This window comes from Paraburkholderia sartisoli, assembly GCF_900107685.1.
GTDB lineage: Bacteria > Pseudomonadota > Gammaproteobacteria > Burkholderiales > Burkholderiaceae > Paraburkholderia > Paraburkholderia sartisoli.
The window spans coordinates 517,202-747,304 of the sequence record NZ_FNRQ01000001.1 but is presented as its reverse complement, the minus strand read 5'-3'; the positions used below and the strand labels follow the sequence as shown (position 1 = coordinate 747,304).

The 230,103-nt window shown below is 64.0% G+C and carries 205 protein-coding genes, 7 tRNA genes, 1 other RNA gene, 2 pseudogenes and 1 riboswitch; of the genes and pseudogenes, 103 read left to right on the top strand and 112 right to left on the bottom strand.

Annotated elements, in window-relative coordinates; genetic code table 11:
• The first annotated feature begins 304 nt into the window (after positions 1-304).
• The 4 genes from ompA to ssrA all read left to right on the top strand — a co-directional run bounded on the left by ompA (position 305) and on the right by ssrA (position 3,169).
• Entirely contained in the window at positions 305-955 is a 651-nt protein-coding gene (ompA, locus tag BLV45_RS03395; protein WP_090528967.1) for an outer membrane protein OmpA, read from the top strand.
• Positions 956-1,182: 227 nt separating this feature from the next.
• Complete coding sequence (gene ubiG / locus BLV45_RS03390) at positions 1,183-1,881, top strand: bifunctional 2-polyprenyl-6-hydroxyphenol methylase/3-demethylubiquinol 3-O-methyltransferase UbiG (RefSeq protein ID WP_090528964.1); 699 nt, start codon at positions 1,183-1,185, stop codon at positions 1,879-1,881.
• 27 nt (positions 1,882-1,908) lie between these two features.
• Entirely contained in the window at positions 1,909-2,622 is a 714-nt protein-coding gene (locus BLV45_RS03385) for an HAD family hydrolase (protein ID WP_090528961.1), read from the top strand.
• A 177-nt stretch (positions 2,623-2,799) separates the two neighbouring features.
• Positions 2,800-3,169, top strand: a transfer-messenger RNA (tmRNA) gene (gene ssrA / locus BLV45_RS03380).
• Positions 3,170-3,275: 106 nt separating this feature from the next.
• Here ssrA and BLV45_RS03375 read toward each other — a convergent pair.
• From BLV45_RS03375 to BLV45_RS03360, 4 genes are all read right to left on the bottom strand, one after another.
• Positions 3,276-4,664: a TolC family outer membrane protein gene (locus BLV45_RS03375; RefSeq protein WP_090528958.1), complete on the bottom strand. Its 1,389-nt coding sequence runs from the start codon at positions 4,662-4,664 to the stop codon at positions 3,276-3,278.
• The gene (locus BLV45_RS03370; protein ID WP_090528955.1) at positions 4,657-6,774 is read right to left on the bottom strand and encodes a peptidase domain-containing ABC transporter; all 2,118 of its coding nucleotides are present in this window, start codon (positions 6,772-6,774) and stop codon (positions 4,657-4,659) included. Before BLV45_RS03370 ends, BLV45_RS03375 begins: the two co-directional genes overlap by 8 nt.
• 2 nt (positions 6,775-6,776) lie before the next feature.
• Positions 6,777-7,973 carry an HlyD family secretion protein gene (locus tag BLV45_RS03365; protein ID WP_090528952.1) on the bottom strand — a complete coding sequence of 399 codons (1,197 nt, stop codon included), beginning with the start codon at positions 7,971-7,973 and terminating at the stop codon, positions 6,777-6,779.
• A 90-nt stretch (positions 7,974-8,063) separates the two neighbouring features.
• Entirely contained in the window at positions 8,064-9,023 is a 960-nt protein-coding gene (locus BLV45_RS03360) for a lysophospholipid acyltransferase family protein (RefSeq protein WP_245753106.1), read from the bottom strand.
• Between the two features lie 663 nt (positions 9,024-9,686).
• Between BLV45_RS03360 and BLV45_RS03355 the strand changes: the two genes are divergently transcribed.
• Positions 9,687-10,046, top strand: coding sequence for a COG4315 family predicted lipoprotein (locus tag BLV45_RS03355; RefSeq protein WP_090528949.1), 360 nt, complete (start codon positions 9,687-9,689; stop codon positions 10,044-10,046).
• A gap of 76 nt (positions 10,047-10,122) precedes the next feature.
• Here BLV45_RS03355 and BLV45_RS03350 read toward each other — a convergent pair whose 3' ends face one another.
• A complete protein-coding gene (locus tag BLV45_RS03350) occupies positions 10,123-10,389 on the bottom strand; it encodes a hypothetical protein (RefSeq protein ID WP_090528946.1) in 267 nt (88 codons plus the stop codon).
• A gap of 110 nt (positions 10,390-10,499) precedes the next feature.
• Positions 10,500-11,579 (bottom strand): substrate-binding domain-containing protein, encoded by a 1,080-nt coding sequence (locus tag BLV45_RS03345; protein WP_090528943.1) that lies wholly within the window; start codon positions 11,577-11,579, stop codon positions 10,500-10,502.
• Positions 11,580-11,722: 143 nt separating this feature from the next.
• Here BLV45_RS03345 and BLV45_RS03340 point away from each other — a divergent pair, with 143 nt between their 5' ends.
• The 4 genes from BLV45_RS03340 to BLV45_RS03325 are packed head-to-tail and all read left to right on the top strand — an operon-like array spanning position 11,723 to position 16,961.
• The gene (locus tag BLV45_RS03340; protein WP_090528940.1) at positions 11,723-12,208 is read left to right on the top strand and encodes an NAD(P)H-dependent oxidoreductase subunit E; all 486 of its coding nucleotides are present in this window, start codon (positions 11,723-11,725) and stop codon (positions 12,206-12,208) included.
• Positions 12,205-13,761, top strand: a complete 1,557-nt coding sequence (locus tag BLV45_RS03335; protein ID WP_090528938.1) for a formate dehydrogenase beta subunit — start codon at positions 12,205-12,207, stop codon at positions 13,759-13,761. The genes BLV45_RS03340 and BLV45_RS03335 overlap by 4 nt, the downstream gene beginning before the upstream one ends.
• Before the next feature lie 17 nt (positions 13,762-13,778).
• Positions 13,779-16,709 (top strand): formate dehydrogenase subunit alpha, encoded by a 2,931-nt coding sequence (gene fdhF / locus BLV45_RS03330; protein ID WP_090528935.1) that lies wholly within the window; start codon positions 13,779-13,781, stop codon positions 16,707-16,709.
• Between the two features lie 9 nt (positions 16,710-16,718).
• The gene (locus BLV45_RS03325; protein ID WP_090528932.1) at positions 16,719-16,961 is read left to right on the top strand and encodes a formate dehydrogenase subunit delta; all 243 of its coding nucleotides are present in this window, start codon (positions 16,719-16,721) and stop codon (positions 16,959-16,961) included.
• Between the two features lie 95 nt (positions 16,962-17,056).
• On the opposite strand, the gene BLV45_RS03320 is transcribed toward BLV45_RS03325, so the two are convergent.
• The 3 genes from BLV45_RS03320 to BLV45_RS03310 all read right to left on the bottom strand — a co-directional run bounded on the left by BLV45_RS03320 (position 17,057) and on the right by BLV45_RS03310 (position 20,395).
• Complete coding sequence (locus tag BLV45_RS03320; RefSeq protein WP_090528929.1) at positions 17,057-18,781, bottom strand: FAD-dependent monooxygenase; 1,725 nt, start codon at positions 18,779-18,781, stop codon at positions 17,057-17,059.
• 79 nt (positions 18,782-18,860) lie between these two features.
• A complete protein-coding gene (locus BLV45_RS03315; RefSeq protein WP_090531015.1) occupies positions 18,861-19,955 on the bottom strand; it encodes a cation diffusion facilitator family transporter in 1,095 nt (364 codons plus the stop codon).
• A gap of 113 nt (positions 19,956-20,068) precedes the next feature.
• Positions 20,069-20,395: an ArsR/SmtB family transcription factor gene (locus BLV45_RS03310; protein ID WP_090528926.1), complete on the bottom strand. Its 327-nt coding sequence runs from the start codon at positions 20,393-20,395 to the stop codon at positions 20,069-20,071.
• A gap of 126 nt (positions 20,396-20,521) precedes the next feature.
• On the opposite strand from BLV45_RS03310, the gene BLV45_RS03305 reads away from it, so the two are divergent.
• Positions 20,522-22,369: a tetratricopeptide repeat protein gene (locus tag BLV45_RS03305; protein ID WP_090528922.1), complete on the top strand. Its 1,848-nt coding sequence runs from the start codon at positions 20,522-20,524 to the stop codon at positions 22,367-22,369.
• Between the two features lie 85 nt (positions 22,370-22,454).
• On the opposite strand, the gene tcuC is transcribed toward BLV45_RS03305, so the two are convergent.
• Positions 22,455-23,753, bottom strand: coding sequence for an MFS transporter (gene tcuC, locus BLV45_RS03300; RefSeq protein ID WP_090528919.1), 1,299 nt, complete (start codon positions 23,751-23,753; stop codon positions 22,455-22,457).
• Positions 23,754-24,067: 314 nt separating this feature from the next.
• Between tcuC and BLV45_RS03295 the strand changes: the two genes are divergently transcribed.
• Together BLV45_RS03295 and BLV45_RS03290 are read left to right on the top strand one after the other, a co-directional pair.
• Entirely contained in the window at positions 24,068-24,592 is a 525-nt protein-coding gene (locus BLV45_RS03295) for a GNAT family N-acetyltransferase (RefSeq protein WP_090528916.1), read from the top strand.
• A 233-nt stretch (positions 24,593-24,825) separates the two neighbouring features.
• A complete protein-coding gene (locus BLV45_RS03290; RefSeq protein WP_143130382.1) occupies positions 24,826-25,887 on the top strand; it encodes a hypothetical protein in 1,062 nt (353 codons plus the stop codon).
• Between the two features lie 74 nt (positions 25,888-25,961).
• Here BLV45_RS03290 and BLV45_RS03285 read toward each other — a convergent pair whose 3' ends face one another.
• From BLV45_RS03285 to BLV45_RS03275, 3 genes are all read right to left on the bottom strand, one after another.
• Positions 25,962-26,681 (bottom strand): DUF2968 domain-containing protein, encoded by a 720-nt coding sequence (locus BLV45_RS03285; RefSeq protein ID WP_090528910.1) that lies wholly within the window; start codon positions 26,679-26,681, stop codon positions 25,962-25,964.
• A gap of 277 nt (positions 26,682-26,958) precedes the next feature.
• Positions 26,959-28,383, bottom strand: a complete 1,425-nt coding sequence (locus BLV45_RS03280; protein ID WP_090528907.1) for a gamma-glutamyl-gamma-aminobutyrate hydrolase family protein — start codon at positions 28,381-28,383, stop codon at positions 26,959-26,961.
• 140 nt (positions 28,384-28,523) lie between these two features.
• The gene (locus BLV45_RS03275) at positions 28,524-30,281 is read right to left on the bottom strand and encodes a cation:proton antiporter (RefSeq protein ID WP_090528904.1); all 1,758 of its coding nucleotides are present in this window, start codon (positions 30,279-30,281) and stop codon (positions 28,524-28,526) included.
• Positions 30,282-30,485: 204 nt separating this feature from the next.
• Here BLV45_RS03275 and BLV45_RS03270 point away from each other — a divergent pair, with 204 nt between their 5' ends.
• The 7 genes from BLV45_RS03270 (at position 30,486) to guaD (ending at position 40,483) form a co-directional block, all read left to right on the top strand.
• A complete protein-coding gene (locus BLV45_RS03270) occupies positions 30,486-31,862 on the top strand; it encodes an amidase (RefSeq protein WP_090528901.1) in 1,377 nt (458 codons plus the stop codon).
• A 95-nt stretch (positions 31,863-31,957) separates the two neighbouring features.
• Entirely contained in the window at positions 31,958-32,464 is a 507-nt protein-coding gene (locus BLV45_RS03265; RefSeq protein ID WP_090528898.1) for a disulfide bond formation protein B, read from the top strand.
• Between the two features lie 382 nt (positions 32,465-32,846).
• The gene (gene xdhA / locus BLV45_RS03260) at positions 32,847-34,421 is read left to right on the top strand and encodes a xanthine dehydrogenase small subunit (protein WP_090528895.1); all 1,575 of its coding nucleotides are present in this window, start codon (positions 32,847-32,849) and stop codon (positions 34,419-34,421) included.
• Positions 34,421-36,796: a xanthine dehydrogenase molybdopterin binding subunit gene (gene xdhB / locus BLV45_RS03255; protein WP_090528892.1), complete on the top strand. Its 2,376-nt coding sequence runs from the start codon at positions 34,421-34,423 to the stop codon at positions 36,794-36,796. The genes xdhA and xdhB overlap by 1 nt, the downstream gene beginning before the upstream one ends.
• 116 nt (positions 36,797-36,912) lie before the next feature.
• Entirely contained in the window at positions 36,913-37,920 is a 1,008-nt protein-coding gene (gene xdhC / locus BLV45_RS03250) for a xanthine dehydrogenase accessory protein XdhC (protein ID WP_090528889.1), read from the top strand.
• A 75-nt stretch (positions 37,921-37,995) separates the two neighbouring features.
• Positions 37,996-39,024 carry an adenosine deaminase gene (locus BLV45_RS03245; protein WP_090528886.1) on the top strand — a complete coding sequence of 343 codons (1,029 nt, stop codon included), beginning with the start codon at positions 37,996-37,998 and terminating at the stop codon, positions 39,022-39,024.
• Between the two features lie 145 nt (positions 39,025-39,169).
• Complete coding sequence (gene guaD, locus BLV45_RS03240) at positions 39,170-40,483, top strand: guanine deaminase (protein ID WP_090528883.1); 1,314 nt, start codon at positions 39,170-39,172, stop codon at positions 40,481-40,483.
• A 500-nt stretch (positions 40,484-40,983) separates the two neighbouring features.
• Here the strand turns inward: guaD and BLV45_RS28040 are convergent, their stop codons facing one another.
• Positions 40,984-41,115, bottom strand: a complete 132-nt coding sequence (locus tag BLV45_RS28040; protein WP_281246305.1) for a hypothetical protein — start codon at positions 41,113-41,115, stop codon at positions 40,984-40,986.
• Between the two features lie 427 nt (positions 41,116-41,542).
• Positions 41,543-42,793: an NAD(P)/FAD-dependent oxidoreductase gene (locus tag BLV45_RS03230; protein ID WP_090528877.1), complete on the bottom strand. Its 1,251-nt coding sequence runs from the start codon at positions 42,791-42,793 to the stop codon at positions 41,543-41,545.
• A gap of 148 nt (positions 42,794-42,941) precedes the next feature.
• Here BLV45_RS03230 and BLV45_RS03225 point away from each other — a divergent pair, with 148 nt between their 5' ends.
• A complete protein-coding gene (locus tag BLV45_RS03225) occupies positions 42,942-43,667 on the top strand; it encodes a class I SAM-dependent methyltransferase (protein ID WP_090528873.1) in 726 nt (241 codons plus the stop codon).
• Between the two features lie 68 nt (positions 43,668-43,735).
• Here the strand turns inward: BLV45_RS03225 and BLV45_RS03220 are convergent, their stop codons facing one another.
• From BLV45_RS03220 to BLV45_RS03135, 18 genes are read right to left on the bottom strand one after another with little or no spacing between them, the layout of a single operon-like run.
• Entirely contained in the window at positions 43,736-44,170 is a 435-nt protein-coding gene (locus BLV45_RS03220) for an excinuclease ABC subunit A (RefSeq protein WP_090531012.1), read from the bottom strand.
• Positions 44,171-44,189: 19 nt separating this feature from the next.
• The gene (locus BLV45_RS03215) at positions 44,190-44,669 is read right to left on the bottom strand and encodes a hypothetical protein (RefSeq protein WP_090528868.1); all 480 of its coding nucleotides are present in this window, start codon (positions 44,667-44,669) and stop codon (positions 44,190-44,192) included.
• Positions 44,670-44,709: 40 nt separating this feature from the next.
• The gene (locus BLV45_RS03210) at positions 44,710-45,948 is read right to left on the bottom strand and encodes a beta-ketoacyl-[acyl-carrier-protein] synthase family protein (protein ID WP_090531009.1); all 1,239 of its coding nucleotides are present in this window, start codon (positions 45,946-45,948) and stop codon (positions 44,710-44,712) included.
• Between the two features lie 5 nt (positions 45,949-45,953).
• Positions 45,954-47,180, bottom strand: a complete 1,227-nt coding sequence (locus BLV45_RS03205; protein ID WP_090528863.1) for a beta-ketoacyl-ACP synthase — start codon at positions 47,178-47,180, stop codon at positions 45,954-45,956.
• A complete protein-coding gene (locus BLV45_RS03200) occupies positions 47,180-47,905 on the bottom strand; it encodes a 3-ketoacyl-ACP reductase FabG2 (protein WP_090528859.1) in 726 nt (241 codons plus the stop codon). The genes BLV45_RS03205 and BLV45_RS03200 overlap by 1 nt, the downstream gene beginning before the upstream one ends.
• Positions 47,902-48,393: an ApeP family dehydratase gene (locus BLV45_RS03195; RefSeq protein WP_090531006.1), complete on the bottom strand. Its 492-nt coding sequence runs from the start codon at positions 48,391-48,393 to the stop codon at positions 47,902-47,904. The genes BLV45_RS03200 and BLV45_RS03195 overlap by 4 nt, the downstream gene beginning before the upstream one ends.
• Positions 48,394-48,431: 38 nt before the next feature.
• Positions 48,432-49,616 carry a beta-ketoacyl-[acyl-carrier-protein] synthase family protein gene (locus BLV45_RS03190; protein ID WP_090528856.1) on the bottom strand — a complete coding sequence of 395 codons (1,185 nt, stop codon included), beginning with the start codon at positions 49,614-49,616 and terminating at the stop codon, positions 48,432-48,434.
• On the bottom strand, positions 49,613-52,042 hold the full coding sequence (locus tag BLV45_RS03185) for an MMPL family transporter (protein ID WP_090528853.1): 2,430 nt from the start codon (positions 52,040-52,042) through the stop codon (positions 49,613-49,615). Before BLV45_RS03185 ends, BLV45_RS03190 begins: the two co-directional genes overlap by 4 nt.
• Complete coding sequence (locus BLV45_RS03180; RefSeq protein ID WP_090528850.1) at positions 52,042-52,716, bottom strand: LolA family protein; 675 nt, start codon at positions 52,714-52,716, stop codon at positions 52,042-52,044. The genes BLV45_RS03185 and BLV45_RS03180 overlap by 1 nt, the downstream gene beginning before the upstream one ends.
• Complete coding sequence (locus BLV45_RS03175) at positions 52,704-53,135, bottom strand: acyl-CoA thioesterase (protein ID WP_090528846.1); 432 nt, start codon at positions 53,133-53,135, stop codon at positions 52,704-52,706. Before BLV45_RS03175 ends, BLV45_RS03180 begins: the two co-directional genes overlap by 13 nt.
• Positions 53,132-54,742, bottom strand: coding sequence for an HAL/PAL/TAL family ammonia-lyase (locus BLV45_RS03170; protein ID WP_090528843.1), 1,611 nt, complete (start codon positions 54,740-54,742; stop codon positions 53,132-53,134). Before BLV45_RS03170 ends, BLV45_RS03175 begins: the two co-directional genes overlap by 4 nt.
• Positions 54,729-56,498 (bottom strand): glycosyltransferase family 2 protein, encoded by a 1,770-nt coding sequence (locus BLV45_RS03165; protein WP_090528840.1) that lies wholly within the window; start codon positions 56,496-56,498, stop codon positions 54,729-54,731. Before BLV45_RS03165 ends, BLV45_RS03170 begins: the two co-directional genes overlap by 14 nt.
• Entirely contained in the window at positions 56,495-58,204 is a 1,710-nt protein-coding gene (locus BLV45_RS03160; RefSeq protein WP_090531003.1) for an AMP-binding protein, read from the bottom strand. Before BLV45_RS03160 ends, BLV45_RS03165 begins: the two co-directional genes overlap by 4 nt.
• A 5-nt stretch (positions 58,205-58,209) precedes the next feature.
• Positions 58,210-58,851: a COG4648 family protein gene (locus tag BLV45_RS03155; protein ID WP_090528836.1), complete on the bottom strand. Its 642-nt coding sequence runs from the start codon at positions 58,849-58,851 to the stop codon at positions 58,210-58,212.
• Positions 58,851-59,102 (bottom strand): acyl carrier protein, encoded by a 252-nt coding sequence (locus tag BLV45_RS03150; RefSeq protein WP_090528833.1) that lies wholly within the window; start codon positions 59,100-59,102, stop codon positions 58,851-58,853. The genes BLV45_RS03155 and BLV45_RS03150 overlap by 1 nt, the downstream gene beginning before the upstream one ends.
• A gap of 3 nt (positions 59,103-59,105) precedes the next feature.
• A complete protein-coding gene (locus BLV45_RS03145) occupies positions 59,106-59,405 on the bottom strand; it encodes a phosphopantetheine-binding protein (protein WP_090528829.1) in 300 nt (99 codons plus the stop codon).
• On the bottom strand, positions 59,380-60,174 hold the full coding sequence (locus BLV45_RS03140) for a lysophospholipid acyltransferase family protein (RefSeq protein ID WP_090530999.1): 795 nt from the start codon (positions 60,172-60,174) through the stop codon (positions 59,380-59,382). The genes BLV45_RS03145 and BLV45_RS03140 overlap by 26 nt, the downstream gene beginning before the upstream one ends.
• Positions 60,158-60,859, bottom strand: coding sequence for a beta-ketoacyl synthase chain length factor (locus tag BLV45_RS03135; protein ID WP_090528827.1), 702 nt, complete (start codon positions 60,857-60,859; stop codon positions 60,158-60,160). Before BLV45_RS03135 ends, BLV45_RS03140 begins: the two co-directional genes overlap by 17 nt.
• Before the next feature lie 486 nt (positions 60,860-61,345).
• Positions 61,346-61,567, top strand: a riboswitch (yybP-ykoY riboswitch).
• A gap of 12 nt (positions 61,568-61,579) precedes the next feature.
• On the opposite strand from BLV45_RS03135, the gene BLV45_RS03130 reads away from it, so the two are divergent.
• On the top strand, positions 61,580-62,152 hold the full coding sequence (locus BLV45_RS03130; RefSeq protein WP_090528824.1) for a TMEM165/GDT1 family protein: 573 nt from the start codon (positions 61,580-61,582) through the stop codon (positions 62,150-62,152).
• A gap of 121 nt (positions 62,153-62,273) precedes the next feature.
• Here the strand turns inward: BLV45_RS03130 and BLV45_RS03125 are convergent, their stop codons facing one another.
• Positions 62,274-62,966: a DUF4136 domain-containing protein gene (locus tag BLV45_RS03125; protein ID WP_090528821.1), complete on the bottom strand. Its 693-nt coding sequence runs from the start codon at positions 62,964-62,966 to the stop codon at positions 62,274-62,276.
• A 212-nt stretch (positions 62,967-63,178) separates the two neighbouring features.
• On the opposite strand from BLV45_RS03125, the gene pepN reads away from it, so the two are divergent.
• The 5 genes from pepN (at position 63,179) to BLV45_RS03105 (ending at position 69,313) form a co-directional block, all read left to right on the top strand.
• Positions 63,179-65,881: an aminopeptidase N gene (pepN, locus tag BLV45_RS03120; RefSeq protein ID WP_090528818.1), complete on the top strand. Its 2,703-nt coding sequence runs from the start codon at positions 63,179-63,181 to the stop codon at positions 65,879-65,881.
• Between the two features lie 194 nt (positions 65,882-66,075).
• Positions 66,076-67,092 (top strand): class 1 fructose-bisphosphatase, encoded by a 1,017-nt coding sequence (locus tag BLV45_RS03115; RefSeq protein WP_090528815.1) that lies wholly within the window; start codon positions 66,076-66,078, stop codon positions 67,090-67,092.
• Positions 67,093-67,155: 63 nt separating this feature from the next.
• A tRNA-Thr gene (locus BLV45_RS03110) sits at positions 67,156-67,231 on the top strand.
• A 1,079-nt stretch (positions 67,232-68,310) separates the two neighbouring features.
• Positions 68,311-68,460 (top strand): hypothetical protein, encoded by a 150-nt coding sequence (locus BLV45_RS27390; RefSeq protein ID WP_176954055.1) that lies wholly within the window; start codon positions 68,311-68,313, stop codon positions 68,458-68,460.
• 256 nt (positions 68,461-68,716) lie between these two features.
• Positions 68,717-69,313 carry a chorismate mutase gene (locus BLV45_RS03105; protein WP_090528812.1) on the top strand — a complete coding sequence of 199 codons (597 nt, stop codon included), beginning with the start codon at positions 68,717-68,719 and terminating at the stop codon, positions 69,311-69,313.
• Here BLV45_RS03105 and BLV45_RS03100 read toward each other — a convergent pair.
• A complete protein-coding gene (locus BLV45_RS03100) occupies positions 69,310-70,467 on the bottom strand; it encodes an exonuclease domain-containing protein (RefSeq protein WP_090530996.1) in 1,158 nt (385 codons plus the stop codon). The two genes, BLV45_RS03105 and BLV45_RS03100, sit on opposite strands and share 4 nt — an antisense overlap.
• Positions 70,468-70,745: 278 nt before the next feature.
• Positions 70,746-70,949 carry a cold-shock protein gene (locus BLV45_RS03095; RefSeq protein ID WP_090528809.1) on the bottom strand — a complete coding sequence of 68 codons (204 nt, stop codon included), beginning with the start codon at positions 70,947-70,949 and terminating at the stop codon, positions 70,746-70,748.
• Positions 70,950-71,320: 371 nt separating this feature from the next.
• Between BLV45_RS03095 and BLV45_RS03090 the strand changes: the two genes are divergently transcribed.
• Together BLV45_RS03090 and BLV45_RS03085 are read left to right on the top strand one after the other, a co-directional pair.
• Positions 71,321-71,578, top strand: coding sequence for a hypothetical protein (locus BLV45_RS03090; RefSeq protein ID WP_090528806.1), 258 nt, complete (start codon positions 71,321-71,323; stop codon positions 71,576-71,578).
• A gap of 529 nt (positions 71,579-72,107) precedes the next feature.
• On the top strand, positions 72,108-73,253 hold the full coding sequence (locus tag BLV45_RS03085) for a porin (protein WP_090528803.1): 1,146 nt from the start codon (positions 72,108-72,110) through the stop codon (positions 73,251-73,253).
• Positions 73,254-73,352: 99 nt separating this feature from the next.
• On the opposite strand, the gene greB is transcribed toward BLV45_RS03085, so the two are convergent.
• Entirely contained in the window at positions 73,353-73,922 is a 570-nt protein-coding gene (greB, locus tag BLV45_RS03080; RefSeq protein ID WP_090528800.1) for a transcription elongation factor GreB, read from the bottom strand.
• A 117-nt stretch (positions 73,923-74,039) separates the two neighbouring features.
• Here greB and BLV45_RS03075 point away from each other — a divergent pair.
• Positions 74,040-74,116 (top strand) — tRNA-Arg (locus BLV45_RS03075).
• 92 nt (positions 74,117-74,208) lie between these two features.
• A tRNA-Arg gene (locus BLV45_RS03070) sits at positions 74,209-74,285 on the top strand.
• A gap of 89 nt (positions 74,286-74,374) precedes the next feature.
• Here the strand turns inward: BLV45_RS03070 and BLV45_RS03065 are convergent.
• From BLV45_RS03065 to BLV45_RS03045, 5 genes are all read right to left on the bottom strand, one after another.
• Positions 74,375-74,866, bottom strand: a complete 492-nt coding sequence (locus BLV45_RS03065; RefSeq protein WP_090528796.1) for a phage protein NinX family protein — start codon at positions 74,864-74,866, stop codon at positions 74,375-74,377.
• Between the two features lie 66 nt (positions 74,867-74,932).
• Positions 74,933-77,317, bottom strand: a complete 2,385-nt coding sequence (locus tag BLV45_RS03060) for a RelA/SpoT family protein (RefSeq protein ID WP_090528793.1) — start codon at positions 77,315-77,317, stop codon at positions 74,933-74,935.
• A gap of 92 nt (positions 77,318-77,409) precedes the next feature.
• The gene (gene rpoZ / locus BLV45_RS03055; RefSeq protein WP_006025620.1) at positions 77,410-77,613 is read right to left on the bottom strand and encodes a DNA-directed RNA polymerase subunit omega; all 204 of its coding nucleotides are present in this window, start codon (positions 77,611-77,613) and stop codon (positions 77,410-77,412) included.
• Between the two features lie 59 nt (positions 77,614-77,672).
• Entirely contained in the window at positions 77,673-78,356 is a 684-nt protein-coding gene (gene gmk, locus BLV45_RS03050; RefSeq protein ID WP_090528789.1) for a guanylate kinase, read from the bottom strand.
• Positions 78,357-78,363: 7 nt separating this feature from the next.
• Complete coding sequence (locus tag BLV45_RS03045) at positions 78,364-79,287, bottom strand: YicC/YloC family endoribonuclease (RefSeq protein ID WP_090530993.1); 924 nt, start codon at positions 79,285-79,287, stop codon at positions 78,364-78,366.
• A gap of 228 nt (positions 79,288-79,515) precedes the next feature.
• On the opposite strand from BLV45_RS03045, the gene rph reads away from it, so the two are divergent.
• The 8 genes from rph (at position 79,516) to BLV45_RS03005 (ending at position 85,736) form a co-directional block, all read left to right on the top strand.
• Positions 79,516-80,256, top strand: a complete 741-nt coding sequence (gene rph, locus BLV45_RS03040) for a ribonuclease PH (RefSeq protein WP_090528785.1) — start codon at positions 79,516-79,518, stop codon at positions 80,254-80,256.
• Positions 80,249-80,890: an RdgB/HAM1 family non-canonical purine NTP pyrophosphatase gene (rdgB, locus tag BLV45_RS03035; protein WP_090528782.1), complete on the top strand. Its 642-nt coding sequence runs from the start codon at positions 80,249-80,251 to the stop codon at positions 80,888-80,890. The genes rph and rdgB overlap by 8 nt, the downstream gene beginning before the upstream one ends.
• On the top strand, positions 80,887-82,134 hold the full coding sequence (hemW, locus tag BLV45_RS03030) for a radical SAM family heme chaperone HemW (protein WP_090528779.1): 1,248 nt from the start codon (positions 80,887-80,889) through the stop codon (positions 82,132-82,134). Before rdgB ends, hemW begins: the two co-directional genes overlap by 4 nt.
• Before the next feature lie 54 nt (positions 82,135-82,188).
• A tRNA-Ser gene (locus BLV45_RS03025) sits at positions 82,189-82,278 on the top strand.
• A gap of 51 nt (positions 82,279-82,329) precedes the next feature.
• The gene (locus BLV45_RS03020; protein WP_090528776.1) at positions 82,330-82,938 is read left to right on the top strand and encodes a type II toxin-antitoxin system PemK/MazF family toxin; all 609 of its coding nucleotides are present in this window, start codon (positions 82,330-82,332) and stop codon (positions 82,936-82,938) included.
• A gap of 165 nt (positions 82,939-83,103) precedes the next feature.
• On the top strand, positions 83,104-83,589 hold the full coding sequence (locus BLV45_RS03015) for an energy transducer TonB family protein (RefSeq protein WP_090528773.1): 486 nt from the start codon (positions 83,104-83,106) through the stop codon (positions 83,587-83,589).
• A 425-nt stretch (positions 83,590-84,014) separates the two neighbouring features.
• Positions 84,015-85,322 carry an MFS transporter gene (locus BLV45_RS03010; RefSeq protein WP_090528770.1) on the top strand — a complete coding sequence of 436 codons (1,308 nt, stop codon included), beginning with the start codon at positions 84,015-84,017 and terminating at the stop codon, positions 85,320-85,322.
• Positions 85,323-85,556: 234 nt separating this feature from the next.
• Positions 85,557-85,736 carry a hypothetical protein gene (locus tag BLV45_RS03005; protein ID WP_090528767.1) on the top strand — a complete coding sequence of 60 codons (180 nt, stop codon included), beginning with the start codon at positions 85,557-85,559 and terminating at the stop codon, positions 85,734-85,736.
• Positions 85,737-85,824: 88 nt separating this feature from the next.
• On the opposite strand, the gene BLV45_RS28035 is transcribed toward BLV45_RS03005, so the two are convergent.
• Complete coding sequence (locus BLV45_RS28035; protein WP_281246304.1) at positions 85,825-85,950, bottom strand: hypothetical protein; 126 nt, start codon at positions 85,948-85,950, stop codon at positions 85,825-85,827.
• 277 nt (positions 85,951-86,227) lie between these two features.
• Positions 86,228-87,238 (bottom strand): lipopolysaccharide heptosyltransferase I, encoded by a 1,011-nt coding sequence (gene waaC / locus BLV45_RS03000; RefSeq protein ID WP_090528764.1) that lies wholly within the window; start codon positions 87,236-87,238, stop codon positions 86,228-86,230.
• Between the two features lie 245 nt (positions 87,239-87,483).
• Between waaC and BLV45_RS02995 the strand changes: the two genes are divergently transcribed.
• On the top strand, positions 87,484-88,875 hold the full coding sequence (locus BLV45_RS02995; protein ID WP_090528761.1) for a chloride channel protein: 1,392 nt from the start codon (positions 87,484-87,486) through the stop codon (positions 88,873-88,875).
• A 98-nt stretch (positions 88,876-88,973) separates the two neighbouring features.
• Here the strand turns inward: BLV45_RS02995 and minE are convergent, their stop codons facing one another.
• From minE to BLV45_RS02940, 12 genes are all read right to left on the bottom strand, one after another.
• Complete coding sequence (gene minE, locus BLV45_RS02990; RefSeq protein WP_090528758.1) at positions 88,974-89,228, bottom strand: cell division topological specificity factor MinE; 255 nt, start codon at positions 89,226-89,228, stop codon at positions 88,974-88,976.
• A 14-nt stretch (positions 89,229-89,242) separates the two neighbouring features.
• Positions 89,243-90,058, bottom strand: coding sequence for a septum site-determining protein MinD (gene minD / locus BLV45_RS02985; RefSeq protein WP_090528755.1), 816 nt, complete (start codon positions 90,056-90,058; stop codon positions 89,243-89,245).
• Between the two features lie 103 nt (positions 90,059-90,161).
• Positions 90,162-90,962, bottom strand: a complete 801-nt coding sequence (gene minC / locus BLV45_RS02980; RefSeq protein ID WP_090528752.1) for a septum site-determining protein MinC — start codon at positions 90,960-90,962, stop codon at positions 90,162-90,164.
• 161 nt (positions 90,963-91,123) lie between these two features.
• Entirely contained in the window at positions 91,124-91,648 is a 525-nt protein-coding gene (locus tag BLV45_RS02975; protein ID WP_090528749.1) for a GNAT family N-acetyltransferase, read from the bottom strand.
• A gap of 118 nt (positions 91,649-91,766) precedes the next feature.
• Positions 91,767-92,552 carry a type I methionyl aminopeptidase gene (gene map, locus BLV45_RS02970; RefSeq protein WP_090528746.1) on the bottom strand — a complete coding sequence of 262 codons (786 nt, stop codon included), beginning with the start codon at positions 92,550-92,552 and terminating at the stop codon, positions 91,767-91,769.
• Between the two features lie 394 nt (positions 92,553-92,946).
• Entirely contained in the window at positions 92,947-94,050 is a 1,104-nt protein-coding gene (locus BLV45_RS02965) for a DUF2817 domain-containing protein (RefSeq protein ID WP_090528743.1), read from the bottom strand.
• 186 nt (positions 94,051-94,236) lie between these two features.
• Positions 94,237-96,591 carry a bifunctional diguanylate cyclase/phosphodiesterase gene (locus BLV45_RS02960; protein WP_090528740.1) on the bottom strand — a complete coding sequence of 785 codons (2,355 nt, stop codon included), beginning with the start codon at positions 96,589-96,591 and terminating at the stop codon, positions 94,237-94,239.
• 412 nt (positions 96,592-97,003) lie between these two features.
• Positions 97,004-97,390: a type II toxin-antitoxin system death-on-curing family toxin gene (locus tag BLV45_RS02955; protein WP_090528738.1), complete on the bottom strand. Its 387-nt coding sequence runs from the start codon at positions 97,388-97,390 to the stop codon at positions 97,004-97,006.
• Between the two features lies 1 nt (position 97,391).
• Positions 97,392-97,568 (bottom strand): hypothetical protein, encoded by a 177-nt coding sequence (locus BLV45_RS27385; RefSeq protein ID WP_176954054.1) that lies wholly within the window; start codon positions 97,566-97,568, stop codon positions 97,392-97,394.
• Between the two features lie 227 nt (positions 97,569-97,795).
• A tRNA-Ser gene (locus BLV45_RS02950) sits at positions 97,796-97,886 on the bottom strand.
• Between the two features lie 149 nt (positions 97,887-98,035).
• Positions 98,036-99,334 carry a serine--tRNA ligase gene (gene serS, locus BLV45_RS02945; RefSeq protein ID WP_090528734.1) on the bottom strand — a complete coding sequence of 433 codons (1,299 nt, stop codon included), beginning with the start codon at positions 99,332-99,334 and terminating at the stop codon, positions 98,036-98,038.
• Between the two features lie 90 nt (positions 99,335-99,424).
• Complete coding sequence (locus BLV45_RS02940; RefSeq protein ID WP_090528729.1) at positions 99,425-100,738, bottom strand: replication-associated recombination protein A; 1,314 nt, start codon at positions 100,736-100,738, stop codon at positions 99,425-99,427.
• A 253-nt stretch (positions 100,739-100,991) separates the two neighbouring features.
• On the opposite strand from BLV45_RS02940, the gene cytX reads away from it, so the two are divergent.
• A complete protein-coding gene (gene cytX, locus BLV45_RS02935) occupies positions 100,992-102,308 on the top strand; it encodes a putative hydroxymethylpyrimidine transporter CytX (RefSeq protein WP_090528726.1) in 1,317 nt (438 codons plus the stop codon).
• 55 nt (positions 102,309-102,363) lie between these two features.
• Here the strand turns inward: cytX and speB are convergent, their stop codons facing one another.
• Complete coding sequence (gene speB, locus BLV45_RS02930; RefSeq protein WP_090528723.1) at positions 102,364-103,362, bottom strand: agmatinase; 999 nt, start codon at positions 103,360-103,362, stop codon at positions 102,364-102,366.
• Between the two features lie 198 nt (positions 103,363-103,560).
• Between speB and BLV45_RS02925 the strand changes: the two genes are divergently transcribed.
• The gene (locus BLV45_RS02925) at positions 103,561-104,517 is read left to right on the top strand and encodes a LysR family transcriptional regulator (protein ID WP_090528720.1); all 957 of its coding nucleotides are present in this window, start codon (positions 103,561-103,563) and stop codon (positions 104,515-104,517) included.
• On the opposite strand, the gene lolA is transcribed toward BLV45_RS02925, so the two are convergent.
• Both lolA and BLV45_RS02915 read right to left on the bottom strand, forming a co-directional pair.
• A complete protein-coding gene (lolA, locus tag BLV45_RS02920; RefSeq protein WP_090528717.1) occupies positions 104,514-105,239 on the bottom strand; it encodes an outer membrane lipoprotein chaperone LolA in 726 nt (241 codons plus the stop codon). The two genes, BLV45_RS02925 and lolA, sit on opposite strands and share 4 nt — an antisense overlap.
• Positions 105,240-105,370: 131 nt before the next feature.
• On the bottom strand, positions 105,371-107,692 hold the full coding sequence (locus BLV45_RS02915) for a DNA translocase FtsK (protein WP_090528714.1): 2,322 nt from the start codon (positions 107,690-107,692) through the stop codon (positions 105,371-105,373).
• A gap of 336 nt (positions 107,693-108,028) precedes the next feature.
• On the opposite strand from BLV45_RS02915, the gene trxB reads away from it, so the two are divergent.
• The 3 genes from trxB (at position 108,029) to BLV45_RS02900 (ending at position 110,636) form a co-directional block, all read left to right on the top strand.
• The gene (trxB, locus tag BLV45_RS02910) at positions 108,029-109,030 is read left to right on the top strand and encodes a thioredoxin-disulfide reductase (protein ID WP_090528711.1); all 1,002 of its coding nucleotides are present in this window, start codon (positions 108,029-108,031) and stop codon (positions 109,028-109,030) included.
• A 186-nt stretch (positions 109,031-109,216) separates the two neighbouring features.
• Complete coding sequence (locus tag BLV45_RS02905; protein WP_090528708.1) at positions 109,217-110,002, top strand: Smr/MutS family protein; 786 nt, start codon at positions 109,217-109,219, stop codon at positions 110,000-110,002.
• Positions 110,003-110,015: 13 nt separating this feature from the next.
• Entirely contained in the window at positions 110,016-110,636 is a 621-nt protein-coding gene (locus BLV45_RS02900; RefSeq protein ID WP_090528705.1) for a trimeric intracellular cation channel family protein, read from the top strand.
• Between the two features lie 148 nt (positions 110,637-110,784).
• Here BLV45_RS02900 and BLV45_RS02895 read toward each other — a convergent pair whose 3' ends face one another.
• The 4 genes from BLV45_RS02895 to BLV45_RS02880 all read right to left on the bottom strand — a co-directional run bounded on the left by BLV45_RS02895 (position 110,785) and on the right by BLV45_RS02880 (position 115,273).
• Entirely contained in the window at positions 110,785-111,903 is a 1,119-nt protein-coding gene (locus BLV45_RS02895) for an ABC transporter ATP-binding protein (protein ID WP_090528702.1), read from the bottom strand.
• 138 nt (positions 111,904-112,041) lie between these two features.
• Positions 112,042-112,899 carry a carbohydrate ABC transporter permease gene (locus BLV45_RS02890; RefSeq protein ID WP_090528698.1) on the bottom strand — a complete coding sequence of 286 codons (858 nt, stop codon included), beginning with the start codon at positions 112,897-112,899 and terminating at the stop codon, positions 112,042-112,044.
• Complete coding sequence (locus BLV45_RS02885; RefSeq protein ID WP_090528695.1) at positions 112,889-113,830, bottom strand: carbohydrate ABC transporter permease; 942 nt, start codon at positions 113,828-113,830, stop codon at positions 112,889-112,891. Before BLV45_RS02885 ends, BLV45_RS02890 begins: the two co-directional genes overlap by 11 nt.
• A 195-nt stretch (positions 113,831-114,025) precedes the next feature.
• Complete coding sequence (locus BLV45_RS02880; protein WP_090528692.1) at positions 114,026-115,273, bottom strand: ABC transporter substrate-binding protein; 1,248 nt, start codon at positions 115,271-115,273, stop codon at positions 114,026-114,028.
• Positions 115,274-115,789: 516 nt separating this feature from the next.
• Between BLV45_RS02880 and zwf the strand changes: the two genes are divergently transcribed.
• From zwf to BLV45_RS02860, 4 genes are all read left to right on the top strand, one after another.
• On the top strand, positions 115,790-117,253 hold the full coding sequence (zwf, locus tag BLV45_RS02875) for a glucose-6-phosphate dehydrogenase (RefSeq protein ID WP_090528689.1): 1,464 nt from the start codon (positions 115,790-115,792) through the stop codon (positions 117,251-117,253).
• A 194-nt stretch (positions 117,254-117,447) separates the two neighbouring features.
• Positions 117,448-118,152 (top strand): 6-phosphogluconolactonase, encoded by a 705-nt coding sequence (pgl, locus tag BLV45_RS02870; protein ID WP_090528686.1) that lies wholly within the window; start codon positions 117,448-117,450, stop codon positions 118,150-118,152.
• On the top strand, positions 118,130-120,049 hold the full coding sequence (locus BLV45_RS02865) for a bifunctional transcriptional regulator/glucokinase (protein ID WP_090528683.1): 1,920 nt from the start codon (positions 118,130-118,132) through the stop codon (positions 120,047-120,049). Before pgl ends, BLV45_RS02865 begins: the two co-directional genes overlap by 23 nt.
• A gap of 339 nt (positions 120,050-120,388) precedes the next feature.
• Positions 120,389-120,748: a helix-turn-helix domain-containing protein gene (locus BLV45_RS02860; protein ID WP_245753103.1), complete on the top strand. Its 360-nt coding sequence runs from the start codon at positions 120,389-120,391 to the stop codon at positions 120,746-120,748.
• A 66-nt stretch (positions 120,749-120,814) separates the two neighbouring features.
• Here the strand turns inward: BLV45_RS02860 and BLV45_RS02855 are convergent, their stop codons facing one another.
• Complete coding sequence (locus tag BLV45_RS02855) at positions 120,815-122,038, bottom strand: Bcr/CflA family multidrug efflux MFS transporter (RefSeq protein ID WP_090528677.1); 1,224 nt, start codon at positions 122,036-122,038, stop codon at positions 120,815-120,817.
• 416 nt (positions 122,039-122,454) lie between these two features.
• Here BLV45_RS02855 and hemL point away from each other — a divergent pair, with 416 nt between their 5' ends.
• The 4 genes and pseudogenes from hemL (at position 122,455) to BLV45_RS27770 (ending at position 126,097) form a co-directional block, all read left to right on the top strand.
• A complete protein-coding gene (gene hemL, locus BLV45_RS02850) occupies positions 122,455-123,765 on the top strand; it encodes a glutamate-1-semialdehyde 2,1-aminomutase (protein ID WP_090528674.1) in 1,311 nt (436 codons plus the stop codon).
• A 24-nt stretch (positions 123,766-123,789) separates the two neighbouring features.
• A complete protein-coding gene (ribD, locus tag BLV45_RS02845; RefSeq protein ID WP_090528672.1) occupies positions 123,790-124,938 on the top strand; it encodes a bifunctional diaminohydroxyphosphoribosylaminopyrimidine deaminase/5-amino-6-(5-phosphoribosylamino)uracil reductase RibD in 1,149 nt (382 codons plus the stop codon).
• A 23-nt stretch (positions 124,939-124,961) separates the two neighbouring features.
• A complete protein-coding gene (locus BLV45_RS02840) occupies positions 124,962-125,591 on the top strand; it encodes a riboflavin synthase (protein WP_090528669.1) in 630 nt (209 codons plus the stop codon).
• 314 nt (positions 125,592-125,905) lie between these two features.
• Positions 125,906-126,097, top strand: a pseudogene (locus tag BLV45_RS27770) (hypothetical protein).
• 149 nt (positions 126,098-126,246) lie between these two features.
• Here the strand turns inward: BLV45_RS27770 and BLV45_RS02830 are convergent.
• From BLV45_RS02830 to BLV45_RS27765, 5 genes are all read right to left on the bottom strand, one after another.
• Positions 126,247-128,013, bottom strand: coding sequence for an ATP-binding protein (locus BLV45_RS02830; RefSeq protein WP_090528666.1), 1,767 nt, complete (start codon positions 128,011-128,013; stop codon positions 126,247-126,249).
• On the bottom strand, positions 128,003-129,181 hold the full coding sequence (locus tag BLV45_RS02825) for a hypothetical protein (RefSeq protein WP_090528663.1): 1,179 nt from the start codon (positions 129,179-129,181) through the stop codon (positions 128,003-128,005). Before BLV45_RS02825 ends, BLV45_RS02830 begins: the two co-directional genes overlap by 11 nt.
• A gap of 599 nt (positions 129,182-129,780) precedes the next feature.
• On the bottom strand, positions 129,781-130,059 hold the full coding sequence (locus tag BLV45_RS02815) for an antitoxin of toxin-antitoxin stability system (RefSeq protein WP_090528660.1): 279 nt from the start codon (positions 130,057-130,059) through the stop codon (positions 129,781-129,783).
• Positions 130,060-130,471: 412 nt separating this feature from the next.
• A complete protein-coding gene (locus tag BLV45_RS02810; protein ID WP_090528657.1) occupies positions 130,472-131,167 on the bottom strand; it encodes a phosphatase PAP2 family protein in 696 nt (231 codons plus the stop codon).
• 134 nt (positions 131,168-131,301) lie between these two features.
• Positions 131,302-131,490: a hypothetical protein gene (locus BLV45_RS27765; RefSeq protein ID WP_090528655.1), complete on the bottom strand. Its 189-nt coding sequence runs from the start codon at positions 131,488-131,490 to the stop codon at positions 131,302-131,304.
• Between the two features lie 415 nt (positions 131,491-131,905).
• On the opposite strand from BLV45_RS27765, the gene BLV45_RS02800 reads away from it, so the two are divergent.
• Positions 131,906-133,579 (top strand): alkaline phosphatase family protein, encoded by a 1,674-nt coding sequence (locus BLV45_RS02800; RefSeq protein ID WP_090528653.1) that lies wholly within the window; start codon positions 131,906-131,908, stop codon positions 133,577-133,579.
• A 250-nt stretch (positions 133,580-133,829) separates the two neighbouring features.
• Here the strand turns inward: BLV45_RS02800 and BLV45_RS02795 are convergent, their stop codons facing one another.
• Together BLV45_RS02795 and BLV45_RS02790 are read right to left on the bottom strand one after the other, a co-directional pair.
• Positions 133,830-134,336, bottom strand: a complete 507-nt coding sequence (locus BLV45_RS02795) for a hypothetical protein (RefSeq protein ID WP_090528650.1) — start codon at positions 134,334-134,336, stop codon at positions 133,830-133,832.
• Between the two features lie 49 nt (positions 134,337-134,385).
• Complete coding sequence (locus BLV45_RS02790) at positions 134,386-135,216, bottom strand: MFS transporter (RefSeq protein WP_090528647.1); 831 nt, start codon at positions 135,214-135,216, stop codon at positions 134,386-134,388.
• Positions 135,217-135,371: 155 nt separating this feature from the next.
• On the opposite strand from BLV45_RS02790, the gene BLV45_RS02785 reads away from it, so the two are divergent.
• Positions 135,372-136,310, top strand: coding sequence for a LysR family transcriptional regulator (locus tag BLV45_RS02785; RefSeq protein WP_090528644.1), 939 nt, complete (start codon positions 135,372-135,374; stop codon positions 136,308-136,310).
• Between the two features lie 89 nt (positions 136,311-136,399).
• Here BLV45_RS02785 and BLV45_RS02780 read toward each other — a convergent pair whose 3' ends face one another.
• Together BLV45_RS02780 and BLV45_RS02775 are read right to left on the bottom strand one after the other, a co-directional pair.
• The gene (locus tag BLV45_RS02780; RefSeq protein ID WP_090528641.1) at positions 136,400-137,086 is read right to left on the bottom strand and encodes a Vgb family protein; all 687 of its coding nucleotides are present in this window, start codon (positions 137,084-137,086) and stop codon (positions 136,400-136,402) included.
• A 9-nt stretch (positions 137,087-137,095) separates the two neighbouring features.
• Positions 137,096-138,316 (bottom strand): helix-turn-helix domain-containing protein, encoded by a 1,221-nt coding sequence (locus tag BLV45_RS02775; RefSeq protein ID WP_090528637.1) that lies wholly within the window; start codon positions 138,314-138,316, stop codon positions 137,096-137,098.
• A 126-nt stretch (positions 138,317-138,442) separates the two neighbouring features.
• Between BLV45_RS02775 and BLV45_RS02770 the strand changes: the two genes are divergently transcribed.
• On the top strand, positions 138,443-139,228 hold the full coding sequence (locus BLV45_RS02770) for a DUF899 domain-containing protein (RefSeq protein WP_090528634.1): 786 nt from the start codon (positions 138,443-138,445) through the stop codon (positions 139,226-139,228).
• Between the two features lie 2 nt (positions 139,229-139,230).
• Positions 139,231-140,052: a DUF2182 domain-containing protein gene (locus BLV45_RS02765; protein ID WP_245753102.1), complete on the top strand. Its 822-nt coding sequence runs from the start codon at positions 139,231-139,233 to the stop codon at positions 140,050-140,052.
• A 102-nt stretch (positions 140,053-140,154) separates the two neighbouring features.
• On the opposite strand, the gene BLV45_RS02760 is transcribed toward BLV45_RS02765, so the two are convergent.
• Positions 140,155-140,961 (bottom strand): hypothetical protein, encoded by an 807-nt coding sequence (locus BLV45_RS02760; RefSeq protein WP_245753101.1) that lies wholly within the window; start codon positions 140,959-140,961, stop codon positions 140,155-140,157.
• A 172-nt stretch (positions 140,962-141,133) separates the two neighbouring features.
• Between BLV45_RS02760 and BLV45_RS02755 the strand changes: the two genes are divergently transcribed.
• The 8 genes from BLV45_RS02755 (at position 141,134) to BLV45_RS02720 (ending at position 150,686) form a co-directional block, all read left to right on the top strand.
• Positions 141,134-141,517, top strand: coding sequence for a DUF2946 domain-containing protein (locus tag BLV45_RS02755; RefSeq protein WP_090528628.1), 384 nt, complete (start codon positions 141,134-141,136; stop codon positions 141,515-141,517).
• Between the two features lie 107 nt (positions 141,518-141,624).
• Positions 141,625-142,521, top strand: coding sequence for a hypothetical protein (locus BLV45_RS02750; protein WP_090528625.1), 897 nt, complete (start codon positions 141,625-141,627; stop codon positions 142,519-142,521).
• Between the two features lie 11 nt (positions 142,522-142,532).
• Positions 142,533-142,913, top strand: a complete 381-nt coding sequence (locus BLV45_RS02745) for a copper resistance CopC family protein (RefSeq protein ID WP_090528622.1) — start codon at positions 142,533-142,535, stop codon at positions 142,911-142,913.
• Between the two features lies 1 nt (position 142,914).
• A complete protein-coding gene (locus tag BLV45_RS02740) occupies positions 142,915-143,802 on the top strand; it encodes a CopD family protein (RefSeq protein ID WP_090528618.1) in 888 nt (295 codons plus the stop codon).
• A gap of 171 nt (positions 143,803-143,973) precedes the next feature.
• Positions 143,974-144,366: a DUF2946 domain-containing protein gene (locus BLV45_RS02735; RefSeq protein ID WP_090530986.1), complete on the top strand. Its 393-nt coding sequence runs from the start codon at positions 143,974-143,976 to the stop codon at positions 144,364-144,366.
• Between the two features lie 83 nt (positions 144,367-144,449).
• Complete coding sequence (locus tag BLV45_RS02730; protein WP_090528615.1) at positions 144,450-146,801, top strand: TonB-dependent receptor; 2,352 nt, start codon at positions 144,450-144,452, stop codon at positions 146,799-146,801.
• An 80-nt stretch (positions 146,802-146,881) separates the two neighbouring features.
• Positions 146,882-148,345, top strand: coding sequence for a PepSY-associated TM helix domain-containing protein (locus tag BLV45_RS02725; RefSeq protein ID WP_090528612.1), 1,464 nt, complete (start codon positions 146,882-146,884; stop codon positions 148,343-148,345).
• A gap of 415 nt (positions 148,346-148,760) precedes the next feature.
• Positions 148,761-150,686 carry a potassium transporter Kup gene (locus BLV45_RS02720; RefSeq protein WP_245753099.1) on the top strand — a complete coding sequence of 642 codons (1,926 nt, stop codon included), beginning with the start codon at positions 148,761-148,763 and terminating at the stop codon, positions 150,684-150,686.
• Between the two features lie 287 nt (positions 150,687-150,973).
• Here the strand turns inward: BLV45_RS02720 and BLV45_RS02715 are convergent, their stop codons facing one another.
• Positions 150,974-152,140, bottom strand: a complete 1,167-nt coding sequence (locus BLV45_RS02715) for an NRAMP family divalent metal transporter (RefSeq protein WP_245753098.1) — start codon at positions 152,138-152,140, stop codon at positions 150,974-150,976.
• A 317-nt stretch (positions 152,141-152,457) separates the two neighbouring features.
• Between BLV45_RS02715 and BLV45_RS02710 the strand changes: the two genes are divergently transcribed.
• A complete protein-coding gene (locus BLV45_RS02710; protein WP_090528603.1) occupies positions 152,458-153,081 on the top strand; it encodes a ParB-like protein in 624 nt (207 codons plus the stop codon).
• 61 nt (positions 153,082-153,142) lie between these two features.
• Here the strand turns inward: BLV45_RS02710 and BLV45_RS02705 are convergent, their stop codons facing one another.
• The gene (locus BLV45_RS02705; RefSeq protein WP_090528600.1) at positions 153,143-154,441 is read right to left on the bottom strand and encodes an L-fuconate dehydratase; all 1,299 of its coding nucleotides are present in this window, start codon (positions 154,439-154,441) and stop codon (positions 153,143-153,145) included.
• A 148-nt stretch (positions 154,442-154,589) separates the two neighbouring features.
• On the opposite strand from BLV45_RS02705, the gene BLV45_RS02700 reads away from it, so the two are divergent.
• The 7 genes from BLV45_RS02700 (at position 154,590) to BLV45_RS02670 (ending at position 162,113) form a co-directional block, all read left to right on the top strand.
• Positions 154,590-155,351, top strand: coding sequence for a GntR family transcriptional regulator (locus BLV45_RS02700; RefSeq protein ID WP_090528596.1), 762 nt, complete (start codon positions 154,590-154,592; stop codon positions 155,349-155,351).
• 276 nt (positions 155,352-155,627) lie between these two features.
• Positions 155,628-157,145 (top strand): sugar ABC transporter ATP-binding protein, encoded by a 1,518-nt coding sequence (locus BLV45_RS02695; protein WP_090528592.1) that lies wholly within the window; start codon positions 155,628-155,630, stop codon positions 157,143-157,145.
• 19 nt (positions 157,146-157,164) lie between these two features.
• Positions 157,165-158,190 (top strand): ABC transporter permease, encoded by a 1,026-nt coding sequence (locus tag BLV45_RS02690; protein WP_090528589.1) that lies wholly within the window; start codon positions 157,165-157,167, stop codon positions 158,188-158,190.
• A gap of 88 nt (positions 158,191-158,278) precedes the next feature.
• Positions 158,279-159,220 carry an ABC transporter substrate-binding protein gene (locus BLV45_RS02685; RefSeq protein ID WP_090528586.1) on the top strand — a complete coding sequence of 314 codons (942 nt, stop codon included), beginning with the start codon at positions 158,279-158,281 and terminating at the stop codon, positions 159,218-159,220.
• 302 nt (positions 159,221-159,522) lie between these two features.
• The gene (locus BLV45_RS02680; RefSeq protein ID WP_090528583.1) at positions 159,523-160,365 is read left to right on the top strand and encodes a DUF4118 domain-containing protein; all 843 of its coding nucleotides are present in this window, start codon (positions 159,523-159,525) and stop codon (positions 160,363-160,365) included.
• 15 nt (positions 160,366-160,380) lie between these two features.
• Positions 160,381-161,271 (top strand): alpha/beta hydrolase, encoded by an 891-nt coding sequence (locus tag BLV45_RS02675; protein ID WP_090528580.1) that lies wholly within the window; start codon positions 160,381-160,383, stop codon positions 161,269-161,271.
• Positions 161,271-162,113, top strand: coding sequence for a MipA/OmpV family protein (locus BLV45_RS02670; RefSeq protein WP_090528577.1), 843 nt, complete (start codon positions 161,271-161,273; stop codon positions 162,111-162,113). Before BLV45_RS02675 ends, BLV45_RS02670 begins: the two co-directional genes overlap by 1 nt.
• On the opposite strand, the pseudogene BLV45_RS28180 reads toward BLV45_RS02670, so the two are convergent.
• From BLV45_RS28180 to BLV45_RS02615, 12 genes and pseudogenes are all read right to left on the bottom strand, one after another.
• A pseudogene (locus tag BLV45_RS28180) lies at positions 162,101-162,226 on the bottom strand (citrate synthase); the annotation flags it as partial. The gene BLV45_RS02670 and the pseudogene BLV45_RS28180 sit on opposite strands and share 13 nt — an antisense overlap.
• A 263-nt stretch (positions 162,227-162,489) precedes the next feature.
• Positions 162,490-163,203, bottom strand: a complete 714-nt coding sequence (locus BLV45_RS02665; RefSeq protein WP_090528574.1) for a type IV pili methyl-accepting chemotaxis transducer N-terminal domain-containing protein — start codon at positions 163,201-163,203, stop codon at positions 162,490-162,492.
• A 531-nt stretch (positions 163,204-163,734) separates the two neighbouring features.
• Positions 163,735-165,696: a phosphoenolpyruvate--protein phosphotransferase gene (gene ptsP / locus BLV45_RS02660; RefSeq protein ID WP_090528571.1), complete on the bottom strand. Its 1,962-nt coding sequence runs from the start codon at positions 165,694-165,696 to the stop codon at positions 163,735-163,737.
• A 90-nt stretch (positions 165,697-165,786) separates the two neighbouring features.
• Positions 165,787-166,164 (bottom strand): PTS glucitol/sorbitol transporter subunit IIA, encoded by a 378-nt coding sequence (locus BLV45_RS02655; protein ID WP_218133526.1) that lies wholly within the window; start codon positions 166,162-166,164, stop codon positions 165,787-165,789.
• Positions 166,165-166,193: 29 nt separating this feature from the next.
• Positions 166,194-167,210: a PTS glucitol/sorbitol transporter subunit IIB gene (gene srlE, locus BLV45_RS02650; protein WP_090528565.1), complete on the bottom strand. Its 1,017-nt coding sequence runs from the start codon at positions 167,208-167,210 to the stop codon at positions 166,194-166,196.
• A 57-nt stretch (positions 167,211-167,267) separates the two neighbouring features.
• Complete coding sequence (srlA, locus tag BLV45_RS02645; RefSeq protein ID WP_218133525.1) at positions 167,268-167,822, bottom strand: PTS glucitol/sorbitol transporter subunit IIC; 555 nt, start codon at positions 167,820-167,822, stop codon at positions 167,268-167,270.
• Positions 167,823-167,951: 129 nt separating this feature from the next.
• Positions 167,952-168,380: a transcriptional regulator GutM gene (locus BLV45_RS02640; protein WP_090528562.1), complete on the bottom strand. Its 429-nt coding sequence runs from the start codon at positions 168,378-168,380 to the stop codon at positions 167,952-167,954.
• Between the two features lie 236 nt (positions 168,381-168,616).
• Positions 168,617-169,972 (bottom strand): acetoin dehydrogenase dihydrolipoyllysine-residue acetyltransferase subunit, encoded by a 1,356-nt coding sequence (locus tag BLV45_RS02635; RefSeq protein WP_090528560.1) that lies wholly within the window; start codon positions 169,970-169,972, stop codon positions 168,617-168,619.
• A 1-nt stretch (position 169,973) separates the two neighbouring features.
• Positions 169,974-170,972: an alpha-ketoacid dehydrogenase subunit beta gene (locus BLV45_RS02630; RefSeq protein WP_090528558.1), complete on the bottom strand. Its 999-nt coding sequence runs from the start codon at positions 170,970-170,972 to the stop codon at positions 169,974-169,976.
• Complete coding sequence (locus BLV45_RS02625) at positions 170,969-172,030, bottom strand: thiamine pyrophosphate-dependent dehydrogenase E1 component subunit alpha (protein ID WP_090528555.1); 1,062 nt, start codon at positions 172,028-172,030, stop codon at positions 170,969-170,971. Before BLV45_RS02625 ends, BLV45_RS02630 begins: the two co-directional genes overlap by 4 nt.
• Positions 172,031-172,136: 106 nt before the next feature.
• Positions 172,137-173,468 (bottom strand): NAD(P)H-dependent oxidoreductase, encoded by a 1,332-nt coding sequence (locus tag BLV45_RS02620; RefSeq protein WP_176954053.1) that lies wholly within the window; start codon positions 173,466-173,468, stop codon positions 172,137-172,139.
• Between the two features lie 504 nt (positions 173,469-173,972).
• The gene (locus BLV45_RS02615; RefSeq protein ID WP_245753097.1) at positions 173,973-174,971 is read right to left on the bottom strand and encodes a sugar-binding transcriptional regulator; all 999 of its coding nucleotides are present in this window, start codon (positions 174,969-174,971) and stop codon (positions 173,973-173,975) included.
• An 86-nt stretch (positions 174,972-175,057) separates the two neighbouring features.
• Here BLV45_RS02615 and BLV45_RS02610 point away from each other — a divergent pair, with 86 nt between their 5' ends.
• The 6 genes from BLV45_RS02610 (at position 175,058) to BLV45_RS02585 (ending at position 180,208) form a co-directional block, all read left to right on the top strand.
• The gene (locus BLV45_RS02610; protein WP_143130379.1) at positions 175,058-175,915 is read left to right on the top strand and encodes a hypothetical protein; all 858 of its coding nucleotides are present in this window, start codon (positions 175,058-175,060) and stop codon (positions 175,913-175,915) included.
• Positions 175,916-175,957: 42 nt separating this feature from the next.
• Positions 175,958-176,560: a hypothetical protein gene (locus BLV45_RS02605; protein ID WP_090528545.1), complete on the top strand. Its 603-nt coding sequence runs from the start codon at positions 175,958-175,960 to the stop codon at positions 176,558-176,560.
• 206 nt (positions 176,561-176,766) lie between these two features.
• Positions 176,767-177,930, top strand: a complete 1,164-nt coding sequence (gene ribBA / locus BLV45_RS02600; protein WP_090528542.1) for a bifunctional 3,4-dihydroxy-2-butanone-4-phosphate synthase/GTP cyclohydrolase II — start codon at positions 176,767-176,769, stop codon at positions 177,928-177,930.
• A gap of 53 nt (positions 177,931-177,983) precedes the next feature.
• Positions 177,984-178,499 carry a 6,7-dimethyl-8-ribityllumazine synthase gene (ribH, locus tag BLV45_RS02595; protein ID WP_090528539.1) on the top strand — a complete coding sequence of 172 codons (516 nt, stop codon included), beginning with the start codon at positions 177,984-177,986 and terminating at the stop codon, positions 178,497-178,499.
• A complete protein-coding gene (gene nusB / locus BLV45_RS02590; RefSeq protein WP_090528536.1) occupies positions 178,496-178,930 on the top strand; it encodes a transcription antitermination factor NusB in 435 nt (144 codons plus the stop codon). Before ribH ends, nusB begins: the two co-directional genes overlap by 4 nt.
• A gap of 84 nt (positions 178,931-179,014) precedes the next feature.
• On the top strand, positions 179,015-180,208 hold the full coding sequence (locus tag BLV45_RS02585) for a pyridoxal phosphate-dependent aminotransferase (RefSeq protein WP_090528533.1): 1,194 nt from the start codon (positions 179,015-179,017) through the stop codon (positions 180,206-180,208).
• 132 nt (positions 180,209-180,340) lie between these two features.
• On the opposite strand, the gene BLV45_RS02580 is transcribed toward BLV45_RS02585, so the two are convergent.
• A complete protein-coding gene (locus tag BLV45_RS02580; RefSeq protein WP_090528530.1) occupies positions 180,341-181,516 on the bottom strand; it encodes a transglycosylase SLT domain-containing protein in 1,176 nt (391 codons plus the stop codon).
• A 573-nt stretch (positions 181,517-182,089) separates the two neighbouring features.
• Between BLV45_RS02580 and BLV45_RS02575 the strand changes: the two genes are divergently transcribed.
• The gene (locus tag BLV45_RS02575) at positions 182,090-183,658 is read left to right on the top strand and encodes a UbiD family decarboxylase (RefSeq protein ID WP_090528526.1); all 1,569 of its coding nucleotides are present in this window, start codon (positions 182,090-182,092) and stop codon (positions 183,656-183,658) included.
• A 101-nt stretch (positions 183,659-183,759) separates the two neighbouring features.
• A complete protein-coding gene (locus BLV45_RS02570) occupies positions 183,760-184,440 on the top strand; it encodes a LysE family translocator (protein WP_090528523.1) in 681 nt (226 codons plus the stop codon).
• Between the two features lie 42 nt (positions 184,441-184,482).
• Here the strand turns inward: BLV45_RS02570 and BLV45_RS02565 are convergent, their stop codons facing one another.
• Together BLV45_RS02565 and BLV45_RS02560 are read right to left on the bottom strand one after the other, a co-directional pair.
• A complete protein-coding gene (locus tag BLV45_RS02565) occupies positions 184,483-185,448 on the bottom strand; it encodes a threo-3-hydroxy-L-aspartate ammonia-lyase (protein WP_090528520.1) in 966 nt (321 codons plus the stop codon).
• A gap of 216 nt (positions 185,449-185,664) precedes the next feature.
• The gene (locus BLV45_RS02560; RefSeq protein WP_090528517.1) at positions 185,665-185,946 is read right to left on the bottom strand and encodes a hypothetical protein; all 282 of its coding nucleotides are present in this window, start codon (positions 185,944-185,946) and stop codon (positions 185,665-185,667) included.
• 865 nt (positions 185,947-186,811) lie between these two features.
• Here BLV45_RS02560 and BLV45_RS02555 point away from each other — a divergent pair.
• The 4 genes from BLV45_RS02555 (at position 186,812) to trmB (ending at position 189,561) form a co-directional block, all read left to right on the top strand.
• Entirely contained in the window at positions 186,812-187,762 is a 951-nt protein-coding gene (locus tag BLV45_RS02555; protein WP_090530978.1) for a Rossmann-like and DUF2520 domain-containing protein, read from the top strand.
• Positions 187,763-187,908: 146 nt separating this feature from the next.
• Complete coding sequence (locus tag BLV45_RS02550) at positions 187,909-188,472, top strand: YggT family protein (protein WP_090528514.1); 564 nt, start codon at positions 187,909-187,911, stop codon at positions 188,470-188,472.
• A gap of 71 nt (positions 188,473-188,543) precedes the next feature.
• Positions 188,544-188,618 (top strand) — tRNA-Gly (locus BLV45_RS02545).
• A 172-nt stretch (positions 188,619-188,790) separates the two neighbouring features.
• Positions 188,791-189,561, top strand: coding sequence for a tRNA (guanosine(46)-N7)-methyltransferase TrmB (trmB, locus tag BLV45_RS02540; RefSeq protein ID WP_090528511.1), 771 nt, complete (start codon positions 188,791-188,793; stop codon positions 189,559-189,561).
• 99 nt (positions 189,562-189,660) lie between these two features.
• On the opposite strand, the gene BLV45_RS02535 is transcribed toward trmB, so the two are convergent.
• The 3 genes from BLV45_RS02535 to BLV45_RS02525 all read right to left on the bottom strand — a co-directional run bounded on the left by BLV45_RS02535 (position 189,661) and on the right by BLV45_RS02525 (position 191,554).
• On the bottom strand, positions 189,661-190,494 hold the full coding sequence (locus tag BLV45_RS02535) for an undecaprenyl-diphosphate phosphatase (protein ID WP_090528508.1): 834 nt from the start codon (positions 190,492-190,494) through the stop codon (positions 189,661-189,663).
• Between the two features lie 72 nt (positions 190,495-190,566).
• Positions 190,567-191,151, bottom strand: a complete 585-nt coding sequence (locus BLV45_RS02530) for a DUF1439 domain-containing protein (protein WP_090528505.1) — start codon at positions 191,149-191,151, stop codon at positions 190,567-190,569.
• A gap of 67 nt (positions 191,152-191,218) precedes the next feature.
• On the bottom strand, positions 191,219-191,554 hold the full coding sequence (locus BLV45_RS02525) for a YkgJ family cysteine cluster protein (protein ID WP_090528503.1): 336 nt from the start codon (positions 191,552-191,554) through the stop codon (positions 191,219-191,221).
• Positions 191,555-191,788: 234 nt separating this feature from the next.
• On the opposite strand from BLV45_RS02525, the gene hemN reads away from it, so the two are divergent.
• Positions 191,789-193,180: an oxygen-independent coproporphyrinogen III oxidase gene (gene hemN / locus BLV45_RS02520; protein ID WP_090528500.1), complete on the top strand. Its 1,392-nt coding sequence runs from the start codon at positions 191,789-191,791 to the stop codon at positions 193,178-193,180.
• Positions 193,181-193,304: 124 nt separating this feature from the next.
• Positions 193,305-193,389 (top strand) — tRNA-Leu (locus BLV45_RS02515).
• 123 nt (positions 193,390-193,512) lie between these two features.
• Here the strand turns inward: BLV45_RS02515 and BLV45_RS02510 are convergent.
• The gene (locus tag BLV45_RS02510) at positions 193,513-194,442 is read right to left on the bottom strand and encodes a LysR family transcriptional regulator (RefSeq protein ID WP_090528497.1); all 930 of its coding nucleotides are present in this window, start codon (positions 194,440-194,442) and stop codon (positions 193,513-193,515) included.
• 123 nt (positions 194,443-194,565) lie between these two features.
• On the opposite strand from BLV45_RS02510, the gene BLV45_RS02505 reads away from it, so the two are divergent.
• Positions 194,566-195,297 carry an SDR family oxidoreductase gene (locus tag BLV45_RS02505; RefSeq protein WP_090528495.1) on the top strand — a complete coding sequence of 244 codons (732 nt, stop codon included), beginning with the start codon at positions 194,566-194,568 and terminating at the stop codon, positions 195,295-195,297.
• Between the two features lie 30 nt (positions 195,298-195,327).
• Here BLV45_RS02505 and BLV45_RS02500 read toward each other — a convergent pair whose 3' ends face one another.
• Entirely contained in the window at positions 195,328-196,707 is a 1,380-nt protein-coding gene (locus BLV45_RS02500; protein WP_090528492.1) for an amino acid permease, read from the bottom strand.
• A gap of 289 nt (positions 196,708-196,996) precedes the next feature.
• On the opposite strand from BLV45_RS02500, the gene BLV45_RS02495 reads away from it, so the two are divergent.
• Positions 196,997-197,701 carry a pseudouridine synthase gene (locus BLV45_RS02495; RefSeq protein WP_090528487.1) on the top strand — a complete coding sequence of 235 codons (705 nt, stop codon included), beginning with the start codon at positions 196,997-196,999 and terminating at the stop codon, positions 197,699-197,701.
• 168 nt (positions 197,702-197,869) lie between these two features.
• On the top strand, positions 197,870-198,058 hold the full coding sequence (locus BLV45_RS02490) for a hypothetical protein (protein ID WP_090528485.1): 189 nt from the start codon (positions 197,870-197,872) through the stop codon (positions 198,056-198,058).
• Positions 198,059-198,219: 161 nt separating this feature from the next.
• Here BLV45_RS02490 and BLV45_RS02485 read toward each other — a convergent pair whose 3' ends face one another.
• Positions 198,220-199,236, bottom strand: a complete 1,017-nt coding sequence (locus tag BLV45_RS02485; protein ID WP_090528482.1) for an NAD-dependent epimerase/dehydratase family protein — start codon at positions 199,234-199,236, stop codon at positions 198,220-198,222.
• 67 nt (positions 199,237-199,303) lie between these two features.
• On the opposite strand from BLV45_RS02485, the gene BLV45_RS02480 reads away from it, so the two are divergent.
• The 3 genes from BLV45_RS02480 (at position 199,304) to BLV45_RS02470 (ending at position 202,322) form a co-directional block, all read left to right on the top strand.
• Positions 199,304-200,335, top strand: coding sequence for a CDP-6-deoxy-delta-3,4-glucoseen reductase (locus BLV45_RS02480; RefSeq protein WP_090528480.1), 1,032 nt, complete (start codon positions 199,304-199,306; stop codon positions 200,333-200,335).
• Positions 200,336-200,634: 299 nt separating this feature from the next.
• Entirely contained in the window at positions 200,635-201,819 is a 1,185-nt protein-coding gene (locus BLV45_RS02475; protein ID WP_090528477.1) for an acetylornithine transaminase, read from the top strand.
• 20 nt (positions 201,820-201,839) lie between these two features.
• Complete coding sequence (locus BLV45_RS02470) at positions 201,840-202,322, top strand: GNAT family acetyltransferase (protein WP_090528474.1); 483 nt, start codon at positions 201,840-201,842, stop codon at positions 202,320-202,322.
• 66 nt (positions 202,323-202,388) lie between these two features.
• Here the strand turns inward: BLV45_RS02470 and BLV45_RS02465 are convergent, their stop codons facing one another.
• From BLV45_RS02465 to BLV45_RS02445, 5 genes are all read right to left on the bottom strand, one after another.
• Positions 202,389-203,105 (bottom strand): ABC transporter ATP-binding protein, encoded by a 717-nt coding sequence (locus tag BLV45_RS02465; protein ID WP_090528471.1) that lies wholly within the window; start codon positions 203,103-203,105, stop codon positions 202,389-202,391.
• Positions 203,105-203,881: an ABC transporter ATP-binding protein gene (locus BLV45_RS02460; RefSeq protein WP_090528468.1), complete on the bottom strand. Its 777-nt coding sequence runs from the start codon at positions 203,879-203,881 to the stop codon at positions 203,105-203,107. The genes BLV45_RS02465 and BLV45_RS02460 overlap by 1 nt, the downstream gene beginning before the upstream one ends.
• A gap of 20 nt (positions 203,882-203,901) precedes the next feature.
• Positions 203,902-205,071 (bottom strand): ABC transporter permease subunit, encoded by a 1,170-nt coding sequence (locus BLV45_RS02455; RefSeq protein WP_090528466.1) that lies wholly within the window; start codon positions 205,069-205,071, stop codon positions 203,902-203,904.
• Between the two features lie 13 nt (positions 205,072-205,084).
• Positions 205,085-206,035 carry a branched-chain amino acid ABC transporter permease gene (locus tag BLV45_RS02450; protein ID WP_090528463.1) on the bottom strand — a complete coding sequence of 317 codons (951 nt, stop codon included), beginning with the start codon at positions 206,033-206,035 and terminating at the stop codon, positions 205,085-205,087.
• Between the two features lie 227 nt (positions 206,036-206,262).
• Positions 206,263-207,462 carry a branched-chain amino acid ABC transporter substrate-binding protein gene (locus BLV45_RS02445; protein ID WP_090528461.1) on the bottom strand — a complete coding sequence of 400 codons (1,200 nt, stop codon included), beginning with the start codon at positions 207,460-207,462 and terminating at the stop codon, positions 206,263-206,265.
• 304 nt (positions 207,463-207,766) lie between these two features.
• Between BLV45_RS02445 and BLV45_RS26910 the strand changes: the two genes are divergently transcribed.
• Positions 207,767-208,003 carry a hypothetical protein gene (locus BLV45_RS26910; protein WP_143130378.1) on the top strand — a complete coding sequence of 79 codons (237 nt, stop codon included), beginning with the start codon at positions 207,767-207,769 and terminating at the stop codon, positions 208,001-208,003.
• A gap of 8 nt (positions 208,004-208,011) precedes the next feature.
• Here BLV45_RS26910 and ispH read toward each other — a convergent pair whose 3' ends face one another.
• Together ispH and BLV45_RS02435 are read right to left on the bottom strand one after the other, a co-directional pair.
• Positions 208,012-208,971, bottom strand: coding sequence for a 4-hydroxy-3-methylbut-2-enyl diphosphate reductase (gene ispH / locus BLV45_RS02440; RefSeq protein WP_090528458.1), 960 nt, complete (start codon positions 208,969-208,971; stop codon positions 208,012-208,014).
• Positions 208,972-208,973: 2 nt separating this feature from the next.
• On the bottom strand, positions 208,974-209,429 hold the full coding sequence (locus tag BLV45_RS02435) for an FKBP-type peptidyl-prolyl cis-trans isomerase (RefSeq protein ID WP_090528454.1): 456 nt from the start codon (positions 209,427-209,429) through the stop codon (positions 208,974-208,976).
• A 176-nt stretch (positions 209,430-209,605) separates the two neighbouring features.
• Here BLV45_RS02435 and radC point away from each other — a divergent pair, with 176 nt between their 5' ends.
• The 4 genes from radC (at position 209,606) to nadB (ending at position 212,828) form a co-directional block, all read left to right on the top strand.
• On the top strand, positions 209,606-210,355 hold the full coding sequence (gene radC, locus BLV45_RS02430; RefSeq protein WP_176954089.1) for a RadC family protein: 750 nt from the start codon (positions 209,606-209,608) through the stop codon (positions 210,353-210,355).
• A gap of 240 nt (positions 210,356-210,595) precedes the next feature.
• Positions 210,596-210,829 (top strand): 50S ribosomal protein L28, encoded by a 234-nt coding sequence (rpmB, locus tag BLV45_RS02425; protein WP_007586227.1) that lies wholly within the window; start codon positions 210,596-210,598, stop codon positions 210,827-210,829.
• 10 nt (positions 210,830-210,839) lie between these two features.
• On the top strand, positions 210,840-211,007 hold the full coding sequence (gene rpmG / locus BLV45_RS02420) for a 50S ribosomal protein L33 (protein WP_006478046.1): 168 nt from the start codon (positions 210,840-210,842) through the stop codon (positions 211,005-211,007).
• A gap of 222 nt (positions 211,008-211,229) precedes the next feature.
• Positions 211,230-212,828 (top strand): L-aspartate oxidase, encoded by a 1,599-nt coding sequence (gene nadB / locus BLV45_RS02415; protein WP_090528451.1) that lies wholly within the window; start codon positions 211,230-211,232, stop codon positions 212,826-212,828.
• A 59-nt stretch (positions 212,829-212,887) separates the two neighbouring features.
• On the opposite strand, the gene nadC is transcribed toward nadB, so the two are convergent.
• From nadC to purN, 6 genes are all read right to left on the bottom strand, one after another.
• On the bottom strand, positions 212,888-213,787 hold the full coding sequence (gene nadC, locus BLV45_RS02410) for a carboxylating nicotinate-nucleotide diphosphorylase (RefSeq protein WP_090528448.1): 900 nt from the start codon (positions 213,785-213,787) through the stop codon (positions 212,888-212,890).
• On the bottom strand, positions 213,787-214,923 hold the full coding sequence (gene nadA, locus BLV45_RS02405; protein ID WP_090528445.1) for a quinolinate synthase NadA: 1,137 nt from the start codon (positions 214,921-214,923) through the stop codon (positions 213,787-213,789). Before nadA ends, nadC begins: the two co-directional genes overlap by 1 nt.
• Before the next feature lie 131 nt (positions 214,924-215,054).
• On the bottom strand, positions 215,055-216,251 hold the full coding sequence (locus tag BLV45_RS02400) for a DesA family fatty acid desaturase (RefSeq protein WP_090528442.1): 1,197 nt from the start codon (positions 216,249-216,251) through the stop codon (positions 215,055-215,057).
• Between the two features lie 217 nt (positions 216,252-216,468).
• Positions 216,469-217,821 carry a mechanosensitive ion channel family protein gene (locus tag BLV45_RS02395; protein WP_090528439.1) on the bottom strand — a complete coding sequence of 451 codons (1,353 nt, stop codon included), beginning with the start codon at positions 217,819-217,821 and terminating at the stop codon, positions 216,469-216,471.
• A 67-nt stretch (positions 217,822-217,888) separates the two neighbouring features.
• A complete protein-coding gene (locus BLV45_RS02390) occupies positions 217,889-219,247 on the bottom strand; it encodes an RsmB/NOP family class I SAM-dependent RNA methyltransferase (protein WP_090528436.1) in 1,359 nt (452 codons plus the stop codon).
• Complete coding sequence (gene purN / locus BLV45_RS02385) at positions 219,244-219,900, bottom strand: phosphoribosylglycinamide formyltransferase (RefSeq protein ID WP_090528433.1); 657 nt, start codon at positions 219,898-219,900, stop codon at positions 219,244-219,246. Before purN ends, BLV45_RS02390 begins: the two co-directional genes overlap by 4 nt.
• A gap of 126 nt (positions 219,901-220,026) precedes the next feature.
• Between purN and BLV45_RS02380 the strand changes: the two genes are divergently transcribed.
• The 6 genes from BLV45_RS02380 to dut all read left to right on the top strand — a co-directional run bounded on the left by BLV45_RS02380 (position 220,027) and on the right by dut (position 227,355).
• The gene (locus tag BLV45_RS02380) at positions 220,027-221,022 is read left to right on the top strand and encodes a bifunctional riboflavin kinase/FAD synthetase (RefSeq protein ID WP_090528430.1); all 996 of its coding nucleotides are present in this window, start codon (positions 220,027-220,029) and stop codon (positions 221,020-221,022) included.
• Positions 221,023-221,169: 147 nt separating this feature from the next.
• Complete coding sequence (gene ileS, locus BLV45_RS02375) at positions 221,170-224,007, top strand: isoleucine--tRNA ligase (RefSeq protein ID WP_090528427.1); 2,838 nt, start codon at positions 221,170-221,172, stop codon at positions 224,005-224,007.
• On the top strand, positions 224,007-224,507 hold the full coding sequence (gene lspA / locus BLV45_RS02370) for a signal peptidase II (RefSeq protein ID WP_090528424.1): 501 nt from the start codon (positions 224,007-224,009) through the stop codon (positions 224,505-224,507). The genes ileS and lspA overlap by 1 nt, the downstream gene beginning before the upstream one ends.
• Before the next feature lie 107 nt (positions 224,508-224,614).
• Positions 224,615-225,829, top strand: coding sequence for a bifunctional phosphopantothenoylcysteine decarboxylase/phosphopantothenate--cysteine ligase CoaBC (gene coaBC / locus BLV45_RS02365; RefSeq protein ID WP_090528421.1), 1,215 nt, complete (start codon positions 224,615-224,617; stop codon positions 225,827-225,829).
• A 50-nt stretch (positions 225,830-225,879) separates the two neighbouring features.
• Positions 225,880-226,881, top strand: a complete 1,002-nt coding sequence (locus BLV45_RS02360) for an LLM class flavin-dependent oxidoreductase (protein ID WP_090528418.1) — start codon at positions 225,880-225,882, stop codon at positions 226,879-226,881.
• Positions 226,882-226,908: 27 nt separating this feature from the next.
• On the top strand, positions 226,909-227,355 hold the full coding sequence (gene dut, locus BLV45_RS02355; RefSeq protein ID WP_090528415.1) for a dUTP diphosphatase: 447 nt from the start codon (positions 226,909-226,911) through the stop codon (positions 227,353-227,355).
• An 88-nt stretch (positions 227,356-227,443) separates the two neighbouring features.
• Here dut and clpA read toward each other — a convergent pair whose 3' ends face one another.
• Together clpA and clpS are read right to left on the bottom strand one after the other, a co-directional pair.
• Entirely contained in the window at positions 227,444-229,741 is a 2,298-nt protein-coding gene (clpA, locus tag BLV45_RS02350) for an ATP-dependent Clp protease ATP-binding subunit ClpA (RefSeq protein WP_090528412.1), read from the bottom strand.
• The gene (clpS, locus tag BLV45_RS02345) at positions 229,738-230,052 is read right to left on the bottom strand and encodes an ATP-dependent Clp protease adapter ClpS (protein WP_090528410.1); all 315 of its coding nucleotides are present in this window, start codon (positions 230,050-230,052) and stop codon (positions 229,738-229,740) included. The genes clpA and clpS overlap by 4 nt, the downstream gene beginning before the upstream one ends.
• Positions 230,053-230,103 lie beyond the last annotated feature (51 nt).

Sequence of the window (230,103 nt, the reverse complement as noted above, 5' to 3'; positions counted from 1 at the left end):
GGCGGTAGATTTTTCCGGATGCGGGCTCGCACCGGAACAAAGCGGATGGGCGCAAAAATCCGGCGGTTTCTTTGTTGCGCTTGCACCACAATTGGTTGGGGGCAAGAAACAGGGGAGGATTTTTTTATCGTCAGAAGGGAACGATATGGCAAAATGCCAACGCACAAAGAGTTAGACACTGCTCGAAGTCTACACAGCACGTCTTTTGTTCCGCACCGATGTTATACTTCGAGCAATGTATGACTTGTCTTCGTCAACAAGCTCGCAGTAAACCTGCGGTAATCTCAATTTCGAGAGGAGAAATATGAATAAACTTTCAAAGCTCGCGTTCATTGCAGCTACCGCAGTAATGGCTGCATCCGCTTCGGCACAGTCGGTGCCGGCGTCGCGACAAGCCACGAACGACAACTGGGTGAACGGCACCGGCGAATACGTGTGGATGAACGGCACGAACGAGCTTTGCTGGCGCGATGCGTTCTGGACGCCGGCAACGGCTAACGCGAAGTGCGATGGCGCCCTGGTAGCCCAGGCTCCGACCCCGCCGGCTCCGCCTGCGCCTGTTGCGCCGGCAGTCACCAGCCAGAAGATCACGTACCAGGCTGATGCCCTGTTCGACTTCGACAAGGCTGTCCTGAAGCCGGCTGGCAAGCAACAGCTCGACGACCTCGCATCGAAGATCCAGGGCGTGAACCTGGAAGTCGTGGTCGCGACGGGTTACACGGACCGTATCGGTTCGGACAAGTACAACGACCGTCTGTCGCTGCGTCGTGCACAAGCTGTCAAGGCATACCTGGTCAGCAAGGGCATCGAATCCAACCGTGTCTACACGGAAGGCAAGGGCAAGCGCAACCCGGTTACGACTGGCTGCAACCAGAAGAACCACAAGCAACTCATCGCCTGCCTCGCACCGGATCGCCGCGTGGAAGTCGAAGTTGTCGGTACTTCGAAGCAGTAAGGTTACAGAGTTACCGCAGTATCAAAGCCCCGCTTCGGCGGGGCTTTTTTTATTCCAGACACCGGCTATCAGTGCCCCGCTCACGGGCGCGACCCGTTTGCCGTGGGGCTTCTGACCCGGGCGTGCTGCAATTGCGCAGCATTTTGCCGCCGGGTTCGACGGCCTATATACTCAGGGTTTATCCTCGCCCGCCCGCTCACCCGCTTTCATCAAGGCCCGAATCCGACATGACCAATGCCGATCCCCACGAACTACAGAAATTCAGCGATCTCGCCCATCGCTGGTGGGACCCGAACGCCGAATTCAAACCGCTGCACGAACTGAATCCGGTCCGGCTCAAATGGATCGATGCGCACGCGTCGCTCGCCGGCAAACGCGTGCTGGATATCGGTTGCGGCGGCGGCATTCTGTCGGAATCGATGGCGGGAATGGGGGCGCACGTCAAGGGTATCGACCTTTCGCGCGAAGCGTTGGGCGTCGCGGATCTTCACAGTCTTGAAAGCGGTGTAACCGTAGATTACGAAGAAATCGCCGCCGAGGCGCTCGCTGCCCGTGAACCCGCCACCTACGACGTCGTGACCTGCATGGAAATGCTCGAACACGTTCCTGAGCCGGCCGCCGTGGTGGCCGCGTGCGCGACGCTCGTCAAGCCAGGCGGCTGGGTGTTTTTCTCCACGCTCAACCGCAACGTGAAGTCGTATCTCTTTGCCGTGATCGGCGCGGAATATATTGCGCGCATGCTCCCGAAGGGCACGCACGACTACGCGCGCTTCATCCGCCCGTCCGAACTCGCGGGCTTTGTGCGCGGCGCGAGCCTCGTCACCGACGACATCAAGGGCATCGTGTACAACCCGCTCAGCAAGCACTTCGCGCTAGCCAGCGACACGAGCGTGAACTACATGCTCGCCAGCCGCCGCCCCGCCTGATCGACCTGAACCTGCGAACACACCTTCATGAGCGACCCCACGCCCCTGCCCCAACGCGAAGACGACGAAGCTGCAACCGGCCTGTGTCAGGCCGTCCTGTTCGACCTCGACGGCACGCTGGCCGACACCGCACCCGACCTCGCCGCCGCGGTCAACAAGATGCGTCATGAGCGCGGGCTCGACATGGTGCCACTCGACGACCTGCGCCCGCTCGCGTCGGCGGGTGCGCGCGGCCTGATTGGGGGCGCCTTCGGCATTGGTCCGGAGGACCATGAGTTCGCTTCGATGCGCGAGGAGTTTCTCGCCAACTACGAAGCCGATCTGTGTATCGAGACAACCCTGTTCCAGGGCATCGACGCCGTGCTCGACGACCTGGACGCACGCGGCATCCGTTGGGGCATCGTGACCAACAAGGCAGCGCGCCTGACCGATCCGCTCGTCGCGCAACTGGGTCTCGAAGAGCGCGCGGTCTGCGTGGTCAGCGGCGACACGACGCCTCACTCGAAGCCCCACCCCGCGCCGCTCCTGCACGCGGCGCAGGAAATGGCGATCCCGCCCGAGCGCATCGTCTACGTCGGCGACGATCTGCGCGACGTGCAGGCGGGGTTTGCCGCCGGCATGGTCACGGTGGCCGCGGCGTACGGCTATTGCGGCAACGACCTGCCGCCCGCGAAGTGGCACGCGAAGCACATCGTCCAGTCGACTGCCGAGTTGCAACGCCTGTTGCGCGACATCACCTGATATCGAACAGGTCGCCGCAGCCGGAAACAGGACCGCGTTTGGGTTTGCGGTGATCAATCCCCCTGTGGCACGGAGGCATCAAGCGGGATTCCGGCCTGCATTGCAGAGAAGCCGTGACGCAGGAGTCACTGTATTGTAAGATGGCGATTGACCTGCATATGCAGGTCATCCGACCGCGGGGGCGACCTGGTTTCGACAGGGGTTGCGAAGCGGCCAGGGCATACCGAGGCCCCGTAACCTCGTAAATCAGCGGGAAAAACGTAACTGCAAACGACGAAACGTTCGCACTGGCAGCCTAAGGGCCGCCGTCCTCTGCCTGGCTCACTGACGGGTTAGAGTCGCAAGACCGGTAGCAATACCGACAGAGGTCATATACGTCAGTTAAGCCTTGTCGGCGTCACGACGCCAAGGTCGAAAATTCAGTGAATCGCTGTACCGAAGCGTGTTCGTCCGCGTCGGCACGGTTAAATCAAAAGATAGAACTAAGTATGTAGAACTGGTCGTAGAGTGCTTCTGGACGCGGGTTCGATTCCCGCCGCCTCCACCAGAAAACACCCGGTAACAAGCAGCAGTCAGTATCAGCAGATCAACACAAGCCCCACCCGGTTCGCGCTGCGTGGGGCTTTCTGTTACGCGCTCTCAAACGCGATGCATCAGTGAGAAGACGCTGGGACCCCGGCTCGTGCCGGTGCGACCTGAGGCGCGCGCAGTGGCTGCGGCGGCGCCCCGCTCGCCGCCGGGACCAGCAATGCGTTGACGCTCGCCACTTCGTCAAACGTGAGGGCGGCCGTCGCGGCTTTCAGTTGCAGGAGCGCCATGATCGTCTCGTATCGCGCGCGGATCAGGTCGCGCCGGTTCGCGTAGAACGTGTCGGCCGCGCGCAGCACGTCGGTGCTGTCGCGGCTGCCCACCCTGTAGCCGACCTGCGTCGCGGCAAACGCGGCGCTCGATGCCTGCGCAAGACGCGCCAGCGCATCGACGCGCGCCGCGCCGGAACGAAGGCGCGTCCAGCTTTCACGCGCGCTCGCGCCGGCCTGGCGGACCGCCGAGGTCAGGTCGTCCTGCGCCTTGTCCTCCAGCGCGACCGTCTCGTCGACGCGCGCCTCCGTTTCGCCGCCCTCGAAGAACGGAATGCTCACCGACAGCATCGCCGTCGTGGTGGTCGTCGGGCGCGCATAACCGGAACCGGCGCCCGCCGGCGTGTGGCTCGCCGTGATGTTAACCGTCGGCAGATGCGCGGAGCGGGCCTTTTCGACCTCGAGTTTCGCGATGCGCCAGTCGATCTGTTTCAACTGCACCTGATAGTCGTGGGCCTGCGCCTGGTTTGCCCACGCGTCGATGTCGTCCGGTTCGACGCGCGGCATCGTGACCGGGTCGGCCAGCCGCGACAGCGCGGCAAAGGGCTGCCCGGTCGCCTGCTCCAGTGCGAGCCGGCTCAACTGCAACGCGTTGTCCGCGTCCTGCTGTTGCAGATGCGCCTGCAGCACACCCGACTCGGCGTCGCGCAGATCGATCACCGTCGCCTCGCCGGCCAGTTGCCTGCGACGCAGCTGGGTCAGATGCGTGTCGAGCGCGGCGGCATAGTCGTTTGCCCGGGCAAGTTCATCCTCGGCGGCGAGTTCGTCGAAGTAGGCACGCGCGGCCTTCAGGATCGACGCCTGCTGCGCCTGCGCGACTTCGGTGGCGCCGCGTGCCTCGATGAAGTCCGCCTGCCGGTAAGTCGTCCAGCGGCTCCAGTCGAACACCGGCTGCGTCAGGCTCACCGTCCAACCGTTCTGCCAGTACGTCGTGGTCGGGAAGTCTTCGGTGGCGATGCGGTTATACGCACGCCCCCAGCCGCCCTCCACGCGCGGCAGCAACTGTGCGCGCGCCTTCGGTACCGCCTGGTGTGCAGCGCGCGCGCCCGCGCGGGCTGCCGCGAGCGCCGCATCGTGATCGGTGGTCTGCTCGACGACGGTCAGCAGATCGGCCGCCCGCACGCATTGCGCGCACTGGGCACCCGCAACGATCGCCAGCGCGACCAGCACCATGCGCTTATTCATGGGCGGCCACCTCGCTCCGTGCGTCATGACAGTCGGGATCGCGCACGAGCACACCGTCGACCAGCCGGTAACGCACATCGAACGCCGATGCGAGCGACATGTCGTGCGTGATCACCACGACCGTGCGGTCGAGGCGCTGCAACAACGCGACGATATGCTGGACCGACACGGGATCGAGATTCGACGTCGGTTCATCGAGCAGCAGCAGTTCGCGTGGCGGGTAAAGCGCGCGCGCCAGCAGCAGTCGCTGCCGCTGACCAGCGGAAATATTCGCGATCGTGTCGCTGATCACCGTGCGCGTGCGCATCGGCAGACGCATCACGTCGGCAAGCAATCCGACGTCGTCGAGCAGCGCGTGAATGCGCGCTTCGTCCGCGTTGCCTGCGAAGAGCGAGATGTTTTCGGCGATCGAGCCATGCAGGATCAGGTCGCCCTGACGCATATGCACGGCATGCCGCCGGATTTCGTCGACGGTCAGATTCGGACACGCGATGCCGTTCAGCGTGATCTGCCCGTCCTGCAGCGGTTCGGCGGCGGCGAGCAGCTTGAAGAGCGTCGACTTGCCGCTGCCGGACGAACCGATGATCACGATCTTGTCACCCTTGCTAATCGTGAGATTCGCGCCCTTCAGCACCGGCTGGTCCGAGACGCCGTAGCGAAACGTCACGTCGCGCACGTCGATCTGCTCGAACGTGCGGACCTCGACGGATCGATGGACGTCGCTCGCGGGCGTGTACCGCTCGCCTTCGCAATCGACGATGTCGCCCACGCGCGCGACCGGCACGCTCAGCATGAAATACTCGAAGAGCGCGTTGATCGACGCAGCAAGCCGCTCCGACAGCAACGACTTGTAGATCAAAAACGAGTAGAACACGCCGACCGAGATCGCGCCGCCCAGCATCAGCCGCGCCGCGAACCAGGTGATCGCGATCATGTCGGCGTAGTTCACCAGTTTGAGAATGGCGTCGCGCGCGCTCGCGAGACGGCCGCCCTGAACGAGCGCGGCGATGTACGCGCGGTATTTCGCCATGAACATCGCGGTGCGCCGCGTTTCGCCCTGCGACAGCTTGATCAGCGACGCGGCGCGGATCGTCTCGATCAACGTGTCGTCGCAACGCGCGGATTCTTCGAGCACGAGCGCGTGCGTGTCGCGCATGCCCGCGAAGAGCGCGTACGAAACCATCACATAGAACGCAAAAACCAGCAACGCGATCGCCGTCAGTCGCGGGCTTTGCACGAGCATCAACGCGAGCGCCAGCACGCCGACCACCAGATTGATGCCAAGCGAAATCAGGGTGCGCGTGGCGAAGACACTGATTTCGTCCTGCGCCTTGACGCGCGCGAACAGATCGCCCACGTGACGCTTTTCGAAGTACGACACCGGATTGCGCAGCAGATGCGCGAGTATCCCCTCGGTCATGTTCATCTGCACGAAACCGTGCAGCAGTTCAACGAGGTACGTCTGCACGAAATGACTCAGCGCGCCCGTGACGAAAATCGCGCTGAACGTCAGGATCAGGACGTTGAGCAGGTTCAGGTTATCGGCGGCGACAACGTCATCGAGCACGAGATTGCCGAGATACGGCATCGCGAGAATCGCGAACTGGCTGCCGAGCGCGACGAACATCACCTTCGCGATCTGCGCCTTGAGCTGCGGATTGAGCGCGCGCACGCGGGCGAGCGCCGCGGGCACGCGCGAGCGGCTGCGCACGCGGGGCATCGATGGCGTCGGCGCGCATTCGAGCAGATAGCCGGACACGCTCGCGATGAACGTTTCCATCGATATGCGCCGCCGGCCGCTTGCCGGATCGATCACCTGCACATAGCCGCGCCCGCACTTCTCGAAGACGACGAAATGCGCTCCGCCAAAGTGAAGGATCGAGCCGCGCTTGACGGTGGGCAGATCGGCCGTGTCGAACCGGTACGCCTGCACGGCGAGTCCGAATTCGACCGCGACGTCGTACAGGTCCATCAGCGACAGGCCATTGGACGAGATCGGGCTGAACGCCTGAAGCTCGCGCACTTCCGTCGCGCGGCCAAAGTGCGACAGCACCATCGCGAGACAGGCGTAGCCGCATTCGGCCACTTCGTTTTGATAGATCGCGCGCACGGTTATCCCCTCAGCATGCGGAAGAACGGCGCCAGCACCCATTCGGCAATCGTCCGGCGTTCGATCACGATGCTCGCGGTCGCCGACATGCCGGGCAGGATCTCGAAGTGCTGCCGCTCGAAGTCGAAGGTGTGGCCACGCAGCGTGGCCCACGCCATGTAATCGCCTTCCGGCGCGCGCGGCTCGGACGCGCCCGAAGGCGGCGACATCGGCGAGCGCACCGTCGTGCGCGAAATCGAATCGATGCGCGCTTCGTAGCTGCCGAATTTCGCGTACGGGAACGCGTCGAACTTGAGCCGCACGGTCTGCCCTTCGCGCACGAAGCCGCGACGGCGCGAAGGAATCCGCAGCGCCGCGCGCAGTGCGCCGCCGTCGCCGGTCACGATGACGAGCGCCACATCGGATGCGGCAAGCGTTCGACCCGCCACCAGCCCCGAAAACGACACCACGCCTGCGCGCGGCGCGGAGACCGTCATGTTTTGCCGGTTCTGCTCGAACCGCACGCGGATGTCCTGAAGATCGCCCGCATGCCGCGCGTCGAGTTCTTTCAGCTGGGCGTCGATCCCGGTCTGCGCGCTGCGTGCCGTGCCCAGCTCCGCCACGAGTTGCTGCCGCCGCGCGGTGCTCTGCGCGACCACGACTTTCGCCTGGTGCGTGTCGGCCTTCGCCTGTTCGATGCGGTCGGCGGTGACGTACTCGGACACCGACTCGAGCCGCGACAGCTTGTGCGCCGATTCGTCGACGAGTTGCCGGTTCTGGGCCAGCTGCTCGTCGAGCGCCGACATCTCCGCGCGACGGCTGGCTTCGGTCAGCTGCGACGTCTCGCGTTGCGCGGTCAGTTCCGCCTTGCGCTGGCGATACTGCGCTTCGGTCGAAGCGATCTGCTCGTCGCGCATGTGTTCGTCGAACACGGGGCGCTGGCGGCCATCGCTTGCCAGCGACAGATCCCGTTCGAGCCGGAAGAGCGGCGCACCCAGCGCGACGCGTTCGGCCTGATGCACGTAGATATCCGCGACGAGGCCTTCGAGGCCCTGAATCTTGACTTCCGACGGCGACACGATCTCCGCGCGCACGTCCTGTTTCAGTTCGACTTCGTGGAAAAACGCGAACGCCGTCGCGACGGTCACGAGCGCCGACGTCGCATAGGCGATCCAGCGCCACGAGACGTCCTTGAATTGCGGGAGATCGATGGGTTCCATAACCTGTTGTGCGGAATGCCGGCTTCGGGCCGGCGTGGACGCTTTGCCTGGATTCATGCGCGCGGACACTGCGCGTGACGGCGCAGCGCCCTAGCGTGTTGGCGCGAAGGCGTACATCGACGGATTGACCGCGACGAGCGAGTGAGGAAAGTTATCGATGAGCGCGGTCTCGATGTACCCGGCAACCTGCTGCGGCGCGCCCTGCCCGGCCAGCGCCAGCGGCTCGAACAGTTCGGCGCTGAAGCGTCCGCCGTCGAAGCGCAGATAGAACGGCAGCAGGGTCGCGTCGAACTGCGTGCCGAGGCGAAACACGCCGTTATGAATCCGCGCGGGACGCCCGAACATCGAAACACCCACGGTCTCCATCGGATAGCGGTGCAACGCGAACGGCGGCACGTCGGCGAACAGCACGGCGACACCCGTGCGCCTGAGCGCGCGCGCAACGCGCAGGCCGAGCCCGTTGCGATCGCCGTCGCCGTAGGTGTAGAGCACGTCCACGCCAGGAATCAGCGCGCTGTCGTCGCCATACATGTCGCGCGGCACAGCCGAGACAACGGCGATCGACTCGAGCCCCAGCGCGACGCGCAACGCGTCGACCACGTAGATGTTTGCGTACTGGGACACATAGTGAAACGGCGACACGATGACCGGACGTTTCGGATCGATGGCCTTCAGACGCCGGATCTCACTTGCAAGACGGGCCGCGATCGCGTGAAGATCGGGCCAGACTTCAACGCCACGCGAGAGCCTGCCGTAATACATGCGCTGGTCGATCAGACGCTCGCGCGCGCTGCTCGCGGCGACACGCCGCCGGTCGAACGGCACGGACCCGAGTACATCGCGGCCGATCTCACAACGCATCTCACCATGGCAACGCGCGCGCGCGTCGGCGAGACCGCGGATACGTGAGCCAGTCAGCGCGAGCGGTTCGATTGCCGCAGCCGGAAGCCGGGCCACCAGCGCGCCACGCAGATAAAGCGGCCAGCGCCCGATGCTGTTGCGCAACGCAACCCGCAATCTGATGAGCGCATCAAGCGATCCGATATTCATTGATCTGGCGAAGCGTCGACATGAAGACGGCCCCTCGCGGGGCCGTCCTGTCAGCTACGCGGCGCTCAGGCTACCGGCTTCGACGGCGTGGCTTTCTTCGCCGGTGCCGGAGCGGAGCAGCACTTGCAGCAACCGCCTGCGACAGCTGCCTTAGCCAGTTCGGTGCGTTCGATCTTTTGCATTTCAGTTACCTCATTGATGATGGGTTATTTCCTTTCACTCGAAACGGATATTCCTTTTCGAGCGATGCGAATCATAGCCCGGGATTTTTTTAATATAAAACGGCATGACCTTTATTTACATTGCCTCGCTTAAATTGAAAAAATTTGACCTAGAGACCGATTGCGCCTCACAAACCCGGATTCCGGTTTTCAACGAAGCCACGCGCAACTTCCCCATCATCGACAGAGGATTCAGGCACTTACACCATATGAATTCACACGATTAATCGCCAGCGAAGTAAAGCAGAAACAAACTGCGCCGATGCAGGAAAAATCCCACATGGATAATGAAACATTCCGACACCGGATCTAAAAATCGCGGCAGATGGAATAATCCCTGACCGTCGCCCGTTTATCGGGAACACGTGGCGTTTTCGTCATGTGTCTTTCTCCGTGAACGCCTAAACTCCTTAACAGAACGTCCGCAACAGGAGATCACATCATGCGCAAGACGATGTTTTTGCTCGCCCTTTTCGCGATCCAGCAGACCGCTTTCGCCGAGATGCCCAAAACCGCCGACGGCCATTTCGTCGACGAAGACGGCATGACGCTCTACACGTTCGACAAGGACACGACGCCTGGCAAAAGCGCCTGCACGGGCGGCTGCGCGACGGCCTGGCCGGGCGCGATGGCGGACTCGTACGACAAGCCTTCGGGCGACTGGACGGTGATTCCGTCAGCCGATGGCAAGAAGCAGTGGGCGTATAAAGGCAAGCCGGTGTATCGCTTCGCGAAGGACACCAAGGCGGGGGACATGAAGGGCGATGGCTTCAAGGACATGTGGCACACGGCGAAGCCGTGATGCGGCCTGAAGCAGGCTGAATGAGTCCAGGCTGGGCGCACGCCGCGAACTGGCACGTTCGCGGCGTCGCGACACATTACTGGTCGTCAGGGCACTGCAGGTTGCAGCCGTTCGGATCGCCGTTGTCGCCCTTGCGGCGACGCGCCGACGGGGTGTCCTTCTGATACTTCTTCGAAGGCGCCGATGCGGCGAACGGCATCTGCGGATGCGCCTTCAGACGGAACTCGTCCTGCAGGATGCCGCCGGGCACACCCGGCGAGTTCTGCGCGAACGCAATCGAAACGGTACCGAAAAGCGCGCCGACAGAGATCGCGGCAGCGCACACATTGATCAGGAATTTCATAGGGATTCGGCGCGTCGTGGCACGCGTGTGAAGCGGGATGCGAAGCGTAGAGAGTATCGCAAACCGCGCCGCGATGCAGCGGACACGGGCGCGGCGCATGTTACGCGCGCTTACGCGGCCACGTCGCCCAGACCCTCGTCGAGATCGAAGACCTCGCCGCAATGCAGCGGATCGTAGCCTTCCAGCCGCGCGACGCTCGCGCGAAACGTGGCGCTGCGCAGCAGCGCGATCACCGCGGCGAGCGGCGTGCGCCCGAGCGCCTGCCGCTCGCACGCGAAGTAATAGTCCTCGTCGACCACGGGCACGAAGTCGAGCCCGAAATGATGCGCGGCGGGCTCGACGCCGAAGCCCACGTCGGCCATTCCGCTCGCCACGAACGCCGCGATCGCCGAGTGCGTCAGTTCCGCCGATGCATAGCCGTTCACGCGGTCCGGATCGATGTCGATGCGCCGCAACGCGAGGTCGAGCAGCATGCGCGTGCCCGATCCCGGCTGACGGTTGACGAAGCGGATGTCGTCACGCCTCAGATCGGCGAGGCCAGCGATTCCCTTCGGATTACCCTTCGCGAGAAAGAGGCCCTGCTGGCGCATCGTCAGATGCACGAGCACGTGCCGCTGCGGATCGAGCCAGCGTCGATAGACATCGGCACACGCCTCGCGAAACTCGCCGCGCGGCAGGTGAAAGCCCGCCAGGTCGCACTCGCCGCGCGCAAGCGCCGTCACCGATTCGCCGCTGTCGCGGTATTTGATTTCGACGCCGATGTCGCGCGTCACCATCTCGGTCACGAGCGCCGCGACCGCATAACCGTGCGACGCGTGAATCCGGACGTCGTCGGTGGGCGGCGCGAGCCAGCGGTTCAGGTCGCTCGCGACCTCGCTCGCGAGCGCCTGCATGTTGCCGTCGAGCCGCTCGCCACACAGGCGCTGCGCACGCAGCACGGCCTGGCCCAGTTCGGACAGCACGGAACCCCGGCCGCGCTCCTTGGCGATCAGCGCACCGCCCAGCCGCTCCTCGATCGCGCGCAGTAAACCCCACGCATGACGGTAGGACAAACCCTTAAGCGTCGCGGCCTGCGAAATGCTGCCGGATTCGTCGACGAGCGTCAGAAGCGGCACAACGTCCGTCAGACTGGCCTCCCGGCCGTCCGGATCGCGCATCACGAGTTGCGCCTGACATTCAATTTTGATCATAAGCTCATATATGTAGAGACATTTCCTATTGCGGCAGACCGGTTGTCCACCTATCGTTCTACACAGATATACCAGATACACGAAAGCATAGATGCACACATTATGAATAACAAGTGCATATTTGACTCTGGAGGAGCCCCCACTTGAACAATACAAATACCGTCGCGCAGGAACAGCTCGTCCAGCGTCATGCGCGCCCGGGGATGTCGTTGCTGGCCATCCTGCACGCCATCCAGGACGAAGCCGGATTCGTGCCGCCCGAAGTCGTCGGGCCGCTGGCGAAGACGCTGAACCTGTCGCGTGCCGAAGTGCATGGCGTCATCACCTACTATCACCACTTCCGCACGCAGCCCGCTGCCCGCGTCACGGTGCAGCTGTGCCGCGCGGAAGCGTGTCGCAGCATGGGCACCGAAGCGCTCGCGAAACATATCGAATCGCGCACCGGCTGCCACTTCGATGCGGACCACCGTCACGGCGACGCGGTCGCGCTCGAATCGGTGTACTGCCTCGGCCAGTGCGCGCTGTCGCCGGCGATGCTGGTCAACGACACGCTGCACGCGAAAGTCACGCCCGAAAAATTCGATGCGATCCTAGCCGCCGCCAGCCAACGTGTGGAGGAAACGGTATGACGCGCATCTTTATTCCCCGCGATTCCTCGGCGCTCGCGCTCGGCGCGGACGCCATCGCTGAAGCCATCGCAGCGGAAGCCGCGCGGCGCGGCGTCGCGATCGACGTGGTGCGCAACGGCTCACGCGGCCTGCTGTATCTCGAACCGCTCATCGAAGTGGAAACGTCCGCGGGCCGCGTCGGTTACGCGAACGTCGAGGCAGCCGACGTCACGTCGCTGTTCGATGCGGGCTTTACCGAAGGCAACCCACACGCGCGTCACGTCGGCGTGGTCGACGAAATTCCGTATCTGAAGAAGCAGCAGCGTCTGACGTTCGCGCGCATCGGCATCACCGATCCGCTGTCGACGGAAGATTACGTCGCGCATGGCGGCATCGAAGGCCTGAAGCAGGCGCTCGCGATGGACGGCGCCGCGGCCTGCGACGCGCTGATCGAATCGGGCCTGCGCGGACGCGGCGGCGCGGCGTTCCCGGCCGGCATCAAATGGCGCACGGTGCGGGCGGCGCTCGCGGACCAGAAGTACATCGTCTGCAACGCCGACGAAGGCGACTCCGGCACGTTCTCCGATCGTCTCGCGATGGAAAGCGACCCGTACATGCTGATCGAAGGGATGATCATCGCGGGCGTCGTGACGGGCGCAACGGTCGGTCACATTTATGTGCGCAGCGAGTATCCGCATTCGATCGCCACGCTCGAAGCGGCGATCGTCAAGGCGCGCGCCGCCGGCTGGCTCGGCGACAGCGTGCTCGGCTCGGCGCACCGCTTCGAGCTGTTTGTCGCGAAGGGCGCGGGCTCTTACGTGTGCGGCGAGGAAACCGCGATGCTCGAGTCGCTCGAAGGCAAACGCGGCATCGTGCGCGCGAAGCCGCCGCTGCCCGCGCTCGCGGGCCTCTTCGGCAAGCCGACCGTGATCAACAACGTGATCACGCTCGCGACGGTGCCGATCATCTTCGCGAAGGGCGCCGCCTTCTACAAGGACTTCGGCATGGGCCGCTCGCGCGGCACGCTGCCGTTCCAGATCGCCGGCAACGTGAAACAGGGCGGCCTTGTCGAACTGGCGTTCGGCGTGACACTGCGCGAACTGCTCTACGACTATGGCGGCGGCACGGCGAGCGGCCGTCCGGCGCGCGCGGTGCAGGTCGGCGGCCCGCTCGGCACGTATCTGCCCGAAAGCCAGTGGGACATCCCGATGGATTACGAGGCCTACGCGGCGGTCGGCGCGGTGGTCGGTCACGGCGGCCTCGTCGTGCATGACGACACCTCGAATCTCGCCGACCTCGCGCAGTACGCGATGCACTTCTGCGCGCTGGAATCGTGCGGCAAATGCACGCCGTGCCGGATCGGCTCGACGCGCGGCGTCGAGGTAATCGACCGCATCCGCAACGGCGACACCTCGACGAAACAGGTGCAACTGCTGCGCGACCTGTGCGACACGATGGTGGCTGGCTCGCTTTGCGCAATGGGCGGCATGACGCCCTTCCCGGTGCTGTCCGCACTCGACCATTTCCCCGAAGACTTCGGTCTCGACACCGCGCCGAAAGCGGCCGCGGCCTGACGATGGAGCCCAATACCATGTCCGATGTGCTCAACCCGAAAGCTGGCGGCTGCGGCTCCGGCAACTGCGCCTGCAAATCACAGTCACGCGATCCGTTCGACGACACCGACTACGGCACGCCGCTGCGTCACGCCGACGTCAGCGTGACGCTCGAAATCGACGGCGAATCCGTCACGGTGCCGGCCGGCACCTCGGTGATGCGCGCCGCCGCCGAAGCCGGCGTCAACGTGCCGAAGCTCTGCGCCACCGATTCGCTCGAACCGTTCGGCTCGTGCCGTCTGTGTCTCGTGGAAATCGAAGGCCGCCGCGGCTATCCCGCGTCCTGCACGACGCCGGTCGAAGCCGGCATGAAAGTGCGCACGCAAACCGACCGCCTGCAATCGCTGCGCCGCAACGTGATGGAGCTGTACATCTCCGATCACCCGCTCGACTGCCTGACCTGCCCCGCGAACGGTGACTGCGAACTGCAGGACATGGCGGGTGTCACGGGCCTGCGCGAGGTGCGCTACGGCTTTGACGGCGCGAACCATCTGAAGGACGTGAAAGACGAGTCGAATCCGTACTTCACGTACGACCCGTCGAAGTGCATCGTCTGCAACCGCTGCGTGCGCGCGTGCGAGGAAACCCAGGGCACGTTCGCGCTGACGATCACCGGGCGCGGCTTCGAGTCGCGCGTCGCCGCGAGCGAAAACGTGCCGTTCATGGAATCGGAATGCGTGTCGTGCGGCGCGTGCGTCGCCGCATGTCCGACCGCGACGCTGCAGGAAAAAAGCATCGTGATGCTCGGCCAGCCCGAACACTCGGTGATCACGACGTGCGCGTATTGCGGCGTCGGCTGCTCGTTCAAGGCGGAGATGAAGGGCAGCCAGGTCGTGCGCATGGTGCCGTACAAGAACGGCGGCGCGAACGAAGGCCACGCGTGCGTGAAGGGCCGCTTCGCGTGGGGCTACGCGACGCACAAGGACCGCATCACGAAGCCGATGATCCGCGCGAAGATCACCGACCCGTGGCGCGAAGTCAGCTGGGAAGAAGCGATCAGCTACGCCGCGTCGGAATTCCGCCGCATCCAGGCGAAGCACGGCCGCGATTCGATCGGCGGCATCACGTCGTCGCGCTGCACGAACGAGGAAACCTATCTCGTGCAGAAACTCGTGCGCGCCGCGTTCGGCAACAACAACGTCGACACCTGCGCGCGCGTGTGTCACTCGCCGACGGGCTACGGCCTGAAGACGACGATCGGCGAATCGGCCGGCACGCAGACCTTCGCATCGGTCGACAAGGCCGACGTGATCGTCGTGATCGGCGCGAACCCGACCGACGGGCACCCGGTGTTCGGCTCGCGCCTGAAGCGGCGCGTGCGTGAAGGCGCGAAGCTGATCGTCGTCGATCCGCGCGTGATCGACATCGTCGACACGCCGCACGTGAAGGCCGTGCATCACCTGCAGCTGCGTCCGGGCACGAACGTCGCGATCATCAACGCGCTCTCGCACGTGATCGTCACCGAAGGCCTGCTCGCGGACCAGTTCATCGCCGAGCGTTGCGAAGACCGCGCGTTCCAGCAATGGCGCGACTTCGTCGCCCTGCCGGAAAACGCGCCGGAAGCAACCGCCGAGGTCACCGGCGTGCCGGCGGAAACGGTGCGCGCCGCAGCCCGCATCTACGCGACGGGTGGCAACGCCGCGATCTATTACGGTCTCGGCGTCACGGAACACGCACAGGGTTCCACGGCCGTGATGGGCATCGCGAACCTCGCGATGGCGACGGGCAACATCGGCCGCGAAGGCGTCGGCGTGAATCCGCTGCGCGGCCAGAACAACGTGCAGGGCTCGTGCGACATGGGCTCGTTCCCGCACGAACTGCCGGGCTATCGCCACATCAGCGACACGACGACGCGCACGCTCTTCGAAGAGGCATGGAACTGCACGCTTCAACCCGAGCCGGGCCTGCGCATTCCGAACATGTTCGATGCGGCCACGCACGGCACGTTCCTCGGGCTCTACTGCCAGGGCGAGGACATCGTCCAGTCGGACCCGAACACGCACCATGTGGCGGCCGCGCTGTCGGCGATGGAATGCATCGTCGTGCAGGACATCTTCCTGAACGAAACCGCGAAGTACGCACACGTGCTGCTGCCGGGCTCGACGTTCCTCGAGAAGGACGGCACGTTCACGAACGCGGAGCGTCGCATCTCGCGCGTTCGCAAGGTGATGCCGCCGCTCGCGGGCTACGCCGACTGGGAAGTGACGCTGCTGCTTTCGCGTGCGCTCGGCTACGAAATGGACTACACGCATCCGTCGGAAATCATGGACGAGATCGCGATGCTCACCCCGACGTTCCATGGCGTGTCATACAAGAAGATCGACCAGATGGGCAGCATCCAGTGGCCGTGTAACGAGGAAGCCCCCGACGGCACGCCGACCATGCACGTCGACACGTTCGTACGGGGCAAGGGCAAGTTCGTGATCACGAAGTTCATCGCCTCGCCGGAAAAGGTCACGCGCAAATTTCCGCTGCTGCTGACGACGGGCCGCATCCTGTCGCAGTACAACGTCGGCGCGCAGACGCGTCGCACGGAGAATTCGCGCTGGCACGACGAGGACCGGCTCGAACTGCATCCGCACGACGCCGAGGAGCGCGGCATCAAGACGGGCGACTGGGTGGGCATCGAGTCGCGTGCGGGACACACCGTGCTGCGCGCGAAGGTGACGGAGCGCATGCAGCCGGGCGTCGTGTACACGACGTTCCACTTCCCCGAATCGGGCGCGAACGTGATCACCACCGACAGTGCCGACTGGGCGACGAGCTGCCCTGAATACAAGGTCACGGCAGTACAGGTGATGCCGGTCGGGCAGCCGTCCGAATGGCAGCAGGAGTATTCGCGCTTTAACGCCGAGCAGCTCGATCTGCTTGCACGGCGCGAGCTGACCGATGTCACGTCGGGTAAATGAGGGCACACCATGGATGACAACAACCTGATCGACATGGCGAACCGGATCGGCGATTTCTTCGATTCGCTGCCGGATCACGAGGAGGCCGTGAACAGCATCGCCGATCACATCCGGCGTTTCTGGGAGCCGCGGATGCGTCGCGCGATTCTGGCGACGCTCGACACACCCGGTGCCACCGAAATCGAGATGTCGGATATTGTCAGGGAATCGCTCGTGAAGCATCGCGTCGACCTGACGCCGGTCGCCGCCTGAATCTCGCAGTAGCAGCACAGGGCGCCGGACGCGTGATGCGGTCCGGCGTTTTTTTATCCGCCGGTTTTCGGGCGCCGCGGTTCAGCCGCCGAGGTTCACCCGATATCGCGCTCAGCCTGCGTGCTTTTCGTGAACCACGCTTCGCAGTGACGCAGCAGGCCGTTCAGATCCGACGCAGGCCGGCCGCGCGCCGCGATGTAGCCGTCCGGGCGCACCAGATAGAACGCGGGCCGCGTGCGCCCGTAGGATTCGGTGAGCGTCGGGGCGCCCTCGCCCTCCACGTCGGTCAGACGCCAGATGCGCATCGCGCCCGGCATCAGCAGCGCCATTTCTTCGAGAAAGCGCTTCAGGTCCGCGTCGCGCGCCGCCTCGCGGGTGGTGGCCGGATCGTGCGGGGTGTCCTCCTGCGTGTCCGGCGCGACCAGCAGCAGCAACGAGAAATACGCCGGATCGTGCAGGTCGAACAGGCAGCCCACCCCCGGCAGGCGTCCCAACGGACCGTCCAGCACGTGGACGTACGCATCGGGCGCGCGTTCGCCCGCGCGCGGACCGCCGTCGAGCACGCGCTCCAGCGTGAGCGGACTGCGCCGGTACTGGATCGACAGCTCGCTGACGGTGCGGCGCGCGGCGTCGCGCAGCGGCCCGAGCGCGGACAGCACCGGCATCACGCGTTCGCGCAGCATCTTGAGCGGGCCATGATCGGCTTCGGCGAGCTGCGTGACGAAACTCGTCTGCCGCAGCACGTCGCGCTCGATCGGATGACGTTCGAGGTGATACGTGTCGAGCAGCCGGTCGGGTGCCTCGCCGGACAGCACGCGCGCGAGCTTCCAGCCGAGATTGAACGCCTCCTGGATGCCGGTGTTCATGCCCTGTGCGCCGGCCGGGCTGTGTACGTGCGCGGCGTCGCCGGCCAGAAACACGCGTTCCGCGCGCAACTGGCCGACCATGCGGCTGTTCAGATGGAAATACGACGACCAGTTCAGCGACTTCAGCGTCACCGGATGCCGCACGCGCCGCCCGATGATCGCCGTGCATTCGTCGAGCGAAGGCGGGGTGGACGGAATCTCCGACGGCGGCGGCGCCTCGCCGTTCATGCTCATGGCTTCGTGCGGCTGGAACGGTTGAAGCGGATGATCGGCGATCAGCCGGTAGCGCTCCTCGCCCATCGGAAACATCCCGGCGAGCCCCTCGCCGGACGCGAAGATGTGGAACTCATCGTCGGGCCAGTCGACGTCGGCCTCGACGTCCGCGAGCAGGAATGTCTGCTGGAACGTCTTGCCCGAAAAGCTCACGCCGAGCCGGTGACGCACGCCGCTATGCGCACCGTCGGCGGCAATCAGATACGAAGGATGCAGCGTCTCGACGTGACCGTCCGCGCGTCGCAGCGTGGCGCTCAGCCCGGCCGAACCCTGCGCGAACCCGGTCATCTCGACGCCGCGCTCGATCTTGACGCCCAGCGTTTCCAGATGCCCGGCAAGCAGCCGCTCGGTGATGGACTGGTCGATGAAGAGCAGATACGGATAACGCGTTTGCAGCGGATCGAAATCGAGCCGCGCGCGGCGCTGGCCGTTCGAATAGAGATTGGCGGCGCGCGCCCGGTGCCCGAGTTCGAGAAACGGTTCGACGATGCGATGCTGTTCGAGCAGTTCGAGCGTGCGGGCCTGGATGCCGATCGCGCGCGAGTGAGGCGCGGGCTGCGACGCACGGTCGATGAGACGCACCGGAATGCGCGCCCGGGCGAGGCTCATCGCGGCAGCAAGCCCGGTCGGACCCGCGCCGACGATGAGGACCGGCGGCGCGTCTAGAGGAACAGCGGCCATGCAGGGCTCCAGACACTGACACGGTGTCTAGTGTACGCCGCCGTATTTCCGTCCGACGACGCACCGCGTCAATTGCGCGTCAGTGGCTGGCTGCGGGGCGATCGAGCGCGCAGCGATGATCGGTCGTGCCGAGATCGACCTGGAGCGTTGCGTGATGCATCTCGAAGCGCTCGCGCAGCGTCGTGACGATGCCGTCGATAACCTCGTCGCCCGGATGGCCGTCGGGCATGACGACGTGTGCGCTCAGCGCATTGCCGGTTGTCGACAACGCCCACACGTGCAGGTCATGCACGCCGGTGACGCCCGGCTGTGCGCCGAGGTAGTCGCGGATGCGCTGCAGGTCGACGCCCGGCGGCACGGCGTCGAGCGCGAGGCACATCGAATCGCGCGCGAGCCCCCACGTGCCGTACACGATCACCGCGACCACGGCGATGCTCATCAGCGGATCGAGCCACGTCCAGTTCGTGAAGAGAATCACGAGACCGCTCACGGCGACCGCCGCGGAAATCAACGCATCGGCGGCCATGTGCAGAAACGCGCCGCGAATGTTGAGATCCTTCTCCTGACCGCGCATGAAGAGCCACGCCGAAAAGCCGTTGCCGACCATGCCGAACGTCGCGACGACGAACACGTCGAGACCTGCGACCGGCGCCGGATGGAACAGGCGTCCGATCGCCTCGGCGACGATCACGCCGCACGCAAACAGCAGCAGCCCGGCGTTCGCAAGCGAGGCGAGGATCGACGAACTGCCAAGACCAAACGTGTAACGCGCGGACGGACGGCGAGCCGTCAGCCAGATGGCGCCCCATGCGAGCAGCAGGCCGAGCACGTCGGAGAGATTGTGGCCGGCGTCGGCGAGCAGCGCGGTCGAATTGGCGATCACGCCATAGATGCCCTGAATCACGACAATCGCAACGTTCAGCCCGACGGCGAGTGCGAACGAGCGGCCCTGGCCCGGGACGGGCGCGTGCGGATGATGATGGCCGCCGTGGCTGTGACCGTGGCCGTGGTGATGCCCCGCGTGATCGTGGGCGGTGTGATCGTCATGCTGGGCGTCGTCTTCGGCATGTACATGATCCGCGTGATCGTGCGTGGCATGTGAATGACCCGCGTGGTCGCAATCCGCGCCATGCCGATGCGCAGGCGCGGCCGCCGACGCCGGACGGTACTTCATATGCGAAGTGGACGCGCGCACGGTTTCGTCGCCATGGGCGCCGGAATCTTCGACCGATGGCGGCGCGTGTTCATCGTCCCGCTCTTCGGCCGGCTGGTTCCGGTTCGTCGTATTCATGATTCTTGATCCATGGAAAATTCCGCAACCGGTTCGGCCACGTGTTCGAGCATGCCCGCGAGCATCGCGCTGATGTGCAGGTCGGCCGCCAGATAGAACACCTGCTTGCCCTGCCGCTCCGCCCGCACGATGCGCGCCGCGCGCAGCAGGCGCAGGTGGTGGCTCACCAGCGAAGGCGACAGCCCCAGCAGTTCGGCAATCGCACCCACCGCGCGCCGGCCTTCCGCGCAGGCCAGCACGATGCGCAGACGCGTCGGATCGCCAAGCAGCCGGAACAGATCGGCGAGCTGAACGACGCGGTCATCCTGAGTCGAAGGAGTCATTGTCGATGTACATATGAACATTTGTTCACATGTTATACATAGCGACCCGCCGCGTCAATCCGGGAGTGCGGCGCCGAGTGTGGGAAAATGCGGCGTCTGTCTCACCGAACTGCCTTCCCCACCGTCATGCAACCTGTATTTGACCGCGCCTGGGCGGCGCATCGTGACGGTCGACTCGACGACGCCGAACGCGATTACCTCGCGACCCTCGCCACCGACCCCGTCCACGTCGACGCCCTGCATCTGCTCGGCGTGCTGCGTCACCAGCAGGGCCAGCACGCCGCCGCCGCCGATCTCGTGAAGCGCGCGGCCGACCTGCGCCCCGACGACGCCGCGCTGCAACTGAACCTCGGCAACGCGCTGAGGGCGCTCGGCCATCTCGACGACGCGATCGAGCGGTTTCGCAACGCGCTCTCGCTCGTGCCGACGTTCCCGATGGCGCACTACAACCTCGGCAACGCGTACGCGGCGAGCGGGCGTCACGAAGACGCCGCCGACGCCTTTCGCCGGTCGCTGCAACTGCAACCGGCGGATGCGTCGTCGCATAACAATCTCGGCAACGCGCTGCACGCGCTCGGCCAGCATCGCGAGGCCGTGACCGCGTTCGAGCAGGCGCTCGCGCTGCGTCCGGGCCACGCCGGCGCGCACAACAATCTCGGCATGGCGCTCAACGCGCTCGACCAGCCGGACGACGCGATCGCGCAGTTCCAGGCCGCGCTCGCCGCGGAGCCGCGTTTTGTCGCGGCACGATTCAATCTGGCGAACACGCTCGACGCACTCGGCCGGCACGCGGAAGCCGTCGTCGCGTTCGAAGCGACGCTCGCGATGCAGCCGCATCTCGCGCCCGCGCTGTTCGGCCTCGGCAACGCGCTCGCCGCGCTCGGGCAGCACGCGCGGGCCGCGCAGCATTTCGAGCGCGCGGTGGGTCTCGATCCGGCGTTCAGCCTCGCGTGGCTCGGACTCGGCACGGCGCGTCACGCGCTCGGCGCGCTCGACGCGGCGGTGCGCGCGTTCAACCAGGCGCTGCGTCTGCGCGACGATCTGGCGTCGGCCCATATGAACCGCGCGCTCGTCTGGCTGACGCAGGGCGACTTCGCGCGCGGCCTGCCGGAATACGAGTGGCGCCTCGAAACCACCGCGCTGCCGGCCAGTGTGCCGATGCCGCGCTGGCGCGGCGAGCCGGTCGAAGGCAAGACGCTTTTCATCCATGCGGAACAGGGTTTTGGCGACACGCTGCAGTTCGTGCGCTTCGTGCCGCTCGTCGCGCAGCGCGGCGCACGTGTCGTGCTCGAAGTGCAGCCGCAGCTGCTGCCGGTTCTCGCTCCCGCCGCGCAGGAATGGCGCATCACGCTGATCGCACAGGGCGCGCCGCGCCCGCGCGCCGATCTGCAATGCCCGCTCCTGAGCCTGCCGCTCGCGCTCGGCACGACGTTCGATACGATCCCCGCGCGCACGCCGTATCTCAGCGTGCCGCCCGCGTACCGGCGCAAGTGGCGCGGCTCACTCGGCGGTCACGCGAAACGCAAGATCGGTCTGGCGTGGTCGGGACGCATCCAGCAACACGAAAACCGCACGATGCCGCTCGCCGCGCTCGAACCGCTCTTCGCGCTCGATGGCATCGACTGGATCGTGCTGCAGCCCGACCTGCGCGCGGACGAGCGCGCCGCGCTCGATGCGCATCCGCGCGCCGCCTCGATCCATCATTTGGGGCCGCGCATCGCCGACTTCGCGGACACCGCCGCGATCATCGAACGGCTCGATGCGGTCGTGTCGATCGATACGTCGATTGCCCACCTTGCCGGCGCGCTGCGCAAGCCGCTCTGGCTGATGCTGCCGTTCGCCGCCGACTGGCGCTGGTTCACCGGCGACACGCGCAGCCCGTGGTATCCAGGCGTCGAACTCGTGCGCCAGCCGGAACCGGGTGCGTGGGACGACGTCGTGCGGACCGTCGCGCTCGCCTTACGCGACGCATAAGACAAAACCCCCACGTTCACGACGAACATGGGGGTTTGCGGATCAACCACAGGCACGCCGCACGCATCGAACGATGCGTGTAGCGTTACGCTGCGCGGTACTGGTTGCGCGCCTCAGGCGTGCGATACAGCACGAGCGTCGAGATCAGGCCGACGATCGCGGCCACGCCCATCCACAGGCCCGGCGCGGCCTTGTTGCCCGTCGTGTGAATCAGCAGCGTCGAGATGGCCGGCGTGAAGCCGCCGATCGTCGTCGCGAGGCTGTAGGCGAGCGAGAAACCCGCGGTCCGCACTTCGACCGGCATCACTTCGGTCAGGCCGACGACCATCGCGCCGTTGTAGCAACCGTACAGGAACGAGAGCCACAGCTCGACCATCAGCAGACGCACGAACGACGGATCGCTGACGAGCCACTGCACGGCCGGATACGACGTGAGAATCGTGAGGATCGTGAACGCGAGCAGCACCGGACGACGGCCGACACGATCCGACAGCGCGCCCGACAGCGGCAGCCAGATCAGGTTCGACACGCCGACGCACACCGTCACCACCAGCACGTCGATCGACGACAGCTTCAGCACTTCCTTGCCGAAGGTCGGCGTGTACGCGGTGATCATGTAGAACGACACGGTCGTCATGATCACCATGCCCATGCCGGCCAGCACGACGCGCCAGTTCTGCACCATCGACTTCATGATCTCGCCCATCGAAGGACGATGCTTGCGCGCCTTGAACTCTTCCGTTTCCTGCAGCGAACGACGGATGAAGAACAGGAACGGCACTATCAGGCAGCCGACGAGGAACGGCACGCGCCAGCCCCACGCGGTCATCTGGTCGGCCGGCAGGATCCGGTTCAGCACCACGCCGATCAGCGCGGCGAACACCACCGCCACCTGCTGGCTGCCCGACTGCCACGAGCAATAGAAGCCCTTGTTGCCCTTCGTCGCGATTTCCGACAGATACACCGAGACGCCGCCCAGTTCGACGCCCGCAGAGAAGCCCTGCAGCAGCCGCCCGAGCAGCACGAGTATCGGCGCCAGCACACCGATCGTCGCGTATCCGGGAATCGCCGCCACCGTGAGCGTGCCAAGCGCCATCAAGCCGAGCGTGAGGATCAGCCCCTTGCGGCGGCCGTGATGGTCGATGTATGCGCCGAGCACGATCGCGCCGAGCGGACGCATCAGGAAACCCGCGCCGAACACCGACAGCGACAGCATCAACGAGGCGAATTCGTTGCCGCCCGGAAAGTAGGTCTTGGCAATCGCCGAAGCGTAATAGCCATAGACCATGAAGTCATACATCTCAAGAAAGTTGCCGCTGACCACGCGGAATACGGTCTTGACCTTTGACTCGTTTGAAGGAGATGCGTGGGACGCAGTAGACATGACATTCTCTGATTGACCTCTCACCGTGCCGGCGACGATGAAAGGCAGTTGAAACGACCACGGCGTCAGCGAGAGACGCGCGCGGCAACATCGGGATGACGCATCAGGATGGAAAGCGCCGCGGGCGATTCACGCCGGTTCGCGGTGCACCGGCACGTTATCCGTGCAACACCTGAGGCGGGTGCGAGCGCCTTCCTGGGCCGGATATTACCGCTCCCGACGTTGCATTGCATTTCATACAGAATGCTTACTAAAATCGCCCCGCGGCGGGCGGTACACTACGCGGCCAACTCCCTGTTTTCGCGCTTTCCGCCATGTCCGAACTCATCCTGCGTCCCGCCACCGTCGAAGACGCCGCGCTCATTGCATCGATCCACGCGGCCAGCTGGCAGGCCACCTATCGCGGCCTGCTGCCCGACGCGTTTCTCGACAACGACGTCATGCAGGATCGCGCCGCGCACTGGCGGGCCCGACTCGCGGCGCCGGGTGCTGAAAGGCGGCTCGTCGTGATCGCCGAACGCGCGGGCGAAGCGGCGGGCTTCGTGTGCGTTGAACGGCAGGCCGATTCGCAATGGGGCGTGCTGCTCGACAACCTGCATGCGTTGCCCGCGCACCAGGGTATCGGCGCCGGCAAGCTGTTGATGCGCGCCGCGTGCGACTGGACGCGCGCGCAGGGCGAACGCCAGCTCTATCTCTATGTGCTCGAAGGCAACGCGCCGGCGATCGCATTCTATGAACGTCAGGGCTGGCTGCCGGCCGGCGCGGAGCCGGACTTCATGGGCGGCGTCGACATCACGGCGCTGCGCTACGTCTATCGTCTCGACACAGACGCCGCGTAGACGGCACGCATCCACTCGATGCAATGCAACGCGGAAACGCAGACATAACGCCAGGTACTTTCAGATGTTTCTGATCGTTGGTGCCTGGGTGCCGAGGCATCATCGGCCGCTTCCAGCTATGGCTTTTACCGAGACGGCCCGCGTCGGGGTCGGCCACTGCATGTCGCGGTGCATCGGCGTCGCGTCATACGTCGAGCGGCCAACCTCAGCTACGCGGCATCGCGAGAAGAACGATGTCGACAATTCCCCTCACCTTGATCGAAGGCGCAATGGCGCTGCCCAGAACGCATCCGCTCGAACGCCTGCCTCGTTCGTTCGGTCGCGAATGGGCGCTGTTGCCGCCCAACGTCAGCTTTCGTGCCGAACTCAAGGCGCTGTATGCAGCGATGCTGCACACGTTCTGTCTGAGCGCCGACGCGATCCGCTCGGCATGCCGCTGGGAACCGCTCAAGGCGAAGCGCGCCGGTCCGCCGACCGCTTCGCCTGTTTCCGCGGCGCCGGATTCGCCCGCGCCACCAGCGCACGCCGCGCATGTCGATCTGCGGATACCGCCGGTTGCGCCGCGCGCGTCCACTCGCAAACGGATGGTTCTGGGCGGCGCGTGCGCAGTGAGTGGCGCGGCCGTGCTCGCGTGGATCGCGCTGTCGTCTTCGCATTCGTCACCGGATGTGGCTGACGACGTCGCCAGCGTCGATGTTCCTGCTTCACCCCATATTCCGTCGGCGCAAGACGCATTGCGCAATGAAGAGGCCAGGCTGCCTGTTGCGTCCCGAGCGCGAGGCCGCGGGCAAACGACGGAAACGGCCACGAAAAGCGCATCGGCTGCGACCACCACGACGGCCTCTACCGCATCCGGTCCCGGCGCGATAAAACGCTCCGCACGCAGGCACGCCACCGAAGTCGCCCGCGCGAACGTGAAGTCATCGCACAAGTCCGCGCGCGGGGCAACCGGCGCGACGTACGCGAAATCGCTGAAGGCGAATCAGCGTCGGACAGCGCAGGTCACCAGCGCGAGCCGTCGTTCTGCCACCCCGAATGTAGTAGCCACGGGTCAACGCATCGCGACCGCGCATCGTCCCGATGTCGCGCTCTCCACCACGGGCCGCTTCTCGCCCAATGCGGGGTCCACGGTTTCCACGGACGACTACGCATCCATCAGGACCTGGGCCGCCACGCTCACAAGCAGCCCTGCGACACCGCGCGCACCTGCCCGCACGAACAACACCTCCGGCGACTGGATGAACGGCATGACGCAACGTCGCGTGACCGAGGTACCTGACAGCTTCTCGCGATAACCGTCCGCACAAGAAAAAACAGCCCGACGCAAAATCGGGCTGCTGTTTCGTTTCGAACGGGCACTGACGTCGCGCTATCGTGCGCCTGGCAAGCCTGCTTCCGTCTGACGTTGCAACTGCTGCACCTGCCGCTGCAGTTCACGCAACTGCGCCTGCGCGCGATCCTTTTCGGCGCGCAGCGCGACCGCCTCGCCCTGCACCTCGCGCTGATGCTCGTTGACCTGCGCCTGCTGCGTGCGCGCGACATCGAGGTCGGCCTGCAGGCGCTTCGCCCGGTCTTCCGACAAGGCGATCACGCGATCGAGAAACGCCTTTTGCGCCTGCAATTCGGTGCGATGGATTTCGATGTTGGCCAGCTCCGCTGTCTGCTTCACAAAACCGGCGTAAATCGCTTCGGCGCGCACGTCATCCTGTGACTTGATCACGCGCCAGAAATGCCGGTCCTGAAACAGCGCGACGTAATACGTCATTTCCTGCGGATAAAAGAAGAGGCTCGCGCCGTAGCTGCCGTTGTACGTGGTGCGCAATTCCACGAGCTTCGAATCGTGAATCATCTGCATCAGTTCAGCGACGTCGCCCTGCGCATCGTCCGCGGCACTCGCGCCCGACGCCACCTGCTGCGGCGACGGGCTCAACTGCGGCGTCAGTGTATTCATCGCGGGCCGCGTGCCGACGACAGGCGCCGAGGCGTCGCTCTCCTGCGCCTCCTCCTGCGCCTGCGCCGCCGCGCCGTACAACGACGCGCCCATCACCGCGAGCAGCATCGCGCGCCGCAAACATAAGGAGTACTTCATCGTGCATGCTCCGTGCAAATGCTGAATAGCCCGCAATTATCGCGCGGTTTGGCAGCGAAGCGAAGCGTTCTGAGCAGCCCCGTGCAGAGTTTAAATCGAGATAAACGGACGTCCCGCGCGATCGCATGCATTCACGGTATCGAAGATCACGCGCGGCTCAACGAAGGAGACCCGCGCGAAAAGCGATGGAAATACCAGAGGTACAAAAAATCACAAAAAAACCGGCGTGCAGCCGGCTTTCCTGTCGAGGTCGAAAACGGCGGGGCTAGAACCGTGGCTAGAAGCGGGTCTCGCGCGCGACGCGCAAAAACGTGTCGAGCAACGGCGTACAGTCGAGCAGTTCCGGACCGCCCGCACGGTGAAATTCCGGGTGCCACTGCACGCCCATCACGAATGGCGCGCGACGATACCGCACGGCTTCGATAATGCCGTCGGACGCCGAGACCGCCTCGATGTTCAGGTCGCGGCCGAGCGTCTTCACGGCCTGGTGGTGAATCGAGTTGACGATCGCTTCGCGCCGTCCCGGAAACATGTTCGCGAGCGTCGAGCCATCCGGGAAATGCACGGCGTGACGATGCTGGTCGTACTGCTCGCTGACGTGTACGCCGGCCGTCGGCACATCGGTGGCGATATCCTGGTAGAGCGAGCCGCCGAACGCCACGTTGATCAGCTGGCAGCCACGGCACACGCCGAGCACGGGCTTGCCCGACTCGACGAACTCATGCAGCAACTCCAGTTCGTACATGTCGCGAACGCGGTCGCCGGGCCACTCGGGCCGCGTCGCGGCTTCCTGATAAGACTGCGGCGAGACGTCCGCGCCGCCTTGCAGCAGCAGGCCGTCGAGGTGCTTCGCGTAGTCGCGCAGACGGATGTTGCTCGGATGCAGCATGCCCTGATGGCCGACCGTCGGAATCATGAACACGATGACGTCGCGCGACATCACCCAGTGGGCGATCGACTCTTCGAGGTATTGCAGGGTCTTGCCGCGCAACCCCTTCGCGCCCGGTTCCGGGTGAAAGATCCGCGCCGACACGCCGATGCGCAGCGTGCGCTGCGTGATGCGCTGGCCGGCGCGATCGAACAGCTGCCGGGCGCGCGCGGCGATGATCCGTCCGAATACCGACCACGCCGAATCGCTCTGCTTCAGATAACGCGGCGCCGAAGGCGGCAGCGAACTGGCCGGCGGCGGATTGAACGTGGAGAAGTCAGGCTGTGACGTGAAGCCCGGTGGCGGCGAACCCGGTGCGGGTGGTTCGTCCGCGGTGGCTCCTGCGGCTCCGGCGGCTCCGGTCGCTCCGGCGGCTTCAGTGGAGGAAGGCGCGGCACCGGCCGTGGCGGCAGCAGAAGACGCCGGCGCACCCGTTCGCGACGTGCGATCGCGATCGTGGACCGCGGCTTCCTGCTTCGCGGTTGCCTGGGCGGCGGCGGCGCGTGCTTCGGCGGCGTCGAGTTGCTGCTGGGTCTTCGGTGTCGCGGCGGGTGTCGCGGCGGGCGTCACGGTCGACGCGCTCTGCGGATCGTCCGTCGATGCGCGGGCCGCGGCCTCGGGCGCATCCGGCGGCGCCGTTGGCAATCCCGCCGGCGCGGCCTGCGCGTCGGGCGACGATGTACCGGGCAAATCAGTGGAGGAAGGTGTAGCGCCGGGTGTACCCACGGAAGCGGCTGCGGGTGTTCCAGGATTGGTTGGCTTGTTTTCGCTCATGACTGTGGGACAGGCGCGCCGTATACGCGAACGAATGGACACCATCCGATTATCCGCCAGCGCGCCATCAGCGGCAAACCAGCAAACATTTGCTCACATTGTTGCGGCTTTTTTGCGAAAACCCGGCGCTCAGGGATCGCTCAAGGATCGGGTTGCTCGTCGAAGGATTCGCGCAGCGCGATCTGCATCGCCGCGTGGATCTTCACGCACCATCGCCACAACAGCGTCACGAGCAGCGCCGCGCAGACCAGCACGGCGACGAGCAGGCCCGTCGGCGGCAGGATCGCGCCCGAGAGCGCCGCGACCAGCAGGAACACGCCGATCATCGAGACAACCGGCACGAGGTCCGAGATCGCATAGCGGATGGCGTACGTGAAGCGCCCCGCCTTCGCGGGCTGCACGCTGATCTCGGCGAGCAGCAGCGCGAGCGATTTCGTCTTCCGGTACACGGCGACGAGAAACGGCATCGAGACCAGCAGCGCCGCGCTCCACAGCACGACGCGCTGGGCCGGCTCCGAGGCGATCCAGCGCGCGATCCAGCGGCTGCCATACGACGAACCATAAGACGCCGCCAGAAAGATCGCCGCGACGAGCGCGAGGTTCACGGCGATCTGCACGACGATGCGTCGCGTGATGCTGAACACGGTCGGCTCGCCCGTTGCCGGCCCCAGGCTGCCGAGCCATTGCGCGTACATGCCGAACAGGCTGGCGAGCGTCGGCGGCATCGCGTGGGCAAGACGGCGGGTCAACGGATCGGCCGCGCGGATCAGGTACGGCGTGAACAGCGTGGTGAGCGCCGACACGGCCACCGCGACCGGATAGAGAAACGCGCTCGTCACCTTCAGCGTGAGCCCGAGCGACGCGATGATGAACGAGAACTCGCCGATCTGCGAAACGGTCATGCCGACGCGCATCGCCGTGCGGCCGTCCTTACCGGCAAGAAAGGTTCCGAGCCCGCACGACACGATCTTGCCGAGAATCACGGCCACCGTGATCACCGCGATCGGCCACGCGTAATCCACCAGCACGGCGGGGTTGAGCATCAGCCCGATCGTCACGAAGAAGATCGCGGAGAACGCATCGCGCAGCGGCGCGATCAGGTGCTCGATCCGATGCAGATGACGCGACTCGGCCATGATCGCGCCGATCAGAAACGCGCCGAGCGCGATGCTGTAGTCGAGCTTCACGACGAGCAGGCAGAAGCCGAAGCAGAAGCCCAGCACCGACACGAGCAGCATCTCGTCGCTCTGGGCGCGCGCGACGTAGTTGAGCGCGCGCGGCACGAGCACGATCCCGGCCACGAGTGAAACCGTCATGAAGAGCAGCAGCTTGCCGAGCGTCATGAACGCGACGCCCGTGTTGAGTTCGCCCGTCTGGGCGATGCCCGAGAGCAGCACGAGCATGGCGATCGCCAGAATATCCTCGACGATCAGAATGCCGAACACGAGTTGCGCGAAGCTTTCGCGCTTCAGGTTCAGTTCGGAGAGCGCCTTGACGATGATTGTCGTCGACGAAACGGCGAGGATCGCGCCGAGAAAAAGCGAATCCATCTGGCTCCAGCCGAACGCGCTGCCGATCTCGTAGCCGAGCCACAGCATCAGCACGATCTCGGATAACGCCGCGACGATCGCCGTCGCGCCGACGCGAAAGAGCTTGCGCAGGCTGAACTCGAGACCGAGCGAAAACATCAGGAAGACGACGCCGAGCTCGCCGAGCGTCTGAATGGTCTGCTCGTCGTGAATCAGCTGGAACGGCGGCGTGTACGGCCCGATGATCACGCCCGCCGCGATATAACCCAGCACCACCGGCTGTTTCAGGCGATGAAACAACACCGTGACGATGCCCGCGATCGCCATCACCACCGCCAGATCCTGAATAAAGCCGATGCCTTGATGCATGCGCCTGAATCCTTACAAATAGTAAAAAACGCATGGTAACCCAGCTGGATGAAATGCCGCTTGCGCGCCGATCTACAATGCGAACGATATCGCCTGATTGTTTCACGGACGTGCGCCACGCGGTGTTCCAGCGCCGGCCGGCGCACCGGGCCCCGCGAAACCGCGCAGCGCATCATCCGCATCATCGAATGGACACGGACAGCCATGGCTACCGAATTCACGCCCTTCCCGCCGCTCGCCCGGCTTGCCGCCGATCTGGCCGCCGGCCGCACGACGAGCCGCCAGCTGGTTGAAACCGCACTCGAGCGGATTGCCGATCCTTTGGGCCAGGGCGCGGTCACCTTCATGCACGTCGACGCGGACAGCGCGCGCGCCGCCGCCGACGCCCACGACCGCCTGCGCGCCGCCGGCACGGTGCTCTCGCCGCTCGCGGGCATTCCGGTTTCGGTGAAGGACCTGTTCGACATCGAAGGCCAGGTGACGCGCGCCGGCTCCCGCGTGCTGGCCGGCGCCGCGCCCGCCAGCGCCGACGCGCTCGCCGTCGCGCGGCTCAAGCGCGCGGGCGCGGTGATCGTCGGGCGCACCAACATGAGCGAGTTCGCGTTCTCCGGGCTCGGGCTCAATCCGCACTACGGCCATCCGCTCTCGCCCTGGCGGCGCGACGTGAAGGGCGACGAGCGGATCTCGGGCGGCTCGTCGTCGGGCGCGGGCGTATCGGTGGCGGACGGCATGGCGGCCGTCGCGCTCGGCACCGACACCGGCGGCTCGATCCGCATTCCAGCCGCGCTGTGCGGCCTGACCGGCTTCAAGCCGACGGCCGGACGTATCCCGAGGCAGGGCGGCGTGCCCCTTTCGACGACGCTCGATTCGTTCGGCCCGATCGGCGTGACGGTGGCATGCTGCGCGCTCGTCGACCGGATGCTGGCGGGGCTCGAGCCGCGCATTCCGGCCGCGCGACCGCTCGAAGGCGTGCGCCTCGGCGTGCTCAACCACTACGTGACCGACGACGTGGAGCCGGCCGTCGCCGAAGCCATCGATACGGCCCTCAAGCACCTCGAAGCCGCCGGTGCGATCGTGAGCGAAGTGCGGTTTGCGCCGCTCGACCGGCTGCCGGCGATCAACCGCTTCGGCTTTTCGTCGATTGAAGCGTATGCATGGCACCGTCCGCTGCTGGAAAAACACCGCGACGAATACGACCCGCGGGTACTGTTGCGCATCCTGAAGGGGCAGCCCGCCAGCGCCTCCGATTACCTCGACCTCGTAGCCGAACGCCACGCGATGCTCGAAGCCGCGCGGGCGCTCTGGCAGCGCTTCGACGCGATCGTCGCGCCGACCGTGCCGGTCGTGCCGCCGCGCCTCGCCGAGCTCGTGCATGACGACGACGCCTTCGGTCGCACGAACGCCTTGATCCTGCGCAATCCGAGCGCGTTCAACTTTCTCGACACCTGCGCGCTGTCGCTACCCTGCCACGCGCGGGGAAGCGCGCCGGTGGGCCTGATGCTGGCCGGCGAGCCTTATGGCGACGACGCGCTGCTCGCTGTCGGCCGGGCCGTCGAAGCCGTCCTTAACACTATCCGATAGGCCGAACCCGATATGGATGGCGTTCGCGCTAGAATCGCGGTCACACTCACGCTACTTCGGCCCCTATTTATATCAAAATGGCTCTAAACCACCTCATGCATCATCGGGACCCCGTGCTGCGCAGCGAGCGCACATGGCTCGTCCTGCTCGGTCTCATCTGCGTCGCGCTGGTTGCGGGCGCGCTCTATCTCCAGTTCGTGAAGCACGAAGATCCGTGTCCGCTGTGCATCATCCAGCGCTACTTCTTCCTGCTGGTCGCGATTTTCGCGTTCCTCGGCGCGCGTTTCAACCGCTGGCGCGGCGTGCGGCTGCTGGAAGTGCTGGCCGCGCTGTCGGCGCTGGGCGGCATCGTCACGGCGGCACGGCATATCTACGTGCTGGCGCACCCGGGCTTCAGCTGCGGTTTCGACGCACTGCAACCGGTTGTCGACAGCCTGCCGCCCGCACACTGGCTGCCGTCCGTCTTCAAGGTCGCGGGTCTCTGCGAAACACCGTATCCGCCGATCCTCGGGCTTTCGCTGCCCACATGGTCGCTGATCGCGTTCGTGGTCGCGTTCGTGCCGCTCACGCTGAGTATCGTGCGCAACCGTCGCCGCAGCTGACGTCCCGCGGCACGCATCCTCAAGAAACGCGCAGGCCGCGTCCATCGCGGGCTACCTGCGCGTAAACACCTGGCTGGACCGGGCGCCCCTGTTTCCGCCTCGTTGCCGCCTTCCCGACGCGCCCGGACCGGGCGAGCCCGCCGCTCTCCCCCGCCCCGCCTTGTTCCGCGATTTTTCCCGCGCGACGCAACCTGTCCGCGCCATCCGGATCGTACTGATGGCATGACCGCGGGCTGATAGCCCGCATCATCGGGGCGAAATACTTTCCGGTGCCCGACGGTGCTATCTTCGGTCATGGATGGCGATCTACGTGCGCGAGGCCGGCTACGGCACGACCCCATGCGTAACGCGCGCCCGGTCCGCAATGTCTTCTGGATTCGCCATGACAACGCAAACCATCCGTTTCTTCTACCGTGGGTCCGTCCGTGAAGTGCGCGACGTGCCCGCGTCGCGCACCGTGCTTCAGCATCTGCGCGAGGATCTCCATTGCACGGGCACCAAGGAAGGCTGCGCGGAAGGCGACTGCGGCGCGTGTACGGTCGTCGTCGGCGAATGCGACGCGCACGGCGCGCTCAGGCTGACAGCGGTCAACGCGTGCATCCAGTTCCTGCCGACGCTCGATGGCCGCGCGCTCTTCACGGTCGAGGATCTGCGCGACGCCGCAGGCGCGCTGCATCCGGTACAACAGGCGATGGTCGACTGTCACGGCTCCCAATGCGGTTTCTGCACGCCGGGCTTCGTGATGTCGATGTGGGCGCTCTACGAGAACCAGCCCGCGAACGCCGGCCTGCCTTCCCGCGATGAAATCAACACCGCGCTGTCGGGCAACCTGTGCCGCTGCACCGGCTATCGGCCCATCGTCGAAGCCGCGCAGAAGATGTTCGACTATCAGCAGTATCCGCGTGTGCCGCTCGATCGCGCGCCCGTCATCGAGGCGCTGCGCACCCTTCAACGCAGCGACACCTTCGAATACACCGCGCCCGATGCGCGCGGCGCGTCATTCGGTACGCCGACCTTCTTTGCGCCCGTCACGCTCGAAGCGTTCGCCGCGTTGCGCGCGCGGCATCCGCACGCCCGCATTCTTGCGGGCAGCACGGACGTCGGCCTGTGGGTGACCAAGCAGTTTCGCGATCTCGGCGACGTGCTCTTCATCGGCAACGTGGCCGAACTGAAAACCATCGAGCGCGACGCGCAGACGCTCACCATCGGCGCGGCCGCATCGCTGGAAGACGCGTACGCGGCGCTCGCCGTCGACTATCCCGAACTCGCCGAACTCTGGACGCGTTTTGCGTCGCTGCCGATCCGCAACGCCGGCACGCTCGGCGGCAACGTCGCGAACGGCTCGCCGATCGGCGATTCGATGCCAGCACTGATCGCGCTCGGCGCCGAAGTCGTGCTGCGGCACGGCGGCGCCACGCGCACGCTGCCGCTCGATGCGTTCTACCTCGGCTATCAGAAAAGCGCGCTGCAACCCGGCGAGTTCGTCGCGGCGATCCGCGTGCCGCGTCCCGCGCGCGACCTGCGCTTTCGCACCTATAAAGTCTCGAAGCGGTACGATCAGGACATCTCGGCCGTGTGCGCGGCGTTTGCGTTGCGGATCGACGAAAGCAGCGCGATCACGGAAGCCCGCGTCGCGTTCGGCGGCATGGCGGCGACGCCGCAGCGCGCGGCGCACGCTGAAGCCGCGCTGACCGGCGCGACGTGGGACGAGACGTGCGCCCGCCACGCGATGGACGCGATCAGCGCCGACTACCAGCCGTTGACCGACATGCGCGCATCGAGCGCTTACCGGCTAAAGGTCGCGCGCAATCTGCTGTGGCGCTTTCATCTGGAGACGCGCGACGCCGCGCCGCTCGCGCTTTCCAGGGTACACGCGTTTGCATTCGAAGCGGGTGAAGCAGGCGAACCCGGCGAACCTGGCGAAGCAGCCGCCGATGCTGCAAGGGAGCCGTTGTGATGAACAGGCAAACCGATGCGTTCGTGACGCAATCCACCGCCGCCGGCGCCGCGTTGCCGCACGAATCGGCCGCGCTGCACGTAAGCGGCGAGGCGACCTACACCGACGACATCGTCGAACTCCAGGGCACGCTGCACGCGGCGCTCGGCCTGTCGCGCCATGCGCACGCGCGCATCGTGTCGATGGATCTCGACGCGGTGCGCAACGCGCCGGGCGTCGTCGCGGTGCTGACGGCCGCCGACATTCCCGGCGAAAACAATTGCGGCCCAGTGCTGCACGACGACCCGATCCTCGCCGATGGCGAAGTGCTGTACCTCGGCCAGCCCGTTTTCGCCGTCATCGCCGAAAGTCACGAACTCGCGCGGCGTGCGGCGTCGCTTGCGAAGAGCGACGACGTCGTCCGTTATGAGCCGCTCGAAGCGGTGCTCACGGCCGCCGAAGCGAAAGCGGCGAGGCAGTTCGTGCTGCCGCCCATGCATCTGAAGCGCGGCAGTCCCGAAGCGAAGATCGCCGCGGCGCCGCATCGCATCTCGGGCACGTTCGAAGTGGGCGGACAGGAGCAGTTCTATCTCGAAGGGCAGGTCGCGTATGCGTTGCCGAAGGAGATGGACGGCATGCTCGTCTACAGCTCGACGCAGCACCCGAGCGAGATGCAGCACGTCGTCGCGCATATGCTCGACTGGCCGACGCACAGCGTCGTGTGCGAGTGCCGGCGCATGGGCGGCGGTTTCGGCGGCAAGGAATCGCAGTCGGCGCTGTTCGCGTGCGTTGCCGCGCTCGCGGCGCACAGGCTGCAGCGCGCGGTCAAACTGCGCGCCGATCGCGACGACGACTTCATGATCACCGGCAAGCGTCACGACGCAATCTACGAATACGAAGCCGGCTTCGACGACAGCGGCCGGATTCTCGGCGCCCGCGTCGAGATCGCGTTGCGCGCGGGCTACTCGGCGGACCTGTCGGGCGCGGTGGCGACGCGCGCCGTCTGTCACTTCGACAACGCCTACTATCTGTCCGACGTCGAGATCGTCGCGCTGTGCTGCAAGACGAACACGCAGTCGAACACCGCGTTTCGCGGCTTCGGCGGACCGCAGGGCGCGCTCGTCATGGAAGTGATGCTCGACAGCATCGCGCGCCAGCTGAAGCGCGATCCGGTCGACGTGCGCATCGCCAACTACTATGGCGTCGGCGAACGCGACGTGACGCCGTATGGGCAGCGTGTCGAAGACAACGTCATCGCGCCGCTGACCGAAGCACTGCTCGCGACCAGCGACTACCGCGCGCGTCGCGACGCGCTCGCCGCGTACAACGCGACGAGCCCCGTGCTCAAGCGCGGCATCGCGATGACGCCGCTGAAGTTCGGCATCTCGTTCAACGTGCCGTTCCTGAATCAGGCCGGCGCGCTCGTGCATGTCTACAAGGACGGCTCGATTCTCGTCAATCATGGCGGCACCGAAATGGGCCAGGGGCTCAACACGAAGGTCGCGCAGGTCGTGGCAAGCGAACTCGGCGTCGCACTGTCGCGCGTGCGCGCCACGGCGACCGACACGTCGAAGGTGGCGAACACGTCGGCGACGGCCGCCTCGACCGGCAGCGACCTGAACGGCAAGGCCGCCGAAGCCGCCGCGCGCACGATACGCAACCGGCTCGCCGCGCTCGCCGCGCAGCAGCTGAACGGCGCCGCCGAAGACGTGACGTTCGCCGACGGCATGGTGAGCGTCAACGGCACGTCGATTCCGTTTGCGCAACTGGTGAACGCCGCGTATCTGGCGCGCGTCCAGCTGTGGTCCGACGGGTTCTATACGACGCCGAAAGTCCACTGGGACGCGAAGACGCTCACCGGCCATCCGTTCTACTATTTCGCGTATGGCGCGGCGGTGTCGGAAGTCGTCGTCGATACGCTCACCGGCGAATGGAAGCTCGTGCGCACCGATGTCCTGCACGACGTCGGCCAGTCGATCAATCCGGCGATCGATATCGGCCAGGTCGAAGGCGGATTCATCCAGGGCATGGGCTGGCTCACCACCGAGGAACTCTGGTGGAACCGCGACGGCCGCCTGATGACACATGCGCCTTCGACGTACAAGATTCCCGCGGTCAGCGACACGCCCGCGGCATTCAACGTCAAGCTGTATCGCAACGAAAACGCCGAGCCGACGGTGTTCCGCTCGAAGGCCGTCGGCGAGCCGCCGCTGCTGCTGCCGTTTTCGGTGCTGCTCGCGCTGCGCGACGCGATTGCCGCGGTGGCGCCGGATGCGGATGTCGCGCCGCCGCTGCGTGCGCCCGCGACACCCGAGGCGATTCTCGATGCGATCGACGCGATGCAGTTGCATGCGCAACCGGTGCCTGCGACAGCTACCGCCGATGCGACTGCCTGAAGCCTTGAATACGCGAGTCGCCACGCACATCACGCACGGCGATAGCGACGCAACAACGCGGCAACACATAACCGGCCTCGCGGCGATCCCGTGAAGCCCTGTCTGGAGAAAGATGGATGCAAACCTGGCTGCCCGATCTGCAACAGCTGCTGGCTCACGGCGATGCCGTCGTGCTCGTGACGGTTGCGCGCGCCGAGGGTTCCGCGCCGCGCGACGCCGGCACCAAGATGATCGTCACGCGCGACTCCGCGAAGCACACGATCGGCGGCGGACATCTCGAGTGGAAGGCCATCGAGACCGCGCGTCAGGTGCTCAAGGACGGCATGCGCACGCCGCATCTGCGCAGGCTCGAGCGCTTCGCGCTGGGCCCGAGTCTCGGACAATGCTGCGGCGGCGCCGTCGTGCTCGCGTTCGAACGGCTCGACGTCGGCGACCTTGGCTGGGTGACGTCGCTCGCACGACGCAACGCCGCCGGCCAGTCGACCGTGCGTAGCGTATCATTCGGCCCCGCTCCGGATGCCGTGATGCTGTCCGATCCGGAACCCGGCGTCGAAGGCGCCGACTGCCTGCTGTGGGACGGCGCCGGTTTCGACGAAAGCGGCGCGCTGCTCACCGAGACCATCGCGCCGCGCGACTTCGCCGTCGTGCTGTTTGGCGCGGGGCATGTGGGCGCCGCGCTCGTGCGCGTGCTCGCCACGCTGCCGTGCCACGTGCTGTGGGTCGACGAACGCGACGCGCAGTTCCCGCCGCGCGAAACGCTGAACGCGCCGAACCTCACGATCGACGCGAACGATGCGCCCGACGAAGCCGTCGACCGTGCCGCGCCGAACACGTATTTCATCGTGATGACGCACGATCATCGCGTCGACCTGGCGCTTGCCGAGCGCATCCTGCAACGCGGCGACTTTGCGTTCTTTGGCATGATCGGCTCGCATTCGAAGCGCAAGCAGTTCGAGCACCGGCTTGCCGCGCGCGGCATCGATCCTTCGCGGATCGCGCGGATGAAATGCCCGCTCGGCGTGGACGGCATCATCGACAAGTCGCCGGAAATCATCGCGATCTCCGCCGCGGCGCAACTGCTCCAGGCCGTCGAAGCGCATGCCCATGCAGCGCAAACGGCTTGAGGGCAACACCCGGATCAGACCCGCAACATCAGGAGCGCGGGACGCTCCACAGAGATAAACCGTACAGAACAGAACATGACCACAATCAACGCCCTCACGACCAAAGCGGCAGCCGCGCCTAAAGCCGAGCTGCACATTCATATCGAAGGCTCGCTCGAACCCGAACTGATTTTCGCGCTAGCCGGGCGCAACGGCGTGAAGCTCGCGTACGACTCGATCGACGCATTGCGCGCCGCGTACGCGTTCACCGATCTGCAGTCGTTCCTCGACATCTATTACGCCGGCGCGAGCGTGCTGCTCAAGGAGCAGGATTTCTACGACATGACGATGGCTTACGCCGAACGCGCGCTTGCCGACAACGTCATCCACACCGAAATTTTCTTCGATCCGCAGACGCATACCGAACGTGGCGTTCCGATTGCGACGGCGGTGGCGGGCATTGAACGCGCCCTTGCCGACGCCGAAAAGCGCGGGCTCACCAGCAAGCTGATCCTGTGTTTCCTGCGACACCTTTCCGAGGAAGACGCACTCGCCACCTTCGACGAAGCGTTGCCGCTTTTCGACCAGTACCGTCACCGTCTGATCGGTGTCGGACTGGACTCGTCCGAGCGCGGGCATCCGCCATCGAAGTTCGAGCGCGTGTTCGCGAAGGCACGCGACAAGGGGTTGAAGCTCGTCGCGCATGCGGGCGAGGAAGGTCCGCCGGCGTACATCTACGAGGCGCTCGACCTGCTGAAGGTGGACCGTGTCGATCACGGCGTGCGCAGCATTGAAGATCCCGCGCTCGTGACGCGCCTTGCCGATACGCGCGTGGCCTTGACCGTATGCCCGCTATCGAACCTCAAGCTGTGCGTGTTCGACGACATGACGAAGCACACGCTGAAGGACCTGCTTGAGCGCGGCGTCGCGGTCACGGTGAACTCCGACGACCCCGCGTATTTCGGCGGCTATGTGAACGCGAACTATGTGGCGACCATCGAGGCGTTGAAGCTGAACGATGCCGAGGTCTACACGATTTTGCGCAACAGTTTTGAGGCTTCATTCGTGACGCCGGCAGAACGCGACGCGATGCTCGCAAAGCTCGACGCACACTGGAACGCCTGACACGCACGGCTGCGTCGCGCGTTACGTGTTGCGTTTTGCGTTGCGCGTGCATTCCCCTGCCTTGATTCCTGAACCCTGACAACAAGAGCTGGCACGAAAGCCAGCCTTGAGACTTTAGATTCCTTATGACGGAGACGGTTTTTCCATGACTCAAACGGCTTACCGCGCACAACTGCTGACCTTTAATGGCGATCCTGCGCAATCGTCCAATGCGGCTGTCTTCAACGAAGACGGTCTTCTGATCGTCGAGGACGGTCGCGTGGTGGCGAGCGGCGCGTATGCGGCGCTGTCGAAACAGCTGGCGCCTGGCACGCAGGTTAGCGAGATGCGTGACAAGCTGATCGTGCCCGGGTTTATCGACACGCACATCCACTATCCGCAGACCGACATGATTGCGTCGCCGGCGCCCGGACTGTTGCCGTGGCTGGACACGTACACGTTCCCGACGGAGCGTCGCTTCGAGGACCCGGCGTACGCGCGTGACACCGCACGCTTTTTCGTCGACGAACTGCTTGCCTGCGGGACGACGACGGCGCTGGTGTACTGCACCGTACACAAGGGATCAGCGGATGCGCTCTTTGCCGAAAGCGAGGCGCGGAATGTGCGGATGGTGGCGGGCAAGGTGCTGATGGATCGCAACTGTCCTGAGTTTTTGCGGGACACGGCGCAATCGGGTTACGACGACAGCGCCGAGCTGATTGGCCGCTGGCACAATCGTGGACGCCAGATGTACGCGTTGACGCCGCGCTTTGCGCCGACTTCGACCGAAGCGCAACTGGAGGCGTGTGGCGTGCTTGCGCGCGAGCATCCGGATGTGTTTATCCAGAGCCACGTTGCCGAGAACCGGGACGAAGTGAAGTGGGTGGCTGACCTGTTCCCGGGGCATCGCAGCTATCTGGACATTTACGACCATTATGGGTTGCTGCGTCGTCGCGCGGTGTATGGGCACTGCATCTATCTCGATGGCGAGGATCGTCGACGGATGGCGGAGACGGGCGCGGTGGCATCGCACTGCCCGACGTCCAATCTGTTCCTTGGCAGCGGGCTGTTCGATTTCGACGCGGCGGGTGAAGCGGGCATGCCGGTGGGTCTGGCGACGGACGTGGGTGGGGGCACATCGTTCTCGATGTTGCAGACGATGAACGAGGCGCACAAGGTTGCGCGGTTGAACGGACATCATCTGAGCGCCACGCGGATGTTCTGGCTGGCGACGGCAGGTGCCGCGGAGGCGCTGGATCTTGGCGACAAGGTTGGGACGCTTGCTGTGGGCAGTGAAGCGGATTTTGTGGTGCTGGATCCGGCGGGGACGCCGTTGCTGGCGCGGCGGAATGCACGGTGTGAATCGCTTGAAGAGTTGTTATTCGCGTTTGCTCTTTTAGGCGACGATCGCGCTGTGTTTGAGACTTATTCGGGTGGGAGGCTGGCCCATCGGAGGGGCGCTCCTCGCGTCGCGGTTTGATTTTTTTTGGGCCTTTTTTTGTCGTATCGGTTTGTTTTTGCTGCCCCTTTGGCGGGGCGGCATTCCGGTTTTTCGTTTTCTGGGCTGGTGTTTCTTTGGCCTTTCCTTGAATTCATGTCGGTCTATTTGTGTTGCCCCTGTGCGGGGCAGCATTCTAGGTTTTTCGTTTTCTGGGTTGGTGTTTCTTTGGCCTTTCCTTGCATTCATGTCGGTCTATTAGCGTCGCCCCTGTGCGGGGCAGCACCTACTTTTCTTTGTCTTCCAAAGAAAAGTAGGCAAAAGAAAGGCGCTTCGAAAACTCATTTGCTCGAAGTGCATCATCCCCGGGGAATGGCAACCCATGAAGGGTCGCCCCCACGCCTCACCCGCCATCGGTCCCCGCGCGATTCCGTCCCGCGCGCATTCAATGCCCGTGACAAAGCCGTCATCCACCCGACTCCGCGCTACGCGCATCGCCGACCGGCATAACCCCGCCCGTGCATTCGCTCGGACACCCACGCTCACACCCATACCCGCATCCGCATCCGCACCTGCACCTGCACCTGCACCTGCACCTGCACCTGCGTCTGCGTCTGCGTCTGCGTCTGCGTCTGCGTCTGCGTCTGCGTCTGCGTCTGCGTCTGCGTCTGCAATCGAATTCGCGTCCGCGCACGCACGCACGCATCCGAATTGTGATCGCGATCGCACCGTCAATCGCAATCGGCGATCTTCGGCTCTTTGAGCGGGCAGCGTCAAACGACCGAGTCGAGTGGCCGCTCCGCGACGCACGTAGTGCGGAGCGGGATGAATGAGCCCTGTGTCACGGGCGGTGCTGTGCGGGAAATCAGATCGTGCGCGGACCAGTGTGGCCTGGAGCGCGGGGGCGACATCTCATGGGTTGCCATTCCCCAAAGATGACGCACCTGGAAAAGGTAAGTTTTCGGAGCGCCTTTCTTTTGCCTACTTTTCTTTGGAAGACAAAGAAAAGTAGGTGCCGCCCCGCACAGGGGCGACGCTAATAGACCGACATGAATGCAAGGAAAGGCCAAAGAAACATCTAACCAGAACAACAAAAAAACTCTAGGTTTGGGAACAAACCTCAAAAAGCGTATTGAGCCGCCGCTCAGGATCCGCCACATAAGGATTGCTCTCATCCCATGCATATCCAGCGAGCACAGCGCTGATCATCCTCCGGATGGAATCCGTCTGATGAGGATAAAAAATAATCTCCTGAAGTTCACCGGTGTACCACCGTTCAACAAACGCCCGAAACGTATCGATCCCCTTGCGCAACGGCACGTCATACTCCCGCTGCCAGTCGACAGCCTCGCCATCAAGCACCCTCGACAAAACCTGCACCGCAAGGTGCGCCGAACGCACGGCAATCGTCACGCCCGATGAAAACACGGGATCAAGAAACTCTCCCGAATTACCCAGCAACGCATACCCCGACCCATGCAACCGCTCGACGTTCGCCGAGTACCCGCCAATATGCCGCACAGGCATCAGAAACGGCGCATCGCCAATCAACCGCGCAAACGTAGGCTCCTGCCGGATCAACTCGCGTAACCTCGCCTCACGTGCCTCGTCGGATGCATCGAGAAACGCCGCTTCAGCCACACACCCCACCGATGACCGCCCGCCCGCAAGCGGAATCATCCAGTACCACACGTCACGATGCGCCGGATGAACCGCCACCGTGATCTTGTTGCGATCCATCGCGCCAAACGGAATTCCGTCCTGGACGTGCGTGAAAATCGCCGCGCGCGTCGGCATCCGTGACGGTGTTTCAAGATTCAGAAGCCGCGGCAACACGCGCCCAAACCCACTGGCGTCGAGCACAAATCGTGCATGCGCCTTGTACGTGTTACCCGCTTCGTCCTCGACGTCCAGCACCGGCGCATCGCCCGTCTGCATCGCGCGCACGGTGTGACCAAAGCGCACCTCGGCGCCCGCCTTCGCGGCGCAGCCAATCAGCAGGTTGTCGAACGTTCCCCGCTCGACCTGATACGTCGTGCCCCATCCTGGCGTGTGCTTGTCACGGAAATCGAACGAAGATACGCGCTCGCCCGAGATGAAATGCGCGCCGTTCTTGTGCTGGAACCCAGCCTCGACGACGGCCTGCAACATGCCCGCCTCTTCAAGGTAAGCCATGCTCTGCGGCAACAGGCTCTCGCCAATCGAAAACCGCGGGAAATGCTGGCGCTCCAGCACGAGCACGGAACGCCCGGCCTTGCGGAGCAAGGCGGCCGCCACCGAACCCGCCGGCCCCGCGCCAATGATCGCGACATCCACCCCATCGCCCGTCTTCGTATGAGTCTCAGTGTTCATATTCAACGTAACCCTCTTCTGGTAATCCGCGGCTGTCCCAGACAGACCGCGCCCTGTACCCATCATCGCCTCACGCACGCCATCAACTTCCCATTACAATGACGCGAAAATCAGTCAATAAACCACTACATCGCGACGAGGAGGCCACATGTCGCCAAGCGAAACTTCCCACGTGCCATACGTGCCGGAAACGGCCTTCGGCATCTGGTTCCTGCGAACCCATACGTGGGAACACCACGTCCTGCGCGTCGCGATCAACGACCTCAAGCGCCTGATCGATACGCCACTACCGGCTGCCCCCGTCATCGTCGATGCGGGTTGCGGCCAGGGCATCTCGTTTCGCCTGCTCGCCGAAGCGTTCAGGCCGGCACGCATTGTCGGCATCGACTTTCATGAGCCGTCGCTGGCGCTCGCCAGAGATGCCGCACGCGCCTGCCCGCCGCACGTGGCCATCGACGTCATGCACGGCGACTGCGCGAGCCTGCCGTTGCCCGACGCCAGCGCCGATATCGTGTTCTGCCATCAGACGTTCCATCACCTCGTCGAACAGGAGCACGCGCTGGCGGAATTCCGTCGCATGCTGAAACCGGGTGGCGTGCTGCTCTTCGCCGAATCGACCGATGCGTACATCAAGTCATGGGTCATCCGTCTGCTGTTCCGCCATCCGATGCACGTGCAGAAAAGCGCCGACGGATACCTCGACATGATCCGCGACGCCGGCTTCACGTTCCGCGACCGCAACGTCTCATTGCCCTATCTCTGGTGGAGCCGCGCGAAAGACTTCGGTCTCCTAGAGCGGTTCGGCCTGCATCGTCCGCAACCCGGCAAGCGTCGCGAAACGCTCGTCAACGTGGCGGCGATCCGGACGCCCTGACGCCAGTCCGACCCGGCGTGGCAGCGCGGCGAATGCCACGCTGCCACGCCAGCTACTGCACACGCCATTTACTTCTTCAACGTCACCACGTCGCCCTTCAGCGCGACACCCGCCACCACGGCACCCGCGCCGCACGTGTATTCGGTCGCGCTTTCGCGCTCTTCATTCTTGTAGTTGCTCTTGATGTTGATGACGGCGTTGCCGCCTTCCTTGCGCGCACGCTCCTGCAACTCGATCACGGCTGACAGGAACACATGCTGGCACGCGGCGTCATCGCTCTTGCCAAATGCGTTGGTCTTCTTGTTGGTCGCGAACTCGCCGAACGACTTCACGACGCCCGGGTGCGGCTGGCCCGCGAAATACAGCCGGATGTCGTCGCCGACCTTGCCCGGCTCGCTCTTCAGCGCTACGTCGACCGGGAAATTGTGGACGGTGTCGCGCGCGAAGGCCTGGCCCGTCATCAGCGACGCGAAGACTGCAGCAAACATCAAATGGCGTTTCATCATCATGCTCCCCGTTTTATCAGTTGGTTTCGAGTACAACAGCATCGCCGCGCAGACGCAGCGCGGCAGCGGAACCACTCACGCCGCACGTGAAATCCGTCGCCGACGCGGTTTCGGTGCTATGAAAACTCGTGCGGATATTGATGATCGCGTTGGCGTTGTGGTCATGCGCATACGTGCGCAACCTGTCGACCGCTTCGCTTAGCGCGCGATTGCATGCGGTCGTCTGATCGTCGGTCCTGCGCGCGATACGCGCGGATTCCGATGCGTCGCCGAGCTGGCTCCTGACCGCCGGGTGCGCCTCATCGCCAAAGAACAACGCGATATCGGCGCCCGACTGCGGCTGCGCGACGGCCTGCTTGTGCCCTCCCGGCGCGGCCTGCCCGAGCACGGCCTGCAACGGCAACGACTTCACTTCGGTGCCAGCCTGCGCGGTCTGCGACAGGGCCGCAAACGCGATCACAATCGCCAGGGCGCCGTGCGTGTAACGCATCTTCATTGTTATTCCCCTCGTTATGGTTTGATCTTCTTCTTTTACTTCACGCGCCTTTCCAGGCACTCAACACCAGGCTCGCACAACTCCCGCCGAACCCGAATGAAACCGACATCGCCGTGTCGATCGCCGCTTCACGCGACTCCCGCACGAGCGGCAGGCGGTCGAGGTCCAGCGCCGGATCGGGCGTCCCGATACCCGTCGTTCCGGCGATGAAACCGTCACGCATCATCAGCAGCGCGTAGATCGCCTCGTGCGCGCCGCATGCGCCAAGCGGATGCCCGGTCAATCCCTTCGTCGATGAAAACGCGGGAATCGCCGCACCGAATGTCGCCTGCAACGCGAGCAGTTCTTCGGCGTCGCCACGCGGCGTCGAGGGCGCGTGCGTGTTGATGTAATCGGGCCGCGCGCCGGATTCGTCGAGCGCCTCGCGCATCGCGCGCGCAATGCCGCCCGCGTGCGGCGTGACCATCCCGGCACCGTCGGTGCAATGACCGAAACCGGTCAGCTCGGCGTAAATGCGCGCGCCGCGTGCGAGCGCATGCTCCAGCGACTCGAGCACCAGCACGCCGCCGCCCGATGCCATCACGAAGCCGTCGCGCGCCACGTCGTACGGACGCGATGCGCGCCCGGGCGTGTCGTTGAAGCGCCGCGACAACGCGCCCATCGCGTCAAACATCAACGTCATGTTGTCGTGCAGCGATTCGCTGCCGCCCGCAAGCACGATGTCCTGGCGGCCCGTCTGGATCAGCTGCATCGCCTGTCCGATCGCAAGCGACGAAGTCGTACACGCGGATGAAGGCGAATACGTGACGCCCTCGATGCCGAACACCTGCGCGACATTCGCCGAAGCGGTGCTGCTCATCGCCTGCGGCACGGTATAGGGCGGCGTTTTCTCGACGCCGCGCGCATTCGCGACGGCCAGCGCCGCATCGTACGTCGACATCGAGCCGACGCCCGAGCCGATCACGGCGCCCGCGCGCGGCGAGCACAACGCAGCGGAATCGAGCGCGGCGTCACAGATCGCCTTGCGCGCGGCATGGGCCGCGAAACGCGCGGTGTCGCCCATGAAACGTTCGAGCTTGCGATCGAACGGCACCTCGTCCGCCACGGATGCGACACCGGCAACCTGGCTGCCAAAACCGCGCTCGCGCCATGCGTCGACACGCGTGATGCCGCCACGCCCCGCGCGCAATGCGGAAGACACTTCGTCGAGCGCGTTGCCAAGGCACGACACGATGCCCATGCCGGTCACGACGACGCGCTGCATGCCGCGCTTTGTCATCACGCTCACCGCACGCGCCTGAAAATCAGCGACGTATTGATACCGCCGAACGCGAAGTTGTTGCTCATCACGTGTTCGGCGTCGATCGTGCGGCCCTCGCCGACGATGTAGTCGAGCGGCGCGCAGGCCGGATCGACATCCGTCAGATTCAGCGTGGGCGCATACCAGTTGCGCTTCATCATCTCGATCGTCCACCATGCTTCGAGCGCACCGCACGCGCCAAGCGTGTGACCGACGTAGCTCTTCAGCGAACTGATCGGCATGTGCGCGCCGAACGTCTGCGCGGTCGCGTGGCTTTCCGCGACGTCGCCGCGATCGGTCGATGTGCCATGCGCGTTCACGTACGCAATCGCTTCGGGCGGAAGCCCGGCGTCCTGAAGCGCGAGCTGCATCGAGGTCGCCATCGTCGCCGCCGTGGGCTGCGTCATGTGCGCGCCGTCCGAGTTGCAGCCGAAGCCGACGATCTCAGCATGAATGCGCGCGCCGCGCGCGAGCGCATGCTCGTACTCTTCGAGCACGAGCGTCGCCGCGCCTTCGCCGACGACGAGGCCGTCGCGCGCGACGTCGAACGGACGCGGCGTGAGATGCGGTTCGTCGTTGCGCGTGCTCGTCGCGTAGAGCGTGTCGAACACGGCGACGGCGGGGCCGGACAGTTCCTCGGCGCCGCCCGCGAGCATCAGGGTCTGCTTGCCGGTCGCGATCGTCTCGTACGCGTAGCCGATTGCCTGGCTACCCGACGCGCACGCGCACGACGTCGGCACGATGCGCCCCTTCAGGTCCCAGAACAGGCCGACGTTGACGGCCGTGGTGTGCGGCATCATCTGCACGTAGCTGTTCGACGTGACGTCGCCCATCGAGCCGGTTTCGAGCATCGTGCCGAACGCGCGGATCGGCTGCACCGATCCGGATGACGAACCGTAGGCGACACCCATGCGGCCGTCGCTGATCATCGGGTCGTCGACGAGGCCCGCGTCGGTGAGCGCCAGTTCGCTCGCGCGCACCGAATACATCGAGACGGGACCCATCGAACGCGTTTTCTTGCGCGGATAGTGCGAAGGCAGCGTGAATTCGGGCAGCGGACACGCGAGCCGCGTATGCAGCGACTCGAAGTAATCCCATTCGGGCATGCGCCGAACGGCGTTGCGGCCGCTGCGCAGCGCGGCCTCGATGCCGTCCCACGCGCTGCCGAACGCCGTGACGCCGCCCATGCCGGTGATGACGACGCGCTTCATCAGATCATCCCGCCGTTCACGCCGATGACCTGCCGCGTCACGTACGACGCCGCATCGGACATCAGGAAGCTCACCACGGAAGCCACTTCGGCCGGCTGACCGACGCGGTTCATCGGCACTGTTTTCAGCGCATGTTCGAGCGGCATGTCGTCGAGCATGCCGGTTTCGATCAACCCGGGCGCCACGCAGTTCACGGTGATGTTGCGCGACGCAAGTTCGACGGCGAGCGCCTTGCTCGCGCCGATCAGGCCGGCTTTCGCGGCGCTGTAGTTCACCTGGCCGCGATTGCCGATGACGCCGGACACCGACGCGATCGTGACGATGCGGCCGCCCTTCTTCGCGCGCACCATCGGCATCGTCAGCGGATGCACGACGTTGTAGAACGCGTCGAGACCGGTTTCGATGACGATGTCCCAGTCTTCTTCGGTGAGCGCGGGAAACGCCGCGTCGCGCGTCACGCCGGCGCTGCACACGATGCCGTAGTACGGTCCGTATGTGCCGACATCGGCTTCGAGCACTTCGCGACATACGGCGCGCTCGCGCACGTCGAACTGCAGCACGCGCGCCGTGCCGCCCTGCGCCGCGATGCCGGCCGTCACGGCCTCGGCTTCGCTGCGCCCGGTGCGGCAATGCACGGATACCGTGAAGCCGTCGGCGGCCAGCTGGTAGGCAATCGCGCGGCCAATTCCGCGGCTTGCACCGGTTACGAGAACACGCCGGCTCATGTGCTTAAGCTCCCTTCGATGAATGACTGAAAGTCGGTTGGCTGATACACCTTGATCACGGCCTGTGCGCAGCACACGCCATCGTGATCGATCGTGCATTCGTACGCGCCGTGACCTTCCTCGCTACGCAACAGTTCTTTCGCCTCGATCGTGAGGCGCGCACCCGCCGGAAATGCGGGTACGCGCGTGCTGTAACTGCGCGAGCCGAGCAGCACACCAGGACGCCCCCGGCCACCCGCACGCATCGCGAGCAGCGCGATGTGCGCGGCAATGGCCTGCGCCATCAGTTCGATGCCGATCCACGCGGGCATCGCGCCGTCGACGTCGGCGTACCACGCGCCGCTTTCGACGTGTGCGCTCGCGCTCAGCGCCTGGTCCGTGTACGCCAGCACGGCGTCGACCAGCAGCATCGTGCCGCGATGCGGCAGGATCGTTTCGATCGGCCCGAACGAACCCGGCGTCGCGCCCGCTTCCGGTTCGACGGGCATCGCGTGAAGGCTGGCGGTTGAGATATCCATCGCGTCCATTACCGTCCGAGAATCAGGCTGACGTTGCTGCCGCCGAAGGCAAACGAATTGCTCATCACGTGCCGCGGGCCGGCGGTGCGCGACAGATAACGCTCGCTCTCCACGAGATCGAGCGCGGGCAACGCGGCATCGGCCTCGCCGTCCCATACGTGCGCTGGCAGCGCGACATCATCGCGTGCGAGCGTGAGCCACGCGAAGCCGAGTTCGGTCGCGCCCGCCGCGCCGAGTTGATGGCCCGTGAGCGGCTTCGTGCCGCTCGTCGCCACGCCGTCTGCGAAAACACGCGACATCAGGTGCGCTTCCATGTCGTCGTTCTTGCGCGTGGCGGTGGCGTGCAGATTCACGTAGCCGATCGCCGACGGCGCCAGTCCCGCGTCATCCAGCGCGGCGCGCAACGCCATTTCGCCGCCGATGCCCTGTGGGTCCGGCGCGGAAATATGATGCGCGTCGCTCGATTCGCCCGCGCCCGCGAGCCGCACCGCCCCCTCGTCGCGGCTCATCAGGAACAGGGCCGCACCTTCGCCGACGTTGATGCCGTTCCGGTTGCGGCTCATCGGATTGCTGCGCGCGTTGCTCGTCGATTCGAGCGAGGCGAAACCCTGCACGGTCAGCTCGCACAGCGAATCCACGCCGCCGACGATCACCGCATCGCAAAGCTGCAGTTGCAGCAGCCGTCGCGCCGAAACGAACGCCTTGGCGCTCGACGTACACGCGGTGGAAATCGTGAACGCCGGGCCGTGAATGTCCAGCACGGCCGCCGCGAACGGCGCGACGGTGCCGATTTCCATCTGCCGGTAGTTGAAGCTCGCGGGCAGCTCGCCCGCCTGTGCCTGATGGACGAACGCGGTTTCGGCGGCATCGATGCCGGATGTGCTCGTGCCCAGCACGACGCCGATACGGTCCGCGCCATACCGTTCGCGCGCCGCCTGAACCGCGGGTTCGATCTGCCTCAATGCGGCGAGCAGCAGCCGGTTGTTGCGGCAGTCGTAGCGCGCGAGCGACGCGGGTGGCGCAATGTCGAGCGGCGCGCACGCGCGGCCGACGAACGCGTCGCCGATGCCCATGTGCGCGACGCCCATTCCGGGCGCGTGGCGCGCGGCCAGCGCCGGCACGATTGCGTCGAGATCCTCGCCCAGTGCGTTGATCATGCCGAGGGCATGTAAGTAAACCTGTGGCGCGCTCATGCAGCCCTCCTTTCATCCAGTGGCGGCATGCCGGCCGGCGCAAGCAGCACCGAAACGGCAATCCCGAGCGCCAACGTGGCGCCAAAACTTTTCAGCGCGGGCATCGCGCTCAACGCGAGCAGACCGAACGACAGCAACGTCGTCGATGCCGAGAGCAGCACGCCGGACCACACCGCGCCGAGTTCGTGCGGCGCGCGCATGCATCCTTCGCGCAGAAACACAGCATAGTTCGCGCCGACGCCAAGTACGAGCATCAGTGCAAGCCAGTTGAAGAGATTGAGCGGCACGCGCGCGTAGCCAAACACCGCAAGCGTCACGCCAACGGCGAGCAGAACGGGTAACGTCACCATGATGCCGCCACGCGGCCGGTAGCGCACCATCAGCAACGTCATCACGAGTACCAATGCGCCCGCGAGCCAGATGCCGCTATCCACGCGGTACTCGCCGAACAGCGACGACACGCTCGCCGCCTTGTCGACGAACACGACGCCCGGCAGCGCGTGCGCGGTCGCGATCAACGCCGCCTGGTTGTCGGGTGTGACGCCTTGCGGGATCACGACGGCGGCGTAACCGTGCGGCGCGCCATCCGCACCAGCATTGACACCGGCATCGACCTGACCGAGCCAGAGATACCGGTACGGCTGCGACCACGGCGCGGCGAGCCATTGATCGACCGTCAGCACGGACTGCCCGGACTGCGTCCACGCCTTCAGCCACGCATCGGCGACCTCGTCGCGAAAGCCGGCGTCGATCAGCATCGCGCGCAACGCGACGGGATCGTTGAATACGTGTTGCGCGAGCAGCGCGTGGTCTTCCCGCTGACGCTTCGCGGAAGGCACGAACGAAGTCACCGATTGCCAGCCGTTCGTTTTCAGCTTGCCCGTCAGCGCATCGAGACGCGTGCCGAGCGCTTCCGCGCGCTGCAACACCGTTTCGGGTGTCTCACCCCGCACGACGAAGAACTGCGCGCTGTTGTCGACACCAATCGCGTCGCGCACTTTCTGCTCCTGCGCGACGAGCACCGGATCGCGCTGGATCAGCAGATGAATATCGTCGTCGCTCGTGAGACGCAGCCAGCCCGGAATCGCGACGATCACGAGCAGCAACGCCACGCCCCACGCGCGACGTCCGCCGATTACGGCCTGCCATCGCCGAAGCAATGTGGCCGCGCCGCTGAAGAGCCGCTGCGGCGTGCGCTTCGGCGCATGCATCAGCAACGCGGGCAGGAGCCACAGCACCGATGCGAACGCCGTGCAGATCCCGGCGATCGCGAAGCAGGCAATCTGCCTCAACGCGGGAAACGGCACCCAGGCGAGGATCGCGTAGCCGAGCAGGCTCGTCGCGAGCGCAACGGTTAGCGCCGGGCGCACTTCGCGCGCGCCGCGCCGCGGCTCCCAGTCGCGAGCGCCGCCCAGGTACACGACGAAATACTGGATCGAATAGTCGACCGCCTCGCCGATCAGGCTCGCGCCGAACACGAGCGTGAGCAGGTGCAGCTTGCCGAACACCAGCATCGTCACCGCGAGCGCGCAGACGACGCCCAGCGCCGTCGATACGAAACCCAGCAGCAACAGGCGCGGCGAGCGGAACACCCACAGCATCAGCAACGCGATGCCGCACATCGACGCCACGCCGATCAGATGCACTTCGCGCTCCGATGCGGCGCGCGCGGATTGCGCGTAGAACACGGCGCCGGTGCGGGCCAGCGAGACGTCGGGCCATGCCGGTTTCAGCGCGGCTTCGCCATGTGCGACGGCGTCCATCACCGCACGCTGGGTCTCCGATTCGTATGCCGAACCCGGTAGCGTGGCGACGATCAGCACGCTCGTCGCCGCGCCCCGATGCGCGACCAGCAGGCCGTCCTCGATTTCCAGATTCGACGTTGCAAGCGGCAGGCCGGCCATCCAGTGTTGAAGCCAGCCGAATGGATCGTCGGCGACGGGTGTGGACAGGCCGCCCTGTACCGGGCTGTATAAACGTTGCGCAAGCGCGTCGTGCAGCGCGGTGGGACCGCTCGCGAGCGCGACGCGGTCGTCGGGTGCGAGCAGATTGAAGCGATACGGCAGATAAAGACGCGCGATCTGCGAAATATCGAACGGCGGCAGTTCCGCGATCACGGATGCAAACGCGCCGCTCTTCGCGAGCGTCGCGCCCAGCGCTTTCGCGGCGGCCTTCGCGTGCGTCGCATCGTTCGACGTGACGAGCAGCACCGTGCGGTCGCCCAGCGCGGCCGCGAGTGTATCGACGGCTTTTTCGGCGACGGGGTCCGCCTCGGTGGCGGGAAGCAGCGCGAGCAGGTTGGTCTGCAACGGCGAGCCGACCGTGAAGCGCCACACGCAATACAGCGACGCGACCACGGCAAGCAGCAGCCACGCGGCACGAATGCCCCATGTGTGCCGCGCGGCGCGCTGCTGCAGCACCTGCATTACTTCGCTCCCAGGAGCGTGAGGTCGGCCGGATCGAGTGCGTCGATGGCCTTGCTGTTCGCAAACCCGATCTGCGTGACGTCGCCGTTGGCGAGCGTGATGCGCAGCGTCTTCAGATAATCGCCGCCTTCCATCTGCAGCCCCTTGATGGACTGCGCAAGCTGCGGCTGGTTAGGGTTCAGCTGCATGCGCCATTGCGCGGGCGTGCCCTCCGCCTTCACGTCGAACTGCGAATAGAGCGCCGAGAGGTCGCCGCCCAGCATCGCACGCATCATCTTCGAAACCTGTGCGACGCCGCGCGCGCCCTGCGGCTGGCGGTTCGCGGTGACCGGCTTGCCGTTCGCGTCGACCTGCGTGACGCCCGCGTCGGTGATGACGTACGTCGCCTTGTAGGGTGTGTCGATCTGCCAGATCACGCCGCGCTCGCGGAAAAACACGAGCGAGCCCGTCGACACGAGCGGCCGGTTCATCGCGGACAGCGTCTGTGTCTGCGTGAACTGCGCGCGGATGCCCTTCGCCTGCGCGAGATGGCCGGCGATCTGCTGGACCAGTTGCGTGTCGCTTGCCGATGCCGCCTGCTGCGCACCCGCCGCGCGAGCGGGCAGCGACGGCATCGATAAAGTCAGCGCGCTCGCCGCTGCGAACACGTACGCGTGAAGTTTCAACGTGACCATGCGCGCTCCAGCCGTTCGAACACGACGGGCGGCGAGACGAACTGCAGTTCCTGCGTCGCCGCATCGACGGCCACCTGGATCGTGTGGCCCTTTGTCAGTCGCGTGCCCGTCACGCTGTCGACGATCTCGTAACCGATCTTCAGCCGGTTTTCATATTCGAGCAGCTCGGTGCGCACGTCGATGCGCTGGCCGTACGTGGCAGGTCGCACGTATTTCAGATGCGCCTCGACAATCGGCCACAGGTAACCCGAAGCGCGCATCTCGGGATAGTCGTAGTCGAACGTGCGCAGCAGCGCCGCGCGGCCGATCTCGAAGTACTTCAGATAATGGCCGTGCCAGCAGACGTCCATTGCGTCGACGTCATGGAACGGCACTTCGACCGTCGCGCTCGCCTTGAGCACCTTGCTGGATCCAGTCATGCGATGGACTCTCCGCGATAGCCGTCGATCAACGCGCAATCCATGATGCGCGCGGTCAACGCGCGCAGATCGGGTTCGAGTGCGCGATCTTCGCCGACGAACGGCGACTGCGCGCTCACCCGCCCGGCGAACGCGTGGAGCGGCGCGGGCACGGGCGTCGTTTCGTTCATGCGCAGGCGCAACTGCAGCGCCTGAACCGTCGCGAGCGTGTGCGCCGCCGCGACCTGCGCGGTCAGTTCGAGTACGCGCAGGCAGTCGCGCGCGGCGATCGTGCCCATGCTGACCTTGTCCTGATTGTGCGCCTCGGTCGAACGCGAGAAGACACTCGCGGGCATCGTCAGCTTGAGCGCCTCGGCCGTCCACGCGGACGACGAAATCTGCACGGCCTTGAAGCCGTGATTGATCGGCGCACGCGCGGGCGATGCGCCCGACAGGTTGCGCGGCAGGCCGTTGTTGAACTTGTCGTCGACGATGAGCGCGAGCTGACGGTCCATCAGGTCGGCGAGATTCGCCACGGCCACCTTCAGCGAATCCATGGCGAACGCGATGTGTCCGCCGTAGAAGTTGCCGCCGTGCAGCACACGCTCGCCGTCGGGATCGATCAGCGGGTTGTCGTTGGCGCTGTTCAGCTCGTTCTCGACGTCACGCCGCACCCACGACAACGCATCGCGCGCGACGCCGATCACGTGCGGTGCGCAGCGAATCGAATAGCGATCCTGCAAGCGATGCCCCGGCGTGTCGGCGCGGCCCGCCAGGTCCTCGCGAATCCACGCAGCGGCTTCCGCCTGGCCGGCGTGCGGCTTCGCCTCGAACAGCAGCGCGTCGAAATGCGCGGCGCGTCCGTCGAGCGCGACAGTCGAGAGCGCGGTGAGACGCGCGACAAGCCGCGTCAGATGATCGGCTTGCGCGAACGCGAGGCACGCGAGGCCGGTCATCACGGCGGTGCCGTTCATCAACGCGAGGCCTTCCTTCGGCGCGAGCCTGAGCGGCGCGTGGCCGAGCTGCGCCCAGACGTCCGACGCATCGCGCAACTGGCCTTCAAACAGCACGTCGCGCTCGCCGACCAGCGCGGCCGCGACATACGAAAGCGGCGTCAGGTCGCCGCTTGCGCCCACCGAGCCTTCCGACGGAATGCGCGGCAGCACGCGATGGTTGATGAGATCCGCGAGGCGTTCGAGCAGGACCGGCCGCACGCCCGAGAAACCATACGCGAGCGAATTGAGGCGCGCGGCGATCACAGCGAGCGTCTGCGCGTCGTCGAGATGCACGCCCATGCCGCAGCCGTGGTAACGCGTGAGCTGCAATGGCAACGCTTCGACGAGGTCCATTGGCACGTCGACCACGCATGCGTCGCCGTAGCCCGTGTTGACGCCGTACACCGTCGCGCCCGAGGCGAGATGCCTGCGCAGAAAATCCGCGCCGCGCTCGATGCGCGAGCGCCATGCCGGATCGTCGCTCAGCGCGACGGGCGCGCGACGCTCCGCGATCGCGACCACGTCTTCGATCGTGAGCCGGCGTCCGCCGATGACGATTGCGGTACCCGCGGCTTTTTTGACCGCGGGTTGCGCGTCGAGCGCGGCATCGTCGATCAGATCATGTTCGGCCATTCGCGCCTCCACCTGGGCGCGCCCAGAAATCGAAAAAATTGAACCATTGAAATGGCGCCTTGAGACAGTAGTGTTCGAGGCGCGTGGCGTAGCGCTGCGCCCAGGCAGCGAGATGCTGCGCACGTTCGCGGCGCGGCAGGTCGATGCGCTCCGCGAACGGTTCGAAATAAAGCCGGTAGCCGGACTGCTCCCGGATACAGAAGAACAGGTACACCGGGCAGCCGAGCGCATGCGCGAGCACATACGGCCCCTGCGCGAACGGCGCGGTCGCGCCGAGAAACTGCGCGTCCGTCGTGCGCCCTGTTTCGTGCGCCGGCACGCGATCGCCGACGATCACGAGCAGCTCGCCCGCATCGACGCGCTCCTGCATCATCATCGCGGTTTCCGGCCCGAAGTCGCTGACTTCGACGAGCCGTCGCGAGAAGTCGCTGTTCGACGAAGCGAGCACGCTGTTAAAGCGTCGCGCGTGTTCCGTATAGACAATCGCGGTCACCTTCGTGTGCCCGCCGCGCACGGCGAGCGCTCGCGTCATTTCCAGGTTGCCGAGATGCGCGCCGATCACGAGCGCGCCACGACCACTCGCGCTCAGCGCCTCGAATGCCGCGGGATCGTCGAAGCGCACGTCCTTCGCGCTGACGCGCCCCGACCACGCGGCGAGCTTGTCGAGGCCGGACTGCGCGAACGCCAGCATCTGCCGGTACGCGGAAAGCCAGCCTGGGCGCGGTGTTTTCGCGTCGGGCGACGACACCCGCGCGAGATGCGCGAAATAGTTGCGCGACGCCGCGCGCGCGGCACGACCCGTCAGCAGAAAATACGCGACCACGGGATGCAGCCACAACGAGGTGAAGCGCATGCCGAAGAGTCGGCAACTCAATGCGAGCAACAACATGCCAGGCTGGCTGCCGCGTTCAGCGATGCGCCACCAGTGCTGGTCACGCTTTGTATCGCCTGCGGCGTCGGTTTCGGCATCGGCGTCGGCGTCGGCATCTGCGTCGAACGAGGGCCGCGCGCGTCGCGGCATCACCTTGTGCGCGAGCAGCAACGGCAAGCGCAGCAGCATGCCCGCGACGAGCCGTACATGGCTCCAGCTGATACGCACGTTGTCCCATAGCACGTCGAAGTGCGAGACGCCGTCGGTCGCGTACGTCACGCGCGTCGGGATCGCGCGAAACGCGATGCGACGCCAGTGCAGACGCACGAGAATCTCGATGTCGAAATCCATGCGCGTGGGCAGTTCGACGCTGTCGATCAGCGCGCAGGCGACGTCGAGCGGATACATCCGGAATCCGCACATCGAGTCGCGAATCTCGAACGAGAGCGTTTCGATCCACACCCACACATGCGTCAGATAGCGGCCATACAGACGCGACTTCGGCACGCTTTCGTCGTACACCGGCCGTCCGAGTATCACCGCGCCGGGTTCGGCGCGGGCCGCGTCGATGAAACGCGGCACGTCGGCGGCGTCGTGCTGGCCGTCGGCGTCGATCTGCAACGCATGCGTATAGCCGGTCGCGCGCGCGGCGCGCAGGCCGGCCATCACGGCCGCGCCCTTGCCGCCGTTCACCGGCAGACGCAGCAGCGTCACCTGCTCCGCGTATTGCGCTGCGAGCGCGGCGAGCACACGCTGCGTGGCTTCGTCGCTGCCATCGTCGACGACGAAAAGCGGCAGGCCATGCACCACCAGATGCGCGACGGTCGAACCGATCGCGTCCTTGTGGTTGTAGATCGGAATCACGATGCAGGGCGCGAAGCTCATGCGCGCTCCCGGTACACGATCACGCCCGACGCGCATTCGCGCTCGCCAAGCCGGTAGGCGAACTGCACGCGCCGGCGCGCCGCGTCGTGCGAGAGCTTCAGGCTCAGCGTCGCGCCGGGCGGCACGGGCGCCATGAACTTCAACCGGTCCACCGAAGCGATGGCGCGCGCATCGGCGACATGTTCCGCTGCAAGACGAATCGCCCAGTCGACCTGCACGACGCCCGGCAGAATCGGCAAGCCCGGAAAATGGCCGGCAAAATGCGCCAGTTCCGGCGGCACGCGCAGGTCGTAATGCACTTCGTCGCCGGTGCGCGCTTCGGCGAGCACCTCGACGCCCTCGCTGCGCGCCTCGAACGCAGCGGCCACGGCGGCGGCCGGCAGCTTGCCGCGCGCATCGAACGGCAACGCGCTGCGAAACCGCCAGTGCCGCGGCAACACGACGACGTCGAACCACGCCGCGAGATGGCGCCGCAAGGTTTTCGCCAGCGCGAGCCGGCCTTCGCCGCGCAGCGCGGCGCTGCCCGCATCGGTGAGCGCGACGAGCGCGCCGACACGTTCGCGCGAAACGCCCGCGAGCGGCACGACCGCCGCCTGCGCGACGTACGGATGCAACGCGAGCCGCGCTTCGAGCTCGGGCAGCGAAAGCCGCTTGCCCTCGAGCTTGATCACGCGATCGAGCCGGCCTCGCAGACGGAACCGGCCGTCGTCGTCGAACGTGATGGCGTCGTCGGTGCGGTGCCAGCCGTCGTGATCGAGATGCGGCGAACGCACGTTGAGCGCACCGTCCTCATCGCGACGCACTTCGATCCCGGCCACCGGCTGCCACGCCTCCGATTCGCTTTGCTGCCGCCAGGCGATGCCACCCGTCTCGGTGCTGCCGTAGATTTCGATGGGTGCCGCCCCGAACGCAGCGGCGTATTCGCGCGCGGTATCCAGCGCCAGCGGGCCACCCGACGAAAAGATCACGCGCGGCACAGGCGCGAGCGTGGCAAAACCCTCAAGCGCGGGCCAGCGCGACAGTTGCGCCGGCGTCGACACCAGCACGGCGTTTCCGCCGCATCGACCGATGCGCTCCTGCAACTGCATCGGATCGATGCAGACCAGACGGTCGAACGCGCGGCCGGCGGCAAGCGGCCACAGCACGCGAAACAGCAGCCCGTAGATGTGATGATGCGGAACGCTCGCCAGCACCGTCGCATCGCGCACGGTTGCGCCCCACTGCGTTTCGAGCGTGTGTACTTCGGCGTTGAACTGCGCGAGCGTCTTGTGGATCGGCTTCGGCGTGCCGCTGCTGCCCGACGTGTAGAGCGTGAGCGGCGCAGCGGGATCGATGGTTGCGATCTGCGTGCCGGGCTTTCGTGGCTTTTGCGGGTTTCGTGGCGCTTCGGCAAAGAGCGCGTGCAGGCTGGCATCGGTCAGCACGGCATCGAACGCGTCCGAAAGATCGGCGAGGTAGCCAGGCGTCGCGTTCGCGGGAATCACGGGCTCCTTGCCCGCGGCGAGAAGCGCGAACAACGCACACGCAAAATCGTAAGCGTCGTCGACGCACAGCGCGTAGCGCGTCGACGGTTGCGCGCGCAACATATCCGCGAGGCTCAGGGCGCGCGCGCGAAACGTGGCGAAACCGGTCACCGTGTCGCCTTCGCGGCACACAGGGGTCGCGTCGGCGCGCACCGGTTGCAGCAGATCGTGCAGTGCGATCAGCGTGCTCATGCCGCCTCCGAGCGCGCCGCGCGCGGCAGCACCACAAGATAGCGCCAGACGATTTCGCCAAGCAGCAGCACGCCGACCAGGACGTACGCAATCGCGCCGTTATAGAGCGACCACGCCTCGCGCGTCCAGAAGAATGCCGTCCAGGCGGAGAACGTGCCGTTCAGCGCGAAGAACGCACACCAGATCTGCGTGACGCGGCGCGTGTGCAGCATGGCCGGCGCGCTGAGATCGGGCGTTCTGATGCGTGCGAATTTTTCGATCATCGTCGGCCCGCGCACGAGCGTCGCGCCAAACGCGATCAGCAAACCAAGGTTGACGAGCGACGGATAGATACGCAGCAGCATCTCGCTGTTGGTCGCGACGATGGCGGCCGACGCGCAGCTCAACAGGCCCGCGACGCACCAGTCGACGGCCGTCAGCCTGCGCAGCGACGACGCCACGCTGCCCGTTCCCGCCCAGCGCTGCAACCACAGGATCGCGAACAGCATGAGCCCGACGTAGCGTGGCGTGTCCCACTTCCACGCACACAGGATCAACGCGGGATACGCCAGCTTCAACAGCACCTGCACGGTCGCGCCCAGCACCTGACGCGCCCTGCCCGCCGTCACGTCTGGCGCGCCTGACGGAGCAGACTGCATCAGCCCTGCGCCGCCAGCAGCGATTCGACCGCGCCGATCACGTCGCCGACCGTGCGCACCGACTTGAACTCCTCGGGCTTGATGCGCCGGCCCGTCATCTCCTGCAGCTTGATCGCGAGATCGACTGCATCGATGCTGTCCAGGTCGAGATCTTCGAACAGATTCGCCTCGGGCGTCACGCGCTCAGGCTCGATCGCGAAGTTCTCCTTGAAGATGGCGCGGATGCGCTCGAGAATGTCTGCCTCGGTCACGATTTACTCCCCTTTTCCTGCGGTTTCGTTCGCTGCGTGTACCGGCGTGCGCTGGCTGGCGACAAATGCCGCCAGCGTGTTGATCGAGCGGAAATGCTCGCGCGTGCGTTCGTCGTTCGCAGCGATGGTCAGTTGGTATTGTTTGCGCAGCACGATGCCGATCTCGAGCGCGTCGATCGAATCGAGACCGATGCCATCGGTGTCGAAGAGCGGCGCATCGTCGTCGATGTCGGCAGGTGTCAGGTCCTCCAGATCCAGTGCGGCGATCAGGAGCTGCTTAATTTCCAGTTTTAAAGAATCCATGGTCGAACAGATGCTGGGTAATGTGGGCCTCGATGGCGCTGGTCACGGAACGCGCGGCAAGTGCCGGCGAGCTCTCGTGGGCTGAAATCTGTTCGACGCCAACTGGCTCAAGCACGCTCACGCGCATGCAAAATGCGCGCGACGGCACGTTATACCAGCGCATCTGCTTCGTGAAAACGGGCGGATCGCAATCCATCAGCACGGGCAGGATCGGCGCACCCGCCTTGATCGCCATGTGCGCGAACCCGCGCGAAAACGCGTGCAGACGGTTCGGCGCGGGGCTGCGCGTGCCCTCCGGAAAGATGATCATCGTATAGCCGGCTTCGAGCTGTCGGGAGCCGGCTTCGACGAATTCGACCGGATCCACGTTGCTCACGTATTCGGCCGCACGCACGATCCCGTAGAAACATGGGTTGCGCCAGTGCGCGCTCTTCACGACGCAGCACGCGTGCGGCGTGAGCGAGAGCAGCACCATCACGTCGAGCCACGTCGGATGATTCGCCACGACGATCGCCGGATGGCGCGTACGCAGCACGTCGCCGCCTTCGACCTCGAGCTTCATCACGCCGACAAACTGCAGCACGGCCACGAGCGCACGGAAAAAGCCGTGGATGACCGCGGTCACCGCACGTTGCCGCGACGCCCGGTGCGGCCACAGCCACGCGAGCGGAAACACGATCACGGAAAACAGGAAACCGCATATCCCGAACACCGCCATCGCGAGACCGGTTGCGATCAGCCGCCACACGAACTCAAGCCGCGCCATGATGCCAGCTCCATTGCCAGGTTGAGCCGGCGCCCTGCCACGCCGCGCCCGCGTGCGTGTCGAGGCAGTGATGCACGGCCTGGCTCTGCGTCGGGAATACGGCGAACGACGCATCGCCTGCGCCCGGCGCGCGGGCAATCGTACACGTCAACTGCCCTCCGGCTGCGGTCGCGTCGAACAGGATGGCGAGCGCGCCGCCCTGCACCTCGTCTTCGATCGTGCCGTACGCGGGGTCGGCGGGTTCATCGGCGTAGACGAGCAGTACGGGCGTTGCGGGATCGCTCGCGTATTGCGCGTGCGCCTCCAGCAATGCGTAGCCCAGGGTCTCGGCGCCCGCCGAAATCGCGCTCGCCGGCGAACGGTCGCCGCGGGCGATGCCGAACACGCCCGTCATCGCGTTGAGCACCGAAAGACTGAACGCGGTCGGCGACACGGGTTGACCCGCGCTGATGGCCCGCAGGATATCGGTGGTGCGGCGCAGCTCGCCATGTCGCGACGCGAACACCGTGCGCACCGCGGCGACGTCGTCGCCCACGCAGTCGTGCGCCACCTTCAGCGCGGCGCGCGACAGCGTGCTCAGCCGTCGCCGTACGATCGGCTCGATGAAGCCGATATCGGGGGCGGCGGCTGCGGCGGCAGGCCAGGAAGACCAGCGAGCAACCGGAATAGTCCAGTGCAGATCGGGCATATCGGTGTTCGCGCGATTGAAAGCGGCTAAGGCTGCTGGCGGCCCATCGGGCACGCCGGCCGGAGGCGACGCACGGGCGCCGCCCAGCCCGAGGCAGACGCCACCGAGGTCAATCCAGTCTTGTTATGTCGTCAGATGAATTAACGGCCAATGCCCCGGATTATTTAGGGGTCGACTCGCCGGACGATGATGTTAATTAGACTCGGATCACCGGCGGTCGCCGGCATCATACTGAATATTGTGGATGAAATCAGCCACAAAAGACGTATCTATCTGTATCCGTCTTAACGCCGCCACGGAAACGTAAATGTAGTCCTGGAAGGCCTCAAACCCTTTTGCACACTGACGAAGTGTGGCGAGCCACCCCCGCACTTTCATGTCGCCCTTTTTTACCTTCTGAAAGAAACGTTTGCGTCATGCGCCGGCATCCGGGCGAGGCAAAACAGCCAGAACGGGCGCAGTGGCTCAAAACCTGCGTGTTATAATCCGCCCCTCATTGGGGAGTAGCCGCCCCGCTGCACGTCCGCGCAGTCTTTCAACCATGAAGACCGCGCCGCGCACGTGTCACGCGGGGGCGCCTGTCAACAGACCTGGCCTGTACGGCCATGGCAGACGCAGCCTCCGGGCCTGGCGAGACCGATGATCCACAGCTGCCGCTACAGGGCCCGGCTGGTTGTGGGTCGTCGCTCGCTCATCACGGCCCGGGGAAACCCTCACAACGTGGATCATGCCTTTCTCATCTCTGCCGGCGCCGTCGCGCTGGCCGAAATCGGCGACAAGACGCAACTGCTTTCGCTCGTCCTCGCTGCCCGCTATCGCAAGCCGTTGCCGATCATTCTCGGCGTCCTCGCCGCGACACTCGTCAATCACGCCGGCGCCGGCGCGCTCGGCGCGTGGCTGGGCACGCTCATCACGCCGACGATCATGCGCTGGGCGCTGGCGGCGTCGTTCATCGGCATGGGGCTGTGGATTCTCGTGCCCGACAAGCTCGACGAAGACGAAGCCAACGCGAACCGCACGCGCCTCGGCGTGTTCGGCGCGACCGTCGTCGCGTTCTTTCTCGCGGAAATGGGCGACAAGACGCAGATCGCCACCGTCGCGCTCGCCGCGCGTTTCCACGACTTCTTCGGCGTGGTGGCCGGCACGACGCTCGGGATGATGATCGCCAACGTGCCGGCCATCATCCTCGGCGACCGCTTCGCCCACCGGCTGCCCACGAAAGTGGTCCACGGTATCGCCGCGGTCATGTTCGTCGTGCTGGGTGCGATGGCGCTCTTCGGCGTGGGACTCTGACGCGCGTTCCGCGCGCGATGCATGCATCAGTAAAAAGCCGGCCCCGCGTGTGACGCGGGAGCCGGCTTTTCTTCGCCCCGATGCAACCGGTGCGGAATGCGTGAAGCCTGCGAGGCCTCGGCTACTGGACAGCTTTGACCGCGGAGGCCGGCGCCGGGGCCGCTCCCGCAGCCGCTTCGTTCGACGGCGCGCCGCCGCTGCCATCGAGCGGAATGCGCACCGTGCGCACGACGCCGTTACCCAGCGGAAAATCCGCGAGCGCGCTGCGTACGAGATACGGCATCGCGCGCACCAGCGACGACTCGGCGCCCGAGTTGCGGGCCGTCACGTTGTACACCTCCTTGCCGGACGCGCGATCGGTGATGCGGATGCTGAGCAGATGGGTATAGACCGGATAGCTCTGGTCGACGTAGCCGGCCGGGAACGGCCCGAACGGTCCCCACGGGTCCATCGGACGACCCCAGTAGTAAGGGCCCGGCCACGGGTTGTAGTAATAGACCGGCTGCGAAACCGTCACCATGTCGCTGCGGATGCCGTAGCCGAGTCCAACCAGGTAGTGCGCGTCCCGTGCGTTCACGCGACGGAACGCCTGGTTCGCGAGTTCGTTGCCGACGAGCGTCTCGTAGGTGGACAGTTCGAGGTTGTTCTGCTGGTCGCTCGCGCGGGTGAACGCATAGGTTCGCGTCGCGTCGCTTCCGCTCCAGTCGGAGAAGGCGGTGACCTGCGTCGTCACGTAGGTGGTACAGCCGGACAGGGTGACAGCCATGGCGGACAGCAGCATGGCAACACGGCGGGTCCAACGGTCGAACTTCATGGTCTTCCTCGTTTTCAGCGTCTTCGATGTCTTGCGGTGTCTGGCAGGCGCGCCGCGCCATTGCACCGCGGCCCGATATTACGCTGACCCGCGCCATCGGTACAAAGTTCGAGACACACGATATCAAATGGCTTTGTACAATGGCCCAACTGGTTGGTCGCAGCGCACCCCGCGCGGCCGTCGACCGCCCTGCACTCTTTAACGAATCCGCCATGTCCGACATCGCTACGCCTGCTGTGATCCGCCGCGCCGATTACGCGCCGCCCGCCTTCCTGATCGATACCGTCGCGCTGGAGTTCGATCTCGTCCCAGAACACACGGTCGTGCGCAACACGATGCGCGTGCGCCGCAATCCCGACGCCGCGCGCGCACCGCGTTTCGAACTGATGGGCGAGCAGCTGGAATTCGTCAGCGCGACGATCGACGGCAAGCCGCACGCCGCCGTGCATTCCCACGAGCGCGGACTGACGCTCGACCACGTGCCCGACGATTTCGAACTGACGCTCGTGAGCGCCTGCAACCCGGCGGAGAACACCACGCTGTCGGGTCTCTACGTATCGGGCGGCAACTTCTTCACCCAGTGCGAAGCCGAGGGCTTTCGCCGCATCACGTACTTCCTCGACCGGCCGGATGTGATGGCCACCTACACGGTCACGCTGCGCGCAGACAAGGCCACCTATCCGGTGCTGCTGTCGAACGGCAACCTGATCGAGGAAGGCGACCTGCCCGACGGCCGCCATTTCGCGCGCTGGGAAGACCCGTTTCGCAAGCCGAGCTATCTGTTCGCGCTGGTGGCGGGCAAGCTCGTCGCGCTCGAGGAGCGCGTGAAGAGCGGCTCCGGCAAGGAAAAACTGCTGCAGGTGTGGGTCGAACCGCACGACCTCGACAAGACGCAGCACGCGATGGATTCGCTGAAGCATTCGATCCGCTGGGACGAGCAGCGCTTCGGGCTCGAACTCGATCTCGACCGCTTCATGATCGTCGCGGTGAGCGACTTCAACATGGGCGCGATGGAGAACAAGGGGCTCAACATCTTCAACACGAAGTACGTGCTCGCGAATCCCGAAACCGCGACGGATACCGACTTCGCGAACATCGAAGCCGTGGTGGGCCACGAGTATTTCCACAACTGGACCGGCAATCGCGTGACGTGCCGCGACTGGTTCCAGCTGAGCCTGAAGGAAGGCCTGACCGTGTTCCGCGACCAGGAGTTTTCCGCCGACATGGCCGGCGGCGCCACGGACGAAGCCGCGCGCGCCACGAAGCGCATCGAGGACGTACGCGTGCTGCGCCAGATGCAGTTCGCCGAGGACGCCGGCCCGATGGCGCATCCGGTGCGCCCGGAGAGCTATGTCGAGATCAACAATTTCTACACGATGACGGTCTACGAAAAAGGCTCGGAAGTCGTGCGGATGTATCAGACGCTGTTCGGCCGCGACGGCTTTCGCCGTGGCATGGACCTGTACTTCGAGCGCCACGATGGCCACGCCGTGACGTGCGACGATTTCCGTCACGCGCTCGCCGACGCCAATGGCCGCGACCTCGCGCAGTTCGAGCGCTGGTACAGCCAGGCCGGCACGCCGCGCGTGTCCGTCAAGACCGCGTATGACGCGGCGCAGCGCCGCTACAACGTGACACTGACGCAAGGCTACGGCGACAGCACCCCGGCCGCGCGCGACACGCAAAAAGGGCCGCTGCTGATTCCATTCGCAATCGGCCTGATCGGCAAGGACGGCGCCGATCTGCCGCTGCGCCTCGAAGGCGAAACGGCCGCCGCGGCTGCGGGCACGGGCACGACGCGCGTGCTCGAATTCACGGCCACGGAGCAGACCTTCACGTTCGTCGACGTTGCCGACAGGCCGCTGCCTTCGTTGCTGCGCAATTTCTCGGCGCCGGTGATCGTCGAATACGACTACACGAACGAGGAACTCGCCTTCCTGCTCGCGCACGACAGCGATCCGTTCAACCGCTGGGAAGCCGGCCAGCGGCTTGCGACGCGAGAACTGCTCGCGCTCGCGGCGCGCGCCGCGACGGGCGAGCCGCTGCAGCTCGACGACTCCGTCGTCGCTGCGTTCGCGCGCGTGCTGCGCGACGAAACGCTCTCGCCGGCGTTTCGCGAACTCGCGCTGATGTTGCCTTCGGAAGCGTACCTGGCCGAGCAGATGGCCGAGTCGAATCCGGCCGCCGTGCATCAGGCGCGGCAGTTCGTGCGCAACCGTCTGGCGAACGCGCTGCGCGCCGACTGGCTCGCAATCCACGCCCGCCATCAGACGCCGGGCGCATACGAGGCGACACCCGCGGCATCGGGCCATCGCGCGCTGAAGAACCTCGCGCTGTCGTATCTCGCGGAACTGGACGATCCCGCGGAAGCCGTGCGTCTTGCCCACGCGCAGTACGACGCGGCAAATAACATGACGGACCGGTCGGCGGCGCTGTCGGCGCTGCTGAATGCGTCGTCGGCGGCGGGCGGCACGCTCGCTGACGCCGCGCTCGACGACTTCTATCGACGCTTCGAAAAGGAACCGCTCGTCATCGACAAGTGGTTCGCCCTGCAGGCGACGCAACGCGGAAGCGCGCAGCGGCCGGTGATCGACGTCGTCCGCAAGCTGATGGCGCATCCGGCGTTCACGCTAAAGAACCCGAACCGGGCGCGCTCGCTGATCTTCAGCTTCTGCGCGGCCAACCCGTCGCAGTTCCACGCGGAGGATGGCTCGGGCTACCGCTTCTGGGCCGAACAGGTGATCGCGCTCGACGCGATGAATCCGCAGGTCGCGGCGCGTCTCGCACGTTCGCTGGAACTGTGGCGCCGGTTCACGCCGACGCTGCGCGACGGCATGCGCGCCGCGCTGGAAACCGTCGCGGCGAAAGTGAAATCGCGCGACGTGCGCGAAATCGTGGAAAAAGCGCTGGGCTGATTTTTCGGCGGTTCTGTTTGAAGAAGGAGCCGGCGCGATTTGCCGGCTCTTTTTTGTGCGTGAAACGGGCGTCCTCGTCCTGATGCAAATTAAGCCGCTGTGATGCGAAAAGCACGCGCGCCGTCTCAAAAGGCGGGGCACGCGGATGCAAGCAGGTAAAATCAGTGCATTCCTATGCCTTTCCGGAGTAAGCAATGGCTTTGCAACGTCGTACCACTCTTACGAAGTACCTGATCGAGCAGCAACGCGAGACCAATAACCTGCCCGCCGATCTGCGTCTGTTGATCGAAGTCGTTGCGCGGGCGTGCAAGTCGATCAGCTACCACGTCAGCAAGGGCGCGCTGGGTGACGCGCTCGGCACGGCCGGCAGCGAGAACGTGCAGGGCGAGGTGCAGAAAAACCTCGACATCCTGTCGAACGAAATCCTGCTCGACGCGAACGAATGGGGCGGCAACCTGGCCGCGATGGCATCGGAGGAAATGGAAACGTTCTTCCCGATCCCCAGCAACTATCCGAAGGGCGAATACCTGCTGGTGTTCGATCCGCTCGACGGCTCGTCGAACATCGACGTGAACGTGTCGATCGGCACGATCTTCTCGGTGCTGCGCTGCCCCGATGGCCAGCAGCCGACCGAGCAGTCGTTCCTGCAGCCCGGCTCGCAGCAGGTCGCCGCGGGCTATGCCGTCTATGGCCCGCAAACCGTGCTCGTGCTGACGACCGGCAACGGCGTGAACTGCTTCACGCTCGATCGCGAACTCGGCTCGTGGGTGCTCACGCAAAGCGACATGCGCATTCCGGTCGAAACGCGCGAATACGCGATCAACGCATCGAACGCGCGCCACTGGCATCCGCCGGTCCAGCAATACATTGGCGAGCTGACCGCGGGTTCCGAAGGTCCGCGTCAGCAGGACTTCAATATGCGCTGGATCGCGTCGATGGTCGCGGACGTACACCGTATCCTGAACCGCGGCGGCGTCTTCATGTACCCCGCCGACAAGCGCACGCCGGACAAGCCGGGCAAGCTGCGCCTGATGTACGAAGCGAACCCGATGGCGTTCATCGTCGAACAGGCGGGCGGCGCCGCGACGAACGGCGAGAAACGCATTCTCGACGTGATGCCGAAGAGCCTGCACGAGCGTGTCGCGGTGTTCCTCGGCTCGAAAAACGAAGTCGACCGCGTGACCCGCTACCATCTCGACGCAAAAAGCTGAAAAAGTTGAACGAGGGGGCTTGTCAAACTATTGGAGAAGTCCCTATAATCTCGTTTCTCTGATGCCGGAATAGCTCAGACGGTAGAGCAGCGCATTCGTAATGCGAAGGTCGGGGGTTCGATTCCTCTTTCCGGCACCATCAAGATTCAGGCAAAAAGCCCAGTCATCGCGACTGGGCTTTTTGCTTTGTGCAGCTTGTGGATTCTCCTGGTGCGCGACTCGTTCGTTACGGAAAAAACGCATCGTCTGCCTGTTTCGCCTCGCGACCATGCTTAAGAATCCTGATTGAACGCATGCACATTCACATCGGCACGCCGTCCATGGCAGCCTGGATTCCTGGATGGCCTCGTCAAGCATGGCGAAGCAACGACTCCATCCCACGCACCGCCCTCTTCGCCCGAAGAAAGTCGATCAGTGCAACAGACCGACGCGTCGTTCGATCGCCTTCACCATCATGTGCAAATCGTTGCTGACGAAGCTGTCGTGCGTTTCGACTTCGAACACGCGACGCGAATCGCCCGGTTGCGCGAATCCCCATCGATAAATCCCGCCACCCGTCGAGAAGCGGTAGCGCGGGCAGTCGTGCGCGGCGAGATCATCGGGTGTATCCGGCTTCGCGTGGCGCTCGAAATATGCGGGCGGATCCCGCCACCGCGATGCGCACGTCGCCGCTCAGCGGCACGGCGCCCCTATCGCGCGCGCCCCGCAGAACGACGAATGCGTTTGCCGGGTCACGAACGCATATTTCCATGCCCGATAAATATTAGCGATATTGCCGGAAGGCGATTTTCGAACGAATGATCGTTTAAAAACCGAATAGACCCTCATTCACGCTGACGGCCCCGAAAAGTATTTCGGCCCGTCAACGGCGCGCCTTAATCATCCGTTAATGAAGGATCGGCAAGATCACATTTCATACGAATCCGAAACCACGCATCTTTTCGCTGCGACGCACAATAACAGCGGCACCGCTTTCGATCGTCCGCATGTATGCCGGCGCACGGACCCAGAGCAGAAAGGGGCAGGAGACTGGTTATAAGGAAGCGCCTGCAGCGAGGGATTAGCAGGCAATCGATAAATTTTATTCACTCGACTTCAATTCGGGACAGGCTGTGCCGTTAAAGCAACAGTGAAGCAGCGAAAGCGGAGTTGCCGCTTCGCAGCACTGGTGCAAAACGAAGACCGGAGCAGATAATCGGTTTGTAAAGGAGAAAGATCATGGATACCAGACCGCCAAGAATTCCGACCCCGGACAAGGTGTTGAGTCCGGATCCGGAACCGGCAGGCGTTGAGTTCCTCGGGGACGAACTTCCAGAACACGTTCGCGCGTTCTTCGACGAACAACGCAAGTCGTGCGACCAGAAGTAAGCGTGGTCAGACACGGCAATACGGGTTACGCGCCGGGTTACGCCCGATTCGCGCGGGGATGGCTGTCGCGCTCAGGCGCCGTTGCGCGCCGCGTACCGCGCGCGCTCGTGCGAGCGACTGCCGTCTGATTGTTGCATGCGCGCCGGGTTGCGACACCCGGCGCGCAGGGTTGCGCGCGTCGATTTGACCGCGCCGGTGCGCTGATGGTCTACTCTTCTGCTGTTTCCATTCTGGCCTCCCGGCCCGCTATCCACTCATGGCACTTCTGAAACGCGCTGGCGCGCTCTGCGCGACGCTGCTCGCGACCACGCTCGCCGTCGCACCGCTTCCCGCCTCCGCCGATGGCGATGACACTGCGCTCACCAATCTCATCGCGCTTGCATCGCAACGTCTTGCGCTGGCGGAACCGGTTGCGCGTTACAAGTGGGCAACGCATCAGCCGATCACCGACACGCCGCGCGAAAACGCGCTACTCGCCGATGTTGCGAAGCGCGCGGTAGCCGCGAACGTCGATCCGGCGTTCGCGCAAGCGTTCTTCCGGGATCAGATCGATGCCAGCAAGGACGTGCAGAATGCGCTGTTCGACGCATGGCGCAACGGCCAGCCGCCGGCTGGCGCCGCACCAGACCTCGCCACCAGCACGCGTCCCCAGTTGGACCGGCTGACGCAGTCAATGATGGCTGGCCTCGCGCGCGTGCAGCCGCTACGCGGTGCAGCGGACTGTCCGTCGCGGGTCGCGCAGGGCATTGCAAACTGGAAGTCGTTGACGCGCTACGACGCCGCGCATTCGAGCGCGCTGACGCATGCGCTCTCGCACGTGTGTGAATCGGGCGGCGTCGGCGCGACGGGCTAGACGGTGGCGGCGTCGCTCGAAACGGGCGGCGCCGGCGCGCCCAGCAGCGACACCGCGAGGCCGCGCTCGAGATGCGTCTGGAGGATGCGGTACGTCGACAGTTCGAACGCCCCGGCAATGCCTGGCACGACCAGCGAAGCGGCCTCCTTCTGCGTCGCCGCCCCGCCGAGATAGCGCCAGCGGTCGATCACATGAAACGCCGTGGCCTGCGATTGCGCATCGCGCTCCTCGAAGAAGACTGGACCGCTGAACGGCCAGGGCGCGTCGACGGGATCGGCCCGGCCCACGCGCGGCGCCCGGTTATGCCGCGGGCGCAACGTCGCGATCCACTGCGCCTCGGCGAGCAACGCGCCAAGCTCACCACCCGTCGCACACCATTCGACGCGCCGCACCAGCTGCGCGAGACGCATGTCCTTCGCTGAACGCCGCTCTGCCGTGAGATGCGCCCGCACCCGCTGACGGACGCGCACGCTCCGTCCGACAAAGAGTGGCAGGTCGTCTTCGCCATAGAACGCATAGACGCCGCAGCCAGCCGGCGCGGTGTCGAGCAGGTCTTCGGTGATGTCGCCAGCAAGCTGGAATTTGCGTGTGGTGCGCTCGATCTGCGTGCGCAGCGCGTCCACCGGCACGAGGCTATGCAGACGCTGCCAGAATTGCCAGAGCAGATCGGCGTCCGCCAGCGCACGATGGCGATCGGAGGGCACGAGCGCATGCCGCTGAACCAGCGCGTCCAGACCATGCCGCTTCTCGGCCGGAAACAGCGCGCGCGACAGTCGCACCGTGCAAAGCACGTCCGGATTGAACGTCAGCCCCACGCGCGCGAATTCGCCGCGCAGGAAACCACGGTCGAAACTGGCGTTATGCGCGACGAAGAGTCTGCCCTTCAGGCGCTCGAACAGCGCGGGCGCAATCGACTCGAACGTCGGCGCGCCACGCACCATCGCGTCGGTGATGCCGGTGAGTTGCTGGATAAAAGGCGGAATGGGTTGTTGCGGATCGACCAGCGTGCTCCAGCGCGAAACGCCTTGCGGCCCCACTTCGACTACGCCGACTTCGGTAATCCGGTGCTCGCCCACCGACCCGCCAGTGGTTTCGAGGTCGACAAAGACAATGGGCACATCGATGGCGGGAACCGCCAGATACTGTTCAGACATTGGAATGCGTTCCAGGCGTAGCTTCGCGCAAGTATGCACCAGTTGGCGGATCAGCAGGATTGCGGCGGGAAATTTTGCCTGATTGCCCGGCGAATAAAAACTCCGCACGCCCATGGCTTTTAAACATCCGTCGCCCGCATCCAGAGTTTATAAACCAGCCCGGCAAAAAGCATTCTTTAATTCCAGTTAAAACCCCACAGCCGACGCCAATAAAAAAAGCCCTCTGCGTGGGAGGGCTTTTGAGATCGCCACAGCGCTTGCGCGCGGCGCACCGCGGCTTACAGCGGTTGAATGTTTGCAGCCTGCTTGCCCTTCGGCCCGGCCTTCACCTCAAAGGACACGCGCTGATTTTCTTTCAGCGACTTGAATCCTTCCGAGCGGATTTCCGAGAAATGCGCGAACAGGTCTTCGCCGCCCGAATCAGCCGTGATGAATCCAAATCCCTTAGCATCGTTAAACCATTTGACGATACCGGTTTCCATATTCCAGTTCCCTCTAGATTTAAAGTAAAACGGGTAATACCCTTTATGCCAATTCCATGGGCCTGCCAACTACACATCCAGCTCCGGAATTCAGCTTTGCCGTTATACGGGGAACGATGAGAAGCCGTCAAGAGAAATCCAGGCAATTGCCTGACAGCTCGATATCAAAACAGGAGTGAAGCAGTCACATAATTCAAAACGCATTTTAAAGAGCCCGGTCAATATTACTTTTTCAAAAAATTGCATACGAAAATCCGGGAAAAATTTCCGTTATGTAACAAATAGTGTTTTTGGTAAGTGTTTATCCGGGTTGTTCATGTAATACATTCACATCACGATCGGAGTCATGCATCACGCAATGGGAGATCGCCATGTTTTTCAAGCAATCCGGACGGCTGGCCAACTGGCTGTTTCATTCTCAACCGTCGTCCGTACCTCCGGAAAAGACCACGGCAGCGGCGGATTCTTCTGCATTCGCGTTCGACCCCGATCCCGCGTGGCACGGCGATCACTGGCAGAACCTGCTGTCTTCCCCTATGGACGCACGTCGTTACGTCATGGAAGATTGGAGCGTGCATGCCAGCTTCGGGTTCGACGAAGCGGATCCGGTGCCAACCGGGGCTGGCTAGGAAGGAAAGTGCAGAACGGCGGGACAAAAAAAGAGCGCGGCTGGAAGGCCGCGCCGACAAAGGTTTGGAGATCTTTTTCATCAACGAAAAAGTCTGCTTCGAAAAGCAGAAATTTGAGTATAGCGCCGCGTTGGAATGCGATTAGTCGCAATAACAGCAACCGTCTATTTCAAAAACTGCAACAATTACGGTTTTAGATGATCGTTGTAGTTTTTTGGCGACTTTTGCTGTAGCAATTGCACAACGCCATCAGGTTGACATCACACCCCTCTATCGCGAAGAAACCCCTCGAGCCTTTACCAGCAAGGCTTTAGCCGGGGCCCAATATCATTTCCGATCCCGGAATACTTTATTGTGGATTTCGGAACGAGCGCATCACAACTCCCGTACTTACACTTTGGCTGTCCCGGAAACAAACGTGCTTGTCCTATGGCGCGTTTTCACGTGCATTCCGCCTCTCGCAGCGTTGCGTGATCGTTTCCTTGAAGCCTGGGTTTCCAAAGCCCATCCTGTTCTCGGAGTTACAAAGATGAAAAAGACACTCATGGTCGCGGCCCTGTCGGGCGTTTTCGCCACTGCCGCTCATGCACAAAGCAGCGTCACGCTGTACGGCTTGATCGACGCAGGCATCACCTACACGAACAACCAGGGCGGTCACAGCAACTGGCAGGAAACGAGCGGCGCGGTGAACGGCAGCCGCTGGGGCCTGCGCGGTGCGGAAGATCTGGGCGGCGGTCTGAAGGCCATCTTCACGTTGGAAAATGGCTTCGGCATCAACGACGGCACGCTGAAGCAAGGCCAGCGTGAATTCGGCCGTCAGGCTTTCGTTGGCCTGTCGAGCAACCAGTTCGGTTCCGTGACGCTCGGCCGTCAATACGACAGCATGGTTGACTACGTCGGCCCGCTGTCGCTGACCGGCACGCAATACGGCGGCACGCAGTTCGCCCACCCGTTCGACAACGACAACCTGAACAACTCGTTCCGCGTGAACAACTCGGTCAAGTACCAGAGCGCGGCTTACGGCGGCTTCAAGTTCGGCGCGTTGTATGGCTTCTCGAACCAGGCAGACGGCTTTGCGAACAACCGCGCATACAGCGCCGGTGCATCGTATAACTACGGCGGCCTGAACGTCGGCGCGGCTTACCTGCAACTGAACAGCAACGGCGCAACGAGCGCAGCTGCAGCGTTCAACTCGGGTGGCGCGGTGTCGAGCGACAACACGTTCTTCGCTGCCCGTCAGCAAACGTGGGGTGCAGGTGCAAGCTACACGTTCGGCCCGGCAACGGCTGGCCTCGTGTACTCGCAAACGAACCTGCACGGTCTCGCTGGCATCGGCGCAGGTGCGTCGGGCGTGTCGGGCGGCATCGCCACGAACGGCGACAGCGCACGCTTCCAGAACTTCGAAGCCAACGCACGTTACGCTCTGACGCCGGCGCTCAGCATCGCCGGTTCGTACACGTACACGCGTGGCAACCTGGAAGGCACGAGCCCGCACTGGAACCAGTTCAACCTGCAAACCGCCTACTCGCTGTCGAAGCGCACGGACGTGTATCTGCAAGGCGAATACCAGCAAGTCAACGAAGGCTCTGGCGTCAATGCAGACATCAACGGCCTGAACGCTTCTGGCAACAACAAGCAAATCGCTGTGACGGCGGGTCTGCGTCACCGCTTCTAAGCTGTCAGGTAGTATCCGCAGTATTGAAAGGCGCCGGTTTCGGCGCCTTTTTTATTGGCGCTGGCATCCTGTCATCATCGACACCGGCGTCGCAACAGCTTACCCGCCCGTGTCCGGCGGCGGATAGCGGACGTCGAGCACATCGATGGGCTCGGGCCCCGCGGGCGTGTGCAGCGTGACCTCGTCGCCGATTCGCGCCTTCAGCAGCGCGCGCGCAATGGGCGAAACCCAGCTCACGTGCCCGATGTCCAGATTGACCTCATCCACGCCGACGATCGTCACCGTGTGCATTTCGCCGTCTTCGGTCCCGTAGTCGACGCTCGCCCCGAAAAACACCTGGTCAATGCTCTCCTGCCGGCTGCTGTCGACGACTTCCGCCAGATCGAGGCGCTTCGTCAGAAAGCGGATGCGCCGGTCGATCTCGCGCAGACGCCGCTTGCCGTAGATGTAATCGCCGTTTTCGGAGCGGTCGCCGTTCGACGCCGCCCACGACACCAGCTTCACGACCTCCGGACGCGCCTCGTCGATCAGATGCAGCAGCTCGTCACGCAGACGCCGGTAGCCGGCGGGCGTGATGTAGTTCTTCGCACCTGCGGGAATCTCAGGCTGGGCGGCATCGGCGTCGTCGTCCAGATCGTCGGTCGACTCTTTGACAAAGGCTTTGTTCATGGTGCTTCGAAGCGGGCTGAGCCCCGTCCATCAAGGATACATAACAAGGATAATGAGACAAATTGGCGTTTGTGGCTTCCCTTTTTTCGAGGCTTTGCTATAATCCCGTTTCTGCGTGCGGCTGTAGCTCAGTTGGATAGAGTACTTGGCTACGAACCAAGGGGTCGTGGGTTCGAATCCTGCCAGCCGCACCACTTATTCGAGGGCCTTCCTCCGGGAAGGCCCTTTTGTTTCACCGGCTTTTGCACGGCGAAACGTCAGTATTCAAGCGTTACCTGTTTCGCGTGCGGCTGTAGCTCAGTTGGATAGAGTACTTGGCTACGAACCAAGGGGTCGTGGGTTCGAATCCTGCCAGCCGCACCACCTATAAAGGGCCTTCCTTCTGGAAGGCCCTTTGTTTTTGTGCGCCGCCTCGATGGGCGGCCAGGTTGCGCATCACCGTTCCCGCCCGATCAACGCGGCGCCGACTGGATATCGCCGATGCGGCCGTCCGGCGTCGGCACGTCTTCGGCAGAGGGCGGCGCCAACGCCTCGCCGATCACCTCCACATGCACGCCCGTCAGCGCCTGCGACTGACGCAGCATGTCGTCGGCGACCGTGTCGCCGAAGCGGCTCGCGACGAAGGCCCGCAGCAAGGCGGTCCGCGTCGATTCCCCGCGCCCTTCCGCCGTACGCAATCCACCCTCGAAATCAGCGACACAATGCGCCTCGGTCCCGTGTGCGCCCGCCGAGAGTTCCAGCTGTTTCGCGCGGTCGAGCACGAGCGCCGCCGCTTCCCATGAGGTCGACGGTGTAAACCGCCCATTCCAGGGACGGCCGGGATCGGTGCCGCGGATCGCAACCGTGCGGCCGCTGTCGGTGAAGTGGATTTCGCGGACAAAATCGTGGAGGCTTCGCGCCACCCAGTAATCGAGCGCGACATCGGTCAGATCAGCAACGTTCATCGGATTTCCCTCTCGAAGCGCCGTAAGCCGCAGATGCACGCGCATCCGATTCAGACGCGCTCAAGGTCAGTAGTCGGCGCGTTCGCGGTCGATGCGCATGCCGCCGTCGTGGCGATGATGGCCTTCCTCGCTCGGACGCTCGCGCGCGATGCGCATCACATCCGGGTTCGTACGCACGCGGCGCATGACGTTGGCGAGGTGTACGCGGTCGCTGACCTGGATCACGAAGCGCAGGACGGTGGACTCCTGCGACAGGTCTTCGTCCATTGCGATGTGGACGATATTCGCGTCGGCTGACGTGATGTCGGCGGCGACCCGGGCGAACACGCCCTTCGTGTTCTTCACCAGCACCTTGATCGCGACGTCGAAGAGACGCCCCGGTTGCGGCGCCCACGCGACGTCGATCCAGCGGCCCGGATCGCGGCGGTGAATGCGCTGCGCGACGCGGCAATCCGTGGTGTGGATCGCCATGCCGAGGCCAATGCCGATGTAGCCCATGATGTCGTCGCCCGGAATCGGGCGGCAGCAGGCCGAGAGCTGCACCGACATGCCTTCGGTGCCTGTGATCACGACCGGCGGCGGCGCCTGTGAGCCAGTGGACTCCTGGCGCGGGCTATCGTCGTCGGCGTCGCGCCCGCTCATCAGCACCTCGATGCGCTTGGCCATCACGGCCGCGACGCGCCGGCCAAGGCCGATGTCCGCGAAAATTTCCTGGCGGTTCTTGTTGCCGGTCCACAGCACCAGCTTTTCCCAGACTTCCGGCGTCACGTCCGACAGTGCAAAGCCGTAGCCCTTCAGCGCCTGATCGACCAGACGCTCGCCGAGCTGCACCGACTCGTTCAGCCGCATCGTCTTCAGATAGTGGCGGATCGCCGAACGCGCCTTGCCCGTGCGCACGAAACCGAGCCACGCCGGATTCGGCTTCGAATACGGCGCGGTAATGACTTCGACGATGTCGCCGCTTTTCAGCTCCGTGCGCAGCGGCAGCAGCTCATTGTTGATCTTCACCGCGACGCACTGGTTGCCCAGGTCGCTGTGGATCGAATACGCGAAGTCGAGTGCCGTGGCGCCGCGCGGCAACGCCATGATCTTCGACTTCGGCGTGAACACGTAGACCGCATCCGGGAACAGGTCGATCTTCACGTGTTCGAGGAATTCGCTCGAATCGCCCGCTTCGCTCTGGATATCCAGCAGCGACTTCAGCCACTGATGCGCGCGCTTCTGCACGTCGTTGAGATCGGCGCTGCCGTTCTTGTACAGCCAGTGCGCGGCGACGCCCGCTTCCGCGATCTCGTGCATCTTGCGCGTGCGCACCTGGAACTCGATCGGCGCGCCGAACGGGCCGACGAGCGTGGTGTGCAGCGACTGATAGCCGTTGACCTTCGGAATCGCGATGTAATCCTTGAACTTGCCCGGCACCGGCTTGTAGAGCGCATGCAGCGCGCCGATGCAGGTGTAGCACTCGAGCGCGCTTTCGACGACCACGCGGAACCCGTACACGTCGAGCACCTGCGAGAACGACAGCTGCTTGTCGCGCATCTTCTTGTAGATGCTGAAGATGGTCTTTTCGCGGCCGGTGACCTCGGCATCGAGCTTCGCATCGGCGATCGCGCGCTGCACCGATTCCATGATCTTGCCGACCACTTCGCGACGGTTGCCGCGCGCCGCCTTGACGGCCTTTTCGAGCGTCGCGTACCGGTGCGGGTTGAAGTTCGCGAAGCTCAGGTCCTGCAGCTCGCGATACGTATTGTTCAGGCCCAGCCGGTGCGCAATCGGCGCGTAAATATCGAGCGTTTCACGCGCCACGCGACGGCGCTTTTCATGCGGCACCGCACCGAGCGTGCGCATGTTGTGCAGGCGGTCGGCCAGCTTGACGAGAATCACGCGCACGTCGCGCGCCATCGCGAGCAGCATCTTGCGGAAGTTTTCCGCCTGCGCTTCCTCGCGATTGCGAAACTCCATCTTGTCGAGTTTCGACAATCCGTCGACCAGTTCCGCGACCTTCGCGCCGAAGCGCTCGGCGAGTTCCGCCTTGGTCACGCCCTGGTCTTCCATCACGTCATGCAGCAGCGCCGCCATGATCGACTGGGCGTCGAGCTTCCAGCCCGCGCAGATTTCCGCGACGGCAACAGGATGCGTGATGTAGGGTTCGCCGCTTTGACGATACTGGCCGAGGTGGGCCTCGTCGCTGAAATGGAAGGCCGCCTTGACGTCCCTGATCTCTTCCGGCGTGATGTATTCGGCGAGTGCCGACGTCAGCTTCGAGATCGAAACGACGTCGTGCCGGCGCGGCTGCTCCGGCGTGGCGGTCGGCCCGAACAGATGGCGAAACGACTGTTCGAGGACCGCGTCGATGTAGCTGCGTGCAGTCGAAGGCGAATCGCCTTCGGGGGCGTTGTCGTGGGAATCGTGCTCCGCTTCCGAAGCGGCAGGCGATGGGGTCATGCTCATGTTCGCCTCCGTGCCGGAATACGTGCTGGCGACAAGCCGGTCTGCACGCGTCGATTCAATAACTCAGCAATCGAATGCGGAGGAAGCGCGCCTTAAACCGGCACCTTCTTCAGCATTTCGACGCCGACCTGGCCAGCCGCGATTTCGCGCAGTGCGACGACGGTGGGCTTGTCGCGGCTTTCGATTTTCGGCGTATGACCTTGTGCGAGCTGACGCGCGCGATAGGTTGCGGCAAGCGCCAGTTCGAAACGGTTCGGAATCTGTTTCAGACAGTCTTCGACGGTAATGCGGGCCATGTTGGAAATTCCTTCTCAGTATGTTGCTTATTCTACCTTATGTGCCGGAAACCCCGCCGCTAGCCGCCGTGCGGCAGATGGATGCCGAGTTGCACAAAAAGCTGGGTGTGGCGTGCGTACTGCGAAGCGAAGCGTGAGCGCGTCGCCGCGACGAGACATTGCAGCTCGGCGAGCGCGCGATCGAAGTTCTCGTTGATCACCACGTATTCGGCTTCGGCGGCGTGCGCCATTTCGCTACCCGCAGCGAGCAGGCGGCGCGTGATCACGTTCGGCTCGTCCTGGCCACGCTTCTTCAGACGCTCTTCGAGCGCATCGAGCGAAGGCGGCAGGATGAAGATCTCGACGGCATTGTGGAACTGCTTTTTCACCTGCTGCGCGCCCTGCCAGTCGATTTCGAGCAGCACGTCATGGCCGCTTTTCATCTGTTCCTCGATCCACACGCGCGAGGTCGCATAGTAGTTGCCGTGTACTTCCGCGCTTTCGAGGAACTCGCCCTGCGCGTGACGCGACAGAAAATCCTCGACCGTCGTGAAGTGATAGTGCTGACCGCCCTGTTCCTTCGGACGCGGCGGGCGCGTCGTGTACGAAATCGACAGACAGATCTGCGGATCTTTCGCGAGCAGCGCGTTCACGAGCGTCGACTTGCCCGCGCCGGACGGCGCGACGACCATGAACAGGTTGCCCGGATAGGCGCCGGCGTACGGGTTGTGTTGCGCGCTGCCTTCGCGTGTCTGGCCAGTCATGGGCGTGTCACTCCAGGTTTTGTACTTGTTCGCGCATCTGCTCGATGAGGAGCTTCAGCGTCATCGACGAATCGGCCAGTTCCTTCGCGGCCGCCTTCGATCCCAATGTGTTCGCTTCGCGATTCAGTTCCTGCATCATGAAGTCGAGACGCTTGCCGACCTTGCCGCCCTTCTCGATCACATGACGCGTTTCGTTCAGATGCGCGGTGAGACGCGTGAGCTCTTCCGCGATGTCGATGCGGATGCCGTAGATCGTCACTTCCTGACGGATACGTTCGGCGATTTCCTCGCGCGAGACGATCGTGGTCGCCCCGTCCGGCGCGGCGATGCCGAGCGCTTCCTGCAGGCGTTCGACGATCTTCTGCTGATGCTTCGTGATCAGCTCCGGCACGAGCGGCGTGATCTTCGTGACGATCGCTTCCATTTCGGTGACGTTCGCGATGAGCATCGTCGCGAGTTGCGCGCCTTCGCGGGCACGCACGTCGATCAGGTCGGCGATGGCCTGCTTGCCGCATGCGAGCACCGCGTCGCGCAGCGTTTCCGGCGCCACGCCGCTTTCGGCGAGCACGCCCGGCCAGCGCAGGATTTCGCCGGTGCGCAGGCGTCCGGCTTCCGGGAACACGCCGAGCACCGCGCGTTCGAGCAGCGCGAGCTGGCCGAGCGCCTCGCGGTTCACCGTGCCCGCATTCGCCGACTGTTCGCTGCGCTGCAGGTTGATACGGATGTCGACCTTGCCGCGCGAGAGCTTGTTCATCAGCATTTCGCGCAACGTCGGTTCGCAGACGCGCACGTCTTCCGGCATGCGGAAGTTGAGATCGAGAAAACGCGAGTTCACGGTGCGCAGCTCGACCGAGACGCTTACGCCGCCTGTACCTGAAGCCGCTGCGAGTTCGCGCGTGGCGCTCGCATAGCCAGTCATGCTGTAGATCATCATTTGTCTCGCGATGGGCGGCCAGCGTGCCAGCGCGCACGCCAGGGCACACTGGCCTGGGGATTTGAGCCGCCCGGCGTGTACGGGACGCGGGGCGAGGAACGCGCATTATCCCATCTTTGGCGCCGACGCCTCGCCCATGCACCACCGGCGCGCGCGGGCCCGCCGCACCGATCGGCGGTAAAATCGCGGTTTCCCTTCCTCGATTCCTTTCCCCGGCTCCCGACCATGACAAACTCCACGAAACGTCCCAGCGGCCGCCCCGCCGGCCAGCTGCGCGACGTGCGCATCACGCGTCATTACACGAAGCATGCGGAAGGCTCCGTGCTGGTCGAATTCGGCGACACCAAGGTGATCTGCACTGCGAGCATCGCCGAAAGCGTGCCGGGCTTCCTGCGCGACCGCGGCCAGGGCTGGCTCACCGCCGAATACGGCATGCTGCCGCGCGCGACGCACACGCGCAGCGACCGCGAAGCCGCCCGCGGCAAGCAGACGGGCCGCACACAGGAAATCCAGCGCCTGATCGGCCGCGCGCTACGCTCGGTGTTCGATCTGGAGAAGCTCGGCGCGCGCACGCTGCACATCGATTGCGACGTGATCCAGGCCGACGGCGGCACGCGCACGGCGAGTATCACCGGCGCGTTCGTCGCCGCGCATGACGCCGTCGCGAAACTGCTCGCCACGGGCCGCATCGAAACGTCGCCGATCACGGATTACGTCGCGGCGATTTCCGTCGGCGTATTCGACGGCCTGCCGGTGCTCGACCTCGACTACGACGAAGATTCGCAATGCGACACCGACATGAACGTCGTGATGACGGGCGACGGCGGCTTCGTCGAGATCCAGGGCACCGCCGAGGGCGTGCCGTTTTCGCGCGATGAAATGAACGCGCTGCTCGATCTCGCGCAAAGCGGCATCGAAACGCTGATCGCGAAGCAGAAAGAAGCGCTGGGGTTGAAGGGTGAATGATCGGGAAACAGGCGCCGGCACGATCGCTTCGTCGCTGAAGCAGGTCGTGCTCGCGTCGAACAATGCGGGCAAGCTGCGCGAATTCGCCGCGCTGTTCGAAACCGCCGGCATCGAGCTGATTCCGCAAGGCCGCCTGAACGTGCCGGAAGCCGAAGAACCGCATCCGACGTTCGTCGAAAACGCGCTCACGAAAGCCCGGCACGCAGCAAAACTCACCGGCCTGCCCGCGCTCGCCGACGATTCCGGTCTGTGCGTCGTCGCGCTGCGCGGCGCGCCGGGCGTGTATTCGGCGCGCTACGCGCAGCGCGCGGGCGGCGAGAAAAGCGATGCGGCGAACAACGCGTACCTCGTCGAACAGCTGGCGGCTGAAAGCGACCGGCGCGCCTACTACTACTGTGTGCTCGCGCTCGTGCGTCACGCCGACGATCCGGAGCCGCTCATCGCCGAAGGCCGCTGGCATGGCGAAGTGCTCGACGCGCCGCGTGGTGCGAACGGCTTCGGTTACGACCCATACTTCTTTTTACCGACGCTGGGTTCGACCGCGGCGGAACTCGAGCCGGCGGTCAAAAACGCGACGAGCCATCGCGCGATTGCGTTGCAACATCTGCTGGCGCGTCTGTCGGAGGCGGCATGAGCGCGGCGTCCAGTTCAGGCGGTGGCGGCGGCGGCATTAGCGAAATCGGTGTCAGCGTCATCAAGGCGTTCACGGCGCCGGGCGGCATCCGTCTGACGTCGTTGCCGCCGCTCTCGCTGTACGTGCATTTCCCGTGGTGCGTGCGCAAGTGTCCATATTGCGATTTCAACTCGCACGAATGGAAAGGCGACACGTTCCCGGAGAACGAATATCTCGACGCGTTGCGCACCGACCTCGAACTGGCGTTGCCGCTTGTCTGGGGGCGCCAGGTGCATACGGTGTTCATCGGCGGCGGCACGCCGAGCCTGCTGTCGGCGGCCGGGCTCGACCGGCTGCTGTCGGACGTGCGCGCGCTGCTGCCGCTCGACGCGGACGCCGAGATCACGCTCGAGGCGAACCCCGGCACGTTCGAAGCCGCGAAGTTCGCGCAGTTCCACGCGAGCGGCGTGAACCGTCTGTCGGTCGGCATCCAGAGTTTCAACGAAGCGCATCTGAAGGCGCTCGGCCGGATTCACGATGCGACGCAGGCGCGCCGCGCGGTGGAAGTCGCCGCAGCCACGTTCGACAACTTCAACCTCGACCTGATGTTCGGGCTGCCGCGGCAGACGCTCGCCGAATGCCAGGCGGACATCGAAACGGCGCTGTCGTTCGCGCCGCCGCATCTGTCGCTGTACCACCTGACGCTCGAGCCAAACACGCTGTTCGCGAAGTTTCCGCCGCCGCTGCCCGACGACGACCAGTCGGCCGACATGCAGGACTGGATTCACGAGTACACGGCGGCCGCGGGTTACGAGCGCTACGAAGTGTCGGCCTACGCGAAGCCGCATCGGCAGAGCAAACACAACCTGAACTACTGGCGTTTCGGCGACTATCTCGGCATCGGCGCGGGCGCGCACACGAAGCTGTCGTTTCCGAACCGGGTTCTGCGTCAGGCGCGCTACAAGCATCCCGCTACGTTCATCGAACAGGCGAAAGCCGGCGCGCCGGTGCAGGAAGAAAACGAAGTCGGTCCGCGCGACCTGCCGTTCGAATTCATGCTGAACGCGCTGCGCCTGGTGGAGGGTTTTCCGGTGTACCGCTTCGTCGAGCGCACCGGACTTTCGATGACATCGATCGAACCGGCACTGCAGGAAGCCGAGAAACGCGGCCTCATCGTGCGCGATCACGAGAAGATCGCGCCGACCGTGCGCGGACAGAACTTCCTCAATGATCTGCAGGCGCTGTTTCTGAAGGACGGGCGCTGATCGCCAGCGCGGGGTGGTCGTCGCGAGCCGGTTTCGGGTTACAATTCGCGGCCTGGAGGTGTGGCCGAGCGGTTTAAGGCACCGGTCTTGAAAACCGGCGAAGGAGTGATCCTTCCGTGAGTTCGAATCTCACCGCCTCCGCCAGATCGTCAATGAAATGCGGGCCCTTCGGGGCCCGTATTTCGTTTGTGGTCCATGAAGGAATCAGACGCCACTACCGCCTCGCCAACCGTGTTGCCAACCGTTGGCAGACGCGGATATTCGTGCCATACTGAAAGCGTTTCCGGCGAAAGCCGGCTTGAGTCTGGCGCGTTAAACGTCGCACCAGCGGCCCGGATAAGCGATTCCAAGCTAGCCCGGGCGTCGATTCTTGAAGCCCCCATATGGGGGCTTTTTCTTGCCCCTATGACACTGCCTTACTTCCCCAGCCGAGGGGAAATTCTGGTCTGCGACTTCAACACCGGTTTTCGAGAACCGGAAATGATCAAGAAGCGGCCTGTGATCGTAGTGTCTCAAAAAAGCAGCCACAGTCGTCGGCTCTGCACAGTGGTCCCTCTCTCAACGACATCGCCGGCGCCCGTCAAGGCGTGGCATCACGCTCTACCGCATGTAGTGGTGCCTGGCTGGAAGACCGAAGCGACCATGTGGGCGAAGTGCGACATGCTCTCCACCGTGGGTTTCGAAAGACTCAATAAGCCCTACATCAAGTCACGCAATAGTGGTCGCCGGTACGTTGAAGTCATTCTGGGCAATGGCGATCTAACCGCAATCGATGCATGTATGCGTGCGTATTTAAGCCTGTGATCTGGCAGTTCCCGCACGTTCCCACGTCGCGCCCTTTCCGTTCGCCCCCGCACACCCCGTTCTTCCACCGATTGAAAACCCCTGCATATACGCTAGGATAAAAATACATCCTGCTCTCAAGCGTTCGCGCTTCATCCTGCGATGCCCATCCGCACGCGCCACTGGATGCACCGTCGTTCCCGGCTCATGCCATTCGTCCGCATCGCCGCATGGAACGTTCTTGCCATCACCGCCGCCTGCACGTTCACGCCGCCGCAACGGCCGACGGTACATGTGCCGCCTGCCGCCATCAACAGCGTCGCGCTCGACCAGTATCGCGCGAGCGTCGCGAGACGCATCATCGAGCGCAATCCGTCGTATGTGCTGCGCGGCACGCCGCAGGCGATGCTGCGTTCGCTCGTCGTCGTTTCGTTTACCGTCGATCGGGATGGCCAGCTCGTCGGTGAATCGGTCTATCGCACGAACGGCGATGACGAAGCGGAAAGCACCGCGCTCGCGACGCTGCGCCGCGCATCGCCGCTGCCACAGCCGCCGGCAAAACTGCTCGACACGCGCGGCCATCTCGAGCTGATGGAAGACTGGCTCTTCAACGACGACGGCAAATTCCAGTTGCGCACCTTCGCATCGCCGCAGGCACAAACGATCGACTGAAACGACCGGTTGATTCCGCGCCGTTCAGCCGGCTTGCCGCATCCGGTTGCCGCGCGACGCCCCTGCTCGTTATAATTTTTCGATACTCCCTGCCGGAGCGCTCCGGCGCCGCTTTCGCCGCGCGCTCATCCGCGTGCGCCGGAAAGCCTCACCGTGGCGTCGCCGCGCAACTCGCGCGCGCCCGGACCGCATCGCCGGATGTCCAGCCATCGCATGTGCTGGCGCGCACCGGCGAGGCAAGCTGCTGTATCGTTGCATGCGCAACATTGCGGACATTGCGCAACGGGCCGTGCGAGAACCGCGTGCCCCGCGCCCGCAGCCCGCACTGATTTCACACAAAGACCCAGCCCGGCTCCGCGCTGTCGATGCGCGGAATGTGTTCCGCACACGGGACCGGGTCGCGACAACTCAACTGGAGACCCTGCATGTCCACCTCACCGCTTTCCGCGACTCCGCCTGATGTGGCCGGAAAGAACAGCACCTCGCGGGTGATCTTCGCGAGCTTCATCGGCACCGCGATCGAGTTCTACGATTTCTACGTCTATGCGACGGCCGCCGCGCTCGTCATCGGCCCGGTGTTCTTCCCGCACAGTTCGGCAACGGCGCAGGCGCTGTCGGCGTTCGTCACGTTCGGCATCGCGTTCGTCGCGCGGCCGATCGGCTCGTTCCTGTTCGGCCACTTCGGTGACCGCATCGGGCGCAAGTCGACGCTCGTTGCATCGCTGCTCGTGATGGGTCTGTCGACGACGCTCATCGGCTTCGTGCCCGGCTACGATTCGATCGGCAGCCTCGCGCCGATCCTGCTGTGTGTCCTGCGCTTCGGGCAAGGGATCGGCCTTGGCGGCGAATGGGGCGGCGCGGCGCTGCTCGCCACCGAAAACGCGCCGCCCGGCAAACGCGGCTGGTTCGGCATGTTCCCGCAACTCGGCCCGTCGATCGGCTTTCTCGCTTCGAACGGGCTGTTCTTCGGCCTTGCGCTGTCGCTGTCCGACGAGCAGTTCCGCAGCTGGGGCTGGCGCGTGCCGTTCCTCGTGAGCGCGGTGCTGGTCGCGATCGGCCTCTACGTGCGGCTGAAGATCGCGGAAACGCCGGCCTTCCAGGCGGCAATCGATCGCGAGGAACGCGTGCGCGTGCCGGTCGCGACGCTCATCTCGCAACACTGGCGCCCGACGATCCTCGGCGCGCTCGCGATGGTGGTGTGCTACACGCTCTTCTACAACGCGACGACGTTCTCGCTGTCGTACGGCGTCTCGACGCTGCACATTCCCCGCCAGACGTTCCTCGGCATGCTGTGCATCGCGGTCGTGTTCATGGCGCTCGCCACGCCGCTTTCCGCGTGGGCCGCCGACCGCTTCGGACGCAAGCCGGTGCTGATCGCCGGCATCCTCGCGGCGATCGTGTCCGGCTTCGCGATGGCGCCGCTGCTCGGCAGCGGCTCGACGCCGCTCGTGCTGCTGTTCCTGATCATCGAACTGTTCCTGATGGGCGTCACGTTCGCGCCGATGGGCGCGCTGCTGCCGGAACTGTTTCCGACCAACGTGCGTTACACCGGCGCGGGCGTCTCGTACAACCTGGGCGGCATTCTTGGGGCCTCGGTGGCGCCGTACATCGCCCAGGTGCTCGCCGCACATGGCGGGCTGACGTGGGTCGGCGCGTACGTGTCGTGCGCGGCCGTGGTCAGTCTCGTCGGCGTGCTGTGCATGCGCGAGACGCGTCACACGCAGTTGATGTAAGCAGGGCGCAGGGTTCATCGTTCACGTTTGAAAGGAACGTCGGGCCCTGCGATCGTGCATGGGCAAACCCACCGGATCAGGTCGCGCTTTCCCTGACTTGCACGGGTTTCTGGCCTGCTTATACTGAACCGGAAGCGCTGTTCGAAAGCGTACGGATCAAGACGCCATGTCCCGCCGGTTCATCTGCGCGCACCGGCCATGACGTCCAGGCGATGATGCCCACAGGAGTCGACGATGAACATTCACCTGCACAACGCAGACGTCGTGATGATCATTGCCCTTGCGCTGCTCGGCGCGCTACTGCTCGCGGTCCGCTTCAAGCCGGCGACCTGGAAAGGTCTGGTCCTCGAAGCCATCGCGGCGAACCTGGCAGCCATCACAGCGGTCATCGCATTCGAAATGCTGCTGGCCTGAAAAAAAGCCGCGCAATCTGCCGGGGCAGATGCGCGACTTCCTCCCACTCGCATCGACGGCGCACAACTGCGTACGTCGACGCGTCCCGTCACCGGTAGTAACCGCCGTGGTGATAGCCGCCGCCGTAGTAGCCAGGCGCCGGCACGACAATGCATCCGCCCAGTGCAGCGGCGAGGAATGCACTCGCGATCAAGGTCAGCGTCAAGCGTTTCACAGTGTTCTCCCAATGAGTCAGCAGGTATTCGAGCGATCCCGAATGACTCGATTGAACACGACGGCGCCCCGCGAGACCGTTGCAATTTGTAAGGGGAGGTTAGTGCGGTGTTACACGCGCTGGCGCAGTGAAAGGCACGAACCTGGCGCCAGCGGGGCTGCGCGGGCGCAGCCCCCACGTCGTGCCCGCGAAAGCGCGACAGTTTTAACAGGCGTGTAATGATCGTGGCGATTTCCGGCAGGATTGCCGCTGGATTTTAGTGCCGCGCCGGCGCGTCTCAGGCCGCCGCCACGGTGGTGTCGCCGGCCGCGGCTGCGCCCGGTTCGGTATGCACGTATTCGAGGGCGCGCAACACTTCATCGACGGGCGGCACGCCCCGTCCATCGCCGATGGAGATCGAACGGAACGCCGCTTCGATGCCGAAGTGCTCCCGCGAGGTCGCCACAAAAATCATGACGGCGCGCTTTTGCAGCGCATGTGCGAGATGCACGAAACCGGTATCGACACCGACGACGAGCGCAGCCCGGTCGATCATCCGCGCGATTTCGGTGACGTCCATCGGCGGCAGCAGCGATGCCTCGGGCACGAGCGCGGCAATCGCGCCCGCTTCGACGCGCTCGGCCGGAGACCCCCACGGCAACTCGATCGCGTATCCGCGTTCGATCAGGTTGCGTGCAATCGCAGCCCAGTGCGTCGCGGGCAGCTTTTTGTCGTCCTTGGATGTGGCATGAAACAGCATGGCGACCGGTGCGCTCCCGATCGTCGACACGGGCGAACTGGATGCACCCGGCACCTGCAGATTGAAAACCGGCGGCCCCTCGACCTGAAAACCGAGCGCATCGCCCACGCTGATGCGCATGCCATGCCACGCGTTGACTTCGGCGCGCGGCGCGAGGCGGCCCGTATAGGCGAACGCGGCACCCCGCTCGCCGAGGTCCTGCGACCGGTAGCCGAGACGGCGTGACGAGCGCGTCAGAAACGCGATGATGGCGCTCTTGTAGACGCCGTGGATGTCGATCACGACGTCGTAACGCTCGGCGCGCAGCTCGGCGATCGAAGCGGCGATCGAGCGGAAATCCGCGAGGCTGCGGGCCTTCTTGAAGCGTCGCAACGGCGCGCACAGCACGCGGTCGATACCGGTATTCCAGCGAGCCACGTCGGCGAACATCTCGTCGGCGGCCCAGTCGACCTTGACGCCCGGAAAAGCCCGTTTGATGTCCGCTACCACGGGTTGTGCCTCGATGATGTCGCCGAGCGAGGTGACCTTGACGATCAGGATGCGCTTCATGGTCAATTTGCCACTTTTATCGGGGATCGATCCATTTCAGCTCTGTTTCCCTGTGTGAAACGTGCATTCTACGGAAGTTGCGCCCGCAATGCCGAATGTTGCGACAGGCTCGCTGTAACGAGCCATTACCAGTCGCAGCCGCGGGGATGCTCCAGATGCGCGCAGATGGCGCGACGATACGCGGTCTGCTCATTCCGCGCCAACGATGCGCCGCTATAATCCAGACTTTGCGTCGACAAACCGCCATGCTCCAGGCACTCCCTCCCCTGGCTTCAACCGTCGTGCGGCGCACGAGGCGCCTGTGGCGCCAGTTCGGCATCTTCTGGCTCGGCGCGATCGCGGTGGGTCTCGTCGCGGTGCTTTACGCGCGGCTCATCGACTGGGGTTACGCCGCATTCAACACGATGCAGCACCGGCACGTGTGGCTGCCGCTCCTCGTCACGCCGGCTGTGGCCGCGCTGTCCGTGTGGCTCACACGCCAGTTCTTTCGTGGCGCCGAGGGCAGCGGCATCCCGCAGGTCATCGCCACCCTGCACACGAATACTGGCGAAACCGGCTCGCGGCTGCTCACCGTCCCGATTCTGCTTGGCAAGATCGCCGTGTCATTCCTGGCGATTCTCGGCGGCTTCACGATCGGCCGCGAAGGGCCGACCGTCCAGGTTGGCGCGGCGCTCATGTTCAACCTGCGGCGCTTCTACCCGCGCTCGAACCGGCACATCGAACGGCAACTCGTGCTGGCCGGCGCGGCGGCGGGTCTGTCGGCAGCGTTCAATACGCCGCTCGCCGGAATCGTCTTCGCGATCGAGGAGCTCACCCGCAGCTTCGAGGCGCGCGCGAGCGGCGTGCTGATCACGGCGATCATCATCGCCGGTGTGATTGCGCTCGGCCTGAACGGCAACTACACGTATTTCGGCACGATCCAGATTGGCGCGCATTTCCCGAATCTGCTCGCGGTCGCCGTGGCGCTGACCGCCGTCGTGACCGGCATCGCGGGCGGCGTTTTCTGCTGGCTGCTGCTCAATACCGGGCGCTGGATTCCCGCGCCGCTGCGCACGCTGCACGGCGAATGGCCGGTCGCGTTTGCCGCGGTATGCGGGCTCCTGATCGCGGTGATCGGGCTGATTTCGGGTGGCACGACGTTCGGCAGCGGTTACGCCGAGGCACGCGGCCTGCTGGACGGCACCGTCAACCTGTCGGTGTTCTATCCGCTGCTGAAGATGGTCTCGATGGTCGGCTCGTATCTGCCGGGCATTCCCGGCGGCATCTTCGCGCCTTCGCTGTCGATCGGCGCGGGCTTCGGCAACGTGCTGCACATGGTGTTCGGCAGCATGGAACTGCAGATGCTGATCGCGCTTGCGATGGTCGGCTATCTGGCCGCGGTCACGCAATCGCCGATCACGGCTTTCGTCATCGTGATGGAAATGATCAACGGCCACGCACTGGTGATCTCACTGATGGCGACGGCGCTGATCTCGAGCCGCGTATCGCGCGTCTTCGCGCCGCCGCTCTACGAGACGCTCGCGCAACGCTATATGGCGCCACTGCGGCAAGCGGCGCCCGCGCCCGTCCCTGAAGTACCCGAAGCGGTCATCGAGGACGAACCAGGCGAGCAGTCAGCCGACACCCCGCGTCCATGACCGGCGCCACGCGCCGCCCGGTGAAACGGAACGCGCGCAGCGCCACAGAACCAGCATGCCAGCGAGGCCGGAAAACAGGCCCGCCTTTTATCCTGCGATCAAGCCTGGGGAATTTCGATCTTCACTTCGAGCACTTCGAGGTCGTCCTGACGCTCGAGGCTCACGCGGATATCGTCGTCGGAAATCTTGACGTACTTCGAGATGACCGCGACGAGCTCGCGCTGCAACGCCGGCAGATAATCCGCGGGCGCATGGCCCCCGGCGCGCTCGTGCGCGATGATCAGCTGCAGGCGCTCTTTCGCGACCGAAGCGGATCGCTTTTTCTCGCCCAGCAAAAACGTGAGAATCGACATGACGTGCGCTCCCCTTACTTGGTGCCGAAGAGGCGCTGCAGCAGGCCCGGCTTCTGGTAATCGGTAAAGCGAAGCGACTTCTGTTCGCCGAGGAAACGCGACACCACGTCTTTATAGGCTTCCGCCACGTCGGTACCGTCGAGGTGTACCGCCGGCAGCCCCTGGTTCGACGCATGCAGCACGGCTTCCGATTCCGGAATCACGCCGATCAGGTCGATGCGCAGGATTTCCTGGATGTCGGTGAGCGACAGCATTTCGCCTTCGCTCACGCGCTTCGGGTTGTAGCGGGTGATGAGCAGATGTTCCTTGATCGGCTCCTTGCCTTCGATGGCGCGCTTCGTCTTCGACGACAGCATGCCGAGAATGCGGTCCGAGTCGCGCACCGACGACACTTCCGGGTTCGTCACGATCAGCGCCTCGTCGGCGAAGTGCATCGCGAGCAGCGCGCCCGATTCGATACCCGCCGGCGAATCGCAGATGATGTATTCGAAGTCCATCGCGATCAGATCGTTGATGATCTTCTCGACGCCTTCCATCGTGAGCGCGTCCTTGTCGCGGGTCTGCGAGGCGGGCAGGATGAACAGGCTCTCGCACTTCTTGTCCTTGATGAGCGCCTGGTTCAGGTTCGCCTCACCCTGGATCACGTTGATGAGGTCGTACACCACGCGGCGCTCGCACCCCATGATCAGGTCGAGGTTACGCAGGCCGACGTCGAAGTCGATCACGACCGTCTTGCTGCCGCGCAGCGCGAGGGCAGATGCAAAACTCGCGCTCGTGGTCGTCTTGCCCACACCACCCTTGCCCGAAGTCACCACAATGATTTTTGCCATAACCCTTACCTTGTGTCCGTCAAATTCGTTCAGATTCTTGTGCAAGTCCGGCAGCAGCCCGGCCGGCAGCGCGCGATGAAAACACGGCGCGCGCGCCTGCCCGTCAGGTGAGCCGCAGCGGTTCGATCATCAGCTTTTCTTCGTCGAGCCGGATCTGCACCGGCTTGCCCAGCACATCCGCGGGGAGCGGGTTCTCGGTCGTCCGGTAGATGCCCGCGATCGAGATGAGTTCCGGCTCGAGACACGTGCAGAAAATGCGCGCGTCGTGATTGCCCTGCACGCCGGCGAGTGCCCGGCCGCGCAGCGGCGCATAGATATGGATGTTGCCTTCCGCGATCACCTCCGCGCCGTAGCTCACGAGGCCCAGCACGACGAGATCGCCCTTCGCGTAAATCCGCTGGCCCGAACGCAACGGCTTTTCGATCACGAGCGTTTGCGCCGAGGTCGCCACGCGCACCGGCTCGGCGGGTTGCGTGGCGGACGTCGCCGTCGCCTCGGCCGACGTTTCTACTGCGCCAGGCGCCGCCTGCGCATCGCTTCCGGCTTCGCCCGATGCTTCGCTGTCGCCCTTCGGAGCGGCACCGCGACGGTCGCGTGCTTCGAGGAACGGCAAGCCAGACTCGCTCGCCCACGTCTGCTGCGCCGCATCGGCGACGATGCCGACGGGGCGCATGCGCACGCTGTCGAGCAGCTGCGCGATGTCGGCGAGCGGCACGCTTTCCCCGGCGGCAAGCCGGCGCACGTCGATCGCGACGGTGTCGTTGGCGAAGAATTCCGGGGTCGCCTCGAAGCGCCGGGTCAGCTCGGCACGGATTGCGTCGAGGTCGGTTGTCTTGACCACGAACAGCAGCGTGTCGACAGAACCACTGCGCAATTCAAAAAAAGGCGATTTCCTGGGCGGCATGGCGTTCGGTAAAAAATTTTGCGTATTTTACAGGCGTCCACGCACACAGCCAGGTTTTTTGGCGATAAAGGACGCGAGACGGGAGAAAAAAAGATGCAGCGAACGCCGCAGCGACGGGGATGAAGCCTGAACGGCGGCGCCCGGCAGCACCACCGGACACATCATGGCGCCGGGGGCTCCGTTGCCGGCGCCACGTGACGCACCAGCAGGGTTTCCCACGCGTCGCCGGTGCGGATATGCTCGCCGGTCGGACCGAAGCCGAGGCGCTCGTAAAAGCGCATCGCGGTGCGGTTCGCGTCGGCCACCCACGCGTAGATTTCCCGCGCGCCCTGGCTCGAGAGCCATTCGCTCGCGGTGTTCACGAGCAGCTCGCCGCCGCGCAGATGCCGTACGGCGGGCGCCACCCACAGCTCGCTCACGAACGCGCGATGCAGCGCCGATTCCTCGAAACACGCGCCGATCAGACCGGCCGGATGGCCTTCCGTATAGAGGATAAACGAAGTGGCCTCCTCCGAGCCTGCGTGGCGAGCCGCGGTGGCATCGAACGAGGTGGCGTCGGCGAGGAGCGCATCTTCGAGCGTTTCGCCAAATGCGTAAGGCGCCTCGCGCAGCGACGCGGTGCGAAGCTCGCGGAAAACGGCGCCCTGGTCGACAGCAATACGGCGAACGGTCAGTGACGGACTCATGCAGACGAAAACCCCTTGAAGCGCTAACGCGTAGCTTTAACCGAACCGGCGCGCGAGTCAAATCCTTATTTTCACGACGTGTGCGGCGAGTCGCGCAAATCCAGGCACGCGGGGCGGTTCAGGGCGCCTCGTAAGCGCCCGTGCCGTCCGGCCAGGGCGTCAGCAGTTCGAACCCATCGTCGGTGACGGCGATCATGTGCTCCCATTGCGCCGACAGCGAGCGGTCCTTCGTGACCACGGTCCAGCCGTCGCGCATGACGGTGGTGCCGGCGCGGCCCGCGTTGACCATCGGCTCGATCGTGAACACCATGCCGGGCTTCAGGCGCGTGCCCTGCCCCGGCTGACCGTAGTGCAGCACCTGTGGATCTTCGTGATAGACCTTGCCGATGCCATGGCCGCAGTAGTCGCGCACGATCGAGAAGCCCTTGCGCTGCGCGGTCTGCTGGATCGCATGGCCGACGTCGCCGAGCGTCGCGCCCGGCTTCACCTGACGAATACCCGCGATCATCGCTTCATAGGTGGTGTCGATCAGCTCGCGCGCGACCGGGCTCGGCTCGCCCACGCAGTACATGCGGCTCGTGTCGCCGAAATAGCCGTCCTTGATGATGGCGACGTCGATGTTGACGATGTCGCCGTCTTTCAGCACTTCGCCGCGGTCTGGAATGCCGTGGCACACGACCGAATTGACCGACGTGCAGACCGTCTTCGGAAAACCCATGTAGCCGATATTGGCGGGGATGACCTTCAGCGTGTTGACGATGAAGTCGTTGCACAGCGCGTCGAGGTGATCCGTCGACACGCCGGCTTTCACGTGTTCGCCAATCATCGCGAGCACATCCGCCGCGAGACGGCCTGAAATGCGCAGCCGGGCGATGTCGTCGGGAGTCTTGTAAGTGATGGCCATATCGTGTGCGCGTGTTCCGTTCAATGCAGGACAGCGTGTACGTCATGAACCTGCGCGTCGCGCCGCGCTCGCGGCGCCGTCGCAACCGGCAGACCTGACCTGAAAACGCCGCTGCCCAGGTTGTCGATCGGACAATTGTACAGATGATGCGCATTTCGCATCCGGTGCGGCTGCGTTGCGAAGCATCGTGTAGCACGCGTTACACCTGACAAACGCGCATTCAATCAGGTATCCAGAGTATTTATTTACTGTGCGCGCGCAACGGAATCAACCGGACTTTCACGCATCTACCCTGACACGCGTGACATAAAGGCGCCTGAGGTTCCCTTTTTTCAAACGCGATTCGCACCAACCGCGGCGCCTGAACGGCGCTCGTACGGCACTCACCGCGCGCCTACATCTGCGCGAGCTTCTCCAGCGCGCGCCGCCATACCTGCTGCGTGCGCAGTCCGGTGAGTTCGCGCCAGTCCGCGTCGGCGGGATAAAAATGTTCGAGCATCGCCGCCTTGATCCGGCGGCCGGTTGCGTCGAGCGGATCGCCGTGCAGATGCAGCCAGTGGTCGTCGCGCAGGATCGTATGACCGACGTGCCCATCGTAGGTCCCGCACTCGATGACGAACTGCATCAGGTTCACGTCGTGCAGCTGGTCGAGCAGCGCCTGCGACGTGTAGCCCGTCGCGGTCGCCGCGACGCCGGTGTCGGACGTGGCGTCGGCGGCCGTGATGATCGTGTGCAGCCACGGGCCGTAGACCGATTGCGCGGTCGCGTGCGCGGGGTAGCTGCGCTCCGCGATCGTCATCAGCAGCGGATAGCCGAACGGACCCGCGCCCGTGTGCAGGTCGAAGCTCATCGCCGTGCGGGCGCCCGCGACGTGGTCGGCCATGATCGCGCGCACGGTGCGGTTGGTCCACGTGGCCGACTTGCCGCCGAAGAACAACCCGTTGCCATGCACATACTGCCCGGCTTCGACGATGTTCATCATCGGCGTGTGGCCGAGATTGCGCGCGTGCGTGGCGAACAGCTCGTCCGCGGCGCGGCGGCCCGGGCCGTCGAGGTCTCTCGCCAGATAGATTTCATGCAGCGTTTCGTACGCGGCGTTGGCCGGCAGCGGGCCGTCGAAGCTGACGTAGTTGCGGTTCACGTCGACGTTGTCCTCGTTCACGCGGCGCATCCACGCCGTGCCCCACGGATTGACGAGATGCACGAGCACCACCGACACGTCCTTCGGCAGGTCGCGTCCGCGCAGATCGTGCAGCAGACGGATCTGGCATTCCGAGCCGTAATAGCCCTCGATGCCGTGCGTGCCCGAAATCGCGACGAGACGATTCGGCGCGTTGCGATCGCCGAGCACCGCGACGTCGGTGGCGAGCGCTTCGCCGCGCGGCCCCTTTAGCGGATGCGGATAGTCGAAGTGTTCGCCGCCCGCGTCGGCGACCGCCTGCACAAACCGCTGGCGCTGGTCTTCGTAACACGGGGATTCGATGAAAGCGGAGGTCATGGCACGTCCCGAAACGTAGGCGAAAACGAAATGATGCCGCGCGCGGCGTATGAAAGCGAGCCTTTGTGGAGGGCGCTGTGCGTTGCCAGCGCGTTGTGAGGTGCCGGACTTCGCGCTCGCCGGATGATGGCTGGCTTTAGTGGCTGATATCCGTCGACCGCCGGGGGTCCAGCGTCACTACCGCCGCTAGTCCACCGCCGGCCAGGGCAGCCGTTCGAGCGACCAGTCCAGTTCGACGCCCACGACGCAGCGCCCCTGCTCCGTCGGCACCGCGATGGTCACGGCGATGCACGGCCGGCCGCTCGCGAGCGAGAGATACGGGCTGCTCGTCACCGGCACGCCCGGGCGCAGCACCGCGTTCCTGAAGTACGGCCGATGATCCCACCGCGCATCGCGCGGATTCGCGACCGGTTGCAGCGAATCGCCCGCTTTCGCCGACGCCATGCCGTTCACCTCGAGCCCGACCTGACGGCCGCTTTCGTCGAGAATGAAACAGCTGATGCACAGTTCGAGCGTCGCGAGCGGCGCGAATGCTTCTTCGAGCGGCACGCCGCCCGAGTACGCCTGCGCCGCAAGATCGAGCGCAAGGCGATATGGATGAAGCTCCGATTCGAACCGCGCGTGCTGATGCGCACGGCCTTCGGCGATCACGTCGAACGCGTGATCGATGCGGCGGTTCACCGGCTCCGGTGGCGTGATCGTCGTGGCGGGCCGGCCGAGCAGATAGCCCTGCGCGAAGTCCACGTTCGATTCGACGGCGAGAATCAGTTCGTCCGTCGTCTCCACGCCTTCGACGACGACCAGCATGCCCGCCTGATGCAGCAGCGAAACCAGTTTCGGCAGGATGGGCTGCCGCGCGCCGGGGCTCGTCGCGCGGATCAGTTCGCCATCGAGCTTCACGAGGTCCGGGCGGATCTGAAAGAGGCGGTCCAGATTCGAGTGCCCGGCGCCGAAATCGTCGACCGCGATCAGGAAACCGTGTTCGCGGTACTGCGCCGCCGCGCGTGACAGATCGTCGACGCTGCCGCCGTGCGACTCCAGCAACTCCAGCACGACGCGCTCCGGACCAAGTCCGGCCGAGCGCGCGATGTCCGCGAGTTGATCCGCGTAGCCTTCCGCGACAAACGAAACAGGCAGGATGTTGAGGAACACCCACGCGTCGTCGGGAATCACGCGTGCGGCGTTGGCAAGATGCAGCGCGTGACTCACCCGGTCCAGGTCGCTCTCGCTGGTGAACGGTCTGGGTGCGAACAGGATGGCCGGCGCGATGACCGAGCCGTCGTCGCGCTCGCCGCGCAGCAGCGCCTCGAAGCCAACCTGCTTCTGATGCGAAAGACTGTAGAGCGGCTGGAAATGCGACGTCAGATAGTGGTCGTCCCACGGCTGACGGAGCGGTTCACGCGACGAAGCCCCACGTGCGAGCGCGTCGCTGCCCGGCGACTGAATCGCCTTGAGCCGCGCGGCGTCATCCGCCGCGGCCCGTTCGGCGCACACGCGATTGCGGCCCGAATACTTGGCACGCAGCAGCGCCTCGTCGGCGCGATCGAGCAGCGACATGATGCCTTCGCCCGCGCGATATTCCGCGACGCCAAAACTTGCCGTCAACGCGCCGTCGGGGCGCGCGATGCCCGAGATCGCGACGCGCAGCGTCTCGGCGAACCCGAGCGCGCCGCGCAATCCGCCGGGCCGCAGCAACGCGAACTCTTCGCCACCGATGCGGCTGACGTTGTCGTCCGCGCTGGTCTGCGCTTTCAGGATCTGCGCGACTTCATGGAGCATCTGGTCGCCGACCGAGTGACCGAAGCGGTCGTTCAACGACTTGAAGTAGTCGATATCGACGAAGATCGCGCTAAATGTTGCGCTTTCGTCGGGCGTCGACAGCAGCTTCTCCGCGCCTTGCCTGAACGCGCGACGGTTTTGCAGACCGGTCAGCGGATCGGTGGCAGCGAGCTGCACGAGCTGGTCTTCGAGCAGGAAGTGATTGCGTCGGAGCCAGTAGAAGCAGCCGTGCAAGACCGCCGCCGACAGGAAGCTGATCGCGACCCACGACCAGCAAACGAAATACACCCCGTCGTGCGCTCCATGCACGTTCAGCAGAACCGGCAGCCCGCTCGCATAAAACGCGACGGTGCCGAAAAGAAATTGCGTGGGCGTCAGCCACAGCGGCGCGGCACCCATCACGACCATCACCATCGCGGGGAGCGCCCACAGCAGTGGCGACGCGAGACCGACGATGTTGAGCCCGATGCCGGCATGCAACATCAGCGTGTACGCAACGCTGACGGCGCCAAAAACCCACGTGGTCTTCGCGCGCGACATCGCCATGGCGAGCAGCGCGAGACACAGTCCGCAGGCGAGCCGGTACTGCAACCCGACCGCCGGAGCGTCGACGGCACTACGCATCGCGACAAACGACAGATACGCCACGACGGCAAACGCCATCGTGATCGCGGATAGCGGACGCTGATGTTCCAGCGAACGCAGATGAAACCGGCGACGAAAGCCGGCATCAGTAATCTGTCGCGTGGTGGAGGAAAGCATATCGATGAGATATCAGGCCGGCTTCGGTCACTCTGCCAATGGTTAACGGCAAAAAATCGCCAGGGTTGAGCGGGTAAGCCCGTGAGGCGTGACGGCGCTGGATGGCACGGCGCAGTGGGTGGTGCTGTCTGCTCGCGGCTCGCCTCCGTTCGCACCCAATAGGGCATCCAGAAGAGCGCCGACGTTTTCGCGCAAGGCCACTTGAGGACGTCCCGATCCAGAACCAGTCCCACGACGGGACGCACCACAACGCTGGCTATGCGATGCAACGAGGATGCCCGGAGAAATGCGTCGAGCACTTACTCCCCGGGGTACATGCAAGTGCATACGGATGCCTGCACCCAGATGTGGACATTGGTGAAACACTAGAAATACAAGATCGCTTCAACGCGATCTTGTATGAGACGGAAGGTTACTGCGGCTTCGATAATTCCCAAATGGCGCTAAAGTACTCAGCGAGTTCCTCTGTATTCACTTTTCCATCAGCGACATCGACCATTAGATCTTCAAGTGCAGCCAGTCGGGGAATGAAAACTCCCTGCTCTTCCAGGTAGGTGAGAGCGCATGTGAGATCCGTGCGTTTATTCGCATCGTTGAATACGTGTCCGCGAGCTATAGCCTCTGCATACGTCGCGGCGATCCCGAAAACATCATCCAGACCGGCGTAGTGCGCATGATTGGCAACACGATGGAGCGCTGCTTCGACTCCGCCACGACCTCCATGAGCAAACCCGGTAAGGCCACCGAAGTCCCGCAGGATTTCATCATGGATGGTAATGACGTAGTCAAGATCCAGCAAATCAACGATCCTTCAACGCAGTCAGCACGTCTCGATGCTCGGAGATGACCTTCCGGGCAGCGCGCAAGATGTCACTCTTTTGAGCTTGTGTCGCGGCCTTCACTTCAGTCTTAGGACGGATGATCGTTCGGGGCTTGAGTTCTACCCCGTACAGTTCCTTCCTCTTGGCAGTGGTCATGATTGCTCCCGGTTTTCGCGAAATATGCATGCAAATCAACGGCTTAAAGTATGCATCAGCTCGCGGTCTGGCGTCAGCAGCAATCATAGCATTTGTCAAATAAGCCAGGAAAAACTGCCGCCACCCACCACACTCGACAGCGCAGCCATTGAGTCTTTAGTGTCGGGTGGATTCTTTGGCGGGTAGAAACGAAAACAGGCCCCGAAGGGCCTGTTTTCATGATGTTCTGGCGGAAAGGGTGGGATTCGAACCCACGGTACAGCAAAACTGTACACCGGATTTCGAGTCCGGCGCATTCGACCACTCTGCCACCTTTCCGGCATTGTTGACGCTCCGCTTGTTCGCTTCTGCGTCAATCCTCAAGCGGGTCGCTGCTTGGGGAAGCGAAGATTATAGAACAGTTGAAAACGCTTTCCAAGCCCCTTTCTGTAAAAACACGTAGAGGCCCGAAGCGATCCGCCCTCCGCTCAGGCGGCCGCAGGGACTTCCAGGCGTTCAATTCCGCCCAGATACGGACGCAGCGCCACCGGCACCGTCACCGAGCCATCCGCGTTCTGGAAGTTTTCGAGTACCGCAACCAGCGTGCGGCCAACCGCGAGGCCGGAGCCATTCAGCGTATGCACGAGTTCCGGCTTGCCCTGCGCGTTGCGATAACGCGCCTGCATGCGACGCGCCTGGAACGCTTCGGTGTTCGAGCAGCTCGAAATCTCCCGATACGTGTTCTGCGCCGGCACCCACACTTCGAGGTCGTAGGTCTTCGTCGCGGAAAAACCCATGTCGCCCGTACACAGCGTGATCACGCGATACGGCAACTCGAGCTTCTGCAGGATTGTTTCAGCGTGCACGACCATCTGCTCCAGCGCGTCATACGACGTTTCCGGCGCGACGATCTGCACCATCTCGACCTTGTCGAACTGATGCTGGCGAATCAGGCCACGCGTGTCGCGGCCGTACGATCCGGCTTCCGAGCGGAAACAGGGCGAATGCGCGGTGAGCTTAACGGGTAGCGCCGCCTCATCGAGAATGCTGTCGCGCACCGTGTTCGTCAGCGAAATCTCCGACGTCGAAATCAGGTACTGCGTGACCGTGTTCTCACCACCGCCCTTCTCGACGCGGAACATGTCGTCGGCGAATTTCGGCAGCTGGCCGGTGCCGTACAGGATTTCCGGATTGACGATGTACGGCGTGTACACCTCGGTGTAGCCGTGATGCTGCGTGTGCGTGTCGATCATGAACTGCGCGAGCGCGCGATGCAGACGCGCGATCTGTCCGCGCAGCAGCGTGAACCGCGCACCCGACAGTTTCGCGCCCGTTTCGAAATCGAGACCGAGCGGCGTGCCGACATCGACGTGATCCTTCACCTCGAAATCGAACTGGCGCGGCGTGCCCCAGCGGCGCACCTCGACGTTGTCCGTCTCGTCCCGTCCGGCCGGCACGCTTTCGTGCGGCAGGTTCGGCACGCCCAGCAGCAGATCCGACAGACGCTTCTGGATATCTTCCAGCTGCGCCGCCGACGCCTTCATCCCGTCGCCCAGACCGCCCACTTCGGCCATCACGGCCGACGTATCCTCGCCACGCCCCTTCATGCCGCCGATCTGCTTCGACAGGCTGTTACGACGGGCCTGCAGGTCTTCGGTACGGGTCTGGATGGCGCGGCGTTCTGCTTCGAGTGCGGAGAACGCCGCCACGTCGAGGATATAGCCGCGGTCGGCGAGGCGTTTCGCGACGCCGTCGAGGTCTTTGCGCAGCAGCTGGATGTCGAGCATGGGATTGGGGCGGGTATTCGTTGTGTGAAGGTGCGATTTTAGCGCAACCGGCCGGCGGATCAGCCGCGCGGCGCGGCGTTGTGCGCGGCGTCAGTCTTTCTTCTGCCGGTTCTCGCTGCGCCATTGCGCATCGAGTTCACGCAGGCGGTTCATCTTGTCGGCGATCTTGCCTTCGAGACCACGCGGCGTCGGTTCATACCAGTGTGGCTCGCGCATGCCATCAGGAAGATAGGTTTCGCCCGCCGCGTACGCGTCGGGCTCATCGTGCGCGTAGCGATAGTCGTGACCATAGCCAAGCTCTTTCATCAGCTTCGTCGGCGCGTTGCGCAGGTGAACCGGCACGCCCCGCGACTGGTCCTTGCCGACGAACCGGCGCGCCTCGTTGTACGCCATATAGCCCGCGTTCGACTTCGGTGCGACCGCAAGATAGATGATCGCCTGCGCGAGCGCGAGTTCACCCTCCGGCGTGCCGAGACGCTCATAGGTCTCGGCGGCGTCGAGCGCGATGCGCGCGGCGCGCGGATCGGCAAGACCGATGTCCTCCCACGCCATGCGCACGATGCGCCGCGCGAGATAACGCGCGTCCGCGCCGCCGTCGAGCATGCGGCAGAACCAGTACAGCGCGCCGTCCGGATTGCTGCCGCGCACGGATTTATGCAGCGCGCTGATCTGGTCGTAAAACGCATCGCCGCCCTTGTCGAAGCGGCGCAGGTTCTCGGTGAGCGCGCTGCCGAGCAACGCGCCGTCGATCTCCGACGTCTTCTGCTGCGCGGCGGCCCGCGCGATGATTTCCATGTTGTTCAGCAGCTTGCGACCGTCGCCGTCGGCGGAGCCGATCAGCGCATCGCGCGCTTCGTCCGTGAACGTGAGGCCGCCGAGTTCTTTCTGCGCGCGATCGAGCAGTTCGCGCTGCTCGTCGTCGTCCAGACTTTTCAGCACGTACACAGCGGCCCGGGACAGCAATGCACTGTTCACCTCGAACGAGGGGTTCTCGGTGGTTGCGCCGACGAACACGAACAGCCCCGACTCGACGTGCGGAAGAAACGCATCCTGCTGGCTCTTGTTGAAACGATGAACCTCGTCGACGAACACGAGCGTCTGATGGCCGCGCGCACGATGGACCTGCGCGGTTTCGACGGCCTCGCGGATATCCTTCACGCCCGACAGCACCGCCGACAACGCGATGAATTCCGCATGAAACGCGTCGGCCATGAGGCGCGCGAGCGTGGTTTTGCCGACGCCGGGCGGGCCCCAGAGGATCATCGAATGCGCCTCGCCCGATTCGAATGCGACACGCAGCGGCTTGTTCGGACCCAGCAGGTGCTTCTGTCCGATCACTTCGTCGACAGTGCGGGGGCGCAGCCGCTCGGCGAGTGGCACGTTGGCACGGGTTTCTTCAAACATGGCGTTTTGTGGATAATCTCGCATTCGGTACAGCAAGGCGCATGCACGGGCGGTATGCCCTGCACGGTCCTGCATTATGACAGCCGGCAGACCGCGGCGAGATGCGCGCACGCGACGTTAGCCATCCGGCCAGGGTCACGGCGCGGCCCGTGCGCGGCACAATGTGGTCATGCGGTCGTGCGCTTGTGAACCGGGGCGCGCACGTTGCCCAGTCGCATCAAGATAAATTAGCAACACACAGGGACACCTTTAGATGGCAAACGATCCAGTCTCCGGCGAAGCCGGCTCTACTTACGCTCCGCTTACACCGGTGCCCGATTCGCGGCGCGCGTTCCGCACCGGCGACGCGTTCGCCCTGTGGTTCTCGCTCGGCATCGGCCTGCTGGTCGCGCAGGCGGGCGCGCTGCTCGTGCCTGGCCTGTCGCTGCCGCACGCGCTGGCCGCGATCGTCATCGGCAGCGTGATTGGCGTCGTGCTGCTGGCGCTGGCTGGCGTGATCGGCACGGATACGGGGCTCGCGGCCATGTCGTCGCTGCGGCCCACGCTGGGCGTGCGCGGCGCCTCGGTGCCGGCCGTGCTCAACGCGGTGCAGCTCGTCGGCTGGGGCTCGTTCGAAATCATCGTGATGCGCGATTCCGCCGATGCGCTTGCCAGACAGTCGTTCGGCCTTTCGATGCCGCTCGCCTGGACGGTGATCTTCGGCGTGCTGGCCACGCTGCTCGCGATCAGCGGGCCGCTATCGTTCGTGCGGCGTTTCCTGCGCACCTGGGGCATCTGGCTCCTGCTGGCGGGCGCGCTGTGGCTCACGTGGAATCTGCTCGCGAAACACGATCTCGCCGCGCTGATGCAGCGTCCCGGCACGGGTGAGATGCCGTTCGGCGGCGCGATCGATCTGGTGGTTGCGATGCCCCTTTCATGGTTGCCGCTGATCGCGGATTACACGCGCTTTGGCCGTCGCGCGGGCGAGACGTTTCGCGGCACGCTGCTCGGCTACGGCATCGCGAATATCTGGTTCTACGCACTCGGCGCGATCTATGGCCTTGCTGCCGGCGGTGGCGATGCGCTCCTGACCACGGCGCTCGCGCAGGCCGGTGGCGGCCTCGCGCTGCTGCTGATCCTCATCGATGAAATCGACAACGCGTTTGCCGATATTCACTCGGCGGCCGTGTCGACCGGCACGTTCTGGACGCGCATGAGCGTGCCACTGCTTTCGGCTTCGTTCGGCGCGGTCTGCACGCTGATCGCGCTGGCTGTGCCGATGGCGAAGTACCAGAACTTCCTGCTGCTGATCGGCTCGGTGTTCGCGCCGCTCTTCGGCGTGGTGCTGGTGGATCACTTCATCGTCCGCAAGCGTCGTATCGATGCGGCGGCGATCGGCGACGTGCGCGGGCGTTATGGTTTCTCGGGCGGCTGGCATGTCAGCGCGTTCATCGCGTGGGCAATCGGCATCGCGGCCTATCAGGCGATCAATCAATGGCTGCCGAATCTCGGCGCAACACTGCCGGCGCTGGCAATCGGCGCGCTGTGTTATCTCGCGTTCGTGTCCGCGCGACGCGAAGCGTACGCGTAAGTGCAAATGGCCCGCTCACATTCGCGGGCCATTCACATCGCAGGTCATCCAGTTTTTACGCGTGGCGCGTCGCGGGCCGATACTCGACGCCCGGCAGCACGCACAGCAATTCATATGCAAGATTTGCCCCGAGCAGCGCGGTCGTGCCGAACGGATCGTACGGCGGTGCCACTTCCACCAGATCGCAGCCGACGATGTTCAGCCCATGCGAGCCGCGGATGATCTCGAGCGCCTGCGGCACCGTCAGCCCCGCGATTTCCGGCGTGCCCGTGCCCGGCGCGAACGCCGGATCGATACCGTCGATATCGAACGTGATGTACACCGGGCCGTCGCCCATCCGCTCGCGCACGCGCGACATCAGCGGCGCCAGCGACTGGTTCCAGCATGCTTCGGCCTGCACGACTTCGAAGCCCTGATCGCGGCACCAGTCGAAGTCTTCCGCCGCGTAGCCGGTACCGCGCAGGCCGATCTGCACGACGCGCGAGGTATCCAGCAGCCCCTCTTCCACCGCGCGACGGAACGGCGTGCCGTGGGCGATCTTCTCGCCCATCATCGTGTCGTTGACGTCCGCGTGGGCGTCGACGTGAATCAGACCGACCTTGCCGTACTTGCGGTGGATCGCGCGCAGGATCGGCAGCGCGATCGTGTGATCGCCGCCCAGCGTGACCGGTTTCGCACCGTGCTGAAGGATCTCGTCGTAGGCAGTCTCGATGCGCGCAATCGAGTCGAGCAGGTTGTACGGGTTGATCGCCACGTCGCCGATATCCGCGACGCGCAGCGAATCGAACGGCGCCGCGCGCGTCGCCATGTTGTACGGGCGAAGCAGCACCGATTCCGAGCGGATCTGGCGCGGGCCGAAACGCGCGCCCGTCCGGTTCGACGTCCCGAGATCGAACGGCACGCCGACGAAGCACGCGTCCAGTCCCTCTGCCGATTCGACATACGGCAGCCGCATCATCGTCGTGATGCCGCCGCAGCGGGCCATCTGGTTGCCCGAAAGCGGTTGCGGATGCTCCGCGTTGGCGTCGGGGAAAACGAAGGCTGAAGGTTTCATCGTGGCTCGCCCATGAAAGAGATGCAAATCGTGCGGAGATGATCGGGTTTACATAGGGTAATCCCGATCAACCCGGAACCCATTTGAATTCTCATTCTTGTACATTTTTAACGAAGATGAAATGCGAATGGAATAACCTTCACATTCATTGGTATCGATGTTTCCATCCCGGCCCATCGCACCACACCGCACAACGCCATGTTCTCCCAACTTACCGACCTCGATCTGCGGCTGATCCGCGTGTTTCTGGCAATCGTCGACGCCGGCGGCGTGACGGCCGCGCAGGCGACCCTCAACATCGGCCAGTCGACGATCAGCACCCAGCTCGCCACGCTCGAAACACGTCTGGGTTACCGGCTGTGCGAGCGCGGACGCGGCGGTTTCGCGCTGACCGCGCGCGGCGAGCAGTTCGTCGACGCCGCGCGCACCTTGCTCTCGGCAATGGATACGTTCGGGATGCAGGCGCGCAACGTCGGAAGAAAGCTGGTGGGCACGCTGGGAATCGGCATGATCGGGCACACGCCGGTGTCGGCGAGCGCGCGGATCAGCGAGGCGATCCGCCGCTTTCGCGCGCGCGACGAATCCGTGCGGTTCTCGATCTTCGTGCGCTCGCCGGGCGAGCTGGAAGAACTGCTGCTGAGCGAGCGTATTCAGGTGGGAATCGGCTACTTCTGGCACCGGGTGCCGTCGCTGGAATACACGGAAATCTTCGCCGAAGACCAGCTCGCGTACTGCGCGAAGGATCACCCGCTGTTCGCGAGGGCCGGCGGCATCGACCCGGCCGAAGCCGCGCAGCACGCGTGGGCGTGGCGCAGCTATCCGCTACCCGAAGCCGGAAGCTCGACGGCGGCGCAGAACGTGACGGCGGTGGCCGACAACATGGAGGCGGTCGCGATGCTCGTGCTCTCCGGCTGCCATCTCGGCTATCTGCCGGAGCACTATGCCGCGCCGTATCTGAAGGCGGGTTTGCTCGCCGCGCTGAATCCGCAGGCGATGCGCTACCGCGTCGCGTTCCAGATGGTCACGCGCGCGCGGCAGCACCGTACGGATATCGTCGAGGCGTTCATCGACGACATGAAGGCCGCCCATCCGCCGGCCACGGAAAACGGTGAGAGCGGCGAAAGCGGTAAGGATGAAACGGACGGAAACGCTTAACCGTTGATCACATCCGCGCCCTTCGGCACGGTGAACTTGAACTGGTTCGGCGTGAGCGGCGGATTCTTCTGGATATTCGAGAACGTCAGCAGCGTGACGTTACCGAACACGTCGTGCAGTTCCATCGCTTCCAGATTGCCGTCGCGAAAACCGATGCCGACGCGCTGAAACTGCGTGTCCTTCGATTTCGGCGTGAGTTCGAGCCAGTCGATGCCATCCTTCACGCCCGCGTCGCGCAGCGTGAAGTTCTTGTCGAGATCGTTGCTGCCGAACAGGATCGCCGCCGGACTCGCGCCGAGCGCGCCGCCCAGCGTGCGCACCGTGACCTGGTTCAGGTCCTTGTCGTAGACGTAAAGCTTGTCGCCGTCGGCCTGCAGCACCTGCTCATACGGTTTCTCGTACGACCAGATAAATTTGCCGGGTCGCGCGAACAGGAACGTGCCGCTCGACGTGCCACCCGACTTCGACATCGTCGGGAGCGCGCCGCTCGCACCCTGCGCCGCACTCGGCGCCTTTATTTCGCGCTGCACGAACGTGCCGCGCGCCGCATGCACCTGCGACACAAACGCCTTCAACTGCTCCGTTCCGCTCGCAAACGCCTGCGACGCGAACAGCATCGATGCGCCCACCGCGACACCGCCCACGACGCGAGCCAGCGAACGCGTCGCCTGAAGCAAAGCGGAACGGGAAACACGGGCATTCGGCCCGACTTGTTGCTGCATGTCTTTCTCCATGGAAGGAATTCATCGCCGCGACGGCGACCAGTTTCCGGACTGGCATCGGTGGCACGACGCACGTCATGCGAGCGCCGCTTATTGGTCGTTGCCAGCCGGATCCCGGCCATCGAACCGGCTCAATCGGCCTCGCGCACCGGCACGAGAATCTCGCGATTGCCGTTCGACGACATCGCCGAGACGATGCCCGACTGCTCCATCTGTTCGAGGAGCCGCGCGGCGCGGTTGTAGCCGATGCGCAGATGCCGCTGCACCAGCGAAATCGACGCGCGACGGTTTTTGGTGACGATCTCGACGGCCTGATCGTAAAGCGGGTCCGACTCGCCACCGCCCGCGCCGGTTCCCGCCGCACCGGCGGAACCTTCGTCGCCCTCGCCCAGCACGCCGCCCTCAAGGATGCCTTCGATATAGTTCGGCTCGCCCTGCTCCTTGAGCTTGTCGACGACGCGATGCACTTCTTCGTCCGATACGAACGCGCCATGCACGCGCACCGGCAAACCGCTTCCCGGCGGCAGATACAGCATGTCACCCATGCCGAGCAGCGACTCCGCGCCCTGCTGGTCGAGAATCGTGCGCGAGTCGATCTTCGACGACACCTGGAACGCCATCCGCGTCGGCACGTTGGCCTTGATGAGGCCAGTGATGACGTCGACGGAAGGACGCTGCGTCGCGAGAATCAGGTGAATACCGGCCGCGCGCGCCTTCTGCGCGATCCGCGCGATCAGTTCCTCGACCTTCTTGCCGACCACCATCATCAGGTCGGCGAGTTCGTCGATCACGACGACGATGTTCGGCAGGCGCGTCAGCGGTTCCGCGTCGTCCGGCGTGAGGCTGAACGGATTCGGGATCTTTTCCTCGCGCTTCGTCGCTTCGTCGATCTTGTTGTTGTAGCCGGCGAGGTTACGCACGCCGAGCTTGCTCATCAGCTTGTAGCGGCGCTCCATTTCGGCGACCGCCCAGTTCAGCGCGTGGCCGGCCTGGCGCATATCCGTGACCACCGGACACAGCAGATGCGGAATGCCTTCGTAGACGCTCATTTCGAGCATCTTCGGATCGATCAGGATCATGCGGACCTGGTCGGCGTTCGCCTTGTACAGCAGCGACAGGATCATCGCGTTGATCCCGACCGACTTGCCGGAACCCGTCGTGCCGGCCACCAGCAGGTGAGGCATCTTCGCGAGATCGGCGCACACCGGCTTGCCGCCGATGTCCTTGCCGAGGCCCATCGTGAGCGGCGAGGCCGCGTCCGCATAGACGGCGGAGCCGAGAATCTCGGAGAGCGTCACCGTCTGGCGGCGCTGGTTCGGCAACTCCAGCGCCATGAAATTCTTGCCCGGAATCGTCTCGACCACCCGGATCGACACGAGCGACAGCGAACGCGCCAGATCCTTCGCGAGACCGACGATCTGGCTGCCCTTCACGCCCGTGGCCGGTTCGATTTCGTAACGCGTGACGACCGGGCCCGGATACGCCGCGACCACGCTCACATCGACGCCGAAATCCTTCAGCTTCTTTTCGATGAGCCGCGACGTGAATTCGAGCGTATCGGCGGAAATGGTTTCCTGCATGGCGGGCGCCGGGTCGAGCAGCGAAATCGGCGGCAACGTGGAATCGCCCGGCAGGTCGGTGAAAAGCGGCACCTGGCGCTCTTTCTCGACGCGCTCCGATTTCTCCGGCTTCACCACCGGCGGCACGATCATCACCGGCTCGTGTTCCTCGATGCGCACGCGGCCCTGCTCCACCTTGCCTTCGCGTTTGACGGCCGCCGCTTCGCCGAGCTTGCGGTCGCGGCCCGCTTCGCGGCGCAGCTTCGCGAACGTCACCGCCGAAATGATCGACTCGCCGACGCGCTCGCACACCGACAGCCACGAAAAACGGAAATACAGCGACAGCCCGATCGCGAGCACGATCAGGAGCGCGAGCGTGCCGCCCGTGAAGCCGAGCGCGTGCGAGACGCCATGCGCGACCGCTTCGCCGATCACGCCGCCCGGCATGTGCTGGCGTGGCAACTGCACCTTGAGCGACCACATGCGCAGCGCTGCGATGCCTTCGCTGGCGAGCAGCACCAGCACGAAGGCAAACGCTTCGGCGAGCCAGCTGTTGTCGCGCGGCGCGTCTTCGTCGATGGCATCGTGCCGGGTGATGCGGCGATAGTTGGCGGAAATGCGCCGCGCGAGCAGGACAACCCACCAGTACGCGGACAAACCGAAGAGGAGCAGCAGGATATCGGACGTCCAGGCGCCGACGCGGCCGGCCCAGTTCGCGATGTGGTCGACCTGCGCGGCGTGGGTCCAGCTGGGATCGCGCCGGGTATAGCTGACGAGCGCCATGAGCAGGAAAACGCCGAGCGCGACCTGCAAGATCCAGCGGATTTCGGTGAAGAGGCGCGACATGCGATGCGGCAATGCCTGCGCGTTCGCGGAATAGGTAGCTTTTGCCATTGATCCTGTAGCGTGTGCGGCCCGGAACGGGTTGCCGGAGACGCCCGGCCACCGTTCATTCGATGCGGCCTATTGTAAACGCACTGTTACGCCCACGGCTGTAAATGACGGTAACCGCCGCCCGCGGCTGTTCACCGGCCGCAACGGCCGGAAAATCGCCGTAGATCGCCCAAATCCGGCAAAAACATCCGGAACACTATCGAACCAATCGCAAAGCTTCATGAAGCGGCGAGAGGCCCCGCCCTTTATAATGCCGGACGAACACCCATCTACTGTTTCGACACAAGTCATCCGGCATCGCACAGGCGAGCCAGACGCTTTTTACGGATTTCGATCATGCCCGCACCCACGAAACACGCCAAGGTTCTGATTCTCGGTTCCGGCCCCGCCGGTTACACCGCCGCTGTCTACGCTGCGCGCGCCAATCTTTCGCCGGTGCTCGTCACGGGTCTGGCCCAGGGCGGCCAGCTGATGACCACGACCGACGTCGAAAACTGGCCCGCCGACGCGAACGGCGTGCAGGGTCCGGAGCTGATGCAGCGCTTTCTGGAGCACGCAGAGCGCTTCAACACCGAAATCATCTTCGATCACATTCACACGGCAAAGCTCGACGAAAAGCCGATTCGCCTGATCGGCGATTCGGGCGAATACACGTGCGACTCGCTGATCATCGCGACCGGCGCGTCGGCGCAGTATCTCGGGCTGCCTTCCGAAGAGCTGTTCATGGGCCGCGGCGTGTCCGCCTGCGCCACGTGCGACGGCTTTTTCTACAAGCAGCAGCACGTTGCCGTCGTCGGCGGCGGCAATACGGCCGTTGAAGAAGCGCTGTATCTGGCCGGCATCGCGCAGAAGGTCACCGTCATCCACCGTCGCGACAAGTTCCGCGCCGAGCCGATCCTGATCGACCGTCTGCTGGAAAAGCAGAAGGAAGGCATCGTCGACATCAAGTGGAACCACATGCTCGACGAAGTGAAAGGCAACGAAGGCGGCGTGAACGGCCTGCGCATCAAGAACACGAAGACCGGCGAAACGACCGACCTCGACCTGCAGGGTCTCTTCGTCGCGATCGGTCACAAGCCGAACACGGACATCTTCGCGGGCCAGCTGGAGATGAAGAACGGCTACATCATCACGAACGGCGGCCTCTCAGGCAATGCGACGGGCACGAGCGTGCCGGGCGTGTTCGCCGCCGGCGACGTGCAGGATCACGTGTACCGTCAGGCCATCACCAGCGCCGGCACGGGCTGCATGGCGGCACTCGATGCGCAGCGTTATCTGGAAACGCTTCATGACGAAGCGATCGGCGAACATGTAATGAGCGCCGAAGCAGACCGGTAAAATAGCGTCAGGGCGCCACCCGACGCAGATCAAGGGCCGCGGCCGCGAGGCACGCGGCCCTTTTTGCATCTGGCGCGTGCCTGCTGGCGTCAATTGCATGTCTGTTGCGAACGCCTCGCGATGCGCCCCGTAGTGGAGGCATCGTACGATGATGACTTAACCGCACCTGCCGCGCGCCATACCGTCATGCCGAAAAATCTGCCCCATCCCAGCGAACCGAAACGCCCCCGTTCCGCCCCTGCCGCCGCGCCGCGTGCGGAGCAGGCGCCGGACGCGTCCAGAAAGCCGCTGCTCGACCCTGCTGCCGGGCTGGCCGGCCTCGGCGCATTGCGCGACGCGTTGAAGGTCGACACGCAAAAGCGCGAGCGGGCGCGTGCCGAAGCCGCGCAGGCGAAGCGCGAGGCCTCCGCCGATGCCGACCTGTTCCGCCGCGAGATCGGATCGGTGGCGCCGCTTGCCGTGCCGCCGCGCGCCACGCTGCCGCGCAACCCGCCGCTTCCGCTGCCCGTGCAGACGAAGCTCGACGAGGAAGCCGTCCTGCACGAAGCGATCTCCGACGAATACGATCCCGAGGTGCTGCTCGAGACCGACGAGACGCTGTCCTACTGCCGGCCGGGCGTGAGCCGGGAAGTCGTGCGCAAGTTAAGGCGCGGTGCGTGGATCGTGCAGGCGCAACTCGATCTGCATGGAATGCGCCGTGAGGAGGCGCGCGAGGCGCTCGCCGAATTCATCCGCGAATCGGTGAAGCGCGGGTTGCGCTGTCTGCGCGTGATTCATGGCAAGGGTCTCGGCTCGGTCGGCAAGGAGCCGGTGCTGAAGGGAAAGGTGCGTGCGTGGCTCGTCCAGAAATCGGAAGTGATCGCGTTCTGTCAGGCACGTCCGCACGACGGCGGCGCGGGCGCGGTGCTCGTGCTGCTGCAGCCGGGCGCCGTGGCCGCCCATCACTATCATCCCGACCAGCTCAAACCATGATGGAGCGTCATTGATGCATCCGAGGCTCACGCTCGCACTCGCCATCATGGAGGCGATCGCGATCATGGCGTATTCAATTTCCGGGTTTATCGAAGCGAGGACGCGCCGTCTCGACGCGGTAGGGACGTTTCTGGTGGCGCTGGCGACTGCGTTCGGCGGCGGGACGATACGAGACGTGCTGCTGGAAAGACGCCCGTTTTACTGGGTCGAGCACCAGAACTACGTGCTGGTGATTTTCGTGATGTCGCTGTTTGCGCCGGTGACGTTTCGGGCAATCTCGCGGGTGATTTCCGAGCGCGTGCTGCTGGTGGCGGACGCGATCGGACTGGGACTCTTCAGCGTCTCGGGAACGTCGCTCGCGCTGGACGCGCAGATGCCGTGGTTCACGTCGGTGATGATGGGTGTGTTGACCGGCGTTTTCGGCGGCGTGATTCGCGACGTGCTGTGTAACGAGGTTCCGTTGATCCTGCGCGATTCGAGGCCTTACGCCACGTGTGCGTTCGTAGGATGCTGGATCTATGTGCTGCTCGACTACATGAACTTCGATACGGTTTATAGCGTGCTGATCGGCACCGCGTTCATTCTCGTCGCACGGCTTGTGACGTTCAAGCTGGATGTGCGGTTGCCGCATTGAGGCAGGCAGGCCCACACCGCGCCCGCATGAGCTGAACCATCCGCCCTTTTGACCAGAAACCAGAAACAAAAAACCCCAATGCGCCCTGGAACGCATCGGGGTTGCACTCACTTCTCGCGAAAAACGTCGAATAGCGACCGTCAGCCGATCAGGCAATCCGCTCTTCATTCGAAGGATCAAACAGAACAGCCTTCGAAACATCGAACAGCAGCGTCGCATTCGTCAGCGGCTGCGGGTTCGAAGCCGGATGCACGCGGCTCACGATCCGCTTGCCGTTAACCTGCGCAAACACCAGCGTATCCGGCCCGGTAGGCTCGATCACATCGACCTTGACTTCGATGGGCTGCAGCTTCCCGCCTTCGACGTTATGCGCGCTGCGCGCGTCGGTAATACGCTCGGGACGCAGGCCCAGAATCACCTCGCGTCCGACGTGCGATTTAACCTTGCCCGAATCGAACGGCAGATTCAGCACGCCACGCGCAACACCCGTATCCAGCTCGATGCCGACACCCGAACCCGCTTCAACCACCTTGCCCTGAATGAAGTTCATCGGCGGCGCGCCGATAAAGCCGGCAACGAACAGGTTCGACGGCGAATCATAGATATCCTGCGGCGCGCCAAACTGCTGCACCACGCCATCCTTCATCACCGCGATCCGGTCGCCCAGCGTCATCGCCTCGATCTGATCGTGCGTCACGTAGACGATCGTCGTGCCCAGACGTTGATGCAGCAGCTTGATTTCCGAGCGCATCTCGATCCGCAGCTTCGCATCCAGGTTCGACAGCGGTTCGTCGAACAGGAACATCACCGGATCGCGCGCCAGCGCACGCCCCATTGCCACGCGCTGACGCTGGCCGCCAGACAGCTGGCCCGGCTTGCGATCCAGCAGGTGCGTGATCTGCAGCGTATTCGCCACGCGCTCGACGATCTGCTTCTGCTCGGTCTTCGGCACCTTGCGGATGTTCAGGCCGAACGAAATGTTCTCGCGCACCGTCATCGACGGATACAGCGCGTACGACTGGAACACCATCGCGATGTCGCGATCTTTCGGCGACAGGTTGTTCACCGTCTTGCCGTCGATCTGGATCTCGCCCTTCGTCACGGTCTCGAGGCCGGCGATCATGTTGAGCAGCGTCGATTTCCCGCAGCCGGAGCCGCCCACCAGAATCAGGAACTGGCCGTCTTCGATGTCGATGTCGACACCCTTCAGAACCGGCACCCCGTTCGGGTAGGTCTTGTACACGTCACGGATGGAAAGGCTTGCCATGCTGTGAATCCTCTTGTCTCTGTACTGCGTCCTGTACACCCGCCGGCCGGTCACTATGCCCTGCGCCGGCAGGATGCCCTGTTCGGGCCGCCCGCGCCGCGAAACCACGCGCCGGCGGCATGTATTGAGTCGGGGCGGTCAGCCCTTCACCGCACCTGCCGTCAGACCGCGCACAAAATAGCGGCCGGCGATGATGTAGATGAGCAACGTGGGCAGCGCGGCGATAATCGCGCCGGCCATGTCGACGTTGTATTCCTTCACGCCCGTCGACGTGTTCACGAGGTTGTTCAGCGCCACCGTGATCGGCATCGAATCGACACCGGAGAACACGATACCGAACAGGAAGTCATTCCAGATCTGCGTGAATTGCCAGATCAGGCAGACCATGAAGATCGGCAGCGAAACCGGCAGCAGGATCTTCGTGAAGATCGTGAAGAATCCCGCACCGTCGATGCGCGCCGCCTTCACGAGTTCAGCCGGAATGCTGACGTAGAAGTTGCGGAAGAACATCGTCGTGAACGCGATACCGTAGATCACGTGAACGACCACCAGACCGGTCGTCGTATTCGACAGGCCGAGCATGCCCTCGAAACGCGCCATCGGCAGCAGGATCGCCTGGAACGGAATGAAACAGCCGACCAGCAGCATCGTGAAGATCGGATCCGCGCCACGGAAGCGCCAGTGCGTCAGCACATAACCATTGAACGCGCCGATGATCGACGAGATCAGCACGGCCGGAATCACCATGCGCACGGAGTTCATGAAGAACGGTTGCATGCCGTCGCATCGCACGCCGGTACACGCGCCGCTCCATGCCTTGATCCAGGGCGCGACCGTCCAGTGCGTGGGCGGCGTGAGCAGGTTGCCGCTGCGCAGCTGGTCGATGTCCTTGAACGACGTCGACAGCATCACGTACAGCGGAAACAGGAAATACAGGGCAAACAGAATCAGGGCCGCGTAAATGACGGCACGGCTGATCGTCATCTTAGGCTGCATTACGCGTGCTCCTCGATTCCAGATACATCAGCGGCACGAGCACGGCGACGACGGCCGCGAGCATCATGATCGACGATGCGGCGCCGACGCCCAGTTGCCCGCGGTTGAACGAAAACGTGTACATGAAAATAGCCGGCAACGACGAAGACGTCCCCGGACCACCGGCCGTCAACGCAACGACGAGGTCGAACGTCTTGATCGTGATGTGGCAGAGAATCAGCAGCACGGAGAAAAACACCGGACGCATGCTCGGAATCACGATCTTGCGGTAGATGGTGGGCAGGCCCGCGCCGTCCATCTGCGCGGCCTTGAAGATTTCGCTATCCACGCCGCGCAAACCGGCGAGGAAGAGCGCCATCACGAAACCGGTGGATTGCCACACGGCCGCCACCACGATGCAGAAAATCGCCTTGTCGGGATCGCCCAGCCAGCCAAACGAGAAGCTCGTCCAGCCCCAGTCGTGGAACACCTTTTCGAGGCCGATGCTCGGCGTCATGATCCATTGCCACGCGGTGCCGGTCACGATGAACGACAGCGCCATCGGGTACAGGAACACGGCGCGCAGCGCGCCTTCGTTGCGGATCTGCTGGTCGAGCAGGATGGCGAGGAAAAGACCGAGACCAATACAGATACCGATGAACGGAATGCCAAACCAGCCGAGGTTGGCGGCCGACGTCCAGAACACGTCGTTCTGGAACAGTTCACGATAGCGGTCGAGACCGACGAAAGCGTAGCTTGGCATCAGTCGCGAATTGGACAGCGACAGATAGCCGGTAACCAGAATAAAACCGTAGACGAACACAAGGCTGATCAGGACGCTGGGTGCGAGCACCAGCTTCGGGATATAGCGATCGGCCAGCGCCGCCATCGGCGACGTGCGGCGGGTGACGGAAGCCGTCTTTTTCCCGTTTCCGCTGATAGAAGCAGTCACTACTCGACTCCTGCTGAAACGATGCCGCCGGTTACGTCACGCACGAAACGCGCGATGCCGGGCAGGCAAAGGTGTGACTCTCGGTGAAGCATTCAAGGCACTCGAACAACGTGCTGCGATGCTGCTGAAAGAACCCGCGGAGGTGTCCGGCACCTGCGTGGACAGGCGCCGGACACGTCACTACGCTTACTTCGCTTACTTCGTCTTTGCTGCCTTCGCGAGCGCTGCCACCGCGGTCTTCGAATCTTCCTGCGAGTTCATGAACTTCGTCACGACGTCCGAGATCGCGCCTGCTGCTGCGTCCGGTTGAGCCATGCCGTGTGCCAGCGAAGGCACATAGCCGCCCGACTTGATCGCAACCTGTTCATCCGCGTACGACTTCTTCGCGCAGTCGTCGAACTTGTCCATCGACACGCCGAGGCGAACCGGGATGGAACCCTTGTACAGGCTGAACTGCTCCTGGAAGCCCGGCGACATGATCGTCTTCGCGAGCGCGAGCTGACCCGGCGTGGCCGACTTCTGGCCCTTCTGCTGGAAGAACACGAACGAGTCGACGTTGAACGTGTACGCCTTTTCCGTACCCGGCACGGCGGCGCAAACGTAGTCGACACCCGACTTCTTGCCGGCGTTGGCGAATTCGCCCTTCGCCCAGTCGCCCATGAACTGCATGCCGGCCTTGCCGTTGATGACCATCGCCGTTGCCAGGTTCCAGTCACGGCCCGTGCGGCCCGCGTCGAAGTAGCCCTGGATCTTGCGAACCGTGTCGAACACGCTAAGCATCTTGTCCGAGGTGAGCGTCTTCTCGTCGAGATCGACCAGCGCCTTCTTGTAGAAGTCCGCGCCCTGCGACAGCACGACGTCTTCCCACAGCGTCAGGTCCTGCCACGGCTGGCCACCCATTGCGATCGGCTGGATGCCGGCGGCCTTCATCTTGTCGGCCAGCGCGAAGAACTCGGGCCACGTGGTCGGCGCCTTGCCGCCGGCCTTGTCCAGTGCGGCCTTGTTGATGTACAGCCAGTTCACGCGATGCACCGAGAACGGCGCGGCCACGTAATGACCGTCAGCGTGCATGATCTTGTCGATTTCCGGCGGCAGGTTCTTCTTCCAGTCGCCAGCCGACGCGTCGATCGGCACCAGCACGCCCTGGGCTGCCCATTCCTGGATCAGCGGGCCCTTGATCTGGGCGGCGCTCGGCGCGTTACCCGAAATCACCTGCGTCTTGAGTGCCGTCATGGCAGCCGCACCCGCGCCGCCAGCAACCGCGAAGTCCTTCCACGTGTAACCTTCCTTCGTCATGTCGTCCTTCAGGACGCCCACGGCTTTCGATTCGCCGCCCGACGTCCACCAGTGCAGGACTTCGATCGACTCGGCCGCCTGAACTGCCGACACGCCACACAACAGACCTGCGGCGCACAGAGCGCCCATGATCGCGCGAAATTTCATTGCTTATCTCCTCCAGACACCTGAACAAAAAACGAATGCCCCTGCAAGAACAGGGTGCGGTGGTTTGGTCAAACAGGCAAAACCGGGCGGTCGAACGTCGGGCGGCCGATGTATCCATACATCGCCGGCGCGCCGGTATCCGGCCGCTGGACGCTCACAAGATGAGTGGTTCGGGATGCAACTGACTGTCTCCTCTTTTGATTTTTGCCTGCCCGCTGTGGCGCGCTGCAGACTCGAGGGCGGACCGCGCAAGATTTCGGACATCCGCTGCTGCAAGCCACCCGGTCAACCCGGCCGGCCGATGCAGAAGCGCGATGTCCGTTAGCATGCAAGGACGCTTCGCTCATTCGGGAAAACGCGCATCTCTCTAGCAGCGCACGCTTTTTTTATCGAATTAGCGTTACCTCTTGATTTGGATTGTAGTTAAACTACAATTCAGTGTCAAAAAAAATTTTATCGGACTACGGTCGCCCCGTTTGGCCTCACCGGCGACCTCCTGGACATCGACGGAGACTCATGCAAACCGACTCAAGCTTCACCTTCGTTCTCTTCGGCGGAACCGGCGATCTGTCGATGCGCAAAATCCTGCCTGCACTGTATGAAGCACACCGTGCAGGCGGCATGCTGGCCGAAAGCGGCAGGATCGTGGCGGTCGCGCGTCACGCGGAAGACCGTGACGGTTACCTGCAGTGGGTCAACGAAAACGTCAAGTCGCACGTCTCGAAGAACGGCCTCGACGAAGCCGCATGGGCGAGCTTCCTCAAGCGCATCGACTACGTGAAGCTCGATCTCGGCAAGCCCGAAGACTTCGCGCTGCTGCGCGATGCCGTGAGCGGCCTGCCCGGCATCCGCGTGTTCTATCTCGCGACGGGCCCGTCGCTCTTCGTGCCGATCTGTCGTGCGCTCGCTTCGGTCGGCCTGAACGAAAACGCCCGCATCGTGCTCGAGAAGCCGCTTGGCTATGATCTGCGTTCGTCGAACGCGATCAACGATGCCGTCGGCGAGATCTTCGCGGAAGAACAGATCTACCGCATCGACCATTACCTCGGCAAGGAGCCGGTGCAGAACCTGCTGGCGCTGCGGTTCGGCAATGCGCTCTTCGAGCCGCTGTGGCGCCGCGAATGGGTCGAGAGCATCCAGATCACGATCGCGGAAGAGCTGGGCGTCGAGGCGCGCGGCGACTTCTACGACAACACCGGCGCGTTGCGCGACATGGTGCAGAACCATTTGCTGCAGCTGCTTTCCATCGTCGCGATGGAGCCGCCGCATTCGATGGATTCGGACTCGGTCCGCGACGAAAAGCTGCGCGTGCTGCGCGCGCTCAAACCGGTCGATGAACGCGATATCGGCAAGGTTGCCGTGCGCGGCCAGTATCATGCGGGCGGGATCCGCGGAACGCCGGTGCCGGGATACGCGACCGAACCCGGCGTGAAAGCGGACAGCACGACGGAAACGTTCGTTGCGCTCAAGGTGGAAATCGAGAACTGGCGCTGGGCCGGCGTGCCGTTTTTCCTGCGCACCGGCAAGCGGCTGGCGGACCGCGTCGCGGAAATCGTCGTGAACTTCAGGCCGGTGCCGCACTCGGCGCTGGGTTCGCCGGCGTTGCGTCCGGGCGCGAACCGTCTCGTGATCCGGCTGCAGCCGAACGAAACGATCCGTCTGTATTGCCTTGCGAAGCAGCCGGGCGAAGGCATGAACCTCGCCAGCGTCCACCTGGATCTCGCGTTCGACCAGTTCTTCCGCGAAGGCCAGATGGAGGCGTATCAACGTCTGCTGCTCGACGTGATCAACGGTCGCCTCGCGCTGTTCGTGCGTCGCGATGAACAGGAAGCCGCATGGCGCTGGGTTGAGCCTATCCTGAACGAGTGGAGCAGCTCGAACAGGCCGCCCAAGCCGTACGCGGCTGGCACGTGGGGACCGGCGGCGTCGAGCGCGATGCTCGCGCAGCATGGCACGTGCTGGCTGGAAGAAGAGAACTGACGTCGCATTAGCGCTCAGGGGTACGCGCAGGTACGCGTACCCCTGAGCGTTGCAACGCCGCATTTTGGGCAGTATCGGGCCGGCCGTCGTATCTGGTCTCCGCTTTGCGGCGCGGCACATCGCGTGTCGCGCACCGGCGGAAAAACGGCTGGCTTGCACCCCGCAAACCTACAAGAAAGCAGCATGGAGGAGAAGTGATCGAGCTTCACGCTTTCGACGACCAGCAAGCCCAATCCGGCGCGCTGGCGAAAGCGGTGGGCGACGCGTTACATGCGTCCCTCACCGCGCAGTCAAACGCGTCCCGACCTGGCGCGCGCAGGGCAACGCTTGCAGTATCCGGCGGCGCCAGTCCGCGTCCGTTTCTGCAGACATTGTCGACCTGCCCTTTCGACTGGGCGCACGTCGACGTGACGCTGGTCGACGACCGCTGGGTACCCGAAACCGACGCCGCCAGTAATTCGCGGCTCGCGCATGAGACCCTGCTGCGCAACGCCGCGGCGGCCGCCGCGTTCTGGCCGCTCGTCGACACCACGCAGACGCTCGACGCCCACGTCGCCGCGCTGAACGCCGACGCGCTGCGCCGCGTGCCGGACGTCGTGATCCTCGGCATGGGCGAAGACGGCCATACGGCCTCGATCTTCGCCGACGCGCCCGAGTGGGACCACGCGATCACGACGCACGAACGTTTCGTCGCCGTGCATCCGGGCAGCGCGCCGCATGCGCGCGTGAGCTGGTCGCTTTCCGCGCTGAAACAGGTCGGGCATCTGTATCTGCTGATCGCTGGACCGCGCAAGCTGGAGGTGCTGCAACAGGCCGCCGCTGCGCCACAAAAAAATGCCATCTCGAAGCTGGCAAACGACAAGGGAGTGAGACTCGATGTCTACTGGTGTGCAAACTAAGGCTGTCCCGGGCGCGGGCCAGCACGCCGACGGACCGAGGCTGCTCGCGGACATCGGCGGCACCAACGCGCGTTTCGCGCTTGAAACCGGTCCCGGTGAAATCACCCAGGTGCTCGTGTATCCGTGCGCGGAATACCCGGGCGTCGCCGAAGTCATCAAGAAGTATCTGAAGGACACGAAAATCGGCCGCGTGAATCATGCGGCGATTGCGATTGCGAACCCGGTCGACGGCGACCAGGTCAGCATGACCAACCACGACTGGACGTTTTCGATCGAAGCGACGCGCCGCACGCTCGGCTTCGATACGCTGCTGGTCGTCAACGACTTCACCGCGCTCGCGATGGCCCTGCCGGGCCTGACCGACGCGCAACGCGTGCAGGTCGGCGGCGGCGCGCGCCGTCCGAACAGCGTGATCGGGCTGCTCGGCCCGGGCACGGGCATGGGCGTGTCGGGCCTGATTCCCGCCGACGACCGCTGGATCGCGCTTGGCAGCGAAGGCGGCCACGCGACGTTCGCGCCCGCGGACGAACGCGAAGACATCGTGCTGCAATACGCGCGCAAGAAGTGGTCGCATGTGTCGTTCGAGCGCGTGGCCGCGGGCCCGGGCCTCGAAGTGATCTACCGCGCACTCGCGGGTCGCGACAAGAAACGCGTGGCGGCCAGTGTGGACGTGCCGGAAATCGTCCGGCGCGCGCTCGAGGAAAATGAGCCACTCGCGCTCGAATCCGTCGACTGCTTCTGCGGCATTCTCGGCACCTTCGCCGGCAATATCGCGGTGACGCTCGGCGCGCTCGGCGGCATCTATATCGGCGGCGGCGTCGTGCCGCGGCTTGGCGAATTCTTCGCGAAGTCGTCGTTCCGCAAGCGCTTCGAGGCGAAAGGCCGCTTCGAGGCGTACCTCGCGAACGTGCCGACGTATGTGATCACGGCGCAGTATCCGGCGTTCCTCGGCGTGTCGGCGATTCTCGCGGAACAGTTGTCGAACCGCGCGGGCGGCAGTTCGTCGGCGGTGTTCGAGCGGATCCGCCAGATGCGCGATGCGTTGACGCCGGCTGAGCGCCGCGTCGCGGATCTCGCGCTGAATCATCCTCGTTCGATCATCAACGATCCGATCGTCGACATCGCGCGCAAGGCCGACGTGAGCCAGCCGACGGTGATCCGCTTCTGCCGTTCGCTCGGCTGTCAGGGGCTGTCCGATTTCAAGCTGAAGCTCGCGACGGGCCTGACCGGCACGATTCCCGTGAGCCACAGCCAGGTGCATCTCGGCGACACCGCGACCGACTTCGGCGCGAAGGTGCTCGACAACACGGTGTCGGCGATCCTGCAGTTGCGCGAGCATCTGAACTTCGAACACGTCGAGCGGGCGATCGATCTGCTGAACGGCGCGCGGCGCATCGAGTTCTACGGCCTCGGCAATTCGAACATCGTCGCGCAGGACGCGCACTACAAGTTCTTCCGCTTCGGCATTCCGACCATCGCGTACGGCGACCTGTACATGCAGGCTGCTTCGGCCGCGCTGCTCGGCAAGGGCGACGTGATCGTGGCCGTGTCGAAGTCGGGACGTGCGCCCGAACTGCTGCGCGTGCTCGACGTTGCGATGCAGGCCGGCGCGCAGGTGATCGCGATCACGTCGAGCAACACGCCGCTGGCGAAGCGCGCGACCGTCGCGCTGGAAACCGATCACATCGAAATCCGCGAATCGCAGCTTTCGATGATCTCGCGCATCCTGCACCTCGTGATGATCGACATCCTGGCGGTGGGCGTGGCGATCCGTCGCGCGATGCCGAGCCCTGAGGTGAGCGAAGCCGTCACCCGCGTGCGCGAGCGCGCCGACGACGATTCGACTGCCGTGCTCGACTGGTTGAGCCACGGCGCGGCGTCTTCGGCAAGAGACTGAGTTTTATCCGTCGCGCTCTGATGTAAAGAAGCGCCGGTCTCGTCGGGCTAGCCGTTCCGCAAAGGTGTGGGAGAGCCGGGGCCGATTACCTGAATCCCTCGAAACTGAATGGTTTCGGGGGATTTTTTTTTGCGGGAGATATCGGTGGGGCACGGGGAGCCGCCTCATTTCCGGCCATGCGGGGTCGGCAACTCGTCTGTGTTTCCAGGTTTGAATGCTCGTTAAATCGAGCATTAAGTTGATAATGATCGATTTAACGAGCATGATCCCATGAGCGAAAATTTGACACGAGATGCTTGATGATCCAATATGCTCGATATATCGAGCATTAGGCTCGTAATGAGCGTTTTAACGAACATGAAGGTCACCCAGGCTTCCAGTCTCTCGCCGCCCCTCCTCGAACAGAGCAGGCACCTCGGGAAACTGCTCGCGCGCCTGCGCATCGCGCGCGGCGTCAAACAGATCGACGCGGCGTTGCGCGCCGGCCTGTCGCGCAACACCGCGTACCGCCTCGAACACGGGGATCCCGGTCTTGCCATCGGTCAGGTGCTGCGGTATCTGGACGCCATCGCACCCGGCACGTCACTCGAGATCCTGTATTCGGAAAAAGACCCAGCGCTGGCGGCACTGGCGGCGCGCGAGCGCAAATCCCGGGTTCGCGAGATGAGCGCCGCCGAGCGCGACGAACTCAATTTCTAGCTATTCGCGCCAACTTGCCCTGTTGAAAAGTAACGCGATGCCGACTCGTCACGCTGGCTACCCACATCAAACCGCGCTCACACCGGGCAACGGCCGGTCGTGCCAGCGCAGCACGAGCCAGCGGCCAAGCAGGCACAGCAGCCCGGCCACGCCGATCGTCGCACCCATGCCCGTGGGCGTTCCGTCCTGCCAGAGCCCGACCGCGAGACTCGCGAGCGCGCCGAGCGCGAGCTGCACGGCGCCGAACACAGCGGCGGCGGCGCCCGCGTTACGCGGATAGCGGTGCATCAGTTCGGTCGTGCAGTTGGCCGACAGCAGCCCGACCACGCCGACCACGAAAAACAGCCCGGCGACGATCGACCACAAGCCGCCCCACCCCGTCAGGCACACCAGCGCGACGAAAAACGACGCGCCGCAACTGATGGCCGCGGCCACCGAGATCATCGGCATCGGGCCGTGCCGGCCGACCATCCGCGTGTTCATGAAATTGCCGAACATGATGCCGATGATGTTCAGGCCGAACAGAAAGCCGTAGTGTTGCGCCGAGACGTGGAAGTATTCGATGTACACGAACGGCGTCGCGGTGATGTACGCGAACATCGAGGCGAACGCCATGCCGCCGCACAGCATGTGTCCCCACGCGACCGGATCGCGCAGCAGCTTGCCGTACGCCGCGAACGACTGCAGCACCGCCGAACCCGCGCGCTTCTCACGCGGCCATGTTTCCGGCACGCGCAGGAACGCCGTCACCGCGCAGACCGCGCCGAACATCGTCAGCGCGACGAACACGACGCGCCAGCCGCCCAGCAGCAGTAACTGTCCGCCGATCAGCGGCGCGAGCAGCGGCCCGATCGACGTGACGATGGCGAGCATCGACAGCACGCGGGCGGCTTCGGTGGGTTCGTGCGCATCCCGGGCGATCGCGCGCGCCAGCACGGATGCCGCACCCGCGCCGAGCGCCTGGACGAAACGGAACATCATCAGCGAGCCGATCGAGAACGACAGCGCGCAGACGGCGCTCGCGAGCGCGTACATCACGATGCCGCCGAGCAGCACCGGCCGGCGTCCGAACGAATCCGACAGCGGGCCGTACAGCAGCATGCCGATCGAAAAGCCGAACATGAAGCTCGTCAGGGTCGACTGCGCGGCGCCCGCGCTGACGGCAAACGCCTGCGCGATCGACGGCAGGCTCGGCAGGTACATGTCGATGGAAATGGGCCCGCATGCGGCAAGCGCACCGAGCAACAGAATCAGCCGGCGATCGGGCCGGCTTCTGGCCGCGAGAGACATGGAAATCCAGATGAGGCGCCCGCCATCGCAATCAGCGAGCGGCCGGAACGACGGGGTTGGGGTCTGCGCATTGTACGCGACGCTTAAAAGCACCGTTCGCGCTCCGTCCCTTCCGGCGGCCCGCCGGATCACGGTTTTCAGCCGGCGCCGGGGAACGGTTACCGTGCTTTTCCTGCCGGCCAGGGCGTCGGCGTTTGCGTCAACGTATCCCGCGCGTTCGTCGAAGCGCAAGGCTCACGCTGCCTGACGCTGACGGGAGCGCGTGCCACGCCCGGCCTGAACGACGCGACTCCGGTACAATTTCGTCACCATCCAGCCGCCGCGACGCCAGCATCGACGGGCATACCGCCGCTCTTCCGTGCGCGAATCGCGCGTACACACGCTCAGGCAGATCACTTTCAGCAGGTCCAACGTTCATGTCCAGCACCTCCAGCACTTCCAGCACACCTCGCAGCCAGGCACTCTTCGAACGCGCCCAGCGCACCATCCCGGGTGGCGTCAATTCACCCGTGCGCGCGTTCCGTTCAGTCGGCGGCACGCCGCGTTTCATCGAGCGCGCACAAGGCGCGTATTTCTGGGACGCCGACGGCCAGCGCTACATCGACTACATCGGCTCGTGGGGGCCGATGATCCTGGGTCACGTGCATCCGGAAGTGCTCGAAGCCGTGCAACGCGTGCTGGCAAAGGGTTTCTCGTTTGGCGCGCCGACCGAATCCGAAGTCGAAATCGCCGAGGAAATCTGCAAGCTGGTGCCCTCGATCGAACAGGTCCGCATGGTGTCGAGCGGCACCGAAGCGACGATGAGCGCGTTGCGTCTCGCGCGCGGCTTCACGAACCGCAGCCGCATCGTCAAGTTCGAAGGCTGCTATCACGGCCACGCGGACAGCCTGCTCGTGAAGGCGGGTTCCGGTCTGCTGACGTTCGGCAACCCGACTTCGGCGGGCGTGCCGGCCGATATCGCGAAGCACACCACCGTGCTCGAATACAACAACGTCGCGGAACTCGAGGAGGCGTTCAAGGCGTTCGGCAGCGAAATCGCCTCGGTGATCGTCGAGCCGGTTGCGGGCAACATGAACCTCGTGCGCGCGACACCTGAATTCCTCGCCGCGTTGCGCCGCCTGTGTACCGAATACGGCACCGTGCTGATTTTCGACGAAGTGATGTGCGGGTTCCGCGTCGCACTCGGCGGCGCGCAGGAGGTGTATGGCATCACGCCGGACCTCACGTGTCTTGGCAAAGTGATCGGCGGCGGCATGCCGGCGGCCGCGTTCGGCGGACGCCGCGACATCATGGCTCACCTCGCACCGCTCGGTGGCGTGTACCAGGCGGGCACGCTCTCGGGTAACCCGATCGCCGTCGCCGCCGGGTTGAAGACGCTGCAGCTCATCCAGGCGCCCGGTTTCTACGAGACGCTTTCCGCGCAGACGTCGCGCCTCGCGAAGGGTCTCGCCGAAGCAGCCCGCGAAGCCGGCGTGCCGTTCGCGGCCGATTCGCTCGGCGGCATGTTTGGTCTTTACTTCACTGATTCGATTCCCGCGAGCTTCGCGCAGGTCACGAAGAGCGACGTGCCGCGCTTTAACGCGTTCTTCCACAAGATGCTCGACGCGGGCGTGTACTTCGCGCCGTCGGCGTATGAAGCGGGCTTCGTGTCGATTGCGCACGACAACGCCATCATCGACGAAACGATTGCCGCCGCGCGCCGCGCGTTTGCCGCGCTCGCGGCCTGAACCCCTCTACCCGGGCCGTCGCCGATGTTCTCGCAAACCGATTTTGTCCATATGGAACGCGCACTCGCGCTTGCTAGGCGTGGGATGTACACAACCGACCCGAATCCGCGTGTCGGCTGCGTGCTGGTCAAGAACGACGAGGTGATCGGCGAAGGCTACACGCAGCCCGCCGGTCAGGACCACGCCGAGATCCGCGCGTTAAAGGATGCGCGCTCACGCGGCCATGACCTGCGCGGCGCCACCGCCTATGTGACGCTGGAGCCGTGCAGTCACTTCGGCCGCACGCCGCCGTGTGCGAATGCGCTGATCGATGCGCAGGTCGAGCGCGTGATCGCCGCGATGGAAGACCCGAATCCGCAGGTGTCGGGCCGCGGTCTTTCCATGCTGCGCGACGCCGGTATCGAAGTGCGTTGCGGACTGCTCGAACACGAAGCGCGCGAGCTGAACATCGGTTTCGTGTCGCGCATGACGCGCGGCCGGCCGTGGGTTCGCATGAAAGTCGCGGCTTCGCTCGATGGACGCACGGGCCTGCCATCCGGCGAAAGCCAGTGGATCACCGGCGAGGCCGCGCGCGCCGACGGTCACGCGTGGCGCGCGCGTGCTTCGGCGATTCTCACGGGCATCGGCACGGTGAAGGAAGACAATCCGCGCATGACCGTGCGCGCCGTCGACACGCCGCGCCAGCCGCGGCGCGTGCTGATCGACAGCCAGCTCGACGTGCCGCCGGAAGCGCAGATTCTGGCCGGTGCACCGACGTTGATCTTCTGCGGCAATCTCGACGAGCGTCACGCGGAGCGCGCCGAGGCGCTGCGCGCGCGCGGCGCCGAGATCGTGCAGATGGCCAACGCGAGCGGCAAGGTCGACCTGCCCGCGATGCTGAAGGCGCTGGGCGAACGCGGCGTGAACGAACTGCACGTCGAGGCGGGCTACAAGCTGAACGGCTCGCTGCTGCGCGAAGGCTGCGTCGACGAGCTGCTGGTCTATCTCGCGCCAAGCCTGCTCGGCATGGATTCGATGAGCATGTTCAACCTCGTCGCGCCCAGCTCGCTCGCCGGACGCACGCAGCTTCGATTTCATGGCGTCGATCGCATCGGCGACGACCTGCGGATTCTCGCGCGCTTCGCGCCGCCCGAGGCGTCCGCCACCCCCGAAGCCACCGACGCTTCGCATTGAACACACGCAAAGGAACCAGCACGATGTTTACCGGAATCGTCGCGGCCGTGGGCCGCATTGAATCAGTGAAGCCGCTCGGCAACGATGGCGATGCGGGCGTGCGTCTCCAGATCGAAGCCGGCGCGCTCGATCTCGACGACGTCCAGCTCGGTGACAGCATCACCGTTCAGGGCGCATGCATGACGGTGGTCGTGAAGACCGCGCATTCGTTCGAAGTCGACGTGTCGCGCGAAAGCCTGAATTGCACCGCGGGTCTGGGTGAACCGGGCGAAGTGAATCTCGAGAAAGCGTTGCGCGCGCATGACCGCCTCGGTGGTCATATCGTTTCGGGACACGTCGATGGCCTCGGTACGGTGACGCATTTCGCGCCGGTTGGCGAGTCGCATGAACTGCGCGTACGCGCGCCTCGCGACATCGGCCGCTATCTGGCATTCAAGGGATCGGTAACCGTGAACGGCGTGAGCCTGACGGTGAACTCGGTCAAGGATAGCGACGACGGCTGCGAATTTTCGATCAACCTGATCCCGCACACCGTCGAAGTGACGACGCTCAAGAACCTGCGCACGGGTTCGAAGGTCAATCTGGAAATCGATCTGATCGCGCGGTATGTGGAGCGGATGCTCAGCGCGCCTCAGGCGACCATAAGCCGTTGAAATAACTACGTTTTTTCGAAAATCAGCGTCTAGGGTCGTCCTGCCAGATCCAGCTAAATCTACGGTATTGTGACGGTATACCGTCGTTTTCCGCGTCAAGTATACCGTCACGCCTCCGGAAAAACGCCCCCCGTGGCCCCCAAACCGGTTGTCTGCCGCGCCGGCATTGGGATCGGTGGCGACGCCCAGAGATCGGGCAGCGCGGAGCATTCGCAGATTTTAGTGGTTTCCTACGTATACCGCTCGCCATTGAAAAGCTGCAAGTCGAACGCCACATCAGCCATCCGTCACACCGCAGGCCGCAGCATAACCATATGGATTACCGCGTCAGTTACGAGCACAGTCTGAAAAACGATCCTGACGCATTCATCGTTCAGGTTCCTTCGTAATTCGTAGACGGCATTCCCACCAACATCCTACGCGCGCTCTTGCCAGAGTACATTACTGAACTGATCCTGAGCCGGTCGCCAACCATCGGCAAGATCCGGAACCTTCGGATTCTCTGAACGCCACGTACCTCCAGCGGGCAAGTAGAACGCTCGCAACTACCAAATACGCATCGGACCTAAGCCGGCAAGAAGCGGACACTAGCCCAGGCGGCAATGCCAGCAACTATCTAATTGAGCTGTCGATAGCGCAGGGCAGTCAATTCTTCTTACTTTCGCCAGCGCTTGATGACCTCCGCGAAGACAATATCGCGCCATTGTTCTTTCCACTCCTTATGAACCTCAACGCTTTGCGAATGTGGTTCAGGGACCGGTAGCGGCATCTTTATCACGGCCGGCAGCAGCACGGCGTCACCGACCACCACGCACTCGCCCGGAGCCAGGTTCGGCAGGATATCCGTGATCGCGTTGGTGTTGTCGGGAAAGAGGCGCCGCACGTAAGTCTGATCCGCGTCGTTCGTCAGGCGCAGCGAGATGAAGTTGTTGCACTGGGCGAATATCGTCTCCGACACTTCCGAGGGCCGCTGGCTCACGACCATCAGGCTCAGGCCATATTTCCGCCCCTCCTTTGCGATCCGCTCGATGGACTTTCGAGACGCACGATAGGCTACGTGGTCGTCCCGTGGAACGTAGTTGTGCGCCTCCTCGCAAACGAGCATGACCGGGATGTCGTTGAGCTTGCCTTGGGCGTGCTGAAGCTTGGAATAGTGGAAGCAGAAGTCGAAGATGAGGCGAGAGATCAGGCTGACGGTGATGCTGAGAACCTCGAAAGGAACGCCACTCAAATCAACAATGGTAACGTTCGCCTTGTCGAGGTAACCGATGAACTGCTTCATCAGCGTCTCAAAGTCCGCAGTAACATGAGCCTGCCCGTCAGCCTTCTTCGCGTTCAAAAGGAACCGGAGGCGTTTGTCGGCCAGTTTCGCCTCCAACCGTGAAACGAACCTGTTGAACTCTCCGTTGAATGGCCCACTGGTCGCTTTGGTCGCAGCCGCGGTGGAGTTGGCAACGAAATCGTGGATCTTGTCGAAATAGATCTTCCGGTCGGACACTAAACTTCCGTCGACCAGCTTAGGCTTGTCTTCCCCGGCCAGCCGCCCGATAACCTCGCGATTAAGGTTTTCAATGAAGTAGTAGACCTCCTTAATCGAGAAATAAACCGGAGTATCGTACGTAACCTCCTGAACGCCCGGATTGTGCTTTTCCTTGTTCAAAACAACAGCGTGCTTGAACTGGCTAACCTGATTATGAGAGTTTGCCTCGTTGCTCTCGATGAACATGCTCTCCAGCTCTTCCGAATTCATCAACCAGTATGGAAGTTGCAGAGAGTCAATGTCGAGTCGACTCAGAGTGAAAGACTCTTCTTCTTTAAGGGTGAACGCAGCGGTGTATTCGTCGTGAATGTCGAATATCACCACATGCGAGTTATTTTGCTTACCCTTGTTTCTATTTTTGTGCTGGGCGATACCAACGACACCCTGCAGCACGCTCGCGACCGTGCATGACTTACCGGACCCGGTCGAGCCGACAATCGCAATATGCTTGCTGAAGAACCTGTTGCCATTGATCATCAGATCGATGGTTTTGTTCATTGAAAGTTTGCCAAGCGGAAAATCGTGATCGCTATCGGCTGAGAACATCTTGTCCAGAGTCTCTCTTTCTGCAATGAATGCATGCTCAGTTGGCACCGGCAAAAGGAGACTACCACGATCGAACGTCTTGTCTTCAACCAAGGTGCCAATCGCTTGGCACTCAATCTGAAAGCTCCAAATGGGCTTTCCATCGGAGCCAATGGTGTTTGTGCCCTTAATGTTCAGAATGGTGGCAATTGTGAAATCAAGATTGCCTTGCGCAATCCTCAAGAAGCGGCCAACTTGCAACGCCTCTTTGTTTCTCTCGAACACTTCAAGGTTATCCACTGCAACGATGATGGCTCCCGGCGCGCACGAGAGTACAGCTCCAATCTTAATAGGCATTGCTCATCCCCATCATGTACTTGATTTCGTCAAACCTTTCAGCGCCAAGGATCTCAAGGTTTACGTCCTTGACATCTACACCCGTGATGTCTCCATCACCAATAACAAAAAAATCATCCGCCTTCGTTTTGAATACGAGATTCTTGTAATCACCCCAGCGAATTAACCTCAGAGCAAATTCCTTTTTGTCCTTCTGGACCATCGGTTCGCGGAAGAAATAAACTTCAGAGAATGTCTTTACCGGCCGCCCGTGATTTGGCACCACATCCTTCCCAATTAATCGCTCCGCAATTCCATCAAAAACATCTTGCGCAACATCCAGTGCAAAAAGCGGCGTTTGCGTATGCGTTATCTTGAAATGGTATTTATCTATGAACGATTTAATGAAGAGGACGATCTGATCATCAAACTGCCCCAAAAACGCAGGAAATATGACCAGGTGACGCAAACGAACGTTCATACTCAAGTTCTCTTTAAGCTGCTTGCGTCGCGTTTCCAAGACCTTCTGTCGCGTCTTCAGTGCAAGTGTCCATTGCGATACTGCTGTGGATCTGATCCGTCGCAACCACTCCAAAAAATCCTTCTTGGTAATCTTTCTGAGTTTTACATCATGCTTGATACTCAAATCGGCAATGATTTGAATGGCATTCGGATAAAATAGCGCTTCCACCTCCCCCTTGTTGAAGCCATGAGCCTCAAGCTGCCTAGCATTTTGCTCCATTAGTTCATCGTATTTCGGCGTAACAGAAATGGAAAATACCTTCAGGAAACCATCAACATCAACACCAGCAACTTCGGCGATCAAGTCTTTCAAATCCTTGTTTTTCGATTTGAGCGCACCATTGAGTTCCGTCGCCGATATGCCAATCGCCGGAATATTGGGGAAGTGTGCAAATAAATGATAATGTATCTTCGCGCCAGGATTGGACTTGAAGTGCTTCATCATCTGAAGCAACGGGTGATATAGAATGCTTGGCGTGTAGTTTTCTTGCGTCTCGTGGTATTTGCACTGAATCGCTTTGGTCCCGGCAAAGCTTGCCACCTCGATGTCTTCGACAATGCCCTCGATAGTAATCACGGCGTCATCCGTCGCCTTCAGCAGCTCAGAGAGTGTCTGATTAAACTGGTACAGGAAACCCTGGATTGTGTAGTCTGCCGAGCGGCCCATCTCGTTACTTTTTTCAGGTTGTAGGCGGAGACGCTACCAGCAATTACGGTTGATGTCACCCCCGTGCTGAACAGCGTGTTGGCTATAAGTCCTGTTGGAGCAAAGAAAGCGAGCATGGTGATCGGCCGGGCGTCTATGCCGCCGCCCGCAGGGTGACTAACGTTCCGCCGCAATCGAGAAACCCGGGTGACCGGATCGACCTCGGTCCCTCGCCGCGTCCCGAAGCGCGCCGATTACGTCACGGGCCCCATCCGTCGACTGAACTTCTCGCTGATCAGGAGAACGTCGCCAAGGATTAGGCATCACGATCGAAGGTTCCGCCTCAACTCCCCAACAATCCTCCAGTCGAGCGCCCAACCGTCCTCGGGTTCCTCGGATAGAACACGCCCCGCCCATTTCGGATACAACAATTCAATCAAACGCGCCCAAAATCTCACGTTGAACCGCCCCGGGGATCTTGCCAGGACGCCCCCAGCCAGCTGCGCGGCAGCGGCGCTGAACAATTCGTCCATCCGCGCAACGCGCAGACACGCTATCTGCCGCGATGTACTCCCACACGTCATCCCGATCCTGTTCGGCTTCCGGGGTCCAGACAACCCTCATGCTTTGCTTGCGACGCTTGCGCGCCGTTTCGCAAACCTGGCCTCGACCTCTTCACTCGAGCGACCCCGCCCGGCCCGCAGCGAAGCGCGGGCGGCGTCTACCTTACTGTTCAGGAACTCGTCGTATTTGCGAACTGCGCGTTGACGTTGCACAAACTCACGCATCAATTCGCGCAACACCTGCGAGGCCGGCCGGTGCATTGCTTCAGCTTCCGCCATGAACTCCTCCCGCAACTCAGCTTCGAGCTTCATCGTAAAAACGGCTTCTTTCGACATGGGCTGTCCTCCCCCGGTTACGTCGCATACTTACCAAGTATGTACATTTTCATTACCTGGGCACGACTTCAACCCGGCGCAGAGTCTCTTCTATTGGCTTTGTGTGACTTTAAAAATCCGGGGGCGCATGACCGGCCGCCTTTTAGATCTGCCGTCCGATGCACGATATCGCGCGATGTGGAGGCAGATTCTGTCGACGTCGCAGGATATCAATTGATCAGCAATACAGATTAGCTGGAAATCAACGTGCAATCAGCTTCGCGGCAAATGCACAAAATCCAGTGATCTGAACGGATTGTCGCGATCCGCACATCCGGAGTCACGCCCCCGGCAGCGGGTCAGTCATGCATTGGCGGCCATTGCCGGGAGGTATGGACACGTGGCAGGCATCCACGCAGCGCCCCTCATGTGTTCATACTGCTTTCCAGCCAGCCCTGATGAGCAGAAACAGTTCATCGAACTGGGTGACCAGCTCAAAAGACAAAAGGAACGCCAGCATATAGGCGAACCCTGGATAACCGTTCATCCATCGCAGGATCGGTCCTGCAAAACGTGTTCTGACAAAATCCCGCGTCGCGATACACGTGATGGCGATGCCGATGGCCGCTCCCGCGAGAACGTCAGTCGGATAATGCAAGCCTAGATACACCCGCGGCAGGCAGATGAAGAGCGCGGTGTACAACAACGCGAGCACGCCGACGCGTCGGGAGACGAGAAAGATGCCCGTCGCAACCGACATCCATAGCATCGCATGGTCGCTCGGAAAGGAACTCCATGTGCGCACAACGGCATCATGCAGGCCGACGGAGGGGAAATTCAGGTGCAATTCCGGGTTGTAGAGCGGCCGCTGCCGGTACGGCAGGCACCAGGCGAGAAGCCTGCCGCTCGCAAGTGATAGAAGACCACTTGCGATCGTCGCGATGATCATTTCACGCGTCCATTCACCGCGCGGATCCGGTTTGAACCACATCCACCACAGCACCGGTATAAGGACGAGGCCCTTGAATATGATCTGCCCTGCTATCACCCTTATCGCGTGATTCACTGCCGCCGAGTGGAACGCGTTGTGCGTCAGGAAGACCTGGACTGCTGTATCGAAACTGTTCATTGTGGTGCCGATCTTTTGGTTCTCAACAGCAGCGACCCCCGGTCAGTGCAATTGATCGGAACCGTCTTAAAGACTGCCGCGCTGTATCCGGCTCGAGCGACACGGTCGTCAACGAAGCCGGTGCGGCAATGAGGCTATCGTCGCCAGCCGTGCCCGTAACCGCCGAAACCGATACCGACATCGACGGACGGCGCTGCGTAGTACGCAGGCCCATAACCATACCCATACCCATAGGCCGGCGCAGGCGCGTAGCCGTACGGCGGAGCGACAATGCAGCCTGACAGGCCAGCCGCAAGCGCAACGACACAACAAAGTCTGATCATGATTTTTCTCCGTGCGTGAATTGTAGATGGCGGCCGTATTCTGATTCGCAACGAAGTGTGTCCGAACGTAACCGGTCCGGCACGGGGATTGCGTAGGGCCGGGGAGCAGTTGAACCGCACGCAGATTCTTCGCTGATCGATGTCCCGGCGACACCTTCGTCCGGCGCATCGTATGTGCCGGAGAAAGCCAGGGCCACCAGCCATGGATTACCTCATCGCAACCTTCCCCTCGTCACCCAATCCTTAACGAAACCTTAAGGATTGCGCACTATCACACGGATTTTTCTGGTTTATAGCGTGAAACGTCGGTGCGTTATGGAACCGAAAGCATCGGTTCATCCGGGCGACTCAATTCCACCGCACATTCTCTCCCTGATTACCGGATATTTCACGGCAACCTGAAAAAGGATGGGACATGAAGACGATCAGAAAATGGAAGCGTACACAAAGTGCCATCGGCGCAGGCGTAGTCCTGCTTGCCGGACTGTATTCGGTGGGCGCAGCGGCGGCCGATGAACACGATCACGATCATGAGCATGAGTCGGTAAAACATGTGCTGCTGATCAGCTTCGATGGCTTGCACGAGCAGGACGTCGCGCGCTGCATCGGTTCGAATGCATGTCCGAATCTCGCGTTACTGGCCAGGTCGGGTACGACCTATACCAACGCACATACGCCTGGTCTTTCGGATTCGTTCCCGGGCCTCGCGGCGCTCGTCACCGGTGGCTCGCCGAAATCCGCGGGCCTGTTCTACGACGTATCGTATGACCGCACGCTCTACGCCCCGTCCGACAGCCATTGCACCGGCAAGCAAGGCTGGAACGTCGTATTCGACGAAACCACTGGCATCGACGGCGAGAACGGCGGCGCACTGACGCATCTCGACGGCGGCGGTGCGTTCAATCCGCAGGCCATCCCGCATGCGCTGGTCAATGGCGTCTGTACGCCCGTCTATCCGCACAACTATGTGAAGACCAACACGATCTTCGAAGTGATCAAACACAACGTGAAAGGCGCCCGCACCGCCTGGGCAGACAAACACGCGTGGGGCTACGACTGGCTCAATGGACCGTCCGGCACGGGAGTCGACGATCTTTCACGCACTGAAATCAATTCGATTGATCCGGCTACCGGCACAAACTACACCGACCTCTACACGCACACGGAACAGTTCGACAATTTCCATGTGCAGTCGCTGATCAATGAGATCGACGGCAAGGATTCGACAGGCCGGACCAGCGCCGACGTGCCCACGGTGTTCGGGGCCAACTTCCAGACATTGAGCGTCGCGCAGAAAGCAACGGTCGCGACTGGCGGCGGCTATCTGGATGCGAGCTTCACGCCGGGTCCGCAGGTCACGAACGCGATTACGTATCTGGACAACGCCCTCGGTCGCGTCGTGTCCGAACTCAAGCAACGCAACCTTTATTCGTCGACGGCGATCATCGTCACGGCGAAACATGGGCAGTCCCCGAGCGATCATTCGAAGCTGGTGAAGAACGGCGACACGCTCTCGAAACTGCTTGAAGCAAGCAACTATCTGGATCCGAACGGCAACTTCGGGCAGAACAATACGAAGAGCGGCAACCTCAATGACGGAACGGGGCTCGTCGATACAGGTTTCGTGCAGACCGACGACGTCGGCCTGATCTGGTTGCGCGATCAAAGCCAGTTGTCCGCGGTCGTGAAGACCCTGAGAGACAACCTGAGCTGCAACGCACCCGGCATTTGCGCGGACGGCCCGCAGGCATACATCCTGTACGGCCCGCAGTTGACGGGCCGGTTCGGCGATCCGGCACGCGGCCGCACGCCTGACATCGTCGTCCAGCCGAACCCGGGGGTCATCTATACCTCGAGCAAGGCCAAGGACGAAGAGCACGGCGGCAATGCGCCCGACGACAGCCATCTCGGTCTCGTGGTCTACGTCCCCCACGCCCACCACGCTGGACGGACCAACGACGAGCGTGTGCTGACCACGCAGGTTGCGCCGACGATCCTGCATCTGCTCGATCTGAATCCTGAACTGCTGCACTCGGTCGCTCTTGAAGAAACGCGTGTACTGCCGGAGTTCGATCACGGGCGCTTTTAGGCGAATGGCCGCGCCCTGCCGCTAGTGGAGCACGGCACCTGAGCGACGCGATTTCCTGGGACATGCAACGGTCCCAGGGAATCGCGTCGCCGCTCTTGTGTACCCGTGAGTCCGCGCCGGCTCTCCGTGCGGGGCAGGCCGATATCGCGACGCCCGGCATTGCGCTCAAGAGCGCGCACAAACGTCCTTCGCTCATCGCCAGCCTGCCGGGAGCAGGCCACGCTTTGCAATGGCATGGCTGATGGAAAGATCAATAGCTCCGGGCCACCCTGAACTGAGGGCGCAGCAGCAGATAGAAAGCGGAAACATGCGTGATCATCAGCACAGGCACGTAGATGACCGGGATCGCGTACGTAGCGCCCAGCAGCTCTCCCACACGCGCAGGAACATCGGACTGGATGGCGTGGTAGTAGTCGAGGATGAGGTCGGTCACCCCCACCAGATTGAAGGCTACGACGAACAACCAGAAGAGTGGGCGTAACCGTGCCGTGAGGAGCGCGAGCATCGCCAGAACGCCCGTTGCGAAGTCACCGTATGCGGCGAACACCGCGAAGCTGGCAGGCAGATCGGGACCGACGACACCCGGCAGGATAAAGACCAGCCCGAAGAAACGGAAGCTGTGCAACGTGGCGATGGCGCGTTGCGCTTCGAATGGGTCCATCGACTTGAGCCTGGGCCAGACGTATACGCGAAAGCAAAGCAGCCAGGCGACATAGCCCAGAACGAGATGCAGCTGGAAGATAAATTCCGGTGACATGTTGCCTCCTGTCAGGTGTTGTCTGGCGTATTCAGGGACTGGAAGAAGATCAGCCGGCGCTGCGCCGGATCAGCTGGCGCAGCGACAGCGCGTGCAGCAGGATCGAGGCCGGCACCACGAAAGCAGGCGTCAGCACATCCGGATAGGCGCCAGCGCCGATCGCCGGCACGCCGGGAACGATCAACTGGAAACGGCCGGGCGAAGTGATCATCCCCAGGGTAATCGCGACGGCGAAATCGGCAAGGCCGAAGATGTTCCACGCGATCGCCGCCCTGCGCCCTTGAGCCGTACCGCTCGCCACGGCAATTGCCGCCGGCACGGCGAAGAGGCCGGTCAACACGTCGCCCATTCCCGCCGGCAACGCGAACACGCCCGGCAGCATCCCGTGCAGCCAGGCGGCGAGAGCCCAGCCGCCGAATACCCGGTAAAGCTGAAGAGCGACAAGCCAGGTCGCCGGCATCGCATCGAGCACCTGCCCCACCCGCTTCGATAACAGCAACAGCGGCGCGCCGGTCATGACCGGCAGGAAGATCGCCAGCGGCAACAACGGCAACGGCGAGGCGCCCGTGCGGAAGACGCCATTGATCGCCGCGCTCCAGGCGACGGCGAACCAGAGCGTGTCTGGAATCATGACCGCGAGCCAGGTCGTGCGGCGTTGGCCCGGCGTCAGGTCCGTGCGTTCGAGGCCGAGCCACAAACCGGTCGCGACAAGCCCATGGGCCATCAGCTGATGGGCTGTGGTCGGAACGCCGCTCGTCGGGATAACCGGCTTCCAGTAGATCAACACAATCCACAGCACCGTCAACGGAATCGGCCAGAGCAGGCTGCGCCAGGCAGGACGCGGCGGGACGATATCAGCGGGAACAGCGGCGGCGGTCATCAGCAGTTCTCCATATGAATCCGGGTCTTCGTGAATGCGGCCCCGAACACCACGCGGTGAGCGTGTCGAGCGGGCATCGACGTGACGCCTCATCGACAGGCACAGGTGTACCATGGCCTCTCGCGAGCGACTATTCATCACAATGTTGACGGGCTATGAAGCAGAACTTCACAGTCAGGCAGGGCGCGCTCGACGGCGTCGAGGTGTTCCTGAGCGTTGCCCAGCATCGCAGCTTCCGCCGGGCAGCCGCGGAACTCGGAGTGACGCCGTCGGCCGTCAGCCAGGTGGTGCGTGTACTTGAAGCGCGCATTGGTGCGGCGCTCTTCATACGCACCACGCGCAGCGTCGGCCTGACCGAAGCTGGCGAACGGTTTCTTTCGCGCGCAAAGCCCGCCTTCGAGGAGCTTGTCGCCGCCAGTGAGGTTGCGCGCGGACTCGGCCAGCGGCCCGCCGGATTGTTGCGTCTTTCAGTGCCGCGCGCGGTGGTGCCGATCCTGCTGGAACCCCTGATTGCATCCTTCTGCCAGGCGTATCCCGAGGTCGAAGTGGAGATCGCCGCAAGCAAGGAGCTGATCGATCTTGCAGCGGAAGGGTTCGATGCCGGTATCCGGCTGGGTCAGTTCGTCGACGCCGACATGGTCGCGGTCCCGTTGACGCCACCGTTCCGTCTCGTCGTTGTCGGCAGCCCTGGCTACTTCGCGGGGCGCGACCGGCCGGAGCACACGGACGATCTGCGCCAGCACGCATGCCTGCGGTGGCGGCGATCCAGCGGCGCGCTCGCGCCATGGTCATTCAACGACAACGGCCACGCGATCGAGATTTCCGTATCCGGCCCCCTCATCGCCAACGATTATTCCACCATGCTTGGCGCGGCAGTCGAAGGCGTGGGCCTTGCCCAGCTACCTGAGCCGATGGTCGCCGATGGGTTGAGCGCCGGAAAACTGGTGCATGTGCTGGAGCCGTTCGCACCGATGATATCGGGCGTGTTTCTCTACTACCCAGGCCGCCGGCAGATCATGCCGAAGCTGCGTGCCTTCATCGACCATGTGAAGAGCGGTTCGGCAGGCCAGGGCAAAATCCCGGGCACAAGATGACCCTTGGCGTGGCGTGCCGGGTTGCGGAAGAGCGGGCGATGTTTTTCTTTATATCGCCGTCATTCCGGCGAGGGCCCCTTCGGCTTCGATCATCCGCTGGTGGAATCGGCCGGAACGCCAGCGTCGCTCCCCTCCGCGGGAGCGCGCCGGGGACGACGAACGGCTCTCACCTTTCCGCTGTTCGCTCCTCCGCAGAAGAACTGGTCGCCGCCATCGGACTCGAGCCCCGACACGAACACGCCAGCGGGCATATCGAGCGTTTCCAGAACCTCTCCGGTTCGAGGATCGATTCGCCTCAGGTCGCTCGTGTCGTCTTCCCAGGTGCCGTGCCACAGCTCTCCGTCAACCCACGTGACGCCGGTAACAAAGCGCCCGGATTCGATCGTGCGAAGAATCGCCCCTGTCTCTGGATCGATCTGATGGATCTTGCGGTCCCGGTATTGCCCGACCCAGAGCGACCCTTCCGCCCAGGTGAGCCCGGAATCATTGCCGCCGCCAGGCGCTGGAATCGTGGACAGCACGCGGCCGGTCAGCGGATCGATCTTCTGGATGCGGCCTGCGGCAATCTGGAACAGATGCTGGCCGTCGTACGCCGTTCCGGCTTCCGCGGCGACGTCGATCGAGCGCAGCGTCTTTCCGTTCGCGGGGTCGAGCGCGATCAGCGCGCGGCCGGCGGCAAACCAGACCTGCTGGCCGTCGTACGTCACGCCAGCCACGCTGTCGACGCCCGGAAATGGTCCATATTCATTGATGATGCTAGCGGTAGATCGGTTCATGCGGCCATCCTAGTCGTTCGGTAGCGGAACGGGGAGTAACAACGTCGTCGCGAATCCTGGCACGGGCGGCGTCATCCAGCGACGCGCCCGGCCGCGTCCAGACGACTGCACCTTGCCGGCCGCCGAAAGCGCATCGAGCGCCCGCTGCACCGTGCGCTGGCTCGCGCCCAGCACCAGCGCGAGCGCCGAGCTCGACCACGATTCGCCGTCGGCGAGAAAAGCGAGAACCGTCGCGTGCGCCTCCTCGACGGGCCGCGCCAGCACGACGACCTCCGGCGCGCGGCGCGGCGTCAGCGCAAACCCGCGCTTCGTCGCGCTCACGTCGGCCACTTCCCGCAGCGCGGTGCGAAGCCGCCCGACTTCGACCCGCAACCGCGCGCGATGCGATTCGTCAGCGGACTTCGCGCGGAAGGCCCGCGCGACGAGCGTATCCCTCGGCACGTCTTCCGGCCACGCCTCGGCCAGCACGCGGGCAAGCGTGAACAGCACCGGACGCGTCGCGAGCGAGACCTTCGTGCCCGCGTCACACACGACGTAACGGCACGCATCCACGACGAGCGTCCGCGATTCAAGCAACGCTTCGACCTCCTCGAGCATGAGGGGTCTCTCCTCGCCGCGCGCGATGAGGCGCGCGGCGGGCGTGTCCAGCACGCGCGAGGCGCTTTCGACTTCCGCCATCAGCGCGGGAATACCCGCGAGGCGCGCGGCGCGATCCGCCCGCGTGAGCGCGGCGCGCGCCGGTTTCGTACGCAGGCGCCGCAGCGCGATGCCCGCGACGACCAGTTCGTGCGCGGCTCTCGATGCAGGCGGAAAGGGTTCAGGGTCCAGCGCGGCGAGCGTGCGCTCGGCGTCGTCGAGGCGCCCTATCAGAAGAAGACGCCGGACTTCGAGGTACCGGGCGTGCGCGGCATTCACGCGATCGCCGTGCGCTTCGAGCGTCGCCCGCGCAGCATCGAGCGTCTTCGCGGGCCAGCCGAGATCGCGCGAGGCCAGCGCGATTTCCGCCTCGGCGACGATACATCTCGCGCGCGCCACGGCCTCTCTCGGACCGAACGCGCGCGCGGCAAGCCGCACGAGCGCTTTCGCGCGCACGAGGTCGCCGAGCTGCGCCATCGCGATGCCGCGAAGCGCGAGCGCGTGCGCGTCGTCGCGCAGCGCGACACGGTTGAGCGCGCCGAGCGGGTCCCCCGCTGCCAGTGCGCGCGCCGCGGCTGCGATCAACGAATCCATGGTCTGGACGAATCCCGCCACACTTGTCACTCCCACCGTTCGAGGTCCGGAAACTAATCTATCACGACCCACAACCCGTACGTCGTATCGAAACCGGACGACACCGGAAACCTGACGGAGGAAAGCATGACAACGGAACACACCACTGCAACACGGGAAGCATGGCTGGCAGCACGGCTCGACCTGCTCAAGGCAGAGAAGGAATACACCCGGCGCGGCGACGCGCTGGCGCAGCAGCGGCAGGAGCTGCCGTGGGTGCGGGTCGACAAAACCTACCGGTTCGAAACCGATGAAGGCAGCGCGACGCTCGTGGATCTCTTCAAGGGGCGCTCGCAGCTTCTCGTCTACCACTTCATGTTCGGGCCCGACTACAAGGCGGGATGCCCGTCCTGCTCGTCGATCGCGGACAGCTTCGAAGGCGTCGTCGTCCACCTGGCGAATCACGACGTCACGCTGATGGCGGTGTCGCGCGCGCCGCTCGCGAAGCTGCGCGCGTACAAGGATCGCATGGGGTGGACGTTTCCGTGGGCGTCCGCACCCGGCGGCGACTTCAACTTCGACTTCAATGTCTCGTTCACCGAGGAGCAGCAGCGCGAAGGAACCGTCGAATACAACTACCAGCGCGGCGGCCACGCGATGGACGCGACGCCGGTGCCGCAACCCGTCGCCGAATTCGCGGCGACATGCGGCACCGACGCGCCAACGTACGCGCGCGAACGGCCTGGCATCAGCGCGTTCGTGCTCGAGGATGGTGTCGTGTATCACACCTATTCCACCTATGCGCGCGGCGTGGATGGCGTCTGGGGCATGTACCAGTGGCTCGACCGCGCGCCCAAAGGGCGCAACGAGACGGGCGTGTGGTGGCGTCGTCACGACGAGTACGCGAAAAGCGCCGCTCAAAGCCGTGGCTGATCGTGGCTGAAACTGGCACAACGTGCGCACGGGGGCGCGCACCCCGCGCTTCCCGGCACGCGTTCTTCGGCGTCGTTGCGCTGCTCTTCGCCGCGAGCGCGGCGGTGACGGTCGTCCGGTGCGCGGCGATGTCGGCGATGGGCGAAATGCCGATGCCCGGCGGCTGGACGATGTCGATGACGTGGATGCGGATGTGCGGACAGACATGGCCCGGCGTTGCGACGTCGTTCCTCGGCATGTGGGCCGTGATGACGGTCGCGATGATGCTGCCGTCTCTCGCGCCCATGTTGTGGCGCTATCGCGAGGCCGTCGTCAGGACCGGCGAGGCGCGCCTCGCCCGGCTGACCACGCTGGTGGGCGCGGGTTACTTCTCCGTGTGGATGGCATCCGGAATCGCCGCCTTTCCGGTGGGCGTCGCGCTGGCGCAGCTGGAGATGCAACTGCCCGCGCTCTCGCGTGCGGTTCCGGTCGTGGCCGGTGCGATCGTCGTCGCGGCCGGTGCGTTCCAGTTCACTGCATGGAAGGCGCGTCACCTTGCCTGCTGTCGCGAGACGCCGCGGCGCGGACGTACGCTGCCGGCGGACGCCGCCACCGCGTGGCGACACGGCGTGCGGCTCGGCCTGCACTGCAGTTACTGCTGCGCGGGACTGACGGCGGCCCTCTTCGTCATCGGGGTGATGGATCTGCGCGCGATGGCAGTCGTGACGGTGGCGACCATCGTCGAACGTCTCGGCCGGTCCGGCGAGCGGGCAATGCGAGCCGTCGGGGTCATTTTTGTCGCGGCGGGGTTGCTGCTCGTCATCCGGGCAGTCGTGGCGGGATGACGGATCCCGCATGCGCGCGGCGCGTCCGTTTCCGGGGTGACGAATTCACGCTTTCACCCAGGGGTCGCGATACGGGCCGCGGACACCCAGGCCGCACGCGTCTTACTTCGACAGATGCAGCTTTTTCGAAAGCACGATATCGCGCTGCGGGCTGACCAGCCAGATGGCGTGAACCGTCGCGTGCAACGTCGAGGTTCGCGTGGTGATATCGGTGGGTTCGTCGATGCTCGGATCGCTGTGTTCGCGCTCCTCGGTCAGATACGGCGGCGTGATGCTGCACTTCAGCACGATCGCGAAGTCTCCCGTCGTTTCGGCGAAGAGCGCCTGCGAGAGTACAACGTGTCCTTTGACGCTGGTCTCGTGTTTCTCACCGATCTTCAGTTCGATGAGGTCGATGTGCTGGACGTACCCTTTGGCCTTCGCCTCGGGCGCCACCACGAGGTGTCGGCCACGGGGTCCGGTGACGGTCTTCTGCAGCTGGATCAGGCCAGGAACGTCGTCGCCGGCGAGGTCCACGTCGACCGTTAGCCGGTGCGCATTCGACCGGTACAGTATTCCGTAGGACACGGGGATAACGAAGGTCAGTTCGCGATCGAGCCCGGCCTTCGCCAGATCCATGTCATGCGGCGCTCCGCTGACGGGGACGTGAGCCAGGCTCCGTACGCGGTCGCTCAACGAGGGTGATTCGGCCATGAGGCGCAGTTTTACGAGGGCGTCTCTTACGGCAACCGGATCGTCGCCGACGAAGTGCTGCGTCGATGGCGCGCCGGCAGAGGCGGACAATTCAGCGGGCGGCGAATGGCCGGTAGCGGCTGGCTCCGTCGCATTTTCAGCGTGCGCGAGCGACGACACGCAGACGAGCACGCACGTCGCGATTGAACGAACCAGCATGGATTTCAGATCAGCCACACGACACCTCTCCAGGACCCGGCCAGTCTAGCGCAACGCCGTGAACGATGATCCGCCCGCCGCCTCGCGAAGACATACACCGCCATCGATATGGCGCCCGCACGGCCATACGCGGCTGCCGTAACGCATGGCATAATCCGCACGGAATTGTCACCAGATCGCCGGGCGCACCTTGAGTCGCTTCTATCAGAAGATTGGCAGCCTGCTGGGATTGCTTGCAATCCTGATGACTACGCTTGCCCCGACGATCTCGCACACGCTCGCGGCAAACCGCGACAGTGCCGTGATACCGCAGGCGTATTGCGGCGTGCCTTCGACGCAATACGTGGCGCCGGACGACAACGCCGGCCAGCATCATCATCCATTGATATCGGATGGGCAGGATTGCGGCTATTGCGGCCTGCTTGCACACATGCCCGTGATACCCAGTGTGACGGCGCTGTTCGCCGTCACGGTCCGTGCCGTCCAGCATCGCGTCGCCACGCGTTTCGAGAGTGTTCGCCGCGTTGAGTCGCTCACCTCCGCCCAGCCTCGCGCCCCGCCCGTTTTGTCCTGATTCGAATATCGCCCGCGCGATGCACTGGTTGTATCGCGCCGCCGGCATGCGTCTGCCTGAAAAATGACACGCGCCGGAATTGCCACGATCCGATCACAGGACAAGTCATGCACATCCTCTCAACGCGCCGCGGAAAACCGCTGCTCGCCACAACACTCGTTTCGGCGCTCTACGGCGCCGTTCTGTTCACGCCGTGCGCCGCCCGCGCCCACGCGATCGCGGGCGACCGCGTCTTTCCTTCGACGATGGCCGTCGACGACCCCGGCGTCGGGGATGAGGCAAATCTTCAGTTCGGGCACATGCGCGTTCCCGGCGACAACGGCGACCAGAGCGTCAATACCTTCGCCTTCGAATACGACAAGCTGGTCACGTCACGCCTTGCCGTGTCGGTCGGCGGCACGTACGCGATGCAGAGCAACCCGACGGCCCACGGCTTCGACAACTTCGACGTGGGCCTGAAGTACCTGCTGTACGTCAACGAGGCGCATGAATTCATGACGTCGGTCGGCGTCAGGGCCGAACTCGGTGGAACCGGCAGCCACGCGATTGCACGCAGTTTCTCGACGGTTTCGCCGACGATCTTCGCCGGCAAGGGCTTCGGCGACCTGCCCGATTCGCTCGCGTACCTGCGTCCGGTCGCGATCACCGGCGAGGCCGGTCCTTCGCTGACGACGGGCGCCGGACAGCCCAACGCGTTCAACTATGGCTTCACCGTGCAGTACAGCCTCCCGTATCTGCAGCAGCATGTGCATGACATCGGGTTGCCGCAACCGTTCGCGAGCATCATCCCGCTTGTCGAGATTCCGCTTTCGAGAAGCCAGGGGCAGACGACGGGGACCGTCAATCCAGGCTTCATCTGGATCAACCGCTACGGGCAGTTCGGCGTCGAGGCGCAGATTCCGGTCAACCGGGCGAGCGGCTCGCACGTGGGCATTCTGGTCCAGGCTCACATCTTTTTCGACGACGTCGCACCGACGACGATCGGCAAACCGCTGTTCCAGTAAAGGAGTCGACGATGCATCAGCACTCAGCAATCCGGCGTCAGGCCAGGGCAGGCGCAGCGCTTCTGATCGCGGGATTCGTTTTCGCCAGCGCCGCTTTCGCACACGTGTTTCCACAACATCAGGAGCCCGGTGCGGGCGCGACGGTCGCCTCGCCCGCAACCGTCAAGATCACGTTCGACGGGCCGCTCGAACCGGCGTTCAGTTCGCTGACGATCACCGATGCCGCCGGCAAGCAGATGAACACGGCGAAGGCAACGGTCGACGCGCATCAGCCCGCGATCATTACCGTTGCGTTGCCCGCCCTGGCGGCTGGGCACTACACCGTGCATTGGGTCGCCGTGGCGTCCGATGGGCACCGGACGCACGGCGACTACACGTTCGACGTGAAATAGCATGCAACAGGCGTTCGATCCGCTTGTCGTCGCCCAGATCGTGCTGGCCGCCGGCGCCGACATCGCGTTTGCTTTTGCGATGGGCGCGGTGCTCATTGGTGCCGGCTCCGGCGGTTCGGAGCGGCTTCGTATCGTGCGGATGGCGCTTGCGGCGTGGATCGTCGTAGAGACGCTTTATCTGCCGTTGCAGGCAAGCGCGATGTCCGGCAGCACACTCGCCGACGCGTTACCCGCGATTCCGCTTGTCATCGCGCACTCCCATTTCGGGCTGATGTGGCTGATCGGCATGGCTGCCGGCATCACCGCATTGCTCGCGACGATTGCGCCACGGCCGGCTCACCGGCACGCGGTCTGGACCGACGTGCTCCAGGCCGCGCTGGTCGTCGTCGCGTTTGCCCATGCCGCGTCGACGCACGCAGCCGATGCGGGGGATTTTTCAGCTGCCGAGCTGGTGCATATGGTCCATCTGCTGGCGACCGCGGGATGGGCGGGCGTCGTCATCACGGCGGCCTGGCCGCTGCGCCGGATACTGACGGCCGAGCCGGACGCCGCTGCGAACATGACGCGACTGTCCAACGTGGCGACGTGTACCTTCCTGATCGCGATCGCGACGGGTCTCATGAACGCGTACCGTGGGCTGGGCGGAACACTCGCGCCGCTGACCAGCAGTCTCTGGGGCCAATTGCTGGAAGCCAAGGTGATTATCGTGACTGTTGCGATAGCCATCGGGGCCATCAATCGCTTCGTCCATCTCAGACACATGCGCGCCGGCAATCCGGCTGCCCTGCCTGCGTTCATGCGACTGCTCACGATGGAGGCCGTCCTGCTGGTGCTCGCGCTGGCCGTCGCCGCGACACTCGGTCACAGCATCCCCGCGGCGACCGGTTAACCGCCATTTGCGGATGCCCCGAAAGCGTAGGACCGCATCCGGCGTTGCCATTGCCATTGCCATTGCCACTGCCACTACCATCGCCTGGCGACTGGCCGCTTCAATCCCTCGGAGGCTGGAATCGATGGACGTGCGATGTTAGACTGCTGCGCGTCTTTTACGCTCACCATCATGACACTACGCCCGCGCAACCGGATGACCGCATGGCTTGGCCTGATCGCCATGTGGCTCATCGTGTTCGCGCCGGTTGTCAGCCAGGTGCTGGCAGCGGAACGCGCGAACGAGCCGGTCGCGGCGCTGTGCTCGGCGCTTCAGCCGCAAGGCTTGACGCAACTGCATCAAGCGAGCCCCGCGCCTGTTCACCTGAGCCATGACGATGCGTTCGGCGCCTGCGGTTATTGCCATCTGCTCGAGCATCACGTGGCGGTACCTGGCGTCGCGTCGCTCGCGCCGGTCGCGTCGTTCGAGATCGCACGCGCCGCGCCGCCCGTACTCTCCACACGCTTCACGCCGCTCGGTGCGTTTCCGTCCGGGCGTCCAAGAGATCCCCCCGTCATTTCCTGATCGCCGCTGATTTCGATCGCGAGACCCAACGCGCGGATTAACCGCGTTCGCGATCGTTCGTCCAACGCATCAAGGAAATGCTCATGTTCAACTTCGCATGGCGAAGACTGTCCGTGGTCGCTTGCGCCAACGCGCATCGCCGCGCGCGTCACGTCACACTCGGCCTGTTGCCGCTCTCTTTCATTCCATCGATCGCGCATGCGGGCGACGCCGTCGCCGACACGACGCTGCCCACGGTCACCGTCAGCGCCGCAGCAAGCGGTGGCGGCGCGGCACAGCCCGCAGTCGATCCCAATCTGCCAGGTTCGGTCGAGACCGTCACGCGCGCGCAGTTCGAGAACTGGAACGTCACCAATACGGAAGACGTGCTGAAGTACATGCCGAATCTTGCGGTGCGCAAGCGCTTCATCGGCGACCTGAACTCGATCATCGCCGTGCGCGGCACCAGCAATACGCAAAGCGCGCGCGGGCTCGTCTATGCCGACGGCCTGCTGCTGAGCAACCTGCTTGGCAATAACTACTCGTTTCCACCGCGCTGGTCGATGGTGTTCCCGGAAGACATCCAGCAGGTCGACGTGATCTACGGCCCGTTTTCGGCGCTGTACCCGGGCAATTCGCTCGGCGCCACGGTGCTGATCAGCACCCGCATGCCGAAGAAGTTCGAAGCCGACGCGGACGTCAAGGCGTTCACGCAGCATTTCAGTCTGTTCGGCGTCAACCAGAATTTCAACGGCAGTGAAGCGAGCGCGTCGATCGGTGACCGGATCGGCAAATTTTCGTATCTGCTTGGCGTGAATCACCTGGAAAACACGAGCCAGCCGCTTCAATTCGCGACGCTCGCGAAGTCCGGCACGCCCGCGAAGGCCGGCGACACGCCCGTCACCGGCGCCTATTTCTACAACAACCAGACGAACGCGCCGACCGCCGTGCTCGGCGTCAATGGCGAGGGCATCGAGCATACGGTCCAGGACCAGTTCAAGCTGAAGATGCAGTACGACTTCACGCCGACGCTGCAAGCCGGTTTCACGCTCGGCTACTGGCACCAGACGTACAACAGCGCGACCTCGACGTTCCTGCGCGACGCGAACGGCAACCCCGTCTACAGCGGCAAGGTCGACATCGGCGGCTACGAGTACACGATCCCGGCCGCCGCGCTTGCACCGAGCCTCGGACAGAGCGAGAACTGGCTGTATGGCGTCTCGCTGAAAACGCGCAATGAGACCGGCTGGAACGGCGAGGCAATCGCGTCGTACTACGACATCAGCAACAGCGTCGCGCGCACCGCGAATTCGGGAATCCCTGGCAACGGCGCGGGCACCGTGATTTTCGGCGACGGCACCGGCTGGAAGACGCTCGACCTCAGAACCACCTACACACCGGCCTCGCCGCAGGCGGGGCTCGCGAATCACTGGCTGAGCTTCGGCTATCACTACGACAACTACTTCCTCGACAGCGAGAGCTACAACACGTTGAACTGGCGCGACGGAGCGGCCACGACTTTTGCGAACGCGTTCAGGGGCAAGACGCAAACGCAGGCTGTGTACGCGCAGGACGCGTGGCGTTTCCTGCCGCGCTGGAAGTTCGTCTACGGCGTGCGCTATGAGGACTGGCAGGCGTATGACGGTTCGCAGGCATCGTCCGCCACGACGATCCCTTTAGCCGACGTACACCAGCATCACTTCTCGCCGAAGGCCTCGCTATCGTTCGACGTCACCGACGACCTGACCTTGCGCGCATCGATCGGCCGCGCGTATCGCTTTCCGACCGTCGGCGAACTGTTTCAGGGGCAAATCAACGGCTCCGCGATCGTCAACAACAATCCCAACCTGAAGCCCGAAGACGATCTGTCAAAGGAACTGACGGCCGAATGGGCGCACTGGAACGGACTGTTCCGCTTCTCGCTGTTCCAGGACGATGTCAGGAACACGATTTTCAGCCAGACCGATACGACCGTGATCCCGAACGTGACGAACTTCCAGAACATCGGCAAGGTGCGCTCGCGTGGCGTCGAAACCAGCTATCAGGGGCAGGACGTGTTCGTGCATGGGCTCGATCTGCTGGCGAGCGTGGCCTGGACCCAATCGAAGATCATCGAGAATGCGCAGAATCCGGCCAGCGTCGGCAAGTATTTTTATCGCATCCCGCTGTGGCGCGCGACCGTCGCCACGACGTATCACATCGACGAACGCTCGGCAGTGACGCTTGCGGCGCGTTATTCAGGCCGTCAATACAACACGCTGACCAATACGGACACGAATCCGGACGTGTTCGGCGGCACGAGCTCGTACATCGTCGCGGACGCCAAATTCACCTTCAGGCCAACGAAGCTGAGTGAAATCGGCATCGGCGTCGACAACCTGTTCGATGAACGTTACTTCGTCTACCACCCGTATCCGGGCCGCACGTTCTACGTCGAAGCGAAGCTGCGCATGTGAACGCCTGCGCGGCTTCAGGTAGCCCCTTGCGCCGCGCTGCTCGAAATGAACGATCAATGACTTGTACCCAGGAGGATTGAATGTCCACCACGACGGCTCAACACACAGCTTCATCCGTCAGCACGGCAAGCGCCGGCTACCGGACGCTATGGCGCTGGCACTTTTACGCGGGACTTTTCGTGATGCCGTTTCTGGTGATCCTAGCGATCACCGGCACGCTGTATTGCTTCCAGCCGCAAATCGAGCCGCTGCTTTACCCGCACCGGCTGGTTGTCGAACCACAGGCCACGCCACGACTCAACCAGGACGCGCTGCTCGCGAAGGCGCGCACGGCGATGCCGGCCGATGCCGTGGCCGTGACCGCTGCGATCACGACGACGCCCGATCGCAGCGCCGAATTCGTCTTCCGTCTTCGCGATGGCGACAGACAAAGCGTCTATGTGAATCCCTACAGCGGCGAAATTCTGGGCACGCTGAGCGTCGAGCGCCGCTTCATGCAGGTGGACCGCATGCTGCATCGCAAGCTGCTGCTCGGCAAGCCCGGCGAGTTGCTGATGGAACTGGCCGCATGCTGGACGCTGGTGATGATCGGCACTGGCGTCGCGCTCTGGTGGCCGCGCGAGAAGACGACCCTGCGCGCCGCACTGCGCCCGCGTTTCACACTGAAGGGCCGACCGCTATGGAAGAACCTGCACGCAGTGATGGGCGCCTGGCTCGCGCTCGGCGCGGTGGCGTTCGTGCTGACCGGTCTGCCGTGGTCCGGGTCGTGGGGCAAGCAGTTCAAGGCGCTTGCAACCCGTGCGAACCTGGGTGCGCCGGCCGGCTCATGGGGCGGCCTGCCGTTGCGCTCCGCGCTGCCCGGCGATCATGCGGAACACGCCGGGCACACACATGCAGCGCCCGACGCATCGGGGTCGAAGATGGAATCGATGCCCGGCATGGTGATGGACGACCTGCCGCTGCCTTCCACGCCATGGGCGGTCGGCAACGTGAAGGTGCCGGCGTCCACCGAACGTAACGGGACGCAGGCGCTGTCGCTCGATCGCGTGGTGATGCGGGTGGCGTCGCTCGGCGTGACGGGTGGCTACGACATCGCGCTGCCGACGTCGCCCACCGGCGTCTATACGGTCTCGTACTTCCCCGCCGACCCGAAAGCCGAGCGCACGATCTATGTCGACCAGTACAGCGGAGCGGTGCTGAAAGACATCCGCTACGGCGACTACGGCGCGGTTTCGCAGGCGGTGTCATACGGCACGTCGCTGCACATGGGGCGCTATTTCGGTGTCGCCAATCAGATCCTGTGCGCGGCGATCTCACTGGGACTTGCCGGCATGGCGATAACCGGTTGCGTGATGTGGTGGATGCGCCGCCCGCAGCGCCTGCCTGGCGCGCCGTCGCGCGAGCGCGCGGCGCCGCCGATGCGCGGCTGGAAAACCGGCCTCGTGCTGCTCGGCATGGTGTTTCCGTTGATGGGCGCGACGCTGCTGGCGGTCTGGTTCGCCGACAGGATGCTTTTCCGCGGCGCACAGGAATTCGCATCCTGAGTCAGCAGGCTGCCGCCGTTCGCGCGCAATCGCGGCAAGCGACGCGTGACGGAACGGTGAATGGGTTGCGAGCGTCGGGTAGAACGGACACCTGCGGCAAGCGATGCCGTGCATTCACGTCGTGCGGCAACAGTTCACGCTGGAATGAGATTGCCACGCCCGCTCTTTTCCGTGCGAATCCGCCCCTGATTTTCCTGTCTGGCGCTTCCCGGCCGAAAGCTGGGGCTGAGCGCGCCACCGCGTTTGCCCATGAAGAACGCTTTGAGACCTACCCTTTCTTCTGTACGCTATCTCGACAGGCTGGCCGCTGATCAGCCCACTGCGGAAGAATCCACGTGACCGGCCCGGCCGCCCGGCGCTTGCGCGCCGGCGCGGCGTTCGCTGGTGGAACCGTCTGACCGGGAAGGAGGCATTCATGGAATCGTCTTCAGGTCCGCAAGCCGGCGCCAGGGCCGGCCACGTCGAGGAAATCCCCCACAGGTCGATGGCCAGGCTGGCGCTGGCCGCCATCGGCATCGTGTTCGGCGACATCGGCACCAGTCCGCTCTACACCATGAGCACGGTGTTCGACGCGAGCCACGGGCTGACGCTCACCCGCGCCAATGTGCTGGGGGTGGTGTCGCTCATCATCTGGTCGCTCGTGATCGTGGTGTCGCTGAAATACGTGACCCTGATCATGCGCGCCCACAACCACGGCGAGGGCGGCATCATGGCGCTGCTGGCGCTGGCCTCCAGTTCGGTGATGGACCGGCCCCGCCTGCGCAGCGGGCTGCTGCTCGCCGGTGTGTTCGGCGCTGCGCTGTTCTACGGCGACGGCGTCATCACGCCGGCCATCTCGGTGCTCAGCGCGGTGGAAGGGCTGCAGGTGGCGGAGCCGCAGCTCAAGCCGTTCGTGGTATCGATCGCGCTGGTCGTGCTGATCGCCCTGTTCCTGATGCAGCGGCACGGCACGGCCGGCATCGGCGCGGTGTTCGGGCCGGTGATGGTGCTGTGGTTCGGCGTGATCGCGGTGTCGGGACTGCTCAACATCGGCCGCGCGCCGGCCATCCTGGCCGCTTTCAACCCGTTCGTGGGCCTCGAATTCCTGATACGCAACCGCTGGGTGGCCTTTGTCTCGCTCGGCGCGGTGGTGCTGGCGCTGACCGGCGCCGAGGCGCTCTATGCCGACATGGGCCACTTCGGCGCGCCGCCGATCCGGCTGTCATGGTTCGCCCTGGTGCTACCCGCGCTGGCGCTCAACTACCTGGGCCAGGGCGCGCTGCTGCTGTCGGACGCGAGCGCCGTGGACAGCCCCTTCTTTCACCTCTTCCCTTCGGTGACGCTGTTCCCGATGGTGCTGCTGGCCACGGTGGCGACCGTGATCGCGTCGCAGGCGGTGATCAGCGGCGCGTTTTCCATGACCCGGCAGGCCATGCAACTCGGCTTCATGCCGCGCATGGGCATCGTCTACACCTCGGAAAGCGAGGTCGGCCAGATCTACGTGCCCGCCATCAACTGGCTGCTGCTGATCGCCGTGGTGGGCGCCGTGCTGGGTTTCGGTTCCTCCACGGCGCTGGGTTCGGCCTACGGCATCGCGGTCACCGGCACCATGATGATCACCACCTTCCTCACGTTTTACGTGGTGCGCTACGCGTGGCACTACAACTGGTTGTTGTGCGTGCTCGCCACCGGCTTTTTCTTCGTCATCGACTTCGCGTTCTTCTCGGCGAACCTGCTCAAGTTCGTGGATGGCGGCTGGTTCCCGCTGCTGCTGGGCGCCATCATGTTCACCGTCATGTCCACCTGGCACCGCGGCCGTGCATTGATGATCGAGGAGGCCAGCATCCATGCCGGCGCGCTGCCGCTGCCCAGGTACCTGGGCAGCCTGTTCGCGAAGGAACCGATACGCGTACCCGGCACCGCCGTGTTCCTGACCATCGACCCCAACACCGTGCCGCACGCGCTGATCAACAATCTGGCGCACAACCACGTGCTGCACGAGCGTGTGCTGTTCATGCACGTGGCGAATCTGGATGTGCCCTATGTGCCGCGCGAAGAGCGCGTGACGATCACGTCGCTGGGGCACGACTGCTACACCATCATCGTGGCGTACGGTTTCAAGGACGAGGCCAGCCTGCCGCAGGCGCTGCGCGACTGCGAGCCGAAGGGCCTCGCGGTCGATCCGGCGCAGGTGTCCTATTTCCTCAGTCATGCCACCGTGGTGGCGACCGGAGGCAAGGGCATGCCGGTGTGGCGCGAGCGATTGTTCAGCGTGATGGCGCACAACATCGGCAACCCTGCGGCTTATTTCAAGCTAACCGCGAACCGGGTGATCGAACTGGGTTCGCGCGTCGAAATATGAGGTGAATTCTTCACCGTGATTCGCGCACTTCGAGCCGATGACACCGACGCATGACCTCGGACAGTTGAACCCCGAGGTCATCAAGGCTCGGCCTGCTGGCGAACCCCACGTATTTCGGAGCGTGGGGGTTTGTCCTTTCGGGCGTGAGCGGGAAGCATGCGCGTGCCCTTTGCATGAAGCAGTACACGGCGAGGAGATATCGAAGCGCAGGAATCCCGACAACCATGGTTTCTCAGCGCAGCGAAGCGACCCTGCATTTTTGTCCCGGCGACAGGACAGCGCGCTTCTCACGAAAGAAAGCCGAGGCCCGCGCCAAGGACGCCGGCTACGCAGACCACTGCCGCGATGCCGCAGACAAGCCACAAGTAAGCTCCGCGAAGCCGATGCTGGCGAGGCAGCGCGGCGACGCCAAGCGCGATGAGCAAGCCAATCACAAGTGGCAGCATCAACGCGTTGACCACCTGCGCGGCGACGTTCAGCGAAACGAGGTTCGGCGCCAGCCAGACGACATAAGCGCTACCGGCAACGGTCGCCACATACACCCCGTAGAACCACGGCGCGCTTGCGGGCCGGTCTTCGAGCGAGCGCCGGTATCCGGCCACTTCACCCAGCCCCCACGCCAGGGACAGCGAGCAGACAATGGCCGCCACCATCGACGCGCCAAGAACACCTGCACTGAAAAGGATGCGTCCAGCGTGGGGGCCCACCACGGTTGCAAGGGCGACACTGATCTCGCCCACGCTTTGCAGGGCGTGTTGTCCACCATGTCCCGATAGCGTTGCCGCCGCCGCGACAAGAACCGCCCCCGTCAGTAGCTGCGTGAGGACCGCACCAACGGCCGTTTCGACCCGGGCCGCCGTGTAGTCTCGCGCAGTGAGTTTTTTGTCCGCTACCGCCGCCTGCTGATAGAAGACCATCCATGGATTGAACGTCGCGCCGATCAGCGCAGCCGCAAGGTATCCAGACTGACGCATGCCGGGCTGGAGGCGAGTCATGTGCCGGAACAGGTCGTGGATGTCCGGATGCGCCTTCCACGCCACGACGAAAAACGTCAACTCGAAGGCCCCAAAGGCGATTGCGGCCTTGTCCACGCGTTTATGCGAACCGGTGAGCACGACAGCTATCAGGGCAACGACGGCAAGCGGCAAACTGACGGACCGTGAGACACCATACATCTCGCCTACGCCGGCGACGCCCGTGAACTCCGTCACAAGCGAGCCGAGCACGGCAATGACCAGCCCGGCGGCCGATACCCATGCCCACAGCGGGCCGAAGTTCGAGCGGATGAGTTCGCCGTGGCCTTGTCCGGTGAAAATGCCAAGCCGGACGGTGAGCTCCTGGACCATGTAAAGCAGGGGAATGAGCGCGAGAAGCACCACCAGAAGATGAAGCCCCCATTGCGCGCCGGCCTGCGCCGCCGTTACGACGTTCCCGGCATCGCAGTCAGCGAGCATGACAAGCAGTCCAGGTCCCCATAAAGCGACCCAGCGCAGATGGGGCGAGACCTTTGGTTTGGGCAGCGAGGAACCAGCCATGCGTTCTGAAAGAAAGTGAAAGGGGTATCCGGTGACGGACAGGCGCGTGCAAGGTGCCGTCGACACGCATGCGGCATCGAAGCCGTCACCGCTGCCGCGCTTGCCGGCGCGGACGGCGCACGAACTGTATCGCCTCGATGATTCCGGGGTATGACCGCACTCGCATCGCGTACGAAATTGTACGGCGCGAATGATCCGCGCTATTGTTGCCGCTCACCCTTCTCACGAGGCAAATCATGGTCCCTGGTTCCGACGTTCACCTGGTTCCGGCGAAACTCGCCGCGTTGCGTCCCACACAGATGACGGTGGGTTACCGCGAGGTCACCGAAAAGCGCGACCACTGGAAAACACTCGGCAAGAAGGCGCGCGGCGAGGCCATTGCCGCGCACTGGTTTCCCGCTGTGCTGGGTCCGGAACAGCGCTATTACATCGTCGACCATCATCACCTTGGGCTCGCGCTATTCGAGGAAGGGGTCAAGGAAGTGAAGGTGATGTTGCTGAAGGATCTGTCGTGGCTGGACAACACGATCTTCTGGCGCATGATGGAGCACAACCAGTGGGTCCATCCGTTCGGTGCAGACGGCTCGAGATACGACTACGAACACCTGCCGAAGATGGTGACCGGGCTCACGGACGATCCCTACAGGAGTCTCGCCGGCGAACTGCGCCGGGTGGGCGGCTTCGCAAAGGACGCGACGCCCTTCAGCGAATTCCTGTGGGCCGATTTTCTGCGCCCGCGGATACCGGATAGCCGGATCAGCAAAAGCTTTGCGAAGGCACTCGATCAGGCGAAGACCCTGGCGCACACGCCCGAGGCCCGGTATCTGCCCGGCTGGTCCGGAATGACGGACAGCCGTTGACGCGTCAACCCTTCGACTGATGCATCGGCAAGACCAGCCGGCAGCCGCCGGCTGGAGTTGACTAGCTTTGCCAGGCCGGCCCCTCGGGAAAGCGATACTGATCGAGCGAAGCCGCATGCATCTCGATGCTATAGCCGGGACGTTGCGGCGGCATGTAACGCCCGTTGCGGATCAGCACTGGATCGACGAAATGCTCATGCAGATGATCCACATATTCGAGCACCCGGTTTTCCAGCGAAGCCGACACGCAGATATAGTCGAAAAGCGAAATGTGCTGCACATACTCGCACAGGCCGACGCCGCCCGCGTGCGGACACACCGGCACGCCGTATTTCGCCGCCATCAGCAGGACGACGATCACCTCGTTCAGGCCGCCGAGGCGGCAGCTATCCACCTGACAAAAGTCGATTGCGTGCGCCTGTAGCAGTTGCTTGAACATCACGCGGTTATGGCAATGCTCGCCCGTCGCGACGCCAATCGGCCAAAGCCGCTGCCGGATGGCCGCATGGCCAAGAATGTCGTCGGGACTCGTGGGCTCCTCGATCCACCACGGATCGAATTCCGCCAGGCGCCGCATGCTCGCGACCGCTTCATCGACGTCCCACACCTGGTTCGCATCCATCATCAGCTTCAGGTCGACGCCCAGTTCTTCGCGCAGGATGCGGGCCCGGCGCACATCCTCTTCGAGATTGCCCCCTACCTTCTGTTTGAAATGCGTCCAGCCCTCGGCGACGCCTTCACGCGCGAGCCGGCGAATCTTGTCGTCATCGTAGCCGAGCCAGCCGGCCGAGGTCGTATAGGCCGGATAGCCGTGCGCGAGCATTTCCGCTTCGCGCTCGCGCCGGGTCGGCGCATGGCGGCGCAACATCGCGATGGCTTCATGGGGTGTGATTGCATCGGTCACATAGCGGAAGTCGAGACACCCCACGAGTTTTTCCGGACTCATGTCGACGAGCAGCTTCCACACCGGCTTGCCTTCCGCTTTGGCCCACAGGTCCCACGCGGCATTCACGACGGCGGCCGTCGCCAGATGAATGGCGCCTTTGTCCGGGCCGATCCAGCGCAACTGGCTATCTGAAGTCAACGCGTGCCAGAAAGCGCCCATGTTCGCGGCGATATCCTCGAGCGTTCTGCCGACGACCAGCGGCGCGAGCGCCTCTACCGCGCTCACGCAGATTTCGTTGCCCCGCCCGATCGTGAAGGTGAGGCCGTGGCCCGTGAGCGCCTTCGACGAACCGGTTTCGAGCGTCACGTAGGTGGCGGAGTAATCCGGCGCGGCGTTCATCGCATCGGAGCCGTCGAGTGAACGCGAGGTGGGAAACCGGATGTCCCGAACGGACAGCCTGGTGATCGTGGTCATCTTTGCACCCTCCAGGGGCAATGATTGTCGACTTCCGCCCGCCAGCGAAGACGGACCGGCCTCGTGCAAACGATCGCGACATGCGCTCACGAACCGGTAGCGCTCCTGGCGTTCGCCCGCGTTGACAACGCTGAATCCGGCTCCTAGCATGCTAGCATCTTCAATGCAAATCAAGCGCGCCGTGAGCTCTTCATCCGTGGAAGCGAGTGCCGCCGGCAACCCGTATGGTGCGTTGCAAAAGATCAGGAGCGGCGAACGAGGCAGTCTGACCGACGCGGTCGAGGAGACGCTGAGAGAAGCGATCGTGAAGCTGGTGCTGGAACCCGGAATGATGATCGACAAGCTGGCGATCTGCGAACGGATGGGCGTGTCACGCTTTCCGGTTTCCGCCGCGCTGGCGAGGCTTGCGCATGCGGGCCTCGTCGAAGTGTTGCCGCAGCGCGGCACGCGCGTCAAACCCATCTCTCTCGAGGACATCCGTCAGCATCTGTTCATCCGTAGCGCGCTCGAAGTCGAAACGGTGCGCACCGTCGCGCTCATGCATGATCCCGCGACGCTGGAGGCGCTGGCGCTCAATCTCGACCAGCAGCGCGAAGCGGTCACGAGCGGCCAGCGCCTGAGATTTTATGGACTGGATCTGGCCTTTCACGAAATCCTCTTTGACTCGATCAACCAGCCGCGGGTGAAGGAAATCGTCGCGGTGTCGCGCAACGCGCTGGATCGTGCGAGGCGGTTGGTGGCGAGTCCAGAGCGGCTCGTGCATACGCTCGAGGAGCACGAGTGTATTTTCAGGGCCATTCGCAACGGCCACGCCGACATGGCGGCGAACGCGATGCATGAGCATCTCGATCAGGTCGTCGACGAGTTGCACCGGTCCGCGAGCGAAAGGTCGGATCTTTTTGAACCATAGTGACCCGCGCCGGCCGCGACCGGTGGCGGGTAACACCCGAGCGTGCGTGACGTGGACGCCTTTGCGGCGACGCCACACACAATGAGACATGCGTACACGGAACCACTGTTGTGCAGCATCGCAGGATCGCTGCAGACTGGATAAAGGGGCTTCGGCAATGGGTCTGGCTTCTCGTTGCGTCTTCCGTTCTGAATGGCGGCGTACGCCCTGCGCGTTCGCGGCCCGCTTCGTCGATGAGGCCTGTGTGCATCGCGCAATCGTCGTCGTATCCGCACCATGATCCCGCTCGTTTCCGTCAACAGGCTCAGCAAGAGCTTTCCCGGCGTGAGGGCGCTTCATGAGGTCCAGTTCGAGCTCATGGCCGGCGAAGTCCACGCGCTGATGGGCGAGAACGGCGCTGGCAAGTCGACGCTGATGAAAATCCTCGCCGGCGTCTACACCCGGGATTCGGGCGATATTCTCCATGACGGCCAGCCAGTCGAGTTCATGAGCCCCCGCGAGGCGCAGGCCATGGGTGTCGGCATCATTCATCAGGAACTGCAGCTGATGAATCATCTGACCGTCGCGCAGAACATGTTCATCGGCCGCGAGCCGCGAGGACGCCTCGGCCTGTTCCTCGACGAGGACAAGCTCAACGCGCAGGCGCGCGAGATTCTCACCAGCATGCACCTGCGTCTCGACCCGCGCGCGATGGTCGGCTCGCTCACCGTCGCCAGCCAGCAGATGGTCGAGATCGCCAAGGCCCTGTCGTTCGATTCGCGCGTCCTGATCATGGATGAGCCCACCTCCGCGCTGAACGACGCCGAAATCGCCGAGCTCTTTCGCATCATCCGCCAGCAGAGGGATCGGGGCGTCGGCATCATCTACATTTCACACAAGATGGATGAGCTCAAGCAGATTGCCGACCGGGTCACCGTGCTGCGTGACGGCGAATATGTGGCCACCGTCTCCGCCAGGGACACGAGCGTCGAGGCGATCATCGGCATGATGGTCGGCAGAACGCTGACCGACGTCGCGCCTACCCCGCGCACCGCGGACAAGGACACGGGCGAGGTCGCGCTCGAGGTAAAACATCTCACCGCCGGCGCGCTCGTCAAGGACGTGAGCTTCACGCTGCGCAAAGGCGAGATACTGGGCTTTGCCGGCTTGATGGGCGCGGGCCGCACCGAGGTCGCCCGCGCGGTGTTCGGCGCCGATCCGGTCGAATCCGGCGAGATCCTGGTACACGGCGTGAAAGCAGCGATCAGGAAACCGAGCGACGCCGTGGCGCACGGCATCGGCTATCTCTCCGAAGACCGCAAGCGATTTGGCCTCGCGACGGGAATGGACGTCGAGTCGAATATCGTGATGTCCAACCTGCGCAAATTCCTGTCGCTGAACTTTTTCCTGCGCCGCGCGCGCATACGCAGGACAGCGTCTCATTTCATCGATCTGCTCTCCATTCGCACGCCTTCCGCGACGCAGCAGGTCGGGCTTCTCTCCGGCGGGAACCAGCAGAAAGTCGTCATCGCGAAATGGCTCGAGCGCGACTGCGACGTGCTCTTCTTCGACGAGCCGACGCGCGGCATCGACGTCGGCGCCAAGAGCGAAATCTACAAGCTCCTGCGCTCGCTCGCCGGACAGGGCAAGGCGATCGTGATGATCTCGTCGGAACTGCCGGAAATCCTGCGCATGAGCGACCGCATCGTCGTGATGTGCGAGGGCCGCATCACCGGCGAGCTCCCAGCTGTCGACGCGACGCAGGAGCGCATCATGCAACTGGCAACCCAGCGCGAGACCTTAAAAGCAGCGTGAACCTCGAGAGGTAAATTTTATGACACAGCCATCGGACACTTCGACGCTGGCTAATCAGGGACGGTCGTCCGGCTTCAGGGCCCGCATCTTCACGCCGACCGCGCTGCAAAAGCTCCTCGCTTTCGGGAGCCTGATCCTGCTGCTGGCATTTTTCAGCTTCGCGTCGCCTGCTTTCATGCAGATGGACAACATGCTCGGGATTCTGCAGGCGACGGCGGTCAACGGCGTGCTGGCGATCGCCAGTACGTTCGTCATCATCACCGGCGGCATCGATTTGTCCGTCGGCACGCTGATGACCTTCACGGCGGTCATTTGCGGCGTGTTTCTGACCTTCTGGCATTTGCCGATGTGGATCGGCGTCATTGCCGCGCTTGCGACCGGCGCGATCTGCGGAAGCATTTCGGGCACCCTCACGGCGAAAATGAAAATACCGCCGTTCATTGCCACGCTGGGCATGATGCTGCTGCTCAAAGGACTGTCGCTCGTCGTCTCGTCCGACAAGCCGATCTATTTCACCGACACCGAAAACTTCTACATGATCTCGCAGGATTCGCTGATCGGCCATTTTCTGCCGAGCCTGCCCGTTCCGAACGCGGTCCTGATCCTGTTTTTCCTTGCGATCGTGAGTTCGATCGTGCTCAACCGCACGGCGCTCGGCCGCTACACGTTCGCGCTCGGCAGCAACGAAGAAGCGGTGCGCCTTTCCGGCGTGAATGTCGACCGGTGGAAGATCGCCATTTACGGCGTGAGCGGGGCCATTTGCGGCGTCGCCGGACTGCTCATCGCGTCGCGCCTGAATTCGGCCCAGCCGGCGCTAGGCCAGGGCTATGAACTCGAAGCGATCGCCGCCGTCGTCATCGGCGGCACCTCGCTGAGCGGCGGTTCGGGCACGATTCTCGGCACGATCATCGGCGCGTTCATCATGAGCGTGCTGACCAACGGCCTGCGCATCATGTCGGTCGCCCAGGAATGGCAGATCGTGGTGACGGGCCTCATCATCATTCTCGCCGTCTATGCCGATATTTTGCGACGCAGGAAAAGCTGACGCCACACGGGACGAGATCAAGGAAGGGAGCGCCCAGGGCTCCCCCAATGGCTGAAGGTTGATAGCCCACTTTAGGAGGAGATACACCATGTTGAAAAGAAAACTAATCAGTGTCGTGGTCGGTGTCGGCGCGCTCATTGGCGGGACGAGCATCACGCACGCGGCCGATGTCTATATCCCGCTGATCTCGAAAGGGTTCCAGCACCAGTTCTGGCAGGCCGTCAAAGCCGGCGCGGAACAGTCGGCGAAGGAGCACAACGTCAGGATCACCTTCGAGGGTCCGGAAACGGAGGCCATGGTCGACAAGCAGATCGACATGCTCTCGGCCGCGCTCGCCAAGAAACCCCAGGCACTCGGCATCGCCGCGCTCGACAGCAAGGCGGCCATTCCGCTGCTGAGGCGGGCACAGGCCGAAAAAATACCGGTCATCGCCTTCGACTCGGGGGTCGACAGCAACATTCCGCTGACGACGTGTGCAACGGACAACGTTGCCGCGGCCGCGCTCGCCGCCGACAAGATGGCCGAGGCGATCGGCAATTCCGGTGAGGTCGGCCTGATCGTGCATGACCAGACGAGCCGCACCGGCATCGATCGCCGCGACGGCTTCCTGAACGAGATGAAGGCGAAGCATCCGGGCATCAAGATCGTGTCGGTCCAGTATGGCGGCGGCGACCATCTGAAGTCGGCGGAAATCGCCAAAACGATGATCCAGGCGAACCCCAATCTCAAGGGCATTTTCGGCTCGAATGAAGGATCGGCCGAAGGCGCCGCGATCGGCGTCAAGGAATCGGGCAAAAAGCTCGTCCTGATTGGCTACGACTCCGGCAAGGAGCAAAAGGACGACATCACTTCAGGCCTGATGTATGGCGCCATCACGCAGAACCCGATCGGTATCGGCAAATGCGTCGTCGACTCCGCGGTGAAGGCGCTGAAGGGCGAGAAACTGCCGAAGAAAGTCGACACGGGCTTCTACTGGTACGACAAGAGCAACATGAACGATCCCAAGATCACAGCCGTGCTCTATGACTGATGGACGCCGCTCAAGGCGCGATGAAAGAGGAAGAGTCACGACTCTTCCTCTTTTTTTTCTTCCCTGACCCGCCCTGCTGGTTGAACGGACGAATTCGCCGTCTCCAGGCAAACGTTAGCGCACACAAAACGCGCGAATTCGTGTCTTTTTCATGCCGAAGTCTGAAAAGATCCAAGTATTACAAGAAATTACATGTGATATCGTCCTGAACTTTTGGACATTCACTCGCGCATCTTTCGCGACCCAGGCCCGTTTGGCCACAGTTGAAATAACGTCCGGTCATCCCGCGACGACTCCATCCTATGCAAGTCCAAAATTCCCGTCGGTGGGCGCCTCGGGGGGCGCGACGATGGTTTGTCGCACTCGCCGCGCTGTGTCTCGCGAGTGGCGTGCGTCTTCTGTTGCACCCGCTGCTCGGCCCCATCATGCCGGGCACCGCTTTCAGCCTTGCCGCCGTGCTCGTCGAATACTACTTCGGCCTCGCACCCGCGCTGACCGTGATGCTGGCAGGTCTGTGCATCGCCGATTACCTGTTCGTGCCGCCCTACGCAACGTTCGACGTCATTGACCGGCACGACGTACTGTTCGCCGTGTCGTATCCCCTCGTCGCGCTCGTCTTCATTACGCTCATCGAACGGTTAAGACGCGCGCAGTTCCGCGCGCTGCTGATCACGTCTGTCGCGCAGTCGCGTTACGAGATGCTATTGCGCCATGACAACGAGCGCGTGCTGGCGCGCCGCGCCATCGACGAAACGCACAGGTTGCTGCGTCATCTGTCGCAGTATCACAAGACTTTCGTGCTGATCCAGGCGCTCGAGCGTTCGCCCGCGCAGATGAGCGATGGCAACGCCCGCGAAACTGCCGGCGCGGCAACCGGCGCCAGAGCCGTTTCGCTTCCCCCGGCCGAAATCGCACCCGGCCCTCGCTTCGACGATGTTGAGCCGGACGATATTCGCCGTCTCTCGAATGCCCTGTGGCCAGGCCCGCATCGGGTGCGGCTGCGCCGGGGCAGCGCGCGCGCCGCGCATGCGTCGGGCGGCTCGACGGTGGCTGCGGGCGACGGCGCAACAGCGCTTGTCGACTGTATCTGCGAACGATTCACGACGCACGCAGGCGATTTCCTCGTGCTGCGTATCGACGACTGACGGCGGATATCGAACATGAAAACTTCCGTCAAAACGATTTTCAGCGAAGGCGACGAACACGCCGTGCTCCTGCTGCACGGACTATCCAGTTCACCGCTGGAATTGCGCTACCTCGCGCGCATCCTGAATGACGAAGGCTTCACGACGTGCGCGCCCGTGCTCGACGGCTATAGCGCCGGCTCGCCCGAGCAGGCGATGGAGCAATGGCTCGACGCGGCAACGCGTGAATACGATGCGCTCGCCAGACGCTACGAACGGGTGTCGATCTGCGGCCTGTCGATCGGCGCGGCGCTCGCGCTTGCGCTCGTGCATCGCCGCCCGCAGGCGCAAGCCGTGGCGTTGCTGTCGCTCACCCTCGCCTACAACGGCTGGGCGATTCCGTGGTACCGCTTTCTGCTGAACTGGGCGTACTACTCGCCGCTGCGCTCGCGCTACCGCTATCGCGAGTCGAAGCCTTTTGGACTGCGCAACGAAGCGTTGAGAGCAAAGATCGCCCGCGCGATGGAGCGCGACGACTTCAGCGAAGTCGGTCCGTCGACCATCTCGCTCCCTGCATTGCATCAGGCGAGCCGCCTTGCGGCGCGCGTGCAGTCGCAGGTCAGCGCCATCCGTAACGACTGCCTGATCATCCATGCCATCGACGATGAAACGTCAAGCCCGCGCAATGCGCACTTCGTTGCTTCATCGATAGGGTCGACGTTCCTGCGCACGGTCTGGCTCGACGACTCGTATCACATGATCACTTCCGATAACGAGCGCGAGATCGTTGCGCGCGAAACGGCGCTGTTTCTGCGCGAGAGCGAAATGGCAAGCCGCACCGGCGACGCGGGTGGAAAGCCAGTGGTATCGAAGGCGCTCGCGCGCCGCCTGCGCCAGCTCGCGGCGCTGGGCAAAGGGCGTACGTGATGACGAAGTTTTCTCCTGTCGTCGCGGCACGATGCGCCGCGACGGTGGCATTGGCGCTTGCGCTGGCGACTTATGCAATCGGTGCGCAGGCTGGTGCTCAGGCTGACGATACTGCATCCGTTGTGCCCAATAACAGCATTAGCACCCCGCCGGCCAGCAAATGGAAGGTCGCGTTCGGGCCGGGCATGGTCGTCACGCCGGCGTATCCGGGCGCGCGCGATCTGCGTGTCTTTCCGTATCCGGCGCTCGACATCTCCTACGACGACCGGGTCTTCTCGCAAGGCCCCGACGTTCTGGGCCTGAACGTGATACGCAGCGAGGACTACCACGTCGGCGCCGCCTTGAGTTTCGATTTCCAGTCGCGCCAGGAAAAGGACGACCCGCATCTGCGCGGACTCGGCAATGTGGACGGCGGCCCGAAACTGAAGCTTTTCGCCGACTACACGATCTGGATATTCACGGGCTCGGTCGCGATGTATCAGGACATCGCCGGACACGGCCAGGGCAAGACCGCCGTCACCGATCTTTACGCGTCGGTGCCAGTGGGCGGCTGGATGTTCTCGGCAGGACCCGGCTTCACGTGGGCCGACGCGCTCTATACACGCACTTTCTTCGGCGTATCGAGCCAGCAAAGCGCCGCCTCCGGACTGCCCGCCTACAACACCGGCGCGGGTATCCGGGACGTGCATCTGAACGGCTACGTCAGCTACGACTTCTCGAAGCACTGGGTTGGCTCGGTCGCCATGACGGTTGGGCGTTTGCAGCACTATGCCGCGGCGAGTCCGATCACCGTGCGCAGGACTGAAATCAACACGCTCGCGTCCGTCAATTATCGTTTTTGATCACACCTGCAAGGTGGGCGCCCGGTATAGCGGCCGCGTGGCCGTATGACCTTGCCCGCCCGAAGCTGCTCGATACAATGCGCGAGCAGACTCACGCTTCGGGCCGTCGCGAATTCTTCAGCGGCACCCTCGCCGCAAGCTCACCCCATCCGCGAGAAATCCCTTCTGTGATGCCGTGACTGCGCGCGCCGCCTGGGTCCACGCAAACTGGCGGGACGCAGGCCCGCGGTGTGCCGCAACGCCCGTTCGTCATCGTCCGCGGCGTGCGTCGCAACTTCGTTGTCCACTGCTGTGCGAGACGGCTCACCGGCATCACATGACCGGAAAAAATCAGATAACAGTTTGTGCATGCTCAATCCCACGATGGTGAGCCGGATCAGCCGGCCATGGCGACCGGCTCCTGGCGAGGCGCGCCCCGCCGGCCCGATGCGTCACGCGCGCCGGACGTATCGACGACGCTATGAATCAGCTGGTCCATCTCCTTGATGATGTCGGCGAGCACGGTGGTGATCACCGCGAACTCCCTGCCGAACTGCCCTGCCCGGGCCGCCGCGATGCGCGCGTTCAACGCGACGATATTCGCCTGCATCGAGATGTTGCCGAGCTGTTCGGCGATCTCGTTCTGGCGTCGTAGCGAAGCCATCTCGATCCCGCGCATCTCGTGCTGGTAGGCGAGCGTGATCGCCTGCAGCAGTTCGAGCAGCGGCGTGGCCTGCGCGACGAGCGCCCCGGTTTCCTCGCGCGCGCCGGTCGAATCCTGCTCGAGGCTCGCAACGGCGTGATTCACATGCGCGATGAACTGCTGGATGCGTTCGTCAGCCCGATGTGTGCCGAAGTAGAGTTGACGCAGCGCCTCGGAAAACACACCCGGCAGATGATCGTTGCCGCTCACGAGGTCCGCATGCGCCGCCGCGAACGTGGCGAGGCAATCCTTGACGACGGCAAGCGCGTCGCTGTCGCCGTGCGAAGCGAGCAGCACGTGCAGCACGATGCGTTGCGAGAGCATCCGCTGCCGGCCGGACAGGTTGATGAGCTCACCGATCACCTGCCCGGAAACGTCTTCGTGGCGTGTTTGTGTCTGCTGTTTCATTTAGGAAGCGTGAGAGGACCCAGATCCGGAAACCCGTCAACGGACCGCGCGCACCGGCTTTTCGCCGGCGCAAAAAAAAGCGCCCCGAAACGTGCGCGCGACCGGTTGCCCGGTCAGCGCGAATCACGCTTCGGGACGCCGTTGTCCCTGACGACTGCCCGACGACAGGCAGCCAGCAAAAATTCGATGCATCGGAGTCGCCAATGACCCCGGGAGGGGACATGCAATTTCCACGCCACGCACGGCACAACGCACGAGCGAGCCCGGGAGGGCGAGCGGAATCCGGACGTCGCGGATTTGCGCCATGTCTCTCGCAGCGAGGCTGCAAGCGCCTCTGCCGGGTTCGCACGCCGCGCAATCGTCGAGTGGTCGGGTGAAGAAGACGCACGCTGTCCGCTCAGGCGCGAACGCGCGATGCACTTCGTTGAAGACTCAGTAGCTCACCAAATGATCCATATTGGTGCAATCATGCCACGCGTTGCACCATATTTGTGCATTAAGCGCACACCCGAAGCGCCGCCGTCCACGGCATCAAAGCTCGCAAACGATCTTCTTCGCGCGCAGCACCGATGAGGGGCTCATGCTCAATTCGCTGACACCGAGACCGATCAAAAGCGGAATCATCTCCGGCCTCGCGGCCGCCTCACCGCACACGGCAACCGGGATACCCGCGTTTCTAGCCGCTTCGCACACCATGCCGATCGCGCGCAGCACGGCCGGATGATCCGTGCGATAGAGCGACGCCAGATCCGGGTTCATCCGGTCGACAGCCATCACATACTGCGTCAGGTCGTTCGTGCCGATCGAGAAGAAATCGACTTCCTGCGCGAGCAGATCGGCGGTAAGCGCGGCAGCCGGCGTCTCGACCATGATGCCGAGCTTCGGCTGGCCCCACGCGATGCCCTCGCGCGTAAGCGCCTCGGCGCACGTGGCGATCAGCGTCTTCACGCGACGCACCTCGTCGACGTCGTCGATCATCGGGATCATCACCTGCACGTTGCCGAGCGTCGCGGCACGCAGCACCGCGCGCAACTGCGGCATGAACACGTCGGGCCGGTCGAGGCACATCCGCACGCCGCGCCAGCCGAGAAACGGATTGTCTTCCTCGGGGAAGACGATGCCCGGCACCGGCTTGTCGCCGCCCACGTCGAGGGTGCGGATCACGACCGGCCGCGGATGAAACGCCTGCGCGAGCTGCGTGTAGATCGCGGCCTGCTCGTCCTCGTCCGGCATCGTGCGACGGTCCATGAACAGCAGTTCGGTGCGAAAGAGGCCGACGCCCATCGCGCCCGCTTCGCGCGCCGCGTCGATCTCGCCGAGCGAGCCGAGGTTCGCCGCGATCTCGACATGGCGACCGTCGCGCGTGACGGGCTCGACGTCTCGATACACGCTCAACGCCGCGTGGCGGCTCTTTTCCTGCGCGATGCGGGTCGCGAACCCGGCCTCCACGTCCGGCGACGGATCGAGCCACACCTGCCCCTGCGCACCGTCGAGCGCGACGCGTGTCGCGCCCCGCAGCACCGCTTCGTCAACCGGCAGGCCGAGCACCGCCGGAATGCCGTGCGAGCGCGCCATGATCGCGAGATGCGACGTCGCACTGCCCTTCGTGCAGACGAGCCCGACGATATTCGCCACCTGGGCGCGCGCGAAATCGAGCGCGCTCAGGTCGGCCGCGAGCACGACGCACGGCCTCGACAGACAGGCGAGGCTCACGTCTTCCATGCCGAGCAGGCGCAACGCCACCTGACGCGTGATGCCGTGGATATCGTCGGCGCGGCTGCGCAGGTATTCGTCGTCCATCGCGAGAAACGACGCCGCGAGTTCCTCGCCCACCTGCAACGTGGCCGCCGCTGCATCCCAGCCCGACGCGATACGCTGCTTCACCGCGCCGGAAAACTCGTCGCTCTGCGCGACGTCGGCGAGCGCTTCGACGATATCCTCGTGACAGCCCATCGTCTTGAACTGCTGGTCGAGCGCGGCAATCGATCCGGCGAACGCGACGCCAAAGCGGTCGAGTTCAGTGGCAACTTCGTGCGGCTCGATGAACTGCCGCGTCGCCCGAAGCGCTTCGGGCAGATACACGAAGGCCTCGCCGCATGCGAGGCCTTCGCTGGCCGGCACGCCGCGCACGGGCTGCACGGCGCCGGGCGCGACGGGTTCAGCCGACCCGGTGGGTGAACCGTCGAGCGGTGCCGAAGCCTCCTGCGCCTGCGCCGGCTTTGCAGGCTGAACGCCCGCCGACGGCTCGGACAGAAACGCCAGCAACCGGTTCAGCGCCACGCTTTCATCCGAACCGTCGGCGCGCAGCAGGATCTGGTCGTCCTGCTTGATGCCGAGCAGCATCAGCTTCACGGCGCTCTTCGCGTCGGCGCTCGTCGTGCCGCGAAAAATCTGCAGCGAACAGGAAAACTCCTTCGCGAGTTTGGCGAACTGCGTCGCCGGCCGCGCGTGCAGACCTTCGCTCACCTTCACAACGATTTCGGTTTCCAGCATGGCAAGACCTTCCTGACTAATCGTATCTCACAGCCCATGTTTCATACCACGCACGCATCGCGGCGAACTCACCGCATTCGCCGCGACGCGTCACAGATCCGCGATTTCAATCACCGCGCCGCTGCGAATGCTGGCGAGGAGCGCGGCCACATCGACCGGCTGCGCGCAGATTTCGCCGGGGCGCTCAGCCGCGGGCGAGCCATTGAAGTTGATCACGACGTGGCCCAGTTCATTCACCTTGTGCCACGCCGTCGGCCCGACCGCCGTCACGAACGCGCTGACTTCGCCGATACGCAGTTGCGAGCCGACCTGCGGCGCGTTTTCGTGCGCCGCTTCGACCCGATGCAGCACCGACACCTCCGCGAGTTCCGGCGGCGCGCCGTGTGCGTACAGAATCAGCACGCCGCCTTCGAGCAGATCGCCCACTTCCGGACCCACCTCTGAAATCACAGTCTTGTAGTAATGCATGGTCATTCTCGTTCGTTCCCGGACAGCAGTTAGAGTGCAAAGCTCGCGGCCCACGCGATCAGAACCGAGATGGGCCCCATGATCTGCCGGCTGATCAGCACAGCCGGCACGCCGATACGGATCGTCTCCGGTTTCGCCTCGCCGAGCGCCATCCCGACCGGCACGAAGTCGCAACCGACCTGCGTGTCGTACGCGAAGAGCGCGGGCAGCGCCATCTGCGGCGGAATCGTGCCGTTGCCGATCGCGGGCCCGATGATCGCCGCGCCGATCACCTGCGCGATGACCGCGCCCGGGCCCAGCACCGGCGACAGGAACGGCAACCCGCAGATCGCCGACAGCACGATCAGGCCGATGATGTTGCCGGCGAGCGGCGACAGCAGATGCGCGAGGCCCGTGCCGATCCCCGTCGAATTGATGACGCCGATCAGCATCGTCACGAACGCCATGAACGGCAGCACGTTGCGGATCACGGTGTCGATCGCCTTGCGGCCGCTGTTGAACAGCACGTTGACGACGCCGCCCATGCCGCGCCCGATCGACGTGATCAGCCCGACGACGCCGCCCGAATGCTGCGCGGCTTCCTCGAGGACCACGGCCGCGCCAGCCGGCGCCCCGAACGGTGACGTCGCACGCGAGGGGCTGCTCGACGAAGCAGCGGCCTCGCCGTCGTCGACGCTCGTCAGATGCTCGGGCGTCACGCCTGACACGTAGGTGTCTTCGGTGATGAACTGCGCGAGCGGGCCGGATTGCCCGACCGAAGTCAGATTGATCGTCGGAATTTTCTTGCGCGGGTAGACGCCGCAGCGCGCGGTGCCGCCGCAGTCGATCACGACCGCGGCCATTTCCGATTCGAGCGGCGGCGTGCGAAAGCCGTCGACGAGCACGCCGCCCGTCATCTCGGCCAGCACCCTCGCCAGTTCGGGAATGTTGCCGCCGGTGACGGCGACAATCTTGTTGCGCTCCGGCGTCGGCCGGATCAGGAGCGGACCGCCCCAACCGTTCGGCCCGCGTTCGACCCGCACGGTTTTATATACGCGTGTGTCCATTTCAGATGCCCCTCTGTCTCGATGTTGTGATGTCCGGTTGCCCGTAACGGCAATGCCTCACAGCTTGATGTTTTCCCGATGCGCCAGCATGCGGGTCAGCGCCTCGGTGAGAATCCCCTTCAGCAGATTCACGAACAGACCGACGACCAGATAGAACAACGCGAGCTTGGGAATCGAAAACGGCGCGGCATGGTTTTCCGCGAGTTTCGTGATGCCGGCCGCCACGCCGAGCCAGACAAAGAGCTCACCCGGATTGCAGTGCGGAAAAAGCCCCGTGATCGGATGACACAGCGAAACAGCCGAGTCGTAGAACGCGGGCTTGTGCTTTTCTTCCAGAAACACGCCGAAGGTGTACGCCATCGGATTGGTGAGGAAGAACATCGCGAGCAGCGGCAGCAGCGTGTAGCGCGTGATGACGTTCTTCGAGAAGAAGCGCGCGAGACCCTGAATCCGGTGTTCGCCGACGAGCGCGATGATCGTGTACACCGCGGTCAGCAGCACGATCAGCGTGGGCAGGATGCCCGTGACGAAACCCACAAACGTTTTGCCGCCGGCGTTAAAGATGCCGATAAATCCTTCAGCGAGATGCGTGAGCCAATCAAGCATGAACATGGCCAGTCTCCGAGATAAACCGAAACGATCGCGAAAAGCTCCACACGGCGGTCGCCACGCGGAACCGGACAGAACGCAACAGCGATAGAGCGGAAAAACAGGAAGCGGTGAAGTCCGCCGGCCTGGGGATCAGGCCGGCGCTTCGGTGGTCTGCGACGCCTGCCCCGGAGGCGCATCGGCGGCGCGGTGCGCGCGCTCGAGCGCATCGATGGCGGCCTTCACGATGCTGCCGCGCAGCTTCGCGCGATGCAGGCGCTCGACGAACGCGTCCATCGAAAGCTCTTCGAAGCCGGGGTGGGATTGAAAGCGCGTGAAGACCGTGAAGCCGGACATGCTGAGGAACTGGCAGACCCGCATGTCGGCCGAGAGCACGACGATGGCGACCGCGCCACGTCCGAGCCTGACCTTGCAGGAGCCTACGCCAAGAAAGCCGCTATGCCAGCGACGCGCCGCATCCTGCACGGCCTCGCGATAGCGGCGCATCTGATACAGCGAACCCACCAGCTGCAACGCCCAGAATACCGCCAGGGCGAGCAGTGCATCGCGCACATAGTTCATCGTCGTCTCCTGATTCCTGACTGGAGCCTTCGCTCGCCCGACTGCTGCGGCGCCGTTTCACGGCGGGCTCTCTACATCCACTTTGAGTGAACATCTTGTACTTTAGATACTACAATTGTTCACTTCCGTTTGCATTGGGGAAAACGCGGGTGATACGTCCTCTTCCCTTTGCCATTCATCCATCCCGAAAGCGGCGTGCGGGGCACGGGCTGCGGGTATGACGAATTAAAGCAGCGTCATCCTACCGCGCAACGGCGCCTGACGCTCTCCCCCGATGCACTCGCGACGTTTTCGGCCACGATTCTCGCGACGTCGTCCTGTGCCTCGACCTGCGGCAGGTGGCCGGTGCCGGCAAAGCGATGCACGGCGATCCGGCCAGGCAGGCCTTCGGCATGCCGCGCCGGCAGGATGCGGTCCTGCAATCCCCATACGACACGCACCGGCACGTCTTGACTCACCTGCGCCAGCGCGCCGCGCATGTCGAGGCTTTGCGTGCCGTCGGGGAAAAACACGTCGGCGAGACGCGCGAGGCGTTCGCGCACTGCCGCGCTTTCGAGTTGCTGCTGCGCGGTGGCGACGAACGCGTCGTCCATCAGCGATGGGTTCGCGAAAAGCTGCTTGAGCCATGCGGCGAGACTCGCGCGCTGCGTCGACTGCGTCACGCCGCGAATGAATGCGCCGTTGCACTCCGGCCCGAGCCCGGCGGGCGCGATGAGCGTCAGCGATCGCACGCGCCCGCGGGCCCGCGACAAAGCGACGGCCAGCGCGATCGCGCCGCCAAACGAATGGCCGACGAGGTGACAGTCGCCGACGCCTTCGGCAAGCAACGTCTCCTCGACCGCCGACACGATCGCGTCGATCGAACCGGCCGCTTCGCCGGACGATTTGCCGTGCGCGGGCAGATCGACGGCCAGCATCCCGAGGCCCGGATCGACGATGGCGCCGAGACGCCGGCTGAACGGACGCCAGCTGTTCAACTCCGCGGCGAAACCGTGCAGCAGCACGAGCGGCGCGCCGCCCGTGTCCTTGCGCAGCCACAGCGTGTGAAGCGCACGCGCGGCTTGCGTTGCCGGCGCGCTGGTGGGGGCGGCTTTGTCCGCCGGTGCGCGCAGCACATCCTGTGCGCCGATTCTTCCGCTCGGGCCCGTGCCCGCGATGGCGGCCAGTTGCACCCCGCGTTCGCGCGCAACCCGTCGGGCCGCTGGCGTCGCGCGCAAGGGGCCATTGGGGCTCGCGTCCGCGACCTCGTCCGAGGGAGCCGATGCGGTTGCGGGCGTGGATTGCGGGAATGCTTCCACTTCACTTTGCGCGGACGATGAGCCTTCCGCCCCGCCGTGCTCCTGAAGCGCTTCGCCGCTCGCGTAGATCCACGCGACCGCCGTGCCGACCGGCACCGTCTTGCCGACCGGCGCGCTGATCTGGCGGATCACGCCGCTCGCGGGCGCGTCGATTTCCATCGTCGCCTTGCTGGTCTCGATCTCGAAGATCAGCGTGCCTTCGCGCACCTCGTCGCCCTCGCTCACGTGCCACGCCGCGATCATTCCTTCGGTCATGTCCATGTCGACGCGCGGCAGGATCACCTCTGTCGGCATGTCAGGCCCTCCCTCGAACCGCGCGCCGCGCCGCCGCGACGATGTCGTCGACCTGCGGCACCGCCGCCTTTTCCAGTTCAGGGTTGTAGGGCAGCGGACAGTCCGCGCCGCCGAGCCGGATCACCGGCGCATCGAGATAGTCGAACGCCTCGCTCTCGCACGCAATCGAGGCCACCTCGGCGCCGATGCCCAGTTGCTGCACGCCTTCGTACACGCAGATGAGCCGCGACGTCTTGCGGATGCTCGTGATGATCGCGTCGCGATCGATCGGCCGCACGCTGCGCAGGTCGATCACTTCGGCGTCGATGCCCTCCTGTTCGAGCGTCGCGGCGGCTTCGAGCGAGCGGATCGCCATCATCGATGTCGCGACGATCGTCACGTCGCGGCCCGCGCGCCGGATCGCGGCCTTGCCGATCGGCTCGGTGTACCAGCCTTCGGGAACCGGCCCCTTGCTCTTGTAGAGCAACTTGTGCTCGAAGATCATCACCGGGTCCGGGTCTTCCAGCGCGGCGAGCAGCAGGCCCTTGGCATCGTGCGGCGTGCTCGGCTGGATCACCTTCAAACCCGGCACGTGGGCGAACCACGCTTCGAGACTCTGGCTGTGCTGCGCGGCCGCGCCCGTTCCCGAGCCCGCCGGAAAGCGCATGACGAGCGGCACCGACACTTCCCCGCCGAGCATGAAGCGCATCTTCGCGGCCTGATTGACGATCTGCTCCATCGCGAGCGTCGCGAAATCGGAGAACTGGAACTCGTAGATCGGGCGCGATCCTGTCATCGCCGCCCCGACAGCGATGCCCGCGCCGCCCAGTTCCGCGATCGGCGTATCCATCACGCGGTCAGCGCCGAAGCGCTGATACAGGTCACCCGTGACCTGAAACGCGCCCCCATACACGCCAATGTCCTCGCCCATCAGGAACACGCGCTCGTCGCGCTCCATCGCGATCGCCATGCCTTCCTGGATCGCCTGCGCATACGTGAGCTCACGCACCTCGTTGCTCATGACTGGCTCCCGGCTGCGGCCGTGCTGGTTTGCGGGCCCGCTTCGGAATAGACGTAGCGGGTCAGTTCGGAAAGCTTCGGCGAAGGGCTCGCCTGCGCGAACTCGAGACCTTCCTGGATTTGCGCTTCGACTTCGTCGTAGAGCGCGGCGAGCGTCGCTTCGTCCGACATGCCGTATTGCAGCAGCGTCTGCTGGAACCGCGCGATCGGATCGCGCTCGCTCCACGCGTCGATTTCCTCGCGCGTGCGGTAGCGGTTGCGATCGCTCTTCGAATGACCGCGCAGCCGGTACGTTTCGCATTCGAGCAGCGTCGGGCCTTCGCCCCGGCGCGCGCGCGCCACTGCCTGCTCGCTCGCTTCGAGGACGTCGACGAAACTGTTGCCGTCGACCGTGACGCCCGGAATGTCATAGGCGAGCGCGCGCTGCGCGATGTGCGGCACGGCCGTCGAGCGTTCGACCGACATCGACATCCCGTACCTGTTGTTCTCGCAGACGAAGATCACCGGCAGCTTCCAGATCGCCGCGAAGTTCAGCGACTCGTGGAACGCGCCTTCGTTGTTCGCGCCGTCGCCGAAAAAGCACATCACGACGGAATCCTTGCGCTGCTTCTTGACCGACAGCGCCGCGCCGACCGCGATCGGCATGCCGCCGCCGACGATACCGTTCGCGCCCAGGTTGCCGCGCGTCACGTCGGCGATGTGCATCGAGCCACCGCGGCCGCGGCAATAGCCGGTTTCCTTGCCGAAGAACTCGGCGAACATCCGCTTCGGATCGGCGCCCTTGCCGATGCAGTGTCCGTGGCCGCGATGCGTCGAGGTGATGTAGTCCGCATCGGTGAGCGGCAGCGTGGCGCCGATCGCGCTGGCTTCCTGGCCGATCGACAGATGCATCGTGCCGTGGATCAACCCGCGCATGTACGCCTGCTCGGCGCTTTCCTCGAAGCGGCGCACGAGGATCATCTTGCGCAACGCCTCGCGCAGCACTTCGGGTGCGTGGCGGCGCAACACAGACGGCATCGCGGCGGACGGACGCGCCTGCGATTCTGCGACCTCATTCATGTTTTTCTCTCCTGTCGACTGGAGTTCGCGCTTCAGCGCGTTACTCTGATCCCATGCAAAGCTCTTACTCCGGTCCCATGCAAGATGGTTGCCGCGCGAACAAAACTCACGCCGCGGCGGCGGCTTTACCAAACACCATCTCGTCCTGACGACGGCGCAGCGCGACGATCGGCGACGCGGCATCAACCGCGCAATTGCGATACGTGAGCAACTCGCCGCGACGGATCGGCTGCGTCACGCGCCCGTTCTCGATCAGCCCGCATGGCACCGCGTCCTGCGCGCGCGCGTCGCCCACCGACATCGCCCACGCGCGATACGTGTATTCGCCGATCGCATCGAGCCGCTCGCCCGGCTGCAGGTCCTTCTTCGCCACCGCGCAGACCTCGACGACCGGCACCGGCAGCGGCTCCATGTCGGCGCGGCCGTAGAGCACGACGCGCGCGCACGTCAGCGGCACTTCGAGGCTCGTCAGGTGATACGGGCGATAGAACGTGTAGTACGGACCCTCGCCAAGACGCAGGTCCTCCATGCGCTCGCGCAGCCGCGGATGTGCCATCTCGACGACGACGAACACCCCCGGCGCCACGCCCTTGCCGATCGTGTAATCGACCACGCCCTTGCGCGAGAGGATGCCGCCGTCCTCCACCGGACACAGCACCTTGTGTAACTGGTCGAGCGTCGCGGACGGCCCGTGCATGCCCGGCACGTCCGGCGTGAGCCCGGTTGCGTTGCCGATCGCGGCCATCTCGACGGCCGTCTTCGAGCCGTCGACGAACTCCACCAGCATGCGCGGGTTCATGTTGCGGCGACGCGCCTCTTCCATGTAGGCGTCCGGCGTCGCTTCGATGTTGAGCGGATTGTTCTTGCCCTTGCCGGCCGCGACGATCGGATAGCCGAGCGCGCTCACGAACTGGATCAGCTCGATGGTCGAACTGGGTTCGTCGCCCGCGCCGAGCGAATACACGACGCCAAGCCGCTCCGCCTCGCGACGCAGGTACGCGCCGATCGTCACGTCCGCCTCCACGTTCATCATCACCAGATGCTTGCCGTGCTCCATCGCGACGAGGCCAATCTGCGCGCCGACCGCGGGCTTGCCGGTCGCGTCGATGACGACGTCGATCTGCCCGCTCGTACACACCGCATTCACGTCCTGGGTAATCGCGATGTGGCCGGCCTCGATCGCCTGCGTCAACGCGCTTTGCGTGTCGACCACGCGATAGCCCTCGTCGGCGCCGTTCGCGACCTTCACCGCCGCGCACGCCGCCTCGGTGCGCAACTCGGCGATCGCGCCGATTTCGAGACCGTGCATCTGCCGGACCTGGGTGACGATATCCGTGCCCATCTCGCCGCTACCGATCAGGCCGATACGGATTGGACGGCCGGACGCGGCGCGCTTTTCGAGGTCGGCGGCAAGGCCGCTGGGGGTGATGTTGTGCATGAGCATGTCTCCACAAATGCTGCGCGCGAAACGCGCGGGAAGTGTTCGAGGACTTTCGTCTGTGACGGCCACGACAGAACTTATGTATTTCAGAATAGCAGTATGTTCACAAAAAGACCAAGGCCGGATTAGGCGGAAACGCTGGTTTTGGGGGTAGGACTTACCCCTGGACTGGTGGGGTCGGGATGGGGCGGAAGGACCGCGGGCGGATGCCGGTGGATACGGGAGGCGATTGCCTCGCCGGCGGTTCATCTGCGCGGACTGGCGCGTCAGGCGGGCGTGTGCGCAGGTGTGCCGCGTGGGAAATCGGGAACAGAGGGGGATGCGGCGCGCGGGCTTCTGCTTATCGCCGCGCTATGGAATGCAGGGAATGATGAGACAGGTTGAGTCGGGAAGCACAGCGCCGTTTATTGCGATCACTGTTCCGCATCCATGTTCACGAACGCGGTCCAGCGACGCTCCCGGGCGCCCTGGTCGCCGATCCAGCCGCCGGATGCGAGCGAATCAGCCGATCCCGCCCGGGCCTGCGAGCTTGAGCACGTCTTTTGCGGTGTACTCGTCGGTGATGAGCACCGTGGGCTTCAGGAGCTTCAGGGCGCCGGCCAGCGCCTGCACCTTGCTCGCCCCGCCCGCTGCCAGCACGCGCACTGGCACTTTCTTGATGATGTCGAGCGGCACCGACATCACGCGTTCGTTGATCGGATGATCGACGAGTTCACCGTTCGCGTCGAAAAAGTTGAACAGCACGTCGCCGACCGCGCCCGCCTTGATGACCGACGCGCGATCCGCATTGCTGATGAACTTCGACTGATGCGACGTCGCGTCCGGGCCCGTTCCCGCCGCGCTGAGCACGACCGCATCCAGCGATTTCGCGAGTTCGAAGATATCGCCGAGCCCGCACCGCTCGATCAGGGCTTCGCGCGTGGCCGCGCTGTCGACGACGAGCGGCGCGGTCATCAGGTAGCAATCCGCCTGATAGAGCGATGCAAAGCGCCACGCGAATTCGGCTGGATTGAACTTGCGCGCCTTCATGATGCCGCCGAGCAGCGACACCACCGAGACGTCATCGACCGTGCGCTCGTTCATGAACGCGAGCGAACTGACGAGCGTGCGCCCCCAGCCCACGCCGATACGCATGCCGGGCCGCACGAGCGCCGACACATAGGCGCCGGTCGCCGCGCTCACCGGTCCCGTGGCATCCGCGCCGCGCGACGACAGCGGCACGACGATAACCTCGTCGACGCCGAAGCGCTTTTCAAGCAGACGCTCGGATTCGACGCATTCGGCGAGACGGTCGCCGATCGAAATCTTCACCTCGTTGCGCTCGCGCGCGGCGGCGAGCAACCGCACCACCGTCACCCGTCCGACACCGAGTTTCAGGGCGATTTCGTTCTGCGTCATCTCCTCGACGAAGTACATCCACGCCGCGCGCAGACGCAGCCGGCGCGCGGGATTCTGCTCGTCGTTTTCGATCGGCTCAGGGGCAACACTCGCTTTCGCCAAGCTCGGCTCCTATGATGAATAAAGTCAGTCTTGCGACTGAACACTTGTGCTATCTTAACTTCAAATGTTGCAACCCAGAGACGCCCATGGAGTCGAAATCGCCCTTGCCGCAGCACCTCGGCCGCGACATCAGCCAACTGGGGCTCGCACTGAGAGACTGTGCGCGTCAGCTTCGTTATGCGGCACGCAACGTGCCCGGGCCGATCAAGAGCGACCGGCCGGTCACCACGCGCTCGCCTGCCACGCAATCCGCGAGAGCGCCCTCGCATCTTTCGCTGGAATCCGTCGCGCAACTCGCGGATGGCCTGATCGAAACCGCCGAGTCGTTTGCCGGCCACGCCGTGCCGCCGCTTCAGGATCACTGGAAGTCGCCCGTTCCGCTCGATGCACTGACCGGCTATCTCAGCCAGTCGGGCAATCAGGCGAAAACGTTGCGCAGGTTTTCGACCACGTATTACGCGGCCGCCAAACGCATGATCATGCAGTGCGGCGCCACCGACGTGCTCATCTTCGAACATCGCATCAGCAGCGCGTTCGAGTCCATGGACGTGTCGCGCCACGCACCCGGCACGCAGCTGGCCCAGGTTCCCGCCGATACCGCGACTTCGCGTAGCGCGCTGTGCCGCGTGGGCGCGCAACTCGTCCTTTCGCTGATCGACCAGCAGCCGATCCGCAGCACGCGCTTCGACGTCCTTCCCGATGCCAGCGCGCCCTGGTGGCTCGTGACCGAGCCGAACGCGTACGTGTTCCTGATGCTCACGATCGCCTCGCTCGCAAAAGACATCTGCCCCGCCGGGCTCGTGACCGAACCGGACGCCGTGATGCGATTTTTCGCCGACGTGACCGGCGCCCGCGAAGCCGCATTCCGCCGCGCGCTGAAGGAACGCGAACCGCTCGAGGCCTTGAGCGGTGAAATCGAACATGTCGTCACGCACCTTTGCTGAAACCTGCGCGCGCAGTCCTTGCGCGGATGTACGGGAGCCTTGATGGGCCAGCCGCTCAGTAGCATTCACATACGGGAATCCGGCACGTGGGACCGCGTGCGGAAACTCACCCTTTGCCGCCAGCTGTTGCAGCAATGCTGCGACGAATATCGCGAGCGGCACGGCGTGCGCATCGAAATCGACGACCGTCAGTTCACCAGCGCGTTTTTCGCGTGGCTCGATGTGATCTCGCACCACGCCGGCTACCGCAGGCAGAACGCCCCCGACTACTTCCAGTTCGCGTTCGGCGTGCTGCTGCGTGACCTGCTGCGCGACAAGGCCGTTCACGTGTCTACGGAGCCCGCCCCGCACCTGCAACCCGCGGCGGACGACATCGCCAGCTGGTGGCCGGTGGGCTACCTGCTCACCTGGTTTTGCATCGGCACGCTCAAACACGTCATGCGCGAAGAGTGCGCGCTGGAGGCCCAGCCGGCCGATGCGCTCGCGCACCGCGACGTGTGGCAGTCGTTTCGCGAAAACATCGTCGAGGAGCCGAGCCTCGCGATCGCGTACTTCGACCGGTTCATGGGCAGCGAGCCCAACTGGCGCGAACCCGGCCAGATACACAACCGGCCCGGCGCTGCAAATCCCGACACGCATCAGTAATCCCCTTCCCGACTTTCCTGGTTCGAGAATAAGGCCGTGCGGGTAGCGGCGACAGTCGGCCGGATGGCCATGTAGCGAGTGTCAACCCGGTGTCAGCCCGATGCCCGATCCGTGTAAACCCGGCCAGATGGCCTGGCCCGTCCGGCCGGGGCGACGCGGGGGCTCGCGTGGCGTAAAATACGCGCTTTCCTGACAATCTCGCCAACATGACGCTCGCCTCCACTCTTGAGATCATCGCCGAACTGAAGGCCGGCCGGATGGTGATTCTCGTCGACGAAGAAGACCGCGAAAACGAGGGCGATCTCGTGATCGCCGCCGAATTCGTCACGCCGGAAGCGATCAATTTCATGGCCCGTTACGGCCGTGGGCTGATCTGTCTGACGCTCACGCAGGAGCGCTGCAAGCAGCTCAACCTGCCGCTCATGACGTATCGCAACGGCACGCAGTACGGCACGGCGTTCACGGTCAGCATCGAAGCGGCCGAAGGCGTGACAACCGGCATTTCCGCAGCCGACCGCGCGCGCACGATCGCGACGGCCGTCGCGCATGATGCCCGCGCCGAGCACATCGTGCAGCCAGGCCACGTGTTCCCGATCATGGCGCAGCCCGGCGGCGTGCTGGTGCGCGCCGGTCACACCGAAGCCGGCTGCGATTTCACGGCGCTCGCGGGCCTCACGCCTGCCGCGGTGATCTGCGAGATCATCAAGGACGACGGCACGATGGCGCGCCTGCCCGACCTCATCGGGTTCGCGCAGGAGCACAACCTGAAGATCGGCACGATCGCCGACCTGATCCATTACCGCAGCCGCACCGAATCGATCGTCGAGCGCATCTGCGAGCGCACGATGCAAACCGCGCACGGCCCGTTCCGCGCGGTGATGTATCTCGACCAGCCGAGCGGTTCGCCGCATATCGCGCTGGTGCGCGGCACACCTTCGCCGGATCGCGAAACCCCGGTGCGCGTTCACGAACCGCTGTCGGTACTCGATCTGCTGGAAGTGGGCGCGTCCACCCACTCATGGACACTTGACGCCGCCATGAAGGAAATCGCCGAACGCGATCTCGGCGTGGTGGTGCTGCTCAACTGTGGCGACTCGAAGGATCACCTGATCGACGTCTTCAGGGCGTTCGACGAAAAGGAACGTGCCGAGGCGCTCAAGCGCCGTCCGGTCGATTTCAAGACGTACGGCATCGGCGCGCAGATCCTGCGCGAGCTGGGTGTCGGCAAGATGCAGGTGCTGTCGAACCCGCGCAAGCTGGGCTCGATGTCGGGTTATGGTCTCGAAGTCACGTGCTTCGTGCCGATGCCCGGCGCGATCGCGGCGTGCCCGCCCGGCGGCGCTCCGGCCTCACAGGACACCGCAGCCTGATATCCAGATACTCACCGCCCACCCGCGTTCATCCCAAACACTACGGATCTCAAATGGAAATCGGACAATATCAACCGAATCTCGACGGTGACGGCCTGCGCGTCGGCATCGTGCAGTCGCGCTTTAACGAACCCGTTTGCAACGGCCTCGCCGACGCCTGTATCGAAGAACTCGAACGCCTCGGCGTCACGGGCGAAGACGTGCTGCTCGTCACCGTGCCGGGCGCGCTGGAAATCCCGCTCGCGCTGCAAAAGCTGGCGGAGAGCGGCCAGTTCGACGCGCTGATCGCGCTTGGCGCCGTCGTGCGCGGCGAGACGTATCACTTCGAACTCGTGTCGAACGAAAGCGGCGCCGGCATCACGCGCATCGGCCTCGACTTCGGCGTTCCCGTCGCCAACGCGGTCCTCACCACTGAAACCGACGAACAGGCCGTCGCGCGCATGACCGAAAAGGGTCGCGACGCAGCGCGTGTCGCCGTCGAAATGGCGAACCTCTCGGTTGCGCTCGAACAGCTGGGCGGCGATGACGACGAAGATGAAGACGAGGAAGACGAAGAGGAACGGGCATGAAGAGCGCTCGCCGACGTTCCCGCGAACTGGCCACGCAAGGTCTCTATCAGTGGCTGCTGTCGGGCTCGCCTGTCAGTGAAATCGACGCGCAGCTGCGCGGCGCACAAGGCTACGACAAGGCTGACCACGCGCATCTGGACGCGCTGCTAAACGGCGTGATCCGCGACTCGGAAGCACTGTCGATCGACCTGATGCCGTGCCTCGACCGTCCGATCGACCAGCTCTCGCCGGTCGAACGCGCGGTGCTGCTGGTCGCCGCGTTCGAACTGAAGCATCACGTCGATATTCCATATCGCGTGGTGATCAACGAAGCCGTCGAACTGGCCAAGACGTTCGGCGGCGCGGACGGCTACAAGTACGTCAACGGCGTGCTGGACAAGCTGTCGGTACAACTGCGCGCCGCCGAAACACAGGCCGCCCGCAAGCACTGAGCGAGCGAGGCCGGATCGCGTAGAGCCCGATTCAACCCGGGCCGCGCCAGCCGGTCGCGATACTGGGAAACTGGACGTATCTGCATGAACACGCTGTCTGAACCACTGGTGCGGCTTGCCGCCCGCGTCGACGCCATCCAGCCGTTTTACGTGATGGAGCTGGTCAAAGAGGCCGCGTTGCTGGAGCGCCAGGGGCGCGACATCATTCACATGGGAATCGGCGAACCCGATTTCACCGCGCCGGAACCGGTCATCGAGGCCGCCACCCGCGCGCTGCGTAGCGGCGTAACCCAATACACGAACGCGCTCGGTCTGCCTGCGTTGCGCGAAGCCATCGCCGCGCATTACCAGCAGGTGTATGGCATCACCGTCGACCCTGAGCGCATCGTGGTCACCGCGGGCGCGTCGGCGGCATTGCTGCTCGCATGCGCGGCCCTCGTCGATCGCGATGACGAAGTGCTGATGCCCGATCCGTCTTATCCCTGCAACCGGCATTTCGTCGCCGCGGCCGAAGGTAAGCCTGTGCTCGTGCCGAGCGGCCCCGCGGAGCGCTTCCAGCTGACCGCGGCCGACGTCGAACGCCTGTGGAACGATCGCACGCGCGGCGTGCTGCTCGCGTCGCCGTCGAACCCGACCGGCACATCGATCGAGCCGGCCGAACTTGAACGCATCGTGAAGGCGGTCCGCGCGCGCGGCGGCTTTACGATCGTCGATGAAATCTATCAGGGCTTGAGTTACGACGCGCCGCCGGTGTCGGCGCTATCTTTCGGCGACGACGTCATTACCGTCAACAGCTTCTCGAAGTACTTCAACATGACCGGCTGGCGGCTGGGCTGGCTCGTCGTGCCGCCGGCGATGGTCGGTGCGCTCGAGAAGCTCGCGCAGAACCTGTTTATCTGCGCATCGGCGCTCGCGCAGCATGCCGCGCTCGCCTGCTTCGAACCGGATACGATCAAAATCTACGAAGATCGTCGCCTCGAATTCAGGCGGCGCCGCGATTTCATCGCACCCGCGCTCGCGTCGCTCGGCTTCTCGGTGCCGGTGATGCCCGACGGCGCGTTCTATGTGTACGCAGACTGCACGCACGTCGCCCACCCCGCCGCGGGCGACAGCGCCGCGCTCACCCGGGCGATGCTGCACGACGCAGGCGTCGTGCTGGTCCCGGGGATGGATTTCGGATCGCACGCGCCGCACAGCTATATCCGGCTCTCCTATGCGACGGCGTATGCGAAGCTCGAGGAGGCTGTCGAACGGCTCGGCGGATTGTTCGGCCGATGATCCCGACGCCTGGCTGACCGCACGGGCTCCTTCGGAAAGCGCGCAGCAACGAAAAAGGGCACCTGGAGGTGCCCTTTTTCTTGCTCGTTACCCAGCCCGCGCTCGCGGAGCTAATACATATCAAGCGCCGTATCAGGCACCCAGTTCCGACGCAGCAACATGCTTCGTCGTGCTGGAGCTCGCGTCATCCTGTGCCGGCGCCTTGTCATGCGACGCGGGTGTCGCGGCTCTCGCCGTCGTCAGCGGATGCGCGCTGTCGAGCGTTACCTGCACGCGCTTCGTCGAAGCCGTCGTCGCGGACGGAGCCAGCGTCGTCGATGCGGTGGTCGTGGTCGGTGCCTGCGGTGCGTTGACCGGCACCTTGCGGCCACGCGCCACGTCACGCAGGCGGGCACGCTCGGCCATTACCTTCGCGCCATAGCCGCCGTCGTCCTGCGACGTCGAGCCGACATACAGACGCAGTCCGCCCGGCAGCGACCCGCCGCGCGCCACGCAATCCTTCAGCACGAGTGCGCCGACCTTGATGTTGGTCAACGGCTCAAGCGCGGCGCTCTGGCCACCGAAGTACTCGAACTTGTCGGAGTGGACCTTCGACATGACCTGCATCAAACCTTGCGCGCCGACGCCGCTTTCCGCATACGGATTGAACCCGGACTCGATGGCCATGACGGCCAGCAGCAACAGCGGATCGAGACCGACTTCGCGGCCGGTGTCGAACGCGGCCTTCACGAGCTCGCTGACGGGCTCCTGAGCGACGCGGTAACGGCGCGACAGATACGACGCGACGAGATCCTGCTCGCGGGTCGAGACCAGCACGCGATCGTCGCGTGCGTCGGCGGAGACACGCTGCGCCGGAATCATGCGGGCGAGCGAGCCGACTGTCGGCAACGTGCGCGGATCGAGGCCGTTCAGCGCCACCGCGCTGAGGCCAGCCGTGCCGCTGCCATCGAAGGCGCCGTCATAGCTGGTGTTGGCGGTCGTACCATTGCTGCCGGTGTCGACGCTCACGGCCTGATTTGAAGACAAGGAGTCGTCAGACTGGCCGGTTGCAGGCCCAAACGACGGCAACGGGTTGCCTTGCAGCAGACGGGCCGGGCCCGCCTTCACTGCGGCGGAGATGACCGGCATCAGCTTTGCGGCGAGAGTGCCGCGCCAGGTGGGCATCAGCCACAGGGCAAGTGCCAGCACGACGGCAAAACCACCGACAATGCTGAACAGGTGATGACTCATACGCGTCCCACGTCGCAATGCACCGCGCATAACCTGCGCGAGACGCTCGTCGGGACGCCACGATAACCAGGCGTTCATTCAGATCTCCCAATTTGCATGAAGCGGCGAACGCGTCGGCAAGCCGACGTACAGCCATTCGCAGAATCAAGACGTCGCGCGCTCTGGTCGGGGCGGCAGCGGCGTCGGGAAAACGGCATACACCGTTCGGGGAGCCCATCTAAAGTTCCGGCGGCATGCTGTTTGCAGCATGCGGGCGGAGGCTCCCACACGAAAAAACCAGCGCGATAAAGGCGCCGGCGAGGAAAACAGACAAGACCGTGAAGTACCGAGCAGGGATCGGCAAACGGCGACGCGTTGCGTCAGAAGACCGGGGGTAGTGGTTAAAACGTACAAACCCTGCAACCAATGTGGACGGATTCTAGCAGGGTTTTATAGATCGTCAACACTATGAATAGTCAAATATATAACTAATTGTAATAATGAACAGTGTTCAGCGGCCTCTAAACCGCACGGTGCGCGCGTTTCCGGCCGGTCACAAATTTGCCCCTCAACGTGCGCCAGCCAACGCAGGTAAAATCGACAATCGATTTCGCGCGGCGATTGCCTGCCGCGCCCTCACCTTGCGGCGCGCCGCCTCCTGATCAGGACCCGATGAAATACAAAGACCTGCGCGACTTCGTCGGTCGCCTCGAAACGCTGGGCGAGCTTCGCCGCGTTCCGCAACACGTCTCGCCCGTTCTCGAAATGACGGAAATCTGCGATCGTGTGCTGCGCGCCGGCGGTCCCGCGTTGCTGTTTGAAAGCACCCGGCAGCACGCGTTCCCGGTTCTCGGCAACCTGTTCGGCACACCGCGGCGCGTGGCGCTTGGCATGGGCATCGACACCGGCGCGGAAAACGGCGATAGCGCCGCGCTGGAGTCATTGCGCGACGTCGGGCGCCTTCTGTCCGCCCTCAAGGAACCGGAGCCGCCCAGGGGGCTGAAAGACGCCGGCAAACTGCTCTCGCTGGCCAAGGCCGTCTGGGACATGGCGCCGAAGACCGTCAGTTCGCCGCCCTGTCAGGAAATCGTATGGGAAGGCGACGACGTCGATCTCGCGAAGCTGCCGATCCAGACCTGCTGGCCCGGCGACGCGGGCCCGCTCATCACCTGGGGGCTGACCGTCACGCGCGGTCCGAACAAGACGCGGCAGAACCTTGGCATTTACCGCCAGCAGCTCATCGGCCGCAACAGGCTGATCATGCGCTGGCTCGCGCATCGGGGCGGCGCGCTCGATTTCCGCGAGTTCGCGCTGCGGAACCCGGGCAAGCCGTATCCGGTCGCGGTCGTGCTCGGCGCCGATCCGGCCACGATTCTCGGCGCGGTGACGCCGGTGCCGGACACGCTCTCTGAATACCAGTTCGCCGGATTGCTGCGTGGCGGGCGCACGGAACTCGCGAAGTGCATCACGCCGGGCGTCGATACGTTGCAGGTGCCGGCGCGCGCCGAGATCGTGCTCGAAGGCTTTATCTACCCGCAAGCCGGCACGCCCGAAGCGGCGCCGGCCGGCGCGCCGCCGCGTCCGTCGAAGGGCGCTTCGGCCGCTTACGAGCACGCGCTCGAAGGTCCGTACGGCGACCACACCGGTTACTACAACGAACAGGAGTGGTTCCCGGTGTTCACCGTCGAGCGCATCACGATGCGTCGCGACGCCATCTACCATTCGACCTATACCGGCAAGCCACCCGACGAACCGGCCGTGCTCGGCGTCGCGCTCAACGAAGTGTTCGTGCCGCTCCTGCAGAAGCAGTTCACCGAGATCACCGACTTCTATCTGCCGCCCGAGGGATGCAGCTACCGGATGGCAATCGTCCAGATGAAGAAGAGCTACCCGGGACACGCCAAACGGGTGATGTTCGGCGTGTGGAGCTTCCTGCGACAATTCATGTATACGAAGTTCATCGTCGTGGTCGATGAAGACGTGAACATTCGCGACTGGAAAGAGGTGATCTGGGCGATCACGACGCGCATCGACCCTTCGCGCGACACGGTACTCGTCGATCGCACGCCGATCGACTATCTGGATTTCGCGTCGCCGGTGGCGGGGCTCGGTTCGAAGATGGGGCTCGACGCGACCAGCAAGTGGCCAGGCGAAACCAACCGTGAATGGGGCCGGCCCATCGAAATGGACGACGCGGTCAAAAAGCGCATCGATGCGATGTGGCAGGAACTCGGCCTCTAAAACCGATGCGGCACGACAGACTGGAAGCGATCCCGAACGGTGGACACGATACGTCGCGACGATAGCGGAAACACGCAGAACAATACGGGGAACAGGCAGGGATGCACGCGTTATCAATGTTGTCGGATGGTTTTTTTCTGTCTCTTTCGCTGTGCCTCGATATCGGTCTCGTCAACGTAGCGATTATTTCGCTGACGTTGTCGCACGGATTCAAACCCGGCTTCTGGCTCGGGCTCGGCTCGTGTTTCGGCGATCTGATCTATGCGGCGCTCGCACTCGCCGGCATGGCGGCGCTGCTTCAGTTCGAACCGGTGCGATGGATCGTGTGGATCGGCGGCGCGGCCATCCTGCTGTTTCTCACGTGGAAGATGGCGCGCGAAGCGCTCTTCCCTGCTTCAGCGCCGCCTGTCGAAGGCGAGGCCAATGCGAACGCACCGCATCAGAGCGCATGGCGCGGGTTCATGCGCGGCATGTTGCTCGCCGTCTCGTCGCCATCGGCGATCCTGTGGTTCGCGGCGGTGGGCGGTGCGCTGATCGCCAGGGCTGGCGCGACGACCGTGACCACGGCGCCGGTTTTTCTCGGCGGCTTTTTGCTCGGCGGGCTGTGCTGGAACGTGTTTATCTGCGGGCTCGCGAGCCACGGACGCAAACGCGCGGGCACCGGTTTGCTGCGCGCGTGTCATGTGCTGTCGGCGCTGCTCTTCGCGTACTTCTCATATAGCGTGATCGCGAACGGATATCGCGATCTGATCGTACACACCAGCAGCATGGTGGCCGGTTAGCGACGAAAAAGGCGAGGTGTGGACTCGCCTTTCCGGAACGGGTTAACCGAGAAACTGGCCGAGCCGTTCGAGATCGACGTTACCGCCGCTGATCACGACGCCAATGCGCCTGCCCTTCACGGGCACGAGGCCATTGAGTACCGCCGCCGCTGCAAGACACCCGGTCGGTTCGACCACGATCTTCATCCGCTGCGCGAAAAAGCGCATCGCGTCGACGAGCTGCGCGTCGCTGACCGTCACGATCTGTTGCACGAGGCGCTGGATCACGTCGAACGTATAGACGCCGAGTTGCTGCGTGGCGGCGCCATCGGCAATCGTCTTCGGCACATCGATGCGCACGCGTTCGCCCCGTGCGAGCGATTGCTGGCCATCGTTGCCCGCCTCCGGCTCGACGCCGATGATCTGGCATTGCGGGCTCAATGCCGCAGCGGAAAGCGCGCTGCCCGACAGCAGACCACCGCCGCCCAGACACACGAACAGCATGTCGAGCGGGCCGGTTTCCTCGATCAGTTCCTTGACGGCCGTGCCCTGCCCGGCCATCACGTGCGGATGATCGTACGGCGGAATCAACGTCATGCCGCGCTCTTCGGCGAGCCGGCGGCCGATCGCTTCACGGTCTTCCTTGTACCGGTCGTAGACGATCACTTCGCCGCCATACCCTTTGGTTGCCGCAACCTTCGCGGCGGGCGCGTCGTGCGGCATGATGATCGTCGCGTGAATGCCAGCCAGACGCGCGGACAACGCGATCGCCTGTGCGTGATTGCCCGACGAAAACGTCAGGACACCCGCCTTGCGCTGTTCGGCATCGAAGTGCGAGATCGCGTTGTACGCACCGCGAAACTTGAACGCGCCCATGCGCTGCAGGTTTTCGCATTTGAAGAAGATCGACGCGCCTGTGCGCTCGTTCGCGGTGGTCGACGTGAGAACAGGCGTGCGGTGCGCGATGCCTTCGATACGCGCGGCGGCGTCGACAACATCATCATAGGTTGGAACAGGAAGCGCTTGCATCGGCGGAAGGACGCGGGGCGTGGTTGGTTGCACGGACGCTCATTGTCCCAGCTTCGATCGTGTTTTGGAACGCGAAGCGCGCGTCGCCATGCCGATCGGCCGAGGCCCATATGAAAACGGCGCAACGCGGCGTTCAAGCCGGCGTTGCGCCGTTCACGAAACCTCTTATGCGAAAGCCGCGCTCACCTCGTCGCGTGGCGCGACGCTTTTGCGAAATCAGTAACGCGGGCCGTAGTAGCCATGGCGGTAATAGCCGTGACGATAGTAAGGCCGACCGTATCCATAGTATCCACCGACGACAACCGGCGGCGGTGCGTAGACCACGGGCGGCGGCGCATAGTACACGGGCGGCGGCGGCGCGTAGTACACGGGCGGCGCGGCGTAGACCGGATAGGCAGGAATGCCGATACCGACACCGATCGACACGTGTGCTTCAGCAGCAGTGGCAAACCCCGCGCCAAGCGCGGCGGCAACGATAAACGGGACGATCTTTTTCACTTCGATTTCTCCTGGCGGCCCCGCCCCTATGACGTGGTCGCATGACGGGCTCAGCCCTTATGATCCAATGTATCGAAAAAGGCTTCGCAGCGTCGGGGGCATTTGTTGCAAATTGCAATGACGAATGCAAACGCGCAGGGCGCCTGCGTGCCTCACGTCATTCATGTAGCTGCTTCCCTTTCGAAAATCAAGGGTTTGCGGCGCGTCGATCACACGCGGTGACATTTTTACCGGTCGCGTTACAGGCTTACCGGTCACATCGGTAATGTTTAATTACAAATTCGCTGCAGCCGTCATGCGATTCCGTTGTCTTCGCGCATCGAATTGTGTTCTCGCGTGGTCGCGTGGTGACCGCGCGGTCACCGTAAACGCAAAGTGCCCGGCAGAAACGCCGGGCACCGGGTCGAGGTCAGCGTGCCGTCAGGCGACCTTCACATACGTAAATTCCCGTGAGACGCTGGGTGGCACATAAGCGCCGCTGATCTGTACGCGTGGAGACAGCCGCTTCTTTTGATCCCACCAGCGGCGCCGCTGCGAGTGGGTGAGAAACCGCAAGTGCTTTCGGTAAGAAAAAATGCTCATCGTGTACCTCCCGAAAATCTGGCTGCGCTACAGAAGAAACAACAACGGGAACTGCCGGAAAATCTGATGTGCGGATTCATTGTGAGCAGTTTTCGGACCCGGCGGCAATCCCCTGTCAGATACATACGACGGTCTGTCATATTCGCCACATACTGGTCTGAAGAATGCCCGGTGTGCATGAAACCGGTTCACGTCCCTTGCTGGCAAGGTGCCGACGCCAACCGGCGTCGTGATGGGTGCGATACTCGCCGTTCCGTCATTGTTCTGTCCGGAGCTGGAAACCATGTCCCTTTCTCCCTTGCCGCGTCTGGGCTTCGTCGGCGCGGGCCGACTCGCGCACTGTCTCGCGCACGGCTTCTCGCGTGCCGGCTATCCGGTCACCGCGATCGCAAGCCGCTCGCGGGATTCCGCGCAGGCGCTTGCAGGTCAGATCGGGCATTGCGCCGCGTACGACCACCCGCAGCAGGTTGTCGACGCAGCCGATATCGTCTTTTTAGCCGTCCCGGATGACAGTATCGGTACGACAGCCCACACAGTGCGCTTCGACTCCGCCGCGCCGGATCGCGCCGGTGCATGGGCGCTCGTGCATTGCAGCGGCGCTTCGCCCGTCGACCTGCTGGCGCCGGCACGTGACCAGGGCGCGTCGATCGGCGGCTTTCATCCACTGTACCTGTTCGGTGGAAATCTCGCCGATATCGAGCGCATCGCTGGATGCTCCATCTCGATCGAAGCCGACGGCGCACTGAAGGACGCGCTCGTCGCGCTGGCGGGCGCGCTGCGTTGCCATCCGCTTTCGATTCCTGCTGGCGGCCGCATGCTGTATCACGCGGCCGCGCACTACGCGGCGAGCTTCGCGCTGTGCGGCCTCGCGGAATGCGTCGAACTGTGGCGCACGCTCGGTTTCGACGAAGACGACGCGTTGCGTGCCGTGCTGCCGATGCTCGCCGGCACGATCCAGACCGCCGGCGACAAGGGCTTGCCGGGTGCGCTGGCCGGACCGGTTTCACGTGGTGATACTGGTGTCGTCGAAAAGCAGCTTGCGCTGCTCGAAGGGCTCGGTGGCGACCACGCTGCGCTCTACGCGCTGATGACGCGCCGCGCGGTCGCGCTGGCGCGCCGCCGGCCGGTGCCACCGACTGCGATCGATGCCATCGACAGCGTCGTGGAAGACTCGCTTGCCCGTTCGCTCGACCGGCTGACCGGCCAGGGATCGCAGGCGACCCGTAAGCCGTGATAATGTGACGACCGGCGCGAACGCAGCGGGATCGGGGTGCGCGTCCGGGCGCCCCCTCTGCACGCACCGGTTGAATGCAATTGCCTGACGAAGCCGGCGCGCCACGCGCGGCCGCTACGAATAACTAAAGAAGGAAAGGACACGAGATGGTCGGCGATATCGCCCGTTTTCTGCTCAATACCGTTTTCACCCTGTTCGGCGCGGCGCTGCTGTTGCGTGCCTGGCTGCAGGTTGTCCGCATGCCGCCGTACAACCCGGTGTCGAACGCCGTGTTGCAGGTCACGAACTGGATCGTGCTGCCGTTGCGGCGGATCATTCCCAGTACGCGCAGCATCGACTGGGCCAGCATCGTCGCGGCGCTCATCGCGGCGCTGATCTATGTTGTCGCGATGGTGTGGCTCGCGGGTGTCGACCCGGTCGGCCTGATGCCGACGCTCCTGATCGTCGCGCTGCTGACGATGATCAAGTGGGCGCTCAACCTGATCATCTGGCTGACGATCCTGATGGCGTTGCTGTCGTGGCTCAATCCGCGTTCGCCGGCCATGCCGATCCTGTATCAGCTGACCGCGCCGTTTCTGAATCCGCTGCGCCGCTTCGTGCCGCAAATGGGCGGCATCGACCTCTCGCCGATCCTGCTGTTCGTGATCGTGCAGGTGTTGCTGATGGTGGTAACGCGTGCGGCTGTTTCGCTGACGCTGTTTGGGATCTGATTGTGAAGACGGCGCGCTTGCGGCGCGCCGTTTGCGCAAACCACGCGAATCCGCGTAAAATGGCGCGCTCTGCGGGCGTCGTATAATGGCTATTACTTCAGCTTCCCAAGCTGAAGACGTGGGTTCGATTCCCATCGCCCGCTCCACATTCAGCTGATCTCCAGCGGAAATCCAGCACGAGAGCCGCCTCATCGAAGGCGGCTTTTTCGTCAGGGCGGCGGCAAACGCGCCGCCGTCAACATTCCCGCTGACGTATCACGGCGTGGCCATCGCGGGCATCGCGCCCGGCCGGCGCCCTCACCCTTGCAGTCATCGACGATGATCCACGACCCGAACGAAACCCGTCCGTCCGCCTCAGAAGCCACCGACGATCTCTCCAGCGAAACCGGCAACGCACCGTCGCCCGACGCGCTGCATCTGCGCCGCATCCGCAGCTTCGTCACCCGTGCGGGGCGCGTTTCGACGGGCCAGCGTCGCGCGATGGATGAGTTCGGTCCGCGCTTCGTCGTGCCGTTTTCCGGCGAACAGCCCGACTGGAACATCGTGTTCGGTCGCGCGGCGCCGCGCGTGCTGGAAATCGGATTCGGCATGGGCGCGACGACCGCGGAGATCGCCGCGCATCGCGCCGGCGACGACTTCCTCGGCGTCGAAGTACATGAGCCGGGCGTCGGTGCATTGCTGAAGCTGATCGGTGAACAGTCGCTGACGAATATCCGCATCATCCAGCACGATGCCGTGGAAGTGCTCGAACAGATGATCGCGCCGGAAAGCCTCGACGGCGTGCATATCTTCTTCCCCGATCCGTGGCACAAGGCGCGCCATCACAAGCGCCGCCTGATCCAGCCGAAGTTCGTCGCGCTGCTTGTGTCGCGGCTCAAGCCGGGCGCCTATCTGCACTGCGCCACCGACTGGCAGAACTACGCCGAGCAGATGCTGGAAGTGCTCGGCGCCGAACCCGCGCTCGAGAACACCGCCGACGGCTACGCGCCGCGTCCGGAATATCGTCCGGTGACGAAATTCGAGCGCCGCGGTTTGCGGCTCGGGCACGGTGTGTGGGATCTCGTCTTTCGCCGGCGCTCGGGCAACTGAGCGCAGCCGGATATCGCCGGCAATGAAAACGAAAAAGGACCGCGGTTCACACCAGGCGGTCCTTTGTCATTCCAACGTGCGCAACCCACGTGCGCAATTTCAATCGGCCCAGCTCAACCCACCGCTATAACCGATCAGCAAGATCAGCAGACCGAAGCCGATCCGGTACCACGCGAACACCGTGAAATCGTGGGCAGCGATGTAACGCAACAACCAGCGCACGCACGCGAACGCGCTGATGAACGCGGCGATCAGGCCGATTGCAAAGAGGCCGAGCGCATCGGTGGTCAGCGTGTGCCAGCTTTTGAGCATCTCGTAGAGCGTCGCGCCGAAGATGATCGGAATCGCGAGGAAAAACGAGAACTCGGTGGCGACGCGCCGGTCGAGACCGAACAGCATCCCGCCGATGATCGTCGAGCCCGAGCGCGACATGCCCGGCACCAGCGCGAAGCACTGGGCGACGCCGACCTTGAGCGCGTCGAGCGGCGTGAGATCGTCGACCGAATGCACGCGCGGCGCGGCGCCCCGGTCACGCTGACGCGCCTCCGCCCACAGGATCACGAGGCCGCCGGTCACCAGCGCCAGCGCAACCGGCACCGGCGAGAACAGCGCAGCCTTGATCGTCTTTTCGAACAGCAGACCGAGCACGACCGCGGGAATCGTCGCGATGATCACGTTCAACGTGAAGCGTCGCGCGGCAGGCTGCGATGGCAGGCCGCTCACGACGCTGCCGATCTTGCGGCGATATTCCCAGCACACCGCGAAAATCGCGCCGAGCTGGATCACGACGTCGAACGTCTTCGCCTGTGGGGGATTGAAGTTGAGCAGGCTGCCAGCAACGATCAGATGCCCGGTGCTCGACACAGGCAAAAACTCCGTCAAACCTTCGACGACGCCAAGAACCAGCGCCTTGCAGATCAATATCCAGTCCATCCGGGGCCCTTTTTCTGAAGATGTTCTGAGCGGGCCAGCCAGAGTCGCGCGGCCCAGCCGGCCGCGCATCCGTCATTTTTCGACGATCTGCACACGTATGCCGTTTGTAAGGATAGTGATTGTACCGGGTTCGTAGTTCACACCGGCAAATTGCAACTCTTCGGGCTTGAACGTGTAGATCGGATAGTTGGTGAGCAGCTGCGTCGCAAGCACCGCGGCGGCGGCGTTGATCTGCTGCGTGTAGGCTTGCGCGTCGCCGCTGACCGCGACGTTGTCGACCGTCGGCTGCTTCAGCACGACCGCGTGCATCGCCGCGTCGTAGGCAAGCTGGCTCGACAGCGTGAACACGCCATTCACCGGCTGCGGCATGAACGGGCTCGCCAGTCGCGCGTCGAGCTTCACGGACACACGGTTCGCGTCCGGCAGAAAGCCGACGACCGGATTCGTCAGGGCGACATCGAACACCTGCGAGACCGTCCGCTGATACGGAAACTTGCGTTGCACGGCTTCCTGCACCTGCTGCGGCGAGAACGTGTAGTGATCCGGAATGAACGGAAACGTCGACGCGGCACACGCGGCCAGCGAAACGCTGATGCCAGCCACGGCGCACGCGGCGAGCAGGAACCGGCGCCTCGCTGGCGCGGCGGCTTGAGTCATGCGAAACCTCCTGTTGAAACCATGTCGAACGTGTAGCGGATCGGGATGAATGCCGTCTTTGCTGCGCTCACGATAACGGTAGCGACTGCGCTGGCCGCGAAGGCCGCGAAGGCTGTGTATCGGCTTCGAGCTTCGAGAGCCACGCGAACGCTTCGGTGCGCGTCGTGCCGCACATGTCCGTTTGCGGTTGCAGCCCGGAACAGCACGCGGGACGCTCCGGCGCACCGAAAATCGCGCAGCGCAGATCGTCGCCGAGCTGCACGCACCGCACGCCGGCGGGCTTGCCGTCCGGCATGCCGGGAATCGGGCTCGAAATCGAAGGCGCGATGCAGCACGCGCCGCAATCGGGGCGGCACGCATGGTCCGGCACGGCAAACGGAGAAACCTTCAACGAAGCAACCATCACGACGCAATTCCTGAAACACAACCTTCTGACAGAGGCGGGCGTACGCCCGACCCGCATTGTGCCATCGCCGCGCGTGCGACCTTTTTACACAAGGTTCATCGAAAGCGCTCACGTACACTCGTCGGGTTCGAAACGCCACGCCCACAAGGCGCCCGCGCTGCCCGACGCGCCCCGATCTCCGGATGCCGATGGCGCGCGCTTCGTTCAGCGCCGCGCCGGCACACCACGCCCATGACCGCCGCCGATACCCACACGCTCTTTCGCCCCGACCTCCTCGCGAAGTACAACGCAAACGGCCCACGGTATACGTCCTATCCAACGGCACTTCAGTTCCGCGACGATTTCAGTCTGACCGACTACACGCGCGCCGCCGCCGATCCTGGCGCGGCAGGCACCGACCTCTCGCTGTATTTTCACATTCCGTTTTGCGACACCGTCTGCTTCTATTGCGGCTGCAACAAGGTCGTGACGAAAAACCGTGCGCATGCGCGTCCCTATCTCGACCGGTTGAAACGCGAGGTTGCGTTGCAGGCGGCGTTGTTCGATACGACGCGTGTCGTGTCGCAACTGCACTGGGGCGGCGGCACGCCGACGTTTCTCTCGCACGACGAAATGGCCGAACTGATGGCGGTCACGCGCGAACATTTCCAGCTCGCGCCCGACGCGCACGGTGAATATTCGATCGAGGTCGACCCGCGCGAGGCTTCGCCGGAAACGGTTGCGCACCTGCGCTCGATGGGCTTCAACCGCCTGAGTCTCGGCGTGCAGGATTTCGATCCGCGCGTGCAGCAGGCCATCAACCGCATCCAGCCCGTCGAAATGACACGTAGCGTGATGCATGCGGCGCGCGCACACGGTTTCCATTCGATCGGCGTCGATCTGATTTACGGCCTGCCGCATCAAACCGTCGACAGCTTCAGCGACACGCTCGACACGATGCTCGCACTCTCGCCGGACCGGCTATCGGTGTTCGGTTATGCGCACATGCCGCAACGCTTCAAGATGCAACGCCAGATGGACCCGGCAACGCTGCCCTCGCCGGAAGTGCGCCTCGCGATCCTGCGTCGCGTGGTCGAGCGCCTGACCGATGCGGGATACGTGTACATCGGCATGGATCACTTCGCGCTGCCCTCCGATGAACTCGCCCGCGCGCAGGCGCAGCGCACGCTGCACCGTAATTTCCAGGGCTACAGCACGCGGGCGGAATGCGATCTGATCGGCTTTGGCGCGTCGTCGATCGGCAAGGTCGGCGATGTGTACGCGCAGAACGAGAAAGAACTGCCCGCATGGACCGAAGCGATCGATGCGGGTCGCCTCGCGATCACGCGCGGCGTGCGCCTGACACACGACGACCGGCTGCGTCGCGACGTCATCACGCAACTGATGTGCAATCTCGAACTGCGTTTCGACGAATTCGACGCGACGTACGGCATCTGTTTCACCGAAGCGTTCGCGCCGGAACTCGTCCGCCTGCAATCGTTCGCGGACGACGGGCTCGTGTCGATCGGCGCGCGGCGTCTCGATGTGCTGCCCGCTGGCCGGATGCTGGTGCGCAATATCGCCATGGTGTTCGATCGCTATCTCGGCCAGCAGACGCTGGAGCGGTTTTCGCGCACGCTTTGAGGGCCGTCGCGGCTGCGGCAGGCCCGCCGGCAACTTGCCCGCGGACGCGTTTTCAGCCATAATCCGCGTTTCCCGCAGCGCCGGATTTCTCTTGCGCGAGGAAATATCAAGGCATGGCCCACAAGCCCAGGTGGTGAAACAGGTAGACGCAGGGGACTCAAAATCCCCCGCCGCAAGGCGTGCCGGTTCGAGTCCGGCCCTGGGCACCAGAACATCGCTTCATGCAGTAAAAACCACGCAGTCAAAAAGCAGCAACGAAAAAACCGCGCCCATCATGACGATGCCGCGGGTTTTGTTTTTTCACACCTGAACATTCAGCCCCCCGTCGCCGTTCAACCCACGCGCGCGGCGCCGCCCGCCGCACCCGCGTCCCACTGGCCGAAAAGCCCCGCCAGCCAGTCCACGAACACCCGCACACGCGGCGACAACTGCCGGTGATGCGGATACATCGCCGAAACCGGCATCGTCGGCAGTGGACAGTTTTTCAGCACTTCGCGCACCGTGCCGTTCGCGATGGCTCGCACCGCGTGATATCGCGGCACCTGCACGAGCCCCATTCCCGCGACACAGCACGAGAAGTACGCATCCGCGTTCGATACCGAAATGCGCCCCTTCATCTCAATCTCGCGCCGCGCGCCGTCGATCACGAATTCGAACGGCCACGCACGCCCCGTCGCGGCCAGCGTGTAATTCACCGCCCAGTGGTCTTTCAGATCCTCGAGTGTTCGCGGCTCGCCGTGACGGTCGAGATACACGCTGCTCGCGCACGTCACCTGCGCCATGTCGGCGAGCCGGCGCGCCACCATCGTCGAATCCTTCGGCGTGCCGGCGCGCAGCACGCAGTCGAAACCCTCGCGCACCATGTCGACGGTGCGATCGCCGAAGCCGATATCCAGGTCCAGCTCCGGATACCGCTCGCAGAACGCGGCCAGTTCGGGCAGCACGATCTCGTGCGCGAGCGTGGCCTGCATGTCGACCCGCAGCTTGCCCTTCGGCTTCAGCGAAGCCTCCGTGAAAACCGATTCCGTCTCCTCCAGGTCGGCCAGCAGCCGCACGCAGCGCCGGTAGTACGCGTCGCCATCGAGCGTCGCGCTGACGCTGCGCGTCGTGCGCTGAAGCAGACGCACGCCAAGCCGCGCTTCGAGCTGCTTGATCGCGTGCGTGACGGTGGCGCGCGGCAGGTTCAGTGCGTCGGCCGCGCCCGTGAAGCTGCCCAGCTCGACGATCCGCGTGAACACCTGCATCGAATGAAAGCGGTCCATACGATTGTTGATCCAGATTGCACAGTTATGGCAATCCTATCGTATTTATCCAATCCGATAGCGCGCGCAGAATGCGTTCACAGCATCACCGAACCCTTTCGAATCCACCCAGGGAGCAGCATCATGAGCAAGATCGCACTCGTTACCGGCGCATCCCGCGGCATCGGCGCCAGCATCGCGAAGCGTCTGGCGCGCGACGGCATGACCGTCGTCGTGAATTATTCGAATCGCGTCGAGGAAGCCGACGCCGTCGTCGCGGACATCGCCGCGGCGGGCGGCAAGGCGCTCGCCATGAAGGCGGATGTGTCGAGCGCGAAGTCGGTGCGCGAGATGTTCGACGCAATCGAAGCGCAGCTCGGCAAGATCGACGTTCTCGTGAACAACGCCGGCATCATGCCCGCGGTGAAACCGCTCGCCGAACACGACGACGACACGTTCGACCGCGTTTTCGCGATCAACCTCAAGGGCAGCTTCAACACGATGCGCGAAGCCGCAACGCGCCTGAACGACGGCGGCCGGATCGTCAACTTCTCGACGAGCGTGATCGGTCTCGGCTACCCGGGCTACGCGGTCTACGGCGCCACGAAGTCCGCAATCGAAACGATGACGAACATCCTCGCGAGAGAAATGCGCGGTCGCGACATCACGGTCAACGCGGTCGCGCCGGGACCGACGGCCACCGACCTGTTCCTCACGGGCAAGTCGCCGGAAACGATCGACAGGCTCGCCAAAGCTGCGCCGCTCGAGCGCCTCGGCACGCCGGACGACATCGCTGCCGCCGTCGCCTTTCTCGTCGGCCCGGATGGCGCATGGATCAACGGCCAGACGCTGCGCGCCAACGGCGGAATTGTCTGAAGCCTGCGCGCGCGGACGGCGGGCGCGCGCTTACGCGTTGCCGGTGCGCACGAGCTTCGCCGCGGAGCGGCGCTTCGCGACATAACCCGCCCACATCAGGATCAGCCACACGGGCACGAGCAAAACCGAAACGGCGAGCCCGGGCGTCATCACGAGAATCACGAGGATCATCGCCATGAACGCGAGACAGATCCAGTTGCTGAGCGGATACCAGAGCGACTTGAAGACGAGCGTCTCGCCGGCCTGCACCATCGCCCTGCGCGACTTCAAATGCGTCAGGCTGATCAGCGACCAGTTGATCACGAGCGCCGCGACGACGAGCGCCATCAGCACGCCAAGCGCTTCCGCCGGAATCAGATAGTTGATGATCACGCACGCGAACGTCGCGAGCGCGGAGAGTCCGATCGCCCTGTACAGCACGCCGCGGCGGTCGACCTTCAGCAGCGCGCGCGGCGCGTTGCCCTGCTCCGCGAGGCCGTACAGCATGCGGCTATTCGCATACACGCCGCTGTTGTAGACCGACAGCGCGGCCGTCAGCACGACGATGTTGAGGACATCCGCCGTCAGGCCCGCGCCGATCTGCGAGAAGATCATCACGAACGGGCTGCCGCCGGACGCCACCTGGTTCCACGGATACAGCGCAAGCAGCACCGCGAGCGAGCAGATGTAGAAAATCAGGATCCGGTAGATCACCTGATTCACGGCTTTGGGAATGCTCTTTTGCGGGTTGTCGGCTTCGGCGGCGGTGATGCCGATCAGCTCCAGCCCACCGAACGAAAACATGATGACCGCGAGCATCATGAAGAGCCCATGAAAGCCATGCGGGAAGAAGCCGCCGTGACGCCACAGGTTCGTGACCGACGCCTGCGGTCCGCCATGACCGCTCACGAGCAGATAACCGCCAAACAGGATCATGCCGATCACCGCCACGACCTTGACGATCGCGAACCAGAACTCGGTCTCGCCGTACGCCTTCACGTTCGCCAGATTGATCGCGTTGACGGCGACAAAACACACGAGCGCCGAGACCCACGTCGGCACGCCGGGCCACCAGTAATGCACATACGTGCCGACTGCCGTGAGTTCGGCCATGCTGACGAGCACATACAGCACCCAGTAATTCCAGCCTGACAGGAAGCCCGGAAAGTCGCCCCAGTATTTGTAGGCGAAGTGGCTGAACGATCCGGCGACCGGTTCCTGCGCGACCATTTCGCCCAGCTGGCGCATGATGAAAAACGCGATGATGCCGCCGATCGCGTAACCGAGAATCATCGACGGACCCGCCGCCTGCAATACGCTCGCCGAGCCGAGAAAGAGGCCGGTGCCGATCGCGCCGCCCAGCGCGATCAACTGGATATGACGATTCTTCAGGCCGCGTTTCAGGCCGTCGTGATGCTGTGGACTATTCAAAGTGTTGCGCCTTGCTGTCAGAAAACCAGATGCCGGGTGCTGTTGCCACCGCTGTTGTCCCACTTCGCGACGCAGGCCCGGCCAGGCCCTCGATTCTAACTCGCGCGCGTCTTGCGTTTACGGGTAGCGGCAGCCAGCTTGCGGCACAGGCTTCCTGCGATTCGAACCTGAACGGCCCACCGGGTAAAATGCACGCGATGCGACGGGCCATGGCACCGTCATCCGGTGCGCGCGGAGTCGTCCATTCACCGCGTGCGACACCGCCGCCACTCCGTCCTTCTGCTCTTCGATGAATCTTGAACGCGTGCTGTTTTCCCAGGGTTTCGGCTCACGACGCCAGTGCCGCGCACTCGTCACCGGCGGCCATGTATCGATCGACGGCGTGGTCTGCGCCGACGCCGATGCCGACTTCCCCACCGACACGCTGACCTTCGTCGTCGACGATACTGCGTGGCGTTATCACGAGCACGCCTACATCCTGTTGAACAAGCCCGCGGGCTACGAATGCTCGCGCGATCCGCAGCATCATCTGAGCGTGTTCAACCTGCTGCCGCCGCAGTTCGCGACGCGGGGCGTGCAATGCGTCGGGCGCCTCGATCAGGACACGACGGGCCTGCTGCTGCTCTCCGACGACGGCCAGTTCGTTCACGCATTCACGTCGCCGAAACGCAAGGTGCCGAAGGTCTATCTGGCCACCACCCGTCACCCGCTCGACGACGCGCAACTCGACGCATTGCGCGCCGGCGTGCTTCTGCACGGCGAGTCCGCGCCGGTCGCCGCAGTCGCGGCCAGCGCGCGCGACGAACACGCGCTCGAGCTCACCGTGCTGGAGGGCAAATATCATCAGGTGAAGCGGATGGTCGCGGCGGCGGGCAACCGCGTGGAGGCGCTGCATCGGGAGCGCATCGGCGGCCTCGCGCTTCCCGCGACGCTCGCCGAAGGCGAATGGCAATGGCTCGACGAAGCCAGTCTCGCCGCGCTTCGAGCGGGGTAAACACCGAAGGCCGCGGCTTGAGGGCCGTCGTTGCCGGGCGCCTGCGTTACCCATCTCACACTGCCGCGCAAAAAGGAGCCCGTTGCGCTGCGCCGCAGCATGCCCTTCCTTACGTCCCGCTCTATACTCAATTAAACAACGATTAAAAAGTATTCAAGGAGGGACGCCATGATCATCCACGATGGTTATGAAATTTCAACAATGACGATCGCGTTCGTGTGTCTCGGGATCGTTCTCGTCGTCGGTGCGCTGGCGATGATGCGTCTGCGACACCGCTATCCTCCAAGCCTCATCGGTGCGCTGATCGGTGGGCTACTGTGCTTCGTGCTGCTGGAAGCGCTACCCGCGATTACATGAGTCTGGCTCGCATCACGCGTGTGATGCGCGACGCCGCATGCCGCATCGCTTCGCGCCGAAGCGATGCGCGGCGATGTGTGCGGCGTGCGTGATGGCTCGCTGGGGCTTCCTGTTCGAAATGCGAGGGCCCTCAGCGTTGACTGCGACCACGTCGTGGCGCGTCATGCATCCACGTTCGTCCGCAGAAAATCCTGCACCGTCGGATAGCGCAAACGCATCCGCAGTTCGCGCTTCATCCTCGTGTTCAAAAGACGTCGCGATTCGCGCATGAACGACAGCAGCATCGGCTCAAGCTGAGCCTCGGCCTCTTCGCGCGTGACACGCGGGGGACGCGGCAAACCATGGGCATCGGCAACCGCGTCGAAGTAAGCCGCCATCTTCAGCGTCGAATCGTCCGAGGCGTGGACGACGCGCCCCGGTCTGCCATGCGTCGACATCCGCACGAGGATCGCCGCGAGATCGTCGGCGTGAATGTGGCTCGTGTACACATCGTCGGCTTCGGTCAGCGCGGGTGTGCCCTTCTCCAGCCGCGCGAGCGGCAGCCTGTTGCCCGCGTAGATGCCCGGAATCCGCGCGACCGTGGCGGCCACCGTCCCGCGCGCCGTCGCCTCGCGCAACTGCTGCTCCGCCGACACCCGGCGCTTCGCGCGGTCGTTGGCCGGCTGCGCGCTGCGCGTTTCGTCGATCAGCGCGCCCCCGCAATCGCCATAGACGCCCGTCGTGCTCGCGTAGACGACGCGCAGCGGCGCGGCTGGGCGGGCGAGCCGGACACCCCGGTCGGGTACAATATTGGCTGTTTCGCGATCCATCCATGCGAGGCGCGAACGGCGCATCCGCGCGACTGGCGTACACGCGGCGCGCGCCGGCTGCATGCGGCGCGAAGCGAGCGCGGCGAGCAGCGCACGGGTACGGCGATCGTCGTCGCCGGTTTTCTGCGGCGGGGCGAGATGCAGCACCACGGGCGCGAGGCCCGCAAGACGTTTCAGGCTGCGACGCACGTCCAGGTCGCCGACGAGCGGCGAGGTGCCAGCCGCGCGCAATTCCGCGCGGCGCGCTTCGTGGCTCGTCAGGGCAAAGATATGGGCGCGCGGACGCAGCAGTTCGACGCAGCGCATGCCGACATCGCCGCAACCGACGATCAGCGCGCGCGGCCGGCGCAGAGTTCGTGTCGCTTTCATGGTGGACGCATTGTAGCCGTCAAGCACGGCTGGCACCGATTCCCGACTTTTCGTTTTCGATCGATATATGGCATTTAACGTAACGCTCCGGCAAAGCGGCCGGCAGTTTCAGGTGGAACCCGACGAACCCGTGCTGATCGCGGCCCTGCGCCAGGGCGTGGGTCTGCCGTACGGCTGCAAGAACGGCGCATGTGGCTCGTGCAAGGGCACGGTCCTCGTCGGCGAAATCGAGCAGCGCCAGCATTCGTCGTCGGCACTGTCGAACGATGAAAAGACCCGCGGCATGGCGCTGCTGTGCTGCGCGACGGCGTGCTCCGATCTCGAAGTCGATATCCGCGAGGTGGCGGGCGTCGGCGACGTGCAGGTCAAGAAGCTCCCGTGCCGCGTCAATGCCGTCGAGCGCAAGGCCGACGACGTCGTCGTGCTGAAGCTTCAGTTGCCGGCCAATGAACGCCTGCAGTATCTCGCCGGCCAGTACCTCGAGTTCATCCTGAAGGACGGCAAGCGCCGCAGCTATTCGATGGCGAGCGCGCCGCACACCGAAGGTCCGATCGAGCTGCACATCCGTCACATGCCCGGTGGCGTGTTCACCGATCACGTGTTCAACACATTGAAGGAGCGCGACATCCTGCGCTTCGAGGCGCCGCTCGGCACGTTCTTTCTGCGCGAGGATTCGGACAAGCCGATCGTGCTGCTCGCGTCGGGGACGGGCTTCGCGCCGCTCAAGGCGATCGTCGAACACGCGATTTTCAAGAACATCGAGCGGCCGATGACCCTTTACTGGGGCGCGCGCCGCAAGAAGGATCTGTATCTGCTGGAAGACGCGGAGCAATGGGCGAAGGACGTGCCGAACTTCCGCTTCGTGCCGGTGCTCTCCGAGCCCGACGCGGACGACGCATGGACGGGCCGCACAGGCTTCGTTCACCGTGCCGTGATCGAGGATCTGCCGGATCTGTCGGGCTATCAGGTGTACGCGTGCGGCGCGCCGGTGATGGTCGAGTCGGCGCAGCGCGATTTCACCGCGCACCACAAGCTGCCGGAAGACGAGTTCTATGCGGATTCGTTCACCAGCGCCGCGGATCTGGCCAATCCGGTTTGAGCCGCTGACAGGCCGCCGATACGGTCATGGCGCCAGTCGCGTGGGCAAGAAATCACTCGTTCGCGCGATTGACGGTTTACACCGCCCGCCTCGTTGTCGTATTCTTTCGCGCATGAACCGCATCCAGTCCGAACTTCGACGTCGCCGCTCGCCGCTCCCTTAGGGGTGCCGCTGGCTCGTCACGGATTCGCGCCTACACAGGGTGCATGCTGTTCGAATCATGAAAGCCACGGACCTCCGTGGCTTTTTGTATTTCCGGTCCCTTCTTCAACCCCCTGCTTCGGATGGAGCCCGCCGTCATGAAATTCACTGAGTATCCGATCGAGTCGCTGATGTACATCACCAACCGGCCCGAAATCGTTTTCACGCACGGCAAGGGTTCGTGGATCTACGACAACGAAGGCAAGCGTTACCTCGACTTCATCCAGGGCTGGGCGGTCAACAGCCTCGGCCACTGCAACGAGGGCATGATCGAGGCGCTCGAAAAGCAGGCGCGCACGCTGATCAACCCGTCGCCGGCGTTCTACAACGAGCCGATGGCGAAGCTCGCGAATCTGCTCACGCAGCACAGCTGCTTCGACAAGGTTTTCTTCGCGAACAGCGGCGCCGAAGCGAACGAAGGCGCGATCAAGCTCGCGCGCAAGTGGGGCCGCAAACACAAGGACGGCGCGTACGAAATCATCACGTTCGACCACAGCTTCCACGGCCGCACGCTCGCGACGATGTCCGCGAGCGGCAAGCCGGGCTGGGACACGATCTACGCGCCACAGGTACCGGGCTTCCCGAAGGCCGATCTGAACGACATCGCCTCGGTGGAAAAGCTGATCACGAAGAAGACCGTCGCCGTGATGCTCGAGCCGGTCCAGGGCGAAGGCGGCGTGATTCCCGCCACGCGTGAATTCATGCAGCAACTGCGCGCGCTCACGAAGCAGCACAACCTGCTCCTGATCGTCGACGAAGTACAGAGCGGCTGCGGCCGCGCCGGGACGCTCTTCGCGTACGAGCTGTCGGGCATCGAGCCGGACGTGATGACGCTCGGCAAGGGCATCGGCGGCGGCGTGCCGCTCGCGGCGCTCCTCGCGAAAGCCGACGTGCAGGTGTTCGAGGCGGGCGACCAGGGCGGCACATACAACGGCAACCCGCTGATGACGGCCGTCGGCTATTCGGTGATCTCGCAGCTGACGGCGCCGGGCTTCCTCGAAGGCGTGCGGGCACGGGGCGAGTATCTGCGCGCGCAGCTGCTGGCGCTGTCCGAAGAGCGCGGCTTTCTTGGCGAACGCGGCGAGGGCCTGCTGCGCGCGCTGCTGCTCGGCAAGGACATCGGCAACCAGATCGTCGAGAAGGCGCGTCAGATGCAGCCCGACGGCCTGCTGCTGAACGCGGCGCGCCCGAACCTGCTACGTTTCATGCCGGCGCTCAACGTCACGAACGACGAGATCGACCAGATGATGTCGATGCTGCGTTCGATTCTCGACTCGCTGTAAGCGTCGACACGCGCCGTCACATGACATCGCACGCCATGCCGTCGATCCGCTGCTTCGAAGCCGCCGATACCGATGCCGTCGTCGCGCTGTGGCAGGACGCGTTCCCCGAGTATCGGGACGTGACCCGGCCGCAGCGCAATCCCCGCCTGTCGATCGCGAACAAGCTCGCGACGCAGCCGGAGCTGTTCTTCGTCGCGGAAACGGACGGGCGGATCGTCGGCACGATCATGGCCGGCTACGACGGACATCGCGGATGGCTCTACTCGCTCGCCGTCGATACGTCGCTGCGACGGCGCGGCATCGGCAAGCGACTCGTCGTGCATGCGGAGCACGCGCTGACCGCGCTCGGTTGTCCGAAGGTGAACCTGCAGGTGCTGTCGGCAAAAGCCGACGTGCGCGGCTTCTACGAAGCGCTGGGTTATCGCATGGACGAAGTGGTCAGTCTCGGCAAGCGCCTGGGCGAAACCGCGGAAACAACGGCGAGCCACACCGCCGCGCAATAAAAAAGCCGCATGCGTTTTTTCAACGCATGCGGCTTTTTCCTCTTTACGCCAGATGACGCAGCCGGCTTACTCGCCGAGATACGCTGCGCGCACCTTCGGATCGTCGAGCATCTGCTTCGCGTCGCCCGACATCGTGACGAGACCCGAGTCCATCACGTAGCCGCGATTCGCCGCCTGCAACGCCAGACGCGCGTTCTGCTCGACCAGCATCACCGTGATGCCTTCCTTCGAGATTTCGCGCACCACTTCGAAGATCTTCTCGACCATGATCGGCGACAGGCCCATCGACGGCTCGTCCAGCAACAGCAGCTTCGGCTTGCTGATGATCGCGCGCGCCATCGCCAGCATCTGCTGCTCGCCGCCCGAGAGCGTGCCCGCGTACTGCGTCGCACGCTCCTTCAGGCGCGGGAAGAAGCCGAACATGCGCTCGACGTCCTTCTTGATGCCCTCGGTGTCGTCGCGCAGGTACGCGCCCATCTGCATGTTCTCGAGAATCGACATGCGCGCGAAGATGCCGCGGCCTTCCGGCACCATCGCCAGACCGCGCTTGAGCAGTTCGTGCGCGGGCAGCCCCTTGATCGACTGGCCCATGTACTCGATGTCGCCCGCCGAATACGCCTTCAGGCCCGTGATCGCCTTCATCGTCGTCGTCTTGCCGGCGCCGTTCGCGCCGATCAGCGTGACGAGTTCGCCCTGCCCGATTTCGAGATCGATGCCCTTGACCGCCTGGATGCCGCCGTAATTGACCTGCAGGCCCTTGATTTTCAACATTGCCGTAGCCATCAGTGGACCCCCGCGCCCAGGTAAGCCTCGATCACCTTCGGATTCTTCTGCACGTCGTGCGGCAGACCCTCAGCAATCACCTTGCCGTAATCGAGCACTGTCATGCGGTTGCACAGGCCCATCACCAGCTTCACATCGTGTTCGATCAGAAGGATCGTCTTGCCGTCCGCGCGGATCTTGTCGAGCAGTCTCGTCAGCTCGACCTTTTCCGTCGCGTTCATGCCGGCCGCCGGCTCGTCGAGCGCGAGCAGCTTCGGATCGGTCGCGAGCGCGCGTGCGATTTCCAGACGCCGCTGGTGACCGTACGACAGGTTGCGCGACGTGTAGTCCGCGTACTGCAGCACGCCGACGTACTCCAGCAGCTCCAGCGCGCGTTCCTTGATTTCGCGCTCTTCCTTGCGCTCGGCGGGCGTTTGCAGCACCGCGCCGATCAGGCCGTGCTTCGTGCGCACGTGCCGGCCGACCATCACGTTTTCCAGCGCGGTCATGCCGCCGAACAGACGAATGTTCTGGAACGTACGCGCAATGCCCGCCTTCGCGACCTGGTACACCGCGGTCGGCGTGTAGTTCGCGCCGTCGAGCTTGAAGTCGCCCGAATCCGGCGTGTACAGACCCGTGATCACGTTGAAGAACGTCGTCTTGCCGGCCCCGTTCGGGCCGATCAGGCCATAGATCGTGCCTTCCTCGATCTGCAGCCCGACGTCGGAGAGGGCCTGCAGGCCGCCAAAGCGCTTGTTCACGCCCTGGACGGACAAACGGATTTTTTTGTCGCTCATATGATTTCTCCGACAGGGTCTCAGGCGCGCACTGGCTTCTTGCCGTTACGCTTCGCCAGTTTCGCGATCTTGTCCTCATGCTTCGGCGACGGCCACAGGCCTTCCGAGCGGTACAGCATGATGAGCACCATCGCGAGACCGTACAGCAGCTGACGGATCACTTCCGTGTCGACGATTTCGTGGCCGAAGATCCAGTTCTGCAGCGGACCCATCGTCGAGCGCAGGAACTCCGGGAACACGGCGAGCAGCACCGCGCCGAGAATCACGCCCGGGATGTGACCCATGCCGCCCAGCACCACGCACGCCAGCACCACCACCGATTCCCAGAACGTGAACGATTCCGGCGACACGAAGCCCTGGAACGAGCCGAACATCGCGCCCGACAGGCCGCCGAACGACGCGCCCATTGCGAAGGCCAGCAGCTTCACGTTACGGGTGTTGATGCCCATCGCCTTGGCGGCGATTTCGTCTTCGCGGATCGCGGCCCACGCGCGGCCGATACGCGAGTGCTGCAAACGCGTACACACCCAGATCACCAGCAGCGAGCACAGCACGAACAGGTAGTAATACATGTACACGCTTGGGAACGAGAACCCCAGGAACGTGTGGGTGTGCGCGAGGTTGAAGCCGGCGACGTTGACCGGATCGATACCGGTAATCCCCTTCGGACCGTTGGTGATGTTCACCGGGCGGTCGAGGTTGTTCATGAAAATCCGCACGATTTCCCCGAAGCCCAACGTCACGATCGCGAGATAGTCGCCTCGCAGACGCAGCGTCGGCGCACCGAGCAGAATCCCGAAGATCGCCGCGAACGCCATGGCCACCGGCGCGATAATCCAGATCGGAGTGTGCAGGCCGTTCGGGAACAGATGGGCGATCCATGCGAACTGGGAGGTCAGGTGCGGCGAGCTCAGCAGCGCCGCCGTGTACGCGCCGATCGCGTAGAACGCGATGTAGCCCAGGTCGAGCAGGCCGGCAAAGCCGACCACCACGTTAAGGCCGAGCGCCAGCATCACGTACAGCATCGCGAAGTCGAGCACGCGGACCCAGTAGTTGCCGCCTGCCGCGCCGATGACCATCGGCGCCGCGATCACGAAGATCGCGGTGATGATGCCGACGGTCAGCGTCTTCGTCAGGTTCTTCTCGGGGATGAGCGTCGTGGACGGCTCGATCGGTTGAATTGAAGTCATGTTCTTCTACTCCTTATGCTCGATCCGCGACACGTTCGCCGAGCAGCCCCGACGGACGGAACACCAGCACGATGATCAGCACGATGAATGCGAACACGTCCTGGTAGTTACTGCCGAATACGCCGCCGGTCAGGTTGCCGATGTAGCCCGCGCCGAGCTGTTCGATCAGCCCGAGCAGCACGCCGCCGACCATCGCGCCGCCGAGATTCCCGATACCGCCCAGCACCGCCGCGGTAAAGGCCTTGAGACCCGGGATGAAGCCCATGTAGAAGTGCGCGTTGCCGTATTCCGACGCGATCATCACGCCGGCGAGAGCAGCCAGCGCCGAGCCGATCATGAACGTCGCCGAGATCACGAAGTTCGGATTCACGCCCATCAGCGAGGCATTGCCGGGATTCTCGGCAATCGCCCGCATCGCACGGCCGAGCTTCGTCTTGTGAACGAGCAGCAGCAGCCCCGCCATCACGACGAACGCCACGACGATGATCACGATTTCCGTCACCGATATCACGGCGCCCGGTGTCGTGTCGGTGGCCCTGATCACGTTGATCGGGTCGGTCGGCAGCAGTTGCGGGAACGGCAGCGGGTTACGCGACCAGATCATCATGGCAAGCGTCTCCAGCAGGATCGATACGCCGATCGCGGTGATGAGCGGTGCAAGACGGGGCGCGCGACGCAACGGCCGGTAGGCGACCCGCTCGATCGTATAGCCGACGACCGCGCAGACAACCGCGGCAATGACCAGCGCGATGCAGAGCGTGGCCACGTTGCCGAGCCCGGGGAAGTGGTTCTGCAGCACGCCGATGGCCGAGAGCGCAACCATCGCGCCCACCATCAACACATCGCCGTGCGCGAAGTTGATGATGCCCAGAATGCCGTAAACCATCGTATAGCCCAGTGCGATGATGGCGTAGACGCTGCCAAGCACCAGTCCGTTGAGGATCTGCTGGATGAAGATATCCATTTAATGCTCCTTAGCCCGTGCGACTGGATTCGCGCTCGTCATCCGGCGGGTAGACCGGGATGAATCACGGAATCGCAACGGCACTGCGGGTACTGATAAAAGACCGGTAAGGGTTATCCGCTCCGGATTCGCACGGCTGCTGTGTTGCAGCAGCCCGCATGCCCGGTGCGGATGCAAAAACGGCACCGTCAGGTGGTTCGGTGCCGTCAGGCCAGACTGTTCCGTCATCACATCTTTACGACGTCGAGAACCGCTTTCTTGCCGTCCTTGAAGTCGTACAGCGTAATGGCGCCCTCTTTCAAATCACCCTTGTCGTCGAATGCGATGTGGCCGGTTACACCGTTGTAGTCGGTGGAGGGCATCGCAGCCAGCACCTTGGGCGCGTCGATCGAGTTGGCGCGCTTCATTGCATCGACGATCACGTACACAGCGTCATACGTGAACGGCGCGTAAATCTGCACCGGCGTGTGGAAACGGTCTTCGTACTTCTTCTCGAAGTCCGCTCCCTTGTCCATTTTCGAAAGCGCCAGTCCCGCTTCCGAACAGACCAGGTTCTGCACGGCGGTTCCCGCCAGCTCCCCTACCTTGTCGGTACACACACCGTCGCCGCCAAGGATTTTTGCCCTGATTCCGAGCGCCGCCGCCTGCTTCGTGAACGGCCCGCCCGTTGCGTCCATGCCGCCGTACATGATGACGTCCGGCTGAACACTCTTGATCCTCGTGAGAATGGCCCGGAAATCCGTGGCCTTGTCGGTCGTCGCCTCACGCGCCACGACCTTCGCACCGCTCGCCTCGACCGTCTTCGCGAACTCGTCGGCGAGACCCTTGCCGTAGGCCGTCGCGTCATCCACCACGGCGACGCGCTTCGCATGCAGCGCGCCGGTCGCGTAGTTGGCGAGCGCCGGGCCCTGCTGGGCGTCGGTCGCGACGACCCGATACGTCGTCTTGAAACCCTGCTGCGTATACGACGGATTCGTCGAGGACGGCGAAATCTGCACGATCCCCGCATCGCTATAGATCTTCGACGCCGGAATCGATACGCCCGAATTCAGGTGACCCACCACGCCGACCACATGGTCGTCGACCAGCTTCTGCGCGACCTGCGTACCCGTTTTGGGGTCGGCTGCGTCGTCCTGCGCGTCGAGTTCGAGCTGGATACGATGCCCGTCGATGGTCAGACCCTGTGCGTTGATCTCTTCGACTGCGAGGCGCGCACCGTTCTCATTGTCCTTGCCGAGGTGCGCAATGCCCCCCGTCAACGGCGCGGCATGGCCGATCCGGACGACAGTCGCGTTGCTGGCCGGCGCAGCCGCTGCCGGAACAGCCGATGCGCCATTGCCCGCCTCGCCATCGTTTTTCTTGCTGCACGCGGCCAGCAGCGCAACCGCGGCCGCGATGGTCACGGCGTGAGCAAACTTGACTCGCATTAAACAGGTCTCCTGCGCCTTGCAAAATCTGATGTCCCGAGGCTCTCTAGCCCTGAGAACGGGCGCATTGTAACTCCAATTATGCGATAGGCAATATTGTTGAACCGACAGGGTTTTCCTGCATTGCAACCGCATTTTTGGAGCAATTCTGATGAATGGGTGCAACCTGGTTGCGATCTTAATGCGTGCATCAGTTGCACCAGCATCGCCGGCCCGGGGCATCAAGTGTTGCAGCAATCCTGGTTGGCGCCTGATGGCAGCGCGGTTCTGCTGATTTTGCGATTTATCTGTATGGCAATTTGTAATGCACTTTTTTGGTGCAAATAATCTGACGTTTATTACGCGCTATATGAGTAAACGGGGCCCGATCAATAAGAATGACTGGAAAAATTATCGAAAATTATGCGGAAATTTGCATGCGACTCCGCCGGGAGGGTCCATTTCTCATGATGTGGCACTTATTTCCGGAAAAGGCAAGTTGGCGGCAGGCGAAAAAAAACGCGCCCTCGTGGGCGCGTTTCGTGTGCGTGCTGCCTTGTGAAACTCAGGTCAGGCGGGCAACCCCAACCCGCGAGGCAGTGGGAACGCGATATTTTCCTCGATGCCTTCCAGCGCGCGCACGTTGCGCACGCCCAGTTCGTGCAAACGCGCGATGACGGCCTGCGCCAGTGCCTCAGGCGCCGAAGCCCCGGCGGTCACGCCAATACGCCGTTTGCCCTCGATCCACGCCGGATCGATCTGCGTCGGCGAGTCGACCATATAGGAAGGGATGCCGCGCTTTTCGGCTACTTCGCGCAGCCGGTTCGAGTTCGAGCTGTTCGGGCTGCCGACCACGATCACCACGTCGCATTGCGGCGCCATGAACTTGACCGCGTCCTGACGGTTCTGCGTCGCATAGCAGATGTCCTGCTTCTTCGGCTCGCGGATAGCGGGATACTTCGCCTTCAGCGCCGCGATGATTTCGGCCGCGTCGTCGACCGACAGCGTGGTCTGCGTGACGAACGCGATGCGCTCAGGGTCCGGCAACGCGAGCGCCTGCACATCTTCGATGTCTTCGACCAGATGCATGCCCTCGCCCGTCTGCCCCATCGTGCCCTCGACTTCCGGATGGCCCTTGTGGCCGATCATCACGATGTCGAACCCGTCGGCGCGCATCTTCGCGACCTCGATATGCACCTTGGTGACAAGCGGGCAGGTTGCGTCGTACACGCGCAGCCCGCGCGATTCGGCTTCCGCGCGCACCGCCTTCGACACGCCGTGCGCGCTGAAGATCACCGTGTTGCCGGCTGGCACTTCCTCGAGCTGCTCGATGAATATCGCGCCCTTCTTGCGAAGATCCTCAACGACGTAGGCGTTGTGGACGATTTCGTGACGCACGTAGATCGGCGAGCCATGCAGCTTGATGGCGCGCTCGACGATCTCGATCGCACGATCGACGCCTGCGCAAAACCCGCGCGGCTGCGCCAGCAGGATTTCGGCTTCGGCCAGAGTCGTATCCGTGATGCTCATGTTTACAGGATTCCGATAATTTTCACTTCGAACGCCAGCGGCTGGCCGGCGAGCGGGTGATTGAAATCGAACAGGGCGGACGTTTCGCCTACTTCCTTCAGCACGCCCGCGTAGCGTCCGCCGCCAGGTGCATTGAATTCGACGAGATCGCCGGGAGAAAAATCCTCGCCGATCATGCTGTTTTCGCGCAGGGTGGCGAGCGACACGCGCTGGATCATCTCCGGATTGCGCGGCCCGAAGGCCTGACCAGCCGCTAGCTGAAAGGTCGAATGGTGACCGACCTTCAATCCCAGCAGAATGTCTTCCAGTGGCGGCGCCAGCTGGCCGGCGCCCAGCAGCAGCGTGGCGGGCCTCCCGGTAAAGGTATTGATGATTTCGGCGCCATCGGCGAGCGAAAGCCGGTAGTGAAGCGTGACGTGCGAACCCGGCTTCACTTCGGAAATGTCGATGATGCTCATGCGGTACTCGTTCGGTCGATGCGCTGCGCGTGCGCCCCGGGCGCAATGCGCGCGGTGGCAACGGAAGTGCCATGCGCAAAGGCAGTATTGTAAGCCACATATCCCGTCGCGGTGGCGCGCTTCCCCGCACGCAGCTGCCATGGCCGTACTGGCGGACTCTCATGAAGGACGACATCATGCATGACACCGATTTGCTCACGCTGCCCGACGACATCGCGATCCACGCGCTGCGTGGCGCGCCGCCCGCGCCCATGCACTGCCGCGACTGGCCGTCACACGACATGCCGCGGGAACGCCTCCTGGAAGCAGGTCCCGGTGCGCTATCCGATACTGAACTGATTGTGCTCATGCTCGGCTCGGGGCTCCCGGGCCACAACGTCTTCGACGTGGCGCGGGCATTGCTCGCCCGCTTCGGTTCGTTACGCGCCATGCTCGACGCCACACCCGCCGATTTCGACGGACTGCGCGGCATCGGCCCGGCGCGGACCGCGCAACTGCTTGCCATCGTCGAAATGGCGCGCCGCGGGCTGGCGGAAAAGATGCGCGAACGCCCGCTGATCGATTCGCCCGGAGCGGTCGAGGACTACCTGCGCCTGCTGGTCGGCGCGCGCCCGTACGAGGTGTTCGTCTGTCTGTTCATGGATGCACGACACCGGCTGATCCGCTCCGAGGAAAGTTCGCGCGGCACGCTCACGCGCATGGCGGTCTATCCGCGGGAAATTGTGCGGCGGGCGCTCACTTTGAATGCAGCGAGCCTGATCGTGGCGCATAATCACCCGTCTGGCGCAGTCAAACCAAGCGCCAGCGACCGGCGCCTCACACGGGTGCTACGCGACACGCTGGCGCTCGTCGACGTGCAACTGATCGACCATCTCGTGATCGGCGCGCACGAAACGTTCTCGTTCGCTCGCACCGGGTGGGCCTGAAGGCCGGTTTGCGACGTGCCCAGGGTGCCGCGAACCGGCGTCGCGCCCTGTCGTCAGGCGCAAATAACGTTTGATTTATCGGGTTTTTTCCTGCTAGAATCACGGTTTGCCTGTTTCCAACCCTGTTCCGAAGCCACCAAGGCCTTCAGGGAAATATCGAACGATCTCAAGCATCGCTCTTTCTTTCCTGGATACTTTCACGGCGTTCGAACTCAGAATTAGCGTATTAGGAGTGCTCTCATGGCACGCGTATGCCAAGTAACTGGGAAAGCGCCGATGAGCGGCAACAACGTTTCCCACGCGAACAACAAGACCAAGCGTCGTTTTCTCCCGAATCTGCAAAACCGCCGTTTCTGGGTCGAAAGCGAAAACCGTTGGGTGCGTCTGCGCGTCTCGAACGCCGGTCTGCGCCTGATTGACAAGAACGGTATCGACACCGTGCTCGCAGATCTGCGCGCACGCGGCGAAGCCTAAGGAGTAGATCATGGCAAAAGGCGCACGCGACAAGATCAAGCTGGAATCGACCGCTGGCACGGGTCACTTCTACACGACCACGAAGAACAAGCGCAACATGCCGGAAAAGATGGCGATCAAGAAGTTCGATCCCGTCGTCCGCAAGCACGTTGAGTACAAGGAAACCAAGATCAAGTAATCTTGCTTTCCGTTGTTCGGCGAAAGTTTGACGACAAAAAGCCCCGCATTCTTGCGGGGCTTTTTGTTTTTCCACGCCGATTCCGCCTCGCCTGATTCCTCATTAGCCATCCGGCCAGGTTTCCCTCCCGTCACCGGCGCGGTATCCTCTACCGCCTGATCGACGTACGTAGTGCGTCCAGTTGATAGAAGCGAGAGACAGGAAACACGGAGAGGCAGGGACATGAATTTCGATGTAGTGATTGTCGGCAGCGGGCTGGCCGGTTTGAGCGTCGCGTTGAATCTGGCGGAAACGCGGCGCGTTGCGGTAATCGCCAAACGCTCGATGACCGAAGGCGCCAGCGACTGGGCGCAGGGCGGCATCGCCGCAGTGCTCGATTCCGCGGACAGCATCGAGAATCACGTGCGCGACACGCTGATCGCCGGCGGCGGCCTGTGCGACGAAGCGGCGACCCGTCATATCGTCGAACATGGGCGGGCTGCCATCGAGTGGCTGATTGCCCAGGGCGTGCCTTTCACCAGAGACGATGCAGCAGAACTGGGCTTTCACCTGACACGCGAAGGTGGCCACAGCCACCGCCGCATCATTCACGCTGCCGACGCCACCGGTCACGCCGTGGTCACCACGCTGAGCGAACGCGTACGTCATCATCCGAATATCACGCTGCTCGAAGACCACTGCGCGATCGACCTGATCACGTCGGACCGGCTCGGCCTGCCCGGGCGGCGCTGTCATGGTCTCTATGCACTGGATATCACCACCGGCCGCACCGTGACCATCGAGGCGCCCCACACGGTCCTCGCGACGGGTGGCGCAGGCAAGGTCTACCTGTACACGACGAATCCCGACACGGCGACTGGAGACGGCACGGCGATGGCCTGGCGCGCGGGATGTCGCGTGTCGAACATGGAGTTCATCCAGTTCCATCCCACGTGCCTGTTCCATCCGTACGCGAAATCGTTTCTGATATCCGAAGCCGTGCGCGGCGAAGGCGGCGTCCTGAGGCTGCCCGACGGCACGCGCTTCATGCCGAATCACGACTCGCGCGCCGAGCTCGCGCCACGCGACATCGTCGCGCGCGCAATCGACTTCGAAATCAAGAAGCGCGGCATCGATTGCGTCTATCTCGACATCAGCCATCAACCCGCCGCGTTTCTGCACGAACACTTCCCGACCATCCTCGCGCGATGCCTCGAATTCGGCATCGACATCACGAAAGAGCCCATTCCGGTTGTACCGGCTGCGCACTACACGTGCGGCGGCGTCGTCACGGACCTCGCGGGGCGCACCGATCTGGCCGGCCTGTACGCGGTCGGCGAGACGTCCTGCACCGGTCTGCACGGCGCGAACCGGCTCGCCAGCAACTCGCTGCTGGAATGTCTCGTCGTGGGAAGGTCCGCGGCCGCGGCGATCGAGGAAGAAGGATTCGGCGCAGCCGTTCATGCGCCGCTGCCCGACTGGGACGAGAGCCGCGTCTCCGATCCAGACGAGGAAGTTGTCGTCGCGCACAACTGGGACGAGCTGCGCCGGCTCATGTGGAACTACGTCGGCATTGTGCGCACCGACAAACGGCTCGCGCGCGCGAAGCATCGGCTCGCCCTGTTGCGTGACGAAATCCACGAGTACTACGCGAACTTCAAGGTCAGTCGCGACCTGCTCGAGCTGCGCAATCTGGTCGACGTGGCTTCGTTGATCGTCGAAAGCGCCCGCTCGCGTCGCGAAAGCCGTGGGCTGCATTTCAGCCGCGACTGGCCAGCGGCACTGCCGAAGGCGCTTCCCACGGTGCTTTCGTCGGAGCGCGTGTCCAATCGCACGATCTGAGGCGCAAAAAACCCGCAGCGATGCGGGTTATCTTGCTGCCAGGGTGAACCACGCCGCAATCAGAGCAATCGCATCGAGTAGTCCGTCGCGCGTACGTCCTTTGTGAGCGAGCCGATCGAAATACGATCGACGCCGGTTTCCGCGATCGTCCGTACCGTGTCGAAATTCACGCCGCCCGACACCTCGAGTACCGCCCTTCCAGCGGTGATGCGAACGGCGTCGCGCATCGCGTCGAACGTGAAGTTGTCGAGCAGGATCGACTGCGCGCGATGCGCGAGCGCGGTTTCGAGCTGCGCAAGTGTCTCGACCTCGATCTGGATCGACACCGCCGCATTGAGCGCGAGCGCTGCCTCCATCGCCGCGCCAACGCCGCCAGCGGCCGCGATATGGTTTTCCTTGATGAGAATGCCGTCGTACAACGCGATCCGCTGATTGACCCCACCGCCGACGCGCACCGCGTATTTCTGCGCAAGCCGCAGACCGGGCAGCGTCTTGCGTGTGTCCAGGATACGCGCCTGCGTATGCGCGATCGCGTCGACGTAGCGCCGCGTCACGGTGGCCACACCCGACAGCAGTTGCAGGAAGTTCATCGCGTTACGCTCGCCGGTCAGCAGCGCGCGCGCGGGGCCGTGTATCTCGCACACCGTCGTGTCGGCGGTCATACGCTCGCCTTCGCGGTAACGCCACTTCACGTCGATACGCGGATCGACGCGACGCATCACCTCGTCGAACCATGACACGCCGCACAGCACGGCGTCTTCCCGCACGATGATGCGCGCATCGCGCAGATCGTCCCCCGGCACGAGTCGGCCGGTGAGATCGCCGCTGCCGATATCTTCAGCAAGCGCGTCCGCGACATTGCGAGCAATCGCGGCGTCGAAAGCGTCGCCGTATTGCGCGCGAATTTCCGCGTAGAGCGGAGAAAGCGCTTCCGCGCGGATAAATTCAGACGCCCCCATCATGCCGCTCCCACGTTCTTGAACAACGTCGTATCCCGTGCGAGATCACCGCTCGCCTGCACGCGCTTCTTCTGTTGGGCGGCAAACGCCAGCATCCGGTCGATCGGCAGACGCGCGCGCTCGCCGATTGCACGATCGACGGCAATTTCGTTATGCCCGCGCTCCAGCACGTCAGCGAGATTGGCGAGACCGTTCATCGCCATCCACGGACAGTGCGCGCAACTCTTGCACGTAGCGCTGTTGCCGGCCGTCGGCGCTTCGATGAACGTCTTGCCGGGCGCCGCCAGACGCATCTTGTGAAGGATACCGAGATCGGTTGCCACGATGAAATGCGTTGCGTCGAGACGCTGGGCGGCGTCGATCAACTGCGTCGTCGAGCCGACGACGTCAGCCTGTGCGACCACACCTTCCGGCGATTCCGGATGCACCAGCACCTTGGCGCCGGGATATTCCGCGCGCAGCAGATCGAGTTCGATACCTTTGAATTCGTCGTGAACGAGACACGAGCCCTGCCACAGCAGCATGTCGGCGCCAGTTTTCTTCTGAATATAGCCGCCGAGGTGACGGTCCGGCGCCCAGATGATCTTTTCGCCGCGCGCGTGCAGATCGGCGACGATCTCGAGCCCGATCGACGATGTCACCATCCAGTCCGCGCGCGCCTTCACGGCCGCGCTGGTGTTGGCGTAGACGACCACGGTGCGATCCGGATGCGCATCGCAGAACGCGGAAAACTCATCGACCGGGCAGCCGAGGTCGAGCGAACAGGTCGCGTCGAGATCCGGCATCAGAATGCGCTTGTCCGGACTCAGAATCTTTGCCGTCTCACCCATGAAACGCACGCCGGCCACAACCAGCGTCCGGGCGTCATGATCGCGGCCGAAACGCGCCATCTCCAGCGAATCAGCAACGCAGCCGCCGGTCTCGTCGGCCAGTTCCTGCAACTCGGCATCCACATAATAATGCGCGACGAGCACCGCCTTTTCGCGCGCAAGCAGCGCGCGTATACGCGCTTTCAACGCAACCTTCTCCTGCGCCGACGGCACGTCGGGCACCTTCGCCCACGCCTGACCCACGCCGCACGTCAAACCCTGCACTTGCGGCCGGTCGTATTCGACGCTCCTGATCTCCTGATTCATGATCTCCTCTGCCCTGCCGATCTGCCATCGCGCACTTCGCGCACGTTTTCGCCAGCCCAAAAAGCAAAACCCCGCCAACGCGGGGTTTTGTGACGTTCCGAAATTTTAAAGTATTTCGGGATCAGCCGGGATCAGGCATAACGACGAAGTCGCAGCGCGAATTCCTGCAGCGCCTTGATGCCGCTTTGTTCGGCACGATGACACCAGTCCTGCAGTTGCACGAGCAATTGTTCGCGCGATGCATTGGAGCGCTCCCACATCGCCGCGAGGTCGCTACGCAGTTCGATGTATGTGCGCAGCTTCTGGCTGTTTGCGAAAAGCTGCGGAAGCTGACGCTTCTGCGGTTCGTCGAGACCGTCTTCTTCCTTGTGGACCCACTTGCGTGCGCCGCGCATCAGTTGATACTTCTCACGCGCACCGCCTTCTTTCAGGTGTGCCAGTTCCTGGCGATACGCGCGCTTGAGCGCCTTGCCGTAACGCGCCATCACTTCGTAGCGGTTCGCAAGCACCGCTTGCAGCGTGTCCTGATCGAGCACCAGCTTGCCCGACGTGAGACGCGGTGTCGGCGCGATCTTCTTCACCTTGGCCAGCCTGAACGCCGACATGATGCGGATATACATCCAGCCGATGTCGAACTCGTACCACTTGTTCGACAGCTTTGCCGACGTGGCATACGTGTGATGGTTGTTGTGCAGTTCTTCGCCGCCGATCAGGATGCCCCACGGGAAGATGTTCGTGCTCGCATCCGCCGAGTTGAAGTTGCGGTAACCCCACCAGTGCGCGAGGCCGTTCACGACGCCCGCCGCCCAGAACGGAATCCAGATCATCTGCACAGCCCAGACGCTCAGGCCGACGATGCCGAACAACGCAACGTTAATCACCATCATCACGCTGATGCCGAGGATCGGATACTTCGTGTAGACGTTGCGTTCGATCCAGTCGTTCGGCGTGCCGTGGCTGAACTTGCGCAGCGTTTCTTCGTTCTTCGCTTCAGCGCGATACAGTTCCGCGCCTTCGAGCAGCACCTTCCAGATGCCGCGCGTCTGCGGGCTGTGCGGATCTTCTTCGGTCTCGCACTTCGCGTGGTGCTTGCGGTGAATCGCAGCCCACTGCGCCGTCAGCATGCCCGTGGTCATCCACAGCCAGAAGCGGAAAAAGTGACTGACGACAGGGTGCAGATCCAGCGCACGGTGTGCCTGGCAGCGATGGAGATAGACCGTCACGCCAATGATGGTGACGTGCGTCACCGCGAGCGTGTAAAGCACGAGTTGCCACCACGAGAGACGAAGCAGGCCGTGGGCAAGAAAGTCGAGCAGGGAGTTCAGCAAGTCAGTTTACCTGTGTGACGTGCGACATCTGCCGAAAAGGCCGATGTCAAGAAAGTGAAAGCATTCATCAGGATTCGACGGCATTTTACTAGAACCGTTCCAAGTGTTTGTAACAAATGAGGATTTTTTTGTAGCATCGCAAAGAATATGCGATCCGAAAGCCCAGAATTCGGGTAAATCGTGCTGCGAACCGAGGGCGACAACGCCGTCCCGCCTGTCAGGCGCCGTTGTCGGCTTTGCCGGCGGTTTGACCGGTCAGCGTTACCGCCTGCGACAGAATGTCGCTGCCGCCGACGATCCGCACTTCGCGTTGCGCGAACGGAATGGAAATGCCGTTGGCCGCGAACAGCCGCCAGATGTTCAGGTTGATCGCCGAGCGCACGCCTGACGTGCCCTGGGCGGCGTTCTCGATCCAGAAACCGAGTTCGAGATTGATGCCATCGGTGCCGAAGCTGACGAGGTATGGCGTCGGCGCCGGCTCCTGCAGCACACGGGGTACGTCTTTCGCGGCCTGAACGAGCAGCGCCATCGCCTGATCGAGATCGGACGTGTAGGCGATCTGCACCGCCGCCTTCGCGTAACCACGCGTCAGATACGACGACTGGTTCTGCACGACGTCGGTGATGAGTTTCTCGTTCGGGATCAGCGTTTCGATGCCGTCGAGTCCGCGCACCACCGTATAGCGCGTGCGGATCTGCGTCACCATGCCCTGCAGACCGGTCACGCTGATCGTGTCGCCGATGCGCAGCGACCGGTCGATCAGGATGATGAAGCCCGACACGTAGTTGCTCGCGATCTTCTGCAGGCCAAACCCCAGCCCGACACCGAGCGCGCCGCCAAACACGCCCAGCACGGTCACGTCGATGCCCACAAGCGAGAGGCTGATCAGGATCGCGGCCAGCATCAGCAGCGCACGGCCGAGGCGCGCGAGCACGACCTTCAGGTTTGCATCGAGCGTGGTCGAGCGCGTCAGGCGATCTTCGAACGCCGAGCCAAGCCACATCGCAACGATCATCGTGACGCAGACCCACAGGAGGCCCGTCGACAGCGACAGCAGCGTCATGTGCGCGTTCGCGACGCGGAATTTGACGCTGCCCATCCACGCGAGCACGGAGTCCTGGATGCCCATCACGGTCAGCGCCATGCCGATCCAGACGGCCACCGAGACAACCTTCTCGACGAGAAACAGCAGGCCGTGTGCCTCGCCGTCGCTGCTGAAGACGCGGCGCGCGAAATAGAACGCGATGTAGATCAGGCCGATGCCGAAGAGCGGCACGAGCGCCAGATCGAGCAGCGCCGTGTGCATGAAATGCGCGGTGATCGTGCTCGCAAGCCACACGAACACGCCGCCGACGAGCGGAAAGAACGCCTTATTGAGGCTTTCCGCACCGAAGCGCAGCTTCTCGTAGCGCGTCTGGCGCCGCAGGTCGAGCGTGCGGCGCAACAGGCGCGCGACGATCCACGCGACAGCCAGCGTGGAGAGCAGGATCGCCGCCTGCCACAGGATCACCGGCTGACCGAAGTCGCGCGCGATGTCGCCCAGCATGTGAGAAAAAAGGCGTTCTTCCATGATTGTCCGTGCCCTTTCCGGCCCCCGGCCCGGCCGCGCGTTTCGCGGCGGGCGGGCGCTTTCGGGGTTACTCGGTGGCGTCTGCCGTGCCTGGTGCTTCGGTGGCGTCTGTCGCTTCGGTGGCGTCTGTCGTCGCTTCGGTCGCGGCAGGTGCAGCCACCGCCACGGACGCCCGGCGCTCCATCACGGCCGCAAAGAAACCGTCTGTCGCGTGAAGATGCGGCCACAGCGACAGGTAATCGCCCATCGGCAGATCGATGCGCTGCTCGGCGAGCACGTCGCCCGCCGGAATCAGCACGAAATCCGGATGATTGGCGAGGAACTGCTTCACGACCACTTCGTTCTCGGCTTCGAGAATGCTGCAGGTCGCATATACCAGCCGCCCGCCCTTCTTCACGAGACGCGCCGCGCTCGCCAGAATCGACGCCTGTTTCGGCGCCAGTTCGGCGACCGATTCCGGCGACTGACGCCACTTCAGGTCCGGATTGCGACGCAGCGTGCCTAGGCCGCTGCACGGCGCGTCCACCAGCACGCGGTCGATCTTGCCCGCGAGGCGCTTGATCTTCGCGTCGTGTTCGCTGTCGATCAGCACCGGGTTCACGTTCGACAGGCCGCTGCGCGCAAGGCGCGGCTTCAGCTTCGCGAGACGCCGCTCGGAGATGTCGAACGCATAGAGACGGCCCGTCGAGCGCATCGCGGCGCCGAGTGCGAGCGTCTTGCCACCCGCGCCCGCGCAGAAGTCGACGATCATCTCGCCGCGCTTCGGCGCGACGAGCGAGCACAGCAGCTGGCTGCCTTCGTCCTGCACTTCGACCCAGCCGTTCTGGAACGCATCGAGCTTCGTGAGCGGCGGCTTGCCGACCACGCGTACGCCGAACGGCGCGAACGGCGTCCCGCCGGCTTCGATGCCGGCCTTGCCGAGCGCTTCGAGCAGGTCGTCGCGGCTCGCCTTGATCGGGTTGGCGCGCAGGTCGAGCGGCGCCGGGTAATTCAGCGCGGCGGCGAGCTGCGCCAGCTCCGCCGGCTCAAACCGGTTCGACAGTGCCTGATAAAGCCAGTCGGGCAGATTCAGCCGGATGCGCAGCGGCAGGCTTTCCGGGTCGATCTTCGAGACGTGTTCGAGCCACGTCGATTCGGCGTCCGAGACGAACGGCTTGAGCGCCGAGCGCCCCGCCGTCTGCATCAGCCCGAGCAGCGCGAGGCGCCGCGCCGGGCTGCCCGTGCCGCTTTCGGCCAGATGCGCGAACTCCATCCGGCGACGCAGCACCGCGAAAACAGCCTCAGCGATCACGCCGCGCTCGCCGTGCCCGAGCTTCGGATGCGCGCGGAAAAAGCGGCTCGTGGCGGCGTCCGCGGGGCCCGCGAACTTCAGCACGTCCGCGAGCAGTGTTTCAGTTTGTCCAATCAGAAAACCATGCAGCCTCATACGCCCTCCCCGGCGGTTTGACCGGCGAAGAGCCATTGCGGCTCTTCCGGCGGCGTAAGCGTGACGCGCAATCCGTCGAGGGCAAGACGCCCTTCGACGAACCAGCGCACGGCACGCGGATAAATGACATGTTCGGTGGCAAGCACGCGCGCGGCCAGCGCGGCGGCGTCGTCGCCGGCCAGCACGGGCACCGCCGACTGGATGACGATCGGCCCATGGTCGAGCTGCGACGTGACAAAATGCACGGACGCGCCGTGCAGCCGCACGCCCGCGTCGAGCGCCTGCTGATGCGTTTTCAGGCCGGCGAAGCTCGGCAGCAGCGACGGATGCACGTTGAGCATCCGGCCGGCGTAACGGTCGACGAAACCCGGCGTGAGCACGCGCATGAAGCCGGCAAGCACCAGCAGGTCGGGCGAAAAGCGGTCGATTTCAGCGGAGAGCGCGGCGTCGAACGCCTCGCGGTCAGGAAACTGGCGGTGGTCGACGACCACCGTGGCAATGCCTTGCGACGCCGCGAAAGCAAGACCCGCGGCGTCTGGACGGTTGGCAATCACGGCGGCGACCTCGGCCGGCCAGTGCTCGCGCGAGCATGCGCGGACAATGGCTTCCATGTTGCTTCCCCGTCCGGAAATCAGGATGACGAGTTTTTTCATCCGCGGATTTTAACATTCAGGGGGCCCGCAAACCGGGCCTGGCCGCCGTGCTGACGCCCGAGCGTTTATAATCGTTTGTTTTGCGGCATCTGGCCCACTCTACTCAAACCCGCCACACCCGCTATCGTGAGAGTCTTCCGCGGTCTTCCCAATGCTGAAAGCCGTGCGCCCTGCGCACTGACCATCGGCAACTTCGACGGTGTCCACCGCGGCCATCAGGCTTTGCTCGCGCACGTCCGCGCGGCCGCCGATGCACGCGGCCTGCCCGTCTGCGTGATGACCTTCGAGCCCCACCCGCGCGAATTCTTCAATCCGGCCGCCGCGCCGCCGCGCATCGCGATGCTGCGCGACAAGCTCGAAGCGCTTCGCATGAACGGCGTCGATCGCGTCGTCGTCGAGCATTTCAACCAGACGTTTGCCAGCCAGTCGCCGGATACGTTCGTCGAGCGGATCATCGTGAACGGCCTGCACGCGCGCTGGGTGATGATCGGCGACGACTTCCGCTACGGCGCGAAACGCGCGGGCGATTTCAATTCGCTGAAGGCAGCGGGCGAGCAGCACGGCTTCGAAGTCGAGCAGATGGCGACCGTCGCCGATCCGTCCGGCGCGCGAATTTCCAGCTCCGGCGTGCGCACGGCGCTGGTCGCGGGCGATCTCGATTCGGCGCGCGCCGCGCTCGGCCGCGACTACCTGATCAGCGGCCACGTCGTACACGGCATGAAGCTCGGTCGCGACCTCGGCTTTCCCACCCTGAATCTGCCGATCGCGCACAGGCGGCCAGCGCTCGGGGGCATCTTCGTCGTGCGCGTGCATGGCGTCGAGGCGGAGCCGCTGCCGGGCGTCGCGAGCCTCGGCCTGCGTCCGACCGTCGACGACTCCGGGCGCGTGCTGCTCGAAGTCCACCTGCTCGACTGGCACGGCGACGCGTATGGCAAACTCGTGCGCGTCGAATTTCTGAAGAAGCTGCGCGACGAGGAGAAATACGTCGACCTCGAAACGCTGACCGTTGCGATCTCGCGCGACGTCGCCAATGCGCGCGCGTGGTTTGCGGCCGTCGGCGCGCATGCGCCGGGCAGCCAGTCAACCGGCTTCGCCACCTCGGCCACCGACCGAATTAGATAACCGCCGCGGTACGTGTCTGGCTGCAAGCCGCGCACGTGCCCCTCGCCGTGCGCACCGGACAGCGCCAGTCGCCCACGCGACCCGCCTGCCTGATGCGCGCCATGCCCCGCGTACTCCGCGACACACAGCATTCACCGCGACCTGATCATGAGCAACAAGAAAGCCGATTCGAAACCGCAGTCCCGCTACCCGGTCAACCTGCTCGACACGCCGTTCCCGATGCGCGGCGACCTGCCCAAACGCGAACCGCAATGGGTGAAGGAATGGCAGGAGCGCAAGATCTACGAAAAGATCCGCGCCGCCAGCAAGGGCCGCGCGAAGTTCATCCTGCACGACGGCCCGCCGTATGCGAACGGCGACATCCACCTCGGCCACGCGGTGAACAAGATCCTGAAGGACATGATCGTCAAGGCGCGCAATCTCGCGGGCTTCGACGCGGTCTACGTGCCGGGCTGGGATTGCCACGGCATGCCGATCGAAATCCAGATCGAAAAGCAGTTCGGCAAGTCGCTGCCCGCGATCGAGGTGATGCAGAAGGCGCGCGCCTACGCGAGCGAGCAGATCGAAAAGCAGAAGGCCGGCTTCCGGCGCCTGGGCGTGCTCGGCGACTGGGACAACCCGTACAGGACGATGAACTTCGCGAATGAAGCCGGCGAAATCCGCGCGCTCGCGAAGATCATCGAAAAAGGCTACGTGTTCCGCGGCCTGAAGCCGGTGAACTGGTGCTTCGACTGCGGCTCGGCGCTCGCCGAAGCGGAAGTCGAATACAAGGACAAGACCGATCCGACGATCGACGTGCTGTTCAGCTTCGCCGAACCGGACAAAACCGCGCAGGCGTTTGGCCTCGCGGCGCTGCCGCGCAGCGAGGGCGGCATCGTCATCTGGACGACGACGCCGTGGACGATCCCCGCCAACCAGGCGCTGAACGTCCATCCGGAGATCACGTACGCGCTGGTCGATACGCCGCGCGGCCTCCTGATTCTCGCGGAAGAACGCGTCGAGGCGTGCCTGAAGCAGTACGGCCTCGAAGGCCACGTGATCGCGACGGCGCCCGGCGCGAGCCTCGCGAACGTGCGCTTTCATCATCCGCTCGCGTCCGCGCATCCGGATTACCGCCGCACGTCGCCGGTCTATCTCGGCGACTACGTGACGACCGAAACGGGTACCGGCATCGTGCATTCGTCGCCGGCGTACGGCGTGGAAGACTTCGTGTCGTGCAAGGCGCACGGCATGGCGGACTCCGACATCATCGGGCCGGTGATGGGCGACGGCCGCTATATCGAGTCGCTTGCGCTCTTCGGCGGGCTGTCGATCTGGGCGGCGAATCCGAAGATCGTCGAGGCGCTGGAAGCGGCCGGCTCGCTGCTGCGCACCGAAAAATACACGCACAGCTACATGCATTGCTGGCGCCACAAGACGCCGATCATCTATCGCGCGACTTCGCAGTGGTTCGCCGGCATGGACGTCAAGCCGAAAGACACGGACAGGACACTGCGGGAAACCGCGCTCGAAGGCATCGAGAACACCGCGTTCTATCCGTCGTGGGGCAAGCAGCGCCTCTTCAGCATGATCGCGAACCGCCCTGACTGGACGCTCTCGCGTCAACGTCAGTGGGGCGTGCCGATGGCGTTCTTCGTACACAAGGAAACGGGCGAACTGCATCCGCGCACGCTGGAACTGCTCGAGGAAGTCGCGAAACGCGTCGAACAGGGCGGCATCGAGACGTGGCAGTCGCTCGATCCGCGCGAGCTGCTCGGCGACGACGCCAACATGTACGAAAAGAACCGCGACACGCTCGACGTCTGGTTCGATTCCGGCACGACGCACTGGCACGTGCTGCGCGGCTCGCACAAGGATGAACTGCAGTTCCCGGCTGACCTGTACCTCGAAGGATCGGACCAGCATCGCGGCTGGTTCCACTCGTCGCTGCTGACCGCTTCGATGCTCGATGGGCGGCCGCCCTATAACGCGCTGCTGACGCACGGCTTCACGGTCGACGGCGAAGGCCGCAAGATGAGCAAGTCGCTCGGCAACGGGATCGACCCGCACGAAGTGGCGAACCGTCTCGGCGCGGAAATCATCCGCCTGTGGATCGCTTCGACCGACTACTCGGGCGAGCTCGCGATCTCTGAGGAAATCCTGAAGCGCGTGACGGAAGGCTACCGGCGCATCCGCAACACGCTGCGCTTCCTGCTCGCGAACCTGTCGGACTTCGACTTCGCGAAGGACGCGCGTCCGGTCGAAGACTGGCTCGAAATCGACCGCTACGCGGTTGCGCTGTCGGCCGGCCTGCAGGCGGACATCCTCGCGCACTACGAGAAGTACGAGTTCCACCCGGTCGTCGCGAAGCTGCAGACGTTCTGCTCGGAAGACCTCGGCGGCTTCTATCTCGACGTGCTGAAGGACCGGCTGTACACCACGGCGGCCGGTTCGGTCGCGCGCCGCGCGGCCCAGACCGCGCTGTATCACATCGCGCACGGCCTGCTGCGTCTGATGGCGCCGTTCCTGTCGTTCACCGCCGAAGAAGCATGGAAGATCTTCCAGCCGTCGGGCGAAACGATCTTCACGGAAACGTATCACGCGTGGCCGGACGTGCCGCAATCCGCCGCGCTCGTCGACAAGTGGACGCTCCTGCGCGAAGTGCGCGGCACCGTGACGAAGGCGCTGGAAGAAGCGCGCGTCGCGAACCTGATCGGTTCCTCGCTGCAGGCGGAAGTCGAAATCCGCGCGAGCGGCGCGCGTTACGACGCGCTGGCAAGCCTCGGTGACGACCTCAAGTTCGTGCTGATCACCTCGGCGGCCACGCTCGTCAAGGTCGACACCGCCGAAGAAGAAGGCGTCGAAGTCATCGCGTCGAAGTATCTGAAGTGCGAGCGCTGCTGGCACTATCGCGCGGACGTCGGCGCGCACGCCGACCACCCGTCGCTGTGCGGGCGCTGCTTCAGCAACCTCTTTGGCAGCGGTGAAGCAAGGAGCGCGGCATAATGGGCAGAACCCTGTCGAAACCCGCGGGCGGATCGCTGGCGCCGTGGCTGGGCGTCGCGCTGATCGTCATCCTGTTCGACCAGCTGTCGAAGATCGCGATTGCGAAGGTGTTCGCGTACGGCCAGTCGGTCGCGCTCGCGCCATTCTTCAACCTCGTGCTCGTGTACAACCGCGGCGCGGCGTTCAGCTTTCTCGCAGCGGCGGGCGGCTGGCAGCGCTGGGCGTTCACGGCGCTTGGCGTCATCGCGGCGCTGGTAATCTGCTATCTGCTGAGGCGCCACGGCAACCAGCGGCTCTTCTGCACGGCGCTGGCGCTGATTCTGGGCGGCGCGCTCGGCAACGTGATCGACCGGATCGCGTACGGCCACGTGATCGATTTTCTCGATTTTCACGTGCGTGCGTGGCACTGGCCGGCGTTCAATATCGCCGACAGCGCGATCACGATCGGCGCCGCGCTGCTCGTGTTCGATGAACTGCGGCGCGTGCGCGGCGCGCGCTGATCCGGCGCGCTTTTTACGCATGATTTGGCGCGCCTGATCATCCGTATCCAGGCCGGCGGCCTGCACCCGAGGGCACGCCGGCCGTCATGCTTTGTCGGAGGCTCGCGTTGGCAACCGCTGAACTCGCTGGAAAACATCTCGTCCTCGGCATGTCGGGCGGCATCGCCTGTTACAAGATCGCTGAACTCACGCGCTTGCTGACCAAGGCCGGTGCGACCGTGCAGGTCGCGATGACCGAAGCGGCGACGCAGTTCATCACGCCCGTCACGATGCAGGCGCTGTCGGGCCGGCCCGTCTATACGAGCCAGTGGGACACGCGCATCGACAACAACATGCCGCACATCGATCTGTCGCGCGAAGCCGACGCGATCGTGATCGCACCGGCTTCGACCGATTTCCTCGCGAAACTCGCCCACGGCATGGCCGACGATCTGCTGTCCACGCTATGTGTGGCGCGCGACTGTCCGCTTCTCGTCGTCCCGGCGATGAACCGCCAGATGTGGCTGAATCCGGCGACGCAACGCAACGTCGCGCAGCTGCGCGCCGATGGTGTCGAGGTGCTCGGACCAGACTCGGGCGCGCAGGCCTGTGGCGAAACGGGCGACGGACGCATGCTCGAACCCGAAGCCACGTACGAAGCCATTGCATCGTTCTTCACGCCGAAAATTCTCGCGGGCCGCCGCGTGCTGCTGACGGCCGGCCCGACGTTCGAGCCGCTCGACCCCGTGCGCGGCATCACGAACCGTTCGAGCGGCAAGATGGGCTTCGCGCTCGCACGCGCCGCGCAGCAGGCGGGCGCGGACGTCCATCTGGTCGCCGGTCCGGTTTCGCTGGAGACGCCGTGGGGCGTGTACCGCGAAGACGTGCAGACCGCCCAGCAGATGCACGACGCCGTGATGCGTGCCGTGGGCAATTACGACATCTTCATCGGCGTCGCGGCGGTGGCCGACTGGCGCATCGATCACGTCGCCGAACACAAGATCAAGAAGAACGCGGACCGGTCTTTGCCGACGTTCATGTTCGTCGAAAATCCGGACATCCTGGCATCGGTGGCGAAGCTGCCGCATCCGCCCTTTTGCGTCGGCTTCGCGGCGGAGAGCGGCAACCTCGACGTACACGGCGAAGAAAAGCGCGTGCGCAAGAACGTGCCGTTGCTGATCGGCAATCTCGGCCCGCTGACCTTCGGTCTCGACGACAACGAAGTCGTTCTCTTCGAAGCGAAAGGCGCGACGAAGCTGCCGCGCGCCGACAAGCGGACGCTCGCACGCGCACTGATCACCGAAATCGCGAAGCGTCTGCCGGACACGCGCCTCATCACCTGACGCAACCTGACGCGGCGCGCGCAGCATCCACCTTGAACCGGAGCGGAACCATGACATTACTTTCCGTGCTCGATCAAACCCCGGTCATCGACGGGCATTCGGTGTCAGACGCCGTGGCCGCCACCGTCGAACTCGCGCAACTCGCCGACGATCTCGGTTACACGCGCTACTGGTGCGCCGAGCATCACGGCCTGCGCGGCGTGTCGAACCCGTGCCCGGAAGTGATGCTCGCGCGGCTCGGCAGCGTGACGAAGCGCATCCGGCTCGGTTCGGGCGGCGTCATGCTGCCGTACTACACCCCGTTCAAGCTTGCCGAACAGTTCATGATGCTGGAGGCGCTCTTTCCGAACCGGATCGATCTGGGCGTCGGCCGCGCGCCGGGCGGCGACATGCGCACCGCGCAGGCAGTCGCCGCGGGCGCGTACAACCGCGGCAACATTTTTCCGCAGCAGGTCGCCGATCTCGTCGGGCTGATGAACGGCACGCTGCCGCCGGAGCACGTCGCGCACGGCGTGCTGCTGCAACCGGCCGTCGAAACCCGTCCGCAGCTTTGGGTGCTCGGCTCGAGCGACTTCGGCGGCATGCTTGCCGCGCAGCTCGGCCTGCGTTTCTCGTTCGCGCATTTCATCAACGCACACTTCGGCCATCAGGTCGCGCAGGTGTATCGCGAGCGCTTCACGGCCGGCAACGAAGCGCAGCCCTATCTCGCCGCCGCCGTCTTCGTGATCTGCGCGGATACGGAACAGGAAGCCGCCGACCTCGAAAAAGCCGTCGACCTGCGGCGCGTGCAGATGGCGTACGGCTTGAACGCACCGATTCCGTCGACCGAACAGGGCGTCGCGCAGGAATACGGCGAGCGCGAGCAACTGGTGATCGACCGCGAGAAGCCGCGCAGCATCATCGGCACGCCCGAAAGCGTCACCGCGAGGATGCTCGCCATCCAGGAACAGTACCAGGCCGACGAACTGATCGTCCTGACCGTGGCCGGCAGTTACCGTGCACGGCTTCGCTCTTATGAGCTTCTCGCCGAAGCGTTCCAGCTGGCACGCTAAGGTTTTTTTAATCCAACACGAACCTGCATGAAACTCGACCTGAAGATTCTCGACGCGCGCATGCGCGAACAGTTGCCCGCCTACGCGACAACCGGCAGCGCGGGCCTCGACCTGCGCGCCTGCCTCGATGAACCGTTGACGCTGAAGCCCGGCGAAACCGCGCTGGTGCCGACAGGCCTCGCGATTCACGTCGGCGACCCGGGTTACGCGGCGCTGATCCTGCCGCGCTCGGGCCTCGGTCACAAGCATGGCATCGTGCTCGGCAACCTGGTCGGCCTGATCGATTCGGATTACCAGGGGCAACTGATGATTTCGACGTGGAATCGCGGCCAGACCGAATTCACGCTGAATCCGATGGAGCGCCTCGCACAGCTCGTGATCGTGCCGGTCGTGCAGGCAGAATTCAACATCGTCGACGACTTCGAGGAAAGCACGCGTGGCGCCGGCGGTTTCGGCAGCACGGGCAAGCATTAACCGCTTTCGTTTTTCAAAAGCAAAAAGCAGAACGGCGCGGGGTTTAACCCGCGCCGTTCTGCCTTCACGTACAGCTTAAAGTAGAACCTTACTCGACTTCGATCGCTTCCGGATTCGGATTGCGCGGCGCCGGCTGCTCGTCGAAGGTCAACTGCACCTTGTCTTCCGCATCGACGTCGACCGTCACGCGGCCGCCGCTCATCAGCTTGCCGAACAGCAACTCGTCTGCCAGCGCACGACGGATCGTGTCCTGGATCAGGCGCTGCATCGGACGCGCGCCCATCAGCGGATCGAAACCGTGCTTCGCGAGATGCTGACGCAGCGCATCGGTGAAGAGCGCGTCGACCTTCTTCTCGTGCAACTGGTCTTCGAGCTGCATCAGGAACTTGTCGACCACGCGCATGATGATTTCTTCATCGAGCGAGCGGAAGCTGATCGTCGCGTCCAGACGGTTACGGAACTCCGGCGTGAACATGCGCTTGATGTCGACCATTTCGTCACCGGTTTCCCGGCGCGTCGTGAAGCCGATCGTCGACTTGTTCATCGACTCAGCGCCCGCGTTCGTCGTCATGATGATGATGACGTTGCGGAAATCCGCCTTGCGACCGTTGTTGTCCGTCAGCGTGCCGTGGTCCATCACCTGCAGCAGCACGTTGTAGATGTCCGGATGCGCCTTCTCGATTTCGTCGAGCAGCAGCACGCAATGCGGCTTCTTCGTGACGGCTTCGGTGAGCAGACCACCCTGATCGAACCCGACGTATCCCGGCGGCGCGCCGATCAGACGGCTCACCGCGTGACGCTCCATATACTCCGACATGTCGAAGCGGATCAGCTCGATGCCGAGCGTGAACGCGAGTTGCCGCGCCACTTCGGTCTTGCCGACGCCCGTCGGGCCGGAGAACAGGAACGCGCCAATCGGCTTGTCCAGTTTGCCAAGGCCGGCACGCGCCATCTTGATCGCGGCCGACAGCGCATCGATCGCCGGGTCTTGCCCGAACACGACGCTCTTCAGATCGCGATCGAGCGTCTGCAGCTTGCTGCGATCGTCCTGCGAAACACTTTGCGGCGGCACGCGTGCGATCTTCGAGATGATTTCCTCGATCTCGCCCTTGCCGATCGTCTTCTTCTGCTTCGATTTCGGCAGGATGCGTTGCGCCGCGCCCGCTTCGTCGATCACGTCGATCGCCTTGTCCGGCAGATGACGATCCGTGATGAAGCGCGCCGACAGTTCAGCGGCCGCGTTCAGCGCGCCCGACGAATACTTCACGCCGTGGTGCTCTTCGAAACGCGACTTGAGGCCGCGCAGGATCGCCACCGTCTGCTCGACGGTCGGCTCGGTCACGTCGATCTTCTGGAAACGGCGCGACAGTGCCGCGTCCTTTTCGAAGATGCCGCGATATTCGGTGAACGTGGTCGCGCCGATGCACTTCAGCGTGCCCGACGACAGCGCCGGCTTCAGCAGGTTCGACGCATCCAGCGTGCCGCCCGACGCAGCACCTGCGCCGATCAGCGTATGAATTTCGTCGATGAAGAGAATCGCGTGCGGACGCTCCTTCAGTTCCTTCAACACCGTTTTCAGGCGCTGTTCGAAATCGCCGCGATACTTGGTGCCCGCGAGCAGCGCGCCCATGTCGAGCGAATACACCTGCGCATCCGCGAGAATGTCCGGCACTTCGCCGCGCGTGATGCGCCAGGCGAGACCTTCGGCGATCGCCGTCTTGCCGACGCCGGCCTCGCCGACCAGCAGCGGATTGTTCTTGCGCCGTCGGCACAGCACCTGCACCACGCGTTCGACTTCCAGCTCGCGCCCGATCAGCGGGTCGATGCGGCCGTCTTTCGCCATCTGGTTCAGGTTCTGCGTGAACTGCGCAAGCGGGGTTTCCTTCTGCGCGGCGGCTTCATCGGACTCGGCGCTGGCGTCGCTCGCTTTCGCGGCGTCGGTGCTGTTCGTCTTCGCGATGCCATGCGAGATGAAGTTCACCACGTCCAGACGCGTCACGCCCTGCTGCTGCAGGTAGTAGACCGCGTGCGAATCCTTCTCGCCGAAAATCGCGACGAGAACGTTCGCGCCGGTGACTTCCTTCTTGCCGTTCGATGTCGACTGAACATGCATGATCGCGCGTTGAATCACGCGCTGGAAGCCGAGTGTCGGCTGCGTATCGACGTCGTCCGTGCCCGGCACGGTCGGCGTGTTGTCATGAATGAAGTTGCGCAGGTTCTGGCGCAGATCTTCGATGTTGGCTGCACACGCGCGCAACACTTCTGCTGCCGTCGGATTGTCCAACAGGGCCAGTAAAAGATGTTCGACCGTTATGAACTCGTGCCGCGCCTGGCGTGCTTCCATGAACGCCATGTGCAGGCTGACTTCCAGTTCCTGGGCAATCATGCTTCCTCCATCACACACTGCAGCGGATGCCCGGCCTGCCGTGCGTGGGTAACGACTTGCTCGACTTTGGTCGACGCGATGTCCCGCGTGTAGACCCCACAAACCCCCCGACCTTCGCGATGCACCTTCAACATCACCTGCGTTGCGGTCTCACGATCCTTGTTGAAATACTCCTGCACGATCATCACGACGAATTCCATCGGCGTGAAGTCGTCATTCAGCAGCACCACCTTGTACATGGCCGGCGGTTTCAGCTTCTGTTCCTGCCGCTCCAGTACGGTGCCATCCTGCTTGTCCGGGATAATCGCCATACATCCAATTCTAAACAACCCGGGCAGGCCCGCAATCCTGCCAAAACCCGA

Excerpts from the sequence above, each read along its gene's own strand:
- speB (WP_090528723.1), bottom strand. The coding sequence starts at position 103,362 with ATGAAACCTTCAGCCTTCGTTTTCCCCGACGCCAACGCGGAGCATCCG.
- BLV45_RS02900 (WP_090528705.1), top strand. The coding sequence starts at position 110,016 with ATGCATCCGAGGCTCACGCTCGCACTCGCCATCATGGAGGCGATCGCG.
- ribBA (WP_090528542.1), top strand. The coding sequence starts at position 176,767 with ATGACGCTCGCCTCCACTCTTGAGATCATCGCCGAACTGAAGGCCGGC.
- dut (WP_090528415.1), top strand. The coding sequence starts at position 226,909 with ATGAAACTCGACCTGAAGATTCTCGACGCGCGCATGCGCGAACAGTTG.
- BLV45_RS02480 (WP_090528480.1), top strand. The coding sequence starts at position 199,304 with ATGGCATTTAACGTAACGCTCCGGCAAAGCGGCCGGCAGTTTCAGGTG.
- BLV45_RS02800 (WP_090528653.1), top strand. The coding sequence starts at position 131,906 with ATGAAGACGATCAGAAAATGGAAGCGTACACAAAGTGCCATCGGCGCA.
- BLV45_RS02665 (WP_090528574.1), bottom strand. The coding sequence starts at position 163,203 with ATGAAACAGCAGACACAAACACGCCACGAAGACGTTTCCGGGCAGGTG.
- xdhA (WP_090528895.1), top strand. The coding sequence starts at position 32,847 with ATGACAACGCAAACCATCCGTTTCTTCTACCGTGGGTCCGTCCGTGAA.
- BLV45_RS03310 (WP_090528926.1), bottom strand. The coding sequence starts at position 20,395 with ATGACTCCTTCGACTCAGGATGACCGCGTCGTTCAGCTCGCCGATCTG.
- xdhC (WP_090528889.1), top strand. The coding sequence starts at position 36,913 with ATGCAAACCTGGCTGCCCGATCTGCAACAGCTGCTGGCTCACGGCGAT.
- BLV45_RS02725 (WP_090528612.1), top strand. The coding sequence starts at position 146,882 with ATGTCCACCACGACGGCTCAACACACAGCTTCATCCGTCAGCACGGCA.
- BLV45_RS02825 (WP_090528663.1), bottom strand. The coding sequence starts at position 129,181 with ATGGGCCGCTCGGCAGACTACACAATCCAGGGTTTCCTGTACCAGTTT.
- BLV45_RS03185 (WP_090528853.1), bottom strand. The coding sequence starts at position 52,042 with ATGCAGGTGCTGCAGCAGCGCGCCGCGCGGCACACATGGGGCATTCGT.
- ribH (WP_090528539.1), top strand. The coding sequence starts at position 177,984 with ATGGAAATCGGACAATATCAACCGAATCTCGACGGTGACGGCCTGCGC.
- ompA (WP_090528967.1), top strand. The coding sequence starts at position 305 with ATGAATAAACTTTCAAAGCTCGCGTTCATTGCAGCTACCGCAGTAATG.
- BLV45_RS02745 (WP_090528622.1), top strand. The coding sequence starts at position 142,533 with ATGCATCAGCACTCAGCAATCCGGCGTCAGGCCAGGGCAGGCGCAGCG.
- lolA (WP_090528717.1), bottom strand. The coding sequence starts at position 105,239 with ATGCAGCAACAAGTCGGGCCGAATGCCCGTGTTTCCCGTTCCGCTTTG.
- BLV45_RS03200 (WP_090528859.1), bottom strand. The coding sequence starts at position 47,905 with ATGAGCCGGCGTGTTCTCGTAACCGGTGCAAGCCGCGGAATTGGCCGC.
- tcuC (WP_090528919.1), bottom strand. The coding sequence starts at position 23,753 with ATGTCTACTGCGTCCCACGCATCTCCTTCAAACGAGTCAAAGGTCAAG.
- BLV45_RS02880 (WP_090528692.1), bottom strand. The coding sequence starts at position 115,273 with ATGAAATTTCGCGCGATCATGGGCGCTCTGTGCGCCGCAGGTCTGTTG.
- BLV45_RS02685 (WP_090528586.1), top strand. The coding sequence starts at position 158,279 with ATGTTGAAAAGAAAACTAATCAGTGTCGTGGTCGGTGTCGGCGCGCTC.
- BLV45_RS02690 (WP_090528589.1), top strand. The coding sequence starts at position 157,165 with ATGACACAGCCATCGGACACTTCGACGCTGGCTAATCAGGGACGGTCG.
- BLV45_RS03365 (WP_090528952.1), bottom strand. The coding sequence starts at position 7,973 with ATGGAACCCATCGATCTCCCGCAATTCAAGGACGTCTCGTGGCGCTGG.
- BLV45_RS03285 (WP_090528910.1), bottom strand. The coding sequence starts at position 26,681 with ATGAAGTACTCCTTATGTTTGCGGCGCGCGATGCTGCTCGCGGTGATG.
- lspA (WP_090528424.1), top strand. The coding sequence starts at position 224,007 with ATGGGCAGAACCCTGTCGAAACCCGCGGGCGGATCGCTGGCGCCGTGG.
- clpS (WP_090528410.1), bottom strand. The coding sequence starts at position 230,052 with ATGGCGATTATCCCGGACAAGCAGGATGGCACCGTACTGGAGCGGCAG.
- BLV45_RS02465 (WP_090528471.1), bottom strand. The coding sequence starts at position 203,105 with ATGGCTACGGCAATGTTGAAAATCAAGGGCCTGCAGGTCAATTACGGC.
- ptsP (WP_090528571.1), bottom strand. The coding sequence starts at position 165,696 with ATGCTGGAAACCGAAATCGTTGTGAAGGTGAGCGAAGGTCTGCACGCG.
- BLV45_RS02720 (WP_245753099.1), top strand. The coding sequence starts at position 148,761 with ATGGAATCGTCTTCAGGTCCGCAAGCCGGCGCCAGGGCCGGCCACGTC.
- BLV45_RS02770 (WP_090528634.1), top strand. The coding sequence starts at position 138,443 with ATGACAACGGAACACACCACTGCAACACGGGAAGCATGGCTGGCAGCA.
- nadB (WP_090528451.1), top strand. The coding sequence starts at position 211,230 with ATGAATTTCGATGTAGTGATTGTCGGCAGCGGGCTGGCCGGTTTGAGC.
- BLV45_RS02890 (WP_090528698.1), bottom strand. The coding sequence starts at position 112,899 with ATGCAGCCTAAGATGACGATCAGCCGTGCCGTCATTTACGCGGCCCTG.
- BLV45_RS03220 (WP_090531012.1), bottom strand. The coding sequence starts at position 44,170 with ATGAAACGCCATTTGATGTTTGCTGCAGTCTTCGCGTCGCTGATGACG.
- BLV45_RS03345 (WP_090528943.1), bottom strand. The coding sequence starts at position 11,579 with ATGATCAAAATTGAATGTCAGGCGCAACTCGTGATGCGCGATCCGGAC.
- waaC (WP_090528764.1), bottom strand. The coding sequence starts at position 87,238 with ATGAAGCGCATCCTGATCGTCAAGGTCACCTCGCTCGGCGACATCATC.
- BLV45_RS03305 (WP_090528922.1), top strand. The coding sequence starts at position 20,522 with ATGCAACCTGTATTTGACCGCGCCTGGGCGGCGCATCGTGACGGTCGA.
- srlA (WP_218133525.1), bottom strand. The coding sequence starts at position 167,822 with ATGTTCATGCTTGATTGGCTCACGCATCTCGCTGAAGGATTTATCGGC.
- clpA (WP_090528412.1), bottom strand. The coding sequence starts at position 229,741 with ATGATTGCCCAGGAACTGGAAGTCAGCCTGCACATGGCGTTCATGGAA.
- ileS (WP_090528427.1), top strand. The coding sequence starts at position 221,170 with ATGAGCAACAAGAAAGCCGATTCGAAACCGCAGTCCCGCTACCCGGTC.
- BLV45_RS02995 (WP_090528761.1), top strand. The coding sequence starts at position 87,484 with ATGCTCCAGGCACTCCCTCCCCTGGCTTCAACCGTCGTGCGGCGCACG.
- BLV45_RS03155 (WP_090528836.1), bottom strand. The coding sequence starts at position 58,851 with ATGCAGTCTGCTCCGTCAGGCGCGCCAGACGTGACGGCGGGCAGGGCG.
- BLV45_RS03355 (WP_090528949.1), top strand. The coding sequence starts at position 9,687 with ATGCGCAAGACGATGTTTTTGCTCGCCCTTTTCGCGATCCAGCAGACC.
- greB (WP_090528800.1), bottom strand. The coding sequence starts at position 73,922 with ATGAACAAAGCCTTTGTCAAAGAGTCGACCGACGATCTGGACGACGAC.
- BLV45_RS03325 (WP_090528932.1), top strand. The coding sequence starts at position 16,719 with ATGGATGACAACAACCTGATCGACATGGCGAACCGGATCGGCGATTTC.
- BLV45_RS03270 (WP_090528901.1), top strand. The coding sequence starts at position 30,486 with ATGGCTACCGAATTCACGCCCTTCCCGCCGCTCGCCCGGCTTGCCGCC.
- BLV45_RS02435 (WP_090528454.1), bottom strand. The coding sequence starts at position 209,429 with ATGAGCATCATCGACATTTCCGAAGTGAAGCCGGGTTCGCACGTCACG.
- BLV45_RS03280 (WP_090528907.1), bottom strand. The coding sequence starts at position 28,383 with ATGAGCGAAAACAAGCCAACCAATCCTGGAACACCCGCAGCCGCTTCC.
- BLV45_RS03180 (WP_090528850.1), bottom strand. The coding sequence starts at position 52,716 with ATGGTCACGTTGAAACTTCACGCGTACGTGTTCGCAGCGGCGAGCGCG.
- rpoZ (WP_006025620.1), bottom strand. The coding sequence starts at position 77,613 with ATGGCCCGCATTACCGTCGAAGACTGTCTGAAACAGATTCCGAACCGT.
- BLV45_RS03295 (WP_090528916.1), top strand. The coding sequence starts at position 24,068 with ATGTCCGAACTCATCCTGCGTCCCGCCACCGTCGAAGACGCCGCGCTC.
- hemL (WP_090528674.1), top strand. The coding sequence starts at position 122,455 with ATGTCCAGCACCTCCAGCACTTCCAGCACACCTCGCAGCCAGGCACTC.
- BLV45_RS02635 (WP_090528560.1), bottom strand. The coding sequence starts at position 169,972 with ATGCCGACAGAGGTGATCCTGCCGCGCGTCGACATGGACATGACCGAA.
- BLV45_RS02855 (WP_090528677.1), bottom strand. The coding sequence starts at position 122,038 with ATGTCTCTCGCGGCCAGAAGCCGGCCCGATCGCCGGCTGATTCTGTTG.
- map (WP_090528746.1), bottom strand. The coding sequence starts at position 92,552 with ATGGCCATCACTTACAAGACTCCCGACGACATCGCCCGGCTGCGCATT.
- srlE (WP_090528565.1), bottom strand. The coding sequence starts at position 167,210 with ATGGACACACGCGTATATAAAACCGTGCGGGTCGAACGCGGGCCGAAC.
- zwf (WP_090528689.1), top strand. The coding sequence starts at position 115,790 with ATGCAAACCGACTCAAGCTTCACCTTCGTTCTCTTCGGCGGAACCGGC.
- BLV45_RS02570 (WP_090528523.1), top strand. The coding sequence starts at position 183,760 with ATGCACGCGTTATCAATGTTGTCGGATGGTTTTTTTCTGTCTCTTTCG.
- BLV45_RS03005 (WP_090528767.1), top strand. The coding sequence starts at position 85,557 with ATGAACATTCACCTGCACAACGCAGACGTCGTGATGATCATTGCCCTT.
- BLV45_RS02710 (WP_090528603.1), top strand. The coding sequence starts at position 152,458 with ATGGTCCCTGGTTCCGACGTTCACCTGGTTCCGGCGAAACTCGCCGCG.
- serS (WP_090528734.1), bottom strand. The coding sequence starts at position 99,334 with ATGCTCGACATCCAGCTGCTGCGCAAAGACCTCGACGGCGTCGCGAAA.
- BLV45_RS02585 (WP_090528533.1), top strand. The coding sequence starts at position 179,015 with ATGAACACGCTGTCTGAACCACTGGTGCGGCTTGCCGCCCGCGTCGAC.
- BLV45_RS03350 (WP_090528946.1), bottom strand. The coding sequence starts at position 10,389 with ATGAAATTCCTGATCAATGTGTGCGCTGCCGCGATCTCTGTCGGCGCG.
- BLV45_RS02565 (WP_090528520.1), bottom strand. The coding sequence starts at position 185,448 with ATGCAAGCGCTTCCTGTTCCAACCTATGATGATGTTGTCGACGCCGCC.
- BLV45_RS03315 (WP_090531015.1), bottom strand. The coding sequence starts at position 19,955 with ATGAAGTACCGTCCGGCGTCGGCGGCCGCGCCTGCGCATCGGCATGGC.
- minC (WP_090528752.1), bottom strand. The coding sequence starts at position 90,962 with ATGCCGCCCAGGAAATCGCCTTTTTTTGAATTGCGCAGTGGTTCTGTC.
- BLV45_RS03115 (WP_090528815.1), top strand. The coding sequence starts at position 66,076 with ATGGCTTTGCAACGTCGTACCACTCTTACGAAGTACCTGATCGAGCAG.
- BLV45_RS02575 (WP_090528526.1), top strand. The coding sequence starts at position 182,090 with ATGAAATACAAAGACCTGCGCGACTTCGTCGGTCGCCTCGAAACGCTG.
- BLV45_RS03335 (WP_090528938.1), top strand. The coding sequence starts at position 12,205 with ATGACGCGCATCTTTATTCCCCGCGATTCCTCGGCGCTCGCGCTCGGC.
- BLV45_RS02715 (WP_245753098.1), bottom strand. The coding sequence starts at position 152,140 with ATGCTCGCTGACTGCGATGCCGGGAACGTCGTAACGGCGGCGCAGGCC.
- BLV45_RS02815 (WP_090528660.1), bottom strand. The coding sequence starts at position 130,059 with ATGTCGAAAGAAGCCGTTTTTACGATGAAGCTCGAAGCTGAGTTGCGG.
- BLV45_RS02750 (WP_090528625.1), top strand. The coding sequence starts at position 141,625 with ATGCACATCCTCTCAACGCGCCGCGGAAAACCGCTGCTCGCCACAACA.
- BLV45_RS02625 (WP_090528555.1), bottom strand. The coding sequence starts at position 172,030 with ATGAATGAGGTCGCAGAATCGCAGGCGCGTCCGTCCGCCGCGATGCCG.
- BLV45_RS03225 (WP_090528873.1), top strand. The coding sequence starts at position 42,942 with ATGTCGCCAAGCGAAACTTCCCACGTGCCATACGTGCCGGAAACGGCC.
- nusB (WP_090528536.1), top strand. The coding sequence starts at position 178,496 with ATGAAGAGCGCTCGCCGACGTTCCCGCGAACTGGCCACGCAAGGTCTC.
- BLV45_RS02840 (WP_090528669.1), top strand. The coding sequence starts at position 124,962 with ATGTTTACCGGAATCGTCGCGGCCGTGGGCCGCATTGAATCAGTGAAG.
- BLV45_RS02925 (WP_090528720.1), top strand. The coding sequence starts at position 103,561 with ATGTTCTCCCAACTTACCGACCTCGATCTGCGGCTGATCCGCGTGTTT.
- gmk (WP_090528789.1), bottom strand. The coding sequence starts at position 78,356 with ATGACTGGCCAGACACGCGAAGGCAGCGCGCAACACAACCCGTACGCC.
- BLV45_RS03265 (WP_090528898.1), top strand. The coding sequence starts at position 31,958 with ATGCATCATCGGGACCCCGTGCTGCGCAGCGAGCGCACATGGCTCGTC.
- purN (WP_090528433.1), bottom strand. The coding sequence starts at position 219,900 with ATGAAAAAACTCGTCATCCTGATTTCCGGACGGGGAAGCAACATGGAA.
- BLV45_RS02830 (WP_090528666.1), bottom strand. The coding sequence starts at position 128,013 with ATGCCTATTAAGATTGGAGCTGTACTCTCGTGCGCGCCGGGAGCCATC.
- BLV45_RS02360 (WP_090528418.1), top strand. The coding sequence starts at position 225,880 with ATGACATTACTTTCCGTGCTCGATCAAACCCCGGTCATCGACGGGCAT.
- BLV45_RS02530 (WP_090528505.1), bottom strand. The coding sequence starts at position 191,151 with ATGACTCAAGCCGCCGCGCCAGCGAGGCGCCGGTTCCTGCTCGCCGCG.
- BLV45_RS03320 (WP_090528929.1), bottom strand. The coding sequence starts at position 18,781 with ATGGCCGCTGTTCCTCTAGACGCGCCGCCGGTCCTCATCGTCGGCGCG.
- rpmG (WP_006478046.1), top strand. The coding sequence starts at position 210,840 with ATGGCAAAAGGCGCACGCGACAAGATCAAGCTGGAATCGACCGCTGGC.
- nadA (WP_090528445.1), bottom strand. The coding sequence starts at position 214,923 with ATGAATCAGGAGATCAGGAGCGTCGAATACGACCGGCCGCAAGTGCAG.
- radC (WP_176954089.1), top strand. The coding sequence starts at position 209,606 with ATGCATGACACCGATTTGCTCACGCTGCCCGACGACATCGCGATCCAC.
- guaD (WP_090528883.1), top strand. The coding sequence starts at position 39,170 with ATGACTCAAACGGCTTACCGCGCACAACTGCTGACCTTTAATGGCGAT.
- BLV45_RS03135 (WP_090528827.1), bottom strand. The coding sequence starts at position 60,859 with ATGCCCGATCTGCACTGGACTATTCCGGTTGCTCGCTGGTCTTCCTGG.
- BLV45_RS03145 (WP_090528829.1), bottom strand. The coding sequence starts at position 59,405 with ATGGATTCTTTAAAACTGGAAATTAAGCAGCTCCTGATCGCCGCACTG.
- BLV45_RS02740 (WP_090528618.1), top strand. The coding sequence starts at position 142,915 with ATGCAACAGGCGTTCGATCCGCTTGTCGTCGCCCAGATCGTGCTGGCC.
- ribD (WP_090528672.1), top strand. The coding sequence starts at position 123,790 with ATGTTCTCGCAAACCGATTTTGTCCATATGGAACGCGCACTCGCGCTT.
- pepN (WP_090528818.1), top strand. The coding sequence starts at position 63,179 with ATGTCCGACATCGCTACGCCTGCTGTGATCCGCCGCGCCGATTACGCG.
- BLV45_RS03125 (WP_090528821.1), bottom strand. The coding sequence starts at position 62,966 with ATGAAGTTCGACCGTTGGACCCGCCGTGTTGCCATGCTGCTGTCCGCC.
- BLV45_RS03210 (WP_090531009.1), bottom strand. The coding sequence starts at position 45,948 with ATGACAAAGCGCGGCATGCAGCGCGTCGTCGTGACCGGCATGGGCATC.
- minD (WP_090528755.1), bottom strand. The coding sequence starts at position 90,058 with ATGGCAAAAATCATTGTGGTGACTTCGGGCAAGGGTGGTGTGGGCAAG.
- hemW (WP_090528779.1), top strand. The coding sequence starts at position 80,887 with ATGAGCGCGGCGTCCAGTTCAGGCGGTGGCGGCGGCGGCATTAGCGAA.
- BLV45_RS03385 (WP_090528961.1), top strand. The coding sequence starts at position 1,909 with ATGAGCGACCCCACGCCCCTGCCCCAACGCGAAGACGACGAAGCTGCA.
- BLV45_RS02620 (WP_176954053.1), bottom strand. The coding sequence starts at position 173,468 with ATGCACAACATCACCCCCAGCGGCCTTGCCGCCGACCTCGAAAAGCGC.
- trmB (WP_090528511.1), top strand. The coding sequence starts at position 188,791 with ATGATCCACGACCCGAACGAAACCCGTCCGTCCGCCTCAGAAGCCACC.
- BLV45_RS02895 (WP_090528702.1), bottom strand. The coding sequence starts at position 111,903 with ATGGCAAGCCTTTCCATCCGTGACGTGTACAAGACCTACCCGAACGGG.
- BLV45_RS03105 (WP_090528812.1), top strand. The coding sequence starts at position 68,717 with ATGGCACTTCTGAAACGCGCTGGCGCGCTCTGCGCGACGCTGCTCGCG.
- BLV45_RS02510 (WP_090528497.1), bottom strand. The coding sequence starts at position 194,442 with ATGGACCGCTTTCATTCGATGCAGGTGTTCACGCGGATCGTCGAGCTG.
- BLV45_RS03170 (WP_090528843.1), bottom strand. The coding sequence starts at position 54,742 with ATGGCCGAACATGATCTGATCGACGATGCCGCGCTCGACGCGCAACCC.
- BLV45_RS02580 (WP_090528530.1), bottom strand. The coding sequence starts at position 181,516 with ATGAACGCCTGGTTATCGTGGCGTCCCGACGAGCGTCTCGCGCAGGTT.
- BLV45_RS02555 (WP_090530978.1), top strand. The coding sequence starts at position 186,812 with ATGTCCCTTTCTCCCTTGCCGCGTCTGGGCTTCGTCGGCGCGGGCCGA.
- BLV45_RS02785 (WP_090528644.1), top strand. The coding sequence starts at position 135,372 with ATGAAGCAGAACTTCACAGTCAGGCAGGGCGCGCTCGACGGCGTCGAG.
- BLV45_RS03020 (WP_090528776.1), top strand. The coding sequence starts at position 82,330 with ATGAAGGAATCAGACGCCACTACCGCCTCGCCAACCGTGTTGCCAACC.
- BLV45_RS03215 (WP_090528868.1), bottom strand. The coding sequence starts at position 44,669 with ATGAAGATGCGTTACACGCACGGCGCCCTGGCGATTGTGATCGCGTTT.
- nadC (WP_090528448.1), bottom strand. The coding sequence starts at position 213,787 with ATGGGGGCGTCTGAATTTATCCGCGCGGAAGCGCTTTCTCCGCTCTAC.
- BLV45_RS02940 (WP_090528729.1), bottom strand. The coding sequence starts at position 100,738 with ATGTTTGAAGAAACCCGTGCCAACGTGCCACTCGCCGAGCGGCTGCGC.
- BLV45_RS02610 (WP_143130379.1), top strand. The coding sequence starts at position 175,058 with ATGGAGTCGAAATCGCCCTTGCCGCAGCACCTCGGCCGCGACATCAGC.
- BLV45_RS02860 (WP_245753103.1), top strand. The coding sequence starts at position 120,389 with ATGAGCGTTTTAACGAACATGAAGGTCACCCAGGCTTCCAGTCTCTCG.
- BLV45_RS03190 (WP_090528856.1), bottom strand. The coding sequence starts at position 49,616 with ATGAGCGCGCCACAGGTTTACTTACATGCCCTCGGCATGATCAACGCA.
- BLV45_RS02605 (WP_090528545.1), top strand. The coding sequence starts at position 175,958 with ATGGGCCAGCCGCTCAGTAGCATTCACATACGGGAATCCGGCACGTGG.
- BLV45_RS27765 (WP_090528655.1), bottom strand. The coding sequence starts at position 131,490 with ATGATCAGACTTTGTTGTGTCGTTGCGCTTGCGGCTGGCCTGTCAGGC.
- BLV45_RS02780 (WP_090528641.1), bottom strand. The coding sequence starts at position 137,086 with ATGAACCGATCTACCGCTAGCATCATCAATGAATATGGACCATTTCCG.
- BLV45_RS03095 (WP_090528809.1), bottom strand. The coding sequence starts at position 70,949 with ATGGAAACCGGTATCGTCAAATGGTTTAACGATGCTAAGGGATTTGGA.
- BLV45_RS02490 (WP_090528485.1), top strand. The coding sequence starts at position 197,870 with ATGATCATCCACGATGGTTATGAAATTTCAACAATGACGATCGCGTTC.
- BLV45_RS03245 (WP_090528886.1), top strand. The coding sequence starts at position 37,996 with ATGACCACAATCAACGCCCTCACGACCAAAGCGGCAGCCGCGCCTAAA.
- BLV45_RS02795 (WP_090528650.1), bottom strand. The coding sequence starts at position 134,336 with ATGTCACCGGAATTTATCTTCCAGCTGCATCTCGTTCTGGGCTATGTC.
- BLV45_RS02810 (WP_090528657.1), bottom strand. The coding sequence starts at position 131,167 with ATGAACAGTTTCGATACAGCAGTCCAGGTCTTCCTGACGCACAACGCG.
- BLV45_RS03090 (WP_090528806.1), top strand. The coding sequence starts at position 71,321 with ATGTTTTTCAAGCAATCCGGACGGCTGGCCAACTGGCTGTTTCATTCT.
- BLV45_RS03100 (WP_090530996.1), bottom strand. The coding sequence starts at position 70,467 with ATGTCTGAACAGTATCTGGCGGTTCCCGCCATCGATGTGCCCATTGTC.
- BLV45_RS02915 (WP_090528714.1), bottom strand. The coding sequence starts at position 107,692 with ATGGCAAAAGCTACCTATTCCGCGAACGCGCAGGCATTGCCGCATCGC.
- BLV45_RS02790 (WP_090528647.1), bottom strand. The coding sequence starts at position 135,216 with ATGACCGCCGCCGCTGTTCCCGCTGATATCGTCCCGCCGCGTCCTGCC.
- BLV45_RS02735 (WP_090530986.1), top strand. The coding sequence starts at position 143,974 with ATGACACTACGCCCGCGCAACCGGATGACCGCATGGCTTGGCCTGATC.
- BLV45_RS02455 (WP_090528466.1), bottom strand. The coding sequence starts at position 205,071 with ATGACTTCAATTCAACCGATCGAGCCGTCCACGACGCTCATCCCCGAG.
- BLV45_RS02670 (WP_090528577.1), top strand. The coding sequence starts at position 161,271 with ATGACGAAGTTTTCTCCTGTCGTCGCGGCACGATGCGCCGCGACGGTG.
- BLV45_RS02655 (WP_218133526.1), bottom strand. The coding sequence starts at position 166,164 with ATGCATTACTACAAGACTGTGATTTCAGAGGTGGGTCCGGAAGTGGGC.
- BLV45_RS26910 (WP_143130378.1), top strand. The coding sequence starts at position 207,767 with ATGCACTTTTTTGGTGCAAATAATCTGACGTTTATTACGCGCTATATG.
- BLV45_RS02460 (WP_090528468.1), bottom strand. The coding sequence starts at position 203,881 with ATGAGCGACAAAAAAATCCGTTTGTCCGTCCAGGGCGTGAACAAGCGC.
- BLV45_RS02450 (WP_090528463.1), bottom strand. The coding sequence starts at position 206,035 with ATGGATATCTTCATCCAGCAGATCCTCAACGGACTGGTGCTTGGCAGC.
- minE (WP_090528758.1), bottom strand. The coding sequence starts at position 89,228 with ATGTCGATTCTCACGTTTTTGCTGGGCGAGAAAAAGCGATCCGCTTCG.
- BLV45_RS02905 (WP_090528708.1), top strand. The coding sequence starts at position 109,217 with ATGCCGAAAAATCTGCCCCATCCCAGCGAACCGAAACGCCCCCGTTCC.
- BLV45_RS02630 (WP_090528558.1), bottom strand. The coding sequence starts at position 170,972 with ATGAGCAACGAGGTGCGTGAGCTCACGTATGCGCAGGCGATCCAGGAA.
- BLV45_RS03085 (WP_090528803.1), top strand. The coding sequence starts at position 72,108 with ATGAAAAAGACACTCATGGTCGCGGCCCTGTCGGGCGTTTTCGCCACT.
- BLV45_RS02865 (WP_090528683.1), top strand. The coding sequence starts at position 118,130 with ATGTCTACTGGTGTGCAAACTAAGGCTGTCCCGGGCGCGGGCCAGCAC.
- BLV45_RS03065 (WP_090528796.1), bottom strand. The coding sequence starts at position 74,866 with ATGAACGTTGCTGATCTGACCGATGTCGCGCTCGATTACTGGGTGGCG.
- BLV45_RS03195 (WP_090531006.1), bottom strand. The coding sequence starts at position 48,393 with ATGCCCGTCGAACCGGAAGCGGGCGCGACGCCGGGTTCGTTCGGGCCG.
- BLV45_RS02390 (WP_090528436.1), bottom strand. The coding sequence starts at position 219,247 with ATGAGGCTGCATGGTTTTCTGATTGGACAAACTGAAACACTGCTCGCG.
- BLV45_RS03010 (WP_090528770.1), top strand. The coding sequence starts at position 84,015 with ATGTCCACCTCACCGCTTTCCGCGACTCCGCCTGATGTGGCCGGAAAG.
- BLV45_RS02475 (WP_090528477.1), top strand. The coding sequence starts at position 200,635 with ATGAAATTCACTGAGTATCCGATCGAGTCGCTGATGTACATCACCAAC.
- BLV45_RS02675 (WP_090528580.1), top strand. The coding sequence starts at position 160,381 with ATGAAAACTTCCGTCAAAACGATTTTCAGCGAAGGCGACGAACACGCC.
- BLV45_RS03360 (WP_245753106.1), bottom strand. The coding sequence starts at position 9,023 with ATGAATATCGGATCGCTTGATGCGCTCATCAGATTGCGGGTTGCGTTG.
- rph (WP_090528785.1), top strand. The coding sequence starts at position 79,516 with ATGACAAACTCCACGAAACGTCCCAGCGGCCGCCCCGCCGGCCAGCTG.
- cytX (WP_090528726.1), top strand. The coding sequence starts at position 100,992 with ATGGCAAACGATCCAGTCTCCGGCGAAGCCGGCTCTACTTACGCTCCG.
- xdhB (WP_090528892.1), top strand. The coding sequence starts at position 34,421 with ATGAACAGGCAAACCGATGCGTTCGTGACGCAATCCACCGCCGCCGGC.
- BLV45_RS03175 (WP_090528846.1), bottom strand. The coding sequence starts at position 53,135 with ATGACTGGATCCAGCAAGGTGCTCAAGGCGAGCGCGACGGTCGAAGTG.
- BLV45_RS27390 (WP_176954055.1), top strand. The coding sequence starts at position 68,311 with ATGGATACCAGACCGCCAAGAATTCCGACCCCGGACAAGGTGTTGAGT.
- BLV45_RS27385 (WP_176954054.1), bottom strand. The coding sequence starts at position 97,568 with ATGACCACTGCCAAGAGGAAGGAACTGTACGGGGTAGAACTCAAGCCC.
- BLV45_RS03230 (WP_090528877.1), bottom strand. The coding sequence starts at position 42,793 with ATGAACACTGAGACTCATACGAAGACGGGCGATGGGGTGGATGTCGCG.
- BLV45_RS02550 (WP_090528514.1), top strand. The coding sequence starts at position 187,909 with ATGGTCGGCGATATCGCCCGTTTTCTGCTCAATACCGTTTTCACCCTG.
- BLV45_RS03060 (WP_090528793.1), bottom strand. The coding sequence starts at position 77,317 with ATGAGCATGACCCCATCGCCTGCCGCTTCGGAAGCGGAGCACGATTCC.
- BLV45_RS02705 (WP_090528600.1), bottom strand. The coding sequence starts at position 154,441 with ATGACCACGATCACCAGGCTGTCCGTTCGGGACATCCGGTTTCCCACC.
- BLV45_RS02775 (WP_090528637.1), bottom strand. The coding sequence starts at position 138,316 with ATGGATTCGTTGATCGCAGCCGCGGCGCGCGCACTGGCAGCGGGGGAC.
- BLV45_RS02965 (WP_090528743.1), bottom strand. The coding sequence starts at position 94,050 with ATGACCTCCGCTTTCATCGAATCCCCGTGTTACGAAGACCAGCGCCAG.
- BLV45_RS02535 (WP_090528508.1), bottom strand. The coding sequence starts at position 190,494 with ATGGACTGGATATTGATCTGCAAGGCGCTGGTTCTTGGCGTCGTCGAA.
- BLV45_RS02975 (WP_090528749.1), bottom strand. The coding sequence starts at position 91,648 with ATGAGTCCGTCACTGACCGTTCGCCGTATTGCTGTCGACCAGGGCGCC.
- BLV45_RS02960 (WP_090528740.1), bottom strand. The coding sequence starts at position 96,591 with ATGCTTTCCTCCACCACGCGACAGATTACTGATGCCGGCTTTCGTCGC.
- BLV45_RS03275 (WP_090528904.1), bottom strand. The coding sequence starts at position 30,281 with ATGCATCAAGGCATCGGCTTTATTCAGGATCTGGCGGTGGTGATGGCG.
- BLV45_RS02700 (WP_090528596.1), top strand. The coding sequence starts at position 154,590 with ATGCTAGCATCTTCAATGCAAATCAAGCGCGCCGTGAGCTCTTCATCC.
- hemN (WP_090528500.1), top strand. The coding sequence starts at position 191,789 with ATGACCGCCGCCGATACCCACACGCTCTTTCGCCCCGACCTCCTCGCG.
- BLV45_RS03045 (WP_090530993.1), bottom strand. The coding sequence starts at position 79,287 with ATGATCTACAGCATGACTGGCTATGCGAGCGCCACGCGCGAACTCGCA.
- BLV45_RS02695 (WP_090528592.1), top strand. The coding sequence starts at position 155,628 with ATGATCCCGCTCGTTTCCGTCAACAGGCTCAGCAAGAGCTTTCCCGGC.
- BLV45_RS03165 (WP_090528840.1), bottom strand. The coding sequence starts at position 56,498 with ATGAGCTTCGCGCCCTGCATCGTGATTCCGATCTACAACCACAAGGAC.
- BLV45_RS02395 (WP_090528439.1), bottom strand. The coding sequence starts at position 217,821 with ATGGAAGAACGCCTTTTTTCTCACATGCTGGGCGACATCGCGCGCGAC.
- ubiG (WP_090528964.1), top strand. The coding sequence starts at position 1,183 with ATGACCAATGCCGATCCCCACGAACTACAGAAATTCAGCGATCTCGCC.
- BLV45_RS03205 (WP_090528863.1), bottom strand. The coding sequence starts at position 47,180 with ATGAAGCGCGTCGTCATCACCGGCATGGGCGGCGTCACGGCGTTCGGC.
- BLV45_RS02640 (WP_090528562.1), bottom strand. The coding sequence starts at position 168,380 with ATGAACTATGTGCGCGATGCACTGCTCGCCCTGGCGGTATTCTGGGCG.
- BLV45_RS03015 (WP_090528773.1), top strand. The coding sequence starts at position 83,104 with ATGCACCGTCGTTCCCGGCTCATGCCATTCGTCCGCATCGCCGCATGG.
- BLV45_RS02525 (WP_090528503.1), bottom strand. The coding sequence starts at position 191,554 with ATGGTTGCTTCGTTGAAGGTTTCTCCGTTTGCCGTGCCGGACCATGCG.
- BLV45_RS02485 (WP_090528482.1), bottom strand. The coding sequence starts at position 199,236 with ATGAAAGCGACACGAACTCTGCGCCGGCCGCGCGCGCTGATCGTCGGT.
- BLV45_RS02505 (WP_090528495.1), top strand. The coding sequence starts at position 194,566 with ATGAGCAAGATCGCACTCGTTACCGGCGCATCCCGCGGCATCGGCGCC.
- BLV45_RS03290 (WP_143130382.1), top strand. The coding sequence starts at position 24,826 with ATGTCGACAATTCCCCTCACCTTGATCGAAGGCGCAATGGCGCTGCCC.
- fdhF (WP_090528935.1), top strand. The coding sequence starts at position 13,779 with ATGTCCGATGTGCTCAACCCGAAAGCTGGCGGCTGCGGCTCCGGCAAC.
- BLV45_RS02495 (WP_090528487.1), top strand. The coding sequence starts at position 196,997 with ATGAATCTTGAACGCGTGCTGTTTTCCCAGGGTTTCGGCTCACGACGC.
- BLV45_RS02730 (WP_090528615.1), top strand. The coding sequence starts at position 144,450 with ATGTTCAACTTCGCATGGCGAAGACTGTCCGTGGTCGCTTGCGCCAAC.
- trxB (WP_090528711.1), top strand. The coding sequence starts at position 108,029 with ATGCCCGCACCCACGAAACACGCCAAGGTTCTGATTCTCGGTTCCGGC.
- BLV45_RS03375 (WP_090528958.1), bottom strand. The coding sequence starts at position 4,664 with ATGAATAAGCGCATGGTGCTGGTCGCGCTGGCGATCGTTGCGGGTGCC.
- BLV45_RS02470 (WP_090528474.1), top strand. The coding sequence starts at position 201,840 with ATGACATCGCACGCCATGCCGTCGATCCGCTGCTTCGAAGCCGCCGAT.
- BLV45_RS02680 (WP_090528583.1), top strand. The coding sequence starts at position 159,523 with ATGCAAGTCCAAAATTCCCGTCGGTGGGCGCCTCGGGGGGCGCGACGA.
- rpmB (WP_007586227.1), top strand. The coding sequence starts at position 210,596 with ATGGCACGCGTATGCCAAGTAACTGGGAAAGCGCCGATGAGCGGCAAC.
- BLV45_RS02445 (WP_090528461.1), bottom strand. The coding sequence starts at position 207,462 with ATGCGAGTCAAGTTTGCTCACGCCGTGACCATCGCGGCCGCGGTTGCG.
- ispH (WP_090528458.1), bottom strand. The coding sequence starts at position 208,971 with ATGAGCATCACGGATACGACTCTGGCCGAAGCCGAAATCCTGCTGGCG.